This is a genomic window from Stenotrophomonas sp. WED208, assembly GCF_040984485.1.
In the GTDB taxonomy this organism is placed as follows: Bacteria; Pseudomonadota; Gammaproteobacteria; order Xanthomonadales; family Xanthomonadaceae; genus Stenotrophomonas; species Stenotrophomonas riyadhensis.
This window is the reverse complement of the sequence record NZ_JAZARB010000002.1, coordinates 55,935-279,442: the sequence shown is the minus strand read 5'-3', so window position 1 is coordinate 279,442 and position 223,508 is coordinate 55,935. Positions and strand designations below refer to the sequence as shown.

Here is a 223,508-nt window from a genome sequence, read left to right as displayed (position 1 = left end):
CAACGTGGAAGTGCTGCGCGGTCCGCAGGGCACGCTGTTCGGCCGCAACACGCCGGCCGGCGTGGTGAAGTTCGATTCGGCACGTCCGTCGCAGGATGCCGATGGCTACATCCGCGTCGGCTACGGCAGCTACAACAGCTGGAATGTGCAGGGCGCCTACGGCGGTCCGTTGACCGACCGCTGGTCGGCACGTGTCTCGGCGATCTACCAGCGCCGCGACGACTGGGTCGACAACACCCGCGTCGGTGCCCCCAACAGCGGCTTCGAAGGCTATGACGAAGCCGCAGGCCGCGTGCAGTTCCTGTACGAAGGCGACGACTTCGAAGCGCTGTTCAACCTGCACAAGCGCAAGCTCAACGGCACTGCGCGCCTGTTCCGCGCCAACATCATCCAGAAGGGTGGCAATTCGCTGGTCGAGAACTTCGATCGCGACAAGGTGGCCAACGATGGCGTCAACTTCTCCGACCTGAAGACCTGGGGCGGCAGCGCGCGCCTGCAGTGGAACCTCGGCTCGGTGACGCTGCACTCGATCACCGGTTATGAAACCGCCGAATCGCTCAACCGTGGCGACATCGACGGTGGCTACGGTGCGGCGTTCCTTGGCGCCGGCAACTACGGCCCGGGTCTGATTCCATTCTCCTCGGAGTCGGCTGACGGCCTGCCGCACCATCGCCAGTGGACGCAGGAATTCCGCATCGAGTCCAACGAGTGGGGCCGCTTCGACTGGCAGGCCGGCGTCTTCTATTTCGATGAAGACGTGACCATCAACAACTTCAACTACGACTCGTTGACCCCGGGCAATCCGCAGACCGGCCACGTGGTGCAGAACCAGCGCAACAAGGCCTGGGCGGTGTTCGCTTCGGGTGACTTCGATGTCACCGACCGCTTCAAGCTGCGCGCCGGCGTGCGCTACACGCAGGACAAGAAGGACTTCAGCGCTAGCGTGCTGCAGGCCGTTCCGTTCGGTACCCCGGTCAGTGGCCCGTACCTGGCCAACACCGACGTCAACGACGTCAGCTGGGATGTCAGCGGTGTGTACAAGCTGACCGACGACATCAATGCCTATGCCCGCGTGGCCAAGGGCTTCCGCGCGCCGTCGATCCAGGGCCGCCTGGCCTTCGCGCCGGGCCTGTCGCAGGCCGATTCGGAGAAGGTGATCTCGTACGAAGCCGGCATCAAGGCTGATCTGTTCGAGCGCCGCGCGCGCCTGGGCCTGAGCGTGTTCCGCTACAACGTCGATGGCCAGCAGCTGATCGCGGTGGGCGGCACCAACAACACCGCCACCCTGCTCAACGCCGACAAGACCATCGGCCAGGGCGTGGAGCTGGACCTGGAGGCCTACCTGGCCGACAACGTCCTGCTGACCTTCGGCAGCAGCTACAACGACACCGAGATCAAGGACAAGAACCTGGCGGTGGCGATCTGTGGCGGTGGCTGCACCATCACCGACCCGACCACGGTGATCAACGGCCAGACCTATGCGCTGGTGAACGGCAACCCGCTGCCGCAGGCACCGAAGTGGATCCACAACGCGACCCTGCGCGTGGGCTTCCCGCTCAGCGATGGCAGCGAGCTGTATGCCTACACGGACTGGGCCTACCGCAGTGCGGTGAACTTCTTCATCTACGAGTCGCCGGAATTCCGCGGCCGTAGTTCGCTGGAAGGCGGCTTGCGCCTGGGCTACAACTGGGATTACGGCCAGTACGACGTGGCCGTGTTCGGCCGCAACCTGACCAACCAGACCCGCGTGGTCGGCGCGATCGACTTCAACAACCTGACCGGCTTCCTCAACGAGCCGCGCACCTGGGGCGTGGAGTTCACCGCGAAGTTCTGATGCGGTGGCTGCGTTGATGCAATGAAGAAGGGCCGGCGCAATGCCGGCCCTTCTGCTTCACACCCACCGGTTGCCGAATGGGGTCAGTGCCCTTTCCAGCGGAAAGGGATCCGACCCCGATGGCATCGGCATTTCGCGCTGGGGTCAGATCCCTTTCCGAAGGGAAGGGCTCTGACCCCGGATCACCGCTTACAACGCGCTCTGCGGGCGCACCTTCAGCACCGCTTCCTCGGTGGCGCAGTCGCGGCTGGAATGCAGGCCGGCCTTGCGCGCGGCGGCGATTTCCTTGCGCGCAGCCAGCAGGTCCTTGTTGAACGCGGCGTTGTCGTGCAGGCGGGCCACGGCGGCGGCGCCCATGAAACGGCCTTCGAGGATGTCGCTCTGCCAGTGCACGTTGCAGACCAGGCGGCTCTCGCCGTAGTTGCGGCCACGGGCCTGGATGGCATCGGCGCGGTCCGGCGCGATCTCGGACAGGATCAGTGCCCAGGCCCAGCCGATCGAGGTGTGGCCGGACGGGTACGAGCCGTTCTTGCGCAGGCCTTCCTCGTCCTTCGGCGAGCAGGTCGGTTCACCGTTGACCATGAACGGGCGCGGGCGCTGGTAGTGGTTCTTGGCCGCCTTGGTGGCGGCGCTGGCGTCGATCCGGCTGCGCTCGAGCAGTCGGTACAGCGCCGGGGTCTTCACCGCATCGACGTCGATGTCAGCGGCGCAGGAGAAGTGGTTGGCCCCTTCGGGGAAGCCGAGCTCCGCATCGACGCCGGCCTGGGCGAAGCGCGGGCTGCCACGCAGCGCGCGGGCTTCACGGCTGACCTGTTCGTCCAGGGCGAGGGCGGCCGAACCGGCGACCGGTGGTGCCGGCACCAGGTCGAGGCTGGCCGGTACCGCGCTCTTGTCGAGATAGCCCACCGCCTTGGTGGTGATGTTGGCTTCGACGGCGGTCGGCTTGGTGGCGGTGGCGGTGGCGGCACAACCGGCCAGGGCCGCGATGACGGCGAGGCCGAGCAGCGGGCGGGCAGGGTGGGAAAGCAGCGACATGGACGGGCTCCGGAGGAAAAACATCGCGTCATGATCGCAGCCCGTATGCGGCACCGCAGTGGCCATCGGTCATACGGCCAGACCCGGCATGGTCATCCCGGCGATATGAAAAGCGTCATCGATTGACGTCAGTCTCCTGAATCCGGGCGCAGCGCACGGACTTTCACGCGACTGCACCGCGAGCATCGGCACAACGGCCAGCGCCAGGGCCGTCCAGTTCCAGCCGGGTCGGGGGGATCCGCTGACAGAGGGAGAGAAGCGATGCGCAGCACCGCAACAGGAAGTACCGTCCTGGCCCTGCTCCTCGGGCTGGCAATCGCGCCGACGCAGGCCGCCGATGTGGTCGGCGTGGCCTTCGTGCACGGCACTGGCGCGCAGACCAACGCGACCCAGGACTACTGGCAGCCGGCGATCATCGACACCGTGCGCCAGGGCCTGCCGAACAGCAGCAACTACGTCGTCATCAACTGCGACTTCACCCAGTACATGTGGAAGCCGGAAGCCGCCGGTTGCCTGGCCAACCAGCTGACCAGCTTCATCGACAGCCGTGGCATCACCCAGCTGGTGGTGATCACCCATTCCAACGGCGGCAACGTGATGCGCTGGATCCTGTCCAACCCGACCTACGACAGCCGCTATCCGAAGATCATCCGCACGGTGCGCAAGGTCAACGCGCTGGCACCGTCCTCGGCCGGCACGCCGCTGGCCGATGCGGTGCTCAACGGCAACACCTTCGAAACCTCGCTGGGCTGGCTGCTGGGCTACAAGAACGACGCGGTGCGCCAGCAGCAGGTGGCGAGCATGGCCACCTACAACGCGCAGAACCTGTACGGCACCGCCGGTCGTCCTGCGCTGCCCAAGCCGTTCCGCGCCGTGGTCGGCAGCGACGTGGAATCGGCGGTGTGGGACAGCAACAGCTACTGCGGTGGCTACGCCGCCAATGTCGGCCTGGAGTTCACCCAGAACTGGCTGTCGTCCTGCTCCGATGGCTTCCTGGAGTGCAGCAGCCAGAAGGCCGCCGGCACCACCTGGTTCACCGACAAACAGCGCACCAAGGATGCCGAGCCGCTCAGCCACAACCAGAGCCGCCGCGAGTGCTTCGGCCTCGGCACGATCCTGCGCAACGACCTGGCCCAGTGAGGGAGATGACCATGACGATCCATTCCACCCTGCTGGCCAGCGCCGTGCTGGCAGTGCTGTCCCTTTCCGCCGCGCAGGCCGCGCAGCCGCTGCAGGCCGCCCGTGCGGGCGATCAGGTGCCTGCCGCCCTGGTGGCCGCACCGCTGCCCACCGATGAAAGCGAACACGCGCCACTGGCCTTTGCCTGGGCGCTGGACCCGGCACAGCCGCTGCAGGCGACCACGCCGTATGCCTCGGTCAGCCGCAGCTACTGGCAGCAGGTCGATGGCACGCAGCTGCAGCGCGGCCTGGACCTGCCGCTGACGGCACCGGATGCGGTGATCCAGCTGAGCCCGGCCGACGGTGCCCGCGCGCTGCCGGCCAGCACCCTGCAGGTGCGCGACCCGGCCGGCCGTAGCAGCGTGGCGCGCAGTGTCGATGCGCGCGCACTGCAGGAGGCCGGCATGCCGGTCAGCGATGGCAGCAGCATGCTGCGTACCGGCGCGACCAGTGCAGTCGGTGCGTACACGCTGCAGAGCGCGCAGGCACAGGGCCGCTATGTGGTGCAGGTGCTGGAGCCGAACAGCCCGCTGCGGCTGGAAGTGCAGGCCAACCAGGCGCAGGTGCTGGCCGGTGGCAACGTGCAGCTGCAGGCACGCCTGCTGGAAGACGGCGCCACCACCGCGCAGCTGGCATCGCGTCGTGGCGGCCTCGGCGGTGAAGCCCTGCTCGTCGCACCGGATGGCCGCAGCTGGCCGCAGCGGCTGCTGCGCACCACCGATGGCAGCCTGCGCGCGCAGGTGCGGATCCCCGCCGATGTCGGCAGCGTGCAGGGTCTGTGGGAGCTGCAGGTGTTCGCCCAGGCCGATGGCGTGCTGCGCGATGGCAAGGTCGCCTTTGCGGTCGCACGGCCGACTGCCCGTTTCAGTGGCCAGGCGGCACCGGACCCGGCCAGCCGCCAGGTGGCGCTGCCGCTGCAGGTGGCAGCGGCCGGACGCTATGAGGCGCGGGGCACGCTGTATGCCACCGCCCGCGATGGCCAGTTGAAGCCGGTCGCACAGGCACATGCGGCCGCGTGGTTCGATGGCCCGGGCGCAGGCCAGCTGGTGCTGCCGTTCGACCAGGCCGCATTGCCAGCCGGCTTCGGTGCGCCGTACGAGCTGCGCGACCTGCAGCTGCAGGACCAGAGCCGCATGGCACCGATCGAGTCACGCGCGCTGGCGTTGCGGTTCTGAGGTTGCGTACAGCGGGCCGGGTTCCGGCCCGCTGCATTGGATCCTGTAGAGCCGAGCCCATGCTCGGCTGCCGCTTGCCGTGATCACGAGCAGCCGAGCGTGGGCTCGGCTCTACAATGGCATCTCGATTACCCCGCGTACGCGGTCAGCCGCCCTTCCTGCTCGACCACCGTGATCGCGCCACCGAATACCGCCGACAGCGGTTCATTGCGCAGCAGTTCGGCGCGGGTGCCATCGGCCAGTACGCGACCGTCGCGCAGCAGGACCACCCGCTCGATCTCGGGAATGATCTCTTCGATGTGGTGGGTCACCAGCACCAGGGTGATGCCCTGCTGTGCCAGCACCCGCATGGTCGCCACCAGCTGCTCGCGGGCGACCAGGTCCAACCCGGTGGAGGGTTCATCCAGCAGCAGGGCCTGCGGCCGGTTGACCAGCGCGCGGGCGATCAGCACGCGGCGGGTCTCGCCGGCCGACAACTCGGCATAGGCGCGTTCGCGCAGCGACAGCGCGCCGGTCATCGCCAGTGTCTCGCCAACGCGTGCACGCATGTCGGCGGTTACCTCGCGGAACGCCGGCACCACGTAGCTGGCGAAGAAGCCGGACAGCACGGCCTGTTCCACGGTCAGCCCGGGCATGTCGGACAGGTTGCTGCTGAGGTCGCCGGTGACGATGCCCAGCTGCGAGCGCAGGCGATCCACCTGCCAGCGGTTCTGGCCCAGCACCTTCACCGCCACCGAGCCGTCTCCCTGGGCCAGCGGGTACAGCTCGCGGGTGATCAGCTTGATGAAGGTGGACTTGCCGCAGCCGTTGGGGCCGAGCAGGGCGGTGTGCTGGCCCTGTGCGATGCGCAGGCTGAGCCCGTGCAGCACCTTCACCTGGCCGCGTACCACGGTGGCGCGGTCCAGTTCGATCAAGGGGGGCAGCTCCGCCAGGGGCGGGGCGGCGGTCATGGCGCTGGCGCGTGGATCAAGGCTCGACAACTCAGGTCCCCAACTGTGAACGGTGCCACGGAAGGCGGTGGCAATCACCGCCGCAGGGATGCAGTTTGCAACGCAAGCGCCCATCATGTCTGCCATCCCCGCGTCGATCCGGAGAGCCGCCATGCCAGATGCCCTGATGTCCCTGTTGACCGGTGGTGTGCTCGGCCTGGGCTGGTGGGCCATGCTGGGCGTGCTGCTGGTCTTCACCCAGATCACCATCTTCTCGGTGACCCTGTACCTGCACCGCAGCCAGGCCCATCGCGGGGTCGATTTCCACCCGGCGCTGGCCCACGTGTTCCGTTTCTGGTTGTGGCTGACCACCTCGATGATCACCCGCGAGTGGGTGGCCATCCACCGCAAGCACCATGCCAAGGTAGAGACCGAAGATGACCCGCACAGCCCGGTCACCCGCGGCATCGGCACGGTGTTCTGGCATGGCGTGGAGCTGTACCGGGAAGCGCGCGGCATGCGCGCGGACATCGAGCAGTACGGGCGCGGCACCCCGGACGATGTGATCGAGCGCCACCTGTATACCCCGCACGCCACGCTCGGCCCGGTGCTGCTGCTGGTGATCAACAGCGTGCTGTTCGGCCTGCCCGGCGTGGCCCTGTGGGCGATCCAGATGGCGTGGATTCCGTTCTGGGCCGCGGGCGTGGTCAACGGCCTGGGCCACTGGTGGGGCTACCGCAACTACGAGTCGGCCGATACCTCCACCAACCTCACGCCGTGGGGGTTCTGGATCGGTGGCGAGGAACTGCACAACAACCATCATGCCTTCCCCAGTTCGGCGCGCTTCGCGATGCGGCGCTGGGAATTCGACATTGGCTGGAGCGCGATCTGCCTGCTGCAGGCGCTGCGCCTGGCCAAGGTGCTGCGGGTGGCGCCGGCCATGGATGTGCGCCCGAACATCGCGGTGCCCGATGCCGAAACCCTGAAGGCGCTGCTGTCGCACCGCTTCCAGGCGATGACCGATTACCAGCGCAATGTGTTCATGCCGGCCCTGCGCGAGGAAGCCGTGCAGGCCGGGGCCAAGCTGCGCCGCCTGCTGCCGCGCCGGCTGCGCCGTGGCCTGGTCAACGATGGCCGCTGGCTGAAGCCGGACAGTCGTGCCCAGCTCAGCGAATGGGTGGCGCAGCGCCCGCGCATCCGCACACTGGTCGAGTACCGCGCGCGGCTGGCGGCGCTGCTCGAGGCCCGCGGCCACGATGCCGCCGAGCGCCTGCATCAGCTGCAGGCGTGGTGCCGCGAGGCCGAGGAAAGCGGGATCGCTGCGTTGCAGGCCTACGCCGCACGGTTGAAGGGCTACAGCCTGGTGGGCGCGTGAGGGCAGGGTACGGGCTTGTGCTGGCGGTGCTGCTGCCGGGCGCGGCGCTGGCCCAGGTCACCGATACCACCAGCTACCTGCAGCGGATGGACAGCGATGGCGACGGCAAGGTCAGCGAGGCCGAGTACGTGCAGTGGATGCTGTATGCCTTCGACCGCATGGACCGCAATGGTGATGGTGTGCTGAGCGCCGATGAGCTGCCCGGTGGCAAGGGCAGGGCGATCAGCCGCGAGCAGCAGCGGCAGGTGATCGTGCAGCGCTTCCATAAGCAGGATGCCAACGGTGATGGCTATCTGGATGCACGCGAGCTGTCGGCGCCACCGCGCTGAGTGCAGGCTGGCCCACGCGCGGCCCGCCGGGCGATCATCGCGGCCACATGTTTCCGCAGGAGCCCCCCATGGATGATCGGATCGACGAGGAGCTGTTCGCCGAATGGCTTGAATTCTGCGCTGGCCGCAGCGAGCAGGAGGACTGGTACTTTTCCGGCCTGCTGCAGGGTGTGACTGACCCGGACACGCTGGCGGCGATATTCGCCCGTTTCCCGCATGCCGATGCGCTGCAGTCGCGCGCGCTGGACGTGCTTGGCGCAGGCCGCTGGGGCGAGCACCTGTACCTGCAGCCGGCCATCGCGGGCGATGCGCAGGCCGTGGCGGCCGCCGCGCGGACCTGGCTGGATGAGCTGGCGAGGGTGGCCGGGAGGGCCGGTGAGCCCGGGCTGCAGGCGACCTTGCGCGACGTACCCGTGGTGGCAGCCACCGCCGGTCAGCTGCAGGCGGCCTGGCGCGAATCGGGCCCCGCCGCCTATCTGCATGATGTCGTCTGTGATGTGGTGCGCGAGGCGCGCACGCTGGATACCCCACAGGTTGCCGCGCTGGACGAGGCGCTGTACCACATCGCTTCGGACCTCTACCTGGGCTGGTATATCGCCCAACCGCTCTCCCCGGCAGCCGTCGACTTCGCGCCCTATCTGGCGTTCTGGCGCCTGGGCGGACGTGGCGCACTGGTCGAGGGCGCCTTCCTGGTGGAAGCGGCCGGCCTGGTGCCGTAGCTCGCCCCGGCCCCAACCGGCGGCTTCGCCTGGCCCCGCGTAGAATCAACCCATGCCTGAACTGCCCGAAGTAGAAACCACCCGCCGCGGCCTGGCGCCGCACCTGCAGGGCCGTCGCGTGCATGGCGTGATCCTGCGCCGCGCCGATCTTCGCTGGCCGATCCCGCCGGAAGTGGCCGAGCTGCTGCCGGGACAGCGCATCGAGGAGATCCGCCGGCGCGCCAAGTACCTGCTGCTGGATACCGCCATCGGCAGCGCGGTGCTGCACCTGGGCATGTCCGGCAGCCTGCGTGTGCTGCCCGGTGATACGCCGGTGCGCGCCCACGACCACGTCGACATCAGCCTGGACAACGGCCGCCTGCTGCGCTTCAACGACCCGCGCCGCTTCGGCAGCCTGCTCTGGCAGCCGGCCGGCGAGATCCACCCGCTGTTGCAGGGGCTGGGCCCGGAGCCGCTGGACGACGCGTTCGACGGCGACTACCTGTTCGCCCGCAGCCGTGGCCGCAGCGCGCCGGTGAAGACGTTCCTGATGGACCAGGCGGTGGTGGTGGGGGTGGGCAACATCTACGCCGCCGAGAGCCTGTTCAAGGCCGGCATCAGCCCGCTGCGCGAGGCCGGGAAGATCTCGCGCGGGCGCTACCAGCGGCTGGCCGACGCGGTGAAGGAGATCCTCGGCTACGCCATCACCCGTGGCGGCACCACGCTGCGCGACTTCATCAGCCCTGACGGCGCGCCGGGCTACTTCGAGCAGGAACTGCTGGTGTACGGCCGCGACGGCCTGCCCTGCCCGAACTGTGGCCGCGCGCTGAAGCACGCCACCATCGGCCAGCGTGCCAGCGTCTGGTGCAGCCACTGCCAGCGCTGAGCCGGCGGCCAGCGGCAGCTGAACGGGCAGGGCACGTCTCCGCTGCCCGTTAACGTTTGTCTGCCTATGATGGCCGACCTTCCCTCTGTGCCTGACGCGCCTGCATGCAACGACGCGACTTCATCCGCAATGCCTCCCTCGCCCTGGCTGCATTCGGCCTGCCGTCCCTGCCCGCATGCGCGGCCAGCAAGAGCGGCCAGATGGGCCTGCGCCGCCTCGGCCAGCCACAGCCGTTCGACTTCGCCACCCTGAAGGGCCAGGCGCGCGCGCTGGCCCAGGCGCCCTACAAGAGCCACAAGCGGGTGCTGCCGGGCCGCCTGGAGGGACTGGACTGGGACCAGTACCAGTCGATCGGCTATCGCCAGGACCATGCGCTGTGGGCTGACCAGCCGGGCAAGTTCCAGGCCAAGTTCTTCCATCTGGGCCTGTACTTCCATTCGCCGGTGCGCATGTTCGACGTGGTCGACGGCAAGGCGCAGGAGCTGGCGTATGACGGCGCGGCGTTCAACTACGGCAAGAGCGGCATCAAGGACGGCGAGCTGCCGGCCGACCTCGGCTTCGCCGGCTTCCGCCTGAACACCCGCAAGGACACCGACCGCGACTTCGCCGCTTTCCTCGGCGCCAGCTACTTCCGCGCGGTCGGCAAGGAGGGCCAGTACGGCCAGTCCGCGCGCGGCCTGGCGATCGACACCGGCATGGGCAAGCCGGAGGAATTCCCGGACTTCATCGCCTACTACCTGGAACAGCCGTCGGCCGATTCGGAGACGATCGTGGTCTACGGCCTGCTGGATTCGCCCAGCGTGGCCGGTGCGTACCGCTTCGCCATCACCAATGGCGACGTGCTGCTGATGGACATCGACAGCGCGTTGTACCCGCGCAAGGCGATCGAGCGGCTGGGCATCGCGCCGTGCACCAGCATGTACCAGGTGGGCGAGAACGACCGCCGCATGGCATGGGACTGGCGCCCGGAGATCCACGATACCGACGGCCTGTCGCTGTGGACCGGTGCCGGCGAGTGGATCTGGCGGCCGCTGCTGAACCCGCGCAACCTGCGCTTCAACATGTTCGTCGACCGCAACCCGCGTGGTTTCGGCCTGCTGCAGCGCGACCGCAACTTCGACCATTACCAGGACGACGGCGTGTTCTACGAGAAGCGCCCGTGCCTGTGGGTGGAGCCGAAGGGCGAATGGGGCGAAGGCTCGGTGCAGCTGGTGGAGATTCCCACCGTGGACGAGACCTTCGACAACATCGTGGCGTTCTGGAACCCGAAGGAAAAGCCGCAGCCGGGCCAGGAGCTGCTGGTCGGCTACCGTCTGTACTGGGGCGCCGAACCGCCGGCACGGCCGCCGCTGGCGCACTGCGTGGCCAGCCGCACCGGCCTGGGGGGCGTGGTCGGCAAGAAACGCGAGTATTTCAGCTGGCGCTTCGCGGTGGACTTCGAAGGCGGCGAACTGGCCAGGCTGATCGACAAGGGTGAGGTCGAGGCGGTGGTGGAAGCCAGCCGCGGCCGGGTCGAGATCGTGTCGGCGCGCCCGTTGCGCGAGATCAACGGTTACCGCGCGATGTTCGACCTGGTGCCGCCGGAAGGCAGCACCGAGCAGATCGACATCCGCCTGTTCCTGCGCAGTGGCGGCAAGACCCTCACCGAGACCTGGCTGTACCAGTACACGCCGCCGCCGGCGGGCGCGCCGGAGCGCACGCTGTACTAAGAGGGGTGTTGGGTTTGCAGGGCTTGCAGCCCTGCACCTGCTCAACGCAACAGCAACAGCAACAGCGAAAGCTGGTATTCCGAGGGATGGCGGGGTGGGTCCGGTGGCGGGAGACGCCGTAAACCCATCCCTGGGGGCTTGGCCGCGGCATCCATGCCGCGGACACTCCCGCCACCGGACCCACCCCGCCTTCGACAGATCTCCGTGATCTGTGGGAATTGCTCTTGGGGTCAGATCCGTTTTCCGAAGGAAAACGGATCTGACCCTAGATCTATTTCGATATCTGACAGATGTGTCGACCAAGGTCGACACCTACCAACAGCCGTGGGGACCTGTCGAAGGCGGGGCACTGTGGGTTTGCGGGGTGTGAGCGGCATGGATGCCGCGACCAAGCCCCCATGGATGGGTTTACGGCGTCCCCGCAAACCCACAGTGCCCCGCCATCCCACGGATAGCCCGCTTTTGCCGTGGCTCTGGCTCCGGCCTCGGCAGGTGCAGGGCGCAGCCCTGCCGAACACCCTTTACAGCGGTAGGGGCGCCTGTGCCGGATCGATCCGGCCTTCGCCGCGGGTGATCTTCTTGAACTCGGCGCGGCTGACCGACACGTAGCGGTCGTTGCCACCGATCTCCACCTGCGGGCCGTCCTGCACCGCGTGCCCATGCTCGTCCACGCGCACCGTCATCGTCGCCTTCTTGCCGCTGTGGCAGATGGTCTTGATCTCCTGCATCTCATCGGCCCAGGCCAGCAGGTACTGGCTGCCTTCGAACAGCTCGCCGCGGAAGTCGGTGCGCAGGCCGTAGCACAACACCGGAATGCGCAGCTGGTCGACCACTTCGCTGAGCTGCCAGACCTGGGCGCGGGTCAGGAACTGCGCCTCGTCCACCAGCACGCAGCCCATCGGGCCGTTGGCTGCCAGATCCTGCTCGACCCAGCGCTGCAGGTCGGTATCGCGGTCGAAGGCCATGCCGTCCGCACGCAGGCCGATCCGCGAGGCGACCACGCCGGCGCCGGCACGATCGTCCAGGCGCGGGGTCAGGATCGCCACCCGCATGCCGCGCTCGCGGTAGTTGTGGGCGCTCTGCAGCAGGGTGGTGGTCTTGCCGGCATTCATTGCCGAATAGTAGAAGTAGAGCTTGGCCATCGACGGATTGTACGCCGCAGCCCCGCTTCGCCGAAGCCGTTCAGCAACCCCACCGGCGACCGGCTGTGGTCGTCACCCGGCCCCGCTACAATCCCCATCCCATGCACGGTCTCAATCCCCCCCAAGCCGCCGCCGTCCTGCACATCGAAGGTCCGTTGCTGGTGCTCGCCGGCGCGGGCAGCGGCAAGACGCGCGTGATCGTGGAAAAGATCGCCCACCTGATCGGCTGTGGCCGCTACCCGGCCCGCCGCATCGCCGCGATCACCTTCACCAACAAGTCGGCCAAGGAAATGCGCGAGCGTGTGGCCAAGCGCCTGCGCGAGCAGGACGCCGACGAGGTGACCATCTGTACCTTCCATGCGCTGGGCCTGAAGTTCCTGCAGATCGAGCACGCCGCGGTGGGCCTCAAGCGCGGCTTCTCGATCTTCGATGCCGACGATGCCGCCGCGCAGATCAAGGACCTGATGTACGGGGCCAAGCCCGATGACATCGAGGACATGAAGAACCTGGTGTCGCGCGCGAAGAACGCCGGCCTGTCGCCCGAACAGGCGATGGCCGCCGCGCGCAGCAATCGCGAGAAGGAAGCGGCCAGCGTCTACGAGCGTTACCAGCTGCGGTTGACCGCGTTCAATGCAGTCGACTTCGACGACCTGATCCGTTTGCCGGTGCAGATCCTGGAAGAGAACCCGGAGATCGCGCTGGCCTGGCGTGAGCGCATCGGTTACCTGCTGGTGGACGAATGCCAGGACACCAACGATGCGCAGTACCGGCTGCTCAAGCAGCTGGCCGGCGACAAGGGCAACTTCACCTGCGTGGGTGACGATGACCAGTCGATCTATGCCTGGCGCGGCGCCAATCCGGAAAACCTGCAGCAGATGGGGCGCGACTATCCCACGCTGGAGATCATCAAGCTGGAGCAGAACTACCGCTGCTCCAACCGCGTGCTGCGCGCGGCCAATGCGCTGATCGCCAACAATCCGCACGAGCATCTGAAGAAGCTGTGGAGCGACCAGGCCGACGGCGAGCGCATCCGCGTGTGGGAGTGCCGCAACAGCGAACATGAGGCGGAAAAGGTTGCCGCCGAGATCGCCTTCGTGGCGCAGTCGCGCAATGTGCCGTGGAGTGATTTCTGCATCCTGTTCCGCGGCAACTTCCAGTCGCGCCCGTTGGAAAAGGCGATGCAGCTGCTGCGCATCCCGTATCACCTGACCGGCGGCACCATGTTCCTGGAACGCCAGGAAGTGAAGGACACGCTGGCCTGGTTGCGGCTGCTGGTGAACCCCGACGACGACACCGCGTTCATGCGTGCGGTGCAGTCGCCCAAGCGCGACGTCGGTGCCGGCACGCTGGCCAAGCTGGCCGAGCTGGCGCAGGAAAAGGACATGCCGATGGCACAGGCCGCCGAGGCGATTGGCGCCCTGCAGCAGTTGCCGCCGCGCGCGGCCAACAGCCTGGCGCGCTTCACCGACATCCTGCGTGACCTGCGTGCACAGACCCGGCAGGTCACTTCCGGCGACATGATCCGCAAGGTCGCCAAGGAATCCGGCCTGCTCAGCGAGCTGCGCCAGCAGGCCAAGGAAGAGGCCAGTTACCAGCGTCGCGCCAACAATATCGAGGAACTGGCGCAGTGGTTCGAGGGTGGCCCACGTGGTGCTACCGCCGCCGACCTGGCCGGCCAGCTGGCGCTGCTGTCGCGCAGCGACAAGGACGAGGGCGGCAACCAGGTGCGCATGATGACCATGCATGCTTCCAAGGGCCTGGAATTCCCGTACGTGTTCATCGTCGGCTGCGAGGATGGCGTGCTGCCGCACCAGGTCAGCCTGGACGAGGGCAACCTGCAGGAAGAGCGGCGCCTGCTGTACGTGGGCATCACCCGCGCCAAGATCCAGCTGTGGATGAGCTACAGCAAGCTGACCCGCAAGTTCGGCGAGCACGTGCGGCTGAAGCCGAGCCGGTTCTTCGAGGAGATTCCGGCCGAGGAGATCCAGCGTGATGGCGCCGATCCGGTGGCGGATGCGGTGCGCAAGAAGGAACGGGCGAGTGCGGGGTTGGCGGCGATCGAGGCGCTGTTCGATTGACCGGCGAACGGCGCAGCCCCTCGTGGCTGGCGTCGTCCGCAGTGCATTCGTGAGCGGGCCAGGCGGGTGGGCTGGGCGGGACACGCCGTAAACCCGTCCTTGGGGGCTCGGCCGCGGCATCCATGCCGCGGACGGTCCCGCCCAGCCCACCCGCCCGGCCTCTGACAGGTTCCGTGCGCGCCAGCCACGGAAAAGAAAAAAGAAAATCAAAAGCAACAGCAGCAGCCGGGGGCTGAGGCAGAATCGGGGTTTCGGCTGGAGGTCTGCGCGTGCATCCCATCGAAAGTGAACGCCTGCGCCTGCGTGCGATTGAACCTGATCGCGATGCGGCGCCGATGCTGGCGCTGTTGAATGATCCGGGCTTCGTGCGCTTCATCGGTGATCGAGGCGTGCGTACGCAGCAGGAGGCGCGCGACTACGCGGCGATGCGGGTACTGCCGGCCTATGCGCTGCATGGCTATGGCATGTATGCCATCGAGCGGCTGGCCGATGGTGCCTGGCTGGGCAATGCCGGGCTGGTGCGGCGGGATGGCCTGCCGGGGCCGGATATCGGCTATGCGGTGCTGTCGGAATTCGCCGGGCAGGGCTACGCCGGTGAGGCGGCGCGGGCGGTGTTTGCCCATGCGCGCGCGAAGCTGGGCCTGCACGATCTGTATGGCATTACCGATTTGGACAATGTGGTGTCCGGGAAGATCCTGCTGGGGCTGGGCATGGAGGAGCGTGGGGTGATCCAGCTGCCGGGCGTGGACAGCCCGAGCCGGCTGTATGCCACGCCGGGTGCGGTGGCGGTACCCATCGGGGGGGCATGACGCATCTGGACAAGCCGAATGAGGATTCTTGCATTTGGCGATAAACCGGCGAGTCGTCCGGTTCGCCGCCGATGCTTCCGGGTTTCATGAGGATGACCCACCTGCTGCGTTGGGCAGCGCTGTGGTCATTCCCGAAACCCGGAAACTCCAGGAGTTCTCATGAAGCTCATGCCTTTGGTCACGACGATGCTGTTGAGCGTGGTATCCGCGTCTGCATCTGCGTTCACGCTTCCCCAGATGAGTGACCTTTCACCGCACTCGAGCACGCAGGCCTGCCAGGGCGCGTGGAACGCGTCATCAGCCAGCCGCAGTTGCCATGTCAACCGTATTGATGGACGACCCGGCACGCAGTGCTACGTCGATGTCAGGTGTGTGCGCAACAACGGCAGCCAGCTGACCAATCAGTACACGATGGAGGAATGGGGCGTGCGCGCGCTTGCGAACTGCGATGGCTTCCTGAGAGTGGGAGGCTGCTGAACCGCGGATCGGTCCCGGGCGGATTGGTCCCGAGGGGGTGCCGGCCGGTGGCCGGCACTACCCTGCGGCTGCGCCTCAGTTACCGCGCAGTTCGGCCAGCTGCGCCTGCAGCTCGGCCACGGCCGCTTCCAGCTGGGCCACGCGCTCGGCCAGGCCCGGATCGGCCGCGTCGCTGCCACCGCCGCTGCTGGCGTACCTGGCCGCAAGCGCCGCGCCATCCACTTCACCGCACAGCAGGTGCATGTAGCGGTCTTCGCGCTGGCCGCTGGCGCGCGGCAACACCACCAGCAGCGCGCGCTGCTGCAGGCGCTCGATGGCGTGGCGGGCTTCGTCGGCGTCGGCGAAGCGGTGCAGGCGCTCGCTGCGCGTGACCAGTTCGCCCAGGGTCTGCGGCCCACGCAGCAGCAGCATCGCCAGCAGCACGGTCTGCTGCCGGGTCAGGTCCAGCGCAGCCTGCAGGCGGTGCTCGTAGCGGTCGGCACGCGAAGAGAAGTGCTGGCGGGCCAGGCCCAGTGTCTCCAGTTGGCGCAGCGCGTGCTGCACGCTCCCGGCGTCGACGTTCATCACCGGCTCGCGGGCGGTCTTCTGGTTGGCGGCCGACTGGGCGGCGTTGACCGTCAGCGGGTAGGTGTCCGGGGTGGTCGCCTCCTTCTCCACCAGACAGCCCAGCAGGCGGGCCTGCACGGCGTCGAGCAGGGGGACGTTGGGGGTCTGGACGGAATCGGTCATGGCGGCCTCCGGAAGGGCAACGGGTCAACCGCCAAGCATAGCCGTCCCCGGGCCGGCTTTGCCGGTAAAATGCGCCGGTATATCTGATTGCCGGTGAATCCATGCGTCGTCCCGTTTCCCTGTCCCTGACCCTGCTCGCCACCGCGGCGCTGGGCCTGTCCGCCTGCAAGCGCGTGGATGCGCCTGCCGCCGAAGCCACTGCGCCGGAGGCCCCGGCCGCCGCTGCCAAGGCCGATGGCGCGCTCGATGCCACTGCCAACGACAACCTCAATGCGGTGCTGTGGATGCAGCGTGCGCAGGAGTACAAGGCGATCACCGAGCAGACCTACCGTGCCGCCGCCGACCACCTGGATGCCGCGCTGAAGGAAGCCCACTGGGATGCGCTGGTGCCGGAAGAACGCGGCAACGAGGCCAAGGGCCTGAAGCCGGCCGTGGTGCTGGACGTGGATGAGACCGTGCTGGACAACTCGCCCTACCAGGCGCGCCTGGTCCGCGACGGCAAGGAATACGACGAGCTGACCTGGGACCAGTGGGTGGCCGAAAAGAAGGCCAAGGCCATTCCGGGCGTGGTTGATTTCGCCAAGGCCGCCAACGCCAAGGGCGTGACCCTGCTGTACATCTCCAACCGTGCCGTGCACCTGAAGGACGCGACCCTGGCCAACCTGCGCGAGCAGGGCCTGCCGGTGGCCGATGACAGCGTGTTCCTGGGCCTGGGTACCGTGGTCGAAGGCTGTGAGCAGGCCGGCAGCGAGAAGAACTGCCGCCGCCGCCTGGCCGGGCAGAAGTACCGCGTGCTGATGCAGTTCGGTGACCAGCTGGGCGACTTCGTGGAAGTGACCGCCAACACCAATGAAGGCCGTGACGCCCTGCTGCAGCAGTACCACGACTGGTTCGGCGAGCGCTGGTGGATGCTGCCGAACCCGACCTACGGCGGCTTCGAGCCGGCGCAGTTCAACAACGACTACAGCCAGTCGCGCCAGGCCCGCCACGACGCCAAGCGCGCCGCCCTGGACTACGCACCGTGAGCCGCGCGCCGCTGCCGCTGCGCGATGATGAGCGCCTGATCTTCGCGCTGGACGTGCCTGATCGCGTGCAGGCGCTGGAGTGGGTCGATCGCCTCGGCGACAGCGTGGCGTTCTACAAGATCGGCATGGAACTGCTCGCCTCCGGCGAGTACTTCCAGGTGCTGGACGAGCTGGCCCGCCGCGACAAGCGCGTGTTCGTCGACCTGAAGTTCTTCGACATCCCGGCCACCGCCGCGGCGGTGATCAAGCGCCTGTCGCAGTGGCCGGTCAGCTACGCCACCATCCACGGCTGGCACCCGACGATGATGGAAGCCTGCGCCGCCGCCAACAGCGGTGACATGCGCCTGCTGGCGGTGACCGTGCTGACCTCGATGGGCCGCCCGGACCTGGCGCAGATGGGCATCGATCGTGAACCGGTCGACGTTGTGGTTGAGCGCGCGCTGGCTGCCCAGGCCGCCGGCATCGATGGCGTGATCGCCTCGGGGCAGGAAGCCGGCCCGATCCGCGCCGCTACCGGCGCCGGGTTCTCGATCGTCTGCCCGGGCATCCGTCCCGGCGGCCCGGTCGGCGATGACCAGAAGCGTACCGTTGGCGTAGCCCAGGCCTTTGCCGATGGCGCCGATGCCATCGTGGTCGGTCGCCCGATCCGCCTGGCCGCTGACCCGCAGGCTGCGGCGCGGGCCATCCAGCAGGAAATCGCCTCCGCGCTGGCTGCGCGCTGAGATTCCGCTGCCAGGGCTGCAGGCTCGAACGCCATCCCGACCCGCGCGGGATGGCGTTTCTGCATCTGACCCGGGGAGCGGTTGTGCCCGAATCGCCGCAAAACCTGCCGTAGATGTCATGGACATCACTATCAGATGCCATGTAAATCAATAAAATCAATAATTTATACAATACTACGTGAAGTGTTGCCTTAACTTGAGCGGCAGCGTAGGATCGCCGCCATCCGGTCCTCGGACCGGACATGTGCCACAACACTGTCCTCCGGCCTCGTGCCGGCTTGAAGAGCCTGAGATCCCCGTGATCCCGGCTCTTTTTTTATGCCGGTGGCGGTTCTGGGGTCAGATCCCTTCTGCCTGCGGCAGAAGGGATCTGACCCCATTGGTTGGAAACCGTGACCGCGCGGCTTGCCGCTGTAACCTCGCAGGCCGCAAGATGCGGACCGGTCCGGGGAGTCCGAGTGAATGAGCGTGGCAGTGCGAGGAAGGTCTGCGCGTGGATGGGGGCTGGCAGCCATGCTGTTGCTGGCCGTGGCCGCCTGCCGTGAATCGGCCAACGATCCGGCCAAGCCGGCGGCCGAGCCGGTCGCGGCGGTGCAGGCGATGGCCCTGCGCCTGGCCGAGGACGATCTGGTCGGCTATGCAAAGCTGTCGGTTCCCCCCAGCCAGTACCAGCGCCTGCAGCAGGCCTGGGCCGAGGGCCATAGCCAGTGGCCGCTGACTGAACTGCCACTGGGCGACCAACTGCTGCCGATGCTGGCCGCACTGCGCAAGCCCAATGCCGGTGCCGAACTGCAGCGCAGCTTCGATCGCCAGCTGGCTGGCCAGGCCAGCGCCGTACGCCAGGCCGCGCAGTCGATGGGCAACTTCGGCGTGCAGTACCTGCGCCACCAGAAGGGCTATACGCCCGGCCAGCAGGCCCATTACATCGCCCTGGTTGAAACCCTCGCCAGCTGGGCGCAGGGCGCGCCGATCAGTGACCGTGCGCGTGCACGCAGCACGATCGCCGCGCTGGTGGGTGCCGCCGGCAAGGTCGGCTTCGATGACGAGGCCGGCCTGCAGGCCGCGGGCATGGAAGGCAGCCTGCAGCAGCTGGCGCCGTTCATCCACACCCTCAAGGCGGTGCTGGGCAGCTACGGGTTGGGCGTGGATGACGCGCTGCGCAGCGTGCGGGGCGAGCTGTTGTCGGTGGAAGGCGACAACGCGCTGGTGCGCCTGCACTACGATCTGGCGGGGCGCGAGATGAGCCTGCAGCTGCCGCTGAGCCGGCGCGAGGGCCATTGGTACCTGACCCGCACCCTGGCCGACACCGATGCCCTGCTGCGCAAGGCCGACGCGGCCCGTGCCGCAGCGGCGCCGGCACCGGCCGAGACCCCGCCCGAGGGTGGGGAAGCGGCAACACTGCCGCCTAAGCCATAATGGCGCCGATGTCGAAACAGAACCCGCTGCCGTTCCCCGGCGAAGAATCCCAGTCGACGCCCGCCGATACGGTGCCGGCGTCCCCCTCGACCGGTACCGGCCCGAACCCGGTACCGCCGCCCGCGCACGCGCGTCCGGCCGGCCGCCGCCCGCTGTGGGCTCGCCTGCTCGGCCGTCTGGTCGAGCCGTGGCTGTCGCTGAAGATCGAACCGGAAGACCCGGGCCAGTACAACGATGGCCGCCCGGTCATGTACGTGCTGGAAGACTACGGCCTGTCCAATGCGCTGATCCTGGACAAGGCCTGCCGCCAGGCCGGCCTGCCGTCGCCGCTGGTGCCGCTGGCCGGTGACCCGACCGGCCGCAAGCGCGCCTACCTGGCGCTGTCGCGGCGCAGCTCCAGCAACTCGCTGATTCCCGAGCAGCGCGGCGCCAAGACCCACTCCGATTCGCTGGCCAAGGTGCTGCAGGCCCATCGCGTGCGCGATGACCTGGACGTGCACCTGGTGCCGGTGTCGATCTTCGTCGGTCGCGCGCCGGACAAGCAGAGCGGCTGGTTCGCCGTGCTGTTCTCGGAAAACTGGGCGCTGGTCGGCCGCTTCCGCCGCCTGCTGGCGGTGCTGCTCAACGGCCGCAGCACCATCGTCCGCTTTGCCCCGCCGATCTCGCTGCGCAGCACCGTGGACGAAGGCCTGGAGCCGGAGCGCACGGTGCGCAAGCTGCAGCGCGTGCTGCGTACCCATTTCCGCCGCATCCGTGAATCGGTGATCGGCCCCGACCTGTCGACGCGGCGCCTGCTGGTCGACCAGGTGCTGGCGGCCGAACCGGTGCGCGAAGCGATCGCCGCACAGGCCAAGCGCGACAATTCGAAGCCGGCCGATGCCTGGAAGAAGGCGCACGCCTACGCCTGGGAAATCGCCGCGGACTATTCCAGCCCGGTGGTGCGTTCGGCCAGCTTCATGCTCAGCCACGTGTGGAACCGCATCTATGCGGGCGTGCTGGTGCACCACCTGGACAAGTTCAAGGCCGCCGCGCCGGGTCATGAAGTGGTCTACGTGCCCAGCCACCGCAGCCACATGGACTACCTGCTGCTGTCGTACCTGCTGTACGACCGTGGCATCGTGCCGCCGCACATCGTGGCGGGCATCAACCTGAACCTGCCGGTGGTCGGCACCCTGCTGCGCAAGGGCGGTGCGTTCTTCATCCGCCGCTCGATCCGTGGCAACGCGCTGTACTCGGCGGTGCTCAGCGAATACGTCGCGCAGCTGGTGGCCGGTGGCTACTCGCTGGAGTACTTCGTCGAAGGCGGCCGCTCGCGTACCGGGCGCCTGCTGCAGCCCAAGGGCGGCATGATCTCGATGACGCTGCGCGCGTTCCTGCGCCAGCCGCGCAAGCCGGTGCTGTTCCAGCCCATCTACATCGGCTATGAGAAGCTGATGGAAGGCGGCAGCTACCTGGACGAACTGTCCGGCCGGCCGAAGGAAAAGGAATCGATCTGGTCGCTGCTGTGGGGCATCCCCAAGGTGCTCAAGCAGAACTACGGCCAGGTGGTGGTGAACTTCGGCGAACCGATCGCACTGAACGACGTGCTCGCCGAGAAGGCGCCGGAGTGGAAGGGCGAGGCGGTCTCCGAGGACGAGAAGCCGGCGTGGCTGTCGACCACGGTGGATACGTTGGCCGAACGCATCCAGGTGCGCATCAACGGCGCCGCCGACGTCAACCCGATCAACCTGCTGGCGCTGGCCCTGCTGTCCACGCCGAAGCACGCGATGGGCGAGGCCGACCTGATCGCGCAGATCGAGCTGTGCAAGACCCTGCTGGTCGAGATGCCGTATTCGGACCGGGTGACGGTGACCCCGCACTCGCCGGAGCGGATCATCGCCCACGCCGAGGAAATCAACGTCCTCACCCGCATCAAGCACCCGCTGGGCGACGTGCTCAGCGTCAGCGGCGATACCGCGGTGCTGCTGAGCTACTTCCGCAACAACGTGGTGCACCTGTTCACCGCCTCTTCGTGGGTGGCCTGCTGCTTCCAGAACAACCGCCGCATGAGCCGCACCGGCCTGGTCCAGCTGGGCCGTACGGTGTACCCGTTCCTGCAGGCCGAGCTGTTCCTGCCGTGGAGCGAGGACGAGTTCGCCCTGCGCATCGACCGGACCATCGATGTGTTCGTGCGCGAGGGCCTGCTGCAGAACGTCAACGATGACGACGGCGGCATCCTGGCGCGCAATACCGGGCAGACCGACGAGGTGTTCCGCCTGCGTGCGATCGGCCATTCGCTGCAGCAGGCGTTCGAGCGCTATTACATCGCCATCTCGGTGCTGGTGAAGAACGGCCCCGGCGTGCTCGGCGCTGCCGAGCTGGAAAGCCTGTGCCAGCAGGCGGCGCAGCGGCTGAGCCTGCTGTATGCACCGGCGGCACCGGAGTTCTTCGACAAGTCCCTGTTCCGCGGCTTCATCCAGAAGCTGCGCGAGCTGCGCCTGGTGTGGCCGGACGAGAACAGCAAGCTGCTGTTCGACGAACGCCTCGATGCCTGGGCCAAGGATGCCAAGTTCATCCTCGGCCGCGAGCTGCGCCACACCATCGAACGGGTCAGCCCGGAAGCGGCACGCCCGGACGAGCCTGCGCCGCAGGATTGAAGGCAGCGCCGGGCGATACGGTGGGTGTGGACCTTGGTCCACACCTTCCAGCCGTGCCAACCAAGGTTGGCACCTACCAGAGCAGTAGGCCAACCAAGGTGGGCACCCACGAGGGCCGTCTTTAGGCCGGTTCGTCGGGAATCTGCAGGCTTTCCAGCCTGGCGATGCAGTCCTTCAGCTGCAGCTTGCGCCGCTTCAGGCGCTTGGATTCCAGTTCATCCTCGCCGTTGGCCGCCATGCGGGTGATCTGTTCATCCAGCAGGCGGTGCTCGGCGCGCAGGGCGGCGAGGTGCTCGACGATCTCGGCGGGGCTGTAGGTGTCCACAGCCTCCGAGCATACACAGCGTTGATGACTGCCGGGAGAGGGGAATCCCGACCCCCGGCCGTGGCCGCTCCGAGCCGTTAGAATGGAGCCCATGAGTGCCGTGATTTCCCTTCCCGATCCCCAGCCGCGTGCCGTCCGCGATCCGCGCGTGGCCGAGCGCGAGCAGCACAAGCTGGCCAAGCGCCTGCGCCGCCAGGTCGGCGAGGCGATTGCCGACTTCGGCATGATCGAGGCCGGCGACAAGGTCATGGTCTGCCTGTCCGGCGGCAAGGACAGCTACACCCTGCTGGACGTGCTGCTGCAGCTGCAGAAGAAGGCGCCGGTGCCGTTCGAGCTGGTGGCGGTGAACCTGGACCAGAAGCAGCCGGACTTCCCCGAGCACGTACTGCCGGAATACCTGGCAGGCCTGGGCGTGCCGTACCACATCATCGAGCAGGACACCTATTCGGTGGTCAGCCGGGTCATTCCGGAAGGCAAGACCATGTGTTCGCTGTGCTCGCGGCTGCGTCGTGGCGCGCTGTACAACTACGCCGAGACCCACGGCTTCACCAAGATCGCGCTGGGCCACCACCGCGACGACATGGTGGCCACGTTCTTCATGAACCTGTTCCACCACGCCAAGCTGTCGGGCATGCCGCCGAAGCTGCGCAGCGATGATGGCAAACACGTGGTGATCCGGCCGCTGGCCTACGTGCGCGAAAGCGACATCGTCGAGTACGCACAGGCACGCCAGTTCCCGATCATTCCCTGCAACCTGTGCGGCAGCCAGGAGAACCTGCAGCGCCGCCAGGTCGGCCTGATGCTGAAGCAGTGGGAAAAGGACCACCCGGGCCGCATCGAGCAGATCGCGCGTGCCATGGGCGAAGTCCGGCCCTCGCAGCTGGCCGACACCACCCTGTTCGACTTCATGGCGCTGGGCCGTCGCGACGACGCGCCGCTGCCCGACGCCCATGCCTGGCTGGCCGGCTCCCCGGCCGACGCCGACGCAGATCCCGAGACGCCCACCGTCTAAGGTCGGTCGCCCTTCCTCTTTGCCATCCGGAATTCCATGTTCTTTCGCAACCTGACGTTCTTCCGTTTCCCGACCACCACCGATTTTTCCGAAGTCGACACCCTGCTGCCGCACGCCCTGCTGAAGCCGGTCGGCGCGCTGGAAATGAATTCGCGCGGCTTCATCTCGCCGTTCGGCCGCGAGGAGAAGGAACTGCTCTCCCACCGCATCGCCGAACACCTGTGGCTGACCGTGGGCGGCGAGGACAAGATCCTGCCGGCGGCCGTGGTCAACGACCTGCTTGAGCGCAAGCTGGAGGAGATCGAGGAGAAGGAAGGCCGCCGCCCGGGTGGCCGCGAACGCAAGCGCATGAAGGACGACCTGCTGCATGAACTGCTGCCGCGTGCCTTCGTGAAGTCCTCGCGCAACGACGCCTTCATCGACCTGCAGCACGGCTACGTGGCGGTGGATACCTCCAGCCGCAAGACCGGCGAGTACTTCATGTCCGACATCCGCGGCCTGCTCGGCAGCTTCCCGGCGATGCCGCTGAACGCCGAAGTCGCACCGCGTTCGATCCTGACCGGCTGGATCGCCGGCGAGCCGCTGCCGACCGGGCTGAGCCTGGGCGAAGAATGCGAGATGAAGGACCCGGTGGAGGGCGGTGCGGTGGTCAAGTGCCAGCACCAGGAACTGCGCTGCGACGAGATCGACAAGCACCTGGACGCCGGCAAGCAGGTGACCAAGCTGGCGCTGATCTTCGAGGACAACCTGTCCTTCGTCATCGGCGACGACCTGATCGTGCGCAAGCTGAAGTTCCTCGACGGCGCCCTGGACCAGCTGGAGCATGCCGACGAAGACGGCCGCCGCGCCGAGTTCGATGCCCGCTTCGCCCTGCAGAGTGCCGAGATCCGCCGCCTGTTCCTGTTGCTGGAAGAAGCCTTCAAGCTCAGCAAGGCTGACTGAACAGGCAGCCCGACGGCCGCCGGTCATCCGGCGGCCCGAAGCGGCGCTATGCTGGGCGCATGAGCCGTCTGCTGCGCCGCCTGATCAGCCCGACCCCGCCCGCCACCGTACAGCGCGACACCGTTCGCCTGCGCCTGGAGGATGCCGAGATCGAGGTACTGCGCGTGCGTGATCCACGCGCGCGCCGCATCAAGCTGAGCGTGGACGAACGCGGCGCACGCTTGACCCTGCCACCGCGCGCAAGCCTGGTGATGGGCGAACGCTTCCTGGAACAGCACCGCGACTGGCTGGCATTGCAGCTGCGCCAGTACCAGGGCCAGGGCCTGCCGGCACCGCTGCGGCCGGGCGAAGACGGCGTGCTGCCACTGCGCGGCGAACTGTTGCCGCTGCGCTGGCAGGAAGGCCGCTACGCGCGCCTGGAGATCGACGCGCATGGTGCCTGCGTGCAGTGGCCGACCCGTGGTGGTGACGCCACCCTGCGTCGCCTGCTGCGCGAGTTCTACGAAGCACAGACCCGCGCCGACGTCGGCCGCTGGCTGCCGAAGTACCTGCCCACCCTGCCGCGCGCACCCAGCCGCCTGCGCCTGAAGGTGATGTCCTCGCAATGGGGATCGCTGGCCCCGGATGGCAGCATGGCACTGGACCTGGCACTCGTGCTCGGCCGCTCGGCCGCGTTCGAGTACGTGCTGGTGCACGAACTCTGCCACCTGATCCAGCCGAATCACTCACCCGCGTTCTGGCACGAAGTGGAACAGCGCTTCCCCGCCTGGCGCGAACAGCGCGATTACTTCCAGCTCGAAGGGCGCCGCTTGAAAGCTATGCTCCGCCAGCTGTTGTAGAGCCGAGCCTATGCTCGGCTAACGCGCGCAGCGCGGATATTCAGCCCTCGCGATCAACAGCAGCCGAGCATGGCTCGGCTCTACAAAAGCGCGCGCAGCGCGCGACCCGCTTTCGCTCCTGCTCTTCTTTCTTTCTTCCGTGGTGGGCACACCGGAAACTGTCGAAGGACGGGATGGGTGGGATTGCGGGGGTGTCCGCGGCATGGATGCCGCGGCCAAGCCCCCATGGATGGGTTCACGGCGTCCCCCGCAATTCCACCCGTCCCGGCCAACCTCATGACCGCGCAGGCCCCACCCACCACGAGGGGCTCAGCCGTTGGCCGAAACCCTCACCCCGCCCGCAACGCCGCCGCCGTCGCCCACCGCGCCGCCACCCGCGGCGCCGTAATGCACACCGCCTGATCGGTCACCGTCGTCACCGCGCGCTCCAGCAGCTGGATATCCGCCTCATGCTGGCGCGCCACGTGTGGATCCTCGAAGAAGATCGCGCGCTGGCAACGCCCCTCCAGCACCCGGTCTGCAATCTGCGCATCACCCCCCATCGGGCCGCTCTGGTAGCGCGTCACCCACGGCGCATCACTGGGCCAGCCGCGGCTCCAGGCCAGTTCGTTCAAGCGCTGGCCAGTGGTGCCGGTGGCCACGCGCTCGCCGAACCGTGCCAGCACATCGAAGTGCTCGTCGGCGAAGGCCAGCATCGCCGGCTTCATCGCATCGTGCGCGATCAGCGCCAGCGTCTGCCCTTCGAACGCATGCAGGTCGTCGGCGCCAGCGTCGGCAGCCAGTCCGGCATGGACGCGCTCCACCTCCACCCAGTCGCGTGCGGTGGCCACGGTCGAAATGAACGGCTTGCCGTGGATCACGCACTGCCGTTTCAGAGCCGTGGCTTCCGGAAACACCGAGGACGGATCGACCGGATCGATCAGATAGATCGCACCATCCAGTGTCCGCTCCGGGCCCATCCCGACCACCTCGGCCACCAGCTTCATCAAGCCACCCTCGCGGCCATAGGGATAGCGGTGCAGGCCGCCATAGCCGGCCAGGAATCCCTGCCGTTCGATCGCATCGTGGGTGCGCCCGACCGCATGCAGTGACACCCCCAGTTCACGCAGGCCGGGTTCGCTGACACGCAGCCAGCGGAACAGGGCGGCGCGCGCGTCGTGGTGGTGGAGACGGTTGGCAGCCAGGCCGATGCGCATCGAAAGCTCCGCAGATACGGGTGAAGGCGGCAGTGTATGTCGGCATTCCCCTTTCCGGATGCTTTTACAACTTTCTTCATTGCGGCCTGTCCACACGTCGCTAGCGTGGCAGGCAGCGGTACCGCTGCGCGGCCGTGTACTTCCGCCCGCGAAATGAGGATGCCCATCGTGAACGTCGCTGGCCTGCCTGCCGCCGTGGTCATGGCCTGCCTGCTGCTGCCTGCGACTGCCGCCGCCGCTGGCTGTGAGTCGCCACTGCGCATCGCGTGGCCTGCCGACCGCGCACCGTTGTCCTCCAGTGAGCAGGGCCAGGCGCGTGGGCTCAGCGCAGGGTACCTGGCACTGCTGGAAGCACAGCGTCCGCTGCAGATGCAGCCGTTGCCGGGCGTTGCGGTGGCCGAGGGGGCATTGCCCCACGACACCCAGGCACTGCTGGGGTGGCCACGTTCACAGGTGCCCGCCGGCTGGGTGGCCAGCGCGCCCTACCTGCAGCTGCCGCAGGTGATCGTGCGGCGCCGGGATGCGCCACCGGTCATCGGACTTGAGGCGCTGCGCGGGCGCACCGTGGCCAGTCCCGACCCACTGCCGCTGGCTGCGGCGCTGGCCGAGCAGGCGCCCGGTGCGCAACTGCTGCCCCCCGCACCGATGGACCACGCGCTGTCGCTGCTGGGCACCGGCCTGGTCGACGCGGTGATCGCCAATCTCGGCGAGGTCGAGGCCGCGTTGCGCCGCTACCAGGGAGACCCGCTGGTGGTCGCGGCACCGGCGGGAATCGACGACGCGCTGGTGCTGGCCACCATGCCCGCCTGTGCCGATGTCATCCGCGGGTTCGACCACGCCGTGTCGCAGCTGAGTGATTCGCAGCGCGAGGCGATCCGTGCAGCCTGGTTGCCGGCCGTGCCACGCAGCCAGTCGCCATCATCACCCTTGCGCTGGCTGGTACCCGCCTCGCTGATCCTGCTGGCGCTCGCATTGGTATACGCCTTCGGCTATTGGCGCGTGCATCGTGAAAGCGCGCGCCGCCGCGTAGCCGCGCAACGCCTGCAGGAGGTGACCTCGAATCTGCCTGCCGTGGTCTACCAGGCACGACGCTCCGCCGCGGGCTATTACAGTTTTCCGCAGATTGCAGGTGACGTGCAGACCTTGTTCGGGATCAGCGTGGAAACCGCACTGATCGACCAGCAGCGCCTGCTGGCAGCGGTTCACCCTGATGATCGCAATCGGCTGATGGACGCGGTCGATGCCGCTGCGCTGGCGCGTGGCCCGATCGACGTCACCTTCCGCACGCGATCGCCACAGGGCTGGCGTTGGGTACGCTCGCATGGGCGGCCGTTGTCCTGCGATGACGGCGATGTCGAATGGAGTGGCTACTGGATCGACGTCAGCGAAGCCCAGTCGCGCACCCGCGCACTGGCCGAAGCACGCCGGGAGGCCGAGCAGGCAGCGCAGGCCAAGACCCACTTCCTGGCCACGATGAGCCACGAGATCCGCACGCCGATGAGCACCCTGCTGGGCATGCTCGAACGATTGGCCGGCAGCGCGCTGGACCCGGGCCAGCAGCAGGTGCTGGCGACGGTCGGTGATGCAGCGCGGATGCTGCGGCAGATTCTCGACGATGTGCTGCACAGCCAGCGATTGCAGGTTGCACCGCTGCAGCTGCGGCCCACGGATCTGGGGGCACTCGTGCGGGCGGTGCAGCAGCTGTTGATGCCGGTGGCGGCCAGCCGTGGTCTGTACCTGCGCGCCGAGCTGGATCCGGCGTTGCAGGTCGGATCGCTTGCCGACGGCCTGCGCCTGCGCCAGATCCTGTTCAACCTTGCCGGCAACGCGCTCAAGTTCACCGAGCAAGGAGGCGTGGAACTGCGGGTGCAGGTGCTGCGGCCGATCGATGGCGGCCAGCGCCTGCGCCTGCAGGTGAGTGACAGCGGTGTGGGCATCAGTCCGGAACGGCAGCAGGCCGTGTTTGCCGCTTACACCCAGGCCGAGGCATCCACAACGCGCCGCTTCGGCGGCAGCGGCCTGGGCCTGGCGATCTGCCGCGAGCTGGCCGAGTCGATGGGCGCGGACCTGCAGCTGTGCAGTACGCCAGGCGAGGGCACCACGGTAGGGATGGAGCTGGAGCTGGCTGCCTGTGCGTTGCCCGCGGAGCCACTGCCTCTGCCGATCGTGGCAACGCGGCGGCTGTCACCGGCCCGGGTACTGGTGGCCGATGACCATCCCACCAACCTGCTCCTGCTGGAGCAGCGCCTGTGCGAGCAGGGACTGCAGGTGCATGCCTGCGAGGATGGACGGCAGGCCCTGGAGGCCTGGCAGGCGCAATCGTTCGACCTGGTCATCACCGACTGCCACATGCCGCACATGGACGGCTTCGCGCTGGCACGGGCGATCCGCGCCGACCCTTGCCCGACGCGTGCGCAGGTGCCGATCATTGCTCTCACTGCCAGCGTGCTGGATCGCACCCGCGAGGCCTGTCGTGCCGCCGGCATCGACCACTTCCTAGCCAAGCCGGTGGAAACCCAGGAACTGCGCGCGCTGTTGACCGTGCTGCTTGCGCCGGATTCAGCGGCTCAGTAGCCGCACGATGCTGGCAGCGGCGTCGCGGCCTTCGGCCACGGCGGTCACCACCAGGTCGGCGCCGCGCACCGCATCACCACCGGCGAACAGGCGCGGATGCGCGGTCTGGAACGGCAGGCGGTCCTTGCCACCGGCCACGATGCGGCCATTGGACTGGCCTTCCACGCCCAGTTCGGCCAGCCACGCCGGCACGCTGGGCGAGAAGCCGAAGGCGATGATCACCACATCCGCCTCCAGCAGCGATTCACTGCCGTCGATCGGCACCGCGTTCTGGCGGCCATTGGCATCGGGCTCGCCCAGCCGGGTTTCCACCACGGTCACGCCGATCACTTCATCGTCGGCGCCGGCTTCGATCGACAGCGGCTGGCGGTTGAACAGGAAGCGCACGCCTTCCTCGCGTGCATTGGCTACTTCGCGCGCGCTGCCAGGCATGTTGGCTTCGTCGCGGCGATAGGCACAGGTGACCTTGGCCGCGCCCAGGCGCACCGCGCTGCGCACGCAGTCCATGCCGGTATCGCCACCACCGAGCACCACCACGCGCTTGCCGTTGAGGTCGGGCAGGGCGATGGTGTCTTCCCAGCCGGCAATCGGCCGACCCTTCGGGTCATCGCCGCCAACGATGCGGCTGTTCTGCACCAGGAACGGCAGGGCCGGCAGCACGCCCTTCAGGTCCTGGCCGTCGAGGCCACCGTCGGTGTAGCGGTAGGCGCCGGTGCCGACGAACACCGCATCGTGGGTCTCCAGCAACTGCTGCACGCTGAGGTCACGGCCGATCTCCACGCCGAGGCGGAACTGCACGCCCATGCCCTCCAGCACTTCGCGGCGGCGATGGATCACGTCCTTGTCCAGCTTGAAGCTGGGAATGCCGAACTGCAGCAGGCCGCCGATCTGCTCATAGCGGTCATAGACCACGGCGGCGATGCCGGCGCGGGCCAGGCGGTCGGCACAGGCCAGCCCGGCCGGGCCCGCACCGATCACCGCCACGCTGTGGCCGGTCGGCTGTACCGCGCCCAGGTCCGGGCGCCAGCCACTGGCCAGTGCGGTATCGACGATGTACTTCTCCACCGCGCCGATGGTGACCGCACCGAACTCCTCCAGCGTGCAGCTGCCTTCGCACAGGCGGTCCTGCGGGCACACGCGGCCGCACACCTCCGGCAGCGGGTTGGTGCTGTGGCACAGCGTGGCCGCTTCATGGATGCGGTTCTCCTGCACCAGCTGCAGCCACTGCGGAATGGCGTTGTGCACCGGGCACTTCCAGCTGCAGTACGGGTTGCCGCAATCCAGGCAGCGGCCAGCCTGGTACTGGGCGTCTTCCTTGCCGAACCTGCCGTACAGCTCGCCCCAGTCGCCGGACGTGCGCAGTTCCACCGGGATGCGCTGCGGCATGGTGCGGGGCAGGTCGAGGAACTGGAAGGCGTGCTTGCGGCTCATGGCGGGCTCTGGAATGCAAGGGGGAACGTTGCCGGCCAGCGGCCGGCACTACCGGAAAACATCACGCGGCGCGTCGCAGGGTTTCGGTCAGCGACTCGATGCTGGCGGCCTTGGGTTTGACCAGCCAGAACTTGCCGATGTAGTCGCGGAACTCGTCCAGGATCTGCTGCGCCCAGATGCTGCCGGTCAGTTCGCGATGGCGGCCGATCAGGCGGTGCAGGTGCTGGCGGTAGTTCTCGAAGCCTTCGGCGGACACGCGATGGATGTCGATCAGCTCGTGGTTGTAGCGGTCGACGAAATCGCGGTCGACGTCCAGCACGTAGGCCAGCCCGCCGGTGAAACCGGCACCGAAGTTCAGGCCGACCTTGCCCAGCACCAGCACCACGCCATCAGTCATGTACTCGCAGCAGTGGTCACCGGCGCCTTCCACCACCGCCAGCGCGCCGGAATTGCGCACGGCGAAACGTTCGCCCGCGCGGCCGGCGGCAAACAGCTCGCCCCCGGTGGCGCCATACAGGCAGGTGTTGCCGATGATCGCGGTGCTGCGTGCCTCGAAGCGGGCGCCACGCGGTGGACGCACCACCAGTCGGCCGCCGGCCATGCCCTTGCCGACGTAGTCGTTGGCTTCGCCTTCCACTTCCAGGTGCAGGCCACCGACGTTGAACGCGCCGAAGCTCTGCCCGGCACTGCCGCGGAAACGCAGTTCCAGCGGCGCCTCGGCCATGCCCTGGTTACCGTGTGCGCGTGCCACCGCACCGGCCAGGCGGGTGCCGATGCTGCGGTCGGTGTTGTGGATCAGGAAGCGATGTTCGCCACCGCGCTTGTGTTCGATGGCCGGGGCCAGCAGGCCGTCCATCTGCGTGGCCAGGCTGTCCGGCGATTCGTACAGGCGCTGCGCGGCACAGTGACTGCCCTCGTAGCGGGCATCGGCCAGCAGGCGTGACAGGTCCACGCGCACGCCGTCGCGCGGCGCGGCGTCGATCTGCCGCAGCAGGTCGGTACGGCCGACGATCTCTTCCAGCGAACGCGCGCCCAGGTACGACAGCCAGCCACGCACTTCCTCGGCCAGCAGGCGGAAGAAGTTCTCCACGCGCTCGGGCTGGCCGGTGAAGTGGTTCTCGCGCAGGCGCTCGTCCTGGGTGGCCACGCCGGTGGCGCAGTTGTTGAGGTGGCAGATGCGCAGGTACTTGCAGCCCAGCACGATCATCGGCGCGGTGCCGAAGCCGAAACTGTCCGCACCCAGCAGCGCGGCCTTGACCACGTCCAGGCCGGTCTTCAGGCCGCCGTCGGTCTGCAGCAGGGTACGCCCGCGCAGGTCGTTGGCCAGCAGCGCCTGGTGCGCTTCGGCCACGCCCAGTTCCCACGGTACGCCGGCATAGCGGATCGAGCTGACCGGCGACGCGCCGGTGCCGCCGTCATGGCCGGAGATGGTGATCAGGTCCGCACCTGCCTTGACCACGCCCGCGGCAATCGTGCCGACGCCGGCATGGCTGACCAGCTTCACCGACACCAGCGCGGTCGGGTTGACCTGCTTGAGGTCGTAGATCAGCTGCGCCAGGTCCTCGATCGAATAGATGTCGTGGTGCGGCGGCGGCGAAATCAGGCCGATGCCCGGACGCGCATAGCGCAGCCGCGCGATCAGTTCGTTGACCTTGTGGCCGGGCAGCTGGCCACCTTCGCCGGGCTTGGCACCCTGCGCGACCTTGATCTGCAGTACCTCTGCATTGACCAGGTATTCGGCGGTGACGCCGAAGCGGCCCGAGGCCACCTGCTTGATCTTGCTGCGCTTGGCGGTGCCATAGCGTGCGGGGTCTTCGCCGCCTTCGCCGGAATTGCTGCGGCCACCGAGGCGGTTCATCGCAATCGCCAGTGCCTCGTGTGCTTCCGGTGACAGCGCACCGAGACTGATCGCCGCGGTATCGAAGCGCGGAAACAGTTCGCTGGCCGGTGCCACGTCATCGATCGGCGTCGGCGAGGCGGCCGGTACCAGCTGCAGCAGGTCGCGCAGTGCCGACGGCGGACGCGCGTGCACGGCATCGCAGTACTGCTGCCAGGCACGCGGGTCACCGCTGCGCGCCGCACGCTGCAGGGTGGTGACCACGTCCGGGTTGTACATGTGGTACTCGCCGCCGTGCACGTACTTCAGCAGGCCGCCGACATCCACGTCCTGCTGCGCGTCCCAGGCCTGCGCGCACAGCTCGCGTGCGTCGGCATCCAGGCGCGCGAAACCGGCACCGCCGATGCGCGAAGCGGTATCCGGGAAGCACAGGTCCACGACCTCCGGTTCCAGGCCGATGATCTCGAACAGCTGCGCGCCGCGATAGCTGGCCACGGTACAGATGCCCATCTTCGAGATGATCTTGGACAGGCCCTTGTACACGCCCTTGCGATAGCGGCGGCCGATCTGCGACTGCTCACCCCCCTTGCTCAGCTTGAGGATGCCGCGGCGGCCCAGGTCGAACAGGGTCTGGTAGGCCAGGTACGGATACACCGCGGTGGCGCCGAAGCCGAGCAGGCAGGCCATGTGGTGCGGGTCGCGCGCGGTACCGGTCTCGACGATGAGATTCACGTCGCAGCGCAGGCCCAGCCGCGAGAGGTGGTGGTGGACGGCACTGGTGGCCAGCAGCGCATGCACCATCGGCCGCCCGGCTACCGGGTAGCGGTCGGACAACAGCAGCATCACCATGCCCTCGCGGGCGGCCTGTTCGGCTTCGGCGCAGATGCGCTCGATGCCGGCGCGCAGGCCTTCGTCCTCGCCGTAGGACAGGTCGAGCAGGCGGTTGGCCTGCACATACTGGTCCATCTTCAGCAGCTGGCGCAGCTTGCGCTGGCTCAGTACCGGCGAGTTGAGGATGACGTGGTTCACCGTCTCCGGGCCGGCATGGAAGATGTTGGTCTCCCTGCCGAGCTGGGTGGACAGCGACATCGCACAGTCTTCGCGCAGCGGATCGATCGGCGGGTTGGTGACCTGCGCGAAGGCCTGGCGGAAATAGTCGTACAGCGGGCGGCTGCGCTGGCTCAGCACCGCCATCGGCGTGTCATCGCCCATCGAGCCAGTGGCTTCCTGCTCGGTCTCGGCCAGCGGCCGCAGCACCTGCTCCACTTCCTCGCTGCTGAGCTGGTAGAGCTTGTGGTAGCTGCGCAGGGTGCCTTCGTCGAAGGGTTCTTCCACCAGCGAGGGATCGATCAGTTCGGTCTGCAGGTAGGTCACGCCCTGTTGCAGCCACTGCTTGTACGGCGCGCGGCCACGGTTGATGCGGTCCACCGCATCGGAGTCGAGCAGGTCGCCGCGCTTGAGATCGATGGCGATCATCTCGCCCGGGCCGAGCTTGCCCTTGCGCACCACGCGCTCGGTCGGCACTTCCCATACACCCGCTTCGGAGGCGACCAGGAAGTGGCGGTCGGCGGTCAGCATCCAGCGCGCCGGGCGCAGGCCGTTGCGGTCCAGCGTACACACCGCATAGCGGCTGTCGCAGGCGACGATGCCGGCCGGGCCATCCCACGGTTCGCTGTTCAGGCCGTGGAATTCGTAGAACGCGGCCAGGTCCGGATCCTTGAATTCCAGCGATTGCGTGGCCGGCGGCACCAGGATGCGCAGCGCCTGGATCAGCTCCATGCCTCCGGCGACCATCAGCTCCAGCATGTTGTCCAGGCTCTGCGAGTCCGAGCCATGCATGGAGATGACCGGGTCGAACTCGGCGATGTCGAAGCGTGGTGTCTTCCACACCTTGCTGCGCGCCTGCGCCCAACGCCGGTTACCTTCGATGGTGTTGATCTCGCCGTTGTGGGCGAGCATGCGGAACGGGTGCGCCAGCGGCCAGCGCGGCAGCGTGTTGGTGGAGAAGCGCTGGTGGAACACGATCGCGCTGGAGGCCAGCTCGCGGCGCTGCAGGTCCGGGAAGAAGCGGCTGAGCTTGTCCGGCAGCACCATGCCCTTGTAGCTGATCGCATCCGGGTTGAGGGTGGTGACGTAGAAGTCGGCGTGTTCGCGCAGCTGCTGTTCGCTGCGGCGGCGGGCCAGGAACAGCGCCAGCGCGAAGCCGGCATCATCCTGGCCGATGCCCGCGTCCACGAACACCTGCTCGATGCGCGGCAGCGTGTCGCGCGCGAGCTGGCCGCAGACGCTGTCATCGGTGGGCACCTCGCGCCAGCCGGCGACCTTGCAACCTACGGCTTCCACCTGCGCCTGCAGCTGCGCGCGGCATGCCTGCGCGGCATCGGCGTCGTGCGGCAGGAACACCACGCCGGCGGCGAAACGTGCGGCGACGCTGATGCCGGCTTCACTGGCCAGCAGTTTCAGGAACGCATCCGGGCGGCGCAGCAGCAGGCCGCAGCCATCACCGGTCAGGCCATCGGCGGCGACACCGCCACGGTGGGTCATGCGCGAAAGCGCGGCGATGGCGGTATCAACCAACAGGCGCGATGGTTGATCGTCGAGCTGGGCGACCATGCCAAATCCACAGGCATCGCGCTCGGAGCGCGGGTCGTAAAGCCCTTGGCGGTTGCGGGGGGCCATCTCTACCTCGATGCGGAATGAATTGAACGGGGACACTCAAGCCCGCTCAATCCCTGGAGCGCATCGTGAGGCCACCGGATGCCTCGACTAGATCACAGGTTGCTGCAACGCCGCAATACACGGTTGCAGGTGCAACAGAAAGCGCCGGCACCCGTGTGCCGGCGCGGGGTCTGACTCAGCCGCAGCGCGCGCCACTGACGGCGCCCTTGTCGTCCACTTCGATGTTCAGGCGGTCGCCGAGGAACTCCATCGTGGCCACGTCGTTGGGCTTGAGCACGCGCACCTGGCTGGCGCCGGCGTCTTCCTGCGCCTGCTTGCCGAGCGCGTCGGTGTAGGTCTGGCCGACCAGGCTCTGCACCTGGCTGGCGTCGCAGGTGCCGACCGGCGGTGCCTCGGTGGCCTTGCCGGTGTCGTCGGCCGGTGCCTTGGCGGCCTCGGCCGCCTGCTGGGCATGGGCGGTGGCCGAATCCTGTTCGTCCAGCGCCGGTGCCTGGCAGGCGGTCAGCGCCAGCACGGCCGGCAGCAACAGGGCGGAGAGCGAACGGGCGCGAATCGGGAACGACATCATGACTCCGGAAGGGGTTGTGAAGACCCGAGCATAGCGGCGAACCGGCCCTCACGTGTTTGTCTTGTGTTATCGACAGGATCGCGGCATGTCGACGGCGACACTACTGGCATGCCAACCGCCTCCACCCCCGAACGACAGGCCGCGCGCGCGGCTGGCCTGCGCTATGTCGACGATACCCAGCCGGGCATCAGCCGCCGCCGCGCCGGCAAGGGTTTCAGTTACCGCGATGCCGATGGCCACGCGATACGCGACGCCACCACACTGCAACGCATCCGTGCGCTGGCCATCCCGCCGGCCTACACCGCGGTGTGGATCTGTACCCACGCCAATGGCCACCTGCAGGCCACAGGGCGCGATGCGCGCGGGCGCAAGCAGTACCGCTACCACGCCGACTGGGCCAAGGAGCGCGACGCCGGCAAGTTCGACCGCATCATCGCGTTTGGCGAGGCCTTGCCCATGCTGCGCAGGCGCCTGTCGCGTGACCTCAAGCGGCCAGGCTTCCCGCGCGAGAAGGTGCTGGCGGTGGTGGTCGCGCTGTTGGCCGACACCCTGGTGCGGGTCGGCAACGAGACCTACGCCCAGCAGAACCGTTCGTTCGGACTGACCACGCTGCGCAACCGCCATCTGGAGCTGCTGCGTGGCGGCCGGGTACGCATGCGCTTCCGTGGCAAGTCCGGCCAGCTGCAGGACGTGACCGTGGGCGATCGCAGGCTGGGACTGCTGGTACGGCGCCTGCAGCAGTTGCCCGGGCAGGCGTTGTTCCAGTACCGCGACGATGAAGGTGCGCTGCAGCCGGTGGATTCCGGTGCAGTGAACGACTATCTGCGCGAGGTGATGGGCGAGGACTTCACCGCCAAGGATTTCCGCACCTGGGGCGGTACCGTGGCCGCGGTGCAGGCGTTCGCCGCCACCGAGCTGCCGGAACCGGCCAGCCAGCGCGCGCTGGCGCAGGCGCAGCGCGCGGTGGTGTGCGAGGTGGCGGCGCTGCTGGGCAATACCCCGGCGGTATGCCGCAAGGCCTACATCGATCCGTGCGTGTTCGCCGGCTGGGAGCGCGGCGAACTGGCGACGCTGGCCGGCCTGCGCGGGCCGCGCCAGTGGGAACAGGCCACCCTGCGCGTGCTGCGCAGGGCGCGCCGGCTCAGCCGCAGTAGATCGCGGTGATGTTGTTGGTGCGGCCCTTCTCGATGGTCAGGCGGTCACCGCCTTCGTGCGCCGGTGGCACCCGCGGACCGTCGTGACGCAGCACCCGTACATGCAGGCTGTCGCTGTCCACGCGGGCGCGGGCCACGGTGGCATCCGAGGCGGCCAGGCCGAGTGCGCCACGCACCATGTCGCTATGGCACTGGCCGGAAATCACGCCGTCGATCGGCTGCACCTGGGCCATCGGTGTGCTGCTGCAGGCCGCGAGGGCGAAGCAGACGGCGGCGGTGGCGATGGCATGTTTCATGGTGGTGTTCCTTGTGTGGTTGCGTGCAGCGTGCGACGGCGCACGTGGTGGCGGAATGAATACCGTGCACATCGTGGACACGGTGCGCTCACTGCAGCCAACAGCATAGGTGGAGACACTGCAGGCGCGGCGGATGCCGCCCCGGTAGTGCGGCGCCCGCGCCCGGTAGTGCCGGCCGCTGGCCGGCAACCCCATTCCCCCCCGAGGAGACCTGCATGGCCACCGCCAGGAAGACCCCCGTCCGCCGCAAGGCATCGCCGAAGGTGCGCAAAGGCAGCACCGCAACCAAGACCGTCGCCGACCCCGACCGCCCGCGCGTGGTGAAGACCGCAACCCGCAAGGCGGCTGCCAGCGATCCGCGGGCAGCGCGCGTCGCAGCACGGCAACGGCGCCTGCAGGACCAGGAGAAGGCCAAGGACGCCCGCGCGGCCAAGAAGGCAACAAAGAAGACCGCGACCCAGGCCGGCGCACGCCGTCAACCAGAGGCGATGCCGGCGCAGCAGCTGGCCAAGCCTGGGCATGAACACGAACTGGAGCTGGCGCCGCGTTTTCTTGCACCGGACTACGCCGGCAGCGGCAAGCTGCAGGGCATGCGTGCAATCGTCACCGGTGGCGATTCCGGCATCGGCCGTGCAGTGGCGGTGCTGTTCGCACGCGAAGGCGCCGATGTGGCAGTACTGCATCTGGACGAGGCCGAGGACGCGGACATCACCCGCCAGCACGTGGAGCGCGAAGGCGGCCGCTGCGTGGTGATCGCCGGCGATGTGCGTGATCCGCGCTTCTGCAACAAGGCGGTCAAGCAGGTGGCCAAGGCGTTCGGCGGCATCGACATCCTGGTCAACAATGCCGCGTTCCAGCTGCACTGCGAACGGCTGGAAGACCTGGAAGATGCGCATCTGCAGGAAACCCTGCAGACCAACATCGGCGGTTACATCCAGATGGCGCGCGCGGTACTGCCGCATCTGGGCGACGGCGCAAGCATCATCAACACGGGCTCGGAAACCGGCATTTTCGGCAGCAAGGCGCTGATCGACTACTCCGCCACCAAGGGCGCGATCCATGCGTTCACCAAGTCGCTGGCCAGCCAGCTGCTGCCACGTGGCATCCGGGTCAACTGCGTGGCGCCGGGACCGGTGTGGACGCCGCTGAACCCGGCCGACAAGCAGGCCGAGGATGTCGCCGAGTTCGGCAAGGACAGCGATATGGGCCGGCCTGCACAGCCCGAAGAGCTGTCGCCCGCGTATGTGTTCCTGGCCTCGCCGGTCTGTGCCAGTTACATCAGCGGGGTGATCCTGCCGGTGATGGGTGGGCCGCGGGGCTGAGCCGACGGTAGTGCCGGCCGCTGGCCGGCAGCCTCAGGGCACGGTCACCGCAGGCGCATAGAGATCGGCAATGCGTGGAATGAACAGCTGCGGATTGGCGCCGACCAGATTGGTCAGCACCACCACCGCGACGTCGCGGTCGGGATACACGACGAAGGCCGAGCGCGCGCCGCCGATACCGGCCACCTGCAGGTCGGGCGATGCGCGCAGCACCGGCCAGCCGCCCGCCCATGGTCCAGCACGGCCATCGGTGAGGCGCTCTGCGGTCCACATCCTCTTCCGAGGTGCATCCCGAAGCAGGCGCCCGTCGGTCAACGCGACCAGCCAGCGCGCGGTGTCATCGGCGGTGGTGAGGATGCCACCACCGGCCCACAGTGAAGGCGGAATGTCGTAGAACCAGTGCGACAGGCGCGGCGGTGCATCGGCTGCGTCGGTGGCACGCGGGGCCAGGCTGTACATCGTCGCCACATCCGGAATCAGGTCATAGCTGTCGCCGAAGGTGGTGCGGGCCATGCGCGCGCTGCCGAACTGACCGCTGGCGAGGAAGCGTTCGTAGGACATGCCCGATTGCTGCGCGATGATCCGTGCCAGCAGCACATAGTTGGTCTGGTTGTAGGCAAAGCGCTGCCCGGGCGCTGCTTCGATGGGGCGCGCGGTGACTGCCGTCCATGCCTGCGCTTCGGAGCCCCCTCCCAGCAGTCCGCCTGCATCCAGGATGTCCGGCAGTCCCGAGGTGTGTGCCAGCAACTGACGCACGCGCACCTCCCTCCATGTGGCCGGAAGACCATCCAGGTAACGCGAGGCGGGCGCGTCCAGATCCAGTTGCCCCTGTTGTGCCAGCTGTGCGGCAGCCACGCCGGTGAACGCCTTGGTGGCCGGATTGAGCGGGAAGCGGGTGTCGCGCGAGGCGAGCACACCGTTCTCGACATTGGCCAGGCCATAGGCTTCGGAGAGCACGATCTGCCCTTGCTTGACCACGGCGACCTGCAGCCCGGGAATGCGCTGCTCCAGCATGATCTGGCGGATCAGGCGGCGGGTCTGGTCGTTGGCCTGGTCCTGGCTGGCGGAGATGGCGGTGAAGGGCAGGGCACTGATGAGCATGAGCACGACTCGAAGCGTTGGGCGGAACATGCGGAATTCCCGTGGAGTGCCGGGGATCGGATGCAGCCGGCGCGTCAAAGGTTTAAGCGCGCGGTGTGCCTACCGTTCGTCGGCCCATGACTTCCGGGGGGTTGACTACAGCTGTCGTCAAGCTGACATTGGCGACACGTGTAGTCAAGGGAGTGGTGTCATGCGTGGCAAGACGATCGGGGACCAGGAACTGGCCCTGCTGCAGTACATCGATGAACATGCGCCGGCCAGTGTCGGCGAGGTCGCCAGTGGCTACGCCGAGCCCCGTGGCCTGGCCCGGTCCACCGTGCTGACGATGATGGAGCGGCTGCGGGCGAAGGGGTATCTTCAGCGCCAGCAGCAGGACGGCGTCTACCGCTACCAGGCCACCCGTGGCCCGGAGAGCGTGCTGCAGGGTGCCGTGGCCCAGTTCGTCGACAACACCCTGCAGGGCTCGGTGTCGCCGTTCGTGGCCTACCTGTCGCAGCGCCAGCAGGTCAGCGACAACGAGCTGGCCGAGCTGGAAGCGCTGGTCGCCCAACTCCAATCGCGTCGCCACGAGGGCTGAGCCATGGACACCACGATGCTGATCCCGATGTTGGAACGGCTGGGATGGACCAGCCTGCAGACCGTGCTGCTGGTGGCCCTGGTGTACGGCGTGTGCCGCGCGCTGCCATCGCTGTCGGCGGCCACCCGCTGCCGCCTGTGGTGGCTGGTGTCGCTGCAGGCCGTGCTCGGCCTGTTCTGGAGCCAGCCGCTGCAGCTGGCCTGGCTGCCGGCACCGCAGGCGGTGGCGATGACCGCCACCGACGTTGCCGCAGATCTGGTCTACCCGCTGGCGCCGGAAGCCTCGGCGCAGCTGCTGGCGACGATGCCGATGCCTGCAGCGGAGGTGCCGGCAGTGGCGTGGTGGGCCGTTGCACTGGCTGCGCTGTGGGTATCCGGCGTGCTGCTGATGGCCCTGCGTACCTTCGGTGAGTGGCGCCGCTGCCGGGCGCTGCTGGCCGCCGCCTATCCCTGCCAGGACGAAGCGCTGGTGCAGGCCCTGCAACTGGCCTCCGACGCACACGGCGTGCGCCCTGCGCCGCGGCTGTGGATGAGCACGCAGGTGGACGCACCGCAGCTGGTTGGACCGTTCCGCCCGGTGCTGCTGCTGCCGGCCGGCGACAACGCCCTGCAGGGTGATGCGCTGGACCTGGCACTGACCCACGAACTGCAGCACCTGCAGCGGCGTGACCTGCAGTGGGGCCTGCTGCCCGCACTGGCCCAGCACCTGTTCTTCTTCCACCCGCTGCTGCGCCTGTCGGTGCGCGAATACGCACAGGCCCGCGAGGAAGCAGTGGATGCGGCCGTGGTCGGCCAGCACGGCGCCAGCCGCCAGGCTTATGGTCGCCTGCTGCTGCAGCTGGGCGTGGCACCGCAGCCGCATCTGGGCGTGGCGAGTGCTGCACCGAACACCACCAGCCTCAAGCGTCGCCTGCTCTCGCTGCAGCCGCGCCGGGCCTGCCCGCGCATTCTGGCGATGGCACTGACCGCCGTCGTGGTGCTGGTGGGCGTGGCACCGATGCGGCTGGTCGCTGCGCCAGTGCCACCGGCACCGCCCGCGCCGCCGGCGGCACCGAAGGCGGTGGTACCGCCGCCGCCGAAGGCTCCGAAAGCGCCGCCCGCACCGCCTTCGTCCGCGCGCATTCCGGCCGTGCCGGTGGCGCCCGCGCCGCCGGTCGAGTCGGCTGATGTGGAAGAACCGTCCGGTCCTGATGATGCCGACGTGGCCTACCTCGACGATGCCTCTGGCATGGATGAGGACCATGACGGCACGACCACCACCTCCATCACGACCTACGGTCGCCTCGATCTGGGCAAGTCGCCCCGGGAGGCCTTCGTGCTGGTCGATGGCGATTCGACCTTCGCCAACGGCGGCATGGACGACGTGACGGTGGCCCGCAGGCAGCTCGGCAAGGGTCCGGCGCTGTGGTTCCGCCAGGGCGACAAGCGCTACGTGGTGCGTGATCCGATGATGATCCAGACCCTGCAGCGTGCCTACAGCGGCGCGGCCGATCTGGGCCGCCAGCAGAGCGAACTGGGCCGCCAGCAGAGTGCGCTGGGTCGCGAGCAGGGCGAACTCGGCAGGCAGATGGGCGAGATGGGGCGTCTGCAGAGCGAGGAGGCACGCCGCATCGCACTGGCCGCTGCCGAGGCCGCGCGCAGCGCGATGGCCGCGCATGACATCAACCGCGAGGCGGCGGCGGAAGCGGCGAAGGCGGCGCGCGGCGCGACCAGCGATATGGCCGTGGCGCGAGAGGCTGCGCGCGAGGCCGCCGCCGAGGCACGTCGTGCGATGCAGGAAGCCCGCAGCGAGGCCGCGCAGTCCGGCCGTACCCGTGACATGCAGCGCCTGGCCAGACAGCAGTCTGAACTGGCCAACCGACAGGCGGCACTGGGCAGCCAACAGGCCGCGTTGGGCGAGCGCCAGGCGCGCGTGCATGCGCAGGCATCGCAGCAGGCACAGCAGGTGATCGCGCGCGCACTGGCCAGCGGCAAGGCCGAGCGACTCTGAGCGGTAGTGCCGGCCGCTGGCTTGCAATGTGGGGTGCCGGCCAGCGGCCGGCACTCCCCTGAGGCGATCAACCGCAGCTGGCGCGTTCGATGCGGTTCTGCGCATCCACCTGCACGGTCACGCGGTCCTGGCGGAAGTCCATGGTCACCGCCATGCCGGGTTTGACCACCCGTGCACCGCGCGCGCCGCTGTCAGCCACCAGTTTCTTGATCGTGGCTTCGTCGGCGGTCTTGCCGGTGAAGGCTTCCAGCGCCTCCGGCCTGCATTCGTGCGCGGCATCGGCCACGGGTGCTGGCGCGGGATCGTGAGAGGTGCTGCTGCCAGCGTGACTGCAGGCGGCCAAGGGCAGGATGGCGAGCAGGACCAGGGGATTGAGGCGCATCGTCGGGCTCCAGGCGTGGATGGTGGCGGCAGTGTCACCGCTGCCACCGTCAGGCCGCGTCAACGCTTACTGCCCAACCAATGCCAGCGTCTCGCGCTCGCGTTGCTCCTCGCGTACCAACCGTTGCAGCAGCAGGGCCAGGGTCACTACGTCCTGGTGGTTGTGGTCGGCTACCCGGCGCAGGTTCACGGCGTCGCCGCCGCGCAGGAAACGCAGCCATGCGCCCGGCGCTTCAGAACCGGGCAGGTCGTCTTCGCGCACCACGCGCAGCAGCTGGCGTTCGATGGTGGACAGCTTGCAGTTCTCCCACGTGCCGCGATAGCGGCGGCGGGTCGGATAGAGCAGGTCGACGTGATCCAGCGCGCTGATCGGGCAACGCTGGCGGGCCAGCCGGTAGCGCGCCTTCAGCAGCGGCGCATCGTAGCTGCGGCCGTTGTAGCTGCAGAACACGGTGGAGGGCTGCAGCCAGCGGGCGAAGGTGGCCAGCATCGCGTCCTCGGCGGCCATCGTCGCCATCAGCAGCTGGCGGATGCGCAGGCCTTCGCCGCGTTGCGGGCACACATGCCAGTCGGCGGCCCCGATCATGAAGGCGCGGGTGCCGGTGCCGCCGGCCAGGCCGGTGGTTTCGGTATCGAAGAACAGCAGGTCGCGCGGGGATACGTGTTCGCCTTCGCGGCGGGCGAAATCCAGCGACAGCGGCTGTGCCGGAATGGGCTGCGGCTGCAGCGATTCGATCAGGAACAGGCCCGGTGCGATTTCCTCACCAGGAAGCTGGCGATCCTGCGCACTGGCGCGTGCCGGTGCGGCTCCACCACGTGAGCGCAGGCCGAGCAGGCGGTGCAGGCTGCCCACTTCCGGCCGACGCAGCGGTGCGGGTGCCGGTGTGGAGGCCGCAGCGCCGGTCGGCTTGTGGCGGATTTCCTGTTCGACCCACGCGAACACCGAACGCTCGGCCGGTGGTTGCCGCGCATCGTTGGCGGCCACCGGTGCCGCAGATGCCGCGAGAACATCCGGCGCCGACGGTGTAGCCGCCTTCGGGTCGCCGGCCTGCTTCCGCAGCAGGCGCAGCTTGTCCAGGCTCAGGCTCACGGGGCCAGCAGCTCCATCGGGTCGCGCGCGGTCACCACCACGTCGCGTACGTGCTGGCAGGCCTCGGCATCGAACAGATCCAGCACGCGCAGCGCCAGCGCACGCGGCGAGGTGTCCTCCTCTTCCTGCGCGGCCAGCACCGGGCCCACGCAGGCCGGGCAGCCGGCCTTGCAGTCGCAGCGCTGCACCAGTTCGCGAGCGCGCTGCACCAGCTCGGCCTGGCGCTGCCACAGCGGTTCGCTCAGGCCGACGCCGCCGGGGAAGTTGTCGTACAGATACACGGTGGGCACGAATTCCTGCAGCAGCTCGACGACGCCGGGATCGCCCTCGCTGCCGCGCAGCTGGCCACGGCCGCTCTGGTCGGCGATCGCGAACCAGGAACCATCGCCGTTGCCGACCGACTTCTGCAGGTCGCGCGCATCGGCCATCACCGCCACGGTGGCGACGATGTGCAGCGCATAGGCGGCGCCAAGGAAGCCATCCAGCGCATCCTGCTTGCTGGCGAAGGCGCGCAGCAACAGTGCCTGCGGCAGCTGCCACCACACCGCAGTGGTATGCAGTTCCTGGTCGGGCAGGTTCACCGGCCCGTAGCCGATGTTCTCGTGGGTGTAGTAGCGGATCTTCTTGTAGCCAGCCACGCGGCGTACCACGTGCACTTCGCCATGATGCGAATCACCACGGCCGGCCACGCCGCCGTCGAAGCGGTCCAGTACCTTGAGCTTGGTGAAGTCGATGCTGTCGGTGTAGTAATCCACATGCGTGCGGGTGACATAGGCCTTGCGGCCGTCCCAGTCGAGCGTCTCCACCTGGTACGGGGTGGACTGCACCATGTGGATGGCGCCCTCGTACAGGGTGAGCGCGGCGGCGGAGTAATCCACTTCGGCGATGATCTGCTGGCGGCCATCGCTGCGATCGACCACCACGAAGTTGCCATCGGCCACCGCACGCAGGCTGACCGCGTTGGCCGGATAACTGTCGGCGATCCATTCCCAGCGTTCGCCCTCGCGGTGGATCACCTCGGTTTCGGCCAGCGCTTCCAGGAACACTTCCGGGTCGATCGGGCCGAAGCCATCGCCGACCCGGAACGGCAGCTCGAAGGCTGCGCAGCGGATGTGGTCGAACAGGATCAGCGGCTGGTCCGGCGCAATGCGTGCGTGTTCGGGCGAGGCCTCGGCGAAGAAATCCGGATGGCGCACCACGTACTGGTCCAGTGGTTGCGAGCTGGCCACCATCACCCCCAGCGCCGGCTGCTGGCGGCGGCCGGCGCGGCCGAAGCGCTGCCAGGTGGCGGCCACGCTACCCGGATAACCGTTGAGGATCACCACGTCCAGGCTGCCGATATCCACGCCCAGTTCCAGCGCCGAGGTGCTGACGATGCCGTCGATGGTGCCGGCGCGCATCGCACGCTCGGTCTCGCGGCGCTCGGTGGGCAGATAGCCGCCACGGTAGGCGCGGATGCGCGGCGGCTTGCGCGGGTCGTGGTCGAAGATGTCCTTCAGGTACTTGGTCAGCACCTCGACCATCAAGCGTGTCTGCGCGAACACCAGGGTCTTCAGCCCGGATTTGATCGCAATGCGTGCGATGCGGTTGCTCTGCGAGCGCGCCGAGGCGCGCAGGCCCAGGTCCGGATTGATCACCGGCGGGTTCCACAGCAGCACCTGCTTGGGGCCGCTGGGCGCGCCGGACTCGGTGATGGCGGTGACCGGTGCCTCGATCAGTGCCTCGGCATGCGCCTGCGGGTTGCCGATGGTGGCCGAGCACAGGATGAACTGCGGTTGCACGCCGTAGAACGCGCAGATGCGCTTGAGCCGGCGCAGCACGTTGGTGACGTGGCTGCCGAACACGCCGCGGTAGGTATGCACCTCGTCGATGACGATGTAGCGCAGGTTCTCGAAGAACTGCGCCCACTTGGTGTGATGCGGCAGGATCGCCTGGTGCAGCATGTCCGGGTTGGAGACCACGATGTCGCCGTGAAGGCGGATCGCCTGGCGTGCATCGCCGGGGGTATCGCCATCGAAGGTGAAGGCCTTCACCCCCAGATCGCCGGCGCGGTTGAGCTCCAGCAGCTCGGCCACCTGGTCCTGGGCCAGCGCCTTGGTCGGGAACAGGTACAGCGCCTTGGCCTTGTCCTGCATCGCCGCGCTGACCACCGGCAGGGTGTAGCACAGCGACTTGCCGCTGGCGGTGGGGGTGACGATGGCCACGTGCTCGCTGCGCTGGCTGGCCTCCCAGGCTTCGGCCTGGTGGCTGTAGAGCTGCTCGATGCCCCGCGCCTTCAGCGCGGCAGCCAGGGCCGGCGGAACCGAATCGGGAATGGGCGCATAGCGGCCTTCCCGGCCGGGAAGGGCAAAGCTGCCGGTAATGCGGTCCTGGTAGCGGCGCTGCAGGCGCGCGCTGAGCAGGGCGCCGTCACGGGCGGGCAGGCCATCGCGGGTGGCGAGCTTCTGCTCGGCATCGGCGGTGCGCTTGGCGAGTTCGTAAGCCATGGAAGATGGAGCCGGGACGTTTTACGAGGGGTCACATGGCACCACAAAGACGTCTCAGGATGTGAGACACGATCATGGGATGGAGTGAACCGTTCAGTGCGCGCAGGCCATGGCATCAAAGCATCTCCCCTGGCTGAACAGCCACCGACGCAGCAACGAAATCTGAAGCCTGCATCCGTATCCTTGGGTGCTGGACGCAACCAACAGGGTGGATGGCTGTGGCACGACGTGGAACGCAGGGAGCAGTCCTGGCCGGCATGCTGCTGGCTGGCATCGCGCAGGCACAGCAGTCCACGCCGGTCGTGGTGCCCGACCCGGCGCCCGAGCCTCCTGCAGATGCGCCGGCGGCAACCACCACGCCGGTTTCCACCGCACTGCCGCAGGACAACGTCACCACTCTCGGCGAAGTGCGTGCGCTCAAGCCTGAAGACGAGCCGCTGGACCTGTACCGCTTCAAGAACCCGGTGAAGTTCGGCGACAACCGTTTCAGCCGTGACTGGAGCGAACCGCCGTCGCCGGAGCAGGTCAGCATGAGTGGCGGCTACATCATGATGGGTGTGGTCAAGGGGGTCATGGCGGCCGCCAAGGGCGTGAACAAGCTCACGGGTGGACCTTCGCAGATCCAGGCCGCCGTGGCGCGGCCACCGCCGGAACTCAGTGCGGAGCAGCAGCGGCGCGCGCTGCTGTTCTCCCAGGAACAGAATGCTGGCGACGCGCCGCCGGTGAAGTAGCCGCGCCGCTCAGGCCGGTTGGCCCGGTGCCGGGCGTGACTGCAGGTCGGCGTCCAGCGCGCGTCGCCGGGCGCGGGCGCGCAGGATGCCCCGCGCCAGCAGGGCCGCCTGCACCACGATCAGCGTCAGTGACAGCAGCAGCATCAGGCTGCTGGCCACTGCACGCTGGATGCGGTCATCGGAGGCGCCGGGTTCCACGCGCAGGCGCAGACCGCCTGCGTCCTGCCGGGTGGACAGCACGAGCCCCTGCAACGCGAACGGTACAGGGGTTGCGACCACCGCCCCTGCCTCCTGCCAGTGATCGAGCAGGGTGTCGGAACGCAGGGGGTCCCGCGGTGCGTGTTGCGCTTCGTCACGCAGGTCATCGGGGGTTTCCAGCACCACGCCGCCGCGCTGCAGGCTGATCAACTGCGGTGTGAGCGCTGCCAATCGGGTGGCGATGGCGGCACCGGCATGCTCGCGGGCGATTCCACGCAGTGCGGCGAGGTCGCTGCCGGTCATGTACATACCGTCCTCGCCCTCCGTGGCCAGCCGGCGCATGTGCTGGGCCAGTTTCGGCCAGTCGTCCAGTGCAGTGTCCTGGCCGTCCACCTCCACCGATGCACCGAGCGCGCGAACGATGGACTGCTGCAACCCTGCGCAGTCACGCAGGCCGACCGCGCAGGCGGCTTCGACCGTATCGATCATGCGGCCGAGCGCCGTCACTATCTGCTGCTCGCCGCGCGCGGCCATCAGCGCCTGCTGATAGGGATCGCTGATCTGCTGCATCATCAGCATGCGCAGCATCGTCGAATAGCCGTCCTTCTGCGCATCGACGAAACTGCCGCGATACAGCGACAGCAGCGGGTCGGGCACCGCCAGCGCAGGCAGCACCACCGTGGTGGCGCCCCAGCGCATCCGCGCGCAGTCCGGAAGCACCACCTCCGTGCCGGTATCGGCCAGCCGGGTCAACGCGAGTTCGCATTGGCCTTCTCCACTGAGCCGCACGCGGTCACCGGGCTGCGGAGGATCCTGCAGCACGCTGTCGGCACGGCTGTCAGTCCGCGTCTGGGTGCCCTGCAGCCCATGCCAGGCCAGGCGGAGGTCGTCGCCGTCACCGGCCAGCAGTGCGGTCACCGCCCCCAGCAGCGCGATCACCAGGAGCAGCAGAGTGCCGCCCCAGCGGATCGGCGGGAAACGGCGCTGCTCATCCAGCCGCGACCAGTGCGGGCCGATCGACAGGACGTCGCCGGTGTCCTGGGCGATGTCCAGCTGCACGGTCTGCTGCAGCGGAAGGCGCCCGCACTGCTGCCAGTGCACCGGGACCTGTACCTGCAGGCTGTCGCCGACGAAGAAGCGTTGCAGCCGCAGCGCGGCATTCATCGGATTGGGCATCTCCAGCCGATGCAGGACGCCCTCTACGCGACGGACCCGGCCAGGCCGGATCTTGCGCAGCGGCGGGCGGAGCTGGCACACGATACCGGCCAGGGCCGCCGCAATGGCCAGCAGCATGACCAGCGGCAGCGCATCGCCCAGGTCGGCGATGGTGGCCGTCAACAGCAGTGAAAGCGCGACGATCCAGAAGCCAGCGGGCAGCCATCCGAACGCGGGCCGCCGCCGCAGCTGCGCTTCCTCGAAGGTCTCGGCACGCTCTTCCAGTGTCGTGACCGGCTGGGCGGCCAGCGACGGGGGCGCGGGCAGTGGCGGGGCACCAGGCGGGAGCCCGTCGGCGCGGCCGTCGTGCAGGCTGCGGCTGCGTCCTTCGACAACGGAAAAATCATTGAGCCGCACCACGATGGCCTGGCGCTCCGTCAGCACAACGTCGGCGTCGTTGTCCTCGGCCAGGAACAAGGGCGCATCGTAGGGCAGCAGCACGTCCACGCCCCCGAGGGTGTCGTGGAGTGTTTCGACGCCGTTGGCGATGATGCCGTGGCGGCTGAAGCGGCCACGCAGGCGACGCACACCGGTTTCCCACGCGAGGCCGTGGGCGACGCGGAGGGACTCCAGGGCCAGCGCTTCGTCGTCCTGCAGTTCACGGACGACCTGGGTACGGCGCAGGGCGGCCAGCGCATCCTGGTTGTCCTTGCGCCGCGACTGGTAGTTCAGCCAAGCCACCAGCGCCACGAGCAGCAGGATGATCTTGACGATGATGAAGACGCTCATCGGCGCACCCCGGCCGAAGGCTGACGATACGCGATGGCAGGGGATGGGAATGGGAATGTGCGTGATGCACACGACATCGTGTCGATCATGGCTCCCTCCAATGGAGCTGTCCGTCCGCGTACCAGTCTGCCTCGGGTGGCCCGCACAGGGCAAACCCAGCGGTTCCGGCACTGCCCGATCCGGGCACGCCTGTTGATATGCGCAGAGGCGGACTATCAAGGTGGGGGCTACCTGCCGTCGCCTGCCCTACGGTGCTGGTTGCGTCAATCGAGGGTCGTGCATGCGCCGCCGTTCCAGCCACCACAGCAGCGAGGCGCACAGCGCGAACGCCAGCCACCACGGCCAGCGCGATCCCGGCACGGGTTGCATCACCAATGCGTTCGCCGGCGTGCTGGAGACCAACGCCTGAGTCGTCGCATCGATCATTGCCTGCCGATGCAGCGCGGTCGCGGCCCTTGGGTCGAACACATAGCGCCAGACGATGCTGTCGCCATGCTGCAGGCGCTGCCAGCCTGCGTCACGCGGCCACCAGCCGGCGCAGCGCAGGGTCGAGGTCGCGCCATCGACGACCAGCGGTACTCCGTCGCCACCTTCGTTGAAAACCTGCAGCGGCGCCTGCACGCCGCACAGCGTCTGCCGTTCGCCTGCCCAGCTGATCGGCTGCGGTGACCAGAGCGCATCAGCGCTGCCCTGTGCACGCGCCAGCTTGGCCACCACGCTGCTCCACAGTTCGCCGTGGCGGTCGTCGCGCCCGGCCAGCACCCAGCGCCAGCTGTCGGTCATCGGCAGCAGGCCGATGCGGCCCTTGCCAGCCGCGCGCCAGCCGCCGATGGCGTTGCCAACACGATCCTGCAGCAGCGCGCTGCTGCCCGGCACCTGCAGCGCCAGGGCTTCCAGCGCGGGCAGGGTGGCACTGTGCGAACGGCGGTCGGCCTCCTCGCCGTAGCCGGTCGGCAACGTGCCGGCGGCGAGCGGGCCGCGTCGTGCGGCGAGGATTGTGCTTTCGCCATCGCCGGGAAGTTCAAGGAGGCGGCTGCTGCCATCGCCCTGCACTGGCAGGCCCAGATCACGCAGTCGCTGGCGCGCGCTGGCCGAAGGCGCGCCTGCACTGCGCACCAGCACGCCGAGTCCCTCGCGCAGCGCCTGGCGCACGGTGGCCAGCTGGCCTGCACTCAACGCTGCCAGGCTGCGTTCGTCCAGCAGCAGCAGGTCGCTGCGCGCCAGTGTTGCAGCATCGAGCGAAACCGCGCCATCACCCACGCTGAGCCCAGCGCCGGTATCGGCCTGCACCCGCACGCGGATGCCGGCATCGGCGGCCCAGCGGCGCAGGTACTTCAACTCCGGGCCCGGCGCACTGGCACGCACCAGCAGCCGTATGGGGGCGGCCGGCAGGGTCTGCTGCGGCACCGGCGCGCTGTCCACCACATGGCCTTCGGCATCGAGCAGGCGCAGCTGGAACACGCTGCGGCCTTCGGCGCGGGCGATGCCGCTGAGCTGTACGCGGCCATCTTCGGCAACCGCCGTGCGATCAACCACGCTGCCCGCCGGGTCGAGCAGTTCGGCTTTCGCCTTTGCAGCACCACGCGCCTGTGCGTGCACGTCGAAACGAGCACCGGGTGCGGCATCGGCAGGGGGTTGCAGGGCGATCCAGCCGCGCGGCTCCGGTGCGGCCTGCCAACGTACATCCGGTGGCAGCACCGCGTCGCGGTCACGCGCGACCAGGCCCGCACCGACCAGGGTCAGCGTGGACGCCGGATGCTGGCGCAGCGCGGTGGCCAGGTCGGGAACGCGCTGTGCGCCGGGCACATCGGCAGCTTCGGGCAACAGCAACAGCGGGCCTTTGCTGGCCGGGAGTGCGCCGGCCTTGCCGGCGTCGATTCCCAGCACGACCAGGCCGCCTGCGGGTTGCTGGCGGGCGGGCGGCACCAGGCAGAAATACAGCAGCGCGGCGACGATGATCTGCAGTGCGATCAAGATCCACCGGCGGCCGGGGTGCGCGGTGTCTCCACGCAGCTGGCGCACGCTGGCGATGACCACGATCAGGGCGAGGGCCAGCGCAATCCACAGGTTCACAGCGGAGGCGTTCATGGCTGCGCCTCCAGCGCGTCGAGGTAGCGCTGGCCCATCGCATCGGCGGCACTGCGCCGCATCGCCTGCGGCAGCGGACGCTGCAGCGCCCGCCACAACTGTGCGCGCAGGCGCTGGCGACAGTCGTGGCAACTGGGCTCGATGCGCAGCTGCTCGATGGCCGCAGCCAGATCGAGTGCATCGGGCAGGTAGGCGGCGTTGCGCTGCTGCCAGGCCGCGAGCGCATCCAGATCCGGCGCGCCGGTGTCATCGCCGAGACGCTGCCAGGCTTCGACGATGGCCGGATCGGGCGGGGTGCGGGCGGCCAGCGGCAGTTCACGATTGGCCAGCCCGGCGCGATCGCCACCGAGGCGGCGGCCTTCATCGATCGGTGGCAGCTCCGGTCCGACACGGGCCAGATAGATGCGCTCGGCCTGCTGCACCTGCTTGATGAAGCCCAATGCCTTGTAGGCGAAGGGCAACGCCTGCTCCGGTCGGCCCTGGCGCAGCTCGCCTTCGGCCGACCACATCTGGTCCAGCGCGGCCTTCAGCGTGGCGCGGGTCTGCGGGTCAAGCAGGGTCGCGGCCTCGGCATGGTCATGGGTGTGGCCGTATTCGGAGAGCACATCGGTGGCGCTGCCGAACACCGGTGGCGTATCGGCATTGGACGCCTTGCCGCCGTGATCGTGGCCATGCTCATCGTGCGCTCCGGCCTCGGCACCATGGTCGTGATCGTGATCATCGCCGTGGTCGCCTGCGGCGGGCGTATCGCTGGTGGGCAGGTCGCTGGTCGGCGGTGGCTTCGGCGCACCTTCGCTTTCCTCGCCCAGGAACTGGCCATAGCGCAGGCGCAGGATGCGCTGGTCGACACCGATCGCATCGCTGCGCTTCACGAAGTCTTCCGCAGCCAGACCGCGACGCTGCCGGATCAAGGCTTCAGCATCGATGATGATCTGCCGCTGGCTGCGGAAGTAGGCCGGCAGGGTCTTCTTGATGCGGCCTTCCAGTTCGGCACCGAGCGCGACCTCGGCACTGGGCAGGCGCAGGATCACGCTGCTGCTGCGCCCGGTCTGCGGCGTGGGTGTGTGGTTGTCGCGCACTTCCAGCTGGGCGATCACATCGTTGCCCGGCTGCGCGCCCAATGCAGCCAGATCCAGCGTATGCGCGAAGCGCCGTGCGGTCGGTTCGCCATTGCCGGTGAGGCTGACGCTGCGGCGGACGAAGGTGATGTTCTCACCACTGCCCTGGGTGGTGGTGATCGACAGCGTTGCCTGCACGGCCACGCCGTAATCGTCGCTGGCCTCGAAGCGCAATGCCCACTGCCGTTGCCCGGGCGTGCCCAGTACCAGGCTGGCCGCGGGCTCCAGCACGCGCACGCTGGGTGCGCGGTCAGCCACTACATCCAGCCGATGCAGGCGGGTCTCTGCCAGTGCCGGTTCGCTCACCACGCGGTACAGCACCGGTGTGCGTGCCACATCCTGCGCCTGCCACTGTCCATCGTGCTCGCTCAGTGGCAACCGGCGACCATCGTGGAACTGCAGCCATGCCTTGTCCGGTGCGCGGTTGAAGCGCAGGGACCAGGACAGCCGGCTGTCGGCGGCGACCTTGGCATCCAATGCGTTCTGGGTGAGCGTGGCCTGGCCGGTATAGGCCGGCGCGTCGATGCGCAGGCGGGTGGACTGCAGGTGCAGTGGGCCCGCGGCGGCGGTGCTGCCAGGCGCCGACGTGCGGGCAGGCGTGGAACCGGGATTCGAACGTGGCCAGCCGAATGCCAGCACAACGATGGCCAGGCCAGCGATCCAGCACAGCGCCAACGCCCCACGCGGCCAGCGCGGACGCAGTTCCGGCATCGCGCGCTCCAGCGTGGCCTGCACATGCGCGCGCTGGCGCTGCTGCAGCGGATTGAGCGTGGCGCTATCGGCGAACAGCAGGTCGGCACTGTCCTCGCTGGCACCACTGCCATCGAGCTGGCGCTGCAGCCACTGGCGGTCAAGCCGGCGGGCGCGTGCAGTGGCGAGGGCCGCGCAGGCGAGCAGGCCGATCGTGCCGACCACGCAGGCGATGTCGAATCCCGCCAGGCGCAGCGCCAGCACCGTTGCGGCCAGCGCCCACGGCAGGCCCAGCAGCAGGGTGAGGAGCGCATGGCGGCGGCGCGCGCGTTGCCAGACGTGCTGCAGGGTGTTCATGCGGGCCCCCTGCGTCGGCTACTGCTGGCCATCCAGCGTTCCAGCGCGAACAGCAGCAGGATGGCCAGCAACAGCCAAGGCGTTGGCTCGCGCTGCAGCGGCGTTGCCACAGGCAGTGCGGTTCGGCGCGGTGCCTGGTCACGTGCATCGCCCAGGCGCGGAGCCGTGGGCGGCTGCAGCGCCAGCAGCAGGGCACGCGGCAACTGCGGATCGCGCAGCGCAGCGTTGCTGGCGGCATTCCAGTCACCCGGCAGCGCCAGCAGATAGCCGTGGCCGATGCGTTGCTGCCACAGCAGCGGTGCGCCTTGGGCGTCGCGCAGCAGGATGCTGGCGCTGGCAGCAGGCTTGCCGGCAGTCATGACACGACCGCCGTCGCGCAGCCACGCCTGCCAGTGTGCTGGCAGTGCATCGCTGCGGCTCCACACGCCGATTTCGCCGCGCTCGGGCACAGCATCCCCGGCCAAGGGCGAGGGCGGTGCCTGCACACCCCACGCGCGTTGCAGTGCGTTCAACCAGTGCTGGGCAGTGGCCGAAGCATCGCTGTGCACGCGCAGGCGCGGCGACGTCGCGGCACTCGGCTGCGCAGTGGCCGGTATCGGCAGCGGGCGCCACTGCACCTCGCGCGACAGCTGCAGGCGTGCGCCGTCCAGGCCGGGCAGGGGATCGGGAATGTGCACGGTCAATGCGGTGCCCGGGGGCAGTTGTGCATCCAGTTCGCGCAGCAGGCTGGGCAGGGAGGCCGTGGACGCAGGTGGCACTTGATCAATGGCCGGGAAACCGGGCGCCAACCAATGCCAGTTGCCCGCTTCGGCGGTCCCGCGTAGTGCGGTCGCGTCCAGCCCTGGAGCAACGACCGTCCACGCAGCGGGGGCTGGCGCAGGCCCGGTCAATGCGGGTCGTGCCAGCAGCAAGGCGAGCGCGGCCAGCAACAGCAGGCGCACCAGCAGCAACGGCCAGTCATTGAAGCGGATGCGCTGGCGCGGCCGGATCTGTGCACGCAGCCAGCGCAGCGCGGCGAAATCCAGCTGTGTGTACGGGTGGCGGCGGGCGAGGTGGATCAGCAGCGGCAGCAGCCATGCGGCGAGCGCAGCCAGGCCGAGCGGGAACAGCAGGCTCATCCGCCGCCTCCACGGGCAAACAGTGCCTGCAGCGGCTGGTCCAACGGTTGGTCGAGCCAGCCGGTGGCACTGGCGATGCCACTGGCCTGCAGGCGCGACTGCAGCGCACTGCGTGCGTCGGCGAAGCGCTGCAGGTAGTCGGCGCGGATCGCCGCACCATCGCCCAGCAGTTCCTCGCCGGTCTCCGGATCGCGGAAGCGATGGCCGGCGTCGAACGGGAAGTCGCGCTCGTCGGCGGTCAGGATCTGCAGCAGCGCCACTTCGCGGCGCGCGCTGGCCAGTTGTTCCAGCAACACGATGCCGGCCTCGTCGAAACCATCACCGATTGCCAGCAGCAGGTCGCCCGGGCGTACGCGCTCCCACAGGGGACGCAGGCGATCGGCCGCAGGCCAGCCACCGCGTGCCTGCAGGGCATGCAGTTGCAGATGCACGCGGTCACGCTGGCGTGCGCCGTTCGCTGCGGGCACCAGCTGCAGGCCATCGCCATTGATCGCCAGCAGGCCGAAACGGTCGCCCTGCTGCAGGGCCAGCTCCACCACGCACGCGGCCACGCCGCGCATGTGGTCCAGGCGCGTGCGCTGCGGTGCCGCGCGATCGGCCTGGCCGGCGGAAGCAGTGGCATCGAGCAGCAGCCAGACCGTGATCGGGCTTTCGCGTTCGGATTCGCGCACGAAGAAACGATCCGAGCGGGCGTACAGCTTCCAGTCGATCTGGCGCAGTTCGTCGCCCGGCTCGTAGGCACGGTACTGGGCGAATTCGAGACCGGCACCGCGGCTGCGGCTGGCGTGCTGGCCGATGCCGCTTGCGCCGCTGGCCAGGCGCGGCCGCAACCGCAGCGTGCGCAGGCGCGCACGCAGTTCCGGTGGCAACGTCAGCGGGGCACCTGCGTTCACGCGTGGCTCAACCCGGGAACGGCACGGCCTGCAGCAGGGCGGCGACCACGTCGTCGGCACGCTTCTGCTCGGCCTCGGCGGCGAACGACAGCAGCAGGCGATGGCGCATCACCGGTGCGGCCAGTGCCTGCACATCCTCGCGGGTGGCGGCGAAGCGGCCCTGCAGCAATGCGCGTGCCTTCGCCGCCAGCACCAGCGACTGCCCGGCGCGCGGGCCGGCACCCCATTTCACCCACTGGTTGATCGCCGCCGGTGCGCCTTCGCCTGGGCGGCTGGCGCGCACCAGGCGGGTGATCCAGGCCAGCACATCCGGGCTGACATGCACCTGGCGCACTGCGGCCTGCAGCGCGATCACGGCCTCGGCATCCATCACCTTCGGCACCGCGTCGGTGGCACCGCCGGTGGTCTGTTCCAGGATCTGCCGTTCCTCGTCTTCGCTGGGGTAATCCACCAGCACGTGCAGCAGGAAGCGGTCCAGCTGTGCTTCCGGCAGCGGGTAGGTACCGGCCTGCTCGATCGGGTTCTGCGTCGCCAGCACGAAGAACGGTGCGGGCAATGCGTAGGTGGTGCCGGCGTAGCTGACCGTGCGCTCCTGCATCGCTTCCAGCAGTGCGGCCTGGGTCTTGGGCGGGGTGCGGTTGAGTTCGTCTGCGAGCAGCAGGTGGGTGAAGATCGGGCCCTGCTGGAAGCGGAAGTGGCGATGGCCGGTGCCGTGGTCTTCCTCCAGCAGCTCGGTGCCGAGGATGTCGCTTGGCATCAGGTCGGGGGTGAACTGCACGCGCCGGAACTGCAGCTCCAGTGCCTGGCCCAGCGAGCGCACCAGCAGGGTCTTGCCGAGCCCGGGCGCGCCTTCCAGCAGGCAGTGGCCGCCGGCCAGCAGGCCGATCAGCAGCTGCTCGACCACGGTGTGCTGGCCCACCACTGCGCGTGCAAGCGCGGCGCGCAGATCGTGCAGGCGCGGCAGCAGGGAATCGAGGTCGGGGGAGGTCATGGGCGTGCAGGTCCTATCAATTGTTCAACGCGTACATCACGATGTTGACGCCGAAGCGGGTGTTGTCTTCGGCCAGGAAACGCTTGTTGCGCCAGTCGTAGTCCCACTCGCAGCCGTAGTCCTTGTTGCTGTAGAGCAGGCCCAGGCGGCCATCGACCTCGATGCCCTTCAGGTAGTCGTGCACCAGGTCGTCGCCCCAGCCGTTGAGTTCGAAGCTGGTGGCGGGCGGGCCATCGGGGAAGCGGAAGAAACTGCGGTACAGCGGATGGCTGTTGGGCAGCTTCTGCAATGCCTTTGGACCGAACAGGCGACCCATCTGCGCCTCGAACGAGGTGGCGAACAGGCCGTCGATATCGTGGTTGCAGTCGTCGACGAAGACGAAGCCGCCATTGCGCACATAGCGCACGAAGTTCTGCCGCTCGGCGGCGTTGAACTCCACCAAGGTGTGTCCGGCCAGGTAGCAGAACGGCGCTTCCAGCATGCGTGGGTCGGCCAGTGCGACAACATGCTCCTGCGGATCCACCCGCAATGAGGTGTAGTCGATCAGCGAGGTGATCAGGTTGGACGGCATGCGCGCGTCCACGTCCCAATCGCCGGAGTCGTACTGCAGGCGGGTGAACCAGAAGTCGTAGCGCGAACTGCGCGGGCCTGACTGCGCCAAGGCCGGCAGCGCCGCCGCAGAAGCGGCAGCGGCCAACCAGCGCAGGCAGGCCCGGCGATCCATCAGACCGCGTCGGACAGCGAGGTGAAGGTGAAATCGCGCAGCTTCATCGGCGGGATCATCATCACGTAGCTGGATTCATCGCCGGCCACGCGCACCGGCTTGCCCAGCTCTTCGATGTTGTTGAGCATGATCACCGGCGATTCGTTGAAGCGGAAGTTCTTCACCGGGTGCTTGATCTGGCCGTTCTCGATGTAGAAGGTGCCGTCGCGGGTCAGGCCGGTCAGCAGCACGGTCTGCGGATCCACCATGCGGATGTACCAGGTACGAGTGACCAGGATGCCCTTCTGGGTGCCGCGCACCAGTTCGGCGGTGCTCTTGTCGCCACCACTCATCAGCAGGTTGCCCGGCGTTGCCTTGGCGGTCTTGCCCTGCTTCTGTGCCCAGAAGCGCGAATAGTCCAGGTTGGCGATCTTGCCGTTCTCGATGATGGCCATGCGCTCGCGCGGCATGCCTTCGCCGTCCCACGGCAGCACCGGTGCGTCCGGATGCCACGGGTCGGCGATCATGGTCACGCGCGGGTCGTAGACCTGCTCGCCCAGCTTGTTGCCACCGCCCTTCTTCGACAGGAAGCTGCGGCCTTCATCGGCCGAGCGTGCACTGAAGAAGTTCATCATGAAGCTGATCAGGCCTGCCGCCGCGGCCGGTTCCAGGATCACCGTGTACTTGCCCGGTTCCAGTGCCTTGGCTTCGGCCGATTCGGTGGCCTTGCGCATGGCGATGCGGATGTCCTGGTCGGCCTTGAAGTCGGCGGCATCTTTCAGGTTGCGGCCGACCCAGCCCGAACCGCGGCCATCTTCGGTGCGCACGGTGCAGGTGTAATCGAAGTTGGTGGTGCGCTGGTAGGCGAAGTTGCCATTGCTGTTGGCGGTGGCCTGGAAGCCCTGGCCGTCCTCGAGGAAGCCGGCGGCGATCAGGCCGTGGCCACGGCACGGGGCGATCGAATCGGCGGCGACCTTGGCGCGGAATGCCGGATCGATCGCTGCGGTGGATTCGCTGAAGGTCGGGCTGGCGCGGTAGCTCTGCTTGCCGATGGCCGGCATGAACTCCGGGTTCTCCGGGGCCAGGCGGGCCAGGTCTTCGGCACGGCGCACCACGCGCTCCAGCGCGGCATCGTCGAACTCGTTGATCGATGCGGTACCGACGCGCTTGCCGAAGGCGACGGTGACCGCCAGCTCGGTGTTGTCGACGATGCCGCTGGTGGAGACGTTGTTCAGTGCGAAACGGATGTTGCCGCTGATCGCGCCGGCCAGCACGGCGGTGCACTCGTCGGCCTTGGACAGGGCGATGACCTTGTCGAGGATGGCCTTGGCCTGGGCTTCGGTGAAGATACTCATGGTGTAAGGGCTCCTGACCGGTCAGCCGAGGCTGCGTGCGGTGTTGATGACGTTGATGCCGTTGAAGCGCGCGGTGGACGAACCGTGCGAGACCGCCGAGACCTGGCCCGGCTGGCCCTTGCCGTCGAAGAACGAACCGCCCAGGCGGTAGTCGCGCTCGTCGGCCACGGCGGTGCAGGCATTCCAGAACTCCGGCGTGCGGATCTGGTAGGCCACGTCTTCCAGCATGCGGGTGATCTGGCCGTTCTTGATCTCGTAGAACAGCTGGCCGCCGAACTGCGCGTTGTAGCGCTGCTGGTCGATCGAGAACGAACCGTCACCGATGATGTAGATGCCGTTCTCCACGTCCTTGATCAGGTCGGGCACGCTCAGCGGCTTCTTGCCCGGTGCCATCGACACGTTGGCCATGCGCTGGAACTGCACGCTGGACCACGAGTCTGCATAGCAGCAGCCGTCGGACTCGGTCTTGCCGAGGATGTGGGCCTGGTCGCGGATGGTCTGGTAGTCCACCAGCTTGCCGTTGCTGATCAGGTCCCAGCGCTTGCACTTCACGCCTTCGTCGTCGTATGCCACCGCGCCGAGGCTGCCCGGCTGCGTCTTGTCGGCGAAGATGTTGACCAGCTCGCTGCCGTACTGGAAATGCTGTTCGCGCTTGTCCAGGGTGGCGAAGCTGGTGCCGGCGTAGTTGGCTTCGTAGCCGAGCACGCGGTCCAGTTCCAGCGGGTGGCCGATCGATTCGTGGATGGTCAGCCAGGTGTGCGACGGGTCGAGCACCAGGTCGTACTTGCCCGGCTTCACCGACGGTGCCTTCAGCTTCTCCTGCGCCTGCTTGGCCGCGGCGATGGCGTCTTCCTTCATGTCGTAGGAAGAACTGTAGTTGACCACGCCATTGGGGCTGACCACCTTGCCGGCGGCGGCGCCATCCAGGTACTCGTAGCCCAGGCCCATCGGCGAGGACAGGCCCGAGCGGGTGCGGAACTTGCCGCTGGACTTGTCGATGGCGGTGACCGTCATCGGTGCCCAGATACGGTGCACGTCCTGGTCGATGTAGGAGCCATCGGTGGACGCGAAATACTTCTGTTCGTTGACCAGGAACAGCATCGAATTGACGAAGCTGGCGCCGGCGCCCATCGCTGCGGCGTTGACGTCCAGCAGCAGGCCGACCTTGTCCTTGATCGGCACCTCCATTGCATTCTTGCGGATCGGGGTGCGCCAGCTCACCTCACCCACGCCCGGCGCCTTGGCCAGCTGTACGGGAGCGGTCTGCACGCCGGCATTGGCCTTGGCGATCGCCGCGGCCTGCTGCGCGGCCCTGGCCACGTCGGCGGTGCCCAGCGCATTGGTGGCGGCGAAGCCCCAGGCGCCATTGACGATCACGCGGATGCCCACGCCGGTGGACTCGGTGTTCACCACGTTCTGCACCTTGTCCTCGCGGGTGATCACGAACTGACGCAGGTAGCGGCCGATGCGCACGTCGCAGTAGGTGGCACCGGCCTGGCGGGCAGCGGCCAGCGCCGCATCGGCCAGGCGCTTCTTCAGCCCCAGGTCCAGCGTACTCTGCAGCTGCTCGGCGGCGATCACCTTGCCGAAGAAGGAGGGCACGATCAGCCCGCCCGCGGTAAGCCCGGTCAGGGCCAGGAAGTCACGTCTTTGCAAGGCTGCTCTCCATGTCGAAGGATGGGTGGCTCAAGCGCCGAGACTGCGCGCGGTGTTGATGATGTTGATGCCGTTGAAGCGGGTGGTGGACGAACCGTGCGAGACCGCCGAGACCTGGCCGGGCTGGCCCTTGCCGTCGAAGAACGAACCGCCCAGGCGGAAGTCGCGTTCATCGCAGATGGCGGTGCAGGCATTCCAGAATTCCGGCGTGCGGATCTGGTAGGCCGCATCCTCGACCATGCCGGCGATCTTTCCGTCCTTGATCTGGTAGTACAGCTGGCCACCGAACTGCGCGTTGTAGCGCTGCTGGTCGATCGAATACGAACCGCGGCCGTGGATGTAGATGCCGTTCTCCACGTCCTTGATCATGTCCTCGACGCTGAGCGGCTGCTTGCCCGGCGCCAGTGAGACATTGGCCATGCGCTGGAACTGCACGCTGGACCAGGAATCGGCGTAACTGCAGCCATGCGATGCATCGCGGCCGAGGATATGGGCTTCATCGCGGGTGGCCTGGTAGTCGACCAGGATGCCGTCGCGCACCAGATCCCAGCGCTGGGTCTTCACGCCTTCGTCGTCGTAGCCGACCGCACCGAGGCTGCCCGGCTGGGTCTTGTCGGCGAAGAAGGTGACGATGTCGCTGCCCCAGCGGAAACCGGCATCGCGCTTGTCCAGCGTGGCGAAGCTGGTGCCGGCGTAGTTGGCTTCGTAGCCGAGCACGCGGTCCAGCTCCAGCGGGTGGCCGACGTTCTCGTGGATGGTCAGGAACAGGTTGGACGGGTCCAGCACCAGGTCGTACTTGCCGGGCTTCACCGACGGCGCCTTCAGTTTCTCGCGCGCGTGGCGGGCGGCGGCAATGGCGTCCTCGACCGGGTCGTAGGAATCGCGGTAGGCAGTAATGCCACCGGGCAGGTGCACCTTGCCGCGCGCATCGCCATCGAGGAACTCATAGCCCATGCCCATCGGCGAGGACAGCCCGGCACGGGTGCGGAACCTGCCGCTGGCCTTGTCGATGGCGGTGGCGGTGAACGGCAGCCAGATGCGGTGGATGTCCTGGTCGATGAACGAGCCGTCGCTGGACGCGAAGTACTTCTGTTCGTTGACCAGGAACAGGGTGGAGTTGATGTAGTCGGCGCCCGCATTCAGCGCGGCGGCGTTGAGCGCCAGCAGCAGCTCGACCTTGTCCTGGATCGGCACCGCCATCGCGTTCCTGCGGACCGGGGTCTGCCAGCGCACCTCACCCACCGAGGGCGTCGGCGCCAGCTGCGCCGGCCGGGTCTGGATGCCGGCGTTGGCGCGGGCGATGGCCGCCGCCTGTTCGACCGCAGCACGCACGGCGGCCTCGGTCTGCTGGTGGGTGGCAGCGAAGCCCCAGGCCCCGTTGACGATCACCCGGACGCCGACACCGGACGATTCGCGGTTGGTGACATTGCCGACCTGGTGCTCGCGGGTGATGACCGACTGGTTGAGATAGCGGCCGATGCGCACGTCGCAATAGCTGGCCTTGGCGGTGCGTGCGGCGGCGAGCGCAACGTCCGCCAGGCGCTTGCGCTGGGCGGTATCGACCGGGGCGAGCAGCTGCTCGGCGGCGATGGCACGGGAATGCGGCAGCAGCAGGCCCGCCAGGCCCAGACCGGAAAAAGCCAGGAACTCACGTCGTTGCACAGCGTTTCTCTCTCTCGCTTGCGTGCGGCCGGCAACGGGCCGAGCCGATCACGTCAACCACTCGACTTTCGCCAGCGCAGCGCGTCCGGGCAAGTGACTGCAGTCATGGTTGGGTGGGTTTCGGCAGGGCTTGCAGCCCTGCACCTGCAGAGGCCAAAGCAACAGCAACAGCGGGCATTCCGTGGGGTGGCGGGGCGGTGTGGGTGGGCAGGACACGCCGTAAACCCCGCTCCGCGGTCCGGCCCAGCCGCTGGCGGCTGTGCGTTCGGGCGCTTGCGAAGCACTGCTTCGCAAGCAAAGCGCCCTCACCCCAGGGGGCTCGATGGCGCCATCCATGGCGCCAACGGTCCTGCCCACCCACACCGCCCCACCTTCGACAGATCTCCGCGGCTGTTGGGAACTGCGATGGTTGTCCGCGCGGCTGTTGGTAGGTGTCGACCTTGGTCGACACATCTGTCAGATATCGAAATAAATCCGGGGTCAGATCCGTTTTCCTGCGGAAAACGGATCTGACCCCAAGAGCCGTTCCAACAGATCGCTGGAAACTGTCGAAGGCGGGGTGGGTCCGGTTGCGGGGGTGTCCGCGGCATGGATGCCGCGGCCAAGCCCCCAAGGACGGGTTTACGGCGTCCCCCGCAACCGGACCCACCCTGCCATCCCACGGAATGCCAGCTTTTGACGTTGCTCTGGCTCCCGCTTCGGCTTCGGCGGGTGCAGGGCGCAGCCCTGCCGAGCAACACCCCCTCGTGCACAATGGGGCCGACCCCGCCTGGACACCGTCCTGATGTCGAGCAAGCCGTATTCAGAAGCCTGCGAGCGCAACCGCGAACCGATCGCCGCCGCACTCGACCCGTGGATGGGTGACCGCCACCGGCTGCTGGAGATCGGCAGCGGCACCGGACAGCACGCGGCGTTCTTCGCCGAGCGCTGGCCTTGGCTGCGCTGGCAGCCCAGCGATCATCCGGACCATCTGCCCGGCATCGAGGCCTGGCGCGCGGAGGCGGCGTTGCTGAACCTGCTGGCGCCGATGCCGCTGCAGGTGGAACTGCCGCCGGCGCCCGGCCTGAGCCTGCCGCAGGGCAGCACGTTCGACGCCGCATTCAGTGCCAACACGTTGCACATCATGGGCTGGGAGCATGTGCAGGCGCTGTTCGCCGCGCTGCCATCGGTGCTGCGGCATGGTGCGCTGCTGGCGGTGTACGGCCCGTTCAACTACGGCGGCCGCTACACCAGCGACAGCAACGCGCAGTTCGATGCCTGGCTGAAGACGCGCGACCCGCGCAGCGGCATCCGCGATAGCGAAGCGGTGCAGGCGCTGGCCGCCGACCACGGATTCACCCGCCTGGGTGACGTGGCGATGCCGGCCAACAACCGGCTGCTGCTGTGGCGGTTGGGCTGAACCGCCGGTAGTGCCGGCCGCTGGCCGGCAACCGATTGCCTGGATGGATGCCGGCCAGCGGCCGGCACTACCTTCAAGCCACCTGCACGATGTGCAGCGCCTTCGGATTGCGCCACTGCGCCAGCAGGGCGGCTTCGCGCGCCTTGGCCTGCTCGAAATGCGCTTCCTTGACGTGGCCGAAGCCGCGGATGTGCTCGGGGACGCTGGCAATCTCCACCGCCAGCGCCAGGCGGTCGTCATCCAGCCCGTCCAGCAGCAGCTGCACGGTGGCCTCGTAATCGCCGATCAGCTTGCGCTCCATGCGGCGCTCCGCGGTGCGCCCGAACACGTCGAAGCGGCCGCCGCGCAGGAACTTCAGCCTGGCCAGCAGGCCGAAGGCCTTGAACATCCACGGGCCGTACTCCTTCTTCAGCAACCGGCCCTGCTCGTCCTTCTTGGCGAACAGCGGCGGTGCCAGGTGGAAACGCAGCTGGTAATCGCCCTCGAACTGCTGCTGCAGGCGGCGCTGGAAGTCGCCGCTGGTGTACAGGCGGGCCACTTCGTACTCGTCCTTGTACGCCATCAGCTTGAACAGGTAGCGGGCCACCGTCTCGGTCAGCGCAGTGGAACCGCCGATGCGCTCGGCTTCGGCGGCGCGCACGCGCTCGACCAGGCTGCGATAACGGTTGGCGTAGGCGTCGTCCTGGTACTCGACCAGGAAGGCGGCGCGGCGTTCGATCATTTCATCCAGCGAGCGCGACAGGCGGGCGTCCTCCAGCGGCAGGAACGCCACGTCGCCACTGTGCGAAGGCAGGCCGCGCAGTTCGCGTTCGTCGCCGGTGTTGCGCGGTGCGGCGGTGGCGCCCCATTCGTTGCCTTCCCACTCGCCCGGCGGCAGCGGATGCAGCGGGCCCGGGGTGGATTCGGTATCGGTGTGGCGGTTGCGCACCAGGCCGGCGGCCTGCTGCACGGCCTGCGGATCGACTACGGCCAGGCGGCCCCAGGCGAAGGCCTGCTGGTTCATCGCCACGGCGGCGCCGTTGAGCTCGATGGCGCGCATCAGTGACTCGAACGACAGCGGCACCAGGCCCTGCTGCCACGCGTAGCCGAGGATGAACAGGTTGGCGGCGATCGCATCGCCGAGCAGCGCGGTGGCCAGCTGGGTCGCATCCAGCAGCAGCGGCTCCTGGCCGCCCAGTGCCACGCGCACACCGGCCACGATGTCGGCGGCGGGGAACTGCATGTCCGGGCGGGTGGTGAAGGTACCGGGCATCGCTTCGTAGGTGTTCAGCACCACCTGCGAACGGCCGGCGCGCACCTTCGACAGGGCCCAGTAGTCGTTGACCACCACCATGTCGCAGCCCACCACCAGGTCGGCTTCGCCGGCGGCGATGCGCACGGCGTGGATGTCTTCAGGGCGACGGGCAATGCGGATGTGCGTGGTCACCGCGCCGCCCTTCTGTGCCAGGCCGGTCTGGTCGAGCACGGTCGCGCCCTTGCCTTCCAGGTGGCCGGCCATGCCCAGCAGCGCGCCGATGGTCACCACGCCGGTACCGCCGACGCCGGTGATCAGGATGTTCCAGGGCTGTTCCAGCGTGCCGCGGAGGGTCGGCGCCGGCAGGTTGTCCAGCAGGGTGGAGGCATCGCGCTTGCTGCCCTTGCGCGGCTGGCCGCCGTGCACGGTGACGAAGCTTGGGCAGAAGCCGTTCACGCAGGAATAGTCCTTGTTGCAGTTGGACTGGTCGATCTCGCGCTTGCGCCCGAACTCGGTTTCCTTCGGCAGCACCGACACGCAGAAGCTCTTCTTGCCGCAGTCACCGCAGCCTTCGCAGACCAGCGAATTGATCATCACCCGCTTCTGCGGGTCTTCCAGCTTGCCGCGCTTGCGGCGGCGGCGCTTCTCGGTGGCGCAGGTCTGCTCGTAGATCAGGATCGAAACACCCTTCACTTCGCGCAGGCGCTTCTGCACTTCGTCCAGCTCGCTGCGGTCGTGGAACTCGACATCGCTGGGGAAGTGCTCGCGTTGGCCGGTCCACTTGCCGATGTTGTCCGACAACACCACGATGGTGTGGATGCCTTCGGCGCGCATCTGCTTTGCGATGTCGGGCACGCTCAGCGGGCCGTCCACCGGCTGGCCGCCGGTCATCGCCACCGCGTCGTTGTAGAGGATCTTGTAGGTGATGTTGACGCCGGCGGCGACTGCCTGGCGGATCGCCAGCGAGCCGCTGTGGAAATAGGTGCCGTCGCCCAGGTTCTGGAACACGTGCGGGGTGTCGGTGAACGGCGCCTGCCCGGCCCAGGTCACGCCTTCGCCACCCATGTGGGTGAAGGTGTCGGTGCTGCGGTCCATCCAGGTCACCATGTAATGGCAACCGATGCCGGCCAGCGCACGCGAGCCTTCCGGCACCTGGGTGGAGGTGTTGTGCGGGCAGCCCGAGCAGTAGTGCGGTACGCGCGGGAAGCTGGCGCGCGGCAGCGCAAGCTCGGCTTCCTTTTCCTGCATCCACTGCAGGCGCTGCTCGATCGATTCGTTGTTGAAGAACTTCTGGATGCGGCGGCCGATCACGCCGGCGATGGTGGCCGGGGTCAGTTCGCCGGTGGACGGCAGGATCCATTCGCCGCTCTCGTCGTACTTGCCGACGATCGACGGGCGCTGGCCCCAGCTGGCCGGCCAGTTGAAGAACTGTTCCTTCATCTGGCGCTCGATGAAGGCACGCTTCTCCTCCACCACGATGATGTCTTCCAGGCCCTGCGCGAAGCGCGCGATGCCCTGCGGTTCCAGCGGCCAGGTCATGCCGACCTTGTACACGCGGATGCCGATGTCGGCGCACGCGGCTTCATCCAGGCCCAGGTATTCCAGCGCCTGCAGCACGTCCAGGTAGCTCTTGCCGGTGGTGACGATGCCCAGCCGCGCGCGCGGCGCATCCATCACCACCTTGTCGATGCCATTGGCGCGGGCGAATGCCTGCGCCGCCTTCACCGCATAGCGGTGCAGGCGCATTTCCTGGTCCAGCGGCGGGTCCGGCCAGCGGATGTTGAGGCCACCCGACGGCATCTCGAAGTCTTCCGGCAGCACGATGCGGCGCGCCATCGGATCGACCTCGACCGACGCCGACGACTCCACCGTTTCGGCAATGGTCTTGAAGCCGACCCAGCGGCCGGTATAGCGGCTCATCGCCCAGCCGAGCAGGCCCATGTCGAGGATGTCCTGCACGCCGGCCGGGTTCAGCACCGGCATCATCGCGCTGACGAATTCGTCCTCGCTGCCGTGCGGCAGCGTCGAGCTGCGGCAGGCATGGTCGTCGGCGGCCAGCGCCAGCACGCCGCCGTAACGCGAGGTACCGGCGGCATTGGCATGCTTGAACACGTCGCCGCAGCGGTCCACGCCCGGGCCCTTGCCGTACCACATGCCGAACACGCCCTGCACGTTGGCGCCAGGGAACAGGTTGGTCTGCTGGGTGCCCCACACCATGGTGGCGCCCAGGTCCTCGTTCAGGCCCGGGGTGAACTTCACCTTGGCGGCTTCAAGATGCTTGCGCGCGCGCCACAGCTCCAGGTCGAAGCCACCCAGCGGGCTGCCACGGTAGCCGCTGACAAAGCCGGCGCTGTCGATGCCTTCGTGCGCGTCGCGCAGCCGCTGCATCAATGGCAGCCGCACCAGCGCCTGCACGCCACTCAGGTAGATCCGCCCCTCGCTGCGGGTGTACTTGTGGTCGAGCGTGTAATCACGGTCGAGCAGGTCGGCGGAAGAGGGCGAAGTGAGTTGCGCGGTACTGGTCATGGCTGGCCCGGTAGGATCGGCTGGCACCGGCCGCGTGCAGGCACGCGGCGGGAAAGGCGCGAATTGTAGCAGCGGGGCCGCGAGGCCCCGGCACTCGCGCCCGCGGCGGTGCTGGGGTTAGGATCGGGGAGAGAGAGGGAGGCTGCAGTTGCGGCCTGGGGAGAAGGGATGTCAGTTCCAGGAAAGATCCTGGCCAGCGTGCTGCTGGCCTCGGGAGCGGCCACGGTGTGGGCCGCGCCGGCCGTGCCGGCACCACAGGAGTTCTACTTCGACAACGATCCGGCCGCCACGCCGATGGTGGCGGTGCAGGGCGAGGGCGATGATCTGGTGGCGCAGCTGGTCAAGCTGCGTGAACGCGGCCGGCGTGCGGTGGAAGCGACGGTGCAGCTGGCATCGGTGGCCGGCGCGCAGGGTCGTGGCGAGCTGGCCGAGCAACTGTATGGCGAGGCCATGAAAGAGGCACCGGCACAGAGCAGCAGTGGCCGCAGCGTGCGCTGGAACTACGGCTGGGACCTGCTGCGCCAGGGCAAGCCGGAGGCGGCGCTGGAACAGTGGCTGGCCTCGGCCGGCAATGCGCGCACGAAGCCGAGCTGGGTGCCACCGACTTATGCATTGGCGCTGTGGCGGCTGGGACAGAAGCAGGAGGCGGTGCAGTGGTACGCGGCTGCGGTGCGTACCGAGCCGACGCAGTGGAGCACCAGTGCCCACCATGCGCAGTTGCTGCCGCAATGGCGCGAGGATGAGCGCGCGTCGCTGGCCGAGGTGCAGCAGGCCTGGGCGGCCGCACCGCCTGCCTGGCCCTGAGGGAAGGGGTTCGGCCGGGTTGCACCCGGCACCCGCAGAGGCAAGGGCTGGAGCCAAAGCAACAGCAACAGCAACAGCAACAGCGGGCAATCCGTGGGATGGCGGGGCGGTGTGGGTTGGCAGGACACGCCGTAAACCCCCTCCGGGGTCCGGCCCAGCCGCTGGCGGCTGTGCGTTCGGGCGCTTGCGAGGCATGCCTCGCAGGCAAAGCGCCCTCACCCATGGGGGCTCGATGGCGCCTTGCTCGTGTGCGCTGTCCTGCGCACACGGCAAGACCGGGGTTGGGCGTCCTGCCCAACCCGCCCGAGGCATGCCTCGGGCCCATGGCGCCAACGGTCCTGCCAACCCACACCGCCCCACCTCTGACGGTTCGACGCTGCTGCTGGTAGATGTCGACCTTGGTCGACACGGTAGATCCACGCCATGCGTGGATGAATCTGTATCGGGATCGATTTTTCAATATCTGATCGAAATGCAGCCGAGCGTGGGCTCGGCTCTACAAAGAGCGGCCGGCCAAGCGCTTTTGCTCTTCTTCTTTCTTCCACGTGGCTGATCGCCCCCGGAGACTGTCAGGGGCCGGGTGGGTAGGCTGCGCAGGGGCGTGAGCCGCATGGATGCGGCGACCGAGCTTACATGGACGTACTTGCAGCGTCCCCTGCGCAGCCTACCCACCCGGCCAACCACGGCTGTTGCTTTGAGCGACCAGCCACGAGGGGCTGCGCCGTTCGCTGGAAACCCCTCAGTCGTCCGCGGAAACCGTCCGCCCCGACGCCCACGCCCGCAGTGCCTCCACTTGCTCGGCCATCAGCACCGACAGCGGTCGCGTGGCGCGGATCTCGTTCATCAGCAGCTCGGTGTCCAGCGGCCGGCCTTCGGCGTGTGCCGCATACAGGCCAGCCACGATCGCCTGCTCGATCTCGGCGCCGGAGAAGCCATTCGCGGCCGCCGCCAGCGCGGGCAGTGCGAAGTCGTCGGCGTTGAGCTGGCGCCGGCCCAGGTGCAGCCGCAGCAGTTCCACGCGCACCTCCGGCGAGGGCAGATCGACGAAGAAGATCTCGTCGAAGCGGCCCTTGCGCAGCAGCTCGGCCGGCAGCTCGTGCACCTGGTTGGCGGTGGCGACGATGAACACCGGCGCCTTGCGTTCGGCCATCCAGGTCAGCAGGTAACCGAGCACGCGGCGTGACACGCCGCCATCCTCGCCACCGCTGGCCAGGCCCTTCTCGATCTCGTCCATCCACAGCACGCAGGGCGCGAGTTGTTCGGCCGAGGCCAGCGCCTGGCGCAGGTTGGCTTCGGTCTCGCCGTGGTACTTGTTGTACAGCGCGCCCACGTCCAGGCGCAGCAGGGGCACGCCGAAGCCGGCGGCGGTGGCCTTGGCCAGCATCGACTTGCCGCAGCCCTGCACACCCAGCAACAGCATGCCGCGCGGCGGATCCAGCCCGGCCGGCGCCGAGCCGGCGATGAACGCGACCCGCCGCTGGTTGATCCAGCGCTTGAGCCGGTTGGCGCCGGCCACATCGCCGAAGCGTGCGCTGTCATGTTCGAAGAACAGGTGGCCGCTGCGGTTGAGCAGCTCGAACTTCAGCCGCGCCAGCTGCGGCAGGTCGTCGTCGCGCAGTGCGCCGTCGGCGTAGATCAGCTGGCGCGCGATGCGCCGGGCATCGACCAGGCTCAGGCCCTGCAGGTTCTTCAGGATTTTCTTCACCGCCTCGCTGTCGACTTCCACCCGTCGGCCGCCATGCTCGCGCGCATAGGCGTCGGCCTCCTCGCGCAGCATCTTCAGCAGGGCATTGGCATCGGGCAGGCGCGGGTTGAAGCGCACCGCCAGCGCTTCCAGCTCGGCCGGCAGCTCCACCTTGGCACCGATCAGCACCAGCACATGCGGCTCGCTGTGGCGGCGCTGGATCAGGTCGCGAAGGGCGCGCTGGTGGCTGGCATAGCCCAGGTAGGGATGGAAATCGAGCAGCAGGTAGACGCCGCGCTGGTCGGCCTGGCGGATCATCTGCAGGGCCGCGCTGGCATCGGGTGGCCCGACCGGCGGGTCCTCGCTGTCCAGGTCGATGCGGCGCAGGCCCTCGGTGATCGACCAGCGGTGCAGCGCCCGCCACACGTGCATCAGCGTCTGCCGGAACAGCTCGACGATGCGACCCTCGTCCTGGGTCTCGATCACGATCAGGGGGGTATTGGCGCGGATCAGTGCGCTCAGGTCCTGCAGTTCGCTCATGCCGGTTCGATCCTTCGGGGGCGCCACGATAGCAAAGGCGATGGCCACAGGTTCAGCACGGTGCTACCTCCCGTCACCACCGCCGGTGTACGCTCGGGGCACGTACCCGGAAGCGAGGCTGGCATGAAGACGATCCTGGTGGCCGGTTCCAAGGGCGGGGTGGGCAAGACCACCGTCGCCACCCACCTGGCCGCGTACGCGGCATTGCAGGGCAAGGCCACGGTGATTGCCGATGCCGACCCGCAGGGCTCCAGCACCCGCTGGGCGCAACGGCGTGCCGGGCTGGAAAGCGCGGTGCTCCCCATCGACGTGTACCGGAAGAAGCAGTGGGCGCAGAAGCTGCCCGACGGCACCGACACCGTCATCATCGACGCACCCGCCGGTGCGTTGGCCGACGATATCCCCCATTTCCTTGACGCTGCCGACGCGGTGGTGGTGCCGGTGCTGCCGTCTGCGCTGGACATTGAAGCGATCGTCGGCTTCCTCAACAGCCTGGCCCAGAACCCACGGGTACACAGCCGCAAGCTGCCGGTGGGGCTGGTCCTGAACCGCACCAAGCCCTGGACCCAGACCTCGCAGCAGGCGCTGCAGATGCTGGCCGAATGGCCGTACCCGGTGGTCGCGCAGCTGCGCGACAGCCAGAGCTACGTGGTCATGACCGGCCTGGGCCGCAGCCTGTTCGATTACCGCTCCGCCCAGGTACGCGAACACCAGGCCGACTGGGAACCGTTGCTGTCCTGGCTCAAGCTTTGATGCCTGCCTCACTCTTTCTGCTGCATCCTCTTCTTCATGGAAACCCGCGATGCGTGAACTGATCCTGCTGCGCCATGCCCATGCCGAACCGGCCACCCCCGGCCAGGCCGACCTCGACCGGCCGTTGTCGCCGGTAGGCCTGGCCGAAGCCGAAGCCGCCGGCAAGTGGCTGAAGGAAAACAACCTGCTGCCGGACTGCGTGCTGTGCTCGCCGGCACGGCGCACCCGCGAGACCCTGGAGGCCGTGCTCGGCACCATCGGCTACGTGGAGAAGCGCCTGGAAGACCGTATCTATGAGGCCACCCCCGGCACCCTGGCGGCGCTGGTGGACGACCGCCGTGACCTCGACCGGGTGCTGGTCGTCGGCCACAACCCGGGCCTGGAGCGCCTGGTGGCGCTGATGACCGAGGGCACCAGCAGCGACTACCGCGGCATGCCGCCGGCCGGCATCGCTGTGCTCGGCTTCCCGCGCGAGGCCTCGATCGAGCCGGGTGTGGCCAGCCTGAACGCGTTCTGGTGGCCGTGATCCAATGAGCCTGGCGCGGCGCAGCCGCTTCCTGCTGCCCGTGCTGCTGGCATTCGGACCGGCCTGGGCTGCGGCGCCACCGCCAACGTCCTTGCCGCCGGTGGTCGCCGAAGGGCACCGGGTCCTGCGCCTGGATACCCAACGCTCGCAGATCGGTTTCGAGGTGCGCACCCGCTTCGGGCAGCGCATCGAAGGCCTGTTCCCACACTTCGAAGGCCGCATCGAGATCCTCTCCGATGGCCGTCACCAGGTGCACCTGAAGATGTTCACGCGCTCGGTCGAGATCCCCGGCAAGGCGCGCTACACCGGCTGGATGCGCGGCGAGGAGTTCTTCGACGCGGGCCGCCACCCCGTGGTCGAGTTCGACTCGCTGCCGTACTGGCCGGAGACCGTGGAAGACGGGGGCGACATCAACGGGCGGCTGACCCTGCGCGGGATCAGCCACCCCGAGACACTGAAGGTCGAGAAAGCGGAGTGCGCCCGACCCGGCTATGATTGCGACGTCGTCAGCCGCGGTACCGTGCAGCGAGGCCGGTATGGAATGGACAGCTGGCAGCTTGCCTTGAGTGACCGAGTGACCTTCGTATTGCGAGCGCGCCTGAGCGAGGCGCCGAAACCGTGAACCTCCTGCTGCGTGTACTGGCGCTGGCAACCGTGTTGCTGGGCAGCGGTTGTGCATCGCTGTCCCATGCCGAGCGTGACCGCGCCGAAGCGATCGCCGTGCAGGCGCGCTCGACCCAGGTGGATTGCCAGCGCGCCGACCGCTGCGCACAGGATTCACCGCTGCGGGCGCTGGCCGGCCGGGCGTTCACCGAATCCACCCCCGGGCGGCCGCGCCACTACGCCACCCTGCTGGACGAGGGCGAGGGGGCCCTTGTCGCACGCCTGAACCTGCTGCGCAGCGCCACCCGCAGCATCGACCTGCAGACCTATATCTTCGACAAGGACGACAGCGCCCGGCTGGTCATCGACGAACTGCTGGCCGCCTCGCGGCGCGGGGTGAAGGTGCGGGTGCTGATCGATCAGCTGTCGGCGATCTCCGACCTGCAGATCCTCGGTGCATTGTCCGGTGCCCACGAGAACTTCCAGCTGCGGGTCTACAACCCGACCTTCGGCAAGGCCCGGCTGAACTACTTCGACTACGCCGGCAGCGTGCTGTGCTGCTTCCGTCGCTTCAACCAGCGCATGCACAACAAGCTGCTGGTGATCGACGATGCGATCGGTGTGGTGGGTGGCCGCAACTACCAGGACGACTATTACGACTGGGACCGCGAATACAACTTCCGCGACCGCGACGTCATGATTGCGGGGCCGGAGGCGCGGGCGATGGCGGCCAACTTCGATGCCTTCTGGCGCGCCAAGCGCAGCGTACCGGCCGAACGCCTGAACGATGTTGGCCGCACGCTGTTGCGTGAAGGGGTGCCGGTGCTACCACCGGCCACCTTCCGGCGCCCGGAACGGGTGCAGCGGGTCAGCGCCGAAGCCAACGATACCGAGTTCGTCACGCGTTCCTTCGTGGACACCGCGCTGCCGGTGGCCTCGGTGCGCTATGTGGCCGACCTGCCGCGCAAGCATCGCCGAGAGAAGGCCGATGCGCCGCTGGCCGGCCAGCACGTGACCGAGCCGCAGCTGGATGCACTCATTGCCGGCGCGCAGAAGGAAGTGATCCTGCAGACGCCGTACCTGGTGCTGTCCAAGCCGGCACAGAAACTGTTCCGCGAGCTGCGCAAGCGCCCGCAGCCACCGCGCGTGGTGGTGTCCAGTAACAGCCTGGCGGCCACCGACAACCCGATCGTGTATGCGCTGTCGTACAAGTACAAGCGGCGCAACATGCGCGAACTGGGCTTCAACATCTTCGAATACAAGCCGTTCCCGCTGGATGCACCGGTCGACTACCGCAACCTGCTGCCCGACCCGATCGCTGCGCCCGAGGGCGACGACGACGGCGGGCGCAATCCGCTGATCGGCGGCAGCGCCGCTGGCAGCAATGCCGGTGGTGGCAGCGACGGAGATCTGGCCGCGCCCCGCAAGCAGGTGCCGGTGAATCATCCGCGTACTGGTAGCGCCTACCAGAACGCGCGCGAACGTCGCCGTGCCGCCGGCAGCGAGGTGGAAACGCGCCTGCTGCGCACCGAGACACGACCGTCGTTCCTGGGCAGCAAGGCGGTCAACAAGCCGTTGCCGGTCACCCGCAAGGGCGCGCGCATGGGCCTGCATGCCAAGTCGCTGGTGGTCGATCGCCGCATCGGCGTGGTCGGCACCCACAATTTCGATCCGCGCAGCGAGAACTACAACACCGAAGGCGCAGTGATCATCGACGACCCGGTGTTTGCCGAGCAGCTGGCCGAGAGCATCCTGCGCGATACCCATCCGCAGAACTCGTGGACAGTGGCGCCGCGGGCCAAGCCGCCGGTGCTGTCGGGCCTGAACTACAGTGTCGGCAAGGCCTCCGAAGCGTTGCCGATCCTCGACTTCTGGCCGTGGCGTTACGCCACCGACTACGAATTCAAGCCGGGCCCCGACTGTCCGCAGCCGCTGCCCCGGCAGGACCCGGCGTTCCACAACTGCTACGTCGCCGTCGGCGACTTCCCCGAAGTCAACGTCGGCCCGAAGTGGCTGCTGGTGCGCATGCTGACTGCATTCGGCGCCGGCCTCGTTCCCATCCTCTGAAGGTGCCCGCATGACCCAGGTATTCCGCGAAGCCGTTTCCATCGAGCAGCTCAACGCGCTCAGCCGCAACACGGCGATTGAATCCCTGGGCATCGTCTTCAGCGCTGCGGGCGAGGACTGGCTGCAGGCCACCATGCCGGTGGATGAGCGCACCCGCCAGCCGTACGGCATCCTGCATGGCGGTGCCTCGGTGGTGCTGGCCGAGACCCTGGGCAGCAGCGCCGGAAACCTGTGCGTGGATACGGCCAAGCAGATCTGCGTGGGCCTGGAAATCAACGCCAATCACGTACGCGCAGTACGCTCGGGCACGGTCACCGGTACTGCCCGCGCGCTGCACGTGGGCCGCAGCACCCAGCTGTGGGAGATCCGTATCGAGGATGAGCAGGGCCGGCTGGTATGCATCTCGCGGCTGACCCTGGCCGTGGTGGCGGCCGGCCACGGCTGAGCCCCTGGAGGCTCGTTGACGGCGGCAGAACCCAGCGTTCCCCATCGATTGCCCCGGTCGATCGGTCTTATGGCCTAAATCGGCTGGCAGCGATGACGGCCCTCCGGTATCGTGCGCGGATGACTTCCCCCACTCCGGCCCCCCGCGGCGGCGTGGCGCGTGTGTGCCGTTACCTGTACCGCGTACCGCTGCTGTTGGTCCACATCACCGTGTTCCTGCCGCTCATCCTGATCGGCATGCTTCCGCCGTGGGGCGAACTGCGCGTGGGCGAAGCGACCTTCGGCGCCAAGGTGGTGAACTGGTGGCAGGGTGGGCTGATGTGGATCTTCGGCTTCCGCCTGGTGCAGATCGGCAAGCCGCTGCCCGGCGCCGTGCTGTTCGTCGCCAACCATGTCAGCTGGGTGGATATCTGCATCCTGCACAGCCAGCGCATGATGGGTTTCGTCGCCAAGCGCGAAATCGCCAGCTGGCCACTGGTCGGTTGGCTCGCTGCGCGCGGGCAGACCATCTTCCACCAGCGCGGCAATACCGAATCGCTGGGTGGCGTGATGCAGGTGATGGCCGATCGCCTGCGTGCCGGCAGAGCCGTCGGCGTGTTCCCCGAGGGCCGCACCCGCGGTGGCCACGAAGTGGGGCCGTTCCATGCCCGCATCTTCCAGGCCGCGGTCGAAACCGGTGTTCCGGTGCAGCCGGTGGCACTGGTGTATGGCGTGCATGGCAATGCGCAGACCATCGTCGCATTCGGTCCGGGCGAGAGTTTCTTCGCCAATTTCCTGCGCCTGCTCGGTGAGCCGGCGCGACGTGCGGAAGTGCACTTCCTGGCGCCGATCGGTGCCCAGGACCTGGAAGGCCGTCGGCGCATCGCGGAAACCTCGCGCGCGCGCATCGTGGCGGCCATGAGCACGCAGTGAGGGTGCGGTGGCCCTGATCCCGCCACCTGTCCTGGACGCCGGTACGCCGACGCTGCACGCGGCTGACTATCAGCCGCCGCGCTGGCTGCGCAATCCGCACCTGCAGTCGATGCTCAGTTCCAGCCGCATGCGCCTGCAGCGTGGCCTGCTGCTGCTGGCCGCCACGGGTGCGGTCAGCGAGGAGCTGATCCTCGATGGCGGCGACGGCGTGCGCCTGCAGGGCTGGCACAGCCATGTCGAAGGCCGCGAACCGAAAGGCATGGCCCTGCTGCTGCATGGCTGGGAAGGCAGTGCCGAATCCAGCTACATGCGCATGGCGGCCGCGCGCATGCTGGAACAGGGCTTCGACGTGGTGCGCCTGAACTTCCGCGACCACGGCAACACCCATCATCTCAACCCCGGCATCTTCCATTCCAACCTGATCGACGAAGTGGTGCATGCCGCCGGCGATATCGCCCAGCGCTGGCCGCAGCTGCCGCTGGTGGCCGCCGGGTATTCGCTGGGCGGCAACTTCGTGCTGCGGCTGGCCCTGCGCGCGCCGGCCGCTGGCGTACCGCTGCTGCGGGTGGCGTCCGTATGCCCAGTGCTGGACCCGGCGCTGACGATGGACAGCATCGAGAACGGCCCGGCGATGTATGACTGGTACTTCCGCCGCAAATGGGCCGGTTCGCTGCGCCGCAAGCGCGACCTGTTCCCCGAGCTGAGCGACTGCGACGACCGCGTGCTGAAGCTGGACATCCGCGCGCTGACGGCATGGCTGGTCGAGCGCCACACCAGCTTCGGCTCACTGCAGGCCTATTTCGATGGCTACTCGATTGCCGGCGACCGCCTGTCCACCCTGCAGGTGCCGGCCGACATCCTGATGGCGCAGGATGACCCGGTGATTCCGTACGCGACCTTCAGTGACTGGCAGCTGCCGCGCCAGGCGCGCCTGGAAACCGCGTGTTGGGGCGGCCACTGCGGATTCATCGAGAACTGGCGGGGCGACGGCTTCTCCGAGCGCTGGGTTGCGCAACGCCTGCAGCGTGTCCTGCAGGCCTGAACCGGCAGCGGCGCGCAGCCCGCTACAATGCGGGTTTGCACTTGAAGCGGACTGCCATGCAAGACCAGATCATCCAAGCGTTGCGCCAGAACCAGGCCGACCAGGCCGTGCAGCTGGCCCAGGCGTGGACCCGTGACGAACCCGGCCTGGCCGACGCCCACCGCTGGCTGGCGCTTGCGCTGCAGCAGCAGGGCAAGGCCGAGGACGCGATGGAGGCGCTGCAGCAGGCATTGCAGCTGGCCCCCGATGATGCCCAGCTGCACCTGCAGCACGCTGGCCTGCTGCTCGCCCTGCGCCAGTACCAGGGCGCTGACGAAGCGCTGGCACGCACCACCGGGCTCGACCCGAACTCCTTCTCCGCCTACCTGATGCAGGCCCACCTGGCGATCGGCCGCAACGACTTCGATGAAGCCCAGCGCCTGTCCACGCTGGCCTCGCGCGTTGAGCCGGACCACCCGGAACTGCTGGCCATCGACGGCATGATCGCGCTGCGCCGCGACGACCCGGACCGCGCGCTGACGCTGTTGTCGGCCGCCAACCAGGCGCAGCCGAATGACACCCGCGTGCTCTATGCACTGGGCTTCGCCTACCTGGGCAAGGACATGCTGGCGTTCGCCGAGCAGGCGTTCCGCCGCGTGCTGGAACTGAACCCGGCCATCAGCTCGCTGCATGGGCTGGTGGTGCAGCTGGCGCTGCGCCAGGGCAACGTGGAGGCGGCTGCCGAAGCGATGCAGATCGCTCTGCAGCAGGAAGGCATGGATACGCCGTCGATGCGTCGCCTGGCCGGTGAACTGGCGCTGCGCGGCGGCCAGCCGCTGCAGGCGCTGGACCACCTGCTGCCGTTGCTGGAAGCGATCCCCGACGACCGCCAGGTGCTGCAGCTGCTGCTGATGTCCTGGCAGCGCCTGGGCCGCGAAGACGAGGCGCGCGCGCGCCTTGACGCCGCCCTGGAGCAGCATCCGCAGCTGCACGATCTGTGGCTGGCGCGCCTGTCGGTGGAAGAAGTGGGCAGCCCCACCGCCGCGGCGACGGTCGAACGCTGGATGGACGCCATGCCGGGCCACCTGCCGGCACTTGAAGCACGCCTGCGCCTGCATGACATGGTGGGCGAGCGCGAGCAGGCTGAAGCCATCGCCGAGCGCATCGTCAGCCTGGAGCCGGGGCGCGTGAGTGGTGAGACCCGCCTGGTCGAAGGCCTGCTGCAGCGTGATCCGGCTGCCGCAGTCGCCCGCGTGCAGGCGTTGATTGAAATGGCGCCGGAAGCTCATCGTGCCGACCTGCGTACCTGGCTGGGTGAAATCCAGGATCGCGCTGGCCAACCGGAACAGGCGCTGCAGACGTGGCTGGCGCTGCAGGCTGACCAGGCGCCACAGCGCCTGCCATTGCCGCCGCAGGCCAAGTCGCCGCCGAGCTGGCCTGACAAGGGCAGCATCGAGGGCGACGCCAGCTCTGCGCCGATCTTCCTGTGGGGTGCGCCGGGTTCGGGCGTGGAACGCGTGGCGACTGGCTTGGCCGCTGCCAGCCCGGTGCTGCGCAGTGATCGCTACACCAACCAAGCGCCCGATGATGCGTTCCAGAATTACCACACGCTGCAGGACCTGGCCTCGGGCGTACTGACCCCGGAGCGGCTGGTGCAGCGCTGGCGCGAGCAGCTGCCGGCGCGCGGCTTGCAGAGCGACACCGTGATCGACTGGCTGCTGTGGTGGGACAACGCCCTGCTGTGGGCGCTGCGCCCGCAACTGCCGCAGGGGCGCCTGCTGCTGGTGCTGCGTGATCCGCGCGACATGCTGCTGGACTGGGTGGCCTACGGTGCCGCCGCACCGCTGGCGATGACCTCGCTGGCCGAAGCCGGCGAATGGCTGACGCGCGCACTGACCCAGATCGCCACGCTGCACGAGGAAGACCTGTACCCGCACGTGCTGCTGCGCATCGATCAGATCGGCAACGATCCGCACGCGATGGCCGAACTGCTGGGCCGCCTGTTCGAGCGGCCGATGCCGCCGGCTGCACAGCTGGGCGCACCGCGCTTCCCGCCGGGCCATTGGCGCAACTACCGCGACGTGATGAGCGCCGCCTTCGCCCAGCTCACCCTGGTTGCGGTGCGCCTGGGCTACCCGGAAGAATGAGGAGAGTGCAATGCAGCTGAGCAGCAACAGCCTGACCAACGGCGCACCGATCGACCGTGAGTTTGCCGCCGGCGATGCCGCCGGCTTCGCCCCGGACCGCAACCCGCACCTGGCATGGAGCAGCGTGCCCGATGGCACCCGCTCGTTCCTGCTGGTGTGCGTGGACCCGGATGTGCCGACCGTGCCAGAGACAGTGGGCCGCACCGACATGACGGTACCGCGCGACCAGCCGCGCTGCGATTTCGTGCACTGGGTGATGGCCGATATCCCGGCCTCGGTGCAGGAGATCGCCGCCGGCAGCTGCAGCGATGGCTTCGTGGTGAAGGGCAAGCCCGCGCCTGCGGGTCCGGCCGGCAGCCGCCAGGGCCTGAACGACTTCACCGGCTGGTTTGCCGGCAACCCGGACATGGCCGGTGATTACCTGGGCTACGACGGCCCGTATCCGCCGTTCAACGACGAGCGCGTGCACCGCTATTTCTTCCGCGTGTTCGCGCTGGACGTGGCGACGCTGGACCTGCAGCCGCGCTTCACCGCCGCCGATGCCTACCGCGCGTCGCACGGCCACGTCCTGGCCGAAGCCACCCTGCACGGCACCTACACGCTGAACCCCGCGCTGTAACCGCAACCCGGTAGCGCCGGCCGCTGGCCGGCGTTGCTTCTGTAGGGTCGAGCCATGCTCGACGCTACAAAGACGAACGGCAATACCCCGCAAACCCCGCCAGAAATGCATCGGCCTCGGCGCGATGCGCCTGCGAACGCAGCACATCCGCCACCTGCTGCGGCTCCAGCCCCAGCACCGGCACGCGCAGGAACAGTCCGGCATTGAACGCCGCACTCACCGTCGACAGCACCGCGCGCAGCGCCTGCAGCATGTCCTCGCCACGATGCGAGGCGTGCACCAGCGCGATCGGCCGGCCCACGATCTGGTCACCGGAGACCAGCCAGTCGATGGCGTTCTTCAGCCCGCCGGGAATGCCGCGCACGTATTCCGGGCTGCACACCAGCACGCCGTCGCTCTGCGCGATCGCCGCCTTGAAGTCGGTGACGCTGCCCGGCTCATCGGTGCCTTCGAGGTCGGGCGAGAACACGGGCAGATCGCCAATGCCGGTGTAGACCTCCAGCTCCATGCCCGTCGGTGCGATGGCCTGCAACGCCCGCAGCAGCGCGGTGTTGGTGGATTGCCGGCGCACGCTGCCGGAGATGGCGAGAATCTTCATCGCCGCAAGGCTAGCACGCGGGTTCGCGTCCTCCTGGTAGAGGCGGCCGCTGGCCGGCTTTGCTTCTGCAAAGTCGAGCATGGCTCGACTCTACACAACGAAGAAGGGCGGCCTTTCGGCCGCCCTTCTGTCGTCTTACTTCTTCTCGATGGCCGATTCGACCACCATGTCCAGCACGTACGCCTGCGACGGCGCGTCGGCCGGCGGGTTCTTCACGTCGTAGCGCTTCACGCGCACCACGTTGCGCACGCCGTCTTCGTGGGTATAGCCCTCGATGTTGCCGTAGAAGTTCTCGAACTTGCCCGGCTCACCCTGCTTCAGGCCCTTGTCGTCGAACTTGACCTCACGCACCTGCAGGCACTGGTAGTCCGGGATCAGCGGGTGCGAGCACTTCTCGGTCTTGGCGGCCACTTCCAGGAACACGGTTTCGCCGGCGCCGCCGTAGCGGGTTTCAGCGGTCGGTTCCGGGTTGAACACCAGCACGTCGCCCTTGGCGGTGGTCAGGGTCAGCTTGCCATCGGCATCCTGCTCGGCCTTCAGCTCGCCCTGCAGGCGGCTCGACACGGCCTCGTCCAGCGCCATCAGCGCCTTGTCGGTGCAGGCCATCAGGGTCGAGGCCATCGCACTGACCGTCAGCTTGCCGTCGGCCAGGGTGTAGCCGCCACCCATGTGGTTGCAGGCGTTGCTGACCGACAGGCGGCCATCAGCGAAGTCCAGGGTGACCGGCTTGTCCTCGCGGGCGAACAGCGCGTCGATGCGCTTGCCGTCGGCGCCGGTGGCCTGCTGCAGCAGCCAGTGCTGGCTCTGCAGGCGCTGCGCATCCAGGTGCGCCAGCGTCTGCTGGTCTGCTGCCTTGGCCGCGGCCGGGGCCACATCGTCGCCGCCGTTGCCGGCCGGGGCCGGGGTCTGGCTGCAGGCGGCCAGCAGGGCCAGCGGGAGGAGCAGGGTGAGCTTGCGGTTCATGGTGATTCTCCTTGGGGAACCGTGGGGGAAACGGGGTGGGGCCGGCAATGGGGTTGCCGTGCCCCGGCGCTGTTCAGCTGCCGGAGGGCAACCACAGCAGCAGCGCCGCGCCCAGCGCGATGCGGTAAATGGCGAAGGCGGTGAACCTGTGCGACTTGATGTAGCCCATCAGCCACTTCACTACGACGAAGCCGGTGACGGCCGCGGCAAGGAAGGCCACGCCCACGTCGGTCCAGTTCTCGCTGCCCAGCTGCCCAGCCTTGGCCATTTCCAGGAAGGTGTAGGCGCTGGCGGCGAACATGGTGGGAATGCCGACCAGGAACACGAACTCGGCGGCGGCGGCGCGTCGGCTCAGGCCCAGCAGCATGGCCAGGAAGATCGCCGAGGCCGAGCGCGAAGTGCCGGGGAACACGCCGGCCACCACCTGCGCCAGGCCGACGCCGATCGCCACTGTCCAGGTCACCTGGTCGCGGTCGGGCAGGCGCGCGGTGTAGGCCTCCACCAGCAGCATCCAGACGCCACCGATGATCAGCGCCCAGGCCACCGGGCTGACCGTCTCCGGCAGCGACCAGCCGGCCTTGCGCACCACCAGGCCGACCACGGCGGTGACCAGGAAAGCGGCGCCCAGTTTGAACACGTACTCGCGGTTCTCGCGCTGGTTGAAGCCGGTGGCCAGCTGCAGCAGGCGCTGGCGGAAAACCAGCACCACGGCCACGATCGCGCCGGCCTGGATGACGATGTTGAAGAAGTCCGAGCGGGCACCCAGCCAGTGCTGGGCGATGAGCAGGTGGCCGGTACTGGAGATCGGCAGGAATTCGGTCAAGCCTTCGAGGATGCCCAGCAGCAGGGCGGAGAGCAGGTCGGACATGGACGGTGCGGGCACGCGCGGCAGGAAGGAAGAAGGTCGAGAGGATAGACGATCCCTGCTGCACCAAACGGGTGCGTCGGGTGATGGGCGCACCTGATTGGTGCGCACTGATTTGCACCGGTCCGGGGCGCCCTTTTTGAAATCAATGACTTGCGGGCCGCAAAAAGTTGGCACGGTCGTTGCTGTACCTCAGCAGGCATTCATCCCCATCCGAGGTCGTACCGATGTCCGTGGAAAACGTAGAAAAGCTGATCAAGGACAACCAGATCGAGTTCGTCGACCTGCGCTTCGTCGACATGCGTGGTGTCGAGCAGCACGTGACCTTCCCGGTCAGCATCGTCGAGCCGTCGCTGTTCGAAGAAGGCAAGATGTTCGATGGCAGCTCGATCGCCGGCTGGAAGGGCATCGCCGAATCGGACATGGTGCTGCTGCCGGATACCGCCAGTGCCTACGTCGACCCGTTCTACGCCGATCCGACCATCGTGATCAGCTGCGACATCCTCGACCCGGCCACCATGCAGCCGTATGGCCGCTGCCCGCGCGGCATCGCCAAGCGCGCCGAGGCCTACCTGAAGTCCTCCGGCATCGCCGAAACCGCGTTCTTCGGCCCGGAGCCGGAATTCTTCATCTTCGACTCGGTCCGCTTCGCCAATGAAATGGGCCACACCTTCTTCCAGGTCGATTCGGAAGAAGCGGCGTGGAACAGCGGCGCCAAGTACGACGGCGCCAACAGCGGCTACCGTCCGGGCGTGAAGGGCGGTTACTTCCCGGTGCCGCCGACCGATACCCTGCACGACCTGCGCGCCGAGATGTGCAAGACCCTGGAACAGGTCGGCATCGAAGTGGAAGTGCAGCACCACGAAGTGGCCACCGCCGGCCAGTGCGAGATCGGCACCAAGTTCAGCACCCTGGTGCAGAAGGCCGACGAACTGCTGCGCATGAAGTACGTGATCAAGAACGTCGCGCACCGCAACGGCAAGACCGTTACCTTCATGCCCAAGCCGATCGTCGGCGACAACGGCAGCGGCATGCACGTGCACCAGTCGCTGTCCAAGGGCGGCACCAACCTGTTCTCCGGTGACGGCTACGGCGGCCTGAGCCAGCTGGCGCTGTGGTACATCGGCGGCATCTTCAAGCACGCCAAGGCCATCAACGCCTTCGCCAACTCGGGCACCAACAGCTACAAGCGCCTGGTGCCGGGCTACGAAGCACCGGTGATGCTGGCCTACTCGGCCCGCAACCGCTCGGCCTCGTGCCGCATTCCGTGGGTCTCCAACCCGAAGGCGCGCCGTATCGAGATGCGCTTCCCGGATCCGATCCAGTCCGGCTACCTCACCTTCACCGCGCTGATGATGGCCGGCCTGGACGGCATCAAGAACCAGATCGACCCGGGCGCACCGAGCGACAAGGACCTGTACGACCTGCCGCCGGAAGAAGAGAAGCTGATCCCGCAGGTCTGCTCCTCGCTGGACCAGGCGCTGGAAGCACTGGACAAGGACCGCGAGTTCCTGAAGGCCGGCGGCGTGATGAGTGATGACTTCATCGACGGCTACATCGCGCTGAAGATGCAGGAAGTGACCAAGTTCCGCGCGGCCACCCACCCGCTGGAATACCAGCTGTACTACGCCAGCTGACCGGTAGCGATGGCGGTGGGCTTCCCCTTCCCACCCTCCGCCATCGCTTCCGTTCTCGCGGCTGGGGAGCCGCGGTCAGATCGGGGTTGTTGCACGGGGTCGGATCCCTTTTATGCGTGAAAGGGCTCTGACCCCACGCCAAGGATCCCTGATCCAGGGGCAAGAGAAAGACCGGATACGCGACCAGGGCCGCCCTCCCTCCCGCGTCGGTCGTGCAAGGAGAGAGGCACGGCCGTCCCGGCCCTGTACGTGTCCGGTGCAACAGCCACGGCCATCACCCTGATGGCCGCTGGTTGCCTGATGCCAACGCGCGCTGGCGCGCTGGCCCCATCCACCCTCGGGACATGCGCATGAAACTGATCTCCGCCATCATCCGGCCGTTCAAGCTCGACGAGGTCCGCGAGGCCCTGTCCGACGCAGGCGTGTCGGGCATCACCGTGACCGAAGTGAAAGGCTTCGGCCGCCAGAAGGGCCACACCGAGCTGTATCGCGGCGCCGAGTACGTCGTCGACTTCCTGCCCAAGATCAAGATCGAAACCGTGGTCACCGATGAGCGTGCCGACGCAGTGATCGAAGCGATCCAGTCGTCGGCAGGCACCGGCAAGATCGGTGACGGCAAGATCTTCGTCACCGCCGTCGAACAGGTCATCCGCATCCGCACCGGCGAAATCGGTGCCGACGCGCTGTAACCCCCTTCCGGAGACTCCCCCATGAAGATGCGCCTTCTCACCGGGTGGCAAGCCCGGTTCCACTTCGTGTGCCTGTTGATGCTGCTCAGCGCGCTGGCCGCCGGTGCGTGGCCGGGCAATGCCCACGCGCAGGTCCAGGTGTCGCCGCTGCCGAGCGAAAGCGTGGCGGTCGAACCACTGCAGGACCCGGTCGCTGCGGCCGCCGCACCGGCCGCGGCTGAAGCCACCGCGACCTATGACCATGGCGACGTGGCCTGGATGCTGACGTCCACCCTGCTGGTGCTGCTGATGGTGGTGCCGGGCCTGGCGTTGTTTTACGGCGGCCTGGTGCGTTCGAAGAACGTGCTGTCGGTACTCAGCCAGATCCTGGTGGTGTTCTCGCTGGTGCTGCTGCTGTGGGTGGCCTATGGCTACAGCGCGGTGTTCAGCGCCGGCAACCCGTTCTTCGGCTCGTTCACCGAATTCGCCTTCCTCAAGGGCTTCACCCCCGATTCGGTGGGCAACACGCCGATCAAGGGCCTGCCGGATTACCTGTTCGTCGCCTTCCAGTCGACCTTCGCCGGCATCACCACCGCGCTGATCGTCGGTGCCTTCGCCGAGCGCATCAAGTTCCGTGCGGTGCTGCTGTTCTCGGCGCTGTGGTTCACTCTCAGCTACATCCCGATGGCGCACATCGTCTGGGGCGGCGGCTATTTGGGTGAACTGGGCGCGATCGACTTCGCCGGTGGCACCGTGGTCCACATCAATGCGGGCGTGGCTGGCCTGGTGGCCGCATGGTTCGTCGGCAAGCGCCTGGGCTATGGCCAGACCGCGCTGAAGCCGCACAACGTGCCGTTCACCTATATCGGCGCGATGCTGCTGTGGGTCGGCTGGTTCGGCTTCAACGCGGGCTCCGCCGCCGCTGCCGATACCGTCGCCTCGCTGGCCTTCCTCAATACCGTGCTGGCGACTGCCGCAGCGGTGCTCGGCTGGACGCTGGTGGAAGCAATCAGCAAGGGCAAGCCGTCGGCACTGGGCGCAGCCTCGGGCGCGGTGGCCGGCCTGGTCGGCATCACCCCGGCCTGCGGCACCGTCGGCCCGCTCGGCGCGATCATCATCGGCTTCGTCGCCGGCGTGGTCTGCGTGTGGGGCGTGACCGGTTTGAAGCGCCTGCTGAAGGTGGACGACACCGCCGACGTGTTCGGTGTGCATGGTGTCGGCGGCATCGTCGGCGCGATTCTCACTGGTGTGTTCAGTGCGCAGTCGCTGGGCGGCACCAAGGCCGATCTGGATATCGCCCATCAGGTCTGGGTGCAGGTGGTCAGCGTCGGCCTGACCGTGGTCTGGTCGGCGGTGGTGACCACGCTGATCCTGCTGGTGGTGCGCAGCGTGGTCGGCCTGCGCGTGACCGAGGAAGCGGAACGCACGGGCCTGGATGTGACTTCGCACGGCGAATCCGCCTACGAGGCCTGATGCATGGCGGGCGGCCCTGTGGGGCCGCCTTTGCATTTGGTGGGTGCCAGGCTTGCCTGGCACTGCTCCTGCTCTGGTGGGTGCCGACCGTTGGTCGGCACAGCTGGTAGCCCATCCACGCATGGCCTGGATCTACCGCATCCTCTCTGGTGGGTGCCAAGCTTGCTCGGCACGGCGGCATGCATCATCGCGCCTGATCGCGCACAATCGGGCCATGCACCCGACCCGCACCGCCCTGATGCTCTCGGCCTGCCTGCTGCTGGCCGCCTGCGCCTCCACGCCGCAGGAAACCCGCAACCCGCTCGCCACCTGGGTGCCATCGCCGAACCAGAACGCGCGCACGCCCGTCATCATCGTCATCCACCACACCGAACAGAAATCGGTGCAGCAAAGCCTGCATACGCTGCGTACCGCCAACAGCGGTGGGCCGGTCAGCGCGCACTACCTGATCGGTGCCGATGGCCATCGCTACCAGCTGGTTGCCGATGAGCGCCGCGCCTGGCACGCCGGCGCCGGGCGTTGGGGCACCATCACCGATCTCAACTCCGCCTCGATCGGCATCGAGCTCGACAACGATGGCCGCAGCCCGTTCAGTGCGGCGCAGATCGAATCGCTGACCGTGCTGTTGCGCAATCTCACCACCCGCCTGAACATTCCGCCGCGGCAGGTGATCGGCCATGCCGACCTGGCGCCGACGCGCAAGCAGGACCCGAGCCGGTTCTTCCCGTGGCAGCAGCTGGCCGAGGCCGGTTTCGGCGTCTGGCCGCGCGCGGCCGACGGCGCGGCGCCGGAAGGCTTTGACGCGTGGAATGCGCTGGCCCGCTTCGGCTATCCGCTCGACAACCGGGACGCCACCGTCGCCGCCTTCCACCGCCGCTTCCGTGGCCGCGACGACCTGCCGAAGACGCTGGATGCCGAAGACGCCCGCATCCTGCATTCCCTGCTGCTGCAGACGCCCTGATCCGGCGCATGAACGCTTGACCCCGCGCTGGGTTGCCGCCCAGCGGCCGGCACTCCACCATGGCGATATGATCGATTCCGCCACCTTCTTCAAGCGCAGGCACTGCGCCCTGCTGGCAGCGGCCGTGCTCGCCGGCTGCTCCACCACCGCTCCCCGCACCGGAACCGAAGTGCCGACGCCGGTCACGCCGCCCGCGGCCACCTATGCCAAGGCCGCATGGAGTGCACTGCCACCGGTCTCCGACAGCGATCTGCAGGCCGGCTTCGTTGCCTGGCGCAGCAGCTGCGCGCGCCTGAAGAACGATGCGGTCTGGGCAAAACCCTGCGCCACCGCCGCGACGGTTTCGGACAAGGACCCGGCGGCGATCCGCCAGTTCCTGCAGCGCGATCTGGATGTCTATGCACTGCGTGCCGGCGGCCACCAGGCCGACGGGCTCATTACCGGCTACTACGAGCCGATCTACCCCGGCAGTCTTACCCGTACCGACAAGGCGACGGTGCCGATATACGGGACGCCGGATGATCTGATCGTGGTGCAGCTGGAGAGCGTCTACCCGGAGCTGAAGGGCAAGCGCTTGCGCGGGCGCGTCGAGGGCAAGGTGCTCAAGCCCTATGACGACGCCGGCACCATCGCGGCCAAGGGCGCCAAGGCCCCGGTACTGGCCTGGCTGACCGACCCGATGGACCTGCAGCTGCTGCAGATCCAGGGGTCGGGCAGGGTGCGCCTGGGCGACGGCACGCAGGTACGGCTGGCCTATGCCGAGCAGAATGGCCACCCCTACCGCGCCATCGGCCGCTGGCTGGTCGACCAGGGCCAGCTGAAGAAGGAAGACGTCACCATGGATGCGATCCGCGCCTGGGCCCGGGCCCATCCCGCGCGCGTGCCGGAACTGCTGCGCAGCAATCCCAGCTACGTGTTCTTCGTGCGCAACCCGGACAGCCCGGAAGGCCCGCGTGGTTCACTGAACGTGCCGCTCACCGCGGGTTACAGCGTGGCGGTGGACCGCACCGTGGTGCCGCTGGGCAGCCTGCTGTGGCTGTCCACCACGCGCCCCGACGGCAGCCCGGTGGTGCGCCCGGTGGCCGCGCAGGACACCGGCGGCGCCATTGCCGGCGAAGTGCGCGCCGACCTGTACTGGGGCAGCGGCGATGCCGCCGGCAAGCTTGCCGGTGACATGAAGCAGAAGGGCAACATCTGGATGCTGTGGCCGAAGGGCATGGCCTTGCCGAACTGAACCGACAGGGGTCGGATCCCTTTCCGCAGGGAAGGGCTCCGACCCCGGATGCCTGATAATGGCGCCATTCCGAACTCTCCGGCCGCCGCTGCGGCCAGGACCCCTGCAATGACCTACGCAAAGCACAACGCAAAATCCGGCGCGAAATCCGCCGCGAAGAAGTACTACAAGCACTGGGCCGAATCGGGCCTGGGCAAGGGCAACGTGCTGATGGAAGCCCGTGGCGAGAAGATCGTGCGCCAGGTGGAGATCTACGGCACCAAGATGGTCTGGGCCGACGAGCATGCCCACAGCGACGACCGCTTCCTGCTGGCCGACCAGCCGGTGTCGTTCCTGGATTTCGACGAAGACGACGAGATCAGCGCGCGCGAATTCGAAAGCGCCTGGAAGAAGGCCCGGGAAGCCACCGGCTACCCGGTGTAACGCTGCCCGGCCGGGGTCAGAGCCCTTTCCTGACGGAAAGGGATCCGACCCCGGATCCGCGTTTTGCACTACATTGGTGCAATGTCCGACCCCGCGCCCCCACCGTCCCTCGATGCCCTCGGCACGCCGCTGGCCTGGGCCGGGGCCGATGGCTGCATCGCCGGCTGCAATCCGGCCTTCGCCCGCTGGCTGGGCGTCAGCGTCCGGCGCCTGCTGGGGCGGCCCCTGGCCGCACTGGAAGTGCAGGGCGAGGCACTGGCCCATTTCCTGGCTCGCGATGAGCGCGACAGCCTGCGCCTGAACCGGCTGGCGCTGGCGGTGCCCGGCGAGGCGCCGCGCTTCGCCGAGGGCTGGATGAGCCGCCGCGACGATGGCGGCTGGCTGCTGGAGGCGCATCCGGTCGATGAATTCCCCGGGCTCGACCCGACCCAGGCCCTGCCCAGCGCGCTCAGTGCGGCGCTGAAGGGCCTGGCCCATGAACTGCGCAATCCGTTGGCTGGCTTGAAGGGCGCGGCCCAGCTGCTGGCCCGCCGCGCGGCCCATCGCGACGCCAGCGAACGTGAGCTGATCGAACTGATCGGCTCCGAGATCGAGCGCCTCAACGGCCTGCTCGACCAGCTGCTGTCGCCGGCCCCGGCTGCACCGCATGCCGAACTGAACATCCACGCCGCGCTGGAACGCGTGCTGCGCCTGGCCGAGAACGAGGCCGGCTGGGCGGTACGCCTGCAGCGCGACTACGACCCCAGCATTCCCGAATTCCACGGCGACGCCGACCGCCTCACCCAGGCGGTGTGGAACCTGGTGCGCAATGCGATCCAGGCCGGCGCCGGCAGCATCACCCTGCGCACCCGCGTGGAGCATGGCGTGCGCATCGCCGAGCAGCTGCACACGCTGGCGCTGCGCCTGGAGATCGCCGACGACGGCCGTGGCGTGCCCGAGGAGCTGGCCGAGCACCTGTTCCTGCCCTTGGTCAGTGGCCGCGCCGAAGGCACTGGCCTGGGCCTGGCGCTGGCCCAGCAGGTCGCGCGCGAGCATCGCGGTACGCTGACCTACCGTTCGCGCCCGGGCCATACCGTGTTCACCCTGCTGCTGCCGATCATCAGCGGCGCCGCCCCGGCCGAGGAGGCCCCGCGCGATGTCTGAACCTTCCACCGTCGCACAGCGCATCTGGGTGGTCGATGACGATCGTGCCGTGCGCTTCGTGCTGTGTACCGCGCTGCGCGAAGCCGGCTACCAGGTCGTCGATTTCGACAGTGCCGCTCCCGCCCTGCAGGCCCTGAGCGATGGCCCGCCGCCGGCGCTGCTGTTCACCGATGTGCGCATGCCCGGCGACGATGGCCTGGTGCTGCTGGACAAGCTCAAGAGCGCATTGCCACAGCTGCCGGTGGTGGTGATGTCGGCCTACACCGATGTGGCCAGCACGGCCGGTGCGTTCCGCGGCGGCGCGCATGAATTCCTGTCCAAGCCGTTCGACCTGGACGATGCCGTGGCGCTGGCCCAGCGTGTGCTGCCGGCAGTTGCACCGGCACTGGCGGCGCCCACACCTACGGCCGAAGCGCATAGCGACCAGCCGCCGCAACTGGTGGGCGATACCCCGCCGATGCGCGCGCTGTTCCGTGCCATCGGCCGCCTGGCGCAGGCGCCGCTGGCGGTGCTGATCACCGGCGAGACCGGCACTGGCAAGGAACTGGTGGCCAATGCGCTGCATCGCGAATCGCCGCGCGCGCAGGGGCCGTTCGTCGCGCTCAATACTGCTGCAATCCCGTCCGAGCTGCTGGAAAGCGAGTTGTTCGGCCACGAAGCCGGCGCCTTCACCGGTGCCCAGCGCCGCCATATCGGTCGCTTCGAGCAGGCCAACGGCGGCACGCTGTTCCTGGATGAGATCGGCGACATGCCGTTGCCGCTGCAGACCCGTCTGTTGCGCGTGCTGGCACAGGGCGAGTTCTTCCGCGTCGGTGGCCGCGAGCTGATCCGCGTCGATGTACGCGTGGTGGCCGCCACCCACCAGGACCTGGAAGGCCTGGTCGCGCAGGGCAAGTTCCGCGCCGATCTGCTGCACCGCCTGGACGTGGTGCGCCTGCAGCTGCCGCCGCTGCGCGAGCGCCGCGAGGACATCGCACAACTGGCCAGCACGTTCCTGGCCGCCGCCGCGCGCAAGCTGGATACGCCGCCGAAGCGCCTGACCGCTGCTGCACTGCAGGCGCTGCGCGAACACGACTGGCCGGGCAACGTGCGCGAGCTGGAGAACGTGTGCTGGCGGATGGCTGCGCTGGCCGCCGCCGACACCATCGGCGTGGCCGATGTCGATACCGCGCTGAACCGCGCGCGGGGCCGCCGCAACAGTGCCAGCGCAGCCGATCCGGGCCAGTGGGAAGCGCTGCTGGCCGAATGGGCGCGCCGTCAGCTGGCCGAAGGCGTGGAAGGGCTGCACGCGCAGGTGCGCGAGCGGGTCGACCATGCCCTGCTGGAGGCCGCGCTGCAGATCACCCACGGCCGCCGTGCCGAAGCCGCTGCCCGCCTGGGTCTCGGTCGCAATACCCTTACCCGCAAGCTGGGCGCCGGGCGCCGCCGCGGGGGCCATTGAACGGTCCCTGCACGCGATCCTCGCGCCCGCTTGCCGAACCGTTGATCGTTCATGGACGATGCCGTCCGTAGTGTCACCTGCAAGGAGTCTTCGATGCGTCTGTCCTTTGCCATCCTGCCGTTGTCCGCCGCCGTGCTGCTGTCTGCCTGTGGCAGCGCACCGAAGAAGGCCGGGCCCACCCCGCCGCCGCCGACCGTGGTCAGCACCGCGAAACAGGGCGAAGCCAATCTGTCGCCGGCCTCGGCCAGCATCGTCAGTGGCCGCATCGCGCTGATGGTGGAGCCCGGTGGCATCCACATCACCGGGCTGATTGGTGGCCTGCAGCCGATGCAGCAGGCCGGTTTCCACATCCACGAGCGCGGTGACTGCAGCGCGGTGGATGCCAGCAGCGCCGGCAACCACTTCAACCCCGGTGGCGCCGCGCATGGTCGCGCCGGCACCGGCAAGCACCACCTGGGCGACATGGACAATCTGCGTGCCGATGCCCAGGGCCGCGCCAACGTCGATATCCACCTCAAGGGCGTTACCCTTGGCGGAGGCGCCGCCACCGATATCGCCGGACGTGCACTGGTCGTGCATGCCAACGCCGACGACTATCGCAGCCAGCCCGCCGGCAATGCCGGTGTCCGCATCGCCTGTGGCGTGATCCGGGTTGTCCGCTGATCACCGCAGGCTTCATCCAGGGAGAGATTCCAATGCGTCTGATCCACACTTCGCTGTTTGCGGCCATCGCCGCGCTGGGCCTGGCGGCCTGCGGCCAGCAGCCGGCCGCTCCGCAGACTGAAACCCCGCCGGCCGCGCCGGCCGAGGGTGCAACCACCGAACCGGCCGCAACCCCGGCACCTGCTGCCGCCCCGGCGGCCGATGCGTCGGCCACCGCCGAGCTGGCACCGACCCAGGGCAACGAGGCCAAGGGCAGCGTTACCTTCAAGGTGGTCGACGGCAAGGTCCACGTGACCGGCCAGATCAGTGGCCTGAAGCCGGGCAGCGAGCACGGCTTCCACATCCACGAAAAGGGCGACTGCAGCGCGCCGGACGGCATGAGCGCCGGCGGCCACTTCAACCCGGGTCACCAGGATCATGGCAATGTGGCCACCGATCCGCACCACGGCGGCGACATGCCCAACATCAAGGCCGACGACAAGGGCGTGGCCACCATCGACGGCCCGGTGTCGAGCAACGTCAACATCGGCAAGGGCGATGACTTCGACATCATCGGCCGCGGCCTGATCGTCCACGCCGATGCGGACGACTACAAGACCCAGCCGACCGGCAACGCCGGCGCGCGCCTGGCCTGCGCAGTGATCCAGAAGGCGCCGTAAGAGCGCTCCTGCTGGAAACGGAAAACGCCGGCGCAAGCCGGCGTTTTTCCTGATCGGTAGTGCCGGCCGCTGGCCGGCAATCGCAGATCCGGAGGTTGCCGGCCAGCGGCCGGCACTACCAACAGGCCACCCGGATCAGCGCGCCAGCAACTCGCGCGCGTCCTGCCCGGCCTCGCAGTGCACGAACAGCACCGGCACGCCGTGCGCTTCCAGCACCGCGGCCATCTGCCGCTGGCGCATCAGGAACTGCTCGTAGATGCCCTTCAGGCGGTCACAGTCGTTCTTGCCGTGATTGTAGTGCGCGCACCAGCCGGCCGGATCGAACAGCGCCATGCGTGCCTCGCCGTGCGTGTAGCGCAGCAGCGGCTCGGGCGCGGCGTTGAGCCATTCGTCCTCGCCCGGGGCCATGATCGCGGTCTCGATCAGCGGCCACAGCGCGGCCAGGCCCTGGTTGTCGTACTGCATCGACATCATCGCGGCCAGGTCGTTCACGGTGAAATAGCGCGCATGCTCGATGCGCGCACCGAAGGTGTTCTGCGCCATCAATGCGGTATCGGCATGCGCCATGCCGTTGGCCAGCAGTGTTTCTTCCAGCGCATTGGCCACTGCGTTGGTGGTGGCCACGTCGCTGCCGGTCAGCAGGAACGGCACCACGCGCAGGCCACCGCCCACCAGGCTGGCATCGGCCTGGAACGGCAGCGGCACGTCACCGTTGGCATCGGTACCGAAGGCCAGCAGGCGCGGGCCCTGGTTACGGCCCGGGGCACGCATCTGCAGTTCTTCCAGGCGGCGATGGATCGGCCAGCCCGGGCGCAGTACTTCGGCCGGGTCGAAATGGGCGGCGGCGAACACCAGGTCCAGCTCGGCCACCTGCGGCACCAGCTTGGAAAGGTCACGGCCGACGCGTTCGGCCAGTTCACCGGCCTGTTCAGCGCTGAGCACCGCCTGGCGGGGGATTTCGCCGCCGGCCAGTTCCAGGGCCAGCACGCCAAGGGCATTCATCGCGGGGTCGGGTTTGCTCATGGTTCCACGGTTGGCCCATCACAGGGCGGCAGCTACACTTGGCTCCATTATGCCTGCTCCGTCGTGCAGGCCATGTTGCAGACACCCTCATCCATGCCAGGTATCTCCATGCCCAACGCTCGTCCCGTCGCCATCCTCGGTGGCGTCCGCATTCCGTTCTGCCGCCAGAACACCGCGTATTCGGATGTCGGCAACCTCGGCATGTCGGTCCGTACGCTGGGCGCGCTGGTCGAACGTTTCGGCCTGCATGGCCAGCAGCTGGGTGAAGTGGCGATGGGTGCGGTGATCAAGCACTCCAGCGACTGGAACCTGGGCCGCGAAGCCACGCTGTCTTCCGGCCTGTCGCCGTTGACCCCGGGCATCACCCTGCAGCGCGCCTGCGGCACCTCGCTGGACAGCATCATCACTGTCGCCAACAAGATCGCGCTGGGCCAGATCGAATCGGGCATCGGTGGCGGTTCGGATACCACCTCCGACGTGCCGATCGTCTACGGCAAGAAGCTGCGCGCGCGCCTGCTGGCCGCCAACCGTGCCAAGAGCACTGGCGACAAGATCCGCGCGCTGACCGCTGGCTTCAAGTTCTCCGAGCTCAAGCCCGAGTTCCCGGGCGTGGCCGAGCCGCGCACCGGCAAGAGCATGGGCGACCACTGCGAGGACATGGCCAAGGAATGGAACATCTCGCGTGACTCGCAGGACGAGTGGGCGGTGTCGTCGCACAAGAAGCTGGCCGCGGCCTATGAGCGCGGCTTCTTCAACGACCTGATCGCACCGTTCCGTGGCGTCGAGCGTGACAACATCCTGCGCCCGGATACCTCGCTGGAAAAGCTGGCGACGCTGAAGCCGGCGTTCGACAAGGTCTCCGGCCGCGGCACGCTCACCGCCGCCAACTCCACCCCGCTGACCGACGGCGCCGCCGCCGTGCTGCTGGCCAGTGAAGAGTGGGCGCGTGCGCACGGCCATGAGCCGCAGGCCTACCTGCGCGATGCGCATGTCTCGGCGGTGGACTTCGTGCATGGCGAAGGCCTGCTGATGGCGCCGACCGTGGCGGTGCCGGAGATGCTCAAGCGCAACGGCCTGACCCTGCAGGACTTCGACATCTACGAGATCCACGAAGCTTTCGCCGCGCAGGTGCTGTGCACCCTGCGTGCGTGGGAGAGCGAGGACTACTGCCGCACCCGCCTGGGCCTGGATGCACCGCTGGGCCGCATCGACCCGGACAAGATCAACCTGCTGGGCTCGTCGCTGGCCACCGGCCACCCGTTTGCCGCCACCGGCGCGCGCGTGATCGCTACCGCAGCCAAGCAGCTGGCCGAACGCGGCGGTGGCCGCGCGCTGGTGTCGATCTGCACCGCCGGCGGCATGGGCGTGGTGGCGATCGTCGAGCGCTGATCGTTGCGACCGCGTGCCAACCAAGGTTGGCGACTACCGGGAATGCGCGCTGGATCTGCTTTGGTAGATGCCGACCTTGGTCGGCCATGCGATGTCATCGTTCGGAAGATGTCAGAGCGCCAACCAAGGTTGGCGACTACCGGGTTCCATAGATGAAAACGCCGCCCATCGGGCGGCGTTTTTTCTTGCTCCGGTGGGTGCCGACCGTGGGTCGGCACGCTTCACGGCAACCGCGGATTGCCGAACTCGTCGCGCTCTTCGTTGGCGTCATACACCGGCGGCTGCACCGTAACCGGCTGCTCCTCCACCGTGGCACGCAGCGGCGCTTCAGTGCCGCGCACCAGCTCCACGCTGTCCTCGCCGCGCTGCAGGCGCAGCGCATTGGCCAGGCACTGCGCGGCAAGCGCATGATCGCCACGCTGCGCAAACAGTTCACCCAGCGCTTCCCATGCCGGTGCACCCGCGCCCGCGGCAATGGCTTCGTGCAGGAACGCATCGGCGGCATCCCACTGCTGCTGGCCCAGTGCCACGCGGCCTTGTGCCAGGCGCAGCGCGGCCGAGCTGTCGTGCACGTTGCGCCAGCGCGCCAGGTTGGCTTGGCGCGTCGCCAGGCGCTCGGCGGGCAGACGGCCATACAAGGCCACCAGCTCATCGTCCCAGCGCTGGTCCAGAGCGTGTTCCAGTGCCAGCAGCGCCGGCTCATCCCAGTTCAGGGCCACCGCACGGCTGGCATACGCACCCACCACGTCCGGGGTCGGTCGCAGTGCCTTCGGCGTGGCTTCCCATTGCGCGGCCAGCGCATTGACGTCGGCTGCTTCCAGCAGCGCCTGTGCGGCCAGGCGTGCTTCCAGTTCGCTGTTGGCGTCGGCCGGCAGCACCTTGCTCTGGCGCAGTGCACCCAGCTGGCCATAGGCCTCGTGGGCGCGGCCGGCCTGTGCCAGCGCTTCGGTACGCAGCCACAGGCCGCGCGGCGGCAGCGGCTGGATCGCGGCTACGTCCAGCGCGTTGATCGCATCCACCGGCAGATCGCGCGCCAGCAGCTGTTCTGCACGCAGCAGCGCCTGCAGGGTGGCATCGCTCTCACCCAGGCGCTGCAGCAGCGCCTCGCCAGCGGGGCCATCGGCACGTGCCTGTGCACTGCGCACGGCATTGGCCAGCGCCACCGCACTCACTTCCGGATCCTTGGCGGCGCCGTCCAGCAGCTTCTCCGCACGCTGCCACTGGCCATGCTCATAGGCCTGCAGGCCGTCGATCAGGCGCACCCGGCCCTGCTTGCGGCGGTAGCGGCCCCAGGCACGGAACGGTGCGGCGATCAGGCTCCACAGCAGCCACAGCACCAGCACCGCGATCACCGACAGCAGCGCCACCTTGGGCAGGTTGCTGTGGTAGTCGTAGCCGCCGTAGCGCAGGGTCACTTCGCCGAAGCGGTTGAGGTCATCGGCGCCGAGCCATTGCGCGGCCACCACGCCGATGGCCACGGCCAGCAACAGCACGACCAGGGATTGCAGGGGTTTCATGCGGGATTACCTCCGGTCGGTCTGGGTGCGCAGTTGCTGCAGGGTGCTGCCAAGAATGCTGTTGCTGGCCTGCAGCGGAAGCTCGCGCAAGGCCTTCAGTTCAGCACGTTGCGCGCGCAGGGCCGGTGAATCCGGCCAGCGCCGCTGCGCCCAGTGCTCCACGCGTTCCAGCGCGGTATCGCGGCCGGTGCGGTCGCCGCGTTCGATCGCGGCGCGCGCCAGGGTCAGTTCCAGCTGCAGCGCGTCATCGGCGTTGCGGCGTTCGGCGGCGGTCAGCGGGCCATTCTGGCGGCTCGGGGTGATGTCCACGAACGGTGCCAGCGTGGACTGCCACCACGGTCTGGCGGTGTTGGTCGCAGCGCTGCCGCTCACCTGCGAGGGCAGGCCCTGCAAGGCTTTGGCCAGCGCATCCAACCGCTGCAGCGATTGCACGCGCGGGCCGGTGCCCAGCGCATCCAGTGCATCGCGTTCCTGTACCAGTGCCTGGCGCAGGTTCAGGCCGTCGCTGTCAGGCAGATCGGCCAGTGCGGTGGCGGCCTGTGCATACAGGCGGCGCGCGCCTTCCACGTCATCGGCGTAGTTCAAGCGCTGCGCCGCCTGGGTCAACAGCAGTTCGGCTTCATCGCGCTGTACCGCCTGGCGGCCCTGGTTGGCGCTGTCGGCCAGCTTGGCCAGGTTCTCTTCCAGCAATGCACTGCGCTGGGAAAGGCCCAGCATCTCGTCGCGCAGCACGCGGTTGGTGGCGGCTGCGTCCTGCAGGCGCTGGCTGCTGGCGCGCTGGTCGCGGCGCAGCGCGTCCAGCGTGGCCTCCAGGCCCTGCAGCTGCACGGCGGTGGTCTGTGCCTGCGCCGCCTGTTCGCTCTGTTGCTGCTGCCAGACGTACCAGCCGGCATAGCCGCCCACGCCAAGCACGACCACACCGGCCAGCGGCAGCAGCCAGCGCACGGGTCGACGGGGCAGGGAAACGGGCGGAGTGTCGTTCATCGGGCTTCCTTGTCGGCAACGTCGCCGGTCGAGGGCCGGCAGGCCGCGTTGTGCACAGCATCACTGTTGCCGACGGCAGCGGCAAGCGTGACCCACGTCCCTGTTCAGGTCGCTGCCGGGACGGTGAGCGTGGCGTGTGCAGCCGCCACCAGCTGCGCGGTGGTGGGGCCGGCCGCACGCACAACGTGCTGCAGGCCCAGTGCCCGGGCCTGTTCGCCGAGGCGATCACTGGCCACCACCGCAGTCGCGCGCGCCTGCAATCGCTGCCGCAATGCGGGCGGAAGCTGCTGCCAGAAATGCTGCAGCGCTTCGCCACTGCTCACCGCCAGCACCCACGGCTGCGCGGAATGCGCCAATCGAGCCAGCGTGCGGGGCGGCAGGCGCAACAGGCGGCGCTGGTAGACGTCGGCGCGTTCGATCGTGGCGCCCGCCGCCTGCAGCTGCGCGGCAATCAGTCCGCGGCCACCGGGGGCGGTGACCAGGCCGATCCGCAGGCCCTGCACGTGCGCCAGTACCGGCAGCGCCAGCAGGCCTTCGCTGTCCATCCGCTGCGGTGCGTGCACCTCGGTGATGCCGTGCGCCTGCAATGCGCGCGCGGTGCCTTCGCCCACGGTCAGCCACGGGCTGCGCTGCGCCTCGGCCAGCGGCAGCAGGGAAGCGGCCGCGGCAACGGCGGCCGGGCTGGTGAACACCACCCGATCGCAGTTCAGCGCGCGTTGCAGCTGGCGCACCACTGGCGTGCCGTGCAGGCGCTGCAACCGCCACGGTGAAAGCGCCAGTACATGCCCGCCCAGCCCAGCAACGGCGCGGCGCAGCGCCACATGCTGGCCCTGCGGGCGCAGTGAAACGAGGGTCCAGCCCGCGTCGGAACCGGCGGCGCCAGTGGGTATCGTATGGTCGGCCATTGCCTGCATTATGCGGGCCCTTCGTTGTCGTGGTCGCTGCTCCAATGCCCGTTGATGCCCTGACTTCCTCGTTGGCCGCCCTGCAGGACGTGCTGGACTGCATGCCGGCGGTCCGCGCCATGCAGATCCAGCTCGACGGCTATGCAGATGGCGTGCTGCGCATCACCGCGCCGCTGGCCGCCAACGTCAACGACAAGGGCAACGCCTTCGGCGGCAGCCTGGCCTCGGTGCTGACCCTGTCCGGCTGGGCGCTGGTCAGCCTGCGCCTGCGTCTGGCCGGCCACGACGCCGAGGTCTACGTGGCCGACAGCAACCTGCGCTATCTGGCACCGGTCTACGAAGACCTGCACGCCCATGCCGAGGCGGCCGAAGCCACCGGCTGGGATGCCTTCCTGAATACCTTCCGCCAGCGCCGCAAGGCCCGTATCAGCATCATCGCCACCCAGCCCGGTGCCGATGGCAAGCCCGCCGCCGAGTTCAGCGGTCGCTTCGTTGCCTTCGCCAAAGGGTAGGATGGCAGGCTGACGTTCTGGGGAATCCACCGATGCGCCGCCTGATCCAGTTCCTGATCTGTTCCCTGCTGCTGGCCAGCGCCGTGGCCTCGGCCGACGACCTCAGCCGCAAGCAGCGCAAGCTGCTGGAAGAGACCCAGATCGCCTACGGGGCGACCATCCGCTGGGGCAGCATGGACGATGCCATCGGCTACCTCGACCCGAAGCTGCGCAAGGAAAAGCCGCCCACCGAGTTCGAGCTCAACCGCTACGCGCAGCTGCGCGTGTCGTCCTACCGCGAGCGCAGCAGCGCCTCGCTGGACGGGGGCCAGGTCGAGCGCCGGGTCGAAATCGGGGTGATCAACCAGAACACCCAGGCCGAACGCACCGTGGTGGTGGTCGAGCGCTGGCGCTGGGACCCGGAGGCCAAGCGCTGGTGGCAGACCGCTGGCCTGCCGGACCTGTGGAAGGGGCAGTGACGGGCCGCGTCCGGCTTGTGCGACAATCGGCGCCCGCTTAATCGACCCGTGACCTGAGTGAATTACGAAGAGTTGCTGGCCTTTGCAGGCCGAAACCCGATGCTGTCCGCGGCCCTGGTCGGCCTGACCGTGGCCATCATCGTCACCGAGATCCGCCGCCTGTTCCGGGGCTTCAAGGGCATCAAGCCCGCCGAACTGACCCAGCTGATGAACGCGGGCGGCACGGTGGTGGTCGACCTGTCGGCCAGCGGTGACTTCGAGAAGGGCCACATCGCCGGCAGCCGCAACGCCCAGGCCAGTGCCTTCGGCCCGGACAACAAGCTGGTGGCCAATGCCAAGCAGTCGCCGGTGGTGCTGGTGTGCCGCAGCGGCAACGCCTCGGAAACCGCCGCCAAGGCGCTGAAGAAGGCCGGCTTCGAGAAGGTCTACGTGCTCGACGGCGGCATTCCCGCCTGGCAGCAGGCCGAGCTGCCGCTGGTCAAGGGCCGCAACTGATTGCCGCAGGTGGCGGATCCGGCCTTGTATGGGCCTGATCCCGCCCCCATCGCAGTAGTTCGACCATCGTTTTCATTGCATTCACCTGGAGTTACTGGAAATGTCCGAAGAGATCACCAACGGCGCCGCTGCGCCGGTCGATGCCGCCACCGGCCCTGCTTTCACCGTCGAGAAGATCTACGTCAAGGACGTCTCCTTCGAGTCGCCGAACGCTCCGACCATCTTCAATGACCAGGTGCAGCCGGAACTGCAGCTCAACCTGAACCAGCAGGTGCAGCGCCTGGGCGAGAACGCCTTCGAAGTCGTGCTGGCCGTGACCCTGACCTGCCAGGCCGGTGAGCGCACCGCCTACGTGGCCGAAGTGAAGCAGGCCGGCGTGTTCGGCCTGGTCGGCCTGGACCCGCAGTCGATCGACGTGCTGCTCGGCACCCAGTGCCCGAACATCCTGTTCCCGTACGTGCGCCAGCTGATCAGCGACCTGATCCAGGCCGGCGGCTTCCCGCCGTTCTTCCTGCAGCCGATCAACTTCGAAGGCCTGTACGCAGAAACCCTGCGCCAGCGCCAGGAGCAGGGCGACGCACCGTCGCTGGCTGACTCCGAGCCGGCTGGCAACGCCTGATTCCTGCCGCGACGTCACGGATGAGCACTACCGCTGACAAGATCGCCGTGCTGGGCGCCGGTTCCTGGGGAACCGCGCTGGCCAGCCTGCTCGCACGGCACGGTCACTCGACCGTGCTGTGGGGGCGCGACGCTGCCATGGTCGAGGCCATCGACCAGCGCCACGAGAACCCGCGCTACCTGCCGGGCATCCCGCTGCCGGACAGCCTGCGTGCCACCACCGACCTGGCGTCGGCGGTGGAAGGCGCGGCCTGGATCCTGGTGGTGACCCCGTCGCACGCGTTCGGTGAAACCGTGCGCGCGCTGGCGCCGCTGCGCCCGGCCGGTGCCGGCGTGGCCTGGGCCACCAAGGGCTTCGAACCCGGTTCGGGCCGCTTCCTGCATGAAGTGGCGCGCGAAGTGCTGGGCGAGGACGTGCCGCTGGCCGTCGTCACCGGGCCGTCGTTCGCCAAGGAAGTGACCCAGGGCCTGCCGACCGCGATCACTGTGCACGGCGACGTGCCCGAGTTCGCGCAGACGGTGGCCGAGGCGATGCATGGCCCGGCGTTCCGCGCCTACACCGGCGACGACATGGTCGGTGCCGAGCTGGGCGGCGCAATGAAGAACGTGCTGGCGGTGGCCACCGGCGTGGCCGATGGCATGCAGCTGGGCCTCAACGCCCGTGCCGGCCTGATCACCCGTGGCCTCAACGAGATGCTGCGCCTGGCCGCTGCCATCGGTGCCAAGCCGGAAACGCTGATGGGCCTGGCCGGTCTGGGCGACCTGGTGCTGACCTGCACCGGTGACCTGTCGCGCAACCGCCGCCTGGGCCTGGCCCTGGGCCGTGGCCAGACGCTGCAGGATGCCGTGCGCGAAATCGGCCAGGTGGTCGAGTCGGTGCAGACCGCCGACGAAGTGATGCGACAGGCGCGCCGCCATGGCATCGACCTGCCGATCTCCGACCGCGTGCGTGCCGTGCTGCACGGCGAGCAGACACCTGAAGAAGGCCTGCGCGCATTGCTGGCGCGGGAACAGAAGCCGGAGTATCCGGACACGCTGTTCAAGTAAATCGAAAAACCCCGGCCACGTGCCGGGTTTTTTCTGCGCGCCCCATCCACGCATGGCGTGGATCTACCTCGGAACCTGCGGCGTCCATCACCGCGCCCGCGGCGGCGCGTTGCCGTTGTCCATGTCCGAAAAGATCAACCAGGGTCCATCGCCCACACGCTTCAGCGTCAGCGTGAACTTGCCGATGTCTCCTACGGTGTTGCCATAGGTGTAGGCACCGATGATGTAGCCAACGTTCCCCTCCACCGAGTACGCCAGCGCACGCAGCCGCAATGGGCTGCCGCCCTGGCCGGCATAAGCGGCTTCGATCGCACTGCGTCCACGCACCGGCGGCTGGTTGCTCTGCAGCACAAAACCATCCTCGGCGAACAGCCCGGCCAGCGCCCTGGCATCGCCCGTGCGCCACGCCTGCTCGTAGTCGCGCAGCACGCGGTCCAGCGGCGCGGGCAGGGCTGCATCCGGGAGAGGCTGTGCAGGCTTCGCGCCTTCAGCATCGTGGGCGATGGCCGGCGATGCCAGCAGCAGGGCACTGCAGAAGATCACGGCGAGTCGTGTGCGGCGCATGCATCCAAGCCCTGGCGATGAGGGGAAGTGGCGAACCATCCTAGCGCGCCGCTGGTTAGAATCACGCAGCCGCCCGCGTGGCGCCGGCACCGCAGATCAGACAAGGACACGGAATGAAGATTCGAATCACAGGGATGGCACTGACGGTCGCACTGCTGGCCGCCTGCGGACAGGCACCGGCACCCGATGCAGCACCAGCCGCACCGGCACCGGCCACCGAAGCACCTGCAGCCACGGCAACGGTGGTCGAGAAGGCGCCGTCCATCGAAGACGGCGTGGACCCTTCGGTGTGGGACAACGAAGGCGAACCGGAAGACCCGAGCGCCGGCGGCGAACTCACCTGCGCGGACAACCCGCTGGCGACGCATTTCTTCACCCTGGTGGGCGGCAATACCGTGGACGACTGCGGCCGCAAGGACCCGAAAGTGCTGGCCGCGTTCAACGCCCTGATGAAGAACACGGCGGCGGCCGAATCCGCCGACAAAGAGATTCCGTCGCTGCGCGAACGGCTGCTGAGCGGACCCAGCGGGCCCGGCGAGCTGGTGGTGCTGCAGGGCGAGCCGTGGTGGTTCTATACCGCCTGCCAGGCCCACGACTGCCCCGGTACCGCGTTGGCGATGCTGTATTCGCCCGATCAGTCGAAGATGGTCGGCCGTCTTACCTCGCGCTGCCGTGTGTGGTGGCTGGGTGAGCCGACCGCGGAACAACGTGAGCAGATCGAACAACGCCGGCCACTGCAGGATGCCGCGTTGAAGGAAGACAGCGCGCTCTGCGAGTGATGTGGCGCCCGCTGCAGCGCCGGGCCATGCCCGGCGCAACAGCAGGCGATGTTCCCGGTATCACCCTTCCGGCCGCATCCGCATGCCGATCTGCGCGTTCAACGCCAGCGAGGCCATGGCCAGCCCTTCCAGTACGCGGTCACCCACGTATTCGCTCTCCGCACCGTTCTGCCGAACACGCTCGGCGGCCAGCAGCAGTTCCAACGTTACGCGCTGGCCCGCCACGGCACAGTCCGCATCCCCCATCGCCATGCGCCGGCCGGGCATCTGATGACGTTCGGGCCAGGGCTGGCCATCGGCGGCAGCTCCTTTGCCGATGCGATGGAGCGTGGCGACGAAGGCGTTCGGATCGGCCGCAGGTGCCTGGTCTGACGGCTCACCGGCATTGGCGGGCGAGTGATGTGGATGCAGGCGAGGGAAGTCCGGTGTGGTCATGGCAATGCTCCGTGCAGGACAGACGGTAGCCGCCACGCAAAGGTGGCGGGCGGAGACGTGGCTCGAAAACCGGGCGCTTGTTGAAACCGGCAGGCACAAGGCCTCCACGCTCCGCCCGCCATGACCGGCAGACGGATTGCCCGCCGGCGCCACGAGGGGTGACGCCGGCGGGCAAGCGTTGTCAAACAAGCGCACGGGTTTTCGAAGCCCGGCCATCCTTTTTCGATGGCACGTCATCTGTACGCGTGCTGCTGCGCGGTGCCAATCAGAACAGTTGCATTCAATGCTTGATCAAAGACGCTTTTGGCATTCTTGCATGCTGTTAAGCCGTCGCAGACGCAGGCGCCGCAACGGCCGTAGCAGCATGGGGAATATGCGACATCGGTCGAAGTTGATGACGTGGCGTAAGGGTGTCGCACCAAGCCGATGACGACAGAGCGGGGCCGAGAACGCAGTTGGACATCGACAGTGTCAGACCGCCGTCCAGTCGATGATGAGCGGCGAAGAGACCTTCCCCGCGTCGACATCAAAGCACTCGGTGTAGTCACCAAAGAACAGGAATCGATTGCCGCCAGTCACGTCAAAGAGTCGGGTTCCGGCCTCGGCATACTGGGCGGGTGGCAGGGTGGTGGAAACCTGCATGGAACTGAGTCCAGCGGACTTCATCAGCCTGGCAGCATCCTCCGGCGAGATCAGCTGGGGATTGCTTGGCGTACCGTAGGACCAGCCACTGTAGCCATTGTGGACATAGTAGTGCGACATGTTTCACCGCCAGCCGGATGCCGGAACAGGGCCGAGTCGCCCGGCGATATCGGCGTGATTGAAGAGGGGACTGCCAGCCTGGTGTCTGCAATCGACCAGACGCCGGCATCAGCCAATGATGGCACCCAGCGAAGACGCGTGCCGTTGGTTCTGATCGTGCTTGGACAGGCTTGTTCGCGGAGAAACCGCGAGGCAGCATGTCAGCGTGTTCTATCTGCTCGCGCGCCGCGCGCCCTTCTCGCCTTCGTCCTTTGCATCGCCCCGGCTCTGCGCGAATTCCGGGAACGTCTTCGCGATCGAATCCTTGTCCGGCAGGATATAGAACACGCCGCCCTTCTCGAACGTGGACTGCACGATCTGCTCGTAGAACGCGGGCGAGACGTTGATGCAGCCGTGGGTGACGCGGTTGTCGTCCGGCGTGGGCGTTGCCAGTCGCTCGGCGCGCTTTTCCTTCGGGCTGCCCGGCGGCAGCGGGTGCATCGAGACTGCGGAATCGTAGTCCACCCACAGCACGCGCCCGGCATCGTCGGAGGGGCCGTAGCCGCCAATGAAGCGGCCGGCAGGCGTGGTGCGGTCGTGGCCGGGAATCGCGCTCAGTGCGAGCTTGGCGACGCCCGGTGCGGAATGATCGCCGATGGCCGAACCGAACAGCGCCGGCGCCGCGCCCCGCAGCTTGCCGTCTCCACCAAAGACCAGTACCTGCGCAGCCGCCTTGTCCATGATCGCGAACGGATACCCCTGGTTGTCCTTGCTGGCGACCACCCAGCCGGCCAGTTCGATCACCGTCTCGGAGACGCTCTGGTCGGGCGGAAGCTCATCGACCGCGGCAACCGGTTGCGTGGGCGCGTCCTTGTCCTTGTCCTTGGCGTTGGCTACGCCGCTGCACGCAACGGCCAGTGCCACGGCCAGTGCGGCATGGAGGGCGCGGCGTGCAGGGGAGGAGGAAGTACGAATGGGACGGCTCCTTGCAATGCAATCTTGGTTGGAAGGATGCCAGTGGCCGGCGAAGGCCACTGGCTCCCGATACAGAAGCGGATCAATTCAAACGGTGAGGGAGCGATTACCCGCGCGGCTTGCGGCCGGCAGGTGCCCTTTCAAGCTGCTGGACGCGGCCTTCGATCTGGTCCAGGCGCTGATTGGCCTGCTGTGCGGACTGGTTGGCGGACTCCGCGCTCTGCGCAGCACCCTGTACCTTGACGTCGAGCTGATCGAGACGCGAGTTGATGGTTGCAAACTCGTTCTTGTATGAGGCGCAGGCGCCAAGGCTGACGGTGGCGATGAGCGCTACAGCAAGTGCGCGGGCCGTCTTCATGTGTTGCGGGTTCAGGTTCATTGCACTCCCTCCTTCGTCTGGGGAAGCTGGAATATAGCGGCGTTTGTTCCCGGCGCTACCAAGCGCTTTCAGCTGGAATTTGAGTACGTGGAAGCACTGTGAAGCCCGCTTCTGACCCTGCATTAACAAGCGGGATCAGGCGAGCTGGTCCAGACCGGCGCAGCGCCTTGCGCCTGTTCAGAACTGCCAATTCATCAGTATGAAGCGGGTGTCACAACGTCTGCGTTTCCGTGCGTTCGCCGGCAGGACACGCGGGTTGCCATCCGCTCGCGTTGAGCAGTAACGCAGCTGTTTCGGGGCGCACGTCCAGCAACGCGATGATGGCCTTCGTCCTGTCTGGTGCGTGCGAAATGTAGTCGCGGGCAATGCGGTAGCCGATCCAGTAGCCGAGGTCTCCACGGCGAGCGTCATCGCCAGGACCGTTGTAGAGCCATTTCGAAAGATCGGTGCCTGCGGCCTCGTTCGCGAACTCACGCTCCAAGGCGCATTCGCGGCCCTGCGTCCAGCGCTGCAGATGCGCGTTGGCCGGTTGCCCGGAGATCAGCTCGCCCACGTACTCGGCGCCGCCTTCCAGCAGGGTCTGATAGAGCAGGGTGGGCTGCTCGACTTCGACGCTCGCGCCGCGCTGTTGAACGTGCACATATTCATGGGCGATCAGGTGCACGAAGCGGTCACCCACATCGGCCTGCATCCAGTCTGCGTTGCACAGCGCTTCCAGGCCGATGACCACACCTTCTCCGGTGGTAACGCCGCCGCTGTTGCCGCGGCCCACCAGCACCGTGACCGGGGGAAAGCGTGCAGACGGCAACAGCGTGCCCAACTGATCGACGGCCGCGGTGACGCGCGTGCGGATCGTTGGCAATGCTGTCGCGCAGGTTCTCGCTTTTGCGAACAACGCGGGTTTGTCCCGGAGGGCATGGGCAAGGCGCTCCATCGAACCGATACGGCTTTTGGTGAAGCTGCGCAGTGCATCCGTACCCGCATCCAGATAGCCGCGCTGCAGGTCGTCGGCGCTCGGGCGTCCGTGGTTGGCATCCAGCACCTGGAAAAAGCGCGTGACATCGTCTGTCTGCACGACGACGTGCCCGGCAGGAACGACGCGCTCGGTTGCCTGCACTGCGGGCAGGGCGATCGGTGAAGCGATCAGGATCAGGGCTCGCATCAAGCGTCGAGCCTTGCGCCTACACGAAGCTGACAGCAATGGCATGCGGAGTTCCCTGAACGCCAGCCTTATTTATACACCAGTCAGTTCAATATTCAGGGGCGATTAGACCCCCTAACGGATAATTCACACCTGTCGACCGCCTCCTCTCTCTCCCCCTCCCAGGGGGCGGCCGACAAAACCAAAATAATTAAAGGTGTGTCCCGATGAACAAGAATTCGCTGCTTGCCCTGGGTCTTCTGGCTGCTCTGCCGTTCGCTGCATCGGCAACCGATGGCCTGTCGTACAACTACGTTGAAGGCGGCTACGTGAACACCGATGCCAAGGGCGGCGACGCCGATGGCTGGAAGGTGAAGGGTTCCGTTGCGGTGCACCCGAACTTCCACGTCTTTGGCGACTACAGCGCGCAGGAGACCGACAAGTTCAAGAATGACGTCGACCAGTGGCGCCTGGGTGTCGGCTACAACTACGGCATCGCACCGAACACCGACCTGGTGGCCCGTGTTGCCTACCAGAAGTACGACGAGAAGCGCGGCCTTGACTTCAACGGCTACTCCACCGAAGTGGGCGTGCGCACCGCGTTCAACCCGTACGTGGAAGGCTACGTGATGGCCGGCTACGAAGATTTCAGCAAGAAGCACGGCTACAACCCGGACGGCGAGTTCTACGGCCGCGTCGGTGCCACCGCCAAGTTCAACCAGAACTGGGGCCTGAGTGGCGAAGTGAAGCTGGCCAAGGCCGGCGACCGCGAGTGGTTCGTGGGCCCGCGCTTCACCTGGTAACAAACGCCTGTCGTTAGTGCGTGTTGTGCTGGCGTGTGACTCTCTCTCTCTCCCACACGCCAACCGAAGCCCGGCCTCGCGCCGGGCTTCACTTTTATGGGCGCCGGGGCGCCACAATGCGGCATGGGCGATCCTTCTTCCCTCGCAGGTACTGGCACGACCTACCAGGAGCATCCGGCGCCTGCGCCGTTGCGTGGTCACTTCGGCCAGCTGTGGCAGAGCCAGCTTCCTGACGATGCCGATGGGCACATCACCGTATTGCCTGATGGCTGCGTGGACATCCTCTGGCGCGACGGCGCGCTGTTCGTGGTCGGTCCGGACCGGGTGGCCGCACATCCTGCGCTGGCACCCGGTGCGCAGGTACTGGGTGCACGCTTCCGTCCCGGGCAGGCGTTGGCAGCATTGGGCCTGCCGTTGGCCGAGATCATCGGCCAGGCGGTACCGCTGGCTGATCTGAAGGGGCGATGGGCGGTAGAGGTTGCGGCCTCCATCGGCGACACCGCGCCTGCGCAGCGCCTGCAGCGGATGGCGCAATGCCTGCAGCTGCGCATGGGTGCGGCCGCGCTGGATACTCCGGCGCAGCGCGCACACGCCTTGTTCCAGGCGCTCGCCCGTGGGAACGCCACGCTGGATGATATGGCGGCACATCTGAGCCTGAGCCCGCGCAGCCTGCGGCGCTTCAGCCAGTCGCAGTTCGGCTACGGGGTGAAGACGCTGGAGCGTATCCTGCGCCTGCAACGTTTCCTGCGTCATAGCCGCGCACTACCGCAGCACTCGTTGGCGATGCTGGCCGTCGAGGCCGGCTATGCCGACCAGGCCCATCTCAGCCGCGAGGCGCGCGAGCTTGCCAGCATGACCGCACGGCAGCTGCGCCTGGAATGGGGCCGATGATGGCCGTTTCGTTCAAGACCGCCGTGCCGCGCTGACCGAAGCTGGGGTTCCAACCACGGAGCCACGCCATGAGCCATGCAGCCGCCCACGATGCCGAACGCCGCATCGACAACATCGAATTCAACGTTGCCGACATCGCCCGCAGCAAACGTTTCTACGGCGAGGTGTTCGGCTGGCACTTCACCGACTACGGTCCGGCCTACACCGAGTTCGACGACGGCCGCCTGAAAGGTGGTTTCGTTTCCGACGCACCGGTGCGCGCGCACGGCGGTCCACTGGTGATCCTGTACTGCGCGGACCTGGCCGATGCACAGCAGCGTGTAGTCGCTGCCGGTGGCGAAATCGTACAGGCGGTGTTCGCGTTCCCCGGTGGCCGCCGCTTCCACTTCCGCGATCTGGATGGTTACGAGCTGGCGGCCTGGAGTGATGTCGGTTGAAACGTGCCGGGGCACGTCGCGGACCGGGCATACTGGGCCGAGTCCGGAAGAGTACACCGCATGCTGATCCCCATTCCCGCGTATGTGCAGCAGGCCGACGGCAGCACCGTGCAGGTGGTGGTGCTGGACGCAGGCGTGCTCGTGGCGCTGCATGTCCTTGGCTTCCAGGGGCAGGCACCCACCTTGCGTGCTGAAGTGGGCGACGACATCGGCAAAGCTCGTCTGTTCGCTGGCCTGCGCGATCTCGGCGTAGCGTTCTCGGCCGGCCGTGAATGGTGCCCGGCGGAGGTATTTGCCTGGCTTCGCGACCGCGGCCTGCTTGAAGGGCCGTGCCTGCGCATCGCCTGGACCGGTCCGCAGCAGTACTACGTCTGCAGCGACCCGTGATGCGTCCTGGCGGATACGGCGCTAGCGGACCGGCTTGCGATACGCCTCCGGCAGCGTGGCCTTGTACTGTGCCAGCGGTTGCAGCCCCTAGGTCCTGCTGCGTTCGCCGCCGTCGGGAAAGTACCCGCCGCGCTGCAGCAGATCATCGGACTGTCGCGCACATCCGCTGAAATCATCGGCGCCATAGCGATCGAGCTCGGTGAAGAACGGATCGCTCGGCAGCGACATGCCCGTCAAGGGAGATGCTCAACACCAGTGCGAGGGCCACGGTTGTGGCGGGTGCGTGCAGCCACTGCATCGCTGCATGGGACATCGGCGTCTGCCTCCGTGAAGTGCATGGGCCGCTGCCGCAGGCCTCATGGGTGCAGGCTAGCAGCGTCGTGCTCCCGTCTCAAACGGACGCAGCATCGGCTGCGTACTGAGAACCGCTCCGTCGCCGCTCAGGGGCTTCGGCTATGATCGCCCGCACATCGCCCTGCGCGATGCGCCCGCCTCAAGCCAGCAGGAACCGCCGTGAACTCCCAGCCCGCACCGATCACCGCCCTCAACCACACGCTCGACAACGAGCCGCAGCAGATCACCGCACCGCTGACCCATTCGGCCGCGTTCCTGGTGCTGAAGGTGAAGGATGACGAGGCGTCGATCGCCAAGGCGCGCGAGGTGCTGGCCAGCACCGACGACCTGATCAAGAACACCGCCATCCGCGAGATTGAACGCACCTTCACCTGCAACGTGGCCATCGGCCACCGCGTGTGGCAGCCGTTGGTAGGCACCACGCCGCCGCGTGAACTGAAGCCGTTCCGCGAGATCAAGGGTGCCACCCATACCGCCGTCTCCACGCCGGGCGACCTGCTGTACCACATCCGTGCGCGCACCATGGATCTGATCGTGGCGTTCGAGCGCAACCTGCTGATGGCCTTCGGTGATGCAGTGGAAACGGTGGATGACGTGGCCGGCTTCCGCTACTTCGATGGCCGTGACCTGCTTGATTTCGTCGACGGCACCGCCAACCCGGAAGGGCTGTCACTGCCGGAAGCCACCATCGTTGGTGACGAGGACCCGGACCACGCGGGTGGCAGTTACGTGGTGGTGCAGAAGTACCTGCACAACCTCGAGGCCTGGCGCGCACAGAAGACCGAGGCGCAGGAGGCGATCATCGGCCGCACCAAGCACGACAACATCGAGCTGGACGATGCGCCGGCGGATGCGCAGAAGTCGCACAAGACGCTGTGCACCATCGAGGACGCCGACGGCGAGCACGAGATCCTGCGTGACAACATGCCGTTCGCCAATCCGGGCCGCGGCGAGTACGGCACCTACTTCATCGGCTACACCCGTCGGCTGTGGGTGATCGAGACGATGCTCGAGCGCATGTTCATCGGTAATCCTGCGCCGCTGCACGACCGCATTCTCGATTTCTCCACCGCAACCACCGGCGTGACCTTCTTTGCGCCTTCGCGCAAGGTGCTGGCCGACCTGGGCGAGTAACCGCGCCGGCCATCACTGCCCGCCATCTGCCTGTCATCTGCGGCGCCGACCATGGTCCGCTGGATGGAAGCGCAGGAGACGGGCGATGACCATGGCAGGGAACAGGACCGGCGCGCGCCGCTGGTGGCGGCCATGGGCTGCGTTGTTCGGCGCGTTGGCACTGGGCAGTGCCGGTGTTTCCGCGCAGGAAGCCCCCGCGCACTGGATGGCCTATGCCGCCGCCGTGGGCGGCCAGCTGCAGCAGCGCCTGCAGCAGGAGGCGCCGCAGGCGCAGCGCGTGCTGGAATGGATGCAGGCACACCCGGACACGCCGACGCCGTTGCCGGTGAGTGTGTGGATCGCGGCGGACGGCCGCATCTCGAAACTGGAATTCGACAGCCTGGGCGATGCCCAGGTCGACGCCGATCTGCGCGCGACCCTGCAGAGTGCACCCCTGCAGGCCGCGCCACCGGCCGACATGCGCCAGCCGCTGCGGCTGGGCCTGCTGCTTACCCAGTAGAGCCGCGCCATGCGTGGATCCGCCTGGTAGATGCCGACCTTGGTCGGCACGCGCGCCAACCAAGGTTGGCGACTACCGGTAAACCCCGGCCACGCATGGCATGGCTCTACTGCGTTGCCACCTGCGGCTCGCGAGCGGCCGCGCTCCACGCGCGCAGGCCGAACACGGCCAGGCCGAGGAAGAACACGTACAGCGCTGCGGTCACGTGCAGCGACTTGAACAGGTAGGCACCCACGTAGACCACGTCCACCGCGATCCACACCCACCAGCAGGCCACGTGGCGGCGCGCCTGCCACCACTGGCCGACCAGGCTCAGCGCGGTCAGCATCGCGTCCAGCCACGGCAGCGCCGCATCGGTGAAGGTGTGCATGGCCGCCCCCAGCGCCACGCCGCCGCACAGGCCGATGGCCAGGTCACGCAGCAGCTTGCCGCGTGCCAGTGGCACGATGCGGACGCTGCCCTCATCGACGGCGTGCTGCCGCCAGTTGAGCCAGCCATAGACCAGGAAGCCACCGAAGGCGACCTGCAGCAGGGTGTCCGAGTACAGCTTGGCCTCGGCGAACACCAGCCCGTACAGCGCCACCGACAGCAGGCCGACCGGCCACGCCACCAGCCGGCGCTTGGCCATCAGCCAGACGCCGAGGATGCTGCACAGCGCGGCGGTCCACTCGAGCATGACGCCGCTCACAGCGCGAACGTCACCGACAGGCGGGCCTGTCGCGGTGCGCCGGGGAACAGGTAGTAGTCACCGCCGCTGCTGCCGGTATCGCGCCAGTAGAAGCGGTTGAACACGTTGTCCACCGACAGGTTCCAGGTCACCGCGCGTTCGTGCAGGCGATGCTGGAAGCGCAGGCCGGCATCGAACACCGAGTAGTCCGGTGCACGCACGCCGCCGTCGGCGCGGGCCACGTTGGCACCGGCATAGCGCCAGCCGCCGGTCACATCCAGGCCCTGCACGAACGGGAGCGCATAGGCCACGTGCACGCTGGCGCGCACCTTCGGCACGTTCACCAGCTGATGGCCTTCATAGGCCGGGGTGCCGGTGTCGCGCGCGCGCGCCTGCAGCACGCTGGCGCTGGCCACGATCTGCAGTGCGTCGGTCAGCTGGCCGTTGGCGGTCAGCTCCAGGCCGGTGTGGGTCTGCGTGCCTTCCTCGACGAAGGTGTAGCCGACGTCGCTGGTGTCCGGCTTGGCGTACTGGTACGGCTGCGAGATGCGGAACACGGCTGCGCCCAGCGTCAGCGCCTCGACCGGCACGTACTTCACGCCCACTTCCAGCTGCCGCGACTGCACCGACGGCAGGAAGGTGTCGGCGTTGCTGGTCCAGAACGGCGCTTCCTGGCCCAGTGAAATGCCGCGCACGTAGCTGGCATAGGCATTGAGCTGGTCGGTGGCCTTCCACACCACGGCGGTCTGCGGCAGGAAGCGCGACAGACGGCTGTGCCGCTGCGGGATGCCCCGCTTGTCGTAGGCGCGCTCGTCCAGGCGCACGAAGCGGCCACCGGCCAGCCACTGCCAGTCATCGCCGAAGCTCATCCGGTCCAGTGCGAAGAACGCGGTCTGGCGGCTGTCCAGGCGTCGTGCGGAGGGGCCGGGCATCTTCGGCGACGGCGCGAACACCGGCACCTGCGCGTCATGGATGTTGCTGGTGCCGACGTACTCGTTGACGCTCGGGCGCTTGTCCACGGTACGGCGGAAGTAGTCGGCACCGAGGGTCAGCTGGTGGCCGACGTTGCCGGTCTCGAAGCGGCCGCGCAGCTCGGCACGGGCCTGCTGGTTGCGGCGCGTGTCGTCCGGGCTGCGGTAGTCGTAGACGTCGTAGTCGCCATTGGGGGCGAAGTAGTTGCCCGGCACGCTGCCATCGGCGCATTGCGCGGCGTAGTAGCAACCGTAGGCGAAGGCGACGTTGTCATCGATCACCGAGCGGCTGTGGCCGACCGAGACGCGCGACTGCCAGGCATCGTTGAAGTCGTAGGTGTGCAGCGCGGTGATGTTGGTGCTGGCGATATCCACCGGGCGCTGCCACGGCTGGTAGCCGAGCAGGTGCTCGCGGTCGACGCCGCGCGGCAGGTCACGCGCGCCCAGCAGCTGGTAGCCGGACACCGAGCGCTGCGAGCTGGTCTGGTAATTGGCATCCACTTCCAGCTTGCCGCGCTCGCCGATCAGCCAGTCGGCGGCCAGCGAGTAGAAGTTGCGGCGGCCATCGGCGTGCTCGACGTAGGAATTGCTGGAATCCCATGCGGCATTCAGGCGCAGGCCGAAGCGCGGGGTGATCCAGTGGCCGACATCGACGGCGACGTAGCGCGAGCCTTCCGAATCGGTGCCGAGGGTGGCGGTGCGCACTTCGGCCGGGCGCTTGCCGATGTAGTTGATGATGCCGCCCGGCGCCATCACGCCTGCCGCCAGGCCGGCTTCACCCTTGAGGATCTCCACCGACTGCACGTTCTCCAGCGCCAGGCGCTGTTCGCCGGCGATGGACAGCCCGTTGAAGCGGTAGCCGGTGGCGGCGTCCAGCGCGAAGCCGCGGATGGCGATGTTCTGGTAGTAGCCCACCGGTGCATAGGCATCACCCAGCGAGGCATCGTTGCTGGCCAGCTCGGACAGCGAACGCACCTGGCGGCGGTCGAGGTAGTCGCGCTCGAGCACGTTCACCGAGGCCGGGGTGTCCTTCCAGGACCCACCACCGAAGGCGTTCACGCGTGAGGTATCGGCCTTGGGTTTGCCGGCCTGCACGCGCACTGCCGCCAGTTCGGTGGGCGAGCGCTCGGCGCCGGTGGCAGCCGCATCGGTGGCAGCGTCGGCCTCGCTGGCATGCAGCGGCAAGGCGGCGCAGAGGGCGAGGGAGAGCAGGGTGGGGCGCAGGCAGCGGTTCATTCGGTTCGTCTTCGGACAACAAGGGAGACGAAGCGACGGCGCGCAGGTGCACCGGCCCATGACGGGGGTGTGGCTGCGGCTCAAAGCTCCCTACGCCGGTGCAAACCGGATCAGGTTCCAAGGGACTCTCTCAGCCTGGCAGATCCAGGCACCCCCGCTTCAGGTGACCATTTCACTACAAATGGTACGGATTTGCGAGCCGGTGTCCTTCAGGCTGCGGGGTCAGATCCCTTTCCGCAGGAAAGGGATCTGGCCCCAACGGTGCGCCAACCGGGTCACGCCGCCGCGTGCAGGGCCTGCAGCAGCGTCTGCCCCGGCGCGGTGCGGAACCATGCCGGGTGCCCCAGCATGAAGGGCTGCCAGGCCACGTCGGCATTCGCGGTCGAGCCGGTGATGCCTTCGAAGTACTCCACTTCGGACAGTGCGAAGTCGAAATGGACCATCGGCAGCAGGTCGGCCAGCAGGTGCACGCGTGCCGCCGACAACGGCAGTACCTGGCGGTAGCCGTCGAGCAACGCCAGTGCGATATCGATGCGCACCGCCTCCATGCCGCGCTCCAGTTCCAGCCACGCCACCGCGTTGCGCTCGATCGCCGTGGCGAGGTCGAACAGTGCGCTGGTGGGTGAAGCCAGCCCGAAATCCAGCACGGTGCTGACCTGCCCCTCGCGCCACAGCAGGTTGGAGACATGCCAATCGTTGTGCGCCCACAGGCGCGGTTCGTCGCGCAGGCGCGTGGCCAGGCCGGCATGCCACGGCAGCACGTCGCGCTGCAGCTGCGCTTCCCACGGAATGCGCGCGAGATAGCGGGCCAGGCCGGGGCGCTCGTGCAGCCCCGCTTTGATGGCCGCGATCGGATCATCGGCGCGGATCAGATCGTCGCGCGCGACCAGCAGGTGGGTGCTGCGCTGTGGCGCGTGGTAACTGGCCGCGGCACGGTGCAGCTGGGCCAGCATGCGGCCGGCTTCGCGGGCCTGTGCGGCATCGGTCAGCAGCGACCACGACACGGCGTCGCGGTACAGGTCCTCGCCGACGCCGACCGCATGCAGCTCGAAGGTCCATTCGCCGTGTTCGAGCGCCGTGTGGCCATCGGTGGCCGCCAGCACCTGCACCACCGGTACGCCGGCGGCGGCGAGATGGGCGATGAAGTGGTGTTCTTCTTCCAGGCAGGCCGCGCTGCGCACGCTGTGGTGGTGGCGCTTGATGAACACCGGCGCGCAAGCGCCATTGACGATGGCAGCGGCCGAGAGTGGCCGGGGGCTGTGCCAGTGTGGGGGGCTGTCCGCATCCAGTTGCGGGAAGCGCTGGCGCAGCCACGCGAGGTCTGCGGCGCTGATCGGCGGCCAGTCGGCGGCGACCTCATCGTTGTTGAGGCCCTGCACGCGGTGGGAGGAAGAAGTCATGCCGCAGCCCGAGAGGGAAAGTCACATCCAAGGCTGCGCATTCAACGCCATGCGCGTGGTCAACGCAATCGGGCGGGTCATCGACCCGCCCGTCCCTGCATCGGCGCCGGCGTTGCCGATGCGCTGTTTACCAGCCGCGATGGCGGCCGCGGTCGTTGTAGTAGCGGTTGTCGTAGTAGCGCTCACGCTGCCAGCGACGGTCGTCACCGCGGTCGTAGTAGCCGCTGCGGTAGTAGCCACGGTCGTAACGGCGGTCGTAGCGATTGTCGTAGTAGCGGTTGTCGTAATAGCGACGGTCGCGGCGGTCGGAGGTGGTCAGGTTGCCGATCGCACCGCCGGCCACGGCACCGCCGACGGTTGCGGCGGGATCACCGTTGGAGAGCAGGTTGCCGGCTACGCCACCAACCACGGCGCCGACCAGGGTGCGCTTGTCCTTCCTCGACATCGCGCTGGCATCGCTGACCACGGCGACACCGGCAACCAGTGCCAGGGCCATCGCCAGACCACGGAAGCTGAGTGTGGAAGTACTGAGCATGTTCGTTCTCCTGTGAGGTGCATGCCACGCTGGGCAGGGAGGGCGTTGGGGCGCCCCGGCTGCCGTGGTGTCCACGCTGGCGTTCCAACATTGCCGGAACATTGCCTGGCCCACCGTGCGGCTTGCGCATTCATCTAGCGGCAGGCGGCATGAAGCAAGGCTGAAAGTTCAACCGTCCGATGTGCGGGGTTCAGATTCTGCCGTCACGCAGGTAGTCGAACAGTTCGGCGTCGCCTTTCAGGCCCAGTTTGAGCATGGCGTCACCCTTCTGCCGGCTGATGGTGCTGACGCTCTTGTGCAGTTGCAGCGAGATTTCCTTCACGGTCATGCCGGTGCCAAGCAACCGCAGCACCTCCACCTCGCGCGGCGACAAGGGCTTGCCGTCACCTTCGCGCATGCGCCAGCTGCCGGCGGCCTCCACGCGCTCACGCAGGCTGCGGCTGATATAGGGCTGGCCGCGATAGACCGCCTGGATGGCCTGCGGCAGCTCGTCCATCGATGAGCTCTTGTCGACCAGGCCGAGCACCCCGCTGTCGAGCACCATGCGCAGGATGGCCAGGTTGTTGGAGACGCTGAGCATCAACACCGGCAAATCGGGATGGCGGCGGCGGATCATGCCGATCATGGCGAAGCCGTCGGCCTGGGGGCTGCCAGGCATCGAGTAGTCGGTGACCAGCAGGTCGCAGGGCTGGCTGCCAAGCAGGCCCATCAGCGCCTGTGCACTGTCGGCTTCGCCGACCACGCGGCCGACCCCGCTCGATTCGATGACGGCGCGGGTACCGATACGGACCACCGGGTGGTCGTCTGCGATGATGATGCGCAAGCTCATGCTCTAGTATGGCCACCGGGCTGGCCGGGCCGCGACCATCGCGGTCCCTGGCAGGATTCTAGGAGATCGATGCCGATGCGTAGCTGGGCTGTTCGCGGGCTGGTCCTGCTGCTGGCCGTACTGGCGCTGCCGGCAGCGTTGGCGCAGGCCGTTCCAGGCCTGCTGCCGCTCAGTCCCCTGCAGCGCGAGTACCTGGCCACCCATCCGAGCATCGTCGTGGGGCAGTATGACAGCGGCTGGCCGCCGTTCGAGTCCCTCCATGATGGCCAGCAGGTGGGTCTGGGTCCGGATTATCTGTCGCTTCTTGCCCGTCAGTTGGGCGTGAAGGTCGAGGCCCGTCGCTTTCCCGATTGGACCGCCGTGCTGGATGCGGCATGTCGTGGCGAGATCGATGTGGTGATGAATGTCGGTCTGAGTGCCGACCGTACCCGTTGCATGGTCTACACCGCCGCCTACGGCGAGGCGCCGCTGGCGCTGGTGGGCCGCCCCGACGACCTGCGTGCTTCCGACAATCCCGATCTGGATGGCCTGCGGGTGGTGATCGAGCAGGACTTCCTGACCGGCCCGCAGGTGCGGGCGCGTTTCCCGCAGGCCCGGCAGCTTGTCGCAAACAGCTCGTTGGCGGCGCTCGAGATGGTCAGAGACGACAAAGCTGACGTCTACATCGGCAATGCCTATGTCGCCACCGAGCTGATCGCCATCCACCGCCTGCGGGGCGTGGTGCTGCTGCGGCCGAGTGATCTGCCCCCCGAACGCCTGCACTTCGGCATACCCAACAGCAAGCAGCCGCTGGCCGAAGCGTTGGATCTGGCGCTGGCTGCAACCAGCCAGGCCCAGCGCGATGCCCTGGCGAAGCGCTGGCTGCCGCCACCGCAGTGGTCGGCATCGGCCCGGATGGCGTTGAGCCAGGCCGAAAAACGGGTTCTGGAGCAGCCGTTGAGGATCGGTTTCGCACCGAACGCAGCGCCGCTGTCGTTCACCGACAAGGAAGGCAAGCCCAGCGGCCTGGCCAGTGAGTACCTGCGGCGGCTGATGCAGGCCGGCGCCAACCTGCAGCCGGAAAGCAGCCACGACTGGTATGAGGTGCGTGAGAAGGCCCGCCGTGGCGAGCTGCAGGCGGTGATGGGCATTCCCGCCGATTCGCGCTATCTGGGGCCGGACTGGGTGTTCAGCCAGCCCTTCATCAGTGTGCCGAACGTGATCGTCAGCCGCGTCGACAGCCCTGCGCTGCTGGGCCTGTCGGATCTGCAGGGCAAGCGTGTGCTGCTGTCCGATCCCGAGCGCGTGCGGGGTTACGTACTGCAGCAGGCACCGCAGGCCCGGATCATGGCGGCACGCAGTGCGGAGCAGGCGATGCAGCGGCTGCTTGATGGCGACGCCGATGCCTACGTGGGCAATCTGGCGCTGGTCGACCACCTGCTGCGCACCCGTTTCCCCGGCCGCCTGCAGGTCGCAGCGCCGGCAGGCTTCAACGATCAGCTGGTGCTGGCCGTGGAGCGCCGGCATGCCGCGCTGGCGACCACCTTCGACCGCCTGCTGCTGCAGATCACGCCGCGCAAGCATGAGGCACTGCGGGGTGATTGGCTGGCGGTGGAGTATCGCCATGGCGTTGACTGGAAAAGCGTGCTGCGCTGGGGCCTGCCACTGCTGCTGGTACTGCTGACCGCGCTGTTGGTGCACAGCATCGGCTACTGGCGCCTGCGCCGCGAAGTGGCTGGGCGGCGTCATCTGGAACAGCGGCTGGCCGAGGTTACCGACAACCTGCCTGCGGTGGTCTACCAGGCACGCCGCGACGCCAATGGCATGCTCAGCTTCCCGTTCATCGCCGGCGATCTGCAGGCGTTGTTCGGCATCAGCCGGCAGCAGGCCGAGCAGGACGCCAGGACACTGCTGGAACGCATTGAAGAAGACGATCGCGCACACATTCTGCAGGCCGTCGAACAGGCCGCGCGCCAGTTCGCGCCGCTGATCCTCGAGTTCCGCCTGCGCGCCGAGGGCGAAGGCGCGCGCTGGGTGCGCAGCGAGGCCCATCCGTATGCCACGGAAGCCGGCGCGGTGACCTGGAGTGGCTACTGGGTGGATGTCAGCGAAGCACGTGCACAGGCCGACGCCCTGGTTACGGCCAAGGCCGAGGCCGAGCAGGCGGCGGAAGCGAAGTCGCGCTTCCTGGCGACCATGAGCCATGAAATCCGCACGCCGATGAGTGGCGTGCTGGGCATGCTGGAAGTACTGGCGCATTCGCCGCTGGACGCCGAACAGCAGCGCATCCTGGGGGTGATCGAAGACTCGGCGCAGATGCTGCGGCAGATCCTGGACGACATCCTCGACTACTCACGGCTGGAGGCTGGCGCACTGCGCCTGGAGCCGGTGCCGCAGCCGCTGCGGCCGTTGCTGGAAAGTGTGTGCCGCCTGCTCTCCGCGCAGGCCAGTGCACGTGGGTTGGCGCTGCACGTGCAGATCGATCCGCAGTTGGCGCCGGCCCACGAAGTGGATGGCGTGCGCCTGCGCCAGATCGTGTTCAACCTGCTCAGCAACGCCATCAAGTTCACCGCGCAGGGCGAGGTTCGCCTGCAGCTGGACGTGGTGGGGCCGACCAGCGAGGAAGGGGGGCAGCCACTGTGCCTGAGCGTCACTGATACCGGCATCGGCATCGCACCGGAACAGTTGCAGCACCTGTTCGCGCCGTTCACCCAGGCCGGCGCCTACATCCAGCGTGACCACGGCGGCACCGGGCTGGGCCTGAGCATCTGCCAGCGCCTGGTGCAGATGATGGACGGCGAGCTGGCGTTGCACAGCACGCTGGGCGAGGGCACCCGCGCCGAGGTGCGGCTGTCGCTGGTGGAGGCCGGCAGCGGCGATGTCGAGGCGCTGGTGGCCGAGCAGGATCAGGCGGCGCTGCTGCCCGCGCCGCTGCGCGAGGCACGGGTGCTGGTGATCGAGGACCACCCGACCAACCAGGCCATGATGGCCTGGCGCTTGCAGCAGCTGGGCGTGCCGCATGTGATGGTCGGCGATGGCCAGCAGGGACTGGATCGTCTGGCATTGGAACATTTCGACCTGGTGATCACCGACTGCCGGATGCCGGTGCTGGATGGCTTCGGCTTCACCCGCCTGCTGCGCGAACGCGAAGGCCGCAATGGCCAGCCGCGGCTGACCGTGCTGGCGCTGACCGCCAGCGTGCTGGATGACGATGCACGTCGTTGCCGCGAGGCGGGCATGGACGAGGTGCTGGCCAAACCGTTGTCGCTGGCCACGCTGCGCGCCGCGCTGCTGCGCTGGTTGCCGCAGGCGCAGGGCCAGTCATTCGAGGCGCCGGTGGTCGAGGCGGCAGGCGACGATGGCGATGCGCTGCCCGATCTGGCGACGCTGCAGCAGCGCTTCGGCTCGCGCGCAGTGGCCGAGCAGCTGAGCGAGAGTCTGCTGCGCGCCAGTGAAGGTGATCTGGCGGCCGTGCAGCGTGCGCTGCAGGCCGGTGACCGCACTTCTGCCGCGCTGCACCTGCATCGTCAGGCCGGCGGGCTGGGCGCCGTGGGGGCAACGGGACTGGCCGGGCAGGCCAACGCACTGGTCGAGCGCCTGCAGGATGCGGCGGAAACCGATGTGGCGCCGTTGTTCACAGCAGTGGCGGAATTCGTGGCGCGGCTGCAGCAACAGCTGCAGCGCCTGGCTCACTGAGCCGACTGCTGCTGCAGGTAGGCGATCACCAAGGCGCGGCGTTCGGCGCTGGGGAAGGCGTTGTACATGCGCGTGCCGGGCACCAGGTGGGTTGGCGACTGCAGGAAGGTATCCAGGGTCTGCGCGGTCCAGGTGATATCGGCGCGGCGCATGCCGTCGGAATAGCCATAGTCCGGCAGGCTGCCAGCGCGGCGGCCGATCACGCCGTGCAGATTGGGTCCGAAGCGGTGGATGCCACCAGGTTGCACGGTGTGGCAGCCGGCACACAGTTCGAATGCGCGCTGCATGGCCTGCTGCTGCGCCTGTTGCGGCGTGGTGGGTGCCGCAGGCGGGCGCTGGCAGGCCGTGGCAGCCAGCGCTGCGGCAACGGTGATGAGCAGGCGGAAGGCACGCATGGGCGGGCAGGATAGCGGTGCAGCGGAGCGGCCGGGCTGCGACACGCGGTCGCAGCCCGGAGCGATCACATGCCCGAGTAGTTCGGGCCGCCGCCGCCCTGCGGGGTCACCCAGACGATGTTCTGGGTGGGGTCCTTGATGTCGCAGGTCTTGCAGTGCACGCAGTTCTGCGCGTTGATCTGCAGGCGCGCGTTGTCGGCTTCGCCGACGAACTCGTACACGCCGGCCGGGCAGTAGCGGGCTTCCGGGCCTGCGTACTCGGCCAGGTTCACCTTCACCGGAATGCTGGGATCCTTCAGCGTCAGGTGGCTGGGCTGGTTCTCGTCGTGGTTGGTGCTGCTGAGGAACACCGAGCTGAGACGGTCGAAGGTCAGCACGCCATCCGGCTTCGGGTAGGCGATGCGGGTGTGCTTGGCCGCCGGTTCCAGGCAGGCATGGTCCGGCATCGTCCGGTGCAGGGTCCACGGCGGGTTGCGCACGCCCAGCTTCGGCAGCAGCCACTGCTCCACCCCGGTCATCAGCGTGGCCACGGTCTGGCCCTTCTTGAACCACTGCTTGAAATTCTTGGCCTGCTGCAGCTCAGTGAACAGCCAGCTGGCTTCGAAGGCCTTCGGATAAGCGCTCAGTTCGTCGTGCTGGCGATCAGCAGCCAGTGCATCGAACGCGGCGTCGGCGCACAGCATGCCGGTCTTGATCGCGGCGTGGCTGCCCTTGATGCGGCTGGCGTTGAGGTAGCCGGCCTCGCAGCCGACCAGCGCGCCACCGGGGAACACGGTCTTGGGCAGCGACAGCAGGCCGCCGGCGGTGATCGCACGCGCGCCGTAGCCGATGCGGGTGCCGCCTTCCAGGTGCTTGCGGATGGACGGGTGGGTCTTGAAGCGCTGGAACTCTTCGAACGGGCTCAGCCACGGGTTCCTGTAGTCCAGGCCGACCACGTAGCCGATGGCGACCTTGCCGCCGTCGGCGTGGTACAGGAACGCGCCGCCATAGGTATCGCTGTCCAGCGGCCAACCGGCGGCGTGCACCACCAGGCCCGGCTCATGCTTGGCCGGGTCGATCTGCCACAGTTCCTTGATGCCGATGCCGTAGGCCTGCGGGTCCTTGCCTTCGTCCAGCTTGTAGCGCGCGATCAGCTGGCGGCCGAGGTGGCCGCGTGCGCCTTCGGCGAAGATCGTGTACTTGGCCTGCAGCGCCATGCCGCGTTCGAACGCCGGGCCGATGCTGCCGTCCTTCTCGATGCCCATGTCGCCGGTGGCCACGCCGATCACTTCACCGTTGTCGCCGTACAGCACCTTGGCTGCGGCGAAGCCGGGGAAGATCGCCACTTCCAGCGCTTCGGCCTGCTGCGCCAGCCAGCGGGTCACTTCACCCAGGCTGATGATGTAGTTGCCTTCGTTGTGGAAGCACTCCGGCAGCAGCGCATTGGGCGTGCTGCGTGCGCCGGTTTCGCTGAGGAACAGGAATTCGTCGCGGGTGACCTTCTGCTTCAGCGGTGCGCCGCGCTCGGCCCAGTCCGGGAACAGCTCGGTCAGCGCGCGCGGATCCATCACCGCGCCGGACAGCACGTGCGCGCCCGGTTCGGAGCCCTTTTCCAGCACGCACACCGACAGTTCACGGCCGGCTTCGATCGCACGCTGGCGCAGGCGGATCGCGGTGGCCAGGCCGGCGGGGCCGGCGCCGACGATCACCACGTCGAACTCCATTACTTCACGCGGGGGCAGGGCGTTGGCTTCAGCGCTCATCGATTGCATGACTCGTGGGTAGTGCCGGCATCGGGGCCACCGGCGGTTGCCTGGGAATCGCGCGTGCAGCCACGAGCGAAACGGTTGTTTGAATGTGTCAGGGTACCGGGCCGCGCGTGATCGAGCTAGATCGACGATGTTCACGTCATGATTGCTGCGGTGCAGCGTAATGCGCGTGGCCAGGTAGGTGCCAACCTTGGTTGGCACAGTGTTTCACCGCCCGGACCCGCTTCCGTGTGGACCAAGGTCCACACCTACCAGACGCGATGCTTGCGGATGACCGACAATGGCCGGGTCCTGACTGCGCGTGAGTGCCATGGCTTTGCATCCGTACGATCTGTTCGATGTCCGTTCCCTGCTCAACGAGGAAGAGCGCGCGGTGCAGGAGAGCGTCGCCCGCTTCACCAACGAGCGCGTGCTGCCGATCATCGGCGATGCCTTCGACCAGGCCCGCTTCCCTTCAGAGCTGGTGCCGGAGATCGCCGCGCTGGGCCTGCTGGGCGCCACCCTGCCGGCCGAATACGGCGGCGGCGATCTGGGCGCGGTCAGCTATGGCCTGATCTGCCAGGAGCTGGAGCGCGGCGATTCGGGCCTGCGCAGCTTCGTCTCGGTGCAGAGCTCGCTGTGCATGTACCCGATCTATGCCTACGGCAGCGAGGAACAGCGCCAGCAGTGGCTGCCGGCGATGGCGCGCGGTGAGCTGATCGGCTGCTTCGGCCTGACCGAGGCGCACGGCGGTTCCGATCCGGCCAGCATGAAGACCCGCGCGGTGCGCGATGGCAGCGACTGGCGCATCAGCGGCAGCAAGATGTGGATCACCAGCGGCCCGGTGGCCGACCTGGCCATCGTCTGGGCGCAGACCGAAGACGGCATCCAGGGCTTCGTGCTGGAAAAGGGCATGGCCGGCTTCACCACGCAGGAGATCAAGCACAAGATGAGTCTGCGTGCGTCGCTGACCGGCGCGCTGTTCTTCGATGACGTGCGCGTGCCTGACAGCCATCGCCTGCCGAACGTGAAGGGCCTCAAGGGCCCGCTGGGTTGCCTGACCCAGGCCCGCTACGGCATCAGCTGGGGCCCGATCGGTGCCGCGATTGCCTGCCTGGATGAAGCGCTGGGCTATGCCAAGGAACGCGTGCTGTTCGGTCGCCCGCTGGCGGCCACGCAGAGCGCGCAGATCAAGCTGGCCGAAATGGCCCGCCGCATCACCACCGCGCAGCTGCTGGCGCTGCAGCTGGGCCGCCTGAAGGAGGCCGGCCAGCTGCAGCCGCAGCAGGTCAGCCTTGCCAAGTGGAACAACTGCCGGATGGCCATTGATATCGCCCGTGAGTGTCGCGATCTGCTCGGTGGGGCCGGCATCACCACCGAACACGTGGCGATCCGGCACGCGCTGAACCTGGAATCGGTGATCACCTATGAAGGCACCGAGACCGTGCACCAGCTGGTGATCGGCCGCGAGCTGACGGGGATCAACGCGTTCTAGGCGGTGCGGGGAACACCATCCACGCATGGCGTGGATCGACTGCACATGGCACCTGCCACGGCCACCTGGGATGTGCTTTGGTAGGTGCCAACCTTGGTTGGCACATTCCTTCAGCGCGCGACCGGGCATCGGTGCGGACCAAGGTCCGCACCCACCAGAAGCGATCCACAGCCATCAGAGGTTCTCGGCGGCTGCCTGGACCTGCCTTTGGTAGGTGCCAACCTTGGTTGGCACATTCCTTCAGCGCGCGACCAGGCATCGGTGCGGACCAAGGTCCGCACCCACCAGAAGCGGTCCGTGCCCACCAGAGCGGTCCACACCCACCTGAGGCGGTTTACGCCCCGCCGGCAAACCCATGCTGGCGCCAGGCTTCGTACATCACCACGGCCACGGTGTTGGAAAGATTGAGGCTGCGGTTGTCCGGCCGCATCGGCAGTCGCAGGCGGCGGCCATCGGGCAAGGCATCGAGCACGTCCTGCGGCAGGCCGCGGCTTTCCGGGCCGAACAGGAAGGCATCACCGTCTTCGAACGCCACGCTGTCATAGCGGACGCTGGCACGCGTACTGAGGGCGAACAGGCGCTTTGGTGCGATCCGCGCCAGCGCGGTGTCCAGGTCGGGGTGCACCTGCAGGCGCGAGTACTCGTGGTAGTCCAGGCCGGCGCGCTTGAGCTGCTTGTCTTCCAGTGCGAAGCCGAGCGGCTCGACCAGGTGCAGCTGCGCGCCGGTGTTGGCGCAGAGCCGGATCACATTGCCCGTGTTGGGCGGGATTTCCGGTTGGAACAGGATCACGTGGAACTGGGGCGCGGCATTCATCGGCGCAGTGTACCTGCGACGACCGCCGCCTTTACGGCGCACGCCCTGCACGGGGCAGGGCGGCACCGGTTACGGGCGCAGCAGGACCTGGGCGGTTTCGGTGGCCAGGGCCTGCAGGTCGGCGGCGCTCGGGCGCACCTGCAGGGCCGGCAGGTTGACGATGACCGAGTTGGCGACGTTGGTGGCAGCGGCAGCCAGGGTGGCGGCGTAGCGCTGCGCTTCCAGCTCGGCGGCCAGGGCGACGCGCTGTTCCAGGCTCGGGCGCACTTCCACCGAGGCCAGGGTGGTGATCGGCATCGCGGCGGCGACCGGGGCGGCGACGTAGCCGTTGCGCTCGGCCAGCTGGTCGGCGCTCGGGCGCACTTCCACGGTGGCCAGGGTCGGGATGCCGCTGGCCTGTTCCCAGGCCTGCTGGGCCAGCTGGTCGGCGGCCGGGCGGACCTGCACGGTGGACAGGGTCTTGATGGATTCGGAGGCCTGCACCGACGAAACAACCGCGGTGCCGGCGATCAGGGCGATGGCGATGGCAATGGTCTTGGCGTTCATGACGGGGCCTGTTTAGTGTTGGTGATCAGTGGTGTGGTAGTAAGGTAGTACACCTATTCTGGGCTTGCAAGGAAAATTTTCGGTTTCCTGCATTTGTTCAGTCTTCAGTCAGCTTTCGTCTGAAGCCCTTCTTGGCGCAGGAAGTACCAAGCAATCCCCGTGCCAACTTTTAGTTGTTGATTTGCAAGGGTTTTTGTTTGACCGAGAAGTGTCCGGTGGGCGGACACCTGTCCACTCGATGTGCCGCGGACACTGTCCGGACGATGGCTGCCGGTGCATGTGACCGCCCAGGACACGGCGGCGCGCGACCGCGGATGGTGCACAGGGGCAAACACCCCCAGTGACTGCCGACCGATTCCTGCCGCTGCGTGCGCAGGCTAGGATCGGGGTTCACCTATGTGACCAAGGATCCGGATATGTCTCTCGCCCTTCGCCCGCGCGCTGCACTGCTGGCCGTCGCCCTCAGCACCGCCCTGGGCTCGCTTGCGCCCACTCCTGTGTTGGCCGCCAAGCCGGCGGCACCGGCCAAGGTCGATATCCCGTATGAGCAGTTCACCCTGCCCAACGGCCTGCGCGTGATCGTGCACACCGATCGCAAGGCACCGATCGTCGCGGTCAACGTCTGGTACCACGTGGGCAGCAAGGATGAACCGGCCGGCCGCACCGGCTTCGCGCACCTGTTCGAGCACTTGATGTTCCAGAGCAGCGAAAACCACGACGGCGAGTACTTCGAGCCGTTCAAGCAGGTCGGTGCCACCGGCCAGAACGGCACCACCAACACCGACCGCACCAACTACTTCGAGAACGTGCCGACCACCGCGCTGGACATGGCGCTGTGGATGGAGTCGGACCGCATGGGCCACTTGGTGGGTGCGATCGACCAGGCTGCGCTGGACGAGCAGCGCGGCGTGGTGCAGAACGAGAAGCGCCAGGGCGAGAACCAGCCCTACGGCCAGGCCTGGGACCAGATCAACAAGGCGCTGTATCCGGTCGGCCACCCGTACCACCACGGCGTGATCGGCTCGATGAACGATCTCAACGCGGCCTCGCTGGACGACGTGAAGACCTGGTTCCGCACCTGGTATGGCCCGAACAACGCGGTGCTGGTGCTGGCCGGTGACATCGATCTGGCCACCGCCAAGGAGAAAGTCGCCAAGTACTTCGGCAGCATCCCCGCTGGCCCGACCATGGCGCAGCCGGCGGTGAACGTGGCCAAGCGCAGTGCCGATACCCGCGAGACGATGACCGACAAGGTGCCGCAGGCACGCATCTACCGTGCCTGGAACGTGCCGCAGGTCGGCACCGCCGACATCGACCAGTTGCAGCTGTTCTCCGAAGTGCTGGGCGGCGCCAAGTCCTCGCGCTTGAGCCAGCGCCTGCAGCACCAGGACAAGCTGGTGGACAGCATCGGCTCGGGCCTGTCGACGTCGCAGCTGGGCTCCAACTTCGTGATCGTGGCGACCGTGAAGCAGGGCCAGGACCCGGCCAAGGTCGAGAAGATCATCGACGAGGAACTGGACCGCCTGATCAAGCAGGGCCCGACCGCGGCCGAGCTGGCGCGCGCCAAGACCGGCGCCCGCGCCGGCTTCATCCGTGGCATCGAGCGCATCGGTGGCTTCGGTGGCAAGGCCGATGCGCTGGCCGAGTGCGCGGTGTTCACCGGCGACCCGGGCTGCTTCCGCACCTCGCTGGCCAACATCGAGAAGGCCAGTGCCGCCGATCTGAGCCGCCTGGGTGCACAGTGGCTGGACAAGGGCAGCCACACCCTGGTGATCGCACCGGGTGAGCGCGTGGCGCTGAAGGAAGACCCGAGCCAGACGCCGAAGCCGTTCACCGTGCCGGCGGTGGACCCGAAGTACAGCACTCTGCCGGAGCAGGTGGACCGCAAGGCTGGCGTGCCGCAGACCCGCGAGTTCCCGCAGCTGAAGTTCCCGGCACTGCAGCGCGCCACGCTGAAGAACGGCACCCAGGTGATCCTGGCCGAACGCCATGAGATTCCGGTGGTGCAGTTCAGCTACCAGTTCCCGGGCGGCTTCAGCGCCGACCAGGGCCGCAAGCCGGGCACCGCCAACTTCACCATGAGCCTGATGACCGAAGGCGCCGGCAAGCTCGGTTCGCTGGCCTTCGCCGATGCCGCCGACGCGCTGGGCGCGAGCCTGGATGCTTCGGCCGGCCTGGATTCGATGAGCGTGGACCTGTCGGCGCTGAAGGAGAACCTGGCCCCGTCGCTGGCGCTGTACCGCGACCTGCTGCGCGAACCGCGTTTCGAGCAGGGCGAGATCGACCGGGTCAAGGCGACCTGGATCGCCGGCATCCAGCAGGAGAAGGTGAACCCGGGCGCGGTGGCGATGCGCGTGCTGCCGCCGCTGCTGTACGGCAAGGGCCACCCGTACGCCATTCCGTTCACCGGCAGCGGCGACGAAGCGGCAATCAACGGCCTGACCCGCGAGGACCTGGTCGACTTCCACCACGACTGGCTGCGCCCGCAGAACGGCACCCTGATCGTGGTCGGTGACACCACGCTGGCGGAAATCGTGCCGCTGCTGGACAAGCAGCTGGGCGACTGGAAGGCTGCGGGCGATGCCCCGCAGGTGAAGGCCGCCACCGACGTCGCATTGCCGAAGGGCCCGCGCGTGTTCCTGATCGACCAGCCGGGTGCGGTGCAGGCCAACCTGTTCGCCGGCCAGGTGGTGCCGCCGTCCAGCGCCGCCAGTTCGACCCGCTTCGATATCGCCAACGGCGTGATCGGTGGTGACTTCACCTCGCGCCTGAACATGAACCTGCGCGAGGACAAGCACTGGTCGTACGGCGCGCGCAGCAGTGCGACCAACTCGGTGGGCCAGCGCCCGTGGATGGCCAGCGCGCCGGTGCAGATCGACAAGACCGGCCCGGCGCTGGCGGAAATGCGCAAGGAGATCGCCGCGTTCGCCGACGGCAGCAAGCCGGCCACCGCCGCCGAGGTCAATCGCATCCGCAACATCCAGACCCTGAGCCTGCCCGGTGCCTACGAGACCGCCAGCGCGGTGGCGTCGACCATCGGTTCGATCGTGCAGTTCAAGCGTCCGGATGACTACGTGCTGCGTCGCAAGGCCGAGATCGAGGCGATGACCCCGGCGCAGGTGCAGCAGGCGGCCGCCGAGATCAAGCCGCAGGCGCTGACCTGGGTGGTGGTGGGTGACCTCAAGCAGACCGAAGCGGCCGTGCGTGCGCTGAACCTGGGCGAGGTGACGGTGATCGACGCCGAAGGCAACCCGGTGAAGAAGTAAGGCACTACCCGGCCCGCCCTGTGGCGGGCCGGCCCCCCCGGTAGTGCCGGCCGCTGGCCGGCAACTCCGTGACCCGAAGGCGGGGTCAGAGCCCCCTGCGGGGGATCCGACCCCCACCGGCTACCCCCGATTCAGGCTGTTCAGGCAGAATCCCCCCATACCCTTCCAGGATCTGCCCATGCGCGTTCTGCTGCTTTCCTCCCTGCTGCTCACCGTCACCGCCTGTACCTGGGTGCCGATCGAACCGGCCGGCAAGGCGACCCGCGTACTGCCGGCAGGCCCGGTTCCGGCTGGCTGCATCGCCAAGGGCGAGGTGGTGGTCACCGTGAAGAGCAAGGTCGGCTTCTACAACCGCAACCCGCTGCGCGTGCAGGAAGAGCTGGAAACCCTGGCCCGCAACGAGGCGCCGAGCGCCGGTGCCAATGCCGTGCAGGCCGCCGCCGCTCCGGCCGATGGCAGCCAGCGCTTCGCCGCTTTCCAGTGCCCGCCGCGCTGAACGCTTCACCATACGGCCAAGCCTGAATTCGTAAAGATGCGGTGAAGGCCCCGGGGGTTATAGAATAGCGCCCCCTTTTGCCTGAGCCTTGGCGCTAACCTCGATGCTCTTCAAGAATGTCTCGATCGCCGGCCTGGCACACGTTGATGCGCCGCACACGCTGACGACCAAGGAAATCAACGAGCGGCTGCAGCCGACGTTGGATCGCCTCGGTATCCGCACCGACGTGCTCGGCGATATCGCCGGCATCCATGCCCGCCGCCTGTGGGACAACGGCGTGCTTGCGTCCGATGCCGCCACCATGGCCGGCCGCAAGGCGCTGGAAGACGCGGGCATCGATGCGACGCAGGTCGGCCTGCTGGTCAACACCTCGGTCAGCCGCGACTACCTGGAGCCGTCCACGGCCTCCATCGTGTCGGGCAACCTCGGCGTCAGCGACGAGTGCATGACCTTCGACGTCGCCAATGCCTGCCTGGCCTTCATCAACGGCATGGATATCGCGGCGCGCATGATCGAGCGCGGCGACATCGATTACGCGCTGGTGGTGGATGGCGAGACCGCCAACCTGGTGTACGAGAAGACCCTGGAGCGCATGACCGCCCCGGACGTCACCGCTGACGATTTCCGCAACGAGCTGGCTGCCCTGACCACCGGTTCGGGTGCCGCCGCGATGGTGATGGCGCGCTCGGAGCTGGTGCCGGACGCACCGCGCTACAAGGGCGGCGTGACCCGCTCGGCCACCGAGTGGAACCAGCTGTGCCTGGGCAACCTGGACCGCATGGTCACCGATACCCGCCTGCTGCTGATCGAAGGCATCAAGCTGGCCCAGAAGACCTTCACCGCCGCCAAGATCGCCTTGGGCTGGGCTGTGGAAGAGCTGGACCAGTTCGTGATCCACCAGGTCAGCCAGCCGCACACCGCTGCGTTCATCAAGAACTTCGGCATCGACCCGAAGAAGGTCATGACCATCTTCGGTGAGCACGGCAACATCGGCCCGGCCTCGGTGCCGATCGTGCTGAGCAAGCTCAAGCAGCTGGGCAAGCTGAAGAAGGGCGATCGCATCGCGCTTCTGGGTATCGGCTCGGGCCTGAACTGCTCGATGGCTGAAGTGGTCTGGTAAGCAGCCCGCTGCCCGACCTCCTGTAGAGCCGAGCCATGCTCGGCTCACGCGCGCAGCGCGGCTCTTCCGCAGCGGACCGGAGAGCAGCCGAGCATCGGCTCGGCTCTACATTGCGCCGCGACTCTCCTTAGGTGCTCCGCATGCGCGATCTTCCCGGTTACCCCGCCCACCCGCAGCGCTTCGAGGTTCGCCCCGGCCTGTCGATGAACTATCTCGACGAAGGCCCGCGCGATGGCGACGTGGTGGTGATGGTGCACGGCAACCCGTCGTGGAGCTATTACTGGCGCACGCTGGTGGCCGGCCTGTCGGACACGTACCGCTGCATCGTGCCGGACCACATCGGCATGGGCCTGTCGGACAAGCCGGACGATAGCCGCTACGAATACACCCTGCAGTCGCGCGTGGACGATCTCGACGCGCTGTTGAAGCACCTGGGCATCACCGGCCCGGTGACGCTGGCTGTGCACGACTGGGGCGGCATGATCGGCTTCGGCTGGGCGCTGTCGCACCACGACCAGGTGAAGCGCCTGGTGGTGCTCAACACCGCCGCGTTCCCGATGCCGGCGGCAAAGACGATGCCGTGGCAGATCGCGCTGGGCCGCCACTGGAAGATCGGCGAGTGGATCATCCGCACCTTCAACGCGTTCTCGTCCGGCGCCTCGCGGCTGGGCGTGGAGCGCAAGATGCCGGCCGATGTGCGCCGCGCCTACGTGTCGCCATACAACAGCTACGCCAACCGCATCAGCACCATCCGTTTCATGCAGGACATCCCGCTGTCGCCGGCCGACAAGGCCTGGTCGCTGCTGGAGCGGGCCGGCAAGGCGCTGCCGTCGTTCGCCGACCGCCCGGCCTTCCTCGGTTGGGGCCTGCGCGACTTCGTGTTCGACCACCATTTCCTGAAGGGCTTCCAGGCCGCGCTACCGCAGGCCCAGGTGCATGCCTTCGAGGACGCCGGCCACTACGTACTGGAAGACAAGCACGAAGTGCTGGTGCCGGAAATCCGCGCGTTCCTGGACGCCAACCCGCTCTGATCGGATCCCGGTAGTGCCGGCCGCTGGCCGGCAAGCGCGCAATGCGCGCCGGGTTCATGAGGTTGCCGGCCAGCGGCCGGCGCTACCCCTACGCCGCGACCGGTGCCTGCGGCGACGGGCTGTTGCCGTTGTCGTCTGGATGGTCGTCGTCGTTGTCGGCCGCGTCGCGCCAGCGCCAGTCGGCCAGGGTCAGCGGATCCAGGCCGTAGGCGATGCGCGCCTTGTCGCACTGCGGGCTGGCCTTGCCGTACTCCCACGACGCATCCACCTCACGGCACACACTGGGCCGGTTGGGGTGGATGGTGCAGCGTGAGTACACGCCGATCTGCGCATCCAGCGCCACGCAGCGCACCGGCTTGGAGTGGGTGCCGCGCATGCACAGGCGATGCGGGTCCAGCACCTCGGTCAGCTGGTGCGGTACGCCGCCGGGGGTGACCTCGTCCGATTCCATCCAGTGGAAGGCCACGCGGTATTGGGTGCAGCAGGCGCCGCAGGTCATGCAGGGATGTTGCATGGGCAAGCCGCCTCGGGCGGCAGTCGGAATCAGGAACGAAGGTGCGGATTTTCCACGAAGTGGGCCGCCGCGCAAGAAATTCCGTAAGCGGCGACAATGAACGGATGAACCGACCCTGCAACATTGCCGCCCGTTTGCCTGAACTGGCGCGTGAACGACCCGACCAGATCGCCATCCGCTGCCCGGGCCGCCGTGGCGCCGGCAACGGCATGGCCGCCTACGACGTGACCCTGGATTACCGCCAGCTGGACGCCCGCAGCGACGCCATGGCGGCTGGCCTGGCCGGCTACGGGATCGGCCGCGGGGTGCGCACGGTGGTGATGGTGCGGCCGTCGCCGGAGTTCTTCCTGTTGATGTTTGCCCTGTTCAAACTGGGTGCGGTGCCGGTGCTGGTCGACCCGGGCATCGACAAGCGCGCACTGAAGCAGTGCCTGGACGAGGCGCAGCCGGAGGCCTTCATTGGCATTCCGCTGGCGCACGTGGCGCGGTTGGTGCTGCGCTGGGCGCCCTCGGCGACCCGCCTGGTTACCGTCGGCCGCCGCCTCGGCTGGGGCGGGACCTCCCTGGCTGCGCTGGAGCGCGCCGGCGCCAACGGGGGGCCGATGCTGGCCGCCACCGATGGCGAGGACATGGCCGCGATCCTGTTCACCAGCGGCTCCACCGGCGTGCCCAAGGGCGTGGTCTACCGCCACCGCCACTTCGTCGGCCAGATCCAGCTGCTGGGCAGCGCCTTCGGCATGGAAGCGGGCGGGGTGGACCTGCCGACCTTCCCGCCGTTTGCCTTGTTCGACCCGGCGCTGGGCCTGACCTCGGTGATCCCGGACATGGACCCGACCCGGCCGGCACAGGCCGACCCGGCACGCCTGCATGACGCCATCCAGCGCTTCGGCGTGACCCAACTGTTTGGCTCGCCTGCGCTGATGCGGGTGCTGGCCCGTCACGGCCGGCCGTTGCCGACGGTGACCCGGGTGACCTCGGCCGGCGCCCCCGTGCCGCCGGATGTGGTCGCCACCATCCGCAGCCTGCTGCCCGCCGACGCGCAGTTCTGGACCCCGTACGGGGCCACCGAGTGCCTGCCGGTGGCGGTGGTGGAGGGACGCGAGCTGGAGCGTACCCGCGCGGCCACCGAGGCCGGCGCCGGGACCTGCGTGGGCAGCGTGGTGGCGCCGAACGAGGTGCGCATCATCGCCATCGATGACGCACCGTTGGCTGACTGGTCGCAGGCGCGTGTGCTGGCCACCGGCGAGGTGGGCGAGATCACCGTGGCGGGACCGACCGCCACCGACAGTTACTTCAACCGTCCGCAGGCCACCGCGGCGGCGAAGATCCGCGAGACGCTGGCCGATGGCAGCACGCGCGTGGTGCATCGCATGGGTGACGTGGGTTACTTCGATGCGCAGGGCCGCCTGTGGTTCTGCGGTCGCAAGACCCACCGCGTGGAAACCGCGCAGGGGCCGCTGTACACCGAACAGGTCGAGCCGGTGTTCAACACCGTGCCCGGCGTGGCGCGCACGGCACTGGTTGGCGTTGGCCCGGCGGGTGCGCAGGTGCCGGTGCTGTGCGTGGAACTGCAGCGTGGCCAGAGCGACAGTCCGGCGTTGCGCGAGGCGCTGCGCGCCCAGGCCACCCTGCGATTGCCCGAGGCGAACCTGCAGCACGTACTGATGCATCCCGCGTTCCCTGTCGATATCCGTCACAACGCCAAGATCGGCCGCGAGAAGCTCGCCGTCTGGGCCAGCGCCGAACTGGAGAAGCGCGCATGAAGATCCTGGTCACCGGTGGTGGTGGTTTCCTTGGCCAGGCGCTGTGCCGCGGGCTGGTCGAACGTGGCCACCAGGTGCTGGCGTTCAACCGCAGCCACTATCCGGAACTGCAGGCCATGGGCGTGGGCCAGATCCGTGGCGATCTGGCCGATGCGCAGGCGGTGCTGCATGCAGTGGCCGGCGTCGATGCGGTATTCCACAACGGCGCCAAGGCCGGCGCCTGGGGCAGCTATGACAGCTACCACCAGGCCAACGTTGTCGGTACCGACAACGTCCTCGCGGCCTGCCGCGCGCACGGCATCAGTCGCTTGGTCTACACCTCCACGCCCAGCGTGACCCACCGCGCTACCCATCCGGTGGAAGGCCTGGGGGCTGACGAGGTGCCATACGGCGAGGACTTCCAGGCACCGTATGCGGCCACCAAGGCGATCGCCGAACAGCGCGTGCTGGCCGCCAACGATGCCTCGCTGGCGACGGTGGCACTGCGCCCGCGCCTGATCTGGGGCCCGGGCGACCAACAGCTGGTGCCGAGGCTGGCCGAGCGTGCGCGGCAGGGGCGCCTGCGTCTGGTGGGTGATGGCAACAACAAGGTGGATACCACTTACATCGACAATGCCGCGCTCGCGCACTTCCTCGCTTTCGAAGCATTGGCGCCGGGCGCCGCGTGTGCGGGCAAGGCCTACTTCATTTCCAACGGCGAACCACTGCCGATGCGCGAGCTGGTCAACAAGCTGCTGGCCGCCGTTGGTGCGCCGACGGTGGACAAGGCGATCAGCTTCAAGACCGCCTATCGCATCGGCGCGGTCTGCGAGCGGCTGTGGCCGCTGCTGCGCCTGCGTGGTGAGCCGCCGCTGACCCGCTTCCTGGCCGAGCAGCTGTGCACGCCGCACTGGTACAGCATGGAGCCGGCGCGCCGTGACTTCGGCTACGTGCCGCAGGTCAGCATCGAAGAAGGACTGCGCAGGCTGAAGGCTTCATCTGCTGCATAGATCGCCATCACTGGCTGCACACCGCCAGATCGGGAGGATGGACCCACGCCATCCAACGGCCCGGACATCTGCGAGGAGCGCCATGCTGCATTACGCCGTCATCTTTTTCGTCATCGCCATCATCGCCGCCGTGCTCGGCTTTTCCGGCATCGCCGGTGCCGCCAGCAACATCGCCTGGATCCTGTTCGTGATCTTCCTGGTGCTGGCGGTGATCTCGATGTTCCGCAAGCGCGGCTAGAAGACCGCAGGGTAGTGCCGGCCGCTGGCCGGCACGCCCTCTCTGTAGAGTCGAGCCATGCTCGACTCTACAGAGACACAGAGCGCCCCTACACGGCGCTGTGCAATCCGCGATCAGCTTCATGGCGCTCCAGCGCCAGTTCGATCAGGCGCGTGATCAGCGTGGTGTAGTCCACACCGCTGGCGCCCCACAGCTTCGGGTACATGCTGATGCGGGTGAAGCCCGGCAGCGTGTTGACCTCGTTGATGACGATCTCACCGTCTGCGGTGAGGAACACGTCCACGCGCGCCATGCCCGCACACTCCAGCGCCTGGTAGGCCTGCAGCGCGATCTGCTGGATGCGCGCCTGGGTTGCGGCATCGATGTCCGCCGGCACCACCACCTCGGCGCCATCCTCGTTGATGTACTTGGTGTCGTAGGCGTAGAACTCGTCGTGCACCACCACCTCGCCGCACAGGCTGGCCTGCGGCTGTTCGTTGCCCAGCACCGCGCACTCGATCTCACGGCCGGCCACCGCCGATTCCACCAGCACCTTGTGGTCGTAGCGCAGCGCCAATGCCAGTGCCGCGGCGAAGCTCGCCGCATCCTTGACCTTGCTCACACCCACCGACGAACCCTGGTTGGCCGGCTTCACGAACAGCGGCAGGCCGAGCTGCGCGATCACCGCATCGACATCGACGTCAGCGGCCTGGTGACGCCTGATGCACAGCCACGGCGCAACCTTCAGCCCGGCGTCACGCAGCAGGCGCTTGGTCACGTCCTTGTCCATCGCCACCGCCGAGCCCAGCACCGGCGAACCGACGAAGGGCAGGTTGGCCATGCGCAGCAGGCCCTGCAGCGCACCGTCCTCGCCCAGCGGCCCGTGCACGATCGGCAGCACCACATCGATCTGGCCCAGCGCGCTGGCCGCATCGGAGGGCTGCAGCTGCGCCTGTTCCACACCCGGGCGCACCGCCAGCGACGTACCGGACCGATGCAGCGCGATGCGCGACGGATCATCGGCATTGATCAGGAAGGTATCCGGCTGGCTCAGATGCCACTGGCCCTGCTTGTCGATACCGACCAGCACCGGCTCGAAGCGCTCGCGATCGAGCGCATCGAGGATGTTCTTCGCCGACTGCAGCGAAACTTCGTGCTCGGAGGACTTGCCCCCGAAGATGATGCCGACCCGGGTCCGTGCCATGGTGTTGCGATGTCCTGTGCGTTGCGTGGCCTCATAGCATGAACCTTCATCGGCCCTCCGCGTGAGGCACAGATGAACCAGAAATCCATCCACGCATGGCGTGGATCTAGCGTCCTCCATGGCCCATCAATAGGGGGTCAGAGCCCGTTGCGCAGCAACGGGATCCGACCCCGGATAGCCTGACAGATCGCAGGAACCTGTCGAAGGCGGGGTGGGTCCGGTTGCGGGGGTGTCCGCGGCATGGATGCCGCGGCCAAGCCCCCATGGATGGGTTTACGGCGTCCCCCGCCACCGGACCCACCCCCCCAACCCACGGAATGCCCGCTGTTGCTGTTGCTTCGGCTGTTGCCGTTGCCGTTGCCTCTGCGGGTGCCGGGTGGCAGCCCGGCCCAAGCCCACCACCCACGCAGGTAGAATGCGCACATGGCTCTCTCCCTGCTCAAGTCCCTCAAGCCGGTCGCTGGCCGCGCCCTGCAGATCGCCCTGAACCGCGCGCTGGCGCTGGATCCGGATACCCGCCATGCACTGGCCAGTCTCGACGGCCGGCACATCGATCTGACCCTGGAAGCGCCCTCGCTGGCGATGCGCATCAGCGTCGATGGCGACCAGCTGCAGGTCGGCCCGGTGGACGCGCAGGAGGCCGATCTGGCCGTGCGCAGCAGCCTGGCCGGCGTGCTCGCGCAGCTGCCGCTGCTGGCCAACGCACGGCGCGCCGACAACAACGGCAAGGGTCGCGTGCGCGTGGCCGGTGATGCCGAACTGGCGCGTCGTCTGCAGCAGCTGGCCAAGGGCTTCGACCCGGACTGGCAGCAGCCGTTCGTCAGCGTGTTCGGCGACGTGCTGGGCGTGCAGGTGGCCAACACCCTGCGCAGCGCCCTGCAGCATGCGCGCCAGGGCGCGATCGACCTGGCCCACAGCGCCGCCGAGTTCATCACCGAGGAATCGCGCGACGTGGTACCGCGCGCTGAACTGGATGCCTTCCACGACGATGTGGACGTGCTGCGCGATGACGTCGAACGTCTCGGTGCACGCGTGCAGCGCCTGCGGGGTGCCGCATGAAGGCCGTGCTGCGCGCCAGCCGCATCGGCCGGGTGATCCTGCGTTACCGCCTCGACGACCTCCTGCAGGGCACCCCGGCCGAGCGCTGGTTGCGCCTCGCCAAGCCGTTCGTGCCGCGCGCCTCGGCCGACATCGCCGCACAGTCGCGCGGTGCGCGCCTGCGCCTGGCGCTGCAGGATCTGGGCCCGATCTTCGTCAAGTTCGGCCAGATCCTGTCCACCCGCCGCGACCTGGTGCCGCCGGACGTGGCCAATGAACTGACCCTGCTGCAGGACCGGGTCAAGCCGTTCGATGGTGAGACCGCACGCCGCATCGTCGAGGAAGCGCTGGGCCTGCCGGTCAGCGAGGCCTTCGCCAGCTTCGACACCGAACCGCTGGCCTCGGCCTCGATCGCACAGGTGCACGCAGCGACGCTGGCCGATGGCCGGCAGGTGGTGGTCAAGGTGCTGCGCCCGGGCATCGAGAAGCAGATCGACGCCGATATCGCGTTGCTCAACTCGCTCGCCGCCCTGGTCGAGCGCACCCATCCGCGCGCTGACAAGATCCGCCCGCGCGAAGTGGTGGCCGAAGTCGAGAACACCCTGGCTGCCGAGCTGGACCTGCAGCGCGAAGGCGCCAATGCCAGCGTGCTGCGCCGCTTCTGGGAAAACAGCGACGATCTGTACGTGCCGGAAGTGATCTGGAGCCACACCGCAGAGCGCGCGCTGACCCTGGAGCGTGTGTGGGGCATCCCGTCCGATGACATCGCCGCACTGGACAAGGCCGGCATCGACCGCAAGGCGCTGGCCGCCAAGGGCGTGCGGGTGTTCTACACCCAGGTGTTCCGCGACAACTTCTTCCATGCCGACGCGCACGCCGGCAACATCTGGGTCGACACCGATCCAGCGCGCCGGGCCAACCCGCGTTTCATCGCGCTGGACTTCGGCATCATGGGCCAGCTCTCGCAGGAAGATCAGTACTACCTGGCCGAGAACTTCATGGCCATCTTCAACCGCGATTACCGCCGCATTGCCGAACTGCACGTGCAGGCGCGCTGGATGCCGGACAACGTGCGCATCGATGACCTCGAGGCCGCCGTGCGTTCGGTGTGCGAGCCGTACTTCACCCGGCCGTTGTCGCAGATCTCGCTGGCCGAAGTGCTGATGAAGCTGTTCCGCGTGGCCCAGCGTTACCAGCTGACCCTGCAGCCGCAGCTGATCCTGCTGCAGAAGACCCTGCTGAACATCGAAGGCGTCGGCCGCCAGCTCGACCCGCAGATCGACATCTGGGCGGTGGCCAAGCCGGTGTTGGCAAAGATCCTGCGCGAACGTTACAGCCCGCGCCGGGTGGTACGCGAGATCGGCAAGCGCCTGCCGGAAATCATGACCCATGCACCGGACATGCCGCGCCTGGTGCACGCCTGGCTGACCCAGCAGGTGGAAGGCCGCCACGAACTGTCGATGCGTTCGCGCGACCTGGCCGCACTGGATGCCAGCGTGCAGCGCCTGCAGAAGCATGCGGTCGGCGCGATCACCGGCGTCGGCCTGCTGGCCATCGCTGCACTGATGTATGTGCTGCAGCCGCCGGGCTGGTACTGGGGCGACGTGCCGGCGTGGAGCTGGCTGTCCGGTGCGGTCGGCGCAGTGGCGCTGCTGCGCGCGTGGTGGAAGTAGGCCCCATGCTGCAGGCACTCAAGGACGAACTGGTCCGCTTCGGCGCCGACAACGACGCACGTGAAAGCGAGCGCGGCCGACGAATGCTCAACATCACGCCGGAGACCGGTGAATTCCTGTTGGTGCTGGTGCGCTTCGGCAACACTCGCCGGGTGCTGGAAATCGGTACGTCCAACGGCTATTCCACGTTATGGCTGGCCGAGGCCGCCGCCGCCATCGACGGCCACGTGACCACGCTGGAGTACGCCGAGGACAAGGTGGCGATGGCACGTGACACCTTCGCGCGCAGTGGCCTGGCCGATCGCATCACGCTGGTCCACGACGATGCCGGGCAGTGGCTGGCACAGGCCGCCGATGCCAGCATTGACCTGCTGTTCCTCGATTCGGACCGCGGGCAGTACGCCGGCTGGTGGCCACAGCTGCGCCGCGTGCTGCGCCCGGGTGGCCTGCTGGTGGTGGACAACGCCACCTCACATGCGGAAGAGATGCAGCCGCTGCGCGTGCTGCTGGACGCTGATCCGGACTTCAGCACCAGCCTGGTGCCGGTGGGCAATGGCGAGCTGCTGGCCGTGCGCAACGCCTGACTGCCGCGTTGCCCGCGTCTGATCCGGTAGTGCCGGCCGCTGGCCGGCAACCGCAGCCATCCGACTGCCCGGAGGCAGCCGGCCAGCGGCCGGCTCTACCCCATTCAATGCCCAGCCCCGATAATCCTGCCGTGAGCACCGAACCCGATACCCTCGCCGCGGTCGAGACCGACACCGCGCCCCTGCAGCTGCTGCACCTGGATGAACGCCTGGCCGTGGTCAACAAGCCTGCCGGGCTGATGGTCCACGACAGCAAGCTGGCCCGTGGCGAAGACGACTTCCTGGCCGACCGCCTGCGCGAGCAGCTGGGCCGCCCGATCTTCCTCGTGCATCGCCTGGACCGGGCCACCAGTGGCTGCCTGTTGCTGGCCTTCGACCGCGATACCGCCAGCGCGCTGGGCAAGGCGCTGATGGGCGGCGAAGTGCTGAAGGACTACCTGACGGTCTGCCGGGGCTGGCCGGCCGAGCTCGCCTGGCAGGTCGATCATGATCTGGACGGTGGCCCGGGCAAGCCGGTGAAAAAGCCGGCGATCACCGACTTCCAGCGCCTGGCCACCGGCGAGCTGTCGGTGCCGGTCGGTGAATTCACCAGCTCGCGCTATGCGCTGCTGCGCTGCCAGCCGCAGACCGGGCGCTTCCGGCAGATCCGCCGGCATCTCAAGCACCTCTCGCATCACATGATCGGCGACACCAGCCACGGCGATGGTCGCCACAACCGCATCTTCCGCATGCAGGGCGTGCACCGCATGCTGCTGCACGCCGAGCGCCTGCGATTCCCGCATCCGGAGGGCGGCACCGTGGACGTGCGCGCGCCGCTGGACCGTGAGTTCCAGAAGGCACTGGACCTGTTCGGCTGGCAGGTGGATACCGTTTGACGGTCGTGCCGGCCGCTGGCCGGCAGCTACGCGATTCAAGATGTACTGGGGAACCGGCCAGCGGCCGGCACTACCTCATTTCTTTTCCGGCTCGTTGACGATCGCTTCCAGATCCTTCTGCAGGTCCGCGAACAGCGGCTGCATGCGCGCCTGGATCGCCACCATCACGTTCTGCATCAGCGCCGGGGTCTTGTCCAGCAGGCTCTGGCCGGCCGCGCTCTCGTAGAACTCGGCCATCGCCAGCACGTCTTCCTTGCTGAAGGTCTTCTTGTACAGGTCCACGTACATCGGCCGCAGCTGCTGCCAGGACAGGGCCTGGCGCAGGGTCTGGCTGGTCCGCGCCTGGATCCGCTTCAGCTGCTCCTGCTGCTGGGCGTTGAGCTGGCGCTGCGCGGCCACCTGCTGGAACTGCTGCTGCTGCATCGCCTCGATCTGCGGCAGCATGGTGTCGATCATGCTCTGCGCGCGCGAGGCGGACAGCAGGCGGTTGATGTCGCCATCGGTCGGCGGCGCAGCCAGGGCCGGGACGCTGGCCACGGCCAGCGCCAGCAGCAGGGCGGCGCGGCGCAGCAGGGACGGCAGGGCGGGTGCGGTGCGGGTCATGCGGGCTTCCTGCGGTACATGGGACGGCCAGCATACCCGCAGCCAAGGCGAAGGCGGCGTGTTCGGTACCTGATCGGCGGCATACGGGGCGCGATGCCGCACTCCGGTGCGTGGCTGCCGCTACAATGCGCGGATGGGCAGTGGACCGGTCACCATCAGCGCGCAGCTTGAAATCCCCGACGGCGAGATCGTCGAGCGGTTCGTGCGTGCCAGTGGCGCCGGTGGCCAGAACGTCAACAAGGTCTCCACCGCGGTGGAACTGCGTTTCGACGTGGCCAACTCGCCCTCGTTGCCCGAACCGTTGCGCACCCGCCTGCTGGCGCGGCGTGACCGGCGCATGACCGGCGAAGGCGTGCTGGTCATCGATGCGCAACGATTCCGGACCCAGGATCGCAATCGCGAGGATGCGCGCGATCGGCTGGCGGCCTTCATCCAGGCCGGGTTGAGCGTGCCCAAGCCGCGCAAGGCCACCAAGCCGACCCTCGGGTCGAAACTGCGTCGTCTGGACGCCAAACGCGGGCGCGCGCAGATCAAGCGCGGGCGCTCATCACGTGACTGGGAGTGATTGCTTGAACAACCCGACTTCGTTGCTGCCGGCCGTGCCGCCGCAGATGCCGCAGGTCAAACCCAACGCCTTCCTGCGCTGGCTGGCGCGCTGCACCCTGCGCATGGGCGGCTGGAAGGTGACCGGTACCCTGCCTGACATCCCCAGGCTGGTCTTCATCATCGCCCCGCATTCGTCCAACTGGGACGGCCTGTGGGGCATGGCCGCGAAGATCGCGCTGGGCATGAAGGTGAAGGTGCTGGGCAAGGCATCGCTGTTCTGGTGGCCGCTCGGCCCGCTGCTGCACAAGCTGGGCGTGATCCCGCTCGATCGCAGCTCGCCGCAGGGCACGGTGGGCCAGGCGGTGGACCTGCTGCGCAACAACGAGAAGATGTGGTTCGCCATCACGCCCGAGGGCACCCGCAAGGCCGTGAAGGACTGGAAGGCCGGCTTCCTGAAGATCGCGCGGATGGCCGACGTGCCGATCCTGGCCGCGTATTTCCACTACCCGGAAAAGACCATCGGCATCGGCCCGCTGTTCACGCCGACCGGCGATGACGCCGCCGACATGGCCGCCATCCGCGAGTTCTACCGGCCCTGGATCGGCAAGACCCGCGGTACGGTCTGAGCCGGGCGCAGGCCGCCGCATAGACGCCACGTCCGGCACATGCCGGGCGAGCGCGACAGGAGTAGGGTGGAGGGCTGGTATCCCATACCGTCTGCCCAAGGAGCGTTTTACATGTCGCGTACCGTAGTCCTGGCCGCCGCCATCAGCCTGGCGCTGGCGGCCTGTTCCGGCAAGGAGTCCACCCCCGTGTCCGATGCCCAGAAAGCCCAGGCCCAGCAGCCGGCCGAAGCCTCCACCAATCCGCTGCTGAGCGCCAGCACGCTGCCGTTCCAGGCGCCGCAGTTCGACAAGATCAAGGACAGCGACTACCTGCCGGCCTTCGAAGAAGGCATGCGCCAGCACCTGGCCGACGTGCGCAAGATCGCTGACAGCAGCGAGCCGGCCACTTTCGACAACACCATCGTGGCGATGGAGCGCAGCGGCGAGACGCTGAATCGCGTGTCGCGCATCTTCTTCGGCCTGGTCCAGGCCGATACCAACGATGCGCGCCAGAAGATCCAGGAAGAAGTGGCGCCGAAGCTCGCCGCGCACCAGGACGAGATCAACCTCGATCCGAAGCTGTTCGCGCGCGTGAAGTCGCTGTACGACCAGCGTGACACGCTGGAGCTGGACCCGGTGCAGAAGCGCCTCGTCGAGCACTACTACGACGGTCTGGTGCGCGCCGGTGCGCAGCTGTCCGACGCCGACAAGGCGACCCTGCGCAAGCTCAACGTGGAAGAGACCACTCTCTCCACCCAGTTCCACACCCGCCTGGTGGCCGCCACCGCCGCTGCTGCCGTCGTTGTCGATGACAAGGCCAAGCTGGCCGGCCTGGACGAAGATGCGATCAACAACGCTGCGGCTGCCGCCAAGGAACGCAAGCTGGATGGCAAGTTCCTGCTGCCGCTGCAGAACACCACCCAGCAGCCGGTGCTCGGCTCGCTGAGCGACCGCGACCAGCGCGCCGCCGTGCTGAAGGCTTCTGAAACCCGCGCCGAGCGTGGCGATGCCAACGACACCCGGCAGACCGTGCAGCGCCTGGCCCAGCTGCGTGCGCAGAAGGCCAAGCTGCTCGGCTTCGACACCTTCGCCGACTACCAGCTGGGCGACCAGATGGCCAAGACCCCGGCTGCCGCGCTCAAGCTGCTGACCGACACCGTGCCGGCCGCCACCGCCAAGGCGCGCGCCGAGGCCGGCGAGATCCAGAAGGTGATCGACGCGCAGAAGGGTGGTTTCCAGGTCGCTGCCTCGGACTGGGACTTCTACGCCGAGCAGGTGCGCAAGGCCAAGTACGATCTGGACGAGTCGCAGATCAAGCCGTACTTCGAACTGGACAACGTGCTGCAGAACGGCGTCTTCTACGCCGCCACCCAGCTGTACGGCATCACCTTCAAGCCGCGTACCGACATTCCGACCTACAACCCGGACATGAAGGTGTACGAAGTGTTCGACAAGGACGGCACCTCGCTGGCCCTGTTCTACACCGACTACTTCAAGCGTGACAGCAAGTCCGGCGGCGCCTGGATGGACGTGTTCGTCGAGCAGGACGGCCTGACCGGTGCCAAGCCGGTGGTCTACAACGTCTGCAACTTCACCAAGCCGGCCGCCGGCCAGCCTGCGCTGATCAGCTTCGACGACGTCACCACCATGTTCCATGAGTTCGGCCACGCACTGCATGGCATGTTCTCGAACGTGAAGTACCCGTCGATTGCCGGCACCGCCACCTCGCGTGATTTCGTCGAGTTCCCGTCGCAGTTCAACGAGCACTGGGCGCTGGATCCGAAGGTGTTCGCGAACTACGCCAAGCACTACAAGACCGGCGAGGCGATGCCGCAGGAACTGGTCGACAAGATCCTCAAGGCACGCAGCTTCAACCAGGGTTATGCGACCACCGAGTACCTGTCGGCCGCACTGCTCGACCTGGCCTGGCACACGCAGAAGGCCGATGCGCCGCTGCAGGATGTCGGCGCCTTTGAAGCCAGTGCGCTGAAGAAGTTCAAGGTCGACCTGCCGCAGGTGCCGCCGCGTTACCGCACCACCTACTTCGACCACATCTGGGGTGGCGGTTACTCGGCCGGTTACTACGCCTACTTCTGGGCCGAAGTGCTGGACCATGACGCCTACCAGTGGTTCACCGAACACGGTGGCCTGACCGCGGCCAATGGCCAGGAGTTCCGCGACAAGATCCTCTCGCGCGGCAACAGCGTGGAGCTGTCGACTCTGTACCGCGATTTCCGCGGCAAGGACCCGTCGGTGGAACCGCTGCTGAAGTTCCGCGGGCTGAAATAAGAGAACGAAAACGGCGGGGGAAACCCCGCCGTTTTTCTTTGTGTAGAGCCGAGCCCATGCTCGGCTCTACAAAGGCGGAAAAGCCAGTCGAGCATGGCTCGACGCTACAAACAGCGTTACGTGCCCACGTGCACCCGGTTCGCCTGCTCAGCCAGGCCCAGGTGATCCAGCGCGATGTCCAGCGCCAGCACATAGCTCTGTGCACCGTAGCCGGCGGCGATACCCAGGCGCTGGCCGACGCCGGCCGGCAGGCACGGCTCGGCCACTGCGCCGTCGTCATGCACTTCCACATAGGCGTTGTGCAGGTACGGCAGCAGGCGCTGCAGGCGCAGGCTGTTGGCACACGCACCTGGGTCAAGCAGGGTCACCTCGCCGCGGCTGTGGTCGGCCACGCGCAGCGCGTCCAGCAGTTCCTGTTCCGAACCGCAGGCACGGATCGCCACACTGGTACCGGCGTCGATCGCGCGGTGCACCAGCGATTTCAGTACCGGCGCCGGCAGCGGCATCGCCGTGCGGATCAATGCACCGGCTGCTTCCGGGCCACGGATGATGAAGATCGACATGGCTCAGCCCTCCTGTGCCAGGCGGCGGCCGACAATGGCCAGCGACAACGGGTAACCGGCCTGCTGGCTGCGCTGGTCGACCACTACCGCGGCAGGACCATGCTGCAGGCGCAGGCGCGAATCCAGGCCGGGTTCGCTGGGGGCCTGCAGCTCGATGTACTGCGCCGGCAGCCGTTCCAGCGCCGCCTGCAGCGCGTCACCTTCGGCCTGCCATTGCGCCTCGTCGGCGGCGCCGACATCCAGCAGTACCCAGTCGGCCGAGCGCGCCTGCGGCTGGCACAGGCACTGGCGCACTTCGGACAGGCTGGCGCAGTCGCTGCACAGCACGCGATGGCCGCTCAGCTGCGCCGGCAGCTGCGGGCGCGGCGCCGACGGAGACGCGTGGCGGATCACCAGGAGGGTCATACAACACCTTGCGGAATGCGCCCTGTGGCGCGGTGGGCACACGATGCGCGTGCTGCCCGTAAAGGTGCGATGCCCGCTGCCGGGCCGGGGCGTAAAACCTGCGTAACCCGTGTCCGGCGCTACCGGGAACCTGCGGCGCCTGCGTGTGGTCTGATACCGCTATCACCTACCCGGAGCCTGTCATGGATGCTGTTGCCCGCCCTCCCTTTTCCGAACGCGCGCTGGCCTGGCTGAAGAAGGAAGCATTGCCGCTGCTGGTGATGCTCGGCCTGCTCGCCGCCGCCCGCGATACCCTCGCCAACCACTACGTGGTGCCCAGCGGCTCGATGCAGCCGACCCTGCAGCCCGGCGACCGGGTGGTGGTGGACATGCGCGCCTATGGCCTGCGGCTGCCGTTCACCGGCAAGGAACTGATGTCCACCGGCGTTCCGCAGCGCGGTGAAGTGGCGGTGTTCGATTCACCGGCCGACGGCACCCGCCTGATCAAGCGCGTGGCGGCGGTGGCCGGTGACCATGTGCAGATGCGCGAGGGCCATCTGAGCATCAACGGCCAGCCGCTGCAGATCGCCGACCTGCAGGACGTGGAAGCCTTCGGCGAGCGCCGTGCCCGCCTCGACCTGGACATGGGCGGCGGTCCGGACATCGCCGACCTGGTGGTGCCGGCCGGCAAGGTGCTGGTGCTGGGTGACCACCGCGGCAACAGCTTCGACGGTCGTTTCTTCGGCTTCGTCGACGCCGACAAGCTCTACGGCCGCGCCGTGGCGGTGTACTACCGTCGTGGCGACGGTTTCGAGTGGCAGCGCCTGTAAGCTGAATTGATACTTCCTGCATATCAATCCTGACCTATCAGGTTATGGATCGACTGGATGGACGGGCCTAGTCTGAGGCCCGTTCCCTCCCACGCCCGGCCGCCCCCACCGGCCCATCGATCCCATGACTGGCGAAACCGCGGCGGCCCTCGAACGCCGCCCCCCCACTGTCGATCCCATCGCCGAGACCCGCATCCAGCAGGGCACGCCGGCCTTCCGCCGCACCGCGCTGGCGCTGTTCCTGGCCGGCTTTTCCACCTTCGGCCTGCTGTACACCGTGCAGCCGCTGCTGCCGGAGTTCAGCCGTCACTTCGGCGTGTCCGCCGCCGGCAGCGCGATGTCGCTGTCGTTGACCACCGGCACGCTGGCGGTGGCGATGTTGCTGGCTGGCCTGATCTCCGACGCGGTTGGCCGTCGCCCGATGATGATCGCCGCGCTGCTGGCCTCGGCCACGCTGTCGCTATGCACGGCGCTGGTGGATGACTGGACCACGCTGCTGGTGCTGCGCACGCTGCTCGGCCTGGCGCTGAGCGGCGTGCCTGCGGTGGCGATGACCTACCTTGTCGAGGAAATGGACAGCCGCGCGCTGGGCCTGGCGATGGGCCTGTACATCGGCGGCAACGCCATCGGTGGCATGAGCGGGCGCCTGCTGGCCGGCATCATCGCCGACCACTGGGGCTGGCGGTGGGGCATCGGCGTCGTCTCGATCATTGCCGTGGCCAGTACCGTCCTGCTGTGGCTGCAGCTGCCGCCGTCGCGGCATTTCCAGGCGCGTCGCGGCGGCCTGCGCCAGTTGCCATCACGCTGGCGCACGCTGTTCGCCGACCCGGGCCTGCCGTGGCTGTTCGCCACGTCCTTCGTGCTGATGGGCGTGTTCGTCACTCTCTACAACTACCTGGGTTACCACCTGCTGGCACCGCCGTACCGCCTCAGCCAGACCGTGGTCGGCCTGATCTTCAGCGTGTACCTGGTGGGCACCTTCAGTTCGGCATGGATGGGCCAGCAGGCCACGCGCTACGGGCGCGGTCGCATCCTGTCGATCTCGTTCGCGTTGATCGGCGCCGGCATCGCGTTGCTGGCACTGCCGTGGCTGAGCACGATGGCGCTGGGTATCGCACTGGTGACCTTCGGCTTCTTCGGCGGTCACTCGGTGGCCAGCAGCTGGGTCGGCAGCCGCGCCGGTGCGATGCGCGCCGAAGCCTCGGCGCTGTACCTGTTCGCCTACTACCTGGGTTCAAGCGTGCTCGGTGGTGTGGGCGGCCTGGCCTATGCGGCGTGGGACTGGCTGGGTGTGTGCCTGTTCGCCGCCGTGCTGACCCTGATCGGCGGTGGCATTGTCTGGGCGCTGCAGCAGCACGCCCCGCAGCCGGTGACGGCGTGAACCTGCTCTGGTAGATGCCGACCTTGGTCGGCGCTGTGGCCGTGGGCCAACCAAGGTTGGCCGCTACCGGGTGGGTTGCACCTCACCCTTCCGCGAACGCCTCACGCAACAGCCCGGCGAAGTTGCGGATCAGCGGCGTCACACCCTCGCGGTGCCACGCCAGCTGCACCTCCGAATGCGCACCGGCATCGGCCAGCGCCACGAAGCGTGCGCCTTCCACCCGGATGTGATCGCAGGACGACGGCAGGATCGCCGCACCCAGGCCAGCAGCGGCCAGACTGATCAGCGTTGACGCCTCACCGGCCTCCTGCACGATACGCGGGGTGAAGCCCGCCGCCGCACACAACGCGATCATGTGGTCATGGATGCCCGCACCGGCACTGCGCCGGAATGCTACGAACGGCTCCTGCGCGAAGTCGCGCAGCGACAGCGTGCCCTGTTTCGACAGTCTGCGCAGGGCAGGGTGATCGGCATGCACGATCAACGCCAACGGATCGACGAACAGGCTGTGCGCCACCAGTTCCGGCGGCAACGCGCGCTTGCGGATGATGCCCACGTCCAGGCTGCCATCGAGCAGCGCATCGATCTGCTGCAGGGTGTTCATCTCGCTCAGCTGCAGCCGCACCTGCGGGTACTGCTGGCGGTAGCGCAGGATCGAACGCGGAATCTGCGGCGACAGCGGCGTGGCGCGGGTCAGCCCGATACGCAGCTCACCCTGCTCGCCGCGCTGCGCGCGCTGCACCTCGTCCACCGCCGTTTCCACCTGCTGCACGATGGCGCGTGCACGTTCCTGCAGCAGCTCACCGGCAGGCGTCAGCTGCACACGACGATGGCTGCGCACGAACAGGCGCGCACCGATCAGATCTTCCAGCTGGCGGATCTGCTGGCTGAGCGGCGGCTGCGACATACCCAGCCGCTCCGCCGCCTGTCCGAAGTGCAGCGTATCGGCAACGGCAAGGAAGTAACGCAGATGGCGGAGTTCGATGGACATGGGGCCAGTTTATTCATCGCCAGCCGGAAATGTGGTCAGAGCCCGTTGCGCAGCAACGGGATCCGACCCCGACAGATCGCGGGGATCTGTCAGAGGCGGGGCGGTGTGGGTGGGCAGGACCGTTGGCGCCATGGATGGCGCCATCGAGCCCCCAGGGAGGGGTTTACGGCGTGTCCTGCCCACCCACACCGCCCCGCCATCTACGGAATGCCCGCTTTTGACGTTGCCGTTGCCGTTGCTTTGGCAGGTGCAGGGCGCAGCCCTGCCGAACATCCCTCACCGCTCCGAATGCCCGCTCTGGTCGTAATCGCGGGGGCTGAACAACTCCGGCTGGATCAGCTCGATGAACGCCCGCGCCTGCGCCGACAACGCCTTGCCCCGGCGCACGATCACCCCGTAACTGCGTTCCGGGAACCAGCGCTTCATCGACCGCGCCGCCAGCCGCTCGCGGTCGGCCTCGTTCAGGCACAGCGCCGGCACGATGGAAATACCCATGCCCATCGCCACGTACTGCTTGATCACCTCCCAGCCGCCCACCTCCAGCGCCACGGTGTAGGCGATGCGGTGGCGCTGGAAGACCTGGTCCACCAGGCGGTAGGTGATCTGCCGCTTCGGCGGCAGCACCAGCGGATAGCGCGCGATGTCGGCCAGTTCCAGCTCGCCGCCACTGGCCAGCGGATGGTCGTGCGGCGCGATCAGCACCTGCTCGAAGCGGTAGGCCGGGGCGTAGCTGAGGTCGGCCGGCACGTCTGTCATCGAACCGATCGCCAGGTCGGCGGCGTCCTCGCGCAGCAGGTCGGTGCCATCGGCGCTGATCGCGTTGTGCAGGGTCAGGCGCACGTCCGGATGATGCAGACGGAAGCGTTCGACGATCTTCGGCAGCAGGTACAGGATGGTCGAGCTGTTGGCGGCGATGTTCAGCTCGCCCGCGTCCAGGCCGCGCACCTTGTCGCGGAACCGCGCCTCCAGCCCGTCCAGGTTCTCCACCAGCGGCTGTGCCATTTCGTACAGCAGCTGGCCCTCGCGGCTGGGCACCAGGCGGCGCCCGCTGCGCTCGAACAACGGCACCCCCAGCTCCCGTTCCAGCGCCTGCAGCTGCAGGCTGATGGCCGGCTGGCTGACGAAAAGTGCCTCAGCCGCCCGTGAGACCGAGCCCAGGCGCACGGTCTGGCAGAACGCGCGCAACGGCTTCAGCCGGTCGGATTTGTAGGAAAAACGCGGACTTGGCGGGGGGCGTGTGGTCATTGCGTCACAAGTATTAGCACAATTTATGTAGAACATTGCAAAAACTGTTTTGCCAAATACTCGGCCCCGGCGGCACCGTGGAGGCGTTCCCCCACCGCTGGAGTCGCCCCATGTCCGCCGTCGCTTCCGCTGTTCCCACCCCCATCAGCAAGGCCACCCCCGGCATCGCCCTGGCGACCCGCGTGGCGGGCCAGGACACCCTGCTGCCGGCGCCGCTGCTGGCCCTGCTGGTGTCGCTGCATCGTGCGGTGGAACCGGGCCGGCAGGCACGGCTGCAGGCACGCCGCGAGCGCCAGGCATTCTTCGACCAGGGCGGCCGGCCGGACTTCCGCGAAGACACCACCGCGATCCGCAGCGGCGACTGGCGCGTTGCGCCGCTGCCGACCGCGCTGCAGGACCGCCGCGTCGAGATCACCGGCCCGACCGACCCGAAGATGGTCATCAATGCGCTGAACTCCGGCGCCAAGGTGTTCATGGCCGACTTCGAGGATTCGACCTCGCCGACCTGGCGCAACCTGCTGGCCGGCCAGCAGTCGCTGGCCGCCGCGGTGCGTGGCGATCTCGAATACACCGCGCCCAATGGAAAGCACTACGCCCTGCGCCCCTACGACGAGCAGGCGGTGCTGATCGTGCGCCCGCGCGGTTGGCACCTGGACGAGAAGCACGTGCGCATCGATGGCCAGTTCATCGCCGGTGGCCTGTTCGACGCGGCGGTGTTCGCCTTCCACAACGCTCGCACCCTGCAGGCGAAGGATCGTGGCCCGTACTTCTACCTGCCCAAGCTGCAGAGCATGGAAGAGGCAGCGCTGTGGGAAACCGCGCTGTCGCACATCGAGGGCATGCTCGGCCTGCCGCACGGCCAGATCAAGGTGACGGTACTGATCGAAACGCTGCCGGCGGTGTTCGAGATGGACGAGATCCTGCACGCGCTGCGTGACCGCATCGTCGGCCTGAACTGCGGGCGCTGGGACTACATCTTTTCGTACCTGAAGACCTTCCGCCGCCACGCCGACCGCGTGCTGCCCGAACGCGGCCAGGTGACCATGACCCAGCCGTTCCTGAAGGCGTATTCGGAGCTGCTGATCCAGACCTGCCACCGCCGCGGTGCGCATGCGATGGGCGGCATGGCCGCGCAGATTCCGATCAACAACGATGCCGCCGCCAACGAGCAGGCGATGGCCCGCGTGCGCGCCGACAAGCTGCGCGAGGTCACTGCCGGCCACGACGGTACCTGGGTGGCGCACCCGGCGCTGATTCCGGTGGCGATGGCGATCTTCGACGAACACATGCCCGGTGCGAACCAGCACAGCGTGCTGCGCCAGGATGTGCGCGTGGGCCGCGCCGAACTGATCGCGCGGCCGCCCGGCACCATCACCCGCGCCGGCTTCGAAGGCAACGTGGAAGTCTGCGTGCGCTATCTGGCGGCGTGGCTGGATGGCAACGGCTGCGTGCCGATCCACCACCTGATGGAGGACGCGGCCACCGCGGAGATCAGCCGCAGCCAGCTGTGGCAGTGGCTGCATACGCCGGGCCAGCAGCTGGACGATGGCACTGCGATCGATCTGGCGTTGCTGGATTCCACCCTCTCGCAGCTGCCGGCACGGCTGGGCGATACCGCCGCGCTACCCGGTGGTGCACGCATCGGCGAGGCCATCACCCTGCTCGGCGAACTGAGCCGCAGCGAAGAACTGACCGATTTCCTGACCCTGCCGGCCTACGCGCGCATCGACTGATCGCCGCCCGCGTTTCCCGCCGTTTCCCTCCCCGCTGCACGCACGAACCGAACTGGAGAAAGACATGAGCAAGCTGCCCACTGCCGAACAGATCCAGCACGACTGGGATACCAACCCGCGTTGGGAAGGCATCCAGCGCAACTACAGCGCCGCCGACGTGGTGCGCCTGCGCGGCACCGTCCACATCGAGCATTCGCTGGCCCGCCTGGGCGCAGAGAAGCTGTGGGCGTCGCTGCATGAGCGCGAGTTCGTCAACGCGCTCGGTGCATTGACCGGCAACCAGGCCATGCAGCAGGTCAAGGCGGGCCTGAAGGCGATCTACCTGTCCGGTTGGCAGGTGGCGGCCGACGCCAACCTGGCTGGGCAGATGTACCCGGACCAGTCGCTGTACCCGGCCGATTCGGTGCCGGCGGTGGTCAAGCGCATCAACAACACGCTGCTGCGCGCCGACCAGCTGCACCACGCCGAAGGCAAGGACGACATCGACTTCCTGCAGCCGATCGTGGCCGATGCCGAAGCCGGCTTCGGCGGCGTGCTCAATGCGTTCGAACTGATGAAGGCGATGATCGAGGCCGGTGCCGCCGGCGTGCATTTCGAAGACCAGCTGGCCTCGGTGAAGAAGTGCGGCCACATGGGCGGCAAGGTGCTGGTGCCGACCCGCGAGGCGATCGAGAAGCTCAACGCCGCGCGGCTGGCCGCCGACGTGCTGGGCGTGCCGACCCTGCTGGTGGCACGTACCGATGCCGAAGCCGCGGATCTGCTGACCAGCGACATCGATGGCAATGACAAGCCGTTCGCCACCGGCGAACGCACGGTGGAAGGCTTCTACAAGACCCGCAACGGCCTGGACCAGGCGATCAGCCGTGGCCTGGCCTACGCGCCTTATGCCGACCTGGTGTGGTGCGAGACCGGCAAGCCGGACCTGGAGTTCGCACGCAAGTTCGCCGAGGCGATCCATGCCAAGTTCCCGGGCAAGCTGCTGGCCTACAACTGCTCGCCCAGCTTCAACTGGAAGAAGAACCTGGACGACGCCACCATCGCCAAGTTCCAGCGCGAGCTGGGCAGCTACGGCTACAAGTTCCAGTTCATCACCCTGGCCGGCTTCCATGCGCTGAACTACGGCATGTTCAATCTGGCCCACGGCTACGCGCGCCGCCAGATGAGCGCGTTCGTCGAGTTGCAGGAAGCCGAGTTCGAGGCGGCAGAGCGCGGCTTCACTGCTGTCAAGCACCAGCGCGAGGTCGGTACCGGCTACTTCGATGCCGTGACCCAGGCGATCCAGCAGGGCCAGTCGTCGACCACTGCGCTGACCGGCTCGACCGAGGAAGAGCAGTTCCACGGCGGGCGCAGCGAACGCGCGGCGTGATGCGGTAGTGCCGGCCGCTGGCCGGCAACCCGTCGATGTTCCCGGAGTCCACGTGGTTGCCGGCCAGCGGCCGGCACTACCGGGCCACAGAGCGATCAGGGTGGCCAGGGAAGGGCCAGACAACGCCGGCCGGTCGGGGGACCTGCCGGCGTTGTTGTATCGATGGAACAGCCGTGAACGCGGGCAGCGTCAATCCGGCGCACCCCCAGGACCTGCAACTTGGCCGAAAGCCCGTGAAGATGGCCATCGGATTGATCCAGCAGGACTTTTGTGCGGACAGGCATGCCCAGAACGGGTCACCACGCATCTTCACATCAGAGAAGTGCGTCCGAAGGCTCAAAATGAGATAGGGCGCACACTTTAAAGCGGTGCTATGCTCCGCGGCTCACCAGGGGACGCTGGCGGCGGGTGCAGGGAATGACCGGCAGGGGTGCGGCCGAGAACAGTGATGTGACGTCAGGTATCGCCCGGGTGGCGATGGCCGAGATCGTGCACGCGCTGCTGTCCGCTGCCGAGGTCGCATTGTTCGCCAGATATGCCCGTCCATGCAAGCTTCATGCCGGACAGTGGTTGTTCCAGCGTGGCCATCGCGGCGAACGGATGTACGTGATCCTCGAAGGCCAGATCGAACTGGACTTCGGCGAAGACCTGGTGATCAAGACCCTCGGCCAGCATGAGTTCTTCGGTGAGCTTGGCCTGCTGGTCGGCGACCACCTGCGCAGCGCCAGTGCCCGTGCGCTGGCCGACTGCGAAGTGCTCGAGCTGGGCCCGGCCGACTTCCATCGCCTGGTCGAATCCGATCCTGGCCTGGTCGCCTATTTCCTGCGCCGCACGATCATGCGCGTGCTGACCAACGAGCAGGCGCTGATCAGCCAGCTGCGCCGGCGCAACCATGATCTGGAAACCGCGCTGGACAACCTGTACATCACCACCCATCAGCTGACCCACACCCGCGAGCTGGTGCGCACCGATGAGCTGACCGGGCTGCACAACCGCCGCGGCCTTACGCTGTACCTGCAGGAATGCCGTGCCGACGGCGACGGGTTGCCGCAGGCACTGCTGCTGATCGACTGCGACCGCTTCAAGCAGATCAACGACCGCCATGGCCACCAGGCCGGTGACCGTGTACTGCAGAGCATGGGCAACATCCTGCGCTCGATGGCTGGTGAACAGGACCTGGCCTGCCGGCTCGGCGGCGACGAGTTCTGCCTGATCCTGCGCCGTGGCAACCACGAGATCGTGCAGCACGCGGCCGAGTTCATCCTCAGCGCGGTGCATGGCCTGCTCGAGCGCAGCCACGGTACGCCACACGTCAGCCTGGTCAGCATCGGTGCCAGCCTGCTGGCGCCGGAGGCAGGCTGGAGCGAGTGGTATGCCAGCGCGGACCGCGCGCTGTACCAGGCCAAGCGCGATGGTGGCAACTGCCTGCGCTGGGTGGATGCAGCGGATACACCTTGATCGGGAGAGTCAGGCGATGAATGGCGACAACGGAACGTCGACGCCGCACAACCAGCAACTGCGCGCGCTGTTGTTCACGGATCTGTGCGACTCCCTGCTGCTGGTTGAACGTATTGGCGATGTCGCTGCCGCCGAACTGTTCCAGGAACACGACCGGCTGGTATTGGCGCTGCAGCAGCGCTGGAACGGCCAGTTGATCGACCGTTCCGATGGATTGTTCATGCTGTTCGAGCGCCCGATTGATGCGCTTGGGTTCGCTCTGGATTACCAGCGTGGGCTGCAGCCGCTGGGGCAGTCGCGTGATCTCCGGTTGCAGGCGCGGGCCGGGTTGCACGTGGGTGAGGTGATTCTGTGGAACAACAGCGCTGAGTCCGTTGCGTTGGGGTCCAAGGCCGTAGAGGTGGAAGGTCTGGCGAAGCCGATGGCGGCGCGCCTCATGCAGCTGGCACGACCGGGCCAACTGCTGTTGTCGGCAGCGGCCGAATCGCTGGTCCGGCGTGCAGCCTCCCAGCTTGGCGAGCCGGCCGACCGGTTGTACTGGAAGTCATTCGGCCGCTGGCGCTTCCGTGGTGTGGCGCAGCCGATGGAGGTGATCGGCGTCTCGGCGGTCGGCAAGGCAGCGCTGCGACGGCCGCGTGCGAGTGACAAGGCCAGGCCGGATGTCCCGTTCTGGCGTCGCCCGATGGCGATGGCGGCGCAGGTAACACTGGTGGCAGCCTGCGCAATGGGCTTGTGGTTGCTGACTCGTCCACAACCGGCCATCGCCTTTGCCGAACGCGACTGGGTGGTGATCGCGGAGCCGCGCAACCTGACTGGCGATCCTCTGCTGAGCGAGTCGATCAACCAGGCGTTCCGCATCAGCCTGGAGCAGTCGCGGTATGTGAACGTGCTGAGTGACCTGAAGGTGCGCGACACCATGCAGCGCATGCTGATCAATCCTGGGGCCGGGCTGGACCGGGGGGTTGCCAGCGAGGTGGCCCAGCGTGATGGTGCACGCGCGGTGCTGGCGCCTTCGGTCCTGGAGGTCCATGGCCGCCTGCGGGTGGCGGTCGATGTGATCGATCCGTCGACCGCGGCCACCGTCTACACCGTGCATGTCGATGGCAAAGGCCTGGACTCGCTTCTGGCATCCACCGATGAAGTGGTGGGGCGTCTGCGCGAGCGTCTTGGCGAAGGCGGTATGGAGATTGATCGACATTCGGTGAATCTGCCGCAGGTGGCGACGTCCAGCCTGGACGCGCTGCGTGCTTACGCCGCAGGCATCAGGGCGCTGGACCGGCGCCAGACCGATGAGGCGCTGGGCTTTCTCGCGCAGGCGGTGAAGGTCGACCCGGACTTTGCGATGGCCCATGTGGCAATCATGCGCATCCACTGGATGCGCGGTGAAAGTCGCATGGCACTGGATGCCCATGCGCGTGCGCAGGCATTGCGGGCGCGACTGACGCCGCGCGATGCACTGTACCTGGACGGATGGGCAGGGCAGGCCAGCGATCTGCCGGAGGCTGACATCGCCCGACGCTGGAAGCTGTTGACCGACCTGTATCCCGACTACCACGGTGGATATGTCAATCGGGCGCTGGCGTTGTCCGGAATGGGGCGCTACGCAGAAGCGGTGACCGTGGTGCAGCCGGCGCGGGTTCCGCAGGCGTGGGCCCGCAGCCACACGCTGGATTTCTCAGGACGGTTGAAGCTGGCTGCGGGCAACACCAACGGTGCGGTTGCGGATTTCCGCATGGCCGGTGATGTCGGAGGCTGGAGAACCAGTGCCAACCTGGCTACGGCGATGGCCGTACTCGGAGACTGGAGCGCTGCACGTGCCCAGCTGGCGGGCGTGTCGGCCGATGATTTCGGCGCCCGCATGCAGCAGGCAGCGGTGCTGGTCGATCTCGGTGAGCTGGACAAGGCCGAAGAGGTTGCCCGATCACTGCAGGCGCAGTGCAATGAGCCGGCCCTTTGCCAGCTGGCGTCGGCCTGGCGCGCCAGCATTGCCGGCATGGCAGGAGAGCGGTCGGATCCCGCAGCGAGCCGCAAGCGGATTGGAGAGGCGTTGGCCGACCTGCGCCAGCGGCCCAGCGGCAATCTGCACACCCGGCAGTTCATGGTTCTGGGCCTGATTCGCCTGGCTCAGCGCGAAGGCGTGGACGTGACGCCCCAGTTGCGCTTGGCGCGTCGCGCGATCGACCTCAGGAGCGACCCACGCTCGCGCCAGTTGCTGGACATCATCGAAGCCACCCGCGAATTGCATGCCGGGCAGGCGGTCGCGGCCGTCGAGCGCCTGCTGCCGTGGGCCGACGGCACGGAGTTGTACCAGTTGCACGTGGCGCTGCGCGATGCAAGGCATGCCTCGGGAGATTCGGCGGCGGCCGCTGCAGAAGCACGCTGGCTGGCCGCGCATCGCGGTCGTGCCTATGCCGAGGATTCCGGCAATTACATCCTGCAGGCGCTCAATGTCCGTGACAGCCGCGCACCGCTGGGCGCGGACTGACAGCGCAGCATCAGCTGTCGGCGCCGGCTTCGAAGAAGTGCGGCAGGACGAAGGCGCCACAGGACTGCAGGTGCTGGTTCAGGGCCTCGGCAGTAGCGGCAAAGGCTTCCTTGCTGGCCAGCGCGTCCACTGGAGCGCACATCGAGCCATCGGCATTGGGAGCAATGCCCAGACCCTGCAGCGCAAGGCTGGGAGAAGCGGCGAAGGCACTGCGGAAGCCGTCATCGCTCTGCAGCAGCGACAGTACCTGGGCGGCTTGTGCAGCCGTAAGCAGGGTCTTGTCGGAAGTACTCATGGTGATCGCGCTGGCCGTTGCAGGTAAGGTTCTCTTGTTTCGGCCTGTTGCAGGGAAAGTTTAGCCTCAGCGCGCCCTGGGGTGATGCATGGCATCCTGCGCGTCCCGCTCCACACCGATGCCTCCATGCAGATCAGACGTTGCTCCATCGTGATGTTCGAGCCCCGTGCGGAAGTGGCGCTGGACCTTGACCTGCTGCTCAAGGGAGAGGCCGGCGTGGGCACCACGATGCAGTGGTACGCGCTGGCCGCGCACCTTGATGCGCCGCTCAGGGTGGAGGCTGGCGACGTGGAGCTGTTGGGCCGTATCGTGCCCGACGCCTGGGTCGACGCGGCGCACAGCAACATTGGCGAAGCCGATCTCGACCGGTTGCTGCACAGTGGTCTGCTGATCAGTGACGACGCAGCCTACGCTGGGCACCGCCAGCGAGACCAGCGTGTACGCGATGCCAGCTGGTGGCCGCTGTCGGCGCTGGCCCATCGGCTGGGGCGCTGGAACGGCATCGACAGCGCGCAGCAGATGCGCGAAGAGAAACTTGTCACGGCGCAGGACCTGCGACGTAGATTCGGTCCTCCACCACCAGCCGTGATGCCCCCCGCCACCGAGCCGCTGGCACTGCCCCTGCCAGAAGACGAGCCGCGTGATCTGCTCCTTGCGAGGCGCGCGACCTGCCGCAACTTCGATACCGCACGATCATTGCCGTTGCGCATGCTCGCCCAGGTGTTCAAGCGGACGGTGAAGGCGCACGCCGTGGTGGAGCCCGGCGAAGACATGGCCTTTCTGAAGAAGCATGTTCCTTCCGGTGGAGGCCTGCATCCGCTGGAAACCTATGTCATCGCCGTGGACGTCGATGGCCTTGCCGCAGGTGTCTATCACTATCACGCGCTGGAACACACCTTGCGGCCGCTGCCGGTGGATGGCACCGGTCTTCGCGGCAGCGTGCTGACGCTGCTGGCTGGACAGGACTGGTTCGCGGCTGCGCCACTGCACATCATCCAGGTTGCGCGGTTCCCGCGAAGCTTCTGGAAGTATCGCAACCATCCCAAGGCCTATCGGGCAGTGCTGCTGGATGCAGGCCACCTGTCACAGCAGTGGATGTTGTCTGCCACCGAACTTGGGCTGGCGGCCTACGTCACCGCTGCCATCAATGAAGTGGATATCGAAGCCCTGCTGGGCCTGGATGGCATCGACGCCAGTCCGGTAATGATGTGTGGATTGGGGTGGCGGGCAGCGGACCAGACCACCAGCGAGTTTGATCCACTGCAGCGCGTCTGGCCGGGTTGAGGCGTGGCGCGCCGTTGCCAGCGCGCCACTGCCACTTCATCACGCCGCTTCGAAGTCCACCAGCACCGCACCGTCACCCACCTGGTCGCCGGCCTTGGCGCGGTAGCCCTTCACCGTGCCGTCTGCCGGTGCCTGCAGCGTGTGCTCCATCTTCATTGCTTCCAGCACCACCAGCGGCGTGCCGCGCTTGACCTCGGTACCGGCCGCGACCAATGTCGCGACGATCTTGCCCGGCATCGGTGCCAGCAGGCTGCCCGCGTCGGCCACGGCGTGGTCCGATTCGCCCACCGGGTCGTGCAGGATGAAACGGTGCTGGCCATCGGCACCGAACAGATACAGCTGGTCGCCTTCGCGCAGCAGCTGCAGCTGCCAGCGGCGGCCGTCCAGCTGCACTGACAGGCTGCTGCCCTTGGCACTGCCGAGCACCGTGGCCGGCGCAGCAGCATCGCACTGCACGCGCCAGCCATCGGCCTGCACCCATACCTGCAGCGTGTGCTTGCGTTCGCCCTGCTGCAGCGGCAACACGCGCGGGGCCGATGCGCCAAGGCGCCAGCCGTCCTGGGCCTGCCACGGCGAATGCGGATCTCGCGCGTCGGTGCTGGCGCCGCCCGTGCTTGCAACCGCAGCCACCGCAGCCAGCTGCCACAGGGCATCATCTGTGTCGCCCACCGCATTCAACGCGACCTGCTCGCGCTCGATCAGCGCGGTATCCAGCTTGGCGTGCGCGAACGAATCGGTGTTCACCAGCCGGCGCAGGAAGCCGGCATTGGTGGTCACGCCCACCACCTGGCAGTCGGCCAGGGCCTGGCTCATGCGGCGCAGTGCGGCGTCGCGGTCCACGTCCCAGACGATCAGCTTGGCAATCATCGGATCGTAGTAGGGCGTGATGCTGTCGCCTTCTTCGACGCCGGTATCCACGCGCACATGGGCCGACGGCGTCGGCAGGCGCAGGCGGCGCAGGGTGCCGGTGGAGGGCAGGAAGCCCCGATCGGCATCTTCGGCATACAGGCGTGCTTCGATGGCGTGGCCGTGGATCGCCAGCTGCTCCTGGCGCAGCGGCAGCGGCTGGCCCGAGGCCACGCGCAGCTGCCACTCCACCAGGTCGGTGCCGGTGATGTACTCGGTCACCGGGTGCTCGACCTGCAGGCGGGTGTTCATTTCCATGAAGTAGAAATCGCCGTCCGGGCCGGCGATGAACTCCACCGTGCCGGCACCGACGTAGCCCACCGCGCGCGCGGCATCGACTGCCGCCTTGCCCATTGCAGCACGACGTTCTGCGCTCATGCCCGGCGCCGGCGCTTCTTCCAGCACCTTCTGGTGGCGGCGCTGCACCGAGCAGTCGCGCTCGAACAGGTAGACCGCCTCACCGTGGCGGTCGCCGAACACCTGGATCTCGATGTGGCGCGGGCGCTCGACATACTTCTCGACCAGCACGTGGTCGTTGCCGAACGCCGAGGCCGCCTCGCGCTGGCAGCTGGCCAGTGCATCGACGAAGTCCTCGCTGCGCTCGACCTTGCGCATGCCCTTGCCACCGCCGCCGGCGCTGGCCTTGATCAGCACCGGGTAGCCGATGCCGTCGGCCTGTGCGCGCAGGAAGTCTGGCGCCTGCTGGTCGCCGTGGTAGCCCGGGGTCAGCGGTACACCGGCCTTGGCCATCAGCGCCTTGGCCGCGCTCTTGTCGCCCATCGCGCGGATGGCGCTGGCCGGCGGGCCGATGAAGGTGATGCCGGCCGCCGCGCAGGCATCGGCGAAGTCGGCATTCTCGGACAGGAAGCCGTAGCCGGGGTGGATCGCCTGCGCGCCGGTCAGGCGTGCGGCGTCGAGCAGGGCATCGCTGCGCAGGTAGCTCTCACGCGCGGCGGCAGGTCCAATGTGGATGGCTTCGTCGGCCAGGCGCACGTGGCGCGCGTTGCGGTCGGCATCGGAATACACCGCCACGGTGGCGATGCCGAGGCGGCGGCAGGTGGCGATGACGCGGCAGGCGATCTCGCCGCGGTTGGCGATCAGGACTTTGGTGAACATGGCAACAGGCTCGGTCATGGCACGGGTTACATGCGGAACACGCCGAAGCGCGTCTGCTGCGGGGCGGCGTTGAGGCTGGCCGACAGCGCCAGGGCGAGCACCCGGCGGGTGTCGGCCGGATCGATCACGCCGTCATCCCACAGGCGCGCGCTGGCGTAGTACGGATGGCCCTGCTGCTCGAACTGCTCGCGGATCGGCGCCTTGAACGCATCTTCCTCCGCTGCCGGCCACTGGCCGCCCTTGGCTTCGATGCCATCGCGCTTGACCGTGGCCAACACGCTGGCGGCCTGCTCGCCGCCCATCACGCCGATGCGTGCGTTCGGCCACATCCACAGGAAGTTCGGCGAGTACGCACGGCCGCACATGCCGTAGTTGCCGGCACCGAACGAGCCACCGATGACCACGGTGAACTTCGGCACCTTGGCGCAGGCCACCGCCATCACCAGCTTGGCCCCGTCCTTGGCGATGCCGCCCTGTTCGTACTTGCGGCCGACCATGAAGCCGGTGATGTTCTGCAGGAACACCAGCGGGATGTTGCGTTGGGTGCACAGTTCGATGAAGTGCGCGCCCTTCAATGCCGACTCGGAGAACAGGATGCCGTTGTTGGCGATGATGCCGATCGGGTAGCCGTTCAGATGGGCGAAGCCGGTCACCAGGGTTGCGCCGTAGCGCGGCTTGAACTCGTCGAAGCGTGAGCCATCGACCAGGCGCGCGATGACCTCGCGCACATCGTAGGGCTTGCGTGTGTCGGCCGGGATCACGCCATACAGCTCGTGTGCCGGCAGCAGCGGTTCTTCCGTTGCCTGCACCGCCATCGCCGGTTCCGGCTTGCGCCAGTTCAACTGCGCGATGATCGCGCGCACCCGCGCCAGTGCCTGCAGATCGTTGTCGGCCATGTGGTCGGCCACGCCGGAAATGCGCGTGTGCACATCGGCGCCGCCGAGTTCCTCGGCCGTGACCACTTCACCGGTGGCCGCCTTCACCAGCGGCGGGCCACCGAGGAAGATCGTGCCCTGCTCGCGCACGATCACGGTCTCGTCGCTCATCGCCGGCACGTAGGCGCCACCGGCGGTGCAGCTGCCCATCACGCAGGCGATCTGCGGAATGCCCTGCGCCGACAGATTGGCCTGGTTGTAGAAGATGCGGCCGAAATGGTCGCGGTCGGGGAAGACTTCGTCCTGCAGCGGCAGGAACGCGCCACCGGAATCGACCAGGTAGATGCACGGCAGATGGTTCTGCTCGGCGATCTCCTGCGCGCGCAGGTGCTTCTTCACCGTCATCGGGTAGTAGGTGCCGCCCTTGACCGTGGCGTCGTTGGCCACGATCACGCATTCCACCCCGCTCACCCGACCGATGCCGGCCACCACGCCGGCGGCGGGCACGGCGTCTTCATACATGCCATGCGCGGCCAGCGGCGCGATTTCCAGGAAGGCGCTGCCCGGGTCGAGCAGGGCGTCGATGCGGTCGCGCACCAGCAGCTTGCCGCGTGCGGTGTGCTTGGCACGCGCGGCTTCGTTGCCGCCCAATGCGGTGCGGGCGAGGGTGGCATGCAGGTCATCGACCACGGCCTGCATGGCCGTGCGGTTGCTTTCAAACGTTTCGCTGCCCGGTTGCAGCTGGCTGTTCAGGACGGTCATCGCGGTGGCCTTACAGGGTGCGCTGGAACAATTCGCGGCCGATCAGCATGCGGCGGATCTCCGAAGTGCCGGCGCCGATTTCATACAGCTTGGCGTCGCGCCACAAACGGCCGGTCGGGTATTCGTTGATGTAGCCGTTGCCGCCCAGGATCTGGATCGCCTGGCCGGTCAGCCAGGTGGCCTTCTCGGCGGCGTACAGGATCGCACCGGCGGCGTCCTGGCGGGTGGTGCGGCCCTGGTCGCAAGCGCGCGCCACGGCATACACATAGGCGCGGCACGCGCCCAGGCCCACGTACATGTCGGCGATCTTGGCCTGGATCAGCTGGAAGCTGCCGATCGGTTCGCCGAACTGGTGGCGCTCGTGCACATAGGGCATGACCACGTCCATGGCCGCGGCCATCAGGCCCAGCGGGCCACCGGACAGCACCACGCGCTCGTAATCCAGGCCGGACATCAACACGCGCACGCCACCACCGACCTGGCCCAGCACGTTTTCTTCGGGAATCTCGCAGTCCTGGAACACCAGCTCGCAGGTGGGCGAGGAGCGCATGCCCAGCTTGTCCAGCTTCTGCGCGGTGGAGAAGCCCTTCATGCCCTTCTCGACCAGGAACGCGGTGATGCCCTTGGCACCCGCTTCCATGTCGGTCTTGGCATAGACCACCAGCACGTCGGCGTCCGGGCCGTTGGTGATCCACATCTTGTTGCCGTTGAGCACGTAGCGGTCGCCGCGCTTGTCGGCGCGCAGCTTCATCGACACCACGTCCGAACCGGCACCCGGCTCGCTCATCGCCAGCGCGCCGACCAGGCTGCCGTTGCACAGGCCGGGCAGGAAGCGCTGCTTCTGTTCTTCGTTGCCGTTCTTGCGCAGCTGGTTCACGCACAGGTTGGAGTGTGCGCCATAGGACAGGCCGATGCCGCCGGAGGCACGCGAGATCTCTTCCATCGCCACCACGTGGGCCAGGTAGCCCATGCCGGTACCACCGTATTCTTCTTCCACGGTGAGGCCGAGCAGGCCCTGCTCGCCCAGCTTCGGCCACAGAGCCAGCGGGAACTGGTTGCTGGCATCGGCCTCGGCGGCCAGCGGCGCGACCTCGGCGGCGGCAAAATGGGCCACGCTCTGGCGCAGCAGGTCGATGTCTTCGCCAAGATCGAAGTTCAGGGATGGCACGTGCATTGTGGTGGCTCCACGGCGGGATGGCAGGAAATGGACGCACCCGGCGGGGGAGCGGGCGGCGGTCTGCAGGACCGCGACCCGCACGGGCGATGGCCCCAGCGTAGCGGGGTTCGGGTAAGAAGTGAATACGAATTCAAAAATTGAAACTAGAATCAGAACATGGCCTATAAACGCTCTGCATTGATGGAAGAACGCCTGGCGGGCGCCCGTGAACGGATCCTGCTGGCCACCCGCGAGCTGGTCGCCACCGGCGGCTGGCGCAACGCCCCGGTGACCGCCGTGGCGACCCAGGCGGGGGTGTCCACCGGCCTGATCTATCGCCATTTCCCGTCCAAGGCCGAGCTGTTCGTGGAGGTGCTCAACGCCGCGGTGGCCCACGAGGTCGCGATCATGGAACGCATCGCCAGCGGCCCGGAGGTGGCCAGCGAGCGCCTGCGGCTGGCGATCACCGCCTTCGTCCGCCGCGCCCTGGCCGGGCCGGGGCTGGCGCACGCCTTCATCGTCGAACCGGTCGATCCGGACGTGGAAGCTGAGCGCATGCGCGGCCGTCGTGCCTTTGGTGATGTCTTCCTGCGCCTGGTGGAAGAGGGCGTGGCCGCCGGTGAGCTGCCGGCGCAGGACGCGCACGCCACGGCCGCGTGCCTGGTCGGCGCCTTCACCGAAGCAATGGTCGGCCCGACCGCGCCCAGCCGCGAAGCGCACCGCGACGAAGGCGCGCTGGTGGATGCGATCTGCAGCTTCTGCCTGCGCGCGATCGGCGCCCGGTAATTCGGTAGCGCCGGCCGCTGGCCGGCTTCTGCACGATCCATCCGGCGGGATGGCGATGCCGGCCAGCGGCCGGCTCTACCGGGTAGGCATGTTGCGCCGCACCAGCAGTGACGCCTGTTGTCGCACGCAAAGCGCGTTCTATACTCGGTCCATCACGCAGTCGCTCAGCCGTGGTCCAACGACTATCAGCCAGGGGTAACGAAGAGTGCGGAATTACGATCTGGAGTTCCTGAAACGCTTCTCCATGGTGATCGCGCTGCTGGCGACCATCACCCTCGGCCTCATCCTCCTAGCCGCCTACATCCACACCCGGATTCCGCCCGAGGTGTCGCCGACCGCGGCCAAGCGCACCGAACAGCGCATCTCGCCCACCGGCGCGGTCTATGCCGGCAGCACCGGCGCCGCCGCGCAGGCTGCGGCCAAGGCCGCCGCGCTGGCCAAGGCCGCCTCGCAGGTGGCCTACGGCGGCACCAAGGACGGCAAGGTCATCTTCGACAACCTGTGCACCGCCTGCCACACCACCGGTGTGGGCATGGCGCCGACGCTGGACCATTCGCACTGGGACAAGCGCATCGCACAGGGCAAGGACACCCTCTACAAGCACGCCATCGAGGGCTATACCGGCCCGGATGGCGGCATCATGCCGCCCAAGGGTGGCAACCCGGCCCTGACCGAGGAACAGATCCACGCCACCGTGGACTGGATGCTGGGTAACCTGAAATAACCGGTCGTGCCGGCCGCTGGCCGGCAACCACGCATCGCACGAAGGTCATGAGGTTGCCGGCCTGCGGCCGGCACGACCCAGGCTTTGCCCACCAAGGTCAAAACCCTGCCCGCAGGCGGGGTTTCGCATTTCAGGGTTAGTCTGTGCGCCCTCTTCCAAGGAATCGCCCGTCGATGCGCCGCCGCTCCCTCGCTCTTGCCCTGACCCTGCTGCTGCCGGCCAGCGCCTTTGCCCAGGCCCAGCCGCAGGCCGCACCGGTCGCGTCGCCCTCCGCTGCGCGCAGCAGCGCCACCGTGGTGCTGACCGCCGCGCCGGCCGACTGGCGTGCGCTGGATGGCCAGCGCGTGCGCATCGCCGCACCGCTGACCCTGGCCGGTACCGATGGCCTGGAACGCTTCGGCCAGCTCACCGTGGCCTTCGATGGCCGCCTCTGGCAGCCCACCGAAGTGGCCGCGCCGGGTACTGCCGGCTACGAGCAGGTGATGGCCGACAACCAGCGTCGCCGCCTGCTGCTGGACGATGGCAGTGATGCCCGTGACCCGGCCAGCGTGGCCTACCTGCCGGGCAACCCGGTGCTGCGCACCGGCATGCAGCTGCGCAATGTGGAAGGGGTGGTGCACGTGGATGCGCAGGGCCGTCCGCGCCTGCAGGTCGAAGGTGTGCTGAAGCTGCCGGAACTGAAGCGCCCCGCGGTACCCCAGGTGCCGGGCAGCCTGCACGTGGCGGCCTTCAACCTGGAGAACTTCTTCAATGGTGATGGCCAGGGCGGCGGTTTCCCGACCCTGCGCGGCGCGCGCACGCTGGACGAGCACAAGGCGCAGGTGGCCAAGCTGGTCACCACGGTCAACGCGCTGGGTGCCGACGTCGCCGCGCTGATGGAGCTGGAGAACGACGGCTACGGTCCGCAGTCGGCCATCGCCGAACTGGTCGACGCGCTCAACCGCGATCGCGGCGCGCAGGGCGACTGGCGCTTCGTCGACGCCGGCAATGGCCCCGGTGACAACCCGATCCGGGTCGGCATCATCTACCGCAGCACGCGCCTGCAGCCGGTGGGCACGCCGGCCACGCTGACTGGCGGCCCGTTCGTCGAGCACAGCCGCGTGCCGCTGGCGCAGGCTTTCCAGGGCAAGCACAGTGCGCCGTTCGTGGTGGTCGCCAACCATTTCAAGTCGAAGGGCTGCCGCGACGCGGCCGGTGCCGACGCCGACCACAACGACAACCAGGGCTGCTGGAACGCCACCCGGGTGACCTCGGCGCAGCAACTGCACGCCTGGCTACAGACCGATCCGACCGGTACCGGTGCCAAGGACGCGGTGCTGTTGGGTGACTTCAACGCCTACGCGATGGAAGACCCGATCCGCACCCTGCATGAGCTGGGCTGGCAGGACGCGTTCAAGGTCGCCAAGGTCGAGCATCCCTACAGCTACGTCTATAACGGCTATACCGGCCGCCTCGACCACGCGCTGCTGAGCCCGGGCATGGCCCAGCGCCTGCGCGGTGCCGCCGAATGGCACAGCAACGCCGACGAGCAGGACGCCAGCGGCTACCAGGGCCGCAACGTGCAGGGCCCGTGGCGCAGCTCCGACCACGATCCGCTGCTGCTGGGTTTCGACAAATAACGCCCAGCGCCGGGGTCGGATCCCATTCCAACGGAATGGGCTCTGACCCCCACGCCGCGCTCACCCCCAGGCGATCAATCCGATCGCCAGCACCGCCAGCGCCAGCCCGGCGCGGTTCCACTTTGTGGTGGCCTCGCCGAAGGCGAACACGCCCACCAGCGCGCCCAGCACCACCACGCCGATGTTCATGCCGGCGAACACGGTGGCCGGGCTGTCCGGCATGGACTGATGCGCGTGCACATAGAAAAGAATGTTGCCGCCGTTGAGCAGGCCCAGCAGCGCGCCCGCACCGAGGTTGCGCCAGGCCAACCGGCTGCGGCCACTGGCGTGCCGCCACAGCTGCAGTGCCAGCATCAGCGCGAAGGCCACGCTGAAGCTGGCCAGCACCGCCGCCATCGACGGCGTGCCGGACAGCGCCACCTGCTTGAGCAGCACGTCGACCACCGCGAACCCGGCCCATACGCCCAGCAGCCAGCCCCAGCCGCCGGGTGAGGACGCCACGGCCGGGCCGCGCGGGCGCAGGCTGATCGCCACCATCGCCAGCAGGCCCAGGCCGAGACCGGCCAGCTTCCACGGCGTCGCAGTCTGGCCGAAGAACAGGAACGCGGCGGCCAATGACAGCAGCAGCGACAAGCGCTGTGCCACGTCGCTGCGGACGATGCCAGCCACCGCCACCGCGCGGCCCAGCACCAGGAAGATCGACGGCAGAACCACCGCCAGTGCCAGCAGCGACAGCCACGGCGCATGCGGCGCGCGCAGCGCATCCAGCGGCGGCTGCAGCACCACGGCGGTGAGCGTTGCCGCCACCAGATAGTTCCAGGTGACCATCTGCGAAACATCCAGCTGGCGGCGTCCGGCCACCTTCAACAACACCGAAACCAGCACGCTGCAGATCACGGCCAAGGACAGGTAGAGCATGGGGCGGGCACAGGGCAGGGGCGGGGGACGGTATCATGGTGCCATGCACAAGCCTTCGTTCCCCGTCGCCCCCGGCGAAACCGCCTGCCTCGAACTGGCCGGCCCGGCCGGCCCGCTGGAAGTCGTCGTCGACCTGCCCAAGGCCGATGTGCCGGCGCAGCCGATCGTGGCCATCATCTGCCATCCGCTGTCCACCGAAGGCGGCACCCTGCACAACAAGGTGGTCACCATGACCGCCACCACCCTGCGCGAGCTGGGCATCGCCACGGTGCGCTTCAACTTCCGCAGCGTCGGCGGTTCGGCGGGCGAGTTCGACCACGGCGTGGGCGAGCAGGACGACCTGAAAGCCGTCGCCGCCTGGGTGCAGAGCCAGCGCCCCGACGACCGCCTGTGGCTGGCCGGTTTCAGCTTCGGCGCGTTCGTTTCATTGAAGGCCGCTGCCGCGCTGCAGCCGGAAGCGCTGATCTCGATCGCACCGCCGGCCGGCCGCTGGGATTTCGATGGCATCGCGCCGCCGGCCCGCTGGCTGGTGATCCAGGGCGAGCAGGATGAGATCGTCGATCCGCAGGCCGTCTACCAATGGCTGGACACGCTGGACGTCCCGCATGAGCTGGTGCGCATGCCCGAAACCAGCCATTTCTTCCACCGCAAGCTGATCGACCTGCGCGGCGCGCTGACCCACGGCGTCAAGCACTGGCTGGGCGCGGCGGCATGAGTGCAACCGAGTTGACCCCGTCGCAGCGGTACGCGGAAGGGGTTGCCCGTGGCGACTGGCAGAACGACCCGGCCCAGCACGCGGCGCTGGCCGAGCTGGACCGCATCCACCTGGGCCTGCTGGACAGTGCCGAGGACGGTTGGCTGGACCGTCTGTCCTCGTTCTGGAAGAAGCCCGAGCCGGTCAAGGGCCTGTATTTCTGGGGCGGCGTCGGCCGTGGCAAGACCTTCCTGGTCGACCTGTTCTACGACGGCCTGCCGATCAAGCAGAAGTACCGCACGCATTTCCACCGCTTCATGCGCAGCGTCCACGAGCGCCTGCGCGAGCACCAGGGGCAGAGCGATCCGCTGGCGAAGATCGCCCAGGAATGGCGCAGCAACCTGCGCGTGCTGGTGCTGGACGAGTTCTTCGTCACCGACATCGGCGATGCGATGCTGCTGGCACGGCTGCTGGAGCGCCTGTTCGCCGAAGGCGTGACCCTGGTCACCACCTCCAACACGGCGGTGGAGAACCTGTACCTCAATGGCCTGCAGCGTGAGAGCTTCCTGCCGGCCATCGGCCTGCTGCAGCGCTTCTGCGTGGAGCTGTACGCCGAGGGTACCGAGGACTACCGGATGCGCGCGCTGACCCGCTCGCCGGTGTACCGCGCGCCGTTGGCCGCCGACAGCGATGAGTGGCTGGCCACGCGCTGGAACGAACTGAGTGGCGGCCAGCCGGCCAAGCCCGGCAACATCGAGATCGAAGGCCGCAAGATCCCGGTGCGCGGCCGTGGCAAGAGCATCGCCTGGTTCGATTTCGCCGCGTTGTGCGAGGGCCCGCGTGGCCCGTCGGACTACATCGAGATCGCGCACGAGTTCAACACCGTGCTGCTGGGCGGCATCCCCGCCTTCGACCGTTTGAACGAAGATGCCGCGCGCCGCTTCGTCAACCTGATCGACGAACTTTACGACCGCCACGTCAACCTGGTCTGCACCGCCAGTACCTCGCCGATCGAGCTGTACACCGGCCAGCGCCTGCAGGGCGCGTTCGAGCGCACCGCCTCGCGCCTGATCGAGATGCAGAGCGCCGAGTACCTGGGTACCCCGCACCGGGCGTGAGGGATTTCGCGGGAGCGCGTTGCCGGCCAGCGGCCGGCACTACCATGCCAGGGTTCCAGTAGTGCCGGCCGCTGGCCGGCATCCGCCGCGCGGTTACCGGGTCGGTGCCACGGCATTCCCACGCGGCCGCTCATCCGGCCCGGCCGACACATGCAGGCCCGAGCCATCGCCGTGCTCTACCCGTACGCTCTCGCCGCGCTCCAGCAGCCGCAGCGGCTGCCCCTGGTAGCGCACCTCCAGCGCGTCGTGGGCCTCGGCCACGGCGGCCACCAGCGGGCACAGCGCCTGCGCGCGGGCCTCGATGCGCTCGGCGCGGCCTTCCAGCTGCTGTTCCATCCGCGCGTCCAGACGGTCGGCGCGTGCCTCCATCGCATCGCTGCGGCCGGTGAACACCTGCCACAGCACGCTGCGGGCGATGGACGCGGACAGCGACTCGGCCATGTCCTGCACCTTGGCCTCGAAGCCCGGCCCGAACACCGCCTGTTCCCAGTAGCCCTTGCCCAGCGTGCCGCCGATCCAGTCATCGGCCTGCCGGCGCAGGCGCCGGACCTTGCGGCTGTTGGCGGTGCCGGTGAGGCTCTCATAGACCCCGTCGAGCACGTCGAAGCTCAACCCGCTCACTTCATGGGCCAGCGCGGTGGCCGCCGGCATCAGCTGGCGCGCACCGGCCTCCATCTGCCGCAGGCGGGCGGCGTCGGCCTCGCTGACCGGCACGACCGTGTCGTCCAGGCTCAGCACGCCATCGTGGAACACCACCTCGTGCGGTGCCTGCGGGCCATGCCGCAGCCAGATGCCACCGCTGTCCACCAGCACGTCATAGTCGGTGTGGATACCGCACTGGTCCGCGCGCAGCTTCGGGGTGTCAGCGGCAATTGCAGGTACGGTGACCACAGCAGCCAGCAGGGCCAAGGCGGGTGCTGACAGGCGCATGGTGGAATCCTTTCCGGTCATTGCAGGACCCCAGCATCCCGCGTTCGGCAGGCGCCGTCACCCGCCGAAAGTCACTGCGCGATGGCGATTCGTCCGGCCATACCGGCTTTCCCACCGGCTGCCCACCACCTATCCACAGGGTTGTCCCTAGCCAGCTTCATCACTGTCATGTGAAGCTGTCATTGTTCCGTTTCCGCGCGGCGTTGTACCACCGCGATGACGCCTTTCGGGCTTGACTGCGCAGCCCGTTCCGGCAGGTCTGAAGCGTCTGATCCGGGCGCCGATGGCACGATCCTTGCGGCGCAAGGGATTGCCGAATTTCACTACATTTGGCGTTGACGGACCCAATTACCCCCACTATCTTGTGGCCGTCGGTCGCAGCAACCCCAATTCCAGGGGGGGCCCGGGGTACCCATCCGCGATCGTCAACGGCAGTGGCAGGCGCAGGGTCTCATCCCCTGCGACGCCGTCCTGCCATCCTGGGCTGTCATGTCCCGGGCTGCGTCACCCGATGCATCGAGCACCCCCAATCACGCCAAGAGGACACACGCCGTGAGCACCGAATCCAGCGCCACCATCGAGAAGGAAAGCGAATTCCTGTTGACGTCGCCGCCGACGGCCAACGCGATGAGTGTGACCAAGCGCAATGGGACCACCGAACTGGTGGACCTGAACAAGATCGTGCGCGCGGTGCAGCGTTCCTCCGAAGGCCTGCACGCCGTCGATCCGATGCGCGTGGCCACCCGTACCATTTCCGGCCTGTACAACGGTGCCACCACCCGCGAACTGGACGAACTGTCCATCCGCACCGCCGCCCTGCTGATCGGTGAAGAGCCCGAGTACGGCCGCCTGGCTGCGCGCCTGCTGGCCAACTACATCGCCAAGGAAGTCTCGGGCCAGGAAATCTACGCCTTCTCGCAGTCGGTCAGCCGTGGCCATGAAGTCGGCCTGATCAACGACCGCCTGCTGAACTTCGTGCAGACCAATGCGCGCAAGCTCAACGACGCCATCGACGGCGCGCTGGACCTGAACTTCGATTACTTCGGCCTGCGTACGCTGTATGACCGTTACCTGCTGCGCCACCCGCACACCCGCAAGGTGATCGAGACCCCGCAGCAGTTCTTCCTGCGCATTGCCAGCGCACTGAGCGAGGACGTGTCCGAGACCCTGGCGCTGTACAAGCGCATGGGCAACCTGGACTACCTGCCGTCCAGCCCGACCCTGTTCAATTCCGGCACCACCCACGAGCAGCTGTCCTCGTGCTTCCTGCTGGACTCGCCGCAGGACTCGCTGGAGTCGATCTATTCCAAGTACGGCGACATCGCCCAGCTGTCGAAGTTCTCCGGCGGCATCGGCGTCAGCTACACCCGCGTGCGTTCGCGTGGTTCGCTGATCAAGTCGACCAACGGCCACTCCAACGGCATCGTGCCGTGGCTGAAGACCATGGATTCGTCGGTGGCTGCGGTGAACCAGGGCGGCAAGCGCAAGGGCGCAGCCTGCGTGTACCTGGAAACCTGGCACGCCGACATCGAGGACTTCCTCGAGCTGCGTGACAACACCGGTGACGAAGCCCGCCGTGCGCACAACCTGAACCTGGCCAACTGGGTGCCGGACCTGTTCATGAAGCGCGTCGAGGCCGACCAGGAATGGTCGCTGTTCGATCCGCGCGTCGTGCCGGAGTTCACCGACCTGTTCGGCGAAGCCTTCGAGCAGGCCTACCTGCAGGCCGAAGCCCAGGGCAAGGCCAACCGCACCATCTCCGCGCGCAAGCTGTATGCCCGCATGATGCGTACGCTGGCCGAGACCGGCAACGGCTGGATGACCTTCAAGGACAAGTGCAACCGCGCCAGCAACCAGACCCTGCGCGCCGGCAACGTGATCCACCTGTCGAACCTGTGCACCGAGATCCTGGAAGTCACCTCCAACGATGAAACCGCGGTGTGCAACCTGGGTTCGATCAACCTGGGCAACCACTTCGACGAGCACAACGAGTTCGACTTCGAGAAGCTGGCCGAGACCGTGCGCCTGGCCGTGCGCCAGCTCGACCGCGTCATCGACCTGAACTTCTACCCGATCGAAACCGCCCGCCGCGCCAACCTGCGCTGGCGTCCGGTCGGCCTGGGCTGCATGGGCCTGCAGGACGTGTTCTTCCGCAAGCGCCTGCCGTTCGACAGCGCCGAAGCCCGCGCCCTGTCGAAGAAGATTGCCGAAGCGATCTACTTCCACGCGCTGGAAACCTCCTGCGAGCTGGCCCAGGAACGCGGCAAGCACCCGTCGTTCAACGACACCCGCGCCGCCGGTGGCGAACTGCAGTTCGACGCCTGGAACGTGGTGCCGGAAGACGCCGAGCGCTGGGATGCCCTGCGTGCCCGCATCAAGGAACACGGCCTGCGCAACTCGCTGATGATCGCGATCGCCCCGACCGCGACCATCGCCTCGATCGCCGGCTGCTACGAGTGCGTCGAGCCGCAGGTGTCCAACCTGTTCAAGCGCGAGACCCTGTCCGGTGACTTCCTGCAGGTCAACCGTTACCTGGTGAACGAGCTGAAGAAGCTGGGCCTGTGGACGCCGGAAATGCGCGATGCCATCAAGCTGGCCGAAGGCTCCATCGCGGGCGTGGCACAGATTCCGGAAACGCTGCGCGAGGTCTACCGCACTGCGTGGGAACTGCCGATGCGTTCGTTGATCGACATGGCCGCCGAGCGTGGTGCCTTCATCGATCAGTCGGCCTCGCTCAACCTGTTCATGGAAAGCCCGAACATCGGCGCGATGTCCTCCATGTACATGTACGCCTGGAAGCAGGGCATCAAGACCACCTACTACCTGCGTTCGCGCCCGGCCACCAAGATCGCCAAGACCACGGTGAGCAGCGCAGCCCCGGCCAAGGTGTTCAGCCCGGACGAAGCCATCGCCTGCTCGCTGGAAAACCCGGAAGCCTGCGAGGCCTGCCAGTAAGAGCGGCACCGCCGCGCGGTAGTGCCGGCCGCTGGCCGGCAACCCCGGCCAACGATCATCACCCACGGTAGCGCCGGGCCATGCCCGGCGTCTCACCCAGGAATTCAAGGAAACACCCATGGCCGACAAGCCCAAGCAGATGCTGCTCGATCCCGGTTTTGAACTGACCCTGCGCCCGATGCGCTACCCGCAGTTCTATGACATGTACCGGAATGCGATCAAGAACACCTGGACGGTGGAAGAGATCAACTTCCAGATCGACATCACCGACCTGCACAGCAAGATGTCGCCGGGTGAGCGCCACCTGATCCACCGCCTGGTCGCGTTCTTCGCCACCGGCGACTCGATCGTCTCCAACAACCTGGTGCTGAACCTGTACCAGCACTTGAACGCGCCCGAAGCGCGCATGTACCTGTCGCGCCAGCTGTATGAAGAAGCGCTGCACGTGCAGTTCTACCTGACCCTGCTCGACAACTACCTGCCGGATCCGGAAGAGCGCGTCAAAGCCTTCGCCGCGGTGGAGAACATCGACTCGATCAAGAAGAAGGCCGATTTCTGCTTCAAGTGGATCGACTCGATCCAGGACCTGAAGCGCATCGAGACCCGTGCCGAGCGTCGCCAGTTCCTGCTCAACCAGATCTGCTTCGCTGCGTGCATCGAAGGCCTGTTCTTCTTTGCTGCGTTCGCCTACGTGTACTACTTCCGTTCGCGCGGCCTGCTGCCGGGCCTGGCCTCGGGCACCAACTGGGTGTTCCGCGACGAAAGCGCGCACATGGAGTTCGCGTTCGAGTCGGTGCGCGTGGTACGTGAGGAAGAGCCGGACCTGTTCGACGACGAGATGAAGCAGCAGGTCTACGACATGCTGGCCGAAGCCATCGAATGCGAAGTGCAGTTCGCCGAGGACGTGCTGTCCGGTGGCGTGGCCGGCATCTCGACCCGTGACATGCGCCAGTACCTGCAGCACTGCGCCGACCAGCACTTCGCCAAGCTGGGCATGGAGAAGAAGTACAACGTGCGCAACCCGCTGCCGTTCATGGAGCTGCAGGACGTGCAGGAGCTGACCAACTTCTTCGAACGCCGCGTCTCGGCCTACCAGGTCGGCGTGCAGGGCGAAGTCGCCTTCGACATGAACTTCTGATCGAACCGGTCAGGCCTGTCGCAACGAGAAACCCCGGCCAGCGCCGGGGTTTTTTTGTGCTTGCTGCGCTCGCCGGGCATGGCCCGGCGCCACCGGCCGGCTTCGCGCGGGCCTGTGTAGAGTCGCGCCATGCTCGACTCACGCGTGTGGCGCGCAAGGGCATAATCTGCATTGATGGTCGATCATGGCCCAGTGTCGACTCTGGTGGAGTACAGGATGTTGATCGTCGAAAGCGAATTTTTGAATGGCCATCTTGCCGCGCTCAGGGAGGAGTTCCATTCATTCGCCGCGGCAATGGAATCGGCACTTTCGGCGTGCAGGGACAAGGTCGTCGATTGGAAGTACTCCGTGGGCGAGGCCTTGCAGCTTGTTCCCTATGAGCATCTTGTTCCCAGCGTTCTGGAGACGAAGGGGCGTGTGCTTCGCGAGCCGACGCGGAAGGAATTGAACTCAAAGCGCCTGGTGAAGCATGGGCTTGATGAAGGCGGGATGCCGATCATCGAGATCCGCCGGCTGGATGCGGATGTTGAACGCTATGGGGAGCTGGTGAGATTCATCAGCGGTGACGTGATCGTGAGCTGCCACCTTTTCGACAACGAGAAGCACCGAAACAGGTTGATGTCACTGACCAGAATGATCAGGCAAAGCGATGCCGTACATTACGTATCTGCGAACCCGCCTCATCAATGGGCAGTGAGATCCGACCAGCTGCTTGGCAGCAGGATCTCCAGAAGTTCAATCATGGCGACAAGCTGGTACAAGCAGATGGACTATGACTTCGTGTACGGCACAACAGGACGGCTTGATGCAATCCTGATCGGTGACCATACGCATTGGTCGGCCGAGTAAGCCCGCAGCGATCAGGCAAGCGTCCCGTCCGCCGCTACCGCCGCCCTTCCACCGCCATGCGCACTGCCAGCCCGGCCAGCACCGTGCCCATCAGCCAGCGCTGCACCACCTGCCAGGTCGGGCGCGCGGCCAGGAAGCCGGCGATGCTGCCAGCGGTCAGCGCGATGATGCCGTTCACGGTCACACTCACCGCGATCTGGGTGGAACCCAGCACGATCGACTGCATCAGCACGCTGCCTTCGCCGTCCGGATGCAGGAACTGCGGCAGCAGTGACAGGTACATCACCGCCACTTTCGGGTTCAGCAGATTGGTCAGGAAGCCCATCGTGAACAGCTTGCGCGGGCTGTCCTGCGGCAGGTCGCGTACCGCAAATGGTGAACGGCCACCGGGCTTGAGCGCCTGCCAGGCCAGGTACAGCAGGTACAGCGCGCCACCGATGCGCAGCGCGTCGTAGGCGAACGGTACGGTCATCAGCAGGGCGGTGATGCCCAGCGCCGCGCACAGCATGTAGAACACGAAGCCCAGCGCGACGCCAGCCAGCGAGATCAGGCCAGCGGTCGGCCCCTGGCAGATCGAGCGCGAGATGACGTAGATCATGTTCGGCCCGGGCGTGAGCACCATCGCCAGCGAAACCAGCGCAAAGGCCAACAGGTCGGAGGTGGCAGGCATGGGCAATCCTGGCAGGGGGCGTGGCGCAGTGTAGCGTCGCCTGCACGGGGCCTGGCTTAAAATTGCCGTACCCCACACCGAAGCACCCCCATGACCCCGATCCCCGAGACCGTGCCGCCCACCGAAGTGCGCATGGCCGAAATCGTCTTCCCCAACCACACCAACCACCTCGGCACCCTGTTCGGTGGCCAGGCGCTGGCGTGGATGGACAAGGCCGCGTTCCTGGCCGCCGCCCGCTACTCGCGCCGCACCGTGGTGACCGCGCGCAGCGACCAGGTCGACTTCAAGCTGCCGATCCGCATCGGCCAGATGGTGGAAACCATTGGCCGCATCGTCGAAGTCGGCCGCAGTTCGATGAAGGTCGAGGTCGAACTGGTCGCCGAAGACCTGCACAGCGGCGAGCGCAAGCTGTGCACCCGCGGCCACTTCGTGATGATCGCGCTGGACGAGGAAGGCCACCCGATCGCGGTGCCGCCGCTGCCGGCGGCCTGAGCCCGCCGACTGAACCGGCGCTTGCGGGGGCGCTTGCGCGCCCCCATCTGGAAGCCATGACCCCACCGCTGACCGACTTCATCGACCGCGCCCAGCGCTTGTTCGTGCTGACCGGCGCCGGCTGCAGCACCGCCTCGGGCATTCCCGATTACCGCGATACCGACGGCCAGTGGAAACGCACGCCGCCGGTGACCTACCAGGCCTTCATGGGCGAGGCGGCCACCCGCCAGCGCTACTGGGCGCGCAGCCTGCTGGGTTGGCCACGCTTCGGCCTGGCCCGGCCCAACGGCACCCACCAGGCCCTGGCCGCGCTGGAAAGCCGGGGCAAGCTGCAGCTGCTGCTGACCCAGAATGTGGACGGCCTGCACCAGCGCGCCGGCAGTCACAACGTGATCGACCTGCATGGCCGCCTGGATCTGGTGCGCTGCATGGGCTGCGAGCGTCGCAGTGGCCGCGAGGACTTCCAGCAGCGCCTGCTGGACGCCAATCCCGGCTGGGACGCGCTGGAGGCAGGCATCGCGCCCGATGGTGATGCCGATCTGGAGACCGATTTTTCCACGTTCGTGGTGCCCGACTGTCCGCACTGCGGCGGCCTGCTGAAGCCCGACGTGGTGTTCTTCGGCGAAAACGTGCCGCGCGAGCGGGTGGCGGCGGTGCACGATCATCTGCAGCAGGCTGATGCGGTGCTGGTGGTGGGGTCGTCGCTGATGGTCTATTCCGGCTTCCGCTTCGTGCAGGCGGCGGCCAGGGCAGGGCTGCCGGTGGCGGCGCTGAACCGTGGCCGTACCCGTGCCGACGACCTGCTGTTGTTCAAGGATGAGCGGGACTGCGCTGAAGCGCTGGCGTCGGTTATCGCTGGATAGAGTCTGCTATCGCGTGCAGCGCGGGCTTTTCGCCGCCGTTGGAAAAGCAGTCGACTGGCAGTCGACTCTACCGAGAACCCGCCCCCGCGAAACAGCGATCCATCCAGACGGTTGATTCACAGGCCGTGCGGCGGTGCAATACGCCCCCTCCATCCGCCTGACCCCCGCATCGCCGTGACCCAGCTGTTTTCGCCGATCTCGTTCGGCCCCCTGACCCTGTCAAACCGCATCGTCATCGCGCCGATGTGCCAGTACTCCGCCGAAGATGGCCGCGCCAGCGACTGGCACGCCATGCACCTGGGCAACCTGGCGCAGTCCGGCGCCGGCCTGCTGATCCTGGAAGCCACCGCGGTCGAACCGCGCGGCCGCATCAGCTGGGCCGACCTGGGCCTGTGGGACGACGGCACCGAGGCCGCGCTGGCACAGGTGCTGACCAGCGTGCGCCGCTGGTCGCCGATGCCGCTGGGCATCCAGCTGGGCCATGCCGGCCGCAAGGCCTCGGTGAGGCGTCCTTGGGACGGTGGTGGCCAGTTGCCGGCCGACGATGCGCGTGGCTGGGCCACCGTGGCGCCGTCGCCGCTGCCGTTCCATGCCGCCGATCCGGCACCGCAGGAACTGGACGAAGCCGGCATCGCCGAGGTCATCGCCGCCTTCGCCGCCAGTGCGGTGCGCGCCGAGCGCCTGGGTTTCGAGTTGATCGAGCTGCATGGTGCGCACGGTTACCTGCTGCACCAGTTCCTGTCGCCGCTGAGCAACCGCCGCACCGATGGCTACGGTGGCTCGCTGCCGAACCGCCTGCGCCTGCTGGTGGAGGTGTTTGATGCGGTGCGTGCGGCGGTGTCCGACAAGGTCGCCGTGGGCGTGCGCATTTCCGCCAGCGACTGGGTCGATGGCGGCTGGGACCTGGTGCAGAGCGAGGCCCTGGCCCAGGTGCTGGACGCGCGTGGCTGCAACTTCCTGCATGTCTCCAGCGGCGGCCTCGACGAGCGCCAGAGGATCACCGTCGGCCCGGGCTATCAGGTGCCGTTCGCAGCGGCGATCAAGGCCAAGGTGCGCATGCCGGTCATCGCCGTGGGCATGATCACCGAACCGGAGCAGGCCGAATCGATCCTGCGCCATCGCCACGCCGATGCCGTGGCCCTGGCGCGCGGCATCCTCTACGACCCGCGTTGGCCGTGGCATGCCGCCGCCGCATTGCGCGACAGCGTGGAACCGGCGCCGCAGTACCTGCGTTGCGAGCCGCGCGATGCGCGCGGCGTGTTCAAGGCGCGCTGAGGCTCACACCCGCCAGGCCGGCGCCATGCCGGCCTGCAGGTGCTCGAACAGCGCGCGGATTTTGGCAGTGAAATCGCGGCGGTCGCTGACGCAGAAATAGACTTCCATCGGCTCCGGGCGCCACGTCGTGTCGGCGCCGAACACCGCCTGCAGGCGGCCATCGCGCAGGTACGGCTCGGCCACGAATGCAGCCAGCCGGGTGATGCCGGCGCCGGCCGCCGCCAGCGTCGCCAGTGCGTCGATGTCATCGCAGACCATGCTCGGCGGCAGCGCGGCGTCCACGCGCTGACCGTCCTTCAGCAGGCCCCAGCGCAGCGGCCGGCCATCGGTGGGGAAGCGATGCAGCAGCCCGCGATGGCCGCCCAGGTCGGATGGCTGCTGCGGGGTGCCGTGTGCCTTCAGATAGGCCGGCGAGGCGCAGAACACGAACGGCACGCGCGCCAGCTGCCGCGCGACCACACCGTCTTCCAGCTGCGCGCCGATGCGGATACTGGCATCCACCGCCTCTGGACCATGCTGCACGGCACGGTCGGTCAGCCGCAGTTCCAGCTGCAGCTGCGGGTAGCGTTGCTGCAGTGACGGCAGCAACGGTGCCAGCACGTGGCGGCCGAACGCGCTGCTGCTGGCGATGCGCAGCGGCCCGGCCGGTTCGATGTCACCGGAGGTGACCATCGCCTGTGCACGCGCCAGGTCGGCTTCGATGTGGCGCACCTGCGCCAGGTACAGCGCGCCAGCCTCGCTGAGCGCCAGCTGCCGCGTACTTCGGTTCAGCAACCGTACGCCCAGATGCGCCTCCAGCCGGTTGATGTTCTGGCCGACTGCGGTGGCGCTGATGCCAAGGATGCGGGCCGCGGCGGCAATGCTGCCGGTCTCTGCGGTGCGGGTGAAGCTGCGGATCAGTTGCAACAGGTTCATGACCGACCAGCTTGCCATGGAGAAACCCAAGTATCGCTTGGGACTGAACCAAGCAGGTCGGTTGCATCGGTGACCATCGATCCCGAGGACAGGCTGCTGCCCTACACTCGGGCGATGCGCCCCGATTCCATCCTCACCCTGTCCTGCCCCGACCGTACCGGCATCGTCTACCGCGTATCCGGCCTGCTGTTCGACCACGGCTGCAACATTCTCGACGCCCAGCAGTTCGGCGACGAGGAGAGCGGCCGCTTCTTCCTGCGCGTGCATTTCGATCGCGATGCTGGCCTGCCGCTGGAGACCGTGCACGCCGCCATGGCCACGCTCGCCGCCGGCTTCGGCATGGACTGGCAGCTGCATGATGGTCGCCGCCGCGCACGCCTGCTGGTGCTGGTCAGCAAGCAGGGGCACTGCCTCAACGACCTGCTGTTCCGTGCCCACAGCGGCCAGCTGAAGGTGGACATTGCCGCAGTAGCGTCCAACCACGCCGACTTCGCGCCATTGGCCGCGTCCTACCAGGTTCCGTTCCACCACCTGCCGGTGACCGCCGATACGCGTGCGGTGCAGGAGCAGCAGATCATCGACCTGGTCGAGCGCGAACACATCGACCTGGTGGTGCTGGCGCGCTACATGCAGATCCTGTCACCCACGCTGTGCCGCGCGCTGGCCGGCCGTGCGATCAACATCCACCACAGCTTCCTGCCCAGCTTCAAGGGCGCGCAGCCGTACCACCAGGCGCACGCGCGCGGGGTCAAGATCATCGGCGCCACCGCGCACTACGTCACCGAGGATCTGGACGAAGGACCGATCATCGAACAGGACGTGGCCCGCGTGGATCACGCCATGGCGCCGCGCGAGCTGGTGCGGCTGGGCAGCGATACCGAATCGCTGGTGCTGGCCCGCGCCGTGCGCCGCCATGTGGAGCACCGCATCCTGCTCAATGGGCACCGTACAGTCGTGTTCCGGTAGTGCCGGCCGCTGGCCGGCAACAGCAGAGATCCCGGGGTTGCCGGCCAGCGGCCGGCACTACCGTTTCGGGTCGGATTACCGGTAGCGCCGGGCCGTGCCCGGCGGTGGTGGCTCAGATGATCGCGATCCCCGCCTTGCCCAGCGCCTCGCGCACCATCGCGTCGTTGGCGTCGGTTACCGGCTTGGTCAGCTCCCACAGGAACTTCACCCGGAAGCCGGACTTCACCGCGTCCTGTGCGCTCCACAGCACGCAGTAGTCGCGGGCCAGGCCGCACACATGCACTTCGCGGATGCGGCGTTCGTGCAGCCAGCCGGCCAGGCCAGTGGCCGGGCGCTCGCCATCGGGGCCATGGTTCTCGCGGAAGGCGCTGTACGAATCCACCTGTTGGCGCGTGCCCTTGCGCAGGATCAAGTCGGCCACCGTCCAGTCCACGCCCGGGTGCAGCGCGGCACCGGCGCTGCCCTGCACGCAATGGTCCGGCCACAGGGTCTGCGGCTGCGCGTGCAGCAGGATGGTCTCGAACGGGCGCTGGCCGGCGTGCTGGCTGGCAAACGAGGCATGGTCGGCGGGGTGCCAGTCCTGGGTCGCCACCACGGTGCGGTAGCGGCGCTGTGCCAGCAGATCGGCAATCGGTGCCACCAGCGCATCGCCCTGGTCGCAGGCCAGCGCGCCACCAGGCATGAAGTCCGGCTGCAGGTCGATCACCAGCAGGGCGACATCGGCGGGCAGGGCAGTCATGGTGGGTCCAGCGCGAACTCAAGGGGCGACCAGCGTGGCCGCCCCATGCCTGCACGTCAATCGCCCTGCGGCGTCTCAGCGTCCTGCCCGTAGTACAGCAGGCCGATCTTGATCCGCTCGCGGCCATTCTCGCGGCGGTGGCGATTGGCATCGCGCAGCGAATACACGCAGCCGCAGTATTCCTGCTGGTAGAACTGCTCGCGCTTGCTGATCTCGATCATGCGGCTGGCACCGCCGCCCTTGCGCCAGTTGTAGTCCCAGTACTGCAGGCCTTCATAGCGCGAGGCGGCGCGGATGCCGCAGTCGTTGATCTGCGCCATGTTCTTCCAGCGCGAGATGCCCAGCGACGAACTGATGGTGTCGTAGCCATGCTCGTGCGCGTACAGCGCGGTGCGCTCGAAACGCATGTCGAAGCACATCGTGCAGCGGATGCCGCGCTCGGGCTCGTTTTCCATGCCGCGCGCACGGCTGAACCAGTTGTCGGTGTCGTAGTCGCAGTCGATGAACGGGATGTCGTGCTGTTCGGCGAAGCGGATGTTCTCCTGCTTGCGCAGTTCGTACTCCTTCACCGGGTGGATGTTGGGGTTGTAGAAGAAGATCGCATAGTTGATCCCGGAGGCGGTGATCGCCTCCATCACTTCGCCGGAGCAGGGCGCGCAGCATGAATGCAGCAGCAGGCGCGTGCCGTCGGCGGGCAGGGTCAGGGTGGGGCGTTGGAGCTCGGTCATCGTCAGGTACCGCATGGACCGCCGGCAACGGCGGTGGCCCATGCATCAGCGCGTGGGTGAACAGGTCTGGCCGGATACCGTGAACAGGACGCGCGCGGCCGCGCGGCCCGCATGCGCAGGACGACGACGGCCCCGGCAACCTCCCCGCGGAGATTCCAGGTCGAGTCAGGGGACGGTCGTGTCCCCCGGCCGGGGCCGGTATTCGGGCTGATGGACACGGGCCGCAGCCCACCTACTACCCACCGCTTCCCAGGCGTGAGCCCAGTGCTGTTGGCAGGATTCGTTTCCATTCACCGCTGCGGGGCAGCTCCGGAATGGGCGCGCGAGGCGCCTTCACCGGATTCCCGTTTAAATCCCTCCCCACGCCGGAGCGATGGGAGGGATACCTTCGGCGTGTGCAAAGTGGACCTGTTGGTGGCGCGGGTCAAGGGGCACCGGGGTCGGAGCCCATTGCGCTGCAACGGGATCCGACCCCGGTCGGGATGCACCTTCAATGCCCCACAGCAGCCCGCGTGCGGATGTCGTCCAAGCGCTGGTCGTGCAGCAGACGGCCGTTCTCCCACACGGTCACCATCGCATCCTCGAAGCCGTCCGGCAGGGTGTCGTCGCCGTTGGCCGGCAGCGGCACCGTGTGCAGGCTGCCGTCATCCAGACGCCGCAGCAGGCGCATGCGGCCGCGCTTGCTGGTCTTGCCGGCGTCGGTGATCGGGTCCTTGTAGACATCAATCCACTCACCGTCCACCCGTGCGGCCGAGCACTTCAGCGCGAACTTCTGCGTATCGCGGTCCAGCCGCTGCAGCAGTGCACCGCCCATGCCGAAGGCCACGTTGTCGGCGGCGTAGCCGTCGTCGGTGATGCGCTGCAGGATGGCCCGGATCGTGTCCGGGTTGATGCCATCGCCCTGGATCACCCGCACGTGGTTGAGCACGCGGTAGCCCTTGCCGTTGAAGGTGTGGCCGAAGGCTTCGTCCAGCCGGCGCAGGCTTTCGGCCACCACCTCCACCGGGTCGCCCGAGTCGGGGCGGATGACCAGGGTGGCGCCCGAGGCGATCACTTCATCGCGCAGCGTCGTGCCCCAGTGCTCGCTGATCGCGTGGTAGATGTCGTAGCTGTCCGATACCACCGCCATGATCGCGCCGGGCTTGCCGAACCGGCGCAGCATGTTGAGGTAGGCGTCCACCTCGCGCTCGCGGCCCCAGCTGGTGATGGTGCTGTGCTCGGCGGCGGGAATCGAATAGCCCGCCATCGGCGCGTGATAGTGCGCACGGGCCAGGCACAGGGCCGAGACGGTATCGGTGCCGAGGAAGTTGACCAGATGCGCGGCACCGCCCAGCGCGGCCGATTCCAGGCTCGAGACGCCGCGCGCGCCGAAGTCGTGCAGCTTGAACGGCAGCTGCCCCTGCGGGTCGTCGCTGGTCTGCTGCAGGAACGCGGCAATGGTCTGCCGTGCATGCCAGCTGATGGTGGCCACGGTGACCGGGTACCACACGCGCAGCAACAGCGTTTCCAGGTACGACGGTACCCAGAACGCGGCCGGATCGGTCGATTCGATGGTCATCAACGCCTGGTGGGTGGGCACTACGCTGCCCTCGGGCACGGCGCGGATGCGCACCGGCAGGTGGCCGCCAAGCCGGTCGACGATATCGCGCCAGCCGGCTTCGTTGAACGGTTCGCCATGCGCGGCGAACACCGCAGCGGCGTCGTCGATGTCGGCGTGGGTGACCGGCCTTGCCAGGGCGTCCTTGAGGATCGCCTGCAGGCCGAAGAACACCGTGCGATCGTGCAGGCCGCCGCGCGATTCCACGTAGAAGAAGGTGGCATCGGTACCCGGCGGGTACTGCAGCCAGTGGCTGGCCTTGTAGCTGTCGGTGTTGAGGAGAAGATTATCGAGGTAATGCATGACGGAAGCTCCTTCGCGTCGGGTGGCACCGGCGGTCTATCCGCCAGTGGGAAAGCCGGGCCTGTCAGCCGCGGCCGAGGAAATACTCCAGGATGTGCAGGTGGTCTTCGTACAGCTGCGGGCCCATCTCCAGTGCTTCGCTCACCGGGATCCAGCGTGCCTTGTCGGCGTCGTCGCCGCCGCGCACCGGCGGCAGGTCACCGGCCGGAAACTCGAAGTGGAAGCCGTGGGTGATGGTGCGGCCGCGCTGGCTGCGGTCGGGGTGGTCGAATACCTGCTGGCCCTTCAGCGATCCCTTCAGCACCGGCAGCGGAATCTTCAGCCGGGTTTCCTCGCGCAGTTCGCGCAGGCAGCTGTCGAGCAGGCTCTGCTCCTGGCCGACGAAGCCGCCGGGCAGCGCCCACAGCCCCTTGCCGGGTTCCGAACGGCGACGCACCAGCAGCACGTGGCCCGAATGCACCACCACCGCATCGGTGGTGACGAAGGTGGGCGCGTAGGGCGCATCCTTCCAGGCGGCCTTGTACTGTTCGATGAAGCGGTACTCGGCCACCAGTTGGCCATAGGCAGGCGCGCTCCTGCGGAACGCTTCGAGCATGTCGTACACCGGCGCCGGCACATTGCCACGCAGCATCAGCAGCGCGCCGTGGAAGTCGACGTCGCCGGCTTCGAACAGGTAGCGCCGCAGCTCGGTGGCCGACAGGGTGGCGGTGTGCTGCACGTCCACCAGCGGCCACTGCGGGAATTCGCGCAGGTAGTAGCTGGAGGCGTCCTTGTCCATGCCGATCAGGCCCACCTTTGCATCGGCGGCGGCACCGTCGTTGCGCAGGGCTTCGGCCACCTGGCGCTGCACATTGGCGATCCACTGCGCTTCGTTGTACAGGTGGTCGCGCAGCGGGCGGATCAGCAGGCGGTCGGTGTGGCCATCGAGGGCGGCCTGGATCATCACGGCGCGTTCGGCCACGGTCCAGGGATTGCGCAGGCTGCGGGGGGTATCGGCAGAGCCGACCAGGAAGATCAGCTTGCGGGCCCGGCTCAGGGCCAGGCGGGCAACGGCGGCATGGCCGTTGTGGAAGGGCTCGAATCGCCCGATGAAGACGAGATAGTCGAATTCCATGAGAATCCCTCATGTCGTTGTGGCAGCCGCGGGTCTGTCCCTTGGCTTGCTGCAGATGCTACGCCGATGGCGGGGCGGGTCAAGCCTGCAGGCATGCCTTCCGCTGAACGCCGAAGATTGCTGCCGGGACTGCGCTGCTGTTCTCAGGCCCTGAGAAGCCTCTGCGCCATACTGGTACCCACGCGGCGGACGGCATGCTCGGGGGCAAGACAGTGGCGGACAAGTACTGCGATCTGGTCATGAAAGGCGGCATCACCAGCGGCATCGTGTACCCCAATGCGGTACTGGCGCTGGCGCGCGAGTATCGCTTCAAGAGCATCGGCGGCACTTCGGCCGGTGCCATCGCTGCGGCGGTGGCGGCTGCGGCGGCATGCGGTGATCGCCGCCAGCAGGCCGGCGAGCACCTGCCCGGCGATGCCGGCTATGGCGGGTTGTCGGCGGTGTCGGCGCAGCTGTCGCGGCGCGGTTTCATCTACAGCCTGTTCCAGCCGGCACGGGGCGCACGCGCCGCCTACCGGCTGCTGGTGGTGCTGACCGGCAATGCCAGCCTGCCGCACAAGCTGCTGTGCCTGGCCGTTGCGGTATTCGAGATCGCGCCGCTGGAAGTGCTGGTGTCGTTGGCACTGCTGCTCGGCCTGGGCTGGTGGGGCGGTGGCTGGAGCGGCGTGGCCGCCACACTGCTGCCGTCGCTGCTGTGCGCGTACGGTGCCGGCGTGGCCGGTGCCGCGCTGCGGGTGGCGCGGGTGGCGCGGCGCAATCTGCTGGGCCTGTGCAGCGGCCTCGGCCGCGATGCACGCACGCCGGCGTTGACCGAGTGGCTGCACGCGTGCCTGCAGCAGTTGTCCGGCAAGCCGCTGGATGCACCGCTCACGTTCGCCGACCTGCACGATGCGCCACGCTATGCCGGCGAGCCGGACAGCCCGCATGCGATCAGCCTGCAGATGATCACCACCTGCGTGTCGCACAACGAGCCGCGTACGTTGCCGCTGGGCGGCGCGCAGTTCTGGTTCCTGCGCGAGGAGTTCGAGCAGCTGTTCCCGGCCAGCGTGGTGCAGTGGCTGGTGACGCAGGCCGGCCCGCCGCTGGAGGTGGAAGGGCGCCGGTACTACCACCTGCCGCAGGGCCCGAAGCTGCCGGTGCTGGTGGCCACGCGCATGAGCCTGAGCTTCCCGCTGCTGATCAGCGCGGTGCCGTTGCATGAGCCCTCGCGCCGCGAGCGTCGCTGCGAACCGACCGCACCTGCCGCCGACCAGGAGCACAACGTGGCCGACAGCATGGAAGGGCTGACCAGTGCCGGGCAGACCTGCGGACCGGTGATCACCGCGTTCCGCATCTGCTGGTTCTCCGATGGTGGCATCAGCAGCAACTTCCCGATTCATCTGTTCGATGCCGCCCTGCCGCGCTGGCCAACCTTCGCCATCAATCTGGTTTACCCGCAGCACGCCGAAGACGTGAGCCACGGCAGCAGTGGTCGCCAGGCGCTGGAACATGCCGTGTTCCTGCCCACCGAGAACCGCCACGGCTGGCAGCGCACCTATCAGTCGATCGCCACGCCGTTGGCGGCCGCCGAGCTGGGCCGCTTCCTGTTCGCGGTGGTGGCGACCATGCAGAACTGGCGCGATCTGCTGCAGGCGCGCGCGCCGGGCTACCGCGACCGCATCGTGCACGTCAGCCTGCAGGGCGACGAAGGCGGCATGAACCTGGACATGCCGCAAGAGGTGCTGACCCGCATCGCCGACAAGGGCAGCCTGGCCGGTGCGCGCTTCTGTTCGTTCTCGTTCGAGAACCACTACTGGATCCGCTGGCGCAACCTGGCCTCGGCCTACCAGCGCTACACGCTGGAAGTGGCACGCACCGATGACCCGGCGCAGCAGGTACTGGCCTACCGTGCGGCGTACGCGATGGTTGCCAGTGGCCAGCCGACGCCACCGTCATACAAGCTGGGTTCGGAAGACAAGCGGCTGGCCTCGCAGCAGTTGTGGGGGTTGATGGTCGAGCAGGGACGTACCTGGGAAGACCTCGGCCCGGACCTTACTGACGGCGCACCGCGTCCGCTGCCGCAGATGAAGGTCACGCCGATCTACTGATCTCCGCCGCAGCCGATTGAACTGTTCTGGTGGGTGCCGACCTTGGTCGGCACGATCTGACCCCCTGCGGTGCCTCATCGCCACGGCGCCACCACCGCATCACCCTGCAATGGCGCATACAAGGGCAATGCCAGCTCCAGTTTCACCCAGCCCGGATTAAGCGCACGCAGTCCTGCCAGATACTCGCGCGCCAGCGCGGTATCGCCCTGCCGCATCGCCAGGCGCGCAGCGCGCGCCCAGGTGCGGTCCCAGCCGTGTGCCAGCGACAACGAGGTCGCCAGTGCCGCGCGCGCCCCTGCCACATCGCCTTTCTCCCAGCGCTGCTCGGCGCGGATGATCGCCTCGTTGGACAGGCGCATGTCGTACAGCTCGCGCAGTCTCGCCACGGCGCGTGGATCGGCGTCCACACGCAGGTCGGTGTCCTGCCAGTCGCCGCCGGGCGTACGCACCAGCAGCGCCGCCGACCACTGCCCGCTGCGCTGGCCACCCGCGGCCTGGCCAGCTTCCAGCGCCACCAGCAGGCGCGCCGCCAACTCACCCTGCGATGCGGTGAAGGCGCGCTGCATCGCGGCCAGCACCTGCGGCCCAGCCAGGCCATTGCCCTGTACGCTCAGCATGCCTTCGCCCTGCGCACCGGCCCAATCCGCCTGCTGCGCGGTAGCGCCGGTGTACTGCGCATTGCCACCGCGCGCGCTGACCAGCCCCACCTGGCGCTCGGCAAGCGTGGTGCCATCGAAGTTGTCGTCTTCATCGAGCAGCTGCTTCAGCACCTGGGCAGGCGTGCGGCCTTTGGCCATCAACTCCAGACCCTTCGACCCATAGGTCGGGTTGGTCTCGAACTGGCTGGCGACCGCGCCCACCTTCGCCTGCGCCCACGGTACACCCACGCCCCCGACCGCCAGATTGTGCGTGGCCACCGCCACCCCGCAGTCGCCGGCCGCGTTGCAGGCGGCAATGGAGAACGTCGCCCACGCCGGCGCAGCGAAGGCAGCGAGCAGCAGGACCAGGCAGGAACGCAGCAGGGACATGGCCAACTCCGTGGGCAGGCATTGCAATGGGATGCAGCCTACGCACGAAAGGTTTAGTAGATCCACGCCATGCATGGATGAATGTCCATCGAAATCGAATATTTCGAACATTCATCGAAGATCATCCACGCATGGCGTGGATCAAGCGTGTCGACCAAGGTCGACACCCACCAAGAGCAGCGTGCCGACCAACGGTCAGCACCCACCCACAGCAGCGGGAACCTGTCGAAGGCGGGGGGGGGGGGCGGATTGCGGGGTGTCCGCGGCATGGATGCCGCGGCCAAGCCCCCAGGGACGGGTTCACGGCGTCCCCGCAATCCGACACCGCCCCGCCATCCCACGGAATGCCAGCTTTTGCTTTTGAGGTTGCCGGCCAGCGGCCGGCACTACCGCAGGTGCAGGGCGCAGCCCTGCCGAACCAACCCTACCGCCCCGGCAACTGCGCGAACGCACGCTGCATGCAGTCCTCCCGCGGGCACACCCGGCACCCCGGGCCGATCGACACCGAGTTCCCCGGGCTCTGCACATCCAGCCCCAATGAATACACCAGTCGCTCGGCATGCTGCAGATCGCAGCCCAGCGCTACCGCGAACGTCTTCCGCGGTTGGCCATGCCCCACCGGCCCGCTGCTGACCTGCCGCGCCAGCCAGAAGTGGCGCCGCCCATCGGGCATGCGCGCGGTCTGGGTCAGGATCCGCCCCGGCTGGTTGAACGCCTCGTAGACGATCCACAGCGGGCACGAGCCGCCCACCTGCGAGAAATGGAAATCGGTGGCCGAATGACGCTTGGACACATTGCCGGCGCGATCCACGCGGATGAAGAAGAACGGCAGCCCGGGCGCACTGCGCCGCGCCAGCGTGCTCAGCCGGTGGCAGACCGCTTCGAAGCCGACGCCGAACTGATGCGCCAGCAGTTCGATGTCGTAGCTGCTGGTTTCGGCCGCACGCAGGAAGCGCATGTACGGCATCACCAGCGCGCCGGCGAAATAGTTGGAGAGACCGATCCGCGCCTGCGCGATGCGTGCCTCATCGGTGAACCCGGCGCGCGCCACCACCGCATCGATCTGCGGCAGGTAGCCGTGAAGGGCCAGCTCGGCCGCCATCTGGAACGCCTGCTGGCCGGGCTCCAGGTAATCGGGCAGCCACAGCCGCCGCGCATCGGCATCGTATTGCCGCTTCTCGCGCCCGGCCTGCAGTGCGGCCACTTCCACCAGCACGCCATGGCGGTCGGCCAGCAGCTGGCGCAGCCGCAGTGCCACGTGCCCGGGCGACAGCCCCCATTCGGCGAACAGCTGCTCGGCCAGCTCGTCCAGCTCGGGAATGTGGTTGTGCATGCGGTTGAAGAATTCGCGGACCTGGTCGCCGGCCGGCAGGGTGCTGCCAGCACCGGGCTCGCCCAGCTGGAACTCCAGCGCGGCGGCATGCTCGCGCAGCGCCAGGTGGCGGCGGTGCAGGTCCAGCAGCGCGCGGCTGACCTGCGGCAGGTTGCCGGCCAGCGCGCGCAGTTCGGTGGCGCTGACCTCGGCCAGGCCCAGGTCACGCAGGGTCTCGCCCAGCGCTTCCTGCAGGGCGGCGGGCTCATCCTCGTCGAACAGCGCGGAAACGTCGCCCAATACCTCGCCCAGCTTCTTCTGCACTGCTGGCGTGAGTGGGCGCTTGTTGCGCTCGATCTGGTTCAGGTAGCTGGCCGACAGCCCCAGCGCCCGAGCCAGATCCGCCTGGCTGTAGCCGCGCTGCTCGCGCAGCCGCAGCAGGCGCAGGCCAAGTTGTCGCTGGGGGGCTGAATAATTCACAGAATTAACATGAATCGTCTGGCGTGTTGGCCAGATTAAGCGGATTCAGCCCGGAAATCGAGGTGGGTGCTGTGAATAATGCCAAGCATCTTTCGCACCCTGTGGGATTGTCGTCATGACTGTTGCAGCGCCCCGTATCCGCATGCTGATCGATGGCCAGTTCGTTGAATCGGCCACCTCCCACTGGCAGGACGTGATCAATCCGGCCACCCAGGACGTGCTGGCCAAGGTGCCGTTCGCCACCACCGGCGAAGTGGACGCCGCCGTCGCCGCCGCCAAGGAAGCCTTCAAGACCTGGCGCAAGACCCCGATCGGCACCCGTGCGCGCATCTTCCTGAAGTACCAGCAGCTGATCCGCGAAAACATGAGCGAGCTGGCCCACATCCTTACCGCCGAACAGGGCAAGACCCTGCCGGACGCCGAAGGCGATGTGTTCCGCGGCCTGGAAGTGGTCGAGCACGCCGCCGCCATCGGCAACCTGCAGCTGGGCGAGCTGGCCAACAACGTGGCCAATGGCGTGGACACCTACACGATCATGCAGCCGCTGGGTGTGTGCGCCGGCATCACCCCGTTCAACTTCCCGGCGATGATCCCGCTGTGGATGTTCCCGATGGCGATTGCAACGGGCAACACCTTCATCCTCAAGCCGTCCGAGCAGGACCCGATGGTCACCATGCGCCTGGTCGAGCTTGCGCTGGAAGCCGGCATCCCGAAGGGCGTGCTGAACGTCGTCCACGGCGGCGAGGAAGTGGTCAACGCGATCTGCGACCACCCGGACATCAAGGCCGTGTCGTTCGTCGGTTCCACCCGCGTCGGCACCCACGTCTACAACCGTGCCTCGCTGGCCGGCAAGCGCGTGCAGTGCATGATGGGCGCCAAGAACCACGCCGTGGTGCTGCCGGACGCCAACAAGGAACAGACCCTCAACGCGATGGTCGGCGCCGCCTTCGGTGCCGCGGGCCAGCGTTGCATGGCCGCCTCCACCCTGGTGCTGGTCGGTGAAGCACGCAACTGGGTGCAGGACCTGGTCACCAAGGCCAAGACCCTGAAGGTCAGCGGCGGCACCGTGGCCGGCACCGACGTCGGTCCGGTCATTTCCTGCAGCGCCCGCGAGCGCGTGGAAGGCCTGATCGCCTCGGGCGTGGAGCAGGGCGCCAAGCTGGTGCTCGACGGCCGCAAGCCGCAGGTCGATGGTTTCGAGAAGGGCAACTTCGTCGGCCCGACCATCTTTGCCGGTGTCACCACCGACATGCGCATCTACCAGGAAGAAATCTTCGGGCCGGTGCTGGTCATCCTCGAAGCGGAGACGCTGGAAGAGGCCATCGCGATGGTCAACAGCAACCCGAACGGCAACGGCACCGCACTGTTCACCCAGTCCGGCGCGGCCGCGCGCAAGTTCCAGGAAGACATCGACGTGGGCCAGGTCGGTATCAACGTGCCGATCCCGGTGCCGGTGCCGCTGTTCTCGTTCACCGGTTCGCGCGCCTCCAAGCTGGGCGACCTGGGCCCGTACGGCAAGCAGGTGGTGCTGTTCTACACCCAGACCAAGACGGTCACCGCGCGCTGGTTCGATGACGAGACGCTCAGCCATGGCGTCAACACCACGATCAGCCTGAAGTAACGGCAGGAGCAGCCATGAGCCACTCGATGACGACGGAACTGGAAGAAGCGCAGCAGGCGTACCGCGAGGCGGCGCGCGACTTCGCACAGGCCGAACTGGCGCCGCACGCCGCGCGATGGGATGCGGAGGGCATCTTTCCGCGCGAGGCGATCGCCAAGGCTGGTGAACTGGGCTTCTGCGGCCTGTACATGGACCCGGAAGTGGGCGGCAGCGGCCTGAGCCGACTGGACGCCGCCGTCGTCATCGAGGAGCTCGCCAACGTGGATCCGTCGACCGCGGCGTACATCAGCATCCACAACATGGCCTCGTGGATGGTGTCCAAGTGGGGCCAGCCGGCGCTGCGCAATGCGTGGGGCCAGGATCTGGCCGCTGGCCTCAAGCTGGCCTCGTACTGCCTGACCGAACCCGGTGCCGGTTCCGATGCGGCCTCGCTGAAGACCACCGCCGTGCGCGATGGCGACTTCTATGTGCTGAACGGCTCGAAGGCCTTCATTTCCGGCGCCGGTGCCACCGAGCTGCTGGTGGTGATGGCGCGTACCGGTGGTGCCGGTGCCGGCGGTGTCAGCGCCATTGCGGTGCCGGCCGACCTGCCGGGCATCAGCTTCGGCCGCAAGGAAGAGAAGATGGGCTGGAACAGCCAGCCCACCCGTGGCATCACCTTCGAAAACGTCCGCGTACCGGTCAGCCACCTTCTGGGAGAGGAAGGCGGCGGCTTCAAGCTGGCGATGAAGGGGCTCGATGGCGGCCGCATCAACATCGCCGCCTGCTCGCTGGGCGCCGCGCAGGGTGCGCTGGACGCTGCACGCCGTTACATGGGCGAGCGCCGCCAGTTCGGCAAGGCACTGGCCGAGTTCCAGGCACTGCAGTTCAAGCTGGCCGACATGGTCACCCAGCTGGTGGCCGCCCGGCAGATGGTGCACACCGCTGCGCGCAAGCTCGATGCCGGTGCCAGCGACGCCAACGTGTGGTGCGCGATGGCCAAGCGCTTCGCCACCGATGCCGGTTTCAACGTCTGCAACGAAGCACTGCAGATCCACGGTGGCTACGGCTACATCCGCGAATACCCGATCGAGCGCCTGCTGCGTGACTGCCGCGTGCACCAGATCCTGGAAGGCACCAACGAGATCATGCGGGTGATCGTTGCCCGTCACCTGCTCAACACCGAAGAGGAACTGCGATGAAGGATTGGCGTACCCAGGAGCACGTGGGCCTGAAGGTCGAGGTGGATGGCCACACCGCCGTGGTCACCCTGAACAACCCGCCGGCGCATACCTGGACCGTGCACAGCCTGTCGGCGCTGCGCGACCTGGTGGGCGCGCTCAACGCAGACCGCGACATCTACGCGCTGGTGATCACCGGTGACGGCGAGAAATTCTTCTCCGCCGGTGCCGACCTCAACCAGTTCGCCTCCGGCGACAAGGCCGCTGCACGTGAAGCCGCGCGCCGCTTCGGTGAAGCCTTCGAGGCGCTGTCCGGTTTCCGTGGCGTGTCGATCGCCGCGATCAACGGCTATGCCATGGGTGGCGGCCTGGAATGCGCGCTGGCCTGTGATCTGCGCATCATTGAAGACCATGCCCAGGTTGCGCTGCCGGAGGCCACCGTCGGCCTGCTGCCGTGCGCCGGTGGCACCCAGAACCTGCCGCGCCTGGTTGGCGAGGGCTGGGCCAAGCGCATGATCCTGCTGGGCGAGCGCATCAACGCCGAGACCGCGCTGCGCATTGGCCTGGCCGAAGAAAAGGTCGGCAAGGGCGAAGCCAAGGCGCTGGCGCTGGAATGGGCGAAGAAGGCCGGCAAGCAGAGCCCGACCAGCATCGCCGCCTGCAAGACCCTGGTGCAGGCCACCCGCACCGGCACCCACGCTTCGGCGCTGGTGGCCGAACGCGAAGCCTTCGTCGATCTGTTCGACACCGCCGACCAGGTCGAGGGCGTGACCGCCTTCCTGGAAAAGCGCGCTGCGCAGTGGAAGAACGCATGAGCACCGACACCGCTGCCGACGACGCACCGGTGCTGTTCGAAGAGCGCGCAGCCGGCAATGGCACGCGCATCGGCATCGCCACGCTCAACGCGCCGCGCACGCTCAACGGCTTCTCGCTGCCGATGGCGCACCTGCTGCTGAAGCAGTTGAATGCCTGGGCCGACGACGACGGCATCGCCATGGTGGTGCTGCAGGGCGCCGGTGAAAAGGCGTTCTGCGCCGGCGGCGACCTGCACAGCCTGTACAAGAGCATGGCCGCCTTCCGCGAGGCCGGCCGCAGCGACATCCGCGAGAACGACTACGCGGCCGAGTTCTTCGACGTCGAATACCGCGTCGATTACCTCATCCACACCTATGCCAAGCCGATCCTGTGCTGGGGCCATGGCATCGTGATGGGCGGTGGCATCGGCCTGATGTCCGGTGCCAGCCACCGCGTGGTCAGCGAGCGCTCCAAGCTGGCCTTCCCGGAAATCACCGTCGGCCTGTTCCCGGATGTGGGCGGCAGCTGGCTGCTGCCGCGCGTACCCGGCAAGGGCGGCCTGTTCCTGGCCCTGACCGGCGCACTGCTCAATCCAGGCGATGCCATCTACGCCGGCCTGGCCGACGTGCATGTGGCCGAAGAACGCCGCAGCGCAGTGTTCGACGCGCTGCTGCAGGTCGCGTGGTCCAGCAACGCCGCACACAATCACGAACGGCTCAGCCATCTGCTGCAGTCGCATGCCAGTGACGCCGCCACCGGCCCGCTGCTGGCCAATGCGGCGCAGGTTGATGCGTTGTGCGAAGGCGATGACCTGCAGGCCATCATTGCGCGCATTGCCGGTCTGCAGACCGACGATGCCTGGCTGCAGGCCGCACAGAAGACCCTCGCCGCCGGTGCACCCGGTTCGGCACGGCTGTCGTACGAGCTGCAGCGCCGCAGTGCCGGCCAGGACCTGGCCGCGATCTATCGCCTGGAGTACATCGTCGCCCTGCATTGCGCCGCCCACGGTGATTTCGCCGAAGGCATCCGTGCGCTGCTGATCGACAAGGACCGCAATCCACAGTGGAATCCGGCCGCCCTGGCCGAGGCCACCGGCGCGTGGGCCGACACCTTCTTCGCTTCCCCCTGGGCCGCTGCCGCGCATCCGCTGGCCGACCTGGGCACTCCCCTTGTTGAAAGGAGCCTTGCATGAGCCGCATTGCATTCATCGGGTTGGGCAACATGGGTGGCCCGATGGCCGCCAATCTGGTCAAGAACGGCCATACCGTGCGCGTGTTCGATCTGGTCCCGGCCGCGGTGCAGGCCGCCGTCGATGCCGGCGCCAGCGCGGCCGCGTCGGCGCGCGAAACCCTGACCGATGCCGAGGTGGTGATCTCGATGCTGCCGGCCAGCCGCCACGTCGAAGGCGTGTACCTGGGCGACGACGGCATCCTCGGCGCGATCCCGGCCGGTGCGCTGGTCATCGACTGCAGCACGATCGCCCCGGCCAGCGCCCGCAAGGTCTCCGAAGCCGCTGCCGCACGTGGCCTGCAGATGATCGACGCGCCGGTATCCGGCGGTACCGCCGGTGCCCAGGCCGGCACCCTGACCTTCATCGTCGGTGGCGAGGAGGATGCGCTGGAGCGCGCTCGCCCGGTGCTGCAGGCAATGGGCAAGAACATTTTCCATGTCGGCGCCAGCGGTGCCGGCCAGGTCGCCAAGCTGTGCAACAACATGGCGCTGGGCGTGATCATGGCGGTCACCGGCGAAGCCATCGCCCTCGGCGTGGCGCACGGGCTGGACCCGAAGGTGCTGTCGCAGATGATGGCCGTCAGCACCGGCCGCAGCTGGGCCACCGAAGTGTGCAACCCGTGGCCGGGCGTGCTGGAAAACGCCCCGGCCTCGCGCGGCTACAGCGGCGGCTTCGGCAGCGATCTGATGCTGAAGGACATGGGCCTGGCGGTGGAAGCGGCGATGAGTGTCGGCGCTTCGATTCCGCTGGGCGAAGTGGCCCGCAACCTGTACTCGATGAACCACCAGGCCGGCCGCGGCAAGCTGGATTTCTCCAGCGTCGTGCAGCTCATCACGAGCGAAAAGTGACCTGGTAGTGCCGGCCGCTGGCCGGCAACCTCATGCCCCCGTGCGGGACAACGAAGGTGGGATGGGCGGATGTTCGGTTTCGACCGGCATCCGCCCATTTTTTTTGGGGTCGGATCCCTTTCGCAACGCGAAAGGGCTCTGACCCCGGTCCCATCAGGCAACGATCAGCGTCACGTCGATGTTGCCGCGGGTGGCGTTGGAGTACGGGCACACGATGTGCGCCTTCTGCACCAGCTCTTCCAGCTGCTCGCGCGGCACGCCCGGAGCGCTGATGGTCAGCTCGGCTTCGATGCCGAAACCGGTCGGGATCTGGCCGATGCCGACCTTGCCGGTCACGGTGGTGTCGGCCGGCAGCGCGACCTTGGCCTGGCCGGCCACGAACTTCAGCGCGCCCAGGAAGCAGGCCGAGTAGCCGGCCGCGAACAGCTGTTCCGGGTTGGTGCCCGGGCCGCCGGCGCCGCCCAGCTCGCGCGGGGTCGACAGCTGGATGTCCAGCACGTTGTCGGAAGAGACGGAACGGCCTTCACGGCCGCCGGTGGAGGTGGCCTGGGCGGTGTACAGAACCTTTTCGATGGACATCGGGATGCTCCTGGTCGGTGGGTGGGTGTTGCGTTGGAGCCTACTTTGCCCGGTTTCCGCGTACGTTGGGTTGCAATGCGTACGAAAAACTTGATCGATCGTCCTGCTGGCCTAGATCGTCCACTCGCGGTCAGTGGTGAACATGATGGTCAGCCAGCGGTCCGGCGAGGCTTCGCCCAGCGCATCGCCGATCTCGTCGCGCAGCTGATCCCATTCCACCAAGGGCCGCGGTGGGTCGTTTTCCGGCACCACGAAGAACAGCTCGATCTGCTCGCCACGCCCCACCTGGGCCACGTAGCTGCGGTGCTCGACGAAACCGTGCTTGGCCACGATCCCGCGTGCCACTGCATCCACATGGGCCTGCAGTTCCGGCGGGGTGACCAGCAGGATGCCGGCCAGCGCCCGGCGCACGGTGCCGAGCGGGGCGATCATCACCAGCACGCAGACGAAGGCGAGGATGGCCGGGTCGATGTACGGCCCGACCCAGGCCCACGAGGTGCCCTGTACCAGCACGCCGCCGAGGAAGGCCAGCAGGTAGCAGGCCGACATGCTGGCGGCGATCACCCAGTTCTTCGCGTCCAGCGCGATGAACTCCGAACCGATGCGACGGTTGGCGCGCAGGATGAACCAGGCCAGCGCGGCTTCGCCCACGATCGACAGCCCGGCGAAGGCGATGGCTGGGCCGAGCGCGATATGGCGGCCCCCGGACATCAACGCGTCCACCGCATTGACCAGTGCATACAGCGCCGCACCGATCATCAGTGTGCCGCTCACCCCCAGCACGATCGGCTCCAGGTGCCAGAAGCCCATGGTGAAGCGCTGGTTGAGCCGCGATTGCAGCGCATCGGTCTGTGTGGACAGCGCGATCAGGCGCGCCACCAGCAGCGACAGCCAGGTCATCACCACGTCGATCAGGCCGTAGATGCCGTCGAAGATGATCAGCGAAGAATTGGCCAGCAGGCCGAACACCACCGCCGCCGCGGCCAGCAGCAGCGAAGCGGCGATCGACAGGCGCAGCACGCCCTGTTCGGTGGCGGGGTCGAAGAACTGCGGGCGGTTGGCGGCCATGGTTCAATTGTAGAGCGGAGCCAGGCTCCGCTGCCTTTCGCAGCCTCCGCCGGCCAACCGTGCTACCTCCGTGGGGCCGCTTCCCGTAGACTGCGCCCCTCCCACGTACCGACGCCCGCCTGCAGTGATCACGCCACCCTGACCCTTGCCGCACATCGGCAGCCGGCCTGCCCGGCTCAGGAACCCGTGTCTTTCCACTGCAGCGCCATGCGGCCACGCCCGCCTGTGCGCGGAGCTTTCCCATGCAAACGTCCTACCCCCTGCGCCAGCAATGGCTCGGCAACATCCGTGGCGACCTGCTGTCCGGCATCGTCGTCGCCCTGGCCCTGATTCCCGAGGCCATCGCCTTCTCGCTCATCGCCGGTGTCGACCCCAAGGTCGGCCTGTACGCCGCGTTCTCGATTGCCGTCATCACTGCCATCGCTGGCGGCCGCCCCGGCATGATCTCCGCCGCCACCGGTGCAATGGCGCTGGTGATGGTCGACCTGGTCAAGGACCACGGCCTGCAGTACCTGTTCGCTGCCAGCATCCTGGCCGGGTTGCTGCAGGTACTGGCCGGCGTGTTCAAGCTCGGCGCGTTGATGCGTTTCGTCTCGCGCTCGGTCATCACCGGCTTCGTCAACGCGCTGGCGATCCTGATCTTCCTGGCACAGATGCCCGAGCTGATCGGTCGCGGGCCTACGGTCTATGTGCTGTGCGCCGCCGCGCTGGCGATCATCTACCTGCTGCCACGCATTACCCGCGCCGTGCCATCACCGCTGGTGGCCATTGTGGTGCTGACCGCCGTGGTGATCGGCTTCGGCGTTGACGTACGCAGCGTCGGTGACATGGGCCAGTTGCCTGACAGCCTGCCGCATTTCCTCATTCCCGATGTGCCGCTTACCTGGGAAACGCTGCGCATCCTGCTGCCGGTGTCGGCCACGCTGGCCGTGGTCGGCCTGCTCGAATCGATGATGACCCTGCAGATCGTCGAGGACATCACCGAGACGCCCAGCGAGCGCAACCGCGAATGCGTCGGCCAGGGCGTGGCGAACACGGTCACCGGCTTCCTCGGTGGCATGGCCGGTTGCGCGATGATCGGCCAGTCGGTGATCAACGTGGCCTCCGGTGGCCGCGGCCGCTTGTCCTGCCTGGTGGCTGGCGTGTTCCTGCTGGTGCTGGTGGTGTACGGCAGCGATCTGGTACGGCAGATCCCGATGGCGGCGCTGGTGGCAGTGATGATCATGGTCAGCATCGGCACCTTCAGCTGGCGCTCGCTGCGCGACCTGCGCACGCATCCGCGCAGTTCCTCTGCGGTGATGCTGCTGACCGTGGTGGTCACCGTGGCCACCCACGATCTGGCCAAAGGCGTGCTCAGCGGTGTGCTGCTGTCGGCCCTGTTCTTCGCGCGCAAGGTCGGCCGCATGCTGGACGTGCAGCGCGACGATGCCGGTGACACGCAGGTCTACCGCGTGCGCGGGCAGGTGTTCTTTGCCTCGGCGGGGCAGCTGGGTGCGGCGTTCGATTACCAGCACGTGGCGCCGAAGGTGCAGATTGATCTGCGCGATGCCCACCTGTGGGACCTGACTGCCGTGGCCGCGCTGGAGCGGGCGCAGGAAAAGCTGGCCGCGCACGGTGCGGAGGTGACGGTGGTGGGGCTCAATGCGGCCAGCCAGACGTTGATCGAGCAGGTGGGCGGCGCGCGCGGGGGGCATTGAGTCCGCAGCGCGCCCCAGGTAGCGCCGGGCCATGCCCGGCGAGCGCAGTGGCTGCGATCAGGCGGTGCCAGCGGGTTGCTTGTCGGCTTGCACGATGAGATGCACCCCGAGCGCTGACAGTACCCGCTGCACGGTGTCGAAGCGTGGGTGTGCTCCGGGGCGCAGCGCCTTGTACAGGCTCTCGCGTCCAAGACCGGAGACCTCCGCAACGCCGCCCATGCCACGGGCACGTGCCACTGTTCCGAGTGCCTCTTGGAAGTGGCCCGCATCACCTGCTGCCAAGGCCTCGCTCAGATAGGTGGCGATTGCGACGTCATCATCCAGATAGTCGGCGGGATCGAAGGGAATCGTCTTCAGCTTGCTCATGGGGAGAGTCCTGGGAACGGCATGGAATCGAATGGTGGCTACAGCAACTCCGCGAGCCTGACCGCTTTTTCGATATCGCGACGCTGGCTCGACTTGTCGCCACCGTGCAGGAGCACGACGATGGATCTCCCGCGGCGTGTGAAACACACGCGATATCCCGGTCCATGGTTGATACGCAGTTCGCTCACGCCATGACCCACCGATCGAACATCTCCCTCGAGACCGCGGGCGACGCGCTGCAGGCGTTCCACGATCATGGCCCGGGTCCCGCTGTTATTGAGCCCGCGCAGCCAGCGCGTGAACGTCTCTGTTGCCTGGAGGGTTGCCATCCATGAATCGTATCCATAAGGATACATCGTTCAATTGGTATCTGCGTCAATGCGTGGCGTACTGCGCTGAACCCGCTGGTCGTATCCATGGAGAACGCGAATCCCAAGCTCCCCGAGGGCAGGAAGCGTCCGCCTCCGCCCCCCAGCCCGCCGCGGCCGCCAGCGGGAGCCGGGCCCAACCGGCGCTCGCCGCGCGGCTGACCGGGCGCATTCAGCCGCGCGGTGTAAACTATTGATCTCACTGGCAATGCCAGTCTCCACGATCAATGCCCCGATGACGTCCGCCACCGCCCGTTACGCCGATTCCCTGCGCCTGTCCGTTGCCCCGATGATGGACTGGACGGACCGCCATTGCCGCGTGTTCCATCGGGTGCTGGCGCCGGGCGCACGCCTGTACACGGAAATGGTGCATGCCAACGCGGTCATCCACGGCGATCGCGAGCGCCTGCTCGGCTTCGACCGCAGCGAACAGCCGCTGGCGCTGCAGCTGGGCGGCAGCGATCCGGCCTTGCTGGCGCAGGCCGCGCGCATTGCCGCCGAGTGGGGCTATGACGAGGTCAACCTCAACTGCGGCTGCCCGTCCGACCGCGTGCAGGCCGGGCGTTTTGGCGCCTGCTTGATGCGTGAGCCGGCGCTGGTGGCCGAATGCGTCGCGGCCATGGTCGACGCGGTTGATATCCCGGTGACGGTGAAGTGCCGCCTGGGCGTGGACGAGGACAACGACTACGACGTGTTTGCCAGCTTCGTCGACCGCCAGGTTGCCGCCGGTGCGGCGATGGTGGTGGTGCATGCGCGCAACGCGTGGCTGAAGGGCCTGTCGCCGAAGGAGAACCGCGAGGTTCCGCCGCTGAAGTACGACTGGGCCTACCGCCTGAAGCAGGAGCGCCCGGCACTGCCGGTGGTGCTCAACGGTGGCCTGGCCAGCCTCGAGGCGGTACAGGCGCAGGCCGCGCACGTCGATGGCGTGATGCTGGGCCGCGCGGCCTACCACGACCCCTACCTGCTGCATCAGCTGGAGGCGCTGCATACCGGCGCCCCGCTGCAGGCCCGTGGTGACCTGCTGCGCGCGCTGCGCCCCTACGTGGAAGCGCGGCTGGGCGAAGGCCTGGCACTGAAGCACATTACCCGCCACCTGCTCGGCCTGTTCCACGGCCAGCCCGGTGGCCGCGCATTCCGCCAGGTGCTGAGCGAGGGCGCACACCGCCCGGGCGCCGACTGGAGCCTGGTCGAACAGGCCTTGGCCGTCACCGAGCGCGACGCTGATCGCGCCGCAGCGTGACGGCAGTCACACTCCCGGCTTGACAAGGGACGGCGATTCGTCCCGAATGTTCACTTAGCTGAACGACGCGGGCGAAGGGCCGGAAAAGTTCAGACCGGATTCACTGCCCCAAACCAAGAATTTGCAAAGGATTTGTAAAACGCCGGGTCCCGAACCCGGCACCCGGATTTACGACTTTTGAACGAATCGCCGAGCTCGGCTAGGATCGCATCGATGTCTTCCGCTCCCTTCCATTGCCGCATTGCCCTGGCCACCTGCGTGGTGCTGTCGGCTGTGCCGCTGTCTTCGGCGCTGGCGCAACAGCCGCCGCGTGGCGAGCAGGCGAGGGCGGAGATGATGGAGCGGGGCGAGCGTGGCAATCGTGGCGACGAGCGATCGCTGTCCGATGCCGTGCGCCGCGTGCAGCGCACCACCGGCGGTCACATCCTCGGCGCCGAGCGTGTGCCGTTCGATGGTCGTGACATCAACCGGGTGAAGTACATGGACGACCGGGGCCGGGTCCGCTACATGGACGACCCTGCCCCGTCGCGTTCACAGCCGCGCACGCCGCGGTCGGATATGTCATCACTACGCGGCGATAACCCCTGAACAGGGATAGTCGTCGTTATCAACCCGTACCCCACAGGCCTCCGGGCCACACCCAGGACACTAGGGAGAGTTCATGCGTATCCTTCTGGTCGAAGACGAAGCCCCGCTGCGTGAGACCCTGGCAGCCCGGCTCAAGCGCGAAGGCTTTGCCGTCGATGCTGCGCAGGACGGCGAGGAAGGCCTCTACATGGGGCGCGAAGTCCCGTTCGATGTCGGCATCATCGACCTCGGCCTGCCCAAGATGTCGGGCATGGAGCTGATCAAGGCCCTGCGTGATGAAGGCAAGAAGTTCCCGGTGCTGATCCTGACCGCGCGTTCGAGCTGGCAGGACAAGGTCGAGGGCCTGAAGCAGGGCGCCGACGACTACCTGGTCAAGCCGTTCCACGTCGAAGAACTGCTGGCCCGCGTCAACGCGCTGCTGCGCCGCGCCGCTGGCTGGAGCAAGCCGACGCTGGAATGCGGCCCGGTTGCGCTGGATCTCGCCGCCCAGACCGTCAGCGTCGCCGGCAGCAATGTCGACCTGACCAGCTACGAGTACAAGGTGCTGGAGTACCTGATGATGCATGCCGGTGAACTGGTCTCCAAGGCCGACCTCACCGAGCACATCTACCAGCAGGACTTCGACCGCGACTCGAACGTGCTGGAGGTCTTCATCGGCCGCCTGCGCAAGAAGCTGGACCCGGATGGCGAGCTGAAGCCGATCGAGACCGTGCGCGGCCGCGGCTACCGTTTCGCGATCCCGCGCAACGAGGGCTGAGCCGGCTCACCCTGGCGATTACACGATGTCCGGCCGTCTGTGGTTCTTCCGACGCTGGCGGCCGCGCTCACTGCAGGCGCGCCAGATGTTCGCCGCGTCCGTGGGTCTGGTCGCGTTCCTGGCGCTGGCCGGTTACGCGCTCGACGCCGCCTTCGCCGATACGGCGAAGGCGAACCTGCGTGAGCGCCTGAAGAACTACGCCACCGCCTATGCGGCCGGCATCGATTTCACCCGCGACCGCTCGCTGTACATCCGCGAGCAGCCGCCGGATTCGCGCTTCGACGTGCCGGGCAGTGGCCTGTACCTGCAGGTGGTGATGCCGCACGGCAAGGGCAACTCGATGTCCGCCGAAGGCCCGATGCTGCCCACCGTCGGCGGCGGCCTGCTGGCACCACGCCAGGAAGTGTTCGAAGGCCCGCTGCCGATGATCCAGATCGATGGCAGCCAGGGCTCGGTGTACCGCTATGGCCTGGGCCTGGTGTGGGACGCCGACGCCGACCCCGCCACCGAATTCCCGTACACCATCTACGTGATGGAAGACTCACGCGCGCTGGGCGCGCAGCTGCGCGTGTTCCGCAGCCGGGTCTGGTTCTACCTCGGCGGCATCGGCCTGATCCTGCTGCTGCTGCAGACCGTCATCCTGCAGTGGAGCCTGCGCCCGCTGCGCCGCGTGATCACCGAGCTGACCAAGGTGCAGCGCGGCGAGACCGAGCGCATGAGCGAGCGCCACCCGCGCGAGCTGGAACCGCTGACCGACAGCATCAACGCCTTCATCGAAAGCGAGCGCGAGAACCTGGAGCGCCAGCGCAACACCCTGGCCGATCTGGCGCACAGCCTGAAGACGCCGATCGCGGTGCTGCGCACGCAGATGGACAGCGGCGCCGGCGACGGCGCGCTGCGCGAGGAACTGGACGTGCAGCTGCAGCGCATGAACAATCTGGTCTCGTACCAGCTGGCACGCGCTGCGTCGTCGGGCCACAAGCTGTTCTCCGCGCCGCTGCCGATCGAATCCAACGCCGAGGAAATCGTGCGGGGCCTGGAAAAGGTCTATGCCTCCAAGGGCGTGCTGTGCGAATTCGACATCGACCCGGCCGCGCGCTTCCATGGCGAACCGGGTGACCTGCAGGAACTGCTCGGCAACCTGCTGGAAAACGCCTTCAAGTGGGCCAACCGCCGCGTGCTGCTGACCGCGCAGCCGCTGCCGGCTCCGAACGCACGTCGCGCCGGCCTGCTGCTGGCGGTGGACGACGATGGCCCGGGCATTGCCCCTGACGACATCGGCAAGGTGCTGCAGCGTGGCGTCCGTGGCGACGAGCGCGTGCAGGGACACGGCATCGGCCTGTCGATCGTGCAGGACCTGATCAAGGATTACCGCGGAGAACTGGCCGTAGGCCGCTCCAGCGAGCTGGGTGGGGCGCGCTTCGAAGTGCGCCTGCCGCCGGGACCGTAAGCCGCGCGCTCCCGTCCGCCGGGCATCGCCTGGCGCAACAACGCGTGGTGTTCCGGTAGTGCCGGCCGTTGGCTGGCAACCTCATGATCTTCGGTGGCAGTGCCAGGTTGCCGGCCAGCGGCCGGCACTACCGCAATTCGATCTTCGGCGGCTCGCCATAGAACCGCCGCAGCTGCGCGCTCCCGCCCGCCGGGTATCGCCTGGCGCAACAACGCGTGGTGTTCCGGTAGTGCCGGCCGCTGGCCGGCAACCTCATGATCTTCGGTGGCGGTGCCAAGGTGCCGGCCAGCGGCCGGCACTACCGTGTTTCGATCGTCGGCGGCTTGCCATAGAACCGCCGCAGCTGCGCGGCCACTTCCGGCAACGCCTGCTGCAGCAGATCCGGCGCCGAGAAGTGGTACTCGCTGGCCACCGCGAAAAACTCTTCCGGCGCCTCGGCCGCATACGGATCGATCAGCGTTTCCTCGCCTGCGTCCACCTGTGCACAGAAGGCGTCGTAGGCGCGCTGGAAAATGCCCGCCCATTCGCGCTGCCATTCGCGCGGCAGCGGCGGCGTGCCGTCCATCGCACCATCCAGTGCATCCAGCTTGTGCACCATCTCGTGCACCGCCACGCAGTAGCCCTCGTGCGGCGCCGCCAGGTCGGCCTGCACATCGGCCCAGGACAGGATCAACGGACCGCTGTCCCACGACTCGCCAATCAGTTCGTCATCCCATTCGTGCAGCACGCCGGCCGCATCCATGTGGCTGCGATGTACGCGGAATGCATCGGGGTAGACGATCAGCTGCGACCAGCCTTCCAGGCCCACTTCGCCGAACTCCAGCAGCGGCAGGCAGCACAGTGCGGCCAGCAGCACACCGTCACCGGCCTGCAGCTGCAGCTCGCCGATCGGGGTAATGGTCTTCTCGTGCAGGAAGCGTGTGGCCAGTACGCGCAATCGCGCGCGGCGTTCGTCGTCCAGACCGTGCAGCCAGGCGGCGCGGCGGCAGGCCTCATTCCACAGTACATCGTCGATCGGCCGCGGCGCAGGCCGCAGCCACCGCAGCAACGACTTGATCAGCGGAACATTCCCGGCAGGTAGCTGTGCCACTTCGGTGCGCGGATGCGCTGCAGCACGTCGTCGTCGCTGCCACCGCCGCCGGTGCTGGTGGCACTGCTGGCGGCCGGGCGTACTGCCGCCGGCTTGGTGGTGGCTGACGAGGCGGTCGCGGTCGGTGCGCGCTGAGAGGCGGCATCACCGTTGGACGACACGCAGGCGCCGCGGCTGTCGTCCAGCGCTGCTGTGGCAGACGCCGCGAAGGGCATCATCAGCAGGATCAGGCAATGGGCATAACGGCGCATTGACGACATCCACGTTAAGGGAAGGTGAGTTCCCGATTCTAGCCCGAACTTGCCACTCCGTTGGAAGCCCCCGCGGAACCCAGCGTGGCGGGCGTCGCTGGCGGCTTTCCCGCATAATTCCTTCCTGACTTCGTGGAAGCTGCCGTGGACGATCGCCAATTGCTGGCCAAACTCGCTGCCGGTCGCCTGTCCGGCGACGCCCTGGCCCGTGAGCTGGGCCAGACCCGGGCGGCCATTTGGAAGCGTATTCAAGGACTTAGAGCCGCCGGTGTGGACGTCGAGGGCCGCGCCGGCGAAGGCTATGGCCTGACCCGCCCGGTCGACCTGCTGGACCCGGACGCGATCCGTGCTGGCCTGCCTGCCGGGGTTCTGCCGCTGCTGCACGACCTGCAGGTGGCCTGGACGGTCGACTCGACCAACGCCGAATTGCTGCGTTGCAGCGCGCCCCAGCGCGGGGTGAGCGTCCTGCTGGCCGAGCGCCAGACCGGTGGCCGTGGCCGTCGTGGCCGTACCTGGGCCTCGCCGCTGGCCGCGCATATCTACCTGTCGGTGCTGCGCCTGTACTCCGGTGGCCTTGGCCGCCTGGCCGGGCTGAGCCTGGTGGCCGGTATCGCCGTGGCCGAAGCGCTGCACGACCTGGGCTATACCCAGGCGCAGCTGAAATGGCCGAACGACCTGATCGTCGATGGCCGCCGCAAGCTGGTCGGCCTGCTCGCAGAAGGTGGTGGCGAATACGCGGGCCCGGCGCGCGCGGTGATCGGCATCGGCATCAACACGCACATGCCGCCGTCGTTCGCCGAGCAGATCACCCAGCCGTGGGTGGACCTGGATACGCTGGCCGGCAAGCCGGTGGACCGCAACGTGGTCGTTGCTGCCGTGCTGACGCGCCTGCTGCCGGCGCTGGAAGAATTCGATCGCGAAGGCCTCGCTCCGTTCCTGCCGCGCTACGCCGCGTTCGACATGCTGGCCGGCCGCGAAGTGCGCGTGGAACTGGACGGACAGTGGCAGCACGGCACCGCACTTGGCCTGGCTGACGACGGCGCGCTGCGCGTGCGCATCGATGGCCAGGAACGCCTGCTGCACGCCGGCGAAGTCAGCGTGAGGGCGGCATGAGCGATTGGTTGTTCGACCTGGGCAACTCGCGCTTCAAGTTCGCGCCGTTGCAGGGGGACCGTGCCGGCGACGTGCAGGCCTGGGCGCACGGCGCCGAAGGCATGGCCGGGCAGCCGCCGCACAGCCTGCCCAGCGGCACCACCGCGTTCGTGGCCAGCGTGGCCGCGCCGTCGCTGACCAGCGCCATGCTGGACCAGCTGCAGCGCCGCTTCGAGCATGTGCATGTGGTGCGCACCAGCGCCGAATGCGCGGGCGTGCGCATTGCCTATGCCAAGCCGGAAAAATTCGGTGTCGATCGCTTCCTGGCCCTGCTGGCCGCTGCCAAGGCGCTGCGCCCGGTGCTGGTGGTTGGCGTGGGCACCGCCTTGACGATCGACCTGCTCGACGCCGACGGCCAGCACCACGGCGGCCGCATTTCCGCGTCGCCCACGACCATGCGTGAAGCGCTGCATGCCCGTGCCGTGCAGCTGCCCGCGACCGGCGGCGACTACAGCGAATTTGCCAACGACACCGCTGACGCGCTGGCCTCCGGCTGCGACGGTGCGGCGGTGGCGCTGATCGAACGCAGCGCGCAGCAGGCGCATGCGCTGCTGGGCGTGGCACCGTCGCTGCTGGTGCACGGTGGCGGCGCACCGGCGCTGATGCCGCTGCTGCCTGGCGCCGACTACCACCCGTCGCTGGTGCTGGATGGCCTCGCCCGCTGGGCGGTGCACCAGCCCGCAGGCTAGTATCCGCGCATGCTGACCCGTGCCCTGATCGTCGTACTGGCCATCCTCAATCTTGGCGTCGCCTGCTGGTGGCTGCTGCGCGATGCACCGCAGAAGCCTGCGCCGCCGCCGCAACCCGCTGGCGTGGCCGAGCTGCGCTGGGTGCCCGGTGGCGTTGATGCAACCGCGGCCGCCGCAGCCACGGTTGCCGCCCCGGCCTCGCCGCTGGTGGAACGCGAACCCGCGGCGAAGACCACCGTGGCTGCGACGCCTGCGCCAGCCGTGCCGGCAAAGCAGGACGTTGCCAAGCCGCAGACGGCCGAGGCTGCGCCTGCCGCTGCATCGATTGCCGCCGCTGCCAAACCCGTGGCGGCGCCCGCACCGGCACCGGAAAAGCCCGCAGCTCCGCCTGCGGCTGCCGAGCCGCCGCGCTGTATCGCGCTGGGTCCGTTCGCCGACCGTGCCGCCGCGACCAGTGCACAGGGCAAGGCCGGTGCTGTGCTCAACCAGGTGCGCCTGCGCGAACAGCCTGCTGCCAGCGGCGGCGCCCGCTACCGGGTGATGCTGCCGGCCGCCGCCAATCGCGACGAGGCGCAGGCCACGGTGAAGCGCATCGTCGCCGCTGGCCTGAGCGACTATTACATCATCAGCCAGGGCGAGGAAGCCAACGCTGTGGCGCTGGGCCAGTACCGCAACCGCGAAGGCGCCGAGCGCCGCATGGCAGCGGTGCAGGCCGCAGGCTTCCAGCCGCGCCTGGTCGCCAGCGGCGACGCCGGCCAATGGTGGCTGGAAGGGCAGCTGGCGGCAGGCACGCAGCCGGCCCAGGCCCAGCAGCGCAGCGGGGCGGCGCAGAGCCGGTCGCTGGAATGCGCGCGATTGCGCTAGAATCCCCTGACCGCGGCGCTGCCGCCGGTGCACCACCCATGCCGCTTTAGCTCAGTTGGTAGAGCAACTGTCTTGTAAACAGTAGGTCATCCGTTCGATTCGGATAAGCGGCACCACTCCGCCGGCAGGGTGGGCAGAACGACCGGCAGGAACGTCACCTGAGTCGCCGGCGCCTAGCCCAATGGATGCCGGAACGATTCCCTCTTCAATCGGGAAAACACCGTGAATGCCTCATCGTCCAGTTGTGAACTGGCGAAGAACTCACGTCGGTCCAGATAGCCGGGCGTGTCGCCCATCGGTACCTCCACGCGGCTTCCGTTGCTGCGGTCGATAATCTCGCAGTACCAGGTTTCGCCGCATGCACGGCCCAGCACGCGATGCACGCGTATCGCGTGCGTGGCGGAGCGCTGGCTCAGCTTCTTGACCAGCGCGCGGCTGGTGAATCCGCTTTCCAGGGTCTGCACGCGCGCCGCTTCAATATGCTCTCTGACTGCATCAGCGCCGGGTAAGCTGAGCAGTACGTCAGTGAGTGCTTCCAGCAGCGCCTCGTCCTTGCAGCGCGCCTCCAAGGCATCGAATCGTGCGAAGTCGAAATCCTCGATGTAACGCGAGGTCGTTCCCAGCATGCCGTCGAAAATCTCATCCTCGCCACGAGGTCCGAAGCCGATCGCTATCTTGCTGCTGCGATTCAACTCAATGCCGGGCAGGAATGCCATGAATACCTCGGCCACATGGTGTGCGGTGTGCCGGAAGGGCGCCGCGCCGGGCGGTTGCACGGCGAAACAGGTTGTGCTCAGGTCAAGCTGGCGGAGTTTCATTGACTGCGTCCGATGCAGTGAGATCGAGATTGTAAGACGCCGTGTCAGGTGCAGCGCAACGGCATCGCTGCACGTCGTTCTGACCCTGGATTGGATCAATGCAGCCTTCCGGAAGCGTTCGAGTCCGTGTATCGCTCCCTCCAGGGTTCGCGGGCCCGGCTGCCGGCGTACCTCGCATGCCGCTTCAGCTCGGTAGATGGAGCAAGTGCCTGTAAACAGTAGGCCATCCGTTCGATTCGGATAAGCGCACCATCCTCGGATGTTTTTACCGGGACACTGTCATCTGGTCGGGATCTGATTCACGCATGGCCACGGTAGGGCATGAAACGCCGTTCGGCGCGGAAGAACCCCAACCCCGTGTCGCCCCTGAAGCCTGAGTCGATCATCAGATCGGCCAGGCCTGCCGAAATCAATAGATCCCCGGACTGTGCCTCCCGGGCGATCCGGCCCATATCCGGGGGCGCATCGAGAAACCAGGTCTGGTTGAAGTAGATGATGTTGCCGTCATCGTCCCGCTCGGCTTCAGAGCGGGCGTGGTCGATGGCTTCGACGCTCCTGGAAGCGTTGACGATATAGAACCGTTGATCGACATCCTGCTGGTCGGCCACCAGATGCCGGGGTTCGATGAGCTCGATGTCAGTCGGCGCCTGGGCGTTGAGAAAGTCCGCCAGACGCTCCGATATCAAGGGAATGCCGCCCAGCAGCCACAGGCAGTCATACTTCAGCAGCTTCTGTGCGCTGCACTGGAAAAACACGGGTGGCCTGTCCATCCCTCGCGGATAGGGCTGCCCGTCCAGCAGGGCGAGGTAGTCGAAGTTGGAGCAGGACGCCTCATAGGAGCCGATGCGGGCGTCATAGGCGCCAATCAGCTTCTCGTTGTAGTGGATCGGGGTCTTCCAGCTCAGGATCATCTGTTTGTCCCACTTCCGACGAGCGCTCGTTCGGGCGGCTGCCCTTGGGCAAGCGTACTAGGAAGACAACGGCGTCGTTGTCTTTGCGGCAATGCCATGCGCTGCCCACATTCAGGTGGTGGGTCCGCCCGCTTCACTCCAGCTCCGCCATCAACCTCCTGTTGAACGAATCCTTCTGTTCCCGATGGTTGGTGTAGCCGAGGGTCTTCTCGCTCAGGATCCTTGCAACAGTGTCGACATCGGGTCTGATGCCATTGCTGCGCAAGGCGGAATGGATGATTGGAACCGGATAGGAGTAGCGCTCGGGCCTGGCAAGCACATCGTTCACCAGTCCGGGGCTGAGGTCGAAGAGGTTGGAGATGATCGGCAAGTCGGTCTCCAGGAGCCTCTGGAGTAATCCGCGACAGACACGTTCAACGCCTTGCTCCGTGACAGGCAGTAGAGGACAGGCCTCGCGCTCGCTGACGGTTGACATGCAATACGCCAGTTTCGCGTTTGCCAGGTTGGATGGGTATGGCGGATCCATGCGTTCGAGTTCCATCTGCAGGATCGGATGCTCGGCGAGGACGATGGTTTCATAGCTCCTGGTGTTGGCCAGATACTCGAAATGCAGGGTTGCAACAGCTCCCGACCGATGCTTGATTGCGACCTTGTTTTTGCTGACCACCAGCCCGGGATGGCCTGCCAGCTCGAGTTTCAGATGAGCTTTGAGCGCATTCTCAAATGTGTTGCGCAGTTCCTTCAAAGAGCGTTCCATCGTTCCTGTTCCTGGGGGCGATTGATGTTCTGCGGTGGGAGTATTGAACGAAACGTACTTCGACGCGCGCACCGTAGGCGGCGCGCGGTGGACGTGATCATCCCGGAAACACCACCGCCGCGCGAATCAGTTTCGTGCAGCTGCAGCTCAACGAGAACAGGATTCAGGTTTGGAATGGGTGTACTCATCCCAGCGGCGGCCTGTTTGATCTGGGGGCCGGGGAAGGGACGTTGGGAACCTGCGTGCCGGGATCCCGGTATTCCGCTTTACGGAGCCCCACGCACCTGCAACGCCACATACTCGGCCAGCCCCCGGCAGGCCAGCATCAGCCCTTCGCGCGCACCGTCGCCGATATCGTCTTTCTCTTCCCCGTCCACGCGAACGCGCTCGGCGGCGTGATACAGCTCCAGCAGTGACACGAGGCCGACGGCAGCGCGGTCCCTGCGTGCGGCGGCCACGGCGTGGCCCGGTGTGCTTGCCGACCCTTGCCACGGCTGTCCGTCGGCGGCATCACCGGCGCGGATGCGCTGCAGGCAGCTGGGTAGGCTGATCGGCGCGGGCGCCTCGTTCGCAGCGGCGAAGGCCGCTTCCAACGGCTGCGCCAGTTCCGGCGGCAGGCGCAGGGCGGCCTCGCCCAGGGTGGCGGTCAGGTAGGGGTGATGGGCGTTGGACATGCGGGCATCCTCGTCGGGAACAGAGGTGCCGCCACGACAGGGTGGCGGGCGATGCGTGGCTTCCAAGACCGGGTCAACGAATCGGCGGGCACGAGGCCCCCACGCACCGCCCGCCGTCGATCGGCGAACGGATTGCCAGCCGGCGCCGTACTTGGGAGGACGACGCCGGCTGGCAAGCGTATACATCGTTGACAACACGGGCTTGGAAGTCCCGACCACCCTTGCAGGTGGCGATTCATCATGCGCACGCAGAATCCCCGCCTGCCAGTCGTTTGTTTCGATGGCATCGGGTGATCCGAGAGGAAAAATGAATTATCGCGATTGGCTTGTTCTGCGCAGTTGCATGGCAAAAGCGACATATCGCGCAGCGCTGGAACGTGCCGGCATATAGCCCATCGCAGCACAGCCACCTGTACGCAGGGCGAAACGACGTGTAAAGCCAACTTAACTGCCCGCACAGTTCACCCACCCGATCATCATAAGCGGCCAACGGCATCGGTGCTGCACGCCGGCACAAAGTGGCCCCGGCGTTGCGATGGCACTAAGCTGCCGGGCCTGTGCCAACCCTAGGGAAGCCCCCCATGTCCCACCTCCTGGCCAAGGCGGCCGAACAACAGGATCTCGACCGTATCGATGCGCTGCTGGATGCCGGCGCGGACATCGAGTGGCAGCACAAGGGCACTGGGCGCACACCGTTGTTGTCGGCGGTGATCGCCGGAAAGACTGACGCGGTGGCGCGGCTGCTGGACCGCGGTGCCAACATCGAGCATGCCTGCACGGCGGTGGGCTTTACCGCACTGGGATGGGCGGCCGAGCGCAACGACGCAGACATCGGACGCCTGCTGATCGCACGCGGCGCCTCGCTGGACGCGGCCTCGCCGGAGCTGCATCGCACTCCGCTGATGGTGGCGGCGCAGGGCGGTCATCTGCCGATGGTCGAGCTGCTGCTGGCTGGCGGTGCTGATGTTGCACGCGTGGATTTCGAAGGACGCAATGCGCTGTCGCTGGCCGAAGCGCGCGGGCATGCGGCTGTGGTGCAGTGCCTGCAGGCAGCGGGCGCGCAGATGCCACCGATGCTGGAGGAGGCGCCGCCGCTTGCGTGGCCTGAACCGGCCGCAGAAGGGGAACCGGCAGCCGTGGTGCGTGGCTATATGCTGGCCTGCCATGCATGGGAAACGCGTGGTTACCGTGATGCCAAGGCCGGTGGAGACCTGCTCGGTAGTGCAGCATTCCAACAGGAGCGCGCGGACATCCTCGCGGCTTGGTGTACCGAGCGGAAGCGGGTGTATTCCACGGGCATGTCGGTGGCCAATCCGCCGGTGCACGTGCCGGAGGATCTACTGGCCGCCGTCGGTCAGCCGACGGCCTCCAAGGCCGAAGTGCTGGTATGTGACCATGCACAGAAATCCCGCGCGCTGCGTTACGAGCGCCTGTTCGTGCTCAAGCGCGTGGCAGGGCAGTGGCGTATCGACGTGCTGAAGAAGCGCCTGTTCCGCACCGAAGCGTGGTCGTCGGCGATTCTCTGAGCGCGACCCGAAGTGCCGTCAGCCGGCGGCGCTGTACAGCACTACCCATGCCAGCATCAGGGCGAACATGCCGGCGAACGTCAGGCCAAACCACAGCGCCGCCACCTTCACGTTGCCGATCAACGCTGCCAGCATCCGCTGCGGCTCGCTCTTCAGGATCGGATATTCGGCGTGTGCCTTGCGCACACGCTGCCAGCCAAGCCCAAGGAACACCAGGATGGAGAACGGCGCCAGCAGGAGCGCCGTCTGGATCAGCCAGCCGTGGTGTGGCGCATCGACCGTGCTGTTCAACAGAACCGCAAAAAGGGCGATGGGCAGCGCCACGGTGAAAAAGCGCGGCCAGGCAGTGTTGATGAAGGGCGACATCGCAATCTTCCATGAAGGGCGGTCGGGTCCGCGCGGCATCATGCCATGCCAATGCCCTGCTGCACCGCCGCGAGTGGTGTCACACAGCTCTGGCTAGACTGTGCTTCTTTTTCCCCACCGCAGGAGGCACCCATGGCCCATCCCATCTCCGTATCCCTGATTGGCGTTCCCACCGATGTCGGTGCGGGCCATCGCGGTGCACGGCTGGGGCCGGAAGCGCTGCGCGTGGCGGGCCTGCCGGAGGCGCTGGAGGCGCGCGGCGTGGACGTGCGCGACCTGGGCAACCTGGATGGCCCGCGCAACCCGTGGACCGCGCCGGTGGAAGGCTACCGCCACCTGGATGAAGTGGTGGCGTGGAACCATGCGCTGATGGAAGCCAGCTATGCCGAACTGCAGGCCGGCCGCATGCCGATCATGCTCGGCGGCGACCACTGCCTGGGCATCGGTTCGATCACCGCGGTGGCGCGCTGGTGTCGCGAGCAGGGCAAGACCCTGCGCGTGCTGTGGCTGGATGCGCATTCGGATTTCAACACCAGCGACGTGACTCCGTCGGGCAACATCCATGGCATGCCGGTGGCCTGCCTGTGCGGCCTCGGCCCGGACGCGCTGACCCGTCTTGGTGGCAGTGCACCGGCGATCACCCCGGCGCAGATGCACCAGATCGGCATCCGCTCGGTGGACCCGGAAGAGAAGCGCCTGATCAAGACCCACAAGGTCGATGTCTACGACATGCGCTACATCGACGAGAATGGCATGAAGCGCGCGGTGGAAGCCGCACTGGCCGGGATCGACGAGAACACCCACCTGCACGTCAGCTTCGATGTCGACTTCCTCGACCCGAGCATCGCACCGGGCGTGGGCACCACGGTGCCGGGTGGGGTGAACTACCGCGAGGCGCAGCTGGTGATGGAAATGATTGCCGACACCGGGCGCATGGGGTCGTTGGACATCGTCGAGCTCAACCCCTTGCTGGACAAGCAGAATGCCACCGCCGAACTGGCCGTGGACCTGGTCGAAAGCCTGTTCGGCAAGTCCACCCTGATGCGCGACTGAGCACCTGGCCTGAACGGATCGTCGATCCGTTCACACCCGCTCCACGCCGCTGCCGCCAGATTGCACTTCACGCGGCGGTGGTGGGCGTTGGCCTTCTCCCGCCGAGCGAAAGAATCCCATCCGCGAATGAAGCGGTGTAGCGGCAAACCCAAGGAGAAGCCCATGAAGCGCGTAGTTGCCCTGATGCTGTTGTCGATGTTCTCGGTGGCCCTGCTGGCCGGTTGCAACACCATTGCCGGTGCCGGCAAGGACGTGCAGAAGGCGGGTGAGAAGGTTGAGGACACCGCCAAGGGCCGTTGAGCCCTGCACGGAACGGAAAGAGAAAAGGCCGGGGTTTCCCCGGCCTTTTTTGTGCGTGCTTTTCGCTGCGTGCTGTCGAAGCGGAGTGAACCATTCAAGCAGGTGAGCAGCGTTTTCATGGTCGGTTGACCGCTGCCCAACGGCTGCTGCGCGAAGCTGGAGCCACGGTAAGAACGCCGTTGCAACCAAGGACTCCCAGCAATGAACAAAGACATCATTTCCGGCAAGTGGTCGCAGCTGAAGGGCAAGGCCCAGGCCAAGTGGGGCGATCTGACCAACGACGACTTCGATGTGGCCGAAGGCAATGCCGAGTATCTGGCCGGCCGCCTGCAGGAACGTTATGGCTGGGCCAAGGACCGCGCCGAGAAGGAAGTCCGTGAGTTCCAGGACAGCGTGAGCAAGGACTATCCGGACTACAAGTAAGCCGCTTTCGTTTCCCCCGCAGCACAACGCCCGCACCGTGAGGTAGCGGGCGTTGTGCTGTCTGGGCGGGCGATCAGCGTACCGGCGGATCCGGCACGTAGCGGTTGGGGAAGGCCTGCGGTTCGCGCGGCAGGCGCGACGGCGAATCCACCAGGATGCCGCGCGCGCGCAGGTTGCGGGCGCTGTCGTAGCGCAGCTGCAGCACCTGTGCGGGACTACGGCTGGCACGCTCGAAGTCGGTATCGCGCACCGAGGACTGTTCGCGTGCACCATGGCCGGTGCCCAGCGCTGGCGCCTGCGACTTGTTGGCGTAGCCCTCGATGCGGCTGGCGCTTGCGTCAGCGGCCGCTTCGGCGGCCGGTGCCGGCGCAGGCAGGCCACGGCGCAGGATCGGCTGCGGATACCAGCGGCGCGCCTCCTCGAACACGGCCACGCCGACCACGCCGATGTTGTCCGGGCGGCCGGTGCGGCTGGCATAGCTGCCGCTGGGGCTGCTGAACACGAACTGCGCCACTTCGTCCTGGCTCTTGCGCCAGCCGGTGATGTCGGCGCGCTGGCCGGGGTTGAGCACGTAGCCGGTCTGCGAAGGATCGGCATCTTCGCCGGAGATGGCGTTGACGCCGTCTACCGACAGCACCACCAGCACCCGGCGCGGGCTGTCGTTGTACAGGCGCACGGCGTAGCGATGGCCGCGCTCGCCGGCCACCCAGCGTTGGCCCTGGGCCGGGTAGCTGCGCAGTTCGGTGCCACGGTCGCGGTCGACCAGGGCCATGCGCACGGGGCCGCCTTCGTACACCGGCGGCGGGGGCGGGGCCGGGCGGAAACCGGCCAGGGGCAGGATCAGCAGCAGGGGCAGCAGGCGTTTCATCGGGCGTCTCCAGCGGGGTTGCGTGAATGAACGCACCGCAGGCCCTGACGGGGTTGGTGGCGTGCAAGGTAAACTGGCCCCGTTCATCGAAGGTTACCCCACGCAGTCATGACGACCCGAGTCCTTACCGGCATCACCCCCTCCGGCACGCCCCATCTGGGCAACTACGTTGGCGCCATCCGTCCGGCCATCGCGGCCAGCCGTGCGCCGGGGATCGAGAGCTTCTTCTTCCTGGCCGACCTGCACAGCCTGATCAAGTCGCAGGACCCGCAGCGCACCCAGCGCGCGACCCTGGAGATCGCGGCCAGCTGGCTGGCCTGCGGCCTGGACCCGGAACACGTGTGGTTCTACCGCCAGAGCGACATCCGCGAGACCACCGAGCTGATGTGGTTCCTGACCGCCATCGCCAGCAAGGGCATCCTCAACCGCGCGCACGCCTACAAGGCGGCGGTGGACAAGAACCGCGAGGAAGGCGTGGACGAGGATGCGGGCGTCAGCGCCGGCCTGTTCATGTACCCGGTGCTGATGGCCGCCGACATCCTGATCTTCAAGGCCAACCAGGTACCGGTGGGCCGTGACCAGATCCAGCACATCGAGATGGCGCGCGATTTCGCGCAGCGCTTCAACCACGTGTACGGCAAGGAGTATTTCCCGCTGCCGGACGTGGTGATCGACGAGCAGGTGGCGACGCTGGCGGGCCTCGACGGCCGCAAGATGAGCAAGAGCTACCACAACACCATTCCGCTGTTCGTGCCGCGCGAGGAGCTGAAGAAGCTGGTGTTCTCGATCCTGACCGACTCGCGCGCACCGGGCGAGCCGAAGGACACCGAAGGCTCGGCGCTGTTCCAGATGTACCAGGCGTTCGCCACCCCGGAACAGACCGCGGAGTTCGCCAGGGCGTTCGCCGCGGGCATCAGCTGGGGCGATGCCAAGCAGCAGCTGTTCGAGCGCATCGACAGCGAGCTGTCGCCGCTGCGCGAGCGCTACAACGCGCTGATGGCCGAGCCGGAGAAGATCGAAGCATTGCTCAAGCGCCGCGGCCAGCAGCTGCGCGAGCAGCTGGCGGCACCGCTGCTGGACGAGCTGCGCCATGCGGTGGGCCTGCGCGACCTGTCCACTGCGGGAGACATCGCCAGCGAGGATGCCGGCGTGGCCCGCGTGGCACCGCCGCTGTTCAAGCAGTACCGCGAAAAGGATGGCCGTTTCTACTTCAAGCTGACCGCCGGTGACGGCACGCTGCTGATCCAGAGCGAAGGCTTCGATTCGCCGCGCGATGCGGGCCAGCTGATCGCGGTGATCAAGCAGGCCGAGCAGGGTGACCAGCTGCAGAGCGAGCTGTTCAAGCTGGACGCCGAGGTCGATGTCGTGCTGGCTGCCTTGGCCGTGCTGCGCGAAGCGTAAGGGGTAGTGCCGGCCGCTGGCCGGCAACTGCACGTTCCCCAGGTTCTCGGAAATGCCGGCCAGCGGCCGGCACTACCACGGCATTGACCCATGGCATGATGTCCACGCGCCTCCGGCGCGATGACATGGAGTCTGCGATGGCCTGGTTGTCGCTGCTGCTGTTCCTGCCCTGGTTCCTGCTGCTGGGCAGCCTGTACTGGCTGTTCCCGCGCCAGCCGCGTACCGCGCGGCGGCGCCTGTTCGATGGCACCACCCTGGTATTGGCGTTCGCGCTGAGCATCGTGTCGATGCTGTGGGGCTACCGCATCGGCGTGGTGCAGCCCGGCGCTGGCCCAATCTGGCCGCAGGTGCTGGCGGTGCTGTATGCCTACGGGGCGTTCCTGGCGGTGCTGGTGCTGGCCCTGTTGCTGCGGCCGCGGTTCGCATTGCGCTCCGGCTGATCGGTAGTGCTGGCCGCTGGCCGGCACATGCATTCTCCTGGTTATCCCGAGGTTGCCGGCCCGCGGCCGGCACTACCCGACCAAAGCCGCATCGAACCCGGGCCGCCTGCGCGCCTACCATGGGGGTCTGTTCCCGATCCTGCCAGGTGCGTGCCGATGACCGCCGACCCCAGCATCCACACCATCGATACCGGCTTCCAGCGCCCGGATTTCGACGCGGCTTACCTGATCGTTGAAAACGGCCGCGCCGCGTTCGTCGACTGCGGCACCGGCCTGTCGGTACCGGCGATGCTGCAGGCGCTGGCGGATGCCGGCCTGGGCGTGGAGGCGGTGGACTGGCTGCTGCTCACCCACGTGCATCTGGATCATGCGGGCGGTGCAGGCCTGCTGATGCAGCAGTTGCCGAATGCGAAGGCGGTGCTGCACCCGCGCGGTGCACCGCACATGATCGATCCGGCCCGCCTGATTGCGGGTGCGACGGCGGTGTACGGCGCCGAAGAGATCGCGCGCAGCTATGGCCGCATCGAGGCGATTCCGGAGCACCGTGTGGTGGTGGCCGAAGACGGCCACCGCATCGACCTGGCCGGCCGCGAGCTGGTGCTGCTGCATACCCCGGGCCACGCGCTGCACCACTACTGCGTGTGGGATGCGCGCAGCCGCAGCTGGTTCACCGGCGATACGTTCGGCATCTCCTACCGCGAGCTGGACAGTGCGCAGGGCGCTTTCATCTTCCCGACCTCCTCGCCGGTGCAGTTCGACCCGGAGGCGATGAAGGCTTCGATCCGGCGCATGCTCGATTACGCGCCGCAGGCGATGTACCTGACCCACTATGGGCGCGTGCAGCAGGTTGAAAAGCTGGCCGAAGACCTGTTCGAGCAGATCGATGCGATGGCCGCCATCGGCCGCCAGTGCGACGGGCGACCGGACCGCCACCGCTGCCTGCTGGCCGCGCTGCAGGCGCTGTACCTGGAACGTGCACAGCTGCATGGCTGTGCGCTGGACGATGCCGCGGTGACTGCAGTGCTGGCGATGGACATCGGACTCAACGCGCAGGGCCTGGCGTGCTGGCTGGACCGCGTATCGCGCTGACCTGGGCGCGCCCTGTCGGCGGGAATCCGGTGTGCCACTGGTAGATCCACGCCATGCGTGGATGACATGGGCCCATGCTGCGCCGTGATGTCACGACCACGTTACACTCTGGTGACTTCCAAGCTAGCCGTGGTACTGCCGTGAATCCGATGCGCGTGTTGCTGCTGTCGTCCTGCCTGTTCGTCGGTGGCCTGGCCCATGCGGCCAACGACCTGCCCGGCGGCGGCATCGATCCGCAGGCACTGTCGCGCCATGTGCGCGTGCTGGCGTCGGATGAATTCGAGGGCCGCGCGCCGGCCACCGAGGGCGAAGAGCGCACGGTGCAGTACCTGATCGAGCAGTTCCGCAGCTACGGCCTGCAGCCGGGCGGCGTGGACGGCAGCTGGGTGCAGCCGGTGCCGCTGGTGCGCGCGCAGCTGGACGGCGCGGCCAAGGCCAGCCTGTCGCTGAAGCAGGGCAAGCGCGCGCTGGCCAACGGCGTGGACGTGACCCTGCAGAGCCTGCAGCCGCGCAAGCGCGTGCAGATCAAGGATGCGCCGCTGGTGTTCGTCGGCTACGGCATCGACGCGCCGGAGCGCCAGTGGAACGACTACAAGGACGTGGACCTGCACGGCAAGATCGCCGTCGTGCTGATCAACGACGCCGATTTCGAAACCGATGCGCCGGGCGCGTTCGACGGCAAGGCGGTGACCTACTACGGCCGCTGGACCTACAAGTTCGAGGAAGCCGCACGCCGTGGCGCCGAGGGCGTGCTGATCGTGCACGAGACCGCACCGGCCGCCTATGGCTGGGCCACGGTGAAGAGCTCGGGCACCTCGCCGCTGTTCGACATCGAGCGCAGCCAGGCCGAGGCAATGGCGCAGCACACGCCGCTGCGTGGCTGGATGCAGCGCGAACTGGCCGAGGCGATCTTCGCCGACGCCGGCCTCGACTTCGATGCCGAGAAGCGCAAGGCGATGCGCGCCGACTTCCGCCCGGTGGCGCTGGACAATGCAAAGCTGAGCGTTGATTTCGCGCTCAAGCGCGAGCAGGTGGTGACCCGCAACGTGGTGGCCAAGCTGCCCGGTGGTGAACACGCCGACGAGGCCGTGATCTTCTCCGCGCACTGGGATGCCTTTGGTATCGGCCAGCCGGACGCCAAGGGTGACCGCATCCGCCGCGGTGCGATCGACAACGCCACCGGTGTGGCCACCGTGCTGGAACTGGGCCGCGTGTTCGCCGCCGGCCCGCAGCCGCAACGCACGCTGTACTTCGTGGCCCTGACCGCCGAAGAGAAGGGCCTGCTGGGTGCCAGCTACTACGCCGCGCACCCGCTGGCGCCGCTGGACAAGACCGCTGCAGTGCTGAACATCGAGATGTTCAGCCCGGATGGCGCGACCCGTGACATCGCCTCGTGGGGCAAGGGCCGGGTCTCGCTGGAGGGTGACCTGGAGCGCGTGGCCAAGGCCCGCGGCCGCAGCTACAGCCCGGACCCGAACCTGGAAGCCGGCTTCTTCTACCGTGCCGACCACTTCGCCTTCGCCCGCCTGGGCGTGCCGGCGATCACCATCGGCCCGGGGCTGGACAAGCTGGACGGCGGCGTTGAATCCGGCCGCGCGCTGCGCGAGAAGTACTTCGCTGACTGCTACCACCAGGCCTGCGATGCCTGGACCCCGAGCTGGGACCCGAGCGGCCACGCCGCCGACACCCTGCTGGTCTACGACCTGGGCGCCGAGCTGGCCAACAGCCGCCGCTGGCCGACGTGGGAAAAGGAATCGGAGTTCCGCGGCGCGCGCGACAAGAGCGAAGCGGCCCGCCGTTGAGGTAGTGCCGGCCGCTGGCCGGCAACTCCCTGCTCTTTCCGGAGGTTCATGAGGTTGCCGGCCAGCGGCCGGCACTACCGAAAGAGGTGGCGTTGCCGGCCAGCGGCCGGCACGCCCGGGTATTCGTCAGCGCCGGCGCAGCAGCGTCCACGCGCCCCAGCCACTGGCGGCGAGCGCTGCCAGATAGCACGCCACCATCGTGCGCAGTCCAACCGGCGACCCTGCATTGATGCCGCGATGCAGGCGCAGCTGCAGCGAGCTGTGGCCGCTGCCCAGGTCCACCGCCAGCTGCAGCGCCAGCGCGGCGCAGAACACCAGCAGGGCAATCCCGAATCCGATGCGCGGCCACGCGGCCTGCGCGTTGGGGCGGCGCAGCAGCCAGGCCAATGCCGTGGCTGCGGCCAGCGTCGCCGCGATCCACATCAATGGCGTGGCGGGAGACGAAGCGGCCACCGGCAATGCACCGGTGGCCGCGATCATGACGACGCGCTTACTTGCGGGTGCCGTCGAGCCAGTTCGGGCCCTTGTTGGTGAGGAAGAACACATAGACCACCAACGATACCGCGATCGTCGCGGTCACGTAGATGGCGAACCAGTCGACGTGGCCGGTCTTCAGCGCGCCCTGGTACAGCAGCGGGGCGGTGCCGCCGAACAGCGAGTTGGCCAGCGCGTAGCCCAGGCCCACGCCCAGTGCACGCACGTGGGTCGGGAACAGCTCGGCCTTCACGACGGCGTTGATGGAGGTGTAGCCGGTGAGGATGACGAACGCCAGCGCCAGGGTCAGGAACGCCAGGGTGGCGTCATGCTGGTGCGGCAGCTGGGTGATCAGGTACCAGCTGTACAGCACGCCACCGACGCCGAAGAACACCAGCAGGGTCTTGCGGCCGATGATGTCCGACAGCCAGCCACCGACCGGCTGCAGCACCATCAGGAACGCCAGCACGCCCAGGTTGATCAGGGTGCCGGTCATCGGATCGTTGCCGGCGAAGGCGCTCTGGATCATCTTCGGGCCGTTCACCGAGTAGGTGTAGAAGGCCACGGTGCCGCCGGCGGTGATCAGGAAGCACAGCAGCAGCGGCCGCCACTGGTGCACGAACAGTTCGTACATCGAGCCGGACTTCTGCGCCTTGCCCTCGCGCGCGGCCTCGATGGACGACTCCGACAGCGACTCGTCCATGCCCCGGCGCAGCCAGAACACCACCACCGCGGCGATGCCGCCGATACCGAAGGCGATGCGCCAGCCCCATTCGGAGATTTCCGGCTTGCCCCAGAAGGTCAGCATCAGCAGCAGGGTCAGCTGGGCCAGCACATGGCCGCCGACCAGGGTGACGTAGTGGAAGGAGGACAGGAAGCCGCGGCGGCCGGGAATGGCGGCTTCGGACATGTAGGTGGCGCTGGCACCGTACTCGCCACCGGTGGCGAAGCCCTGCAGCAGGCGCGCAAACAGCAGGATGACCGCGGCCCAGATGCCGATGCTGGCGGCGGTGGGGGTGATGGCGATCAGGAACGAACACAGCGCCATCAGCGTGACCGAGACGGTCAGCGCCAGGCGGCGGCCATGGCGGTCGGCGAAGCGGCCGAAGAACCAGGCGCCGATCGGGCGCATCAGGAAGGTCGCCGCGAAGATCGCCCACACGTACATCGTGGAGTTCTTGTCATCGGGCGAGAAGAACTGCGATTCGAAGTACACGGCGAACACCGAGTACACGTAGACGTCGTACCACTCCACCAGGTTGCCGGCGGAGCCTTTGAGGGTGTTGGAGATCGACCGCCGCAGGGCGGCGCGGTCGTTCGCGGGGACAGCAGGTTGGGACGTGGTGCTCATCTGGGTGGGAATCCTCGATGCGGCGCGTCCGTGCGCAGGGAAAACGGCGCCCGGCCTTGGGGCGGCGCGGCCGGGCAGCCCTCTTGGTACTGCATCGACCGTCAACACGGGGTAGCAGACCAGAGCAGGGTGCATGGATGGATGACAGCGTGCCACCGTATGGGGTCCCGGACCATACTCAAAACGTCCTAGAATCCGCCTTCCCCCGGCTCCCTGGTGTGTCATGTCGGCTCCCCCCTCTTCGTCTGCGGCTGCCCCCCGGGGTGGCCTTGTCGCGCTGGCACTGCTGCTGGTCTACGTGGTCTGGGGCTCGACCTACCTGGGCATCGCCAAGGCCCTGCACGGCGGCGCACTGCCGCTGACGATGGTCTCCGGCAGCCGCTTCATCATTGCCGGCGGCCTGATGTTCCTTGCGCTGCGCCTGTTCTGGAAGCTGCCGAACCCGACCCTGCGGCAATGGCGCAACCTGGTCATCATGGGCGTGACCATGCTGGTGCTGGGCAACGGCATGGTGGTCCTGGCCGAACGCGAGGTGTCCTCGGGCCTGGCCGCCACTGCGGTGGCCTCGGTGCCGCTGTGGATGGCGCTGTTCTCGGCGCTGCGCGGCCAGCACGCCAGCAAGGGCGAATGGCTGGGCATCGCCATCGGTTTCCTGGGCGTGGTCTGGCTCAACGCCGGCAGCAGCCTGACGGCCTCGCCGACCGGGCTGGTGCTGCTGCTGATCGCGCCGATCGGCTGGGCCTTCGGTTCGGTGTGGGCGCGTGGGCTGGACCTGCCGGGCCCGTTCATGACCGCTGCCGGGCAGATGCTCTGCGGCGGCGTGCTGCTGGTGCTGATCGGCCTGGCGGTGGGCGAGCGCCCGACCACGCTGCCCGATACCGGTGGCCTGCTGGCGATGGCCTACCTGTGCGTGTTCGGCTCCATCGTCGCGTTCACCGCCTACGTGTGGCTGCTGCAGAACGTGCGCCCCGCGCTGGCGGGCAGCTACGCGTACGTCAATCCGGTGATCGCGGTGCTGCTGGGCGCACTGCTCAACGGTGAGCGGTTCGGCTGGCGCGACCTGTTGGCGATGGTGGTGATTCTTCTGGGTGTGGTGGTGCTGACGATGGCAAGGACGAGAAAGAAATGAGCATGGATGAGAAAGAACAACGCCGGGGCCTGCTGGTCACCGCTTCCACCTTCGTGATCTGGGGCCTGGTGCCGGTGTACTGGCACCTGCTCAACGAGGTGCCCTCGTTCCAGATCATCGCCCACCGCATCATCTGGAGCACCGTGCTGGTGCTGGGCTGGCTGCTGCTCAGCTCGCGCCTGGGCTGGTGGCAGAAGATCGCCGCACAGCCGCGCGCGCTGCCGATCCTGCTGGTGTCGAGCCTGACCATCGCCTTCAACTGGGGCCTGTACATCTGGGCGGTCAACGCCGGCCATGTCATCGAGACCAGCCTGGGCTACTTCATCAACCCGCTGGTGAACGTGCTGCTGGGCGTGCTGGTGCTGAAGGAACGCCTGCGCCGCCTGCAGTGGGTGGCGGTGGCGATGGCGGCGGTGGGCGTGGCCTGGCTGACCATCGACGCCGGCACACCGCCGTGGATCGCGCTGGGTCTGGCCTGTTCATTCGGCCTGTATGGCCTGCTGCGCAAGCTGGTTTCGGTCGACCCGGTGGCCGGCCTGGGCGTGGAAAGCATGTATCTGTTCCTGCCGGCGCTGGCCTTCGCGATCTGGGCCGAGAATGGCCACGGCGGCGCGTTCTTCCATGGCTGGGGCTGGCGCAACGACCTGCTGCTGATCTTCGGCGGCGCAGTCACCGCAGTGCCGCTGATCGGCTTCGCCTACGGTGTGAAACGCATTCCGCTGTCGCTGGTCGGCATCCTGCAGTACATCGCGCCGAGCCTGCAGCTGCTGCTGGGTGTGTTCTTCTTCCACGAAGCGTTCGACACCGCCAAGGCGATCGGCTTTGCCGCGATCTGGGCCGGCCTGGTGCTGTTCGTCGGCGACAACATCCGCACGATGCGCGCCGCAAGGCGCTGACCGGGACGGGGTCGCATGGAACGGGGTCAGAGCCCTTCGCGGGGCGAAGGGATCCGACCCCGCTTCCCAAAAAAGAACGGCGCCCCGAGGGGCGCCGCTCTGCTTCCATCCACAGCCAGGAGAGAGATGGCTGTGGCGGGAACGCGGTTGCAGGCTTAGAAGCGCTGCTGATATTTCATGTACATGAAGCGGCCGATGTCGAAGCCACCGTAGTAGGTGAAGCTGCTGTTCGGCTGGCTGTACATGATCGGACCCTGGTGGTTGAACACGTTGTTCACGCCCAGCGACACGGTGCCATCCCACGGCAGGCTGTAGCGCACCTGCAGGTCGTGGAAGGTGTTGGAGCCCACCTTGTTGGTCGGCGATGCACTGGTGTACGACGAACTGAAGCCCGGCAGGTTGCACTCGTCCATGTACGAGCACTTCTCCTTCATGCTGGAGTAGTAGCGCGCGGTCCAGCCGATGCCGAGGTCGCCGTACTGCCAATCCAGGTTGAAGGTCGAGCGGACGCGGAAGTCGCCGCCCCAGCTGGTGCGCTGCTCCACCGGCGTGGTCGCGGCGTTGTCGTTGCGCTGCTTCAGGTAGTCGGTGTAGGTGGTGTTCCAGTTGACGGCGAACTGGCCGAACGTGGTTTCCGGCAGGCGGTAACGCACGTTGACGTCATAGCCGGCGGTTTCGCGGAAACCGGCATTGACCAGCGAGCGGTCCAGGCTGTTGACCTGGCCGTTGCTGCCACGGGTGAAGCGGCCACAGGCGGCGTCCGAACCCTGCACATAGCACTGCTCGAGAATGCTGTTGGCGGTCTCGGAGACGATGGCGTTGTTGATGCGGATCTTCCACCAGTCGAGGCTGACATCCAGGCCGGCCACGAAGTCCGGGCTGTACACCAGGCCCACGGTCCAGGTCTTGGCGGTTTCCGGCTTCAGCGCTGCGTTGGAACCCGAGTTGAAGTCGACGGTCGACTGCTGGCCCGGCTTGGTGGCAACGGTGCCATCGCTGTTGAGCTGGCGGAAGTTGGCCGGCACCTTCAGCGCCTGGCAACGGGCAGCAACGGTCGGGCTGGTGGCCGCGGTACCGAACGAGGTATCGCACGGATCGGTGAACGAATCGCGGGTGCTGACGGTACCGCCGTACAGGTCATCCACGGTCGGCGCACGGAAGCCGGTGCCATAGGTTGCGCGGACCAGCAGGCTGTCGATCGGCTTCCACTTCAGGCCGAACTT

At 67.6% G+C, this 223,508-nt stretch carries 202 protein-coding genes, 2 tRNA genes and 2 riboswitches (2 of these 206 cut by a window edge); of the genes, 119 read left to right on the top strand and 85 right to left on the bottom strand.

Annotated features, from left to right (window positions below; translation table 11 throughout):
• On the top strand, nucleotides 1-1,834 hold the 3' portion of the coding sequence (locus VPH47_RS20840; protein WP_368851724.1) for a TonB-dependent receptor. The gene continues 437 nt to the left of window position 1, outside the view; only the last 1,834 of its 2,271 coding nucleotides appear in the window; the start codon falls outside the window, past its left edge; the stop codon is at nucleotides 1,832-1,834.
• Nucleotides 1,835-2,023: 189 nt separating this feature from the next.
• Here the strand turns inward: VPH47_RS20840 and VPH47_RS20835 are convergent, their stop codons facing one another.
• Nucleotides 2,024-2,869: a phosphatase PAP2 family protein gene (locus VPH47_RS20835; RefSeq protein ID WP_368851723.1), complete on the bottom strand. Its 846-nt coding sequence runs from the start codon at nucleotides 2,867-2,869 to the stop codon at nucleotides 2,024-2,026.
• 261 nt (nucleotides 2,870-3,130) lie between these two features.
• On the opposite strand from VPH47_RS20835, the gene VPH47_RS20830 reads away from it, so the two are divergent.
• Nucleotides 3,131-4,009 (top strand): hypothetical protein, encoded by an 879-nt coding sequence (locus VPH47_RS20830; RefSeq protein WP_368851722.1) that lies wholly within the window; start codon nucleotides 3,131-3,133, stop codon nucleotides 4,007-4,009.
• 11 nt (nucleotides 4,010-4,020) lie between these two features.
• Nucleotides 4,021-5,223, top strand: a complete 1,203-nt coding sequence (locus VPH47_RS20825) for a DUF4785 domain-containing protein (RefSeq protein WP_368851720.1) — start codon at nucleotides 4,021-4,023, stop codon at nucleotides 5,221-5,223.
• Between the two features lie 128 nt (nucleotides 5,224-5,351).
• On the opposite strand, the gene VPH47_RS20820 is transcribed toward VPH47_RS20825, so the two are convergent.
• The gene (locus VPH47_RS20820) at nucleotides 5,352-6,173 is read right to left on the bottom strand and encodes an ABC transporter ATP-binding protein (protein ID WP_110710645.1); all 822 of its coding nucleotides are present in this window, start codon (nucleotides 6,171-6,173) and stop codon (nucleotides 5,352-5,354) included.
• A gap of 151 nt (nucleotides 6,174-6,324) precedes the next feature.
• On the opposite strand from VPH47_RS20820, the gene VPH47_RS20815 reads away from it, so the two are divergent.
• The 5 genes from VPH47_RS20815 to VPH47_RS20795 all read left to right on the top strand — a co-directional run bounded on the left by VPH47_RS20815 (nucleotide 6,325) and on the right by VPH47_RS20795 (nucleotide 11,149).
• Nucleotides 6,325-7,527 carry an acyl-CoA desaturase gene (locus VPH47_RS20815; protein ID WP_368851719.1) on the top strand — a complete coding sequence of 401 codons (1,203 nt, stop codon included), beginning with the start codon at nucleotides 6,325-6,327 and terminating at the stop codon, nucleotides 7,525-7,527.
• Entirely contained in the window at nucleotides 7,524-7,856 is a 333-nt protein-coding gene (locus tag VPH47_RS20810) for an EF-hand domain-containing protein (protein ID WP_110710647.1), read from the top strand. Before VPH47_RS20815 ends, VPH47_RS20810 begins: the two co-directional genes overlap by 4 nt.
• A gap of 68 nt (nucleotides 7,857-7,924) precedes the next feature.
• Complete coding sequence (locus tag VPH47_RS20805) at nucleotides 7,925-8,575, top strand: hypothetical protein (RefSeq protein ID WP_368851718.1); 651 nt, start codon at nucleotides 7,925-7,927, stop codon at nucleotides 8,573-8,575.
• Nucleotides 8,576-8,627: 52 nt separating this feature from the next.
• Nucleotides 8,628-9,440 carry a bifunctional DNA-formamidopyrimidine glycosylase/DNA-(apurinic or apyrimidinic site) lyase gene (mutM, locus tag VPH47_RS20800; RefSeq protein ID WP_049422377.1) on the top strand — a complete coding sequence of 271 codons (813 nt, stop codon included), beginning with the start codon at nucleotides 8,628-8,630 and terminating at the stop codon, nucleotides 9,438-9,440.
• Nucleotides 9,441-9,544: 104 nt separating this feature from the next.
• Entirely contained in the window at nucleotides 9,545-11,149 is a 1,605-nt protein-coding gene (locus VPH47_RS20795; RefSeq protein ID WP_012509627.1) for a glucan biosynthesis protein, read from the top strand.
• Nucleotides 11,150-11,670: 521 nt separating this feature from the next.
• Here VPH47_RS20795 and VPH47_RS20790 read toward each other — a convergent pair.
• Nucleotides 11,671-12,291, bottom strand: coding sequence for a thymidine kinase (locus VPH47_RS20790; RefSeq protein WP_008264720.1), 621 nt, complete (start codon nucleotides 12,289-12,291; stop codon nucleotides 11,671-11,673).
• A gap of 101 nt (nucleotides 12,292-12,392) precedes the next feature.
• On the opposite strand from VPH47_RS20790, the gene VPH47_RS20785 reads away from it, so the two are divergent.
• From VPH47_RS20785 to VPH47_RS20775, 3 genes are all read left to right on the top strand, one after another.
• Nucleotides 12,393-14,369, top strand: a complete 1,977-nt coding sequence (locus tag VPH47_RS20785) for a UvrD-helicase domain-containing protein (protein ID WP_110710649.1) — start codon at nucleotides 12,393-12,395, stop codon at nucleotides 14,367-14,369.
• Between the two features lie 269 nt (nucleotides 14,370-14,638).
• The gene (locus tag VPH47_RS20780; protein WP_368851717.1) at nucleotides 14,639-15,178 is read left to right on the top strand and encodes a GNAT family N-acetyltransferase; all 540 of its coding nucleotides are present in this window, start codon (nucleotides 14,639-14,641) and stop codon (nucleotides 15,176-15,178) included.
• 159 nt (nucleotides 15,179-15,337) lie between these two features.
• A complete protein-coding gene (locus VPH47_RS20775) occupies nucleotides 15,338-15,655 on the top strand; it encodes a hypothetical protein (RefSeq protein WP_024958820.1) in 318 nt (105 codons plus the stop codon).
• Nucleotides 15,656-15,730: 75 nt separating this feature from the next.
• On the opposite strand, the gene VPH47_RS20770 is transcribed toward VPH47_RS20775, so the two are convergent.
• Nucleotides 15,731-16,384 carry a YceH family protein gene (locus tag VPH47_RS20770; protein ID WP_368851716.1) on the bottom strand — a complete coding sequence of 218 codons (654 nt, stop codon included), beginning with the start codon at nucleotides 16,382-16,384 and terminating at the stop codon, nucleotides 15,731-15,733.
• A 101-nt stretch (nucleotides 16,385-16,485) separates the two neighbouring features.
• Here VPH47_RS20770 and VPH47_RS20765 point away from each other — a divergent pair, with 101 nt between their 5' ends.
• From VPH47_RS20765 to plsB, 4 genes are all read left to right on the top strand, one after another.
• On the top strand, nucleotides 16,486-17,409 hold the full coding sequence (locus tag VPH47_RS20765) for a 5'-nucleotidase, lipoprotein e(P4) family (protein ID WP_126930504.1): 924 nt from the start codon (nucleotides 16,486-16,488) through the stop codon (nucleotides 17,407-17,409).
• Nucleotides 17,406-18,131 (top strand): orotidine-5'-phosphate decarboxylase, encoded by a 726-nt coding sequence (pyrF, locus tag VPH47_RS20760; protein ID WP_110710655.1) that lies wholly within the window; start codon nucleotides 17,406-17,408, stop codon nucleotides 18,129-18,131. The genes VPH47_RS20765 and pyrF overlap by 4 nt, the downstream gene beginning before the upstream one ends.
• Before the next feature lie 462 nt (nucleotides 18,132-18,593).
• Nucleotides 18,594-19,547 carry a hypothetical protein gene (locus VPH47_RS20755; protein WP_368851715.1) on the top strand — a complete coding sequence of 318 codons (954 nt, stop codon included), beginning with the start codon at nucleotides 18,594-18,596 and terminating at the stop codon, nucleotides 19,545-19,547.
• Complete coding sequence (plsB, locus tag VPH47_RS20750; RefSeq protein WP_107432561.1) at nucleotides 19,547-22,183, top strand: glycerol-3-phosphate 1-O-acyltransferase PlsB; 2,637 nt, start codon at nucleotides 19,547-19,549, stop codon at nucleotides 22,181-22,183. Before VPH47_RS20755 ends, plsB begins: the two co-directional genes overlap by 1 nt.
• A gap of 121 nt (nucleotides 22,184-22,304) precedes the next feature.
• Here the strand turns inward: plsB and VPH47_RS20745 are convergent, their stop codons facing one another.
• Nucleotides 22,305-22,508, bottom strand: a complete 204-nt coding sequence (locus VPH47_RS20745) for a YdcH family protein (RefSeq protein ID WP_004153435.1) — start codon at nucleotides 22,506-22,508, stop codon at nucleotides 22,305-22,307.
• A gap of 91 nt (nucleotides 22,509-22,599) precedes the next feature.
• On the opposite strand from VPH47_RS20745, the gene ttcA reads away from it, so the two are divergent.
• The 3 genes from ttcA to VPH47_RS20730 are packed head-to-tail and all read left to right on the top strand — an operon-like array spanning nucleotide 22,600 to nucleotide 25,301.
• Nucleotides 22,600-23,520, top strand: coding sequence for a tRNA 2-thiocytidine(32) synthetase TtcA (ttcA, locus tag VPH47_RS20740; RefSeq protein ID WP_180846548.1), 921 nt, complete (start codon nucleotides 22,600-22,602; stop codon nucleotides 23,518-23,520).
• Between the two features lie 36 nt (nucleotides 23,521-23,556).
• Entirely contained in the window at nucleotides 23,557-24,462 is a 906-nt protein-coding gene (locus tag VPH47_RS20735) for a recombination-associated protein RdgC (RefSeq protein ID WP_005411825.1), read from the top strand.
• A gap of 59 nt (nucleotides 24,463-24,521) precedes the next feature.
• A complete protein-coding gene (locus VPH47_RS20730; protein ID WP_110710658.1) occupies nucleotides 24,522-25,301 on the top strand; it encodes a M48 family metallopeptidase in 780 nt (259 codons plus the stop codon).
• 329 nt (nucleotides 25,302-25,630) lie between these two features.
• On the opposite strand, the gene VPH47_RS20725 is transcribed toward VPH47_RS20730, so the two are convergent.
• A complete protein-coding gene (locus tag VPH47_RS20725; RefSeq protein ID WP_197611620.1) occupies nucleotides 25,631-26,497 on the bottom strand; it encodes a methylglyoxal synthase in 867 nt (288 codons plus the stop codon).
• A 168-nt stretch (nucleotides 26,498-26,665) separates the two neighbouring features.
• Here VPH47_RS20725 and VPH47_RS20720 point away from each other — a divergent pair, with 168 nt between their 5' ends.
• The gene (locus tag VPH47_RS20720; protein ID WP_368851714.1) at nucleotides 26,666-29,071 is read left to right on the top strand and encodes a response regulator; all 2,406 of its coding nucleotides are present in this window, start codon (nucleotides 26,666-26,668) and stop codon (nucleotides 29,069-29,071) included.
• Here the strand turns inward: VPH47_RS20720 and VPH47_RS20715 are convergent.
• The 3 genes from VPH47_RS20715 to VPH47_RS20705 form a co-directional block, all read right to left on the bottom strand.
• A complete protein-coding gene (locus VPH47_RS20715; protein WP_180855502.1) occupies nucleotides 29,057-30,502 on the bottom strand; it encodes an FAD-dependent oxidoreductase in 1,446 nt (481 codons plus the stop codon). The two genes, VPH47_RS20720 and VPH47_RS20715, sit on opposite strands and share 15 nt — an antisense overlap.
• A gap of 61 nt (nucleotides 30,503-30,563) precedes the next feature.
• On the bottom strand, nucleotides 30,564-35,018 hold the full coding sequence (gene gltB / locus VPH47_RS20710; RefSeq protein WP_368851713.1) for a glutamate synthase large subunit: 4,455 nt from the start codon (nucleotides 35,016-35,018) through the stop codon (nucleotides 30,564-30,566).
• Between the two features lie 175 nt (nucleotides 35,019-35,193).
• Nucleotides 35,194-35,583: an I78 family peptidase inhibitor gene (locus tag VPH47_RS20705; RefSeq protein ID WP_368851712.1), complete on the bottom strand. Its 390-nt coding sequence runs from the start codon at nucleotides 35,581-35,583 to the stop codon at nucleotides 35,194-35,196.
• A gap of 111 nt (nucleotides 35,584-35,694) precedes the next feature.
• On the opposite strand from VPH47_RS20705, the gene VPH47_RS20700 reads away from it, so the two are divergent.
• On the top strand, nucleotides 35,695-36,750 hold the full coding sequence (locus VPH47_RS20700; RefSeq protein ID WP_368851711.1) for a DNA topoisomerase IB: 1,056 nt from the start codon (nucleotides 35,695-35,697) through the stop codon (nucleotides 36,748-36,750).
• Here VPH47_RS20700 and VPH47_RS20695 read toward each other — a convergent pair.
• The gene (locus VPH47_RS20695; protein WP_099552786.1) at nucleotides 36,728-37,036 is read right to left on the bottom strand and encodes a hypothetical protein; all 309 of its coding nucleotides are present in this window, start codon (nucleotides 37,034-37,036) and stop codon (nucleotides 36,728-36,730) included. The two genes, VPH47_RS20700 and VPH47_RS20695, sit on opposite strands and share 23 nt — an antisense overlap.
• A gap of 215 nt (nucleotides 37,037-37,251) precedes the next feature.
• Here VPH47_RS20695 and VPH47_RS20690 point away from each other — a divergent pair, with 215 nt between their 5' ends.
• Nucleotides 37,252-38,358 carry an SDR family oxidoreductase gene (locus tag VPH47_RS20690; protein ID WP_368851710.1) on the top strand — a complete coding sequence of 369 codons (1,107 nt, stop codon included), beginning with the start codon at nucleotides 37,252-37,254 and terminating at the stop codon, nucleotides 38,356-38,358.
• A gap of 33 nt (nucleotides 38,359-38,391) precedes the next feature.
• On the opposite strand, the gene VPH47_RS20685 is transcribed toward VPH47_RS20690, so the two are convergent.
• Entirely contained in the window at nucleotides 38,392-39,459 is a 1,068-nt protein-coding gene (locus VPH47_RS20685; protein WP_368851709.1) for a serine hydrolase domain-containing protein, read from the bottom strand.
• Between the two features lie 190 nt (nucleotides 39,460-39,649).
• On the opposite strand from VPH47_RS20685, the gene VPH47_RS20680 reads away from it, so the two are divergent.
• Both VPH47_RS20680 and VPH47_RS20675 read left to right on the top strand, forming a co-directional pair.
• Nucleotides 39,650-40,036: a BlaI/MecI/CopY family transcriptional regulator gene (locus VPH47_RS20680; RefSeq protein WP_110710666.1), complete on the top strand. Its 387-nt coding sequence runs from the start codon at nucleotides 39,650-39,652 to the stop codon at nucleotides 40,034-40,036.
• A gap of 3 nt (nucleotides 40,037-40,039) precedes the next feature.
• The gene (locus tag VPH47_RS20675; protein WP_368851708.1) at nucleotides 40,040-42,025 is read left to right on the top strand and encodes a M56 family metallopeptidase; all 1,986 of its coding nucleotides are present in this window, start codon (nucleotides 40,040-40,042) and stop codon (nucleotides 42,023-42,025) included.
• Between the two features lie 67 nt (nucleotides 42,026-42,092).
• On the opposite strand, the gene VPH47_RS20670 is transcribed toward VPH47_RS20675, so the two are convergent.
• From VPH47_RS20670 to VPH47_RS20660, 3 genes are all read right to left on the bottom strand, one after another.
• Nucleotides 42,093-42,407, bottom strand: coding sequence for an I78 family peptidase inhibitor (locus VPH47_RS20670; protein WP_153856681.1), 315 nt, complete (start codon nucleotides 42,405-42,407; stop codon nucleotides 42,093-42,095).
• A gap of 66 nt (nucleotides 42,408-42,473) precedes the next feature.
• Nucleotides 42,474-43,496: a ribonuclease H-like domain-containing protein gene (locus tag VPH47_RS20665; RefSeq protein ID WP_368851707.1), complete on the bottom strand. Its 1,023-nt coding sequence runs from the start codon at nucleotides 43,494-43,496 to the stop codon at nucleotides 42,474-42,476.
• Complete coding sequence (locus tag VPH47_RS20660) at nucleotides 43,493-45,982, bottom strand: DEAD/DEAH box helicase (RefSeq protein ID WP_368851706.1); 2,490 nt, start codon at nucleotides 45,980-45,982, stop codon at nucleotides 43,493-43,495. The genes VPH47_RS20665 and VPH47_RS20660 overlap by 4 nt, the downstream gene beginning before the upstream one ends.
• A 212-nt stretch (nucleotides 45,983-46,194) precedes the next feature.
• Between VPH47_RS20660 and VPH47_RS20655 the strand changes: the two genes are divergently transcribed.
• Nucleotides 46,195-46,713, top strand: coding sequence for a hypothetical protein (locus VPH47_RS20655; RefSeq protein ID WP_164162290.1), 519 nt, complete (start codon nucleotides 46,195-46,197; stop codon nucleotides 46,711-46,713).
• Nucleotides 46,714-46,722: 9 nt separating this feature from the next.
• On the opposite strand, the gene VPH47_RS20650 is transcribed toward VPH47_RS20655, so the two are convergent.
• The 10 genes from VPH47_RS20650 to VPH47_RS20605 form a co-directional block, all read right to left on the bottom strand.
• Entirely contained in the window at nucleotides 46,723-48,855 is a 2,133-nt protein-coding gene (locus VPH47_RS20650; protein WP_368851705.1) for an IgaA/UmoB family intracellular growth attenuator, read from the bottom strand.
• Nucleotides 48,856-49,101: 246 nt separating this feature from the next.
• A complete protein-coding gene (locus tag VPH47_RS20645) occupies nucleotides 49,102-50,943 on the bottom strand; it encodes a hypothetical protein (protein ID WP_368851704.1) in 1,842 nt (613 codons plus the stop codon).
• Nucleotides 50,940-53,108, bottom strand: a complete 2,169-nt coding sequence (locus VPH47_RS20640; protein WP_368851703.1) for a hypothetical protein — start codon at nucleotides 53,106-53,108, stop codon at nucleotides 50,940-50,942. The genes VPH47_RS20645 and VPH47_RS20640 overlap by 4 nt, the downstream gene beginning before the upstream one ends.
• Entirely contained in the window at nucleotides 53,105-54,226 is a 1,122-nt protein-coding gene (locus VPH47_RS20635; RefSeq protein ID WP_368851702.1) for a BatA domain-containing protein, read from the bottom strand. The genes VPH47_RS20640 and VPH47_RS20635 overlap by 4 nt, the downstream gene beginning before the upstream one ends.
• A complete protein-coding gene (locus VPH47_RS20630; RefSeq protein ID WP_368851701.1) occupies nucleotides 54,223-55,119 on the bottom strand; it encodes a DUF58 domain-containing protein in 897 nt (298 codons plus the stop codon). Before VPH47_RS20630 ends, VPH47_RS20635 begins: the two co-directional genes overlap by 4 nt.
• 7 nt (nucleotides 55,120-55,126) lie before the next feature.
• Nucleotides 55,127-56,110: a MoxR family ATPase gene (locus tag VPH47_RS20625; RefSeq protein ID WP_071228622.1), complete on the bottom strand. Its 984-nt coding sequence runs from the start codon at nucleotides 56,108-56,110 to the stop codon at nucleotides 55,127-55,129.
• Nucleotides 56,111-56,126: 16 nt separating this feature from the next.
• The gene (locus VPH47_RS20620) at nucleotides 56,127-56,834 is read right to left on the bottom strand and encodes a DUF4159 domain-containing protein (protein ID WP_032128709.1); all 708 of its coding nucleotides are present in this window, start codon (nucleotides 56,832-56,834) and stop codon (nucleotides 56,127-56,129) included.
• Nucleotides 56,834-58,168, bottom strand: a complete 1,335-nt coding sequence (locus VPH47_RS20615; RefSeq protein ID WP_019336350.1) for a TldD/PmbA family protein — start codon at nucleotides 58,166-58,168, stop codon at nucleotides 56,834-56,836. The genes VPH47_RS20620 and VPH47_RS20615 overlap by 1 nt, the downstream gene beginning before the upstream one ends.
• Before the next feature lie 21 nt (nucleotides 58,169-58,189).
• Nucleotides 58,190-59,824: a TldD/PmbA family protein gene (locus VPH47_RS20610; RefSeq protein WP_368851700.1), complete on the bottom strand. Its 1,635-nt coding sequence runs from the start codon at nucleotides 59,822-59,824 to the stop codon at nucleotides 58,190-58,192.
• A 30-nt stretch (nucleotides 59,825-59,854) separates the two neighbouring features.
• A complete protein-coding gene (locus VPH47_RS20605; RefSeq protein WP_368851699.1) occupies nucleotides 59,855-61,486 on the bottom strand; it encodes a TldD/PmbA family protein in 1,632 nt (543 codons plus the stop codon).
• A 784-nt stretch (nucleotides 61,487-62,270) separates the two neighbouring features.
• On the opposite strand from VPH47_RS20605, the gene VPH47_RS20600 reads away from it, so the two are divergent.
• The gene (locus tag VPH47_RS20600) at nucleotides 62,271-62,885 is read left to right on the top strand and encodes a DUF938 domain-containing protein (RefSeq protein ID WP_153856690.1); all 615 of its coding nucleotides are present in this window, start codon (nucleotides 62,271-62,273) and stop codon (nucleotides 62,883-62,885) included.
• A 73-nt stretch (nucleotides 62,886-62,958) separates the two neighbouring features.
• Here the strand turns inward: VPH47_RS20600 and VPH47_RS20595 are convergent, their stop codons facing one another.
• Nucleotides 62,959-66,645: an indolepyruvate ferredoxin oxidoreductase family protein gene (locus tag VPH47_RS20595; RefSeq protein ID WP_368851698.1), complete on the bottom strand. Its 3,687-nt coding sequence runs from the start codon at nucleotides 66,643-66,645 to the stop codon at nucleotides 62,959-62,961.
• Nucleotides 66,646-66,813: 168 nt separating this feature from the next.
• Here VPH47_RS20595 and VPH47_RS20590 point away from each other — a divergent pair, with 168 nt between their 5' ends.
• On the top strand, nucleotides 66,814-67,449 hold the full coding sequence (locus tag VPH47_RS20590; protein WP_110710679.1) for a tetratricopeptide repeat protein: 636 nt from the start codon (nucleotides 66,814-66,816) through the stop codon (nucleotides 67,447-67,449).
• 739 nt (nucleotides 67,450-68,188) lie between these two features.
• Here VPH47_RS20590 and VPH47_RS20585 read toward each other — a convergent pair.
• Nucleotides 68,189-69,673 carry an AAA family ATPase gene (locus tag VPH47_RS20585; RefSeq protein ID WP_368851697.1) on the bottom strand — a complete coding sequence of 495 codons (1,485 nt, stop codon included), beginning with the start codon at nucleotides 69,671-69,673 and terminating at the stop codon, nucleotides 68,189-68,191.
• 123 nt (nucleotides 69,674-69,796) lie between these two features.
• Between VPH47_RS20585 and VPH47_RS20580 the strand changes: the two genes are divergently transcribed.
• The 9 genes from VPH47_RS20580 (at nucleotide 69,797) to VPH47_RS20540 (ending at nucleotide 78,765) form a co-directional block, all read left to right on the top strand.
• The gene (locus tag VPH47_RS20580) at nucleotides 69,797-70,426 is read left to right on the top strand and encodes a ParA family protein (RefSeq protein WP_005420986.1); all 630 of its coding nucleotides are present in this window, start codon (nucleotides 69,797-69,799) and stop codon (nucleotides 70,424-70,426) included.
• A 49-nt stretch (nucleotides 70,427-70,475) separates the two neighbouring features.
• The gene (locus VPH47_RS20575) at nucleotides 70,476-70,952 is read left to right on the top strand and encodes a histidine phosphatase family protein (RefSeq protein WP_110710681.1); all 477 of its coding nucleotides are present in this window, start codon (nucleotides 70,476-70,478) and stop codon (nucleotides 70,950-70,952) included.
• A gap of 4 nt (nucleotides 70,953-70,956) precedes the next feature.
• The gene (locus tag VPH47_RS20570; RefSeq protein WP_164162634.1) at nucleotides 70,957-71,574 is read left to right on the top strand and encodes a YceI family protein; all 618 of its coding nucleotides are present in this window, start codon (nucleotides 70,957-70,959) and stop codon (nucleotides 71,572-71,574) included.
• A complete protein-coding gene (locus VPH47_RS20565) occupies nucleotides 71,571-73,622 on the top strand; it encodes a phospholipase D family protein (RefSeq protein WP_180855020.1) in 2,052 nt (683 codons plus the stop codon). Before VPH47_RS20570 ends, VPH47_RS20565 begins: the two co-directional genes overlap by 4 nt.
• Nucleotides 73,623-73,632: 10 nt before the next feature.
• Nucleotides 73,633-74,067 carry a hotdog fold thioesterase gene (locus tag VPH47_RS20560; RefSeq protein ID WP_010487227.1) on the top strand — a complete coding sequence of 145 codons (435 nt, stop codon included), beginning with the start codon at nucleotides 73,633-73,635 and terminating at the stop codon, nucleotides 74,065-74,067.
• A gap of 119 nt (nucleotides 74,068-74,186) precedes the next feature.
• Entirely contained in the window at nucleotides 74,187-74,978 is a 792-nt protein-coding gene (locus tag VPH47_RS20555; protein ID WP_110710684.1) for a 1-acyl-sn-glycerol-3-phosphate acyltransferase, read from the top strand.
• 52 nt (nucleotides 74,979-75,030) lie between these two features.
• The gene (locus tag VPH47_RS20550; RefSeq protein WP_180855027.1) at nucleotides 75,031-76,020 is read left to right on the top strand and encodes a YheT family hydrolase; all 990 of its coding nucleotides are present in this window, start codon (nucleotides 75,031-75,033) and stop codon (nucleotides 76,018-76,020) included.
• Between the two features lie 56 nt (nucleotides 76,021-76,076).
• On the top strand, nucleotides 76,077-78,146 hold the full coding sequence (locus VPH47_RS20545; RefSeq protein WP_368851696.1) for a tetratricopeptide repeat protein: 2,070 nt from the start codon (nucleotides 76,077-76,079) through the stop codon (nucleotides 78,144-78,146).
• 10 nt (nucleotides 78,147-78,156) lie between these two features.
• Nucleotides 78,157-78,765 (top strand): YbhB/YbcL family Raf kinase inhibitor-like protein, encoded by a 609-nt coding sequence (locus VPH47_RS20540; RefSeq protein WP_368851695.1) that lies wholly within the window; start codon nucleotides 78,157-78,159, stop codon nucleotides 78,763-78,765.
• 64 nt (nucleotides 78,766-78,829) lie between these two features.
• On the opposite strand, the gene VPH47_RS20535 is transcribed toward VPH47_RS20540, so the two are convergent.
• The 3 genes from VPH47_RS20535 to VPH47_RS20525 form a co-directional block, all read right to left on the bottom strand.
• On the bottom strand, nucleotides 78,830-79,444 hold the full coding sequence (locus VPH47_RS20535; protein WP_368851694.1) for an NADPH-dependent FMN reductase: 615 nt from the start codon (nucleotides 79,442-79,444) through the stop codon (nucleotides 78,830-78,832).
• A gap of 54 nt (nucleotides 79,445-79,498) precedes the next feature.
• Nucleotides 79,499-80,326: a DUF4377 domain-containing protein gene (locus VPH47_RS20530; RefSeq protein ID WP_368851693.1), complete on the bottom strand. Its 828-nt coding sequence runs from the start codon at nucleotides 80,324-80,326 to the stop codon at nucleotides 79,499-79,501.
• Between the two features lie 73 nt (nucleotides 80,327-80,399).
• The gene (locus VPH47_RS20525; protein ID WP_110710690.1) at nucleotides 80,400-81,194 is read right to left on the bottom strand and encodes an undecaprenyl-diphosphate phosphatase; all 795 of its coding nucleotides are present in this window, start codon (nucleotides 81,192-81,194) and stop codon (nucleotides 80,400-80,402) included.
• 224 nt (nucleotides 81,195-81,418) lie between these two features.
• Here VPH47_RS20525 and glnA point away from each other — a divergent pair, with 224 nt between their 5' ends.
• The 10 genes from glnA to VPH47_RS20475 all read left to right on the top strand — a co-directional run bounded on the left by glnA (nucleotide 81,419) and on the right by VPH47_RS20475 (nucleotide 91,493).
• Nucleotides 81,419-82,828 (top strand): type I glutamate--ammonia ligase, encoded by a 1,410-nt coding sequence (gene glnA, locus VPH47_RS20520; protein WP_004153533.1) that lies wholly within the window; start codon nucleotides 81,419-81,421, stop codon nucleotides 82,826-82,828.
• A 350-nt stretch (nucleotides 82,829-83,178) separates the two neighbouring features.
• On the top strand, nucleotides 83,179-83,517 hold the full coding sequence (locus tag VPH47_RS20515) for a P-II family nitrogen regulator (protein ID WP_004134334.1): 339 nt from the start codon (nucleotides 83,179-83,181) through the stop codon (nucleotides 83,515-83,517).
• A gap of 21 nt (nucleotides 83,518-83,538) precedes the next feature.
• Nucleotides 83,539-84,969 (top strand): ammonium transporter, encoded by a 1,431-nt coding sequence (locus VPH47_RS20510; protein WP_197611598.1) that lies wholly within the window; start codon nucleotides 83,539-83,541, stop codon nucleotides 84,967-84,969.
• A 214-nt stretch (nucleotides 84,970-85,183) separates the two neighbouring features.
• Complete coding sequence (locus tag VPH47_RS20505) at nucleotides 85,184-85,930, top strand: N-acetylmuramoyl-L-alanine amidase (RefSeq protein WP_368851692.1); 747 nt, start codon at nucleotides 85,184-85,186, stop codon at nucleotides 85,928-85,930.
• 67 nt (nucleotides 85,931-85,997) lie between these two features.
• On the top strand, nucleotides 85,998-87,164 hold the full coding sequence (locus tag VPH47_RS20500) for a murein transglycosylase A (RefSeq protein ID WP_368851690.1): 1,167 nt from the start codon (nucleotides 85,998-86,000) through the stop codon (nucleotides 87,162-87,164).
• Between the two features lie 108 nt (nucleotides 87,165-87,272).
• The gene (locus VPH47_RS20495) at nucleotides 87,273-87,587 is read left to right on the top strand and encodes a hypothetical protein (protein ID WP_049435403.1); all 315 of its coding nucleotides are present in this window, start codon (nucleotides 87,273-87,275) and stop codon (nucleotides 87,585-87,587) included.
• Nucleotides 87,588-87,668: 81 nt separating this feature from the next.
• Nucleotides 87,669-88,730 (top strand): nitrogen regulation protein NR(II), encoded by a 1,062-nt coding sequence (locus VPH47_RS20490; RefSeq protein ID WP_368851689.1) that lies wholly within the window; start codon nucleotides 87,669-87,671, stop codon nucleotides 88,728-88,730.
• The gene (gene ntrC, locus VPH47_RS20485; RefSeq protein ID WP_368851688.1) at nucleotides 88,723-90,171 is read left to right on the top strand and encodes a nitrogen regulation protein NR(I); all 1,449 of its coding nucleotides are present in this window, start codon (nucleotides 88,723-88,725) and stop codon (nucleotides 90,169-90,171) included. Before VPH47_RS20490 ends, ntrC begins: the two co-directional genes overlap by 8 nt.
• 93 nt (nucleotides 90,172-90,264) lie before the next feature.
• Nucleotides 90,265-90,834 (top strand): superoxide dismutase family protein, encoded by a 570-nt coding sequence (locus VPH47_RS20480; protein ID WP_180846205.1) that lies wholly within the window; start codon nucleotides 90,265-90,267, stop codon nucleotides 90,832-90,834.
• A 32-nt stretch (nucleotides 90,835-90,866) separates the two neighbouring features.
• Nucleotides 90,867-91,493, top strand: a complete 627-nt coding sequence (locus tag VPH47_RS20475; protein WP_110710699.1) for a superoxide dismutase family protein — start codon at nucleotides 90,867-90,869, stop codon at nucleotides 91,491-91,493.
• 135 nt (nucleotides 91,494-91,628) lie between these two features.
• On the opposite strand, the gene VPH47_RS20470 is transcribed toward VPH47_RS20475, so the two are convergent.
• On the bottom strand, nucleotides 91,629-92,516 hold the full coding sequence (locus tag VPH47_RS20470; protein ID WP_110710700.1) for a hypothetical protein: 888 nt from the start codon (nucleotides 92,514-92,516) through the stop codon (nucleotides 91,629-91,631).
• Between the two features lie 93 nt (nucleotides 92,517-92,609).
• Between VPH47_RS20470 and VPH47_RS20465 the strand changes: the two genes are divergently transcribed.
• Nucleotides 92,610-93,905, top strand: a complete 1,296-nt coding sequence (locus VPH47_RS20465; protein WP_180846204.1) for an acetyl-CoA C-acetyltransferase — start codon at nucleotides 92,610-92,612, stop codon at nucleotides 93,903-93,905.
• A gap of 221 nt (nucleotides 93,906-94,126) precedes the next feature.
• Here VPH47_RS20465 and VPH47_RS20460 read toward each other — a convergent pair whose 3' ends face one another.
• The 3 genes from VPH47_RS20460 to VPH47_RS20450 form a co-directional block, all read right to left on the bottom strand.
• On the bottom strand, nucleotides 94,127-95,422 hold the full coding sequence (locus tag VPH47_RS20460; RefSeq protein ID WP_110710701.1) for a heme biosynthesis HemY N-terminal domain-containing protein: 1,296 nt from the start codon (nucleotides 95,420-95,422) through the stop codon (nucleotides 94,127-94,129).
• Nucleotides 95,423-95,428: 6 nt separating this feature from the next.
• Nucleotides 95,429-96,406 carry a uroporphyrinogen-III C-methyltransferase gene (locus VPH47_RS20455; RefSeq protein WP_368851686.1) on the bottom strand — a complete coding sequence of 326 codons (978 nt, stop codon included), beginning with the start codon at nucleotides 96,404-96,406 and terminating at the stop codon, nucleotides 95,429-95,431.
• A gap of 104 nt (nucleotides 96,407-96,510) precedes the next feature.
• The gene (locus VPH47_RS20450) at nucleotides 96,511-97,320 is read right to left on the bottom strand and encodes a uroporphyrinogen-III synthase (RefSeq protein WP_197611587.1); all 810 of its coding nucleotides are present in this window, start codon (nucleotides 97,318-97,320) and stop codon (nucleotides 96,511-96,513) included.
• A 35-nt stretch (nucleotides 97,321-97,355) separates the two neighbouring features.
• On the opposite strand from VPH47_RS20450, the gene VPH47_RS20445 reads away from it, so the two are divergent.
• The 5 genes from VPH47_RS20445 (at nucleotide 97,356) to VPH47_RS20425 (ending at nucleotide 100,441) form a co-directional block, all read left to right on the top strand.
• Nucleotides 97,356-97,823 carry a YiiD C-terminal domain-containing protein gene (locus VPH47_RS20445; RefSeq protein ID WP_110710704.1) on the top strand — a complete coding sequence of 156 codons (468 nt, stop codon included), beginning with the start codon at nucleotides 97,356-97,358 and terminating at the stop codon, nucleotides 97,821-97,823.
• Nucleotides 97,824-97,855: 32 nt separating this feature from the next.
• Nucleotides 97,856-98,281, top strand: a complete 426-nt coding sequence (locus VPH47_RS20440) for a hypothetical protein (protein WP_110710705.1) — start codon at nucleotides 97,856-97,858, stop codon at nucleotides 98,279-98,281.
• Nucleotides 98,282-98,338: 57 nt separating this feature from the next.
• A complete protein-coding gene (locus VPH47_RS20435; protein WP_004153552.1) occupies nucleotides 98,339-98,776 on the top strand; it encodes a rhodanese-like domain-containing protein in 438 nt (145 codons plus the stop codon).
• Between the two features lie 100 nt (nucleotides 98,777-98,876).
• A complete protein-coding gene (gene secB, locus VPH47_RS20430; protein ID WP_005407596.1) occupies nucleotides 98,877-99,395 on the top strand; it encodes a protein-export chaperone SecB in 519 nt (172 codons plus the stop codon).
• Between the two features lie 20 nt (nucleotides 99,396-99,415).
• Nucleotides 99,416-100,441 carry an NAD(P)H-dependent glycerol-3-phosphate dehydrogenase gene (locus VPH47_RS20425; protein ID WP_197611586.1) on the top strand — a complete coding sequence of 342 codons (1,026 nt, stop codon included), beginning with the start codon at nucleotides 99,416-99,418 and terminating at the stop codon, nucleotides 100,439-100,441.
• A gap of 87 nt (nucleotides 100,442-100,528) precedes the next feature.
• Here the strand turns inward: VPH47_RS20425 and VPH47_RS20420 are convergent, their stop codons facing one another.
• Nucleotides 100,529-101,005 carry a DUF4440 domain-containing protein gene (locus VPH47_RS20420; RefSeq protein WP_368851685.1) on the bottom strand — a complete coding sequence of 159 codons (477 nt, stop codon included), beginning with the start codon at nucleotides 101,003-101,005 and terminating at the stop codon, nucleotides 100,529-100,531.
• A gap of 113 nt (nucleotides 101,006-101,118) precedes the next feature.
• On the opposite strand from VPH47_RS20420, the gene VPH47_RS20415 reads away from it, so the two are divergent.
• Nucleotides 101,119-101,784 carry an Ivy family c-type lysozyme inhibitor gene (locus VPH47_RS20415; RefSeq protein WP_368851684.1) on the top strand — a complete coding sequence of 222 codons (666 nt, stop codon included), beginning with the start codon at nucleotides 101,119-101,121 and terminating at the stop codon, nucleotides 101,782-101,784.
• A gap of 60 nt (nucleotides 101,785-101,844) precedes the next feature.
• Here the strand turns inward: VPH47_RS20415 and VPH47_RS20410 are convergent, their stop codons facing one another.
• The 5 genes from VPH47_RS20410 to VPH47_RS20390 form a co-directional block, all read right to left on the bottom strand.
• On the bottom strand, nucleotides 101,845-102,219 hold the full coding sequence (locus VPH47_RS20410; RefSeq protein WP_110710708.1) for a hypothetical protein: 375 nt from the start codon (nucleotides 102,217-102,219) through the stop codon (nucleotides 101,845-101,847).
• A gap of 471 nt (nucleotides 102,220-102,690) precedes the next feature.
• Entirely contained in the window at nucleotides 102,691-102,981 is a 291-nt protein-coding gene (locus tag VPH47_RS20405; RefSeq protein ID WP_110710709.1) for a hypothetical protein, read from the bottom strand.
• A 210-nt stretch (nucleotides 102,982-103,191) separates the two neighbouring features.
• A complete protein-coding gene (locus VPH47_RS20400) occupies nucleotides 103,192-103,884 on the bottom strand; it encodes a L,D-transpeptidase (protein WP_180860412.1) in 693 nt (230 codons plus the stop codon).
• A gap of 157 nt (nucleotides 103,885-104,041) precedes the next feature.
• Nucleotides 104,042-104,314, bottom strand: coding sequence for a hypothetical protein (locus tag VPH47_RS20395; protein ID WP_010487149.1), 273 nt, complete (start codon nucleotides 104,312-104,314; stop codon nucleotides 104,042-104,044).
• 211 nt (nucleotides 104,315-104,525) lie between these two features.
• Nucleotides 104,526-105,476, bottom strand: a complete 951-nt coding sequence (locus VPH47_RS20390) for a DUF2268 domain-containing putative Zn-dependent protease (protein WP_368851683.1) — start codon at nucleotides 105,474-105,476, stop codon at nucleotides 104,526-104,528.
• A gap of 206 nt (nucleotides 105,477-105,682) precedes the next feature.
• Here VPH47_RS20390 and VPH47_RS20385 point away from each other — a divergent pair, with 206 nt between their 5' ends.
• The 4 genes from VPH47_RS20385 (at nucleotide 105,683) to VPH47_RS20370 (ending at nucleotide 107,973) form a co-directional block, all read left to right on the top strand.
• Nucleotides 105,683-106,258: an Ax21 family protein gene (locus VPH47_RS20385; protein ID WP_004134798.1), complete on the top strand. Its 576-nt coding sequence runs from the start codon at nucleotides 105,683-105,685 to the stop codon at nucleotides 106,256-106,258.
• A 123-nt stretch (nucleotides 106,259-106,381) separates the two neighbouring features.
• Entirely contained in the window at nucleotides 106,382-107,149 is a 768-nt protein-coding gene (locus VPH47_RS20380; protein WP_368851682.1) for a DUF6597 domain-containing transcriptional factor, read from the top strand.
• A 68-nt stretch (nucleotides 107,150-107,217) separates the two neighbouring features.
• On the top strand, nucleotides 107,218-107,586 hold the full coding sequence (locus VPH47_RS20375) for a VOC family protein (RefSeq protein WP_368851681.1): 369 nt from the start codon (nucleotides 107,218-107,220) through the stop codon (nucleotides 107,584-107,586).
• Between the two features lie 60 nt (nucleotides 107,587-107,646).
• Complete coding sequence (locus tag VPH47_RS20370; protein WP_164162368.1) at nucleotides 107,647-107,973, top strand: hypothetical protein; 327 nt, start codon at nucleotides 107,647-107,649, stop codon at nucleotides 107,971-107,973.
• Between the two features lie 87 nt (nucleotides 107,974-108,060).
• Here VPH47_RS20370 and VPH47_RS20365 read toward each other — a convergent pair whose 3' ends face one another.
• On the bottom strand, nucleotides 108,061-108,201 hold the full coding sequence (locus VPH47_RS20365; RefSeq protein ID WP_162621983.1) for a hypothetical protein: 141 nt from the start codon (nucleotides 108,199-108,201) through the stop codon (nucleotides 108,061-108,063).
• 285 nt (nucleotides 108,202-108,486) lie between these two features.
• On the opposite strand from VPH47_RS20365, the gene VPH47_RS20360 reads away from it, so the two are divergent.
• A complete protein-coding gene (locus VPH47_RS20360; RefSeq protein ID WP_368851680.1) occupies nucleotides 108,487-109,461 on the top strand; it encodes a Dyp-type peroxidase in 975 nt (324 codons plus the stop codon).
• Nucleotides 109,462-109,546: 85 nt separating this feature from the next.
• Nucleotides 109,547-109,960 (top strand): hypothetical protein, encoded by a 414-nt coding sequence (locus tag VPH47_RS20355; RefSeq protein ID WP_350259736.1) that lies wholly within the window; start codon nucleotides 109,547-109,549, stop codon nucleotides 109,958-109,960.
• Nucleotides 109,961-110,066: 106 nt separating this feature from the next.
• Here VPH47_RS20355 and pnuC read toward each other — a convergent pair whose 3' ends face one another.
• From pnuC to VPH47_RS20330, 5 genes are all read right to left on the bottom strand, one after another.
• A complete protein-coding gene (gene pnuC, locus VPH47_RS20350) occupies nucleotides 110,067-110,636 on the bottom strand; it encodes a nicotinamide riboside transporter PnuC (RefSeq protein ID WP_368851679.1) in 570 nt (189 codons plus the stop codon).
• A gap of 8 nt (nucleotides 110,637-110,644) precedes the next feature.
• The gene (locus VPH47_RS20345) at nucleotides 110,645-112,834 is read right to left on the bottom strand and encodes a TonB-dependent receptor (RefSeq protein ID WP_368851678.1); all 2,190 of its coding nucleotides are present in this window, start codon (nucleotides 112,832-112,834) and stop codon (nucleotides 110,645-110,647) included.
• Between the two features lie 70 nt (nucleotides 112,835-112,904).
• Nucleotides 112,905-113,000, bottom strand: a riboswitch (TPP riboswitch).
• Between the two features lie 109 nt (nucleotides 113,001-113,109).
• Nucleotides 113,110-114,234: a phosphotransferase enzyme family protein gene (locus VPH47_RS20340; RefSeq protein ID WP_153856712.1), complete on the bottom strand. Its 1,125-nt coding sequence runs from the start codon at nucleotides 114,232-114,234 to the stop codon at nucleotides 113,110-113,112.
• A gap of 127 nt (nucleotides 114,235-114,361) precedes the next feature.
• Nucleotides 114,362-114,769: a glycine zipper 2TM domain-containing protein gene (locus tag VPH47_RS20335; RefSeq protein WP_014035547.1), complete on the bottom strand. Its 408-nt coding sequence runs from the start codon at nucleotides 114,767-114,769 to the stop codon at nucleotides 114,362-114,364.
• A 190-nt stretch (nucleotides 114,770-114,959) separates the two neighbouring features.
• A complete protein-coding gene (locus VPH47_RS20330; protein WP_110710719.1) occupies nucleotides 114,960-115,598 on the bottom strand; it encodes a response regulator transcription factor in 639 nt (212 codons plus the stop codon).
• A 75-nt stretch (nucleotides 115,599-115,673) separates the two neighbouring features.
• Between VPH47_RS20330 and VPH47_RS20325 the strand changes: the two genes are divergently transcribed.
• Entirely contained in the window at nucleotides 115,674-119,273 is a 3,600-nt protein-coding gene (locus VPH47_RS20325) for a transporter substrate-binding domain-containing protein (protein WP_110714238.1), read from the top strand.
• Here VPH47_RS20325 and VPH47_RS20320 read toward each other — a convergent pair.
• Entirely contained in the window at nucleotides 119,267-119,668 is a 402-nt protein-coding gene (locus VPH47_RS20320; protein WP_153856714.1) for a cytochrome c family protein, read from the bottom strand. The two genes, VPH47_RS20325 and VPH47_RS20320, sit on opposite strands and share 7 nt — an antisense overlap.
• 65 nt (nucleotides 119,669-119,733) lie before the next feature.
• The gene (locus VPH47_RS20315; protein WP_368851677.1) at nucleotides 119,734-121,410 is read right to left on the bottom strand and encodes an electron transfer flavoprotein-ubiquinone oxidoreductase; all 1,677 of its coding nucleotides are present in this window, start codon (nucleotides 121,408-121,410) and stop codon (nucleotides 119,734-119,736) included.
• 316 nt (nucleotides 121,411-121,726) lie between these two features.
• Here VPH47_RS20315 and VPH47_RS20310 point away from each other — a divergent pair, with 316 nt between their 5' ends.
• Nucleotides 121,727-122,890 (top strand): acyl-CoA dehydrogenase family protein, encoded by a 1,164-nt coding sequence (locus tag VPH47_RS20310; protein ID WP_071228793.1) that lies wholly within the window; start codon nucleotides 121,727-121,729, stop codon nucleotides 122,888-122,890.
• Nucleotides 122,891-123,224: 334 nt separating this feature from the next.
• Here the strand turns inward: VPH47_RS20310 and VPH47_RS20305 are convergent, their stop codons facing one another.
• Together VPH47_RS20305 and VPH47_RS20300 are read right to left on the bottom strand one after the other, a co-directional pair.
• Entirely contained in the window at nucleotides 123,225-123,704 is a 480-nt protein-coding gene (locus tag VPH47_RS20305) for a tRNA (cytidine(34)-2'-O)-methyltransferase (protein WP_005407625.1), read from the bottom strand.
• Between the two features lie 69 nt (nucleotides 123,705-123,773).
• On the bottom strand, nucleotides 123,774-124,250 hold the full coding sequence (locus VPH47_RS20300; protein ID WP_014035556.1) for a hypothetical protein: 477 nt from the start codon (nucleotides 124,248-124,250) through the stop codon (nucleotides 123,774-123,776).
• A 416-nt stretch (nucleotides 124,251-124,666) separates the two neighbouring features.
• On the opposite strand from VPH47_RS20300, the gene VPH47_RS20295 reads away from it, so the two are divergent.
• The 4 genes from VPH47_RS20295 (at nucleotide 124,667) to VPH47_RS20280 (ending at nucleotide 130,163) form a co-directional block, all read left to right on the top strand.
• Nucleotides 124,667-127,516: a pitrilysin family protein gene (locus VPH47_RS20295; protein ID WP_110710723.1), complete on the top strand. Its 2,850-nt coding sequence runs from the start codon at nucleotides 124,667-124,669 to the stop codon at nucleotides 127,514-127,516.
• Between the two features lie 178 nt (nucleotides 127,517-127,694).
• Entirely contained in the window at nucleotides 127,695-128,012 is a 318-nt protein-coding gene (locus tag VPH47_RS20290; RefSeq protein ID WP_005407628.1) for a DUF4156 domain-containing protein, read from the top strand.
• A 103-nt stretch (nucleotides 128,013-128,115) separates the two neighbouring features.
• Nucleotides 128,116-129,132, top strand: a complete 1,017-nt coding sequence (locus VPH47_RS20285; protein ID WP_014035559.1) for a 3-oxoacyl-ACP synthase III — start codon at nucleotides 128,116-128,118, stop codon at nucleotides 129,130-129,132.
• Nucleotides 129,133-129,272: 140 nt separating this feature from the next.
• On the top strand, nucleotides 129,273-130,163 hold the full coding sequence (locus VPH47_RS20280) for an alpha/beta fold hydrolase (protein WP_153856719.1): 891 nt from the start codon (nucleotides 129,273-129,275) through the stop codon (nucleotides 130,161-130,163).
• A gap of 88 nt (nucleotides 130,164-130,251) precedes the next feature.
• Here VPH47_RS20280 and VPH47_RS20275 read toward each other — a convergent pair whose 3' ends face one another.
• Nucleotides 130,252-130,677, bottom strand: a complete 426-nt coding sequence (locus VPH47_RS20275; RefSeq protein WP_097048174.1) for a YkgJ family cysteine cluster protein — start codon at nucleotides 130,675-130,677, stop codon at nucleotides 130,252-130,254.
• A 104-nt stretch (nucleotides 130,678-130,781) separates the two neighbouring features.
• On the opposite strand from VPH47_RS20275, the gene oleC reads away from it, so the two are divergent.
• From oleC to VPH47_RS20260, 3 genes are all read left to right on the top strand, one after another.
• Nucleotides 130,782-132,440: an olefin beta-lactone synthetase gene (gene oleC / locus VPH47_RS20270; RefSeq protein WP_110710725.1), complete on the top strand. Its 1,659-nt coding sequence runs from the start codon at nucleotides 130,782-130,784 to the stop codon at nucleotides 132,438-132,440.
• Complete coding sequence (oleD, locus tag VPH47_RS20265; protein ID WP_197611574.1) at nucleotides 132,437-133,429, top strand: 2-alkyl-3-oxoalkanoate reductase; 993 nt, start codon at nucleotides 132,437-132,439, stop codon at nucleotides 133,427-133,429. Before oleC ends, oleD begins: the two co-directional genes overlap by 4 nt.
• Before the next feature lie 82 nt (nucleotides 133,430-133,511).
• The gene (locus VPH47_RS20260) at nucleotides 133,512-133,667 is read left to right on the top strand and encodes a DUF1328 domain-containing protein (protein WP_049429804.1); all 156 of its coding nucleotides are present in this window, start codon (nucleotides 133,512-133,514) and stop codon (nucleotides 133,665-133,667) included.
• Nucleotides 133,668-133,755: 88 nt separating this feature from the next.
• Here the strand turns inward: VPH47_RS20260 and ddlA are convergent, their stop codons facing one another.
• Entirely contained in the window at nucleotides 133,756-134,850 is a 1,095-nt protein-coding gene (gene ddlA, locus VPH47_RS20255; RefSeq protein WP_368851676.1) for a D-alanine--D-alanine ligase, read from the bottom strand.
• Nucleotides 134,851-135,273: 423 nt separating this feature from the next.
• Here ddlA and VPH47_RS20250 point away from each other — a divergent pair, with 423 nt between their 5' ends.
• From VPH47_RS20250 to VPH47_RS20235, 4 genes are all read left to right on the top strand, one after another.
• Entirely contained in the window at nucleotides 135,274-135,909 is a 636-nt protein-coding gene (locus VPH47_RS20250) for an SCP2 domain-containing protein (RefSeq protein ID WP_368851675.1), read from the top strand.
• Nucleotides 135,906-137,561: a ubiquinone biosynthesis regulatory protein kinase UbiB gene (gene ubiB / locus VPH47_RS20245; protein WP_110710728.1), complete on the top strand. Its 1,656-nt coding sequence runs from the start codon at nucleotides 135,906-135,908 to the stop codon at nucleotides 137,559-137,561. The genes VPH47_RS20250 and ubiB overlap by 4 nt, the downstream gene beginning before the upstream one ends.
• A 5-nt stretch (nucleotides 137,562-137,566) precedes the next feature.
• On the top strand, nucleotides 137,567-138,145 hold the full coding sequence (locus VPH47_RS20240) for an O-methyltransferase (RefSeq protein ID WP_153856723.1): 579 nt from the start codon (nucleotides 137,567-137,569) through the stop codon (nucleotides 138,143-138,145).
• 131 nt (nucleotides 138,146-138,276) lie between these two features.
• Nucleotides 138,277-139,020, top strand: a complete 744-nt coding sequence (locus VPH47_RS20235) for a pseudouridine synthase (protein WP_180854562.1) — start codon at nucleotides 138,277-138,279, stop codon at nucleotides 139,018-139,020.
• Between the two features lie 75 nt (nucleotides 139,021-139,095).
• On the opposite strand, the gene VPH47_RS20230 is transcribed toward VPH47_RS20235, so the two are convergent.
• Nucleotides 139,096-139,623: a DUF2059 domain-containing protein gene (locus VPH47_RS20230; RefSeq protein WP_010487093.1), complete on the bottom strand. Its 528-nt coding sequence runs from the start codon at nucleotides 139,621-139,623 to the stop codon at nucleotides 139,096-139,098.
• A 133-nt stretch (nucleotides 139,624-139,756) separates the two neighbouring features.
• Here VPH47_RS20230 and arfB point away from each other — a divergent pair, with 133 nt between their 5' ends.
• The 3 genes from arfB (at nucleotide 139,757) to dcp (ending at nucleotide 143,063) form a co-directional block, all read left to right on the top strand.
• On the top strand, nucleotides 139,757-140,188 hold the full coding sequence (gene arfB, locus VPH47_RS20225) for an alternative ribosome rescue aminoacyl-tRNA hydrolase ArfB (RefSeq protein ID WP_004153612.1): 432 nt from the start codon (nucleotides 139,757-139,759) through the stop codon (nucleotides 140,186-140,188).
• A gap of 4 nt (nucleotides 140,189-140,192) precedes the next feature.
• Nucleotides 140,193-140,795 carry a lysophospholipid acyltransferase family protein gene (locus tag VPH47_RS20220; RefSeq protein ID WP_032130468.1) on the top strand — a complete coding sequence of 201 codons (603 nt, stop codon included), beginning with the start codon at nucleotides 140,193-140,195 and terminating at the stop codon, nucleotides 140,793-140,795.
• A 111-nt stretch (nucleotides 140,796-140,906) separates the two neighbouring features.
• Nucleotides 140,907-143,063: a peptidyl-dipeptidase Dcp gene (gene dcp, locus VPH47_RS20215; RefSeq protein WP_368851673.1), complete on the top strand. Its 2,157-nt coding sequence runs from the start codon at nucleotides 140,907-140,909 to the stop codon at nucleotides 143,061-143,063.
• A gap of 116 nt (nucleotides 143,064-143,179) precedes the next feature.
• Here dcp and VPH47_RS20210 read toward each other — a convergent pair whose 3' ends face one another.
• Both VPH47_RS20210 and VPH47_RS20205 read right to left on the bottom strand, forming a co-directional pair.
• On the bottom strand, nucleotides 143,180-143,626 hold the full coding sequence (locus VPH47_RS20210) for a 3-dehydroquinate dehydratase (RefSeq protein ID WP_004153636.1): 447 nt from the start codon (nucleotides 143,624-143,626) through the stop codon (nucleotides 143,180-143,182).
• A gap of 3 nt (nucleotides 143,627-143,629) precedes the next feature.
• Nucleotides 143,630-144,031: a hypothetical protein gene (locus VPH47_RS20205; RefSeq protein WP_180854561.1), complete on the bottom strand. Its 402-nt coding sequence runs from the start codon at nucleotides 144,029-144,031 to the stop codon at nucleotides 143,630-143,632.
• 182 nt (nucleotides 144,032-144,213) lie between these two features.
• On the opposite strand from VPH47_RS20205, the gene lepB reads away from it, so the two are divergent.
• Nucleotides 144,214-144,840 (top strand): signal peptidase I, encoded by a 627-nt coding sequence (gene lepB / locus VPH47_RS20200; protein WP_014035578.1) that lies wholly within the window; start codon nucleotides 144,214-144,216, stop codon nucleotides 144,838-144,840.
• A 124-nt stretch (nucleotides 144,841-144,964) separates the two neighbouring features.
• The gene (locus VPH47_RS20195) at nucleotides 144,965-146,221 is read left to right on the top strand and encodes an MFS transporter (protein ID WP_368851672.1); all 1,257 of its coding nucleotides are present in this window, start codon (nucleotides 144,965-144,967) and stop codon (nucleotides 146,219-146,221) included.
• An 82-nt stretch (nucleotides 146,222-146,303) separates the two neighbouring features.
• Here the strand turns inward: VPH47_RS20195 and VPH47_RS20190 are convergent, their stop codons facing one another.
• Nucleotides 146,304-147,212: a LysR family transcriptional regulator gene (locus VPH47_RS20190; protein WP_032956221.1), complete on the bottom strand. Its 909-nt coding sequence runs from the start codon at nucleotides 147,210-147,212 to the stop codon at nucleotides 146,304-146,306.
• A gap of 276 nt (nucleotides 147,213-147,488) precedes the next feature.
• Nucleotides 147,489-148,457 carry a LysR family transcriptional regulator gene (locus VPH47_RS20185; RefSeq protein WP_012509737.1) on the bottom strand — a complete coding sequence of 323 codons (969 nt, stop codon included), beginning with the start codon at nucleotides 148,455-148,457 and terminating at the stop codon, nucleotides 147,489-147,491.
• Nucleotides 148,458-148,567: 110 nt separating this feature from the next.
• Between VPH47_RS20185 and aceB the strand changes: the two genes are divergently transcribed.
• The 4 genes from aceB to VPH47_RS20165 all read left to right on the top strand — a co-directional run bounded on the left by aceB (nucleotide 148,568) and on the right by VPH47_RS20165 (nucleotide 155,499).
• On the top strand, nucleotides 148,568-150,190 hold the full coding sequence (aceB, locus tag VPH47_RS20180; RefSeq protein ID WP_368851671.1) for a malate synthase A: 1,623 nt from the start codon (nucleotides 148,568-148,570) through the stop codon (nucleotides 150,188-150,190).
• A gap of 64 nt (nucleotides 150,191-150,254) precedes the next feature.
• Complete coding sequence (aceA, locus tag VPH47_RS20175; RefSeq protein WP_004153647.1) at nucleotides 150,255-151,556, top strand: isocitrate lyase; 1,302 nt, start codon at nucleotides 150,255-150,257, stop codon at nucleotides 151,554-151,556.
• 417 nt (nucleotides 151,557-151,973) lie between these two features.
• Nucleotides 151,974-153,014, top strand: coding sequence for a diguanylate cyclase (locus VPH47_RS20170; protein WP_110710737.1), 1,041 nt, complete (start codon nucleotides 151,974-151,976; stop codon nucleotides 153,012-153,014).
• 16 nt (nucleotides 153,015-153,030) lie between these two features.
• Complete coding sequence (locus tag VPH47_RS20165; RefSeq protein WP_368851670.1) at nucleotides 153,031-155,499, top strand: putative peptide modification system cyclase; 2,469 nt, start codon at nucleotides 153,031-153,033, stop codon at nucleotides 155,497-155,499.
• 10 nt (nucleotides 155,500-155,509) lie between these two features.
• Here VPH47_RS20165 and VPH47_RS20160 read toward each other — a convergent pair whose 3' ends face one another.
• Nucleotides 155,510-155,794, bottom strand: coding sequence for an NHLP-related RiPP peptide (locus tag VPH47_RS20160; protein ID WP_110710739.1), 285 nt, complete (start codon nucleotides 155,792-155,794; stop codon nucleotides 155,510-155,512).
• Between the two features lie 126 nt (nucleotides 155,795-155,920).
• Here VPH47_RS20160 and VPH47_RS20155 point away from each other — a divergent pair, with 126 nt between their 5' ends.
• Nucleotides 155,921-157,078: a putative peptide maturation dehydrogenase gene (locus VPH47_RS20155; RefSeq protein ID WP_368851669.1), complete on the top strand. Its 1,158-nt coding sequence runs from the start codon at nucleotides 155,921-155,923 to the stop codon at nucleotides 157,076-157,078.
• A 39-nt stretch (nucleotides 157,079-157,117) separates the two neighbouring features.
• Here the strand turns inward: VPH47_RS20155 and VPH47_RS20150 are convergent, their stop codons facing one another.
• Genes VPH47_RS20150 through VPH47_RS20140 form a run of 3 tightly spaced genes read right to left on the bottom strand, consistent with a single transcriptional unit; the run spans nucleotide 157,118 to nucleotide 161,911 of the window.
• Nucleotides 157,118-159,100 carry an acetyl-CoA carboxylase biotin carboxylase subunit gene (locus tag VPH47_RS20150; RefSeq protein WP_368851668.1) on the bottom strand — a complete coding sequence of 661 codons (1,983 nt, stop codon included), beginning with the start codon at nucleotides 159,098-159,100 and terminating at the stop codon, nucleotides 157,118-157,120.
• A gap of 26 nt (nucleotides 159,101-159,126) precedes the next feature.
• Entirely contained in the window at nucleotides 159,127-160,737 is a 1,611-nt protein-coding gene (locus VPH47_RS20145; RefSeq protein WP_368851667.1) for a carboxyl transferase domain-containing protein, read from the bottom strand.
• Between the two features lie 10 nt (nucleotides 160,738-160,747).
• Nucleotides 160,748-161,911, bottom strand: a complete 1,164-nt coding sequence (locus VPH47_RS20140; protein WP_014645571.1) for an isovaleryl-CoA dehydrogenase — start codon at nucleotides 161,909-161,911, stop codon at nucleotides 160,748-160,750.
• Between the two features lie 159 nt (nucleotides 161,912-162,070).
• Between VPH47_RS20140 and VPH47_RS20135 the strand changes: the two genes are divergently transcribed.
• From VPH47_RS20135 to VPH47_RS20125, 3 genes are all read left to right on the top strand, one after another.
• Complete coding sequence (locus VPH47_RS20135) at nucleotides 162,071-162,679, top strand: TetR/AcrR family transcriptional regulator (RefSeq protein WP_180846182.1); 609 nt, start codon at nucleotides 162,071-162,073, stop codon at nucleotides 162,677-162,679.
• A gap of 205 nt (nucleotides 162,680-162,884) precedes the next feature.
• On the top strand, nucleotides 162,885-163,403 hold the full coding sequence (locus tag VPH47_RS20130; protein ID WP_005407662.1) for a cytochrome c5 family protein: 519 nt from the start codon (nucleotides 162,885-162,887) through the stop codon (nucleotides 163,401-163,403).
• A 173-nt stretch (nucleotides 163,404-163,576) separates the two neighbouring features.
• Complete coding sequence (locus VPH47_RS20125; protein ID WP_368851666.1) at nucleotides 163,577-165,022, top strand: ExeM/NucH family extracellular endonuclease; 1,446 nt, start codon at nucleotides 163,577-163,579, stop codon at nucleotides 165,020-165,022.
• A gap of 60 nt (nucleotides 165,023-165,082) precedes the next feature.
• On the opposite strand, the gene VPH47_RS20120 is transcribed toward VPH47_RS20125, so the two are convergent.
• The gene (locus VPH47_RS20120) at nucleotides 165,083-165,940 is read right to left on the bottom strand and encodes an EamA/RhaT family transporter (protein WP_368851665.1); all 858 of its coding nucleotides are present in this window, start codon (nucleotides 165,938-165,940) and stop codon (nucleotides 165,083-165,085) included.
• Between the two features lie 43 nt (nucleotides 165,941-165,983).
• Here VPH47_RS20120 and VPH47_RS20115 point away from each other — a divergent pair, with 43 nt between their 5' ends.
• Nucleotides 165,984-166,655: an alpha/beta hydrolase gene (locus VPH47_RS20115; protein ID WP_153856736.1), complete on the top strand. Its 672-nt coding sequence runs from the start codon at nucleotides 165,984-165,986 to the stop codon at nucleotides 166,653-166,655.
• Nucleotides 166,652-167,752 carry a cell division protein ZapE gene (gene zapE / locus VPH47_RS20110; protein WP_059034176.1) on the top strand — a complete coding sequence of 367 codons (1,101 nt, stop codon included), beginning with the start codon at nucleotides 166,652-166,654 and terminating at the stop codon, nucleotides 167,750-167,752. The genes VPH47_RS20115 and zapE overlap by 4 nt, the downstream gene beginning before the upstream one ends.
• Nucleotides 167,753-167,845: 93 nt before the next feature.
• On the opposite strand, the gene VPH47_RS20105 is transcribed toward zapE, so the two are convergent.
• Nucleotides 167,846-168,682: a DUF2884 family protein gene (locus VPH47_RS20105; RefSeq protein ID WP_368851664.1), complete on the bottom strand. Its 837-nt coding sequence runs from the start codon at nucleotides 168,680-168,682 to the stop codon at nucleotides 167,846-167,848.
• A gap of 552 nt (nucleotides 168,683-169,234) precedes the next feature.
• Between VPH47_RS20105 and VPH47_RS20100 the strand changes: the two genes are divergently transcribed.
• From VPH47_RS20100 to VPH47_RS20090, 3 genes are all read left to right on the top strand, one after another.
• Nucleotides 169,235-171,637 (top strand): ribonucleoside-diphosphate reductase subunit alpha, encoded by a 2,403-nt coding sequence (locus tag VPH47_RS20100; protein ID WP_110710747.1) that lies wholly within the window; start codon nucleotides 169,235-169,237, stop codon nucleotides 171,635-171,637.
• 118 nt (nucleotides 171,638-171,755) lie between these two features.
• On the top strand, nucleotides 171,756-172,775 hold the full coding sequence (locus VPH47_RS20095; protein ID WP_008264781.1) for a ribonucleotide-diphosphate reductase subunit beta: 1,020 nt from the start codon (nucleotides 171,756-171,758) through the stop codon (nucleotides 172,773-172,775).
• Nucleotides 172,776-172,991: 216 nt separating this feature from the next.
• Nucleotides 172,992-173,624 (top strand): hypothetical protein, encoded by a 633-nt coding sequence (locus VPH47_RS20090; RefSeq protein ID WP_368851663.1) that lies wholly within the window; start codon nucleotides 172,992-172,994, stop codon nucleotides 173,622-173,624.
• 34 nt (nucleotides 173,625-173,658) lie between these two features.
• Here the strand turns inward: VPH47_RS20090 and VPH47_RS20085 are convergent, their stop codons facing one another.
• The gene (locus VPH47_RS20085) at nucleotides 173,659-174,294 is read right to left on the bottom strand and encodes a LysE family translocator (RefSeq protein WP_110710749.1); all 636 of its coding nucleotides are present in this window, start codon (nucleotides 174,292-174,294) and stop codon (nucleotides 173,659-173,661) included.
• Nucleotides 174,295-174,384: 90 nt separating this feature from the next.
• On the opposite strand from VPH47_RS20085, the gene VPH47_RS20080 reads away from it, so the two are divergent.
• The 3 genes from VPH47_RS20080 to VPH47_RS20070 all read left to right on the top strand — a co-directional run bounded on the left by VPH47_RS20080 (nucleotide 174,385) and on the right by VPH47_RS20070 (nucleotide 176,924).
• Entirely contained in the window at nucleotides 174,385-174,786 is a 402-nt protein-coding gene (locus VPH47_RS20080; RefSeq protein ID WP_004153688.1) for an acyl-CoA thioesterase, read from the top strand.
• 56 nt (nucleotides 174,787-174,842) lie between these two features.
• Nucleotides 174,843-175,649 (top strand): NAD-dependent protein deacetylase, encoded by an 807-nt coding sequence (locus tag VPH47_RS20075; protein ID WP_164161773.1) that lies wholly within the window; start codon nucleotides 174,843-174,845, stop codon nucleotides 175,647-175,649.
• Nucleotides 175,650-175,823: 174 nt separating this feature from the next.
• Nucleotides 175,824-176,924, top strand: coding sequence for an NADH:flavin oxidoreductase/NADH oxidase (locus VPH47_RS20070; protein ID WP_368851662.1), 1,101 nt, complete (start codon nucleotides 175,824-175,826; stop codon nucleotides 176,922-176,924).
• Nucleotides 176,925-176,927: 3 nt separating this feature from the next.
• Here VPH47_RS20070 and VPH47_RS20065 read toward each other — a convergent pair whose 3' ends face one another.
• Entirely contained in the window at nucleotides 176,928-177,839 is a 912-nt protein-coding gene (locus tag VPH47_RS20065; protein WP_110710752.1) for a LysR family transcriptional regulator, read from the bottom strand.
• Between the two features lie 114 nt (nucleotides 177,840-177,953).
• Between VPH47_RS20065 and purU the strand changes: the two genes are divergently transcribed.
• Nucleotides 177,954-178,805: a formyltetrahydrofolate deformylase gene (gene purU, locus VPH47_RS20060; protein ID WP_368851661.1), complete on the top strand. Its 852-nt coding sequence runs from the start codon at nucleotides 177,954-177,956 to the stop codon at nucleotides 178,803-178,805.
• A 112-nt stretch (nucleotides 178,806-178,917) separates the two neighbouring features.
• Here purU and pncA read toward each other — a convergent pair whose 3' ends face one another.
• The 4 genes from pncA to VPH47_RS20040 all read right to left on the bottom strand — a co-directional run bounded on the left by pncA (nucleotide 178,918) and on the right by VPH47_RS20040 (nucleotide 183,292).
• Complete coding sequence (gene pncA, locus VPH47_RS20055; RefSeq protein WP_153856739.1) at nucleotides 178,918-179,544, bottom strand: bifunctional nicotinamidase/pyrazinamidase; 627 nt, start codon at nucleotides 179,542-179,544, stop codon at nucleotides 178,918-178,920.
• A 56-nt stretch (nucleotides 179,545-179,600) separates the two neighbouring features.
• A complete protein-coding gene (locus VPH47_RS20050; RefSeq protein WP_368851660.1) occupies nucleotides 179,601-180,287 on the bottom strand; it encodes an epoxyqueuosine reductase QueH in 687 nt (228 codons plus the stop codon).
• Between the two features lie 160 nt (nucleotides 180,288-180,447).
• Nucleotides 180,448-180,677: riboswitch (cobalamin riboswitch) on the bottom strand.
• Between the two features lie 85 nt (nucleotides 180,678-180,762).
• Nucleotides 180,763-182,172, bottom strand: a complete 1,410-nt coding sequence (locus tag VPH47_RS20045; protein WP_368851659.1) for a nicotinate phosphoribosyltransferase — start codon at nucleotides 182,170-182,172, stop codon at nucleotides 180,763-180,765.
• A 64-nt stretch (nucleotides 182,173-182,236) separates the two neighbouring features.
• A complete protein-coding gene (locus VPH47_RS20040) occupies nucleotides 182,237-183,292 on the bottom strand; it encodes a bifunctional nicotinamide-nucleotide adenylyltransferase/Nudix hydroxylase (RefSeq protein WP_180854551.1) in 1,056 nt (351 codons plus the stop codon).
• Nucleotides 183,293-183,480: 188 nt separating this feature from the next.
• Here VPH47_RS20040 and VPH47_RS20035 point away from each other — a divergent pair, with 188 nt between their 5' ends.
• A complete protein-coding gene (locus VPH47_RS20035) occupies nucleotides 183,481-185,373 on the top strand; it encodes a patatin-like phospholipase family protein (protein ID WP_368851658.1) in 1,893 nt (630 codons plus the stop codon).
• Between the two features lie 74 nt (nucleotides 185,374-185,447).
• On the opposite strand, the gene VPH47_RS20030 is transcribed toward VPH47_RS20035, so the two are convergent.
• Together VPH47_RS20030 and VPH47_RS20025 are read right to left on the bottom strand one after the other, a co-directional pair.
• Nucleotides 185,448-186,401 carry a DUF1028 domain-containing protein gene (locus tag VPH47_RS20030; RefSeq protein ID WP_368851657.1) on the bottom strand — a complete coding sequence of 318 codons (954 nt, stop codon included), beginning with the start codon at nucleotides 186,399-186,401 and terminating at the stop codon, nucleotides 185,448-185,450.
• A 424-nt stretch (nucleotides 186,402-186,825) separates the two neighbouring features.
• The gene (locus tag VPH47_RS20025; protein WP_368851656.1) at nucleotides 186,826-188,193 is read right to left on the bottom strand and encodes a short-chain fatty acyl-CoA regulator family protein; all 1,368 of its coding nucleotides are present in this window, start codon (nucleotides 188,191-188,193) and stop codon (nucleotides 186,826-186,828) included.
• Nucleotides 188,194-188,308: 115 nt separating this feature from the next.
• Between VPH47_RS20025 and VPH47_RS20020 the strand changes: the two genes are divergently transcribed.
• The 5 genes from VPH47_RS20020 to mmsB are packed head-to-tail and all read left to right on the top strand — an operon-like array spanning nucleotide 188,309 to nucleotide 193,848.
• Complete coding sequence (locus VPH47_RS20020; RefSeq protein WP_049399840.1) at nucleotides 188,309-189,814, top strand: CoA-acylating methylmalonate-semialdehyde dehydrogenase; 1,506 nt, start codon at nucleotides 188,309-188,311, stop codon at nucleotides 189,812-189,814.
• Nucleotides 189,815-189,828: 14 nt separating this feature from the next.
• Nucleotides 189,829-190,995, top strand: coding sequence for an acyl-CoA dehydrogenase family protein (locus tag VPH47_RS20015; RefSeq protein ID WP_368851655.1), 1,167 nt, complete (start codon nucleotides 189,829-189,831; stop codon nucleotides 190,993-190,995).
• Nucleotides 190,992-191,789: an enoyl-CoA hydratase gene (locus VPH47_RS20010; protein WP_087921197.1), complete on the top strand. Its 798-nt coding sequence runs from the start codon at nucleotides 190,992-190,994 to the stop codon at nucleotides 191,787-191,789. Before VPH47_RS20015 ends, VPH47_RS20010 begins: the two co-directional genes overlap by 4 nt.
• Nucleotides 191,786-192,961: an enoyl-CoA hydratase/isomerase family protein gene (locus VPH47_RS20005; protein ID WP_368851654.1), complete on the top strand. Its 1,176-nt coding sequence runs from the start codon at nucleotides 191,786-191,788 to the stop codon at nucleotides 192,959-192,961. The genes VPH47_RS20010 and VPH47_RS20005 overlap by 4 nt, the downstream gene beginning before the upstream one ends.
• Nucleotides 192,958-193,848, top strand: coding sequence for a 3-hydroxyisobutyrate dehydrogenase (mmsB, locus tag VPH47_RS20000; protein ID WP_368851653.1), 891 nt, complete (start codon nucleotides 192,958-192,960; stop codon nucleotides 193,846-193,848). Before VPH47_RS20005 ends, mmsB begins: the two co-directional genes overlap by 4 nt.
• Nucleotides 193,849-194,001: 153 nt before the next feature.
• Here mmsB and VPH47_RS19995 read toward each other — a convergent pair whose 3' ends face one another.
• Both VPH47_RS19995 and VPH47_RS19990 read right to left on the bottom strand, forming a co-directional pair.
• Nucleotides 194,002-194,427, bottom strand: a complete 426-nt coding sequence (locus VPH47_RS19995) for an organic hydroperoxide resistance protein (protein ID WP_014035621.1) — start codon at nucleotides 194,425-194,427, stop codon at nucleotides 194,002-194,004.
• Between the two features lie 111 nt (nucleotides 194,428-194,538).
• Nucleotides 194,539-195,495, bottom strand: a complete 957-nt coding sequence (locus VPH47_RS19990; RefSeq protein ID WP_049399847.1) for a cation diffusion facilitator family transporter — start codon at nucleotides 195,493-195,495, stop codon at nucleotides 194,539-194,541.
• A gap of 242 nt (nucleotides 195,496-195,737) precedes the next feature.
• Between VPH47_RS19990 and VPH47_RS19985 the strand changes: the two genes are divergently transcribed.
• The gene (locus VPH47_RS19985; RefSeq protein WP_368851652.1) at nucleotides 195,738-197,192 is read left to right on the top strand and encodes a SulP family inorganic anion transporter; all 1,455 of its coding nucleotides are present in this window, start codon (nucleotides 195,738-195,740) and stop codon (nucleotides 197,190-197,192) included.
• Between the two features lie 57 nt (nucleotides 197,193-197,249).
• On the opposite strand, the gene VPH47_RS19980 is transcribed toward VPH47_RS19985, so the two are convergent.
• Both VPH47_RS19980 and VPH47_RS19975 read right to left on the bottom strand, forming a co-directional pair.
• Nucleotides 197,250-197,558 (bottom strand): addiction module antidote protein, encoded by a 309-nt coding sequence (locus tag VPH47_RS19980; protein WP_004136660.1) that lies wholly within the window; start codon nucleotides 197,556-197,558, stop codon nucleotides 197,250-197,252.
• 38 nt (nucleotides 197,559-197,596) lie between these two features.
• Nucleotides 197,597-197,887, bottom strand: coding sequence for a type II toxin-antitoxin system RelE/ParE family toxin (locus tag VPH47_RS19975; RefSeq protein ID WP_368851651.1), 291 nt, complete (start codon nucleotides 197,885-197,887; stop codon nucleotides 197,597-197,599).
• Nucleotides 197,888-198,134: 247 nt separating this feature from the next.
• On the opposite strand from VPH47_RS19975, the gene dusA reads away from it, so the two are divergent.
• The 4 genes from dusA (at nucleotide 198,135) to VPH47_RS19955 (ending at nucleotide 201,961) form a co-directional block, all read left to right on the top strand.
• Complete coding sequence (gene dusA / locus VPH47_RS19970; RefSeq protein ID WP_368851650.1) at nucleotides 198,135-199,166, top strand: tRNA dihydrouridine(20/20a) synthase DusA; 1,032 nt, start codon at nucleotides 198,135-198,137, stop codon at nucleotides 199,164-199,166.
• Nucleotides 199,167-199,379: 213 nt separating this feature from the next.
• On the top strand, nucleotides 199,380-199,754 hold the full coding sequence (locus VPH47_RS19965) for a hypothetical protein (protein ID WP_110710766.1): 375 nt from the start codon (nucleotides 199,380-199,382) through the stop codon (nucleotides 199,752-199,754).
• Nucleotides 199,755-199,827: 73 nt separating this feature from the next.
• Complete coding sequence (locus VPH47_RS19960; protein WP_004136763.1) at nucleotides 199,828-200,511, top strand: response regulator transcription factor; 684 nt, start codon at nucleotides 199,828-199,830, stop codon at nucleotides 200,509-200,511.
• Between the two features lie 25 nt (nucleotides 200,512-200,536).
• Nucleotides 200,537-201,961: a sensor histidine kinase gene (locus tag VPH47_RS19955; protein ID WP_094001618.1), complete on the top strand. Its 1,425-nt coding sequence runs from the start codon at nucleotides 200,537-200,539 to the stop codon at nucleotides 201,959-201,961.
• 298 nt (nucleotides 201,962-202,259) lie between these two features.
• On the opposite strand, the gene VPH47_RS19950 is transcribed toward VPH47_RS19955, so the two are convergent.
• Both VPH47_RS19950 and VPH47_RS19945 read right to left on the bottom strand, forming a co-directional pair.
• Entirely contained in the window at nucleotides 202,260-203,009 is a 750-nt protein-coding gene (locus VPH47_RS19950) for a zinc-dependent peptidase (RefSeq protein WP_368851649.1), read from the bottom strand.
• A gap of 8 nt (nucleotides 203,010-203,017) precedes the next feature.
• The gene (locus tag VPH47_RS19945) at nucleotides 203,018-203,302 is read right to left on the bottom strand and encodes a hypothetical protein (protein ID WP_110710769.1); all 285 of its coding nucleotides are present in this window, start codon (nucleotides 203,300-203,302) and stop codon (nucleotides 203,018-203,020) included.
• Between the two features lie 144 nt (nucleotides 203,303-203,446).
• Here VPH47_RS19945 and birA point away from each other — a divergent pair, with 144 nt between their 5' ends.
• The 4 genes from birA to VPH47_RS19925 all read left to right on the top strand — a co-directional run bounded on the left by birA (nucleotide 203,447) and on the right by VPH47_RS19925 (nucleotide 206,123).
• Nucleotides 203,447-204,415, top strand: a complete 969-nt coding sequence (birA, locus tag VPH47_RS19940) for a bifunctional biotin--[acetyl-CoA-carboxylase] ligase/biotin operon repressor BirA (RefSeq protein ID WP_368851647.1) — start codon at nucleotides 203,447-203,449, stop codon at nucleotides 204,413-204,415.
• Entirely contained in the window at nucleotides 204,412-205,143 is a 732-nt protein-coding gene (locus tag VPH47_RS19935) for a type III pantothenate kinase (protein ID WP_368851646.1), read from the top strand. The genes birA and VPH47_RS19935 overlap by 4 nt, the downstream gene beginning before the upstream one ends.
• A 9-nt stretch (nucleotides 205,144-205,152) precedes the next feature.
• Complete coding sequence (locus tag VPH47_RS19930; protein ID WP_368851645.1) at nucleotides 205,153-206,007, top strand: SPOR domain-containing protein; 855 nt, start codon at nucleotides 205,153-205,155, stop codon at nucleotides 206,005-206,007.
• Between the two features lie 40 nt (nucleotides 206,008-206,047).
• Nucleotides 206,048-206,123 (top strand) — tRNA-Thr (locus VPH47_RS19925).
• A gap of 57 nt (nucleotides 206,124-206,180) precedes the next feature.
• Here VPH47_RS19925 and VPH47_RS19920 read toward each other — a convergent pair.
• Nucleotides 206,181-206,825, bottom strand: a complete 645-nt coding sequence (locus VPH47_RS19920; RefSeq protein ID WP_368851644.1) for a hypothetical protein — start codon at nucleotides 206,823-206,825, stop codon at nucleotides 206,181-206,183.
• A 178-nt stretch (nucleotides 206,826-207,003) separates the two neighbouring features.
• On the opposite strand from VPH47_RS19920, the gene VPH47_RS19915 reads away from it, so the two are divergent.
• Nucleotides 207,004-207,077 (top strand) — tRNA-OTHER (locus VPH47_RS19915).
• Nucleotides 207,078-207,124: 47 nt separating this feature from the next.
• Here VPH47_RS19915 and VPH47_RS19910 read toward each other — a convergent pair.
• The 3 genes from VPH47_RS19910 to VPH47_RS19900 form a co-directional block, all read right to left on the bottom strand.
• Nucleotides 207,125-207,736, bottom strand: a complete 612-nt coding sequence (locus tag VPH47_RS19910) for a DUF1629 domain-containing protein (RefSeq protein WP_368851643.1) — start codon at nucleotides 207,734-207,736, stop codon at nucleotides 207,125-207,127.
• A gap of 133 nt (nucleotides 207,737-207,869) precedes the next feature.
• On the bottom strand, nucleotides 207,870-208,493 hold the full coding sequence (locus tag VPH47_RS19905; protein ID WP_368851641.1) for a hypothetical protein: 624 nt from the start codon (nucleotides 208,491-208,493) through the stop codon (nucleotides 207,870-207,872).
• A gap of 266 nt (nucleotides 208,494-208,759) precedes the next feature.
• A complete protein-coding gene (locus VPH47_RS19900; RefSeq protein ID WP_368851639.1) occupies nucleotides 208,760-209,167 on the bottom strand; it encodes a hypothetical protein in 408 nt (135 codons plus the stop codon).
• A gap of 581 nt (nucleotides 209,168-209,748) precedes the next feature.
• On the opposite strand from VPH47_RS19900, the gene VPH47_RS19895 reads away from it, so the two are divergent.
• On the top strand, nucleotides 209,749-210,693 hold the full coding sequence (locus VPH47_RS19895; RefSeq protein WP_368851638.1) for an ankyrin repeat domain-containing protein: 945 nt from the start codon (nucleotides 209,749-209,751) through the stop codon (nucleotides 210,691-210,693).
• 18 nt (nucleotides 210,694-210,711) lie between these two features.
• Here the strand turns inward: VPH47_RS19895 and VPH47_RS19890 are convergent, their stop codons facing one another.
• Nucleotides 210,712-211,101 carry a hypothetical protein gene (locus VPH47_RS19890; protein WP_368851637.1) on the bottom strand — a complete coding sequence of 130 codons (390 nt, stop codon included), beginning with the start codon at nucleotides 211,099-211,101 and terminating at the stop codon, nucleotides 210,712-210,714.
• 90 nt (nucleotides 211,102-211,191) lie between these two features.
• On the opposite strand from VPH47_RS19890, the gene rocF reads away from it, so the two are divergent.
• The 3 genes from rocF to VPH47_RS19875 all read left to right on the top strand — a co-directional run bounded on the left by rocF (nucleotide 211,192) and on the right by VPH47_RS19875 (nucleotide 212,835).
• Nucleotides 211,192-212,112: an arginase gene (rocF, locus tag VPH47_RS19885; RefSeq protein ID WP_049431469.1), complete on the top strand. Its 921-nt coding sequence runs from the start codon at nucleotides 211,192-211,194 to the stop codon at nucleotides 212,110-212,112.
• 162 nt (nucleotides 212,113-212,274) lie between these two features.
• Nucleotides 212,275-212,412: an entericidin A/B family lipoprotein gene (locus tag VPH47_RS19880; RefSeq protein WP_008266021.1), complete on the top strand. Its 138-nt coding sequence runs from the start codon at nucleotides 212,275-212,277 to the stop codon at nucleotides 212,410-212,412.
• A gap of 201 nt (nucleotides 212,413-212,613) precedes the next feature.
• Complete coding sequence (locus VPH47_RS19875) at nucleotides 212,614-212,835, top strand: CsbD family protein (protein ID WP_004137109.1); 222 nt, start codon at nucleotides 212,614-212,616, stop codon at nucleotides 212,833-212,835.
• Between the two features lie 73 nt (nucleotides 212,836-212,908).
• Here the strand turns inward: VPH47_RS19875 and VPH47_RS19870 are convergent, their stop codons facing one another.
• On the bottom strand, nucleotides 212,909-213,703 hold the full coding sequence (locus VPH47_RS19870) for a hypothetical protein (RefSeq protein WP_368851636.1): 795 nt from the start codon (nucleotides 213,701-213,703) through the stop codon (nucleotides 212,909-212,911).
• Nucleotides 213,704-213,811: 108 nt separating this feature from the next.
• Here VPH47_RS19870 and VPH47_RS19865 point away from each other — a divergent pair, with 108 nt between their 5' ends.
• From VPH47_RS19865 to VPH47_RS19850, 4 genes are all read left to right on the top strand, one after another.
• Nucleotides 213,812-215,104: a tryptophan--tRNA ligase gene (locus tag VPH47_RS19865; protein WP_153856754.1), complete on the top strand. Its 1,293-nt coding sequence runs from the start codon at nucleotides 213,812-213,814 to the stop codon at nucleotides 215,102-215,104.
• Between the two features lie 137 nt (nucleotides 215,105-215,241).
• On the top strand, nucleotides 215,242-215,544 hold the full coding sequence (locus VPH47_RS19860) for a hypothetical protein (protein ID WP_014035662.1): 303 nt from the start codon (nucleotides 215,242-215,244) through the stop codon (nucleotides 215,542-215,544).
• Between the two features lie 156 nt (nucleotides 215,545-215,700).
• Nucleotides 215,701-216,633 carry an MBL fold metallo-hydrolase gene (locus VPH47_RS19855; RefSeq protein WP_368851635.1) on the top strand — a complete coding sequence of 311 codons (933 nt, stop codon included), beginning with the start codon at nucleotides 215,701-215,703 and terminating at the stop codon, nucleotides 216,631-216,633.
• A gap of 149 nt (nucleotides 216,634-216,782) precedes the next feature.
• On the top strand, nucleotides 216,783-218,435 hold the full coding sequence (locus VPH47_RS19850; protein WP_368851760.1) for a M28 family metallopeptidase: 1,653 nt from the start codon (nucleotides 216,783-216,785) through the stop codon (nucleotides 218,433-218,435).
• A gap of 126 nt (nucleotides 218,436-218,561) precedes the next feature.
• Here VPH47_RS19850 and VPH47_RS19845 read toward each other — a convergent pair whose 3' ends face one another.
• Nucleotides 218,562-218,915 (bottom strand): hypothetical protein, encoded by a 354-nt coding sequence (locus VPH47_RS19845; protein ID WP_368851634.1) that lies wholly within the window; start codon nucleotides 218,913-218,915, stop codon nucleotides 218,562-218,564.
• A 10-nt stretch (nucleotides 218,916-218,925) separates the two neighbouring features.
• Nucleotides 218,926-220,260: an MFS transporter gene (locus VPH47_RS19840; RefSeq protein ID WP_043035190.1), complete on the bottom strand. Its 1,335-nt coding sequence runs from the start codon at nucleotides 220,258-220,260 to the stop codon at nucleotides 218,926-218,928.
• A gap of 223 nt (nucleotides 220,261-220,483) precedes the next feature.
• Between VPH47_RS19840 and yedA the strand changes: the two genes are divergently transcribed.
• On the top strand, nucleotides 220,484-221,389 hold the full coding sequence (gene yedA, locus VPH47_RS19835) for a drug/metabolite exporter YedA (RefSeq protein ID WP_368851633.1): 906 nt from the start codon (nucleotides 220,484-220,486) through the stop codon (nucleotides 221,387-221,389).
• Nucleotides 221,386-222,285 (top strand): EamA family transporter RarD, encoded by a 900-nt coding sequence (gene rarD, locus VPH47_RS19830; RefSeq protein ID WP_110710780.1) that lies wholly within the window; start codon nucleotides 221,386-221,388, stop codon nucleotides 222,283-222,285. Before yedA ends, rarD begins: the two co-directional genes overlap by 4 nt.
• 155 nt (nucleotides 222,286-222,440) lie before the next feature.
• On the opposite strand, the gene VPH47_RS19825 is transcribed toward rarD, so the two are convergent.
• On the bottom strand, nucleotides 222,441-223,508 hold the 3' end of the coding sequence (locus VPH47_RS19825; protein WP_368851631.1) for a TonB-dependent receptor. It continues 1,758 nt past the right edge of the window; only the last 1,068 of its 2,826 coding nucleotides appear in the window; its start codon lies off the right edge, out of view — the gene reads right to left on this strand; it ends in the stop codon at nucleotides 222,441-222,443.

What these genes read in the sequence shown, in the direction of transcription:
- VPH47_RS20835 (WP_368851723.1), bottom strand. Translation starts at nt 2,869, where the DNA reads ATGTCGCTGCTTTCCCACCCTGCCCGCCCGCTGCTCGGCCTCGCCGTC.
- VPH47_RS20830 (WP_368851722.1), top strand. Translation starts at nt 3,131, where the DNA reads ATGCGCAGCACCGCAACAGGAAGTACCGTCCTGGCCCTGCTCCTCGGG.
- VPH47_RS20825 (WP_368851720.1), top strand. Translation starts at nt 4,021, where the DNA reads ATGACGATCCATTCCACCCTGCTGGCCAGCGCCGTGCTGGCAGTGCTG.
- VPH47_RS20820 (WP_110710645.1), bottom strand. Translation starts at nt 6,173, where the DNA reads ATGACCGCCGCCCCGCCCCTGGCGGAGCTGCCCCCCTTGATCGAACTG.
- VPH47_RS20815 (WP_368851719.1), top strand. Translation starts at nt 6,325, where the DNA reads ATGCCAGATGCCCTGATGTCCCTGTTGACCGGTGGTGTGCTCGGCCTG.
- VPH47_RS20805 (WP_368851718.1), top strand. Translation starts at nt 7,925, where the DNA reads ATGGATGATCGGATCGACGAGGAGCTGTTCGCCGAATGGCTTGAATTC.
- mutM (WP_049422377.1), top strand. Translation starts at nt 8,628, where the DNA reads ATGCCTGAACTGCCCGAAGTAGAAACCACCCGCCGCGGCCTGGCGCCG.
- VPH47_RS20795 (WP_012509627.1), top strand. Translation starts at nt 9,545, where the DNA reads ATGCAACGACGCGACTTCATCCGCAATGCCTCCCTCGCCCTGGCTGCA.
- VPH47_RS20790 (WP_008264720.1), bottom strand. Translation starts at nt 12,291, where the DNA reads ATGGCCAAGCTCTACTTCTACTATTCGGCAATGAATGCCGGCAAGACC.
- VPH47_RS20785 (WP_110710649.1), top strand. Translation starts at nt 12,393, where the DNA reads ATGCACGGTCTCAATCCCCCCCAAGCCGCCGCCGTCCTGCACATCGAA.
- VPH47_RS20775 (WP_024958820.1), top strand. Translation starts at nt 15,338, where the DNA reads ATGAAGCTCATGCCTTTGGTCACGACGATGCTGTTGAGCGTGGTATCC.
- VPH47_RS20770 (WP_368851716.1), bottom strand. Translation starts at nt 16,384, where the DNA reads ATGACCGATTCCGTCCAGACCCCCAACGTCCCCCTGCTCGACGCCGTG.
- VPH47_RS20765 (WP_126930504.1), top strand. Translation starts at nt 16,486, where the DNA reads ATGCGTCGTCCCGTTTCCCTGTCCCTGACCCTGCTCGCCACCGCGGCG.
- VPH47_RS20755 (WP_368851715.1), top strand. Translation starts at nt 18,594, where the DNA reads ATGAGCGTGGCAGTGCGAGGAAGGTCTGCGCGTGGATGGGGGCTGGCA.
- plsB (WP_107432561.1), top strand. Translation starts at nt 19,547, where the DNA reads ATGGCGCCGATGTCGAAACAGAACCCGCTGCCGTTCCCCGGCGAAGAA.
- ttcA (WP_180846548.1), top strand. Translation starts at nt 22,600, where the DNA reads ATGAGTGCCGTGATTTCCCTTCCCGATCCCCAGCCGCGTGCCGTCCGC.
- VPH47_RS20735 (WP_005411825.1), top strand. Translation starts at nt 23,557, where the DNA reads ATGTTCTTTCGCAACCTGACGTTCTTCCGTTTCCCGACCACCACCGAT.
- VPH47_RS20730 (WP_110710658.1), top strand. Translation starts at nt 24,522, where the DNA reads ATGAGCCGTCTGCTGCGCCGCCTGATCAGCCCGACCCCGCCCGCCACC.
- VPH47_RS20725 (WP_197611620.1), bottom strand. Translation starts at nt 26,497, where the DNA reads ATGCGCATCGGCCTGGCTGCCAACCGTCTCCACCACCACGACGCGCGC.
- VPH47_RS20715 (WP_180855502.1), bottom strand. Translation starts at nt 30,502, where the DNA reads ATGAGCCGCAAGCACGCCTTCCAGTTCCTCGACCTGCCCCGCACCATG.
- gltB (WP_368851713.1), bottom strand. Translation starts at nt 35,018, where the DNA reads ATGGCCCCCCGCAACCGCCAAGGGCTTTACGACCCGCGCTCCGAGCGC.
- VPH47_RS20705 (WP_368851712.1), bottom strand. Translation starts at nt 35,583, where the DNA reads ATGTCGTTCCCGATTCGCGCCCGTTCGCTCTCCGCCCTGTTGCTGCCG.
- VPH47_RS20700 (WP_368851711.1), top strand. Translation starts at nt 35,695, where the DNA reads ATGCCAACCGCCTCCACCCCCGAACGACAGGCCGCGCGCGCGGCTGGC.
- VPH47_RS20695 (WP_099552786.1), bottom strand. Translation starts at nt 37,036, where the DNA reads ATGAAACATGCCATCGCCACCGCCGCCGTCTGCTTCGCCCTCGCGGCC.
- VPH47_RS20690 (WP_368851710.1), top strand. Translation starts at nt 37,252, where the DNA reads ATGGCCACCGCCAGGAAGACCCCCGTCCGCCGCAAGGCATCGCCGAAG.
- VPH47_RS20685 (WP_368851709.1), bottom strand. Translation starts at nt 39,459, where the DNA reads ATGCTCATCAGTGCCCTGCCCTTCACCGCCATCTCCGCCAGCCAGGAC.
- VPH47_RS20680 (WP_110710666.1), top strand. Translation starts at nt 39,650, where the DNA reads ATGCGTGGCAAGACGATCGGGGACCAGGAACTGGCCCTGCTGCAGTAC.
- VPH47_RS20675 (WP_368851708.1), top strand. Translation starts at nt 40,040, where the DNA reads ATGGACACCACGATGCTGATCCCGATGTTGGAACGGCTGGGATGGACC.
- VPH47_RS20670 (WP_153856681.1), bottom strand. Translation starts at nt 42,407, where the DNA reads ATGCGCCTCAATCCCCTGGTCCTGCTCGCCATCCTGCCCTTGGCCGCC.
- VPH47_RS20660 (WP_368851706.1), bottom strand. Translation starts at nt 45,982, where the DNA reads ATGGCTTACGAACTCGCCAAGCGCACCGCCGATGCCGAGCAGAAGCTC.
- VPH47_RS20655 (WP_164162290.1), top strand. Translation starts at nt 46,195, where the DNA reads ATGGCTGTGGCACGACGTGGAACGCAGGGAGCAGTCCTGGCCGGCATG.
- VPH47_RS20650 (WP_368851705.1), bottom strand. Translation starts at nt 48,855, where the DNA reads ATGAGCGTCTTCATCATCGTCAAGATCATCCTGCTGCTCGTGGCGCTG.
- VPH47_RS20645 (WP_368851704.1), bottom strand. Translation starts at nt 50,943, where the DNA reads ATGAACGCCTCCGCTGTGAACCTGTGGATTGCGCTGGCCCTCGCCCTG.
- VPH47_RS20640 (WP_368851703.1), bottom strand. Translation starts at nt 53,108, where the DNA reads ATGAACACCCTGCAGCACGTCTGGCAACGCGCGCGCCGCCGCCATGCG.
- VPH47_RS20635 (WP_368851702.1), bottom strand. Translation starts at nt 54,226, where the DNA reads ATGAGCCTGCTGTTCCCGCTCGGCCTGGCTGCGCTCGCCGCATGGCTG.
- VPH47_RS20625 (WP_071228622.1), bottom strand. Translation starts at nt 56,110, where the DNA reads ATGACCTCCCCCGACCTCGATTCCCTGCTGCCGCGCCTGCACGATCTG.
- VPH47_RS20620 (WP_032128709.1), bottom strand. Translation starts at nt 56,834, where the DNA reads ATGGATCGCCGGGCCTGCCTGCGCTGGTTGGCCGCTGCCGCTTCTGCG.
- VPH47_RS20615 (WP_019336350.1), bottom strand. Translation starts at nt 58,168, where the DNA reads ATGAGTATCTTCACCGAAGCCCAGGCCAAGGCCATCCTCGACAAGGTC.
- VPH47_RS20600 (WP_153856690.1), top strand. Translation starts at nt 62,271, where the DNA reads ATGTCGAGCAAGCCGTATTCAGAAGCCTGCGAGCGCAACCGCGAACCG.
- VPH47_RS20595 (WP_368851698.1), bottom strand. Translation starts at nt 66,645, where the DNA reads ATGACCAGTACCGCGCAACTCACTTCGCCCTCTTCCGCCGACCTGCTC.
- VPH47_RS20590 (WP_110710679.1), top strand. Translation starts at nt 66,814, where the DNA reads ATGTCAGTTCCAGGAAAGATCCTGGCCAGCGTGCTGCTGGCCTCGGGA.
- VPH47_RS20585 (WP_368851697.1), bottom strand. Translation starts at nt 69,673, where the DNA reads ATGAGCGAACTGCAGGACCTGAGCGCACTGATCCGCGCCAATACCCCC.
- VPH47_RS20580 (WP_005420986.1), top strand. Translation starts at nt 69,797, where the DNA reads ATGAAGACGATCCTGGTGGCCGGTTCCAAGGGCGGGGTGGGCAAGACC.
- VPH47_RS20575 (WP_110710681.1), top strand. Translation starts at nt 70,476, where the DNA reads ATGCGTGAACTGATCCTGCTGCGCCATGCCCATGCCGAACCGGCCACC.
- VPH47_RS20570 (WP_164162634.1), top strand. Translation starts at nt 70,957, where the DNA reads ATGAGCCTGGCGCGGCGCAGCCGCTTCCTGCTGCCCGTGCTGCTGGCA.
- VPH47_RS20560 (WP_010487227.1), top strand. Translation starts at nt 73,633, where the DNA reads ATGACCCAGGTATTCCGCGAAGCCGTTTCCATCGAGCAGCTCAACGCG.
- VPH47_RS20555 (WP_110710684.1), top strand. Translation starts at nt 74,187, where the DNA reads ATGACTTCCCCCACTCCGGCCCCCCGCGGCGGCGTGGCGCGTGTGTGC.
- VPH47_RS20545 (WP_368851696.1), top strand. Translation starts at nt 76,077, where the DNA reads ATGCAAGACCAGATCATCCAAGCGTTGCGCCAGAACCAGGCCGACCAG.
- VPH47_RS20540 (WP_368851695.1), top strand. Translation starts at nt 78,157, where the DNA reads ATGCAGCTGAGCAGCAACAGCCTGACCAACGGCGCACCGATCGACCGT.
- VPH47_RS20535 (WP_368851694.1), bottom strand. Translation starts at nt 79,444, where the DNA reads ATGCTCGACTTTGCAGAAGCAAAGCCGGCCAGCGGCCGCCTCTACCAG.
- VPH47_RS20530 (WP_368851693.1), bottom strand. Translation starts at nt 80,326, where the DNA reads ATGAACCGCAAGCTCACCCTGCTCCTCCCGCTGGCCCTGCTGGCCGCC.
- VPH47_RS20525 (WP_110710690.1), bottom strand. Translation starts at nt 81,194, where the DNA reads ATGTCCGACCTGCTCTCCGCCCTGCTGCTGGGCATCCTCGAAGGCTTG.
- glnA (WP_004153533.1), top strand. Translation starts at nt 81,419, where the DNA reads ATGTCCGTGGAAAACGTAGAAAAGCTGATCAAGGACAACCAGATCGAG.
- VPH47_RS20515 (WP_004134334.1), top strand. Translation starts at nt 83,179, where the DNA reads ATGAAACTGATCTCCGCCATCATCCGGCCGTTCAAGCTCGACGAGGTC.
- VPH47_RS20510 (WP_197611598.1), top strand. Translation starts at nt 83,539, where the DNA reads ATGAAGATGCGCCTTCTCACCGGGTGGCAAGCCCGGTTCCACTTCGTG.
- VPH47_RS20505 (WP_368851692.1), top strand. Translation starts at nt 85,184, where the DNA reads ATGCACCCGACCCGCACCGCCCTGATGCTCTCGGCCTGCCTGCTGCTG.
- VPH47_RS20500 (WP_368851690.1), top strand. Translation starts at nt 85,998, where the DNA reads ATGATCGATTCCGCCACCTTCTTCAAGCGCAGGCACTGCGCCCTGCTG.
- VPH47_RS20495 (WP_049435403.1), top strand. Translation starts at nt 87,273, where the DNA reads ATGACCTACGCAAAGCACAACGCAAAATCCGGCGCGAAATCCGCCGCG.
- VPH47_RS20490 (WP_368851689.1), top strand. Translation starts at nt 87,669, where the DNA reads ATGTCCGACCCCGCGCCCCCACCGTCCCTCGATGCCCTCGGCACGCCG.
- ntrC (WP_368851688.1), top strand. Translation starts at nt 88,723, where the DNA reads ATGTCTGAACCTTCCACCGTCGCACAGCGCATCTGGGTGGTCGATGAC.
- VPH47_RS20480 (WP_180846205.1), top strand. Translation starts at nt 90,265, where the DNA reads ATGCGTCTGTCCTTTGCCATCCTGCCGTTGTCCGCCGCCGTGCTGCTG.
- VPH47_RS20475 (WP_110710699.1), top strand. Translation starts at nt 90,867, where the DNA reads ATGCGTCTGATCCACACTTCGCTGTTTGCGGCCATCGCCGCGCTGGGC.
- VPH47_RS20470 (WP_110710700.1), bottom strand. Translation starts at nt 92,516, where the DNA reads ATGAGCAAACCCGACCCCGCGATGAATGCCCTTGGCGTGCTGGCCCTG.
- VPH47_RS20465 (WP_180846204.1), top strand. Translation starts at nt 92,610, where the DNA reads ATGCCAGGTATCTCCATGCCCAACGCTCGTCCCGTCGCCATCCTCGGT.
- VPH47_RS20460 (WP_110710701.1), bottom strand. Translation starts at nt 95,422, where the DNA reads ATGAAACCCCTGCAATCCCTGGTCGTGCTGTTGCTGGCCGTGGCCATC.
- VPH47_RS20455 (WP_368851686.1), bottom strand. Translation starts at nt 96,406, where the DNA reads ATGAACGACACTCCGCCCGTTTCCCTGCCCCGTCGACCCGTGCGCTGG.
- VPH47_RS20450 (WP_197611587.1), bottom strand. Translation starts at nt 97,320, where the DNA reads ATGCAGGCAATGGCCGACCATACGATACCCACTGGCGCCGCCGGTTCC.
- VPH47_RS20445 (WP_110710704.1), top strand. Translation starts at nt 97,356, where the DNA reads ATGCCCGTTGATGCCCTGACTTCCTCGTTGGCCGCCCTGCAGGACGTG.
- VPH47_RS20440 (WP_110710705.1), top strand. Translation starts at nt 97,856, where the DNA reads ATGCGCCGCCTGATCCAGTTCCTGATCTGTTCCCTGCTGCTGGCCAGC.
- secB (WP_005407596.1), top strand. Translation starts at nt 98,877, where the DNA reads ATGTCCGAAGAGATCACCAACGGCGCCGCTGCGCCGGTCGATGCCGCC.
- VPH47_RS20425 (WP_197611586.1), top strand. Translation starts at nt 99,416, where the DNA reads ATGAGCACTACCGCTGACAAGATCGCCGTGCTGGGCGCCGGTTCCTGG.
- VPH47_RS20420 (WP_368851685.1), bottom strand. Translation starts at nt 101,005, where the DNA reads ATGCGCCGCACACGACTCGCCGTGATCTTCTGCAGTGCCCTGCTGCTG.
- VPH47_RS20415 (WP_368851684.1), top strand. Translation starts at nt 101,119, where the DNA reads ATGAAGATTCGAATCACAGGGATGGCACTGACGGTCGCACTGCTGGCC.
- VPH47_RS20410 (WP_110710708.1), bottom strand. Translation starts at nt 102,219, where the DNA reads ATGACCACACCGGACTTCCCTCGCCTGCATCCACATCACTCGCCCGCC.
- VPH47_RS20405 (WP_110710709.1), bottom strand. Translation starts at nt 102,981, where the DNA reads ATGTCGCACTACTATGTCCACAATGGCTACAGTGGCTGGTCCTACGGT.
- VPH47_RS20395 (WP_010487149.1), bottom strand. Translation starts at nt 104,314, where the DNA reads ATGAACCTGAACCCGCAACACATGAAGACGGCCCGCGCACTTGCTGTA.
- VPH47_RS20390 (WP_368851683.1), bottom strand. Translation starts at nt 105,476, where the DNA reads ATGCGAGCCCTGATCCTGATCGCTTCACCGATCGCCCTGCCCGCAGTG.
- VPH47_RS20385 (WP_004134798.1), top strand. Translation starts at nt 105,683, where the DNA reads ATGAACAAGAATTCGCTGCTTGCCCTGGGTCTTCTGGCTGCTCTGCCG.
- VPH47_RS20380 (WP_368851682.1), top strand. Translation starts at nt 106,382, where the DNA reads ATGGGCGATCCTTCTTCCCTCGCAGGTACTGGCACGACCTACCAGGAG.
- VPH47_RS20375 (WP_368851681.1), top strand. Translation starts at nt 107,218, where the DNA reads ATGAGCCATGCAGCCGCCCACGATGCCGAACGCCGCATCGACAACATC.
- VPH47_RS20370 (WP_164162368.1), top strand. Translation starts at nt 107,647, where the DNA reads ATGCTGATCCCCATTCCCGCGTATGTGCAGCAGGCCGACGGCAGCACC.
- VPH47_RS20365 (WP_162621983.1), bottom strand. Translation starts at nt 108,201, where the DNA reads ATGTCGCTGCCGAGCGATCCGTTCTTCACCGAGCTCGATCGCTATGGC.
- VPH47_RS20355 (WP_350259736.1), top strand. Translation starts at nt 109,547, where the DNA reads ATGACCATGGCAGGGAACAGGACCGGCGCGCGCCGCTGGTGGCGGCCA.
- pnuC (WP_368851679.1), bottom strand. Translation starts at nt 110,636, where the DNA reads ATGCTCGAGTGGACCGCCGCGCTGTGCAGCATCCTCGGCGTCTGGCTG.
- VPH47_RS20345 (WP_368851678.1), bottom strand. Translation starts at nt 112,834, where the DNA reads ATGAACCGCTGCCTGCGCCCCACCCTGCTCTCCCTCGCCCTCTGCGCC.
- VPH47_RS20340 (WP_153856712.1), bottom strand. Translation starts at nt 114,234, where the DNA reads ATGACTTCTTCCTCCCACCGCGTGCAGGGCCTCAACAACGATGAGGTC.
- VPH47_RS20335 (WP_014035547.1), bottom strand. Translation starts at nt 114,769, where the DNA reads ATGCTCAGTACTTCCACACTCAGCTTCCGTGGTCTGGCGATGGCCCTG.
- VPH47_RS20330 (WP_110710719.1), bottom strand. Translation starts at nt 115,598, where the DNA reads ATGAGCTTGCGCATCATCATCGCAGACGACCACCCGGTGGTCCGTATC.
- VPH47_RS20325 (WP_110714238.1), top strand. Translation starts at nt 115,674, where the DNA reads ATGCGTAGCTGGGCTGTTCGCGGGCTGGTCCTGCTGCTGGCCGTACTG.
- VPH47_RS20320 (WP_153856714.1), bottom strand. Translation starts at nt 119,668, where the DNA reads ATGCGTGCCTTCCGCCTGCTCATCACCGTTGCCGCAGCGCTGGCTGCC.
- VPH47_RS20315 (WP_368851677.1), bottom strand. Translation starts at nt 121,410, where the DNA reads ATGAGCGCTGAAGCCAACGCCCTGCCCCCGCGTGAAGTAATGGAGTTC.
- VPH47_RS20310 (WP_071228793.1), top strand. Translation starts at nt 121,727, where the DNA reads ATGGCTTTGCATCCGTACGATCTGTTCGATGTCCGTTCCCTGCTCAAC.
- VPH47_RS20305 (WP_005407625.1), bottom strand. Translation starts at nt 123,704, where the DNA reads ATGAATGCCGCGCCCCAGTTCCACGTGATCCTGTTCCAACCGGAAATC.
- VPH47_RS20300 (WP_014035556.1), bottom strand. Translation starts at nt 124,250, where the DNA reads ATGAACGCCAAGACCATTGCCATCGCCATCGCCCTGATCGCCGGCACC.
- VPH47_RS20295 (WP_110710723.1), top strand. Translation starts at nt 124,667, where the DNA reads ATGTCTCTCGCCCTTCGCCCGCGCGCTGCACTGCTGGCCGTCGCCCTC.
- VPH47_RS20290 (WP_005407628.1), top strand. Translation starts at nt 127,695, where the DNA reads ATGCGCGTTCTGCTGCTTTCCTCCCTGCTGCTCACCGTCACCGCCTGT.
- VPH47_RS20285 (WP_014035559.1), top strand. Translation starts at nt 128,116, where the DNA reads ATGCTCTTCAAGAATGTCTCGATCGCCGGCCTGGCACACGTTGATGCG.
- VPH47_RS20280 (WP_153856719.1), top strand. Translation starts at nt 129,273, where the DNA reads ATGCGCGATCTTCCCGGTTACCCCGCCCACCCGCAGCGCTTCGAGGTT.
- VPH47_RS20275 (WP_097048174.1), bottom strand. Translation starts at nt 130,677, where the DNA reads ATGCAACATCCCTGCATGACCTGCGGCGCCTGCTGCACCCAATACCGC.
- oleC (WP_110710725.1), top strand. Translation starts at nt 130,782, where the DNA reads ATGAACCGACCCTGCAACATTGCCGCCCGTTTGCCTGAACTGGCGCGT.
- oleD (WP_197611574.1), top strand. Translation starts at nt 132,437, where the DNA reads ATGAAGATCCTGGTCACCGGTGGTGGTGGTTTCCTTGGCCAGGCGCTG.
- VPH47_RS20260 (WP_049429804.1), top strand. Translation starts at nt 133,512, where the DNA reads ATGCTGCATTACGCCGTCATCTTTTTCGTCATCGCCATCATCGCCGCC.
- ddlA (WP_368851676.1), bottom strand. Translation starts at nt 134,850, where the DNA reads ATGGCACGGACCCGGGTCGGCATCATCTTCGGGGGCAAGTCCTCCGAG.
- VPH47_RS20250 (WP_368851675.1), top strand. Translation starts at nt 135,274, where the DNA reads ATGGCTCTCTCCCTGCTCAAGTCCCTCAAGCCGGTCGCTGGCCGCGCC.
- ubiB (WP_110710728.1), top strand. Translation starts at nt 135,906, where the DNA reads ATGAAGGCCGTGCTGCGCGCCAGCCGCATCGGCCGGGTGATCCTGCGT.
- VPH47_RS20240 (WP_153856723.1), top strand. Translation starts at nt 137,567, where the DNA reads ATGCTGCAGGCACTCAAGGACGAACTGGTCCGCTTCGGCGCCGACAAC.
- VPH47_RS20230 (WP_010487093.1), bottom strand. Translation starts at nt 139,623, where the DNA reads ATGACCCGCACCGCACCCGCCCTGCCGTCCCTGCTGCGCCGCGCCGCC.
- arfB (WP_004153612.1), top strand. Translation starts at nt 139,757, where the DNA reads ATGGGCAGTGGACCGGTCACCATCAGCGCGCAGCTTGAAATCCCCGAC.
- dcp (WP_368851673.1), top strand. Translation starts at nt 140,907, where the DNA reads ATGTCGCGTACCGTAGTCCTGGCCGCCGCCATCAGCCTGGCGCTGGCG.
- VPH47_RS20210 (WP_004153636.1), bottom strand. Translation starts at nt 143,626, where the DNA reads ATGTCGATCTTCATCATCCGTGGCCCGGAAGCAGCCGGTGCATTGATC.
- VPH47_RS20205 (WP_180854561.1), bottom strand. Translation starts at nt 144,031, where the DNA reads ATGACCCTCCTGGTGATCCGCCACGCGTCTCCGTCGGCGCCGCGCCCG.
- lepB (WP_014035578.1), top strand. Translation starts at nt 144,214, where the DNA reads ATGGATGCTGTTGCCCGCCCTCCCTTTTCCGAACGCGCGCTGGCCTGG.
- VPH47_RS20195 (WP_368851672.1), top strand. Translation starts at nt 144,965, where the DNA reads ATGACTGGCGAAACCGCGGCGGCCCTCGAACGCCGCCCCCCCACTGTC.
- VPH47_RS20190 (WP_032956221.1), bottom strand. Translation starts at nt 147,212, where the DNA reads ATGTCCATCGAACTCCGCCATCTGCGTTACTTCCTTGCCGTTGCCGAT.
- VPH47_RS20185 (WP_012509737.1), bottom strand. Translation starts at nt 148,457, where the DNA reads ATGACCACACGCCCCCCGCCAAGTCCGCGTTTTTCCTACAAATCCGAC.
- aceB (WP_368851671.1), top strand. Translation starts at nt 148,568, where the DNA reads ATGTCCGCCGTCGCTTCCGCTGTTCCCACCCCCATCAGCAAGGCCACC.
- aceA (WP_004153647.1), top strand. Translation starts at nt 150,255, where the DNA reads ATGAGCAAGCTGCCCACTGCCGAACAGATCCAGCACGACTGGGATACC.
- VPH47_RS20170 (WP_110710737.1), top strand. Translation starts at nt 151,974, where the DNA reads ATGACCGGCAGGGGTGCGGCCGAGAACAGTGATGTGACGTCAGGTATC.
- VPH47_RS20165 (WP_368851670.1), top strand. Translation starts at nt 153,031, where the DNA reads ATGAATGGCGACAACGGAACGTCGACGCCGCACAACCAGCAACTGCGC.
- VPH47_RS20160 (WP_110710739.1), bottom strand. Translation starts at nt 155,794, where the DNA reads ATGAGTACTTCCGACAAGACCCTGCTTACGGCTGCACAAGCCGCCCAG.
- VPH47_RS20155 (WP_368851669.1), top strand. Translation starts at nt 155,921, where the DNA reads ATGCAGATCAGACGTTGCTCCATCGTGATGTTCGAGCCCCGTGCGGAA.
- VPH47_RS20150 (WP_368851668.1), bottom strand. Translation starts at nt 159,100, where the DNA reads ATGTTCACCAAAGTCCTGATCGCCAACCGCGGCGAGATCGCCTGCCGC.
- VPH47_RS20145 (WP_368851667.1), bottom strand. Translation starts at nt 160,737, where the DNA reads ATGACCGTCCTGAACAGCCAGCTGCAACCGGGCAGCGAAACGTTTGAA.
- VPH47_RS20140 (WP_014645571.1), bottom strand. Translation starts at nt 161,911, where the DNA reads ATGCACGTGCCATCCCTGAACTTCGATCTTGGCGAAGACATCGACCTG.
- VPH47_RS20135 (WP_180846182.1), top strand. Translation starts at nt 162,071, where the DNA reads ATGGCCTATAAACGCTCTGCATTGATGGAAGAACGCCTGGCGGGCGCC.
- VPH47_RS20125 (WP_368851666.1), top strand. Translation starts at nt 163,577, where the DNA reads ATGCGCCGCCGCTCCCTCGCTCTTGCCCTGACCCTGCTGCTGCCGGCC.
- VPH47_RS20120 (WP_368851665.1), bottom strand. Translation starts at nt 165,940, where the DNA reads ATGCTCTACCTGTCCTTGGCCGTGATCTGCAGCGTGCTGGTTTCGGTG.
- VPH47_RS20115 (WP_153856736.1), top strand. Translation starts at nt 165,984, where the DNA reads ATGCACAAGCCTTCGTTCCCCGTCGCCCCCGGCGAAACCGCCTGCCTC.
- zapE (WP_059034176.1), top strand. Translation starts at nt 166,652, where the DNA reads ATGAGTGCAACCGAGTTGACCCCGTCGCAGCGGTACGCGGAAGGGGTT.
- VPH47_RS20105 (WP_368851664.1), bottom strand. Translation starts at nt 168,682, where the DNA reads ATGCGCCTGTCAGCACCCGCCTTGGCCCTGCTGGCTGCTGTGGTCACC.
- VPH47_RS20095 (WP_008264781.1), top strand. Translation starts at nt 171,756, where the DNA reads ATGGCCGACAAGCCCAAGCAGATGCTGCTCGATCCCGGTTTTGAACTG.
- VPH47_RS20090 (WP_368851663.1), top strand. Translation starts at nt 172,992, where the DNA reads ATGTTGATCGTCGAAAGCGAATTTTTGAATGGCCATCTTGCCGCGCTC.
- VPH47_RS20085 (WP_110710749.1), bottom strand. Translation starts at nt 174,294, where the DNA reads ATGCCTGCCACCTCCGACCTGTTGGCCTTTGCGCTGGTTTCGCTGGCG.
- VPH47_RS20080 (WP_004153688.1), top strand. Translation starts at nt 174,385, where the DNA reads ATGACCCCGATCCCCGAGACCGTGCCGCCCACCGAAGTGCGCATGGCC.
- VPH47_RS20075 (WP_164161773.1), top strand. Translation starts at nt 174,843, where the DNA reads ATGACCCCACCGCTGACCGACTTCATCGACCGCGCCCAGCGCTTGTTC.
- VPH47_RS20065 (WP_110710752.1), bottom strand. Translation starts at nt 177,839, where the DNA reads ATGAACCTGTTGCAACTGATCCGCAGCTTCACCCGCACCGCAGAGACC.
- purU (WP_368851661.1), top strand. Translation starts at nt 177,954, where the DNA reads ATGCGCCCCGATTCCATCCTCACCCTGTCCTGCCCCGACCGTACCGGC.
- pncA (WP_153856739.1), bottom strand. Translation starts at nt 179,544, where the DNA reads ATGACTGCCCTGCCCGCCGATGTCGCCCTGCTGGTGATCGACCTGCAG.
- VPH47_RS20050 (WP_368851660.1), bottom strand. Translation starts at nt 180,287, where the DNA reads ATGCGGTACCTGACGATGACCGAGCTCCAACGCCCCACCCTGACCCTG.
- VPH47_RS20045 (WP_368851659.1), bottom strand. Translation starts at nt 182,172, where the DNA reads ATGCATTACCTCGATAATCTTCTCCTCAACACCGACAGCTACAAGGCC.
- VPH47_RS20035 (WP_368851658.1), top strand. Translation starts at nt 183,481, where the DNA reads ATGCTCGGGGGCAAGACAGTGGCGGACAAGTACTGCGATCTGGTCATG.
- VPH47_RS20030 (WP_368851657.1), bottom strand. Translation starts at nt 186,401, where the DNA reads ATGTCCCTGCTGCGTTCCTGCCTGGTCCTGCTGCTCGCTGCCTTCGCT.
- VPH47_RS20020 (WP_049399840.1), top strand. Translation starts at nt 188,309, where the DNA reads ATGACTGTTGCAGCGCCCCGTATCCGCATGCTGATCGATGGCCAGTTC.
- VPH47_RS20015 (WP_368851655.1), top strand. Translation starts at nt 189,829, where the DNA reads ATGAGCCACTCGATGACGACGGAACTGGAAGAAGCGCAGCAGGCGTAC.
- VPH47_RS20010 (WP_087921197.1), top strand. Translation starts at nt 190,992, where the DNA reads ATGAAGGATTGGCGTACCCAGGAGCACGTGGGCCTGAAGGTCGAGGTG.
- VPH47_RS20005 (WP_368851654.1), top strand. Translation starts at nt 191,786, where the DNA reads ATGAGCACCGACACCGCTGCCGACGACGCACCGGTGCTGTTCGAAGAG.
- mmsB (WP_368851653.1), top strand. Translation starts at nt 192,958, where the DNA reads ATGAGCCGCATTGCATTCATCGGGTTGGGCAACATGGGTGGCCCGATG.
- VPH47_RS19995 (WP_014035621.1), bottom strand. Translation starts at nt 194,427, where the DNA reads ATGTCCATCGAAAAGGTTCTGTACACCGCCCAGGCCACCTCCACCGGC.
- VPH47_RS19990 (WP_049399847.1), bottom strand. Translation starts at nt 195,495, where the DNA reads ATGGCCGCCAACCGCCCGCAGTTCTTCGACCCCGCCACCGAACAGGGC.
- VPH47_RS19985 (WP_368851652.1), top strand. Translation starts at nt 195,738, where the DNA reads ATGCAAACGTCCTACCCCCTGCGCCAGCAATGGCTCGGCAACATCCGT.
- VPH47_RS19980 (WP_004136660.1), bottom strand. Translation starts at nt 197,558, where the DNA reads ATGAGCAAGCTGAAGACGATTCCCTTCGATCCCGCCGACTATCTGGAT.
- VPH47_RS19975 (WP_368851651.1), bottom strand. Translation starts at nt 197,887, where the DNA reads ATGGCAACCCTCCAGGCAACAGAGACGTTCACGCGCTGGCTGCGCGGG.
- dusA (WP_368851650.1), top strand. Translation starts at nt 198,135, where the DNA reads ATGCCAGTCTCCACGATCAATGCCCCGATGACGTCCGCCACCGCCCGT.
- VPH47_RS19965 (WP_110710766.1), top strand. Translation starts at nt 199,380, where the DNA reads ATGTCTTCCGCTCCCTTCCATTGCCGCATTGCCCTGGCCACCTGCGTG.
- VPH47_RS19960 (WP_004136763.1), top strand. Translation starts at nt 199,828, where the DNA reads ATGCGTATCCTTCTGGTCGAAGACGAAGCCCCGCTGCGTGAGACCCTG.
- VPH47_RS19955 (WP_094001618.1), top strand. Translation starts at nt 200,537, where the DNA reads ATGTCCGGCCGTCTGTGGTTCTTCCGACGCTGGCGGCCGCGCTCACTG.
- VPH47_RS19945 (WP_110710769.1), bottom strand. Translation starts at nt 203,302, where the DNA reads ATGCGCCGTTATGCCCATTGCCTGATCCTGCTGATGATGCCCTTCGCG.
- VPH47_RS19935 (WP_368851646.1), top strand. Translation starts at nt 204,412, where the DNA reads ATGAGCGATTGGTTGTTCGACCTGGGCAACTCGCGCTTCAAGTTCGCG.
- VPH47_RS19930 (WP_368851645.1), top strand. Translation starts at nt 205,153, where the DNA reads ATGCTGACCCGTGCCCTGATCGTCGTACTGGCCATCCTCAATCTTGGC.
- VPH47_RS19920 (WP_368851644.1), bottom strand. Translation starts at nt 206,825, where the DNA reads ATGAAACTCCGCCAGCTTGACCTGAGCACAACCTGTTTCGCCGTGCAA.
- VPH47_RS19910 (WP_368851643.1), bottom strand. Translation starts at nt 207,736, where the DNA reads ATGATCCTGAGCTGGAAGACCCCGATCCACTACAACGAGAAGCTGATT.
- VPH47_RS19905 (WP_368851641.1), bottom strand. Translation starts at nt 208,493, where the DNA reads ATGGAACGCTCTTTGAAGGAACTGCGCAACACATTTGAGAATGCGCTC.
- VPH47_RS19900 (WP_368851639.1), bottom strand. Translation starts at nt 209,167, where the DNA reads ATGTCCAACGCCCATCACCCCTACCTGACCGCCACCCTGGGCGAGGCC.
- VPH47_RS19895 (WP_368851638.1), top strand. Translation starts at nt 209,749, where the DNA reads ATGTCCCACCTCCTGGCCAAGGCGGCCGAACAACAGGATCTCGACCGT.
- VPH47_RS19890 (WP_368851637.1), bottom strand. Translation starts at nt 211,101, where the DNA reads ATGATGCCGCGCGGACCCGACCGCCCTTCATGGAAGATTGCGATGTCG.
- rocF (WP_049431469.1), top strand. Translation starts at nt 211,192, where the DNA reads ATGGCCCATCCCATCTCCGTATCCCTGATTGGCGTTCCCACCGATGTC.
- VPH47_RS19880 (WP_008266021.1), top strand. Translation starts at nt 212,275, where the DNA reads ATGAAGCGCGTAGTTGCCCTGATGCTGTTGTCGATGTTCTCGGTGGCC.
- VPH47_RS19875 (WP_004137109.1), top strand. Translation starts at nt 212,614, where the DNA reads ATGAACAAAGACATCATTTCCGGCAAGTGGTCGCAGCTGAAGGGCAAG.
- VPH47_RS19870 (WP_368851636.1), bottom strand. Translation starts at nt 213,703, where the DNA reads ATGAAACGCCTGCTGCCCCTGCTGCTGATCCTGCCCCTGGCCGGTTTC.
- VPH47_RS19865 (WP_153856754.1), top strand. Translation starts at nt 213,812, where the DNA reads ATGACGACCCGAGTCCTTACCGGCATCACCCCCTCCGGCACGCCCCAT.
- VPH47_RS19860 (WP_014035662.1), top strand. Translation starts at nt 215,242, where the DNA reads ATGGCCTGGTTGTCGCTGCTGCTGTTCCTGCCCTGGTTCCTGCTGCTG.
- VPH47_RS19855 (WP_368851635.1), top strand. Translation starts at nt 215,701, where the DNA reads ATGACCGCCGACCCCAGCATCCACACCATCGATACCGGCTTCCAGCGC.
- VPH47_RS19850 (WP_368851760.1), top strand. Translation starts at nt 216,783, where the DNA reads ATGCGCGTGTTGCTGCTGTCGTCCTGCCTGTTCGTCGGTGGCCTGGCC.
- VPH47_RS19845 (WP_368851634.1), bottom strand. Translation starts at nt 218,915, where the DNA reads ATGATCGCGGCCACCGGTGCATTGCCGGTGGCCGCTTCGTCTCCCGCC.
- VPH47_RS19840 (WP_043035190.1), bottom strand. Translation starts at nt 220,260, where the DNA reads ATGAGCACCACGTCCCAACCTGCTGTCCCCGCGAACGACCGCGCCGCC.
- yedA (WP_368851633.1), top strand. Translation starts at nt 220,484, where the DNA reads ATGTCGGCTCCCCCCTCTTCGTCTGCGGCTGCCCCCCGGGGTGGCCTT.
- rarD (WP_110710780.1), top strand. Translation starts at nt 221,386, where the DNA reads ATGAGCATGGATGAGAAAGAACAACGCCGGGGCCTGCTGGTCACCGCT.